Genomic DNA, 230,686 nt, shown 5'->3' with positions numbered 1-230,686 from the left:
ATCGATCAAGCCGGATAAGGAAGTGCTTGAGCTGGGAGACTTCAAACAGATACTTGAAGAACATACCACTCAATTCCAGCAAGTCTATAACCAGATCGAACTGAACCTTGCAGATTCAAAAAAACGTACACTGTCCTTTGAAACGCTCATAGAAAAGATGGAAAAGTCAGGTGAGGTGCCGACTGTCTTGTATGAAAAGCTGTATGATGCGAGTCGATACTTTATACAGTCGATGAGCGGTCGTGCACTGCCGAACCTGCAGGGAATATGGGCAGGAGACTTTTCACCAGCCTGGAGCGGGGACTATACTCTGGATACCAATGTCCAGCTGGCAATTGCTTCGTTTGCCGGATTAGGTCTGTTTGAGCACTATGACGGCTTGTTCAGCAGAATGAAAGAGTACGATCCAGACTTCAAGAAAAATGCGATGGAATATTTTGGCTGCAGGGGATATTTAATGCCTGTTCATGCCAGCACACATGCTGTACACGTCCATTGGAACAGCGAATGGCCTCTGATCTTCTGGACTTCTGGAGCAGGCTGGTTTGCTTATTTCTATAATGAATACTATGAATATACGTTAGATAAGACCTTTTTAAAAGAGACTGCCATTCCTTTTTATATTGAAACGTTACAGTTCTACGAAGATTTTCTGATGATTGAACAGGGGGAAGCGGTTATCCGTCCCAGTTATTCCGCTGAAAATGGAATGGGTGATACGCCTACGATGGATGTTGCGGTGATTAAAGCTGCGGCAGGGTATCTAAAACAGGCTTATCACATATTAGGAAAATCGTTCCCAAGCAAGTATGAAACGTTGCTGCAGCAGCTGCCGGACTACCGGATCAATGAAGAAGGCGTGCTGAAAGAATGGATTGATGACCAGGCGAAAGAAAATCCTAATCATCGACATTTTTCTAATTTATATCCTGTCTTCCAGACCAAAGAGATCACCAAGGAAACTCCTGAGTTATGGCAAGCGGCCCACAGAGCATTTGACGAGAGAATCGAGGCTTGGCTGTTAAATGAGAATGGCGATACAAGCTCCTCTCATGGTCGAATGCATGCAGCGATGTGCGCGATTGCGTTGGAACGGAAAGAAATCGTAGAAGCTTCTTTAGAAGCATTAGCAACCAATCAGGCATTTTATTCCTCTTTAGCGACGAGTCATTATAATAACCGAGAAGTATTCAATATGGATGCGAATGGTTCCTTGCCGAAAGTTCTGCATGACTCTTTGATTTATGTTGAAAAAGCGGGAGTCGTTACACTTTTTAAAGCTGTTCCATGCTGGATGAGCAGCGGAACGTTAAAAGGAGTGCGGCTGCCGGATGGGGTAAAGGTTAATCAATTGACTTGGGATTTAGAAAAAGGCCAAAGTGAAATTGAACTGGAAGCATCTCATGCTGTGCAGTTAACGATTCAGCTGCAAGACCAGTACGAATGGGAAACGTCATCTAAAAAACTGGACCTGACTGCAGACGAACCAATAACACTAGAAATTCGCTTCACTGATCGAGGAGTGGTACCAAATAATGAAAAGGTTAAACAGTAGACCCTATATTTCGATAAAGCAAAAACTGCTGGGCTCTTATTTGGTTATTTTGATTATTCCGATTTTATTAGTAGGCATTTATCTAACATCTAGTATTAGAACTAATTTGATTGACAACAAAATGGCAGAAATCGAGAACAACAATGAGCGGATCCGAACAGACTATACCACGATTCTTTCCTCTGTGATCCGTGTATCAGACTGGATTTATCAGGATGAAGAACTGGTAGATCTAGTTCAGACTGTTTATGAGTCTCCTTTTGAAGTGTATCAGGCATATAATGGTTACCGCATGTTTGAGGACTATCTGCGTTATTATGATGAAATCCAGCATATTCGCTTTTATGTCGAAAACCCTTCACTGACAAGTACCACAGGCATATACCCGGTAAACGAAGATATAGCGAACAAAGAGTGGTATCAAAGAGGTCGTTCACGCAGTGGACAGATTCTTTGGATGCAGATCGAGGACCCAGTGACTGGGAAAACACATTTGAATCTGGTACGAGCTGTTTATCAGGATTACCAGTTTGTCGGGTTGCTGGCTATTGCAGTAAATGATCAGATGATTCGCAATCTCTTGGCGGACTCTGCGAGCAGCGTCTTTATTACGCTGGACAGTCAGACGCCGATTTTCAGCTATCCGGAAACACCAGATATCGTGCAAGCTTACAGCGGGTATGTTCCCTTGCTGAATAGCGTCGAGTCGGCAGAAGGAAATCATAGTGTACAAAACACAGACTTTCCGCAAGGTGAGTTCACATTGAATATTCGGAATGTGCAAGTCCCTAAAACTTTGGATGCTCAAATGCAGGTTATTGGCGTTGTTCCAACGGATAGCATTCTAAGAGACGTCAATAAGGATTTAAGACTTGCCTACTGGATCGTGATTGGTGTATTGGTGATTAGTATTTTGATGTTGATCATCTTTATTCGAACCTTCAACAGTCGGATCATCCGCTTAAAAGAAGCCATGAATATGGTCTCAAATGGACAGTTTTCAATACCGCCGACAATCAATGGAAATGATGAACTGTCAGATGTATACAATCAGCTTGCTGTAACGGCAAAAAGTATTGAAGAATTGATTCAAATCAATTATGAGCATGTTGTGAGAGAGAAAAACTGGCAGCTGCAGATCAAAGATGCTCAGTACAAAATGCTGGCAAGCCAGATCAATCCGCATTTCTTATATAACACGTTAGAGATGATCAGAATGAAAGCATTAAAAAATAAAGACCGGGAAGTTGCTGAGATTGTCACGATTCTCAGCAAGCTCATGCGCAAAGCGTTAGAAAGCAAGCAGGGCAGCACCAAGCTGAGCGAAGAGTTGGAATTTATCAAAACCTATTTAAAAATACAGAAATTAAGATTCGGCGATCAGATTGAATACACGATCGTCAACGATGCAGAACAAGATCCGCTGATCATGCCGCTGATCATTCAGCCTATCGTAGAAAATTCATTTATTCATGGTATTGAACCTAAAGTAGGTAAAGGCATGATCAAAATTCGTGTTCACGAGAGCCATCAGCAATTGATTATAACGATTATTGATAATGGCGTGGGCATTTCAGAACAAACACTCGAGAGAATCCGATCTTCTCTTGAAGCTGATCATGATACGGATCATATTGGGATTGCCAATGTACATCAGCGGATTCTTTATCGCTATGGACCGCCGTATGGATTGAAAATAGACAGCCAAGCAGGCAAAGGAACAATCGTTACCATCAGTATTCCCATAAATCAAAACAAGGAAGGTGATCAATAATGTATTCAGTGATTCTAGTTGATGATGAACCAATCGTTAGAGAAGGAATGGAGTACATTATTAACTGGAGCGAAGAAGGATTTGAAGTGATCGGTTCTGCTGAAAACGGATTGTCCGGGCTGAAAATGATTGAAGAGAAAAATCCGGATCTGGTCATAACAGATGTAAAAATGCCGGGATTAGATGGATTGAAGATGATCGAAAAAGCGAAACAACTGGATAATGGAGCAAAATATATTGTGTTATCCGGCTATTCAGACTTTAAGTATGCTCAAAATGCTGTTTCACTAGGAACATTTCATTATTTATTGAAACCAATCGATGAAAATGAGCTGCTGGAAGTTTTGGATAGAGTCAAAAAACAAATTGACAGAGAGTCTAAAGAAAAAAGAGAGCAGAAGACTTTTCAGGATTACCTGACGAACCAGCAGATATTTTCGTTTATCTTTCATAGGAATACAAGTCAGACACTGGCTATGCTGGAAGACTATAAAAGCTTTCAACTGCTGGAAGTGAAAAATGAAAACAAACAGTATACAGAGCAGGACTGCTTATTGTTTCAGGAACAGCTGGATGCTTCCAAGATTTTTGCTTATAACTACGGAGAAAGCCTGTTTTTACTCATCTGTGATGGATCAGCACAGAATAATTCTGCATTGATCAGGGGAGAATTTATAAAGAGAAACTTGCAAGCGGCTGTAAGCTCGGAGATATATCAGATTTCCGAATTGCCGGTATTGTACAAAGAAATTCTTCAATTAAATAGCAGGCGGTATTTCTATCCAGATAACTGGATCATCACACCAGATGCCATACGGACAGAAGAGTCAGATTTGAGCGACCGCAACTTGTTGTTTCATCTTAAAATGGCTATCAAAGATAATCAGAAGCAGGCGATTGAAGAGGTGATTGATCAGTTTGTACAGTACTTCAGATCAGCTCACCAGGAGGCTGATAGAGTCAAAAGAGAATGGTCTGTTCTGTTTCTGGACTGTGTTGCATTTCTAGAAGAGAGTATGAATAAACCGGTCAAGGAAATTGAAAAGGATAAAATTTTATCGATCATCTGGAAAGAGAAATCGATTCTGCAGACTGCAAAATTTTTGAAGTATATTTTTTATGACTTTGGCCGATTTTTTTATGAGACGAATGAAAAGCAGGATATTGTGGAAGAGATCAAGCGCTACACAGCGAAAAATTATCATTTGAACCTGAGCTTGAAAGAACTGGCTCAGCAATTCAACTACAGTCAGTCTTACTTGGGTAAGAAGTTCAAAGCGGAAACGTCTTTGAGCTACCATACGTATCTGGATAACAAGAGACTGGAGAAGGCTAAGAAACTACTGCAGGATGAGACGATGTATGTTTATGAGATTGCCAAGTTGGTGGGATATTCCAACTATGATTATTTTCATAAGAAGTTCAAGAAGACATTTAGGATGAGTCCAAAAGAGTACCAGAAAAATTGGAAAAGTGAGGAAATGGAATGAATAACAAGCAGTCAACGGACACACTACTATACAAGATTACCCAGTATATCTATTATTTTTTCATGACCAATCTCTATTTTCTGCTGAGCAACATATTGATTTTGGGGGTCCTCATCCTTTTTCCAGTTAGCATTTCTAACCTGCTGATTTACGCAGCCGCAATGATCCCGACAGGTCCCAGTCTGACAGCGTTATTTTACTCAATGGGAAAGCTGCATAGAGAGAAAAGCATTAATCCGACTACTGATTATTGGAGAGCTTATAAGAATAACTTCAAAGAAAGTACAAAATATTGGGCAGTTTTACTGATTGTCCTGCTGATATTAAGTGTAGATATTCTATTCGTATTAAATAATGGATGGATCATTTTGACCGTTATCAGCGTCATTGCCTTTCTGCTGGTGCTTCTGTCAGGAGTGTATGCTTTTTCCATACTAGCAAGGTTTGAAGTGACTGTCAGAAATCTGATCATCTTTTCTATCATATTGCTTTATCAGAATAAGCGGAACAGCTTATCGATTATTTCTATCCTTTTTGCTTTTTCGGTTATCTTATACGGGTTTTTCACTTATGCCGTCTTGATGCTGTTTTCGATAACCGTTTACTACTTTATGCGAGGGACACATCCGATTTTGGAAAAATTAAAAGTACAGTTTGCGAATACTGGGAGGACAGATCATGAAACATAAAAAAATGTATTGCCTGACGCTGGCTGCACTGCTGTTACTAGCGGCCGGTTGTGATCAAAGCAGTTCAGACAGTAATTCAGAAACTGAATCTGAAACTGAGACAGAAATAACTGAAGCAGAACAGAGAAGCTACGTCATTCCTGAAGAATTTCCTGTTCGTAGTTTAGATGTTGCGACGGAAGAAGATATGATTGAATTAACTTATCAGAATGGAGAGTGGGTTGCTGAAGGGCTGGAGAATCCTCATACACCTTCTATCTCTACTTTTGTAGATGAGTTGTTCAGCTTGCAAGGGGTCCCAACAGAGACCAAGAGCCCAGCAGATGGAGCTGTTTCTATTCAACTGAGTAATGAAGAAAATGACTTTACCTTGGAAGTCTGGAGCAGCAATGAACAGCATTACATCAATGTAAGTGAAGAGACATTTAAAGTGGAAGAGCTGCCCTTGTCATTACAGCCGTTTGATACCAGCTTTTTAGAGGAACCTATAGCAATTGGATTAAATGAGCTGACTGAGATCGAATTCAATGAGGGAGAAGAAACCGTTCGCTTGAATCAGGAAACGACGTTGAACGAAGTGGAAAAACTGCCCTTTATCAGCGGATGGTATTTACATGATGTATATGAAACGCCCTTTTCAATTGAATACCAATGGATGGAGAAATTGCTGGGAAGCTTTTATCAGCTTAGAGGACCTGCAGCAGATACACCTGCAGCAAATCCAGTTCAGACCATTATATTAAAAAATGGACAAGAACAGGAAACATTGATGATTGGCGAATCTGAGGATGGTCGGTATACGCCTGTAACGTTAAAGGAACAAAACCAGCATTATTTAGTACCGAATCAGTTGTTGGCACAGTATACGTTTGAACCCTTGAATATTGTCGATAATTTCATTGCTTTGATTCCTTTGAATGCCGTCCAAACGGTAACCATTAAAACAGAAGAGACAGAATATGTAATTGAAGCCGAACATGAACTGGCATTGAATGAAGCAGAAGAAACCACCTTGAATAGTACGTTCTACTTAAATGAACAGGAAATCGACGGTGAGATTTTCAGAAGAAAGTATCAGTATTTAGCCAGATTATCTTATAGTGAAAAGGCCACACCAGAAGAGTTAGCTGGTATAGACGAGGCCGAAAGTACGATTACCATAGACTACCACTATTTAAATGACGGTCAGACAGTCTCAGAACGAGTCGAATTTATTCCAATAGAAAACGAAGACAGCTATATCGTTTTAAAAGACGGCCGAACAGAATTTAAAGCATCAGATGATAAACTGCAAGAACTGTTTAATGCCTTTGACGAATTACTGTAGTAGAATCTGGACACGGTTAAAAGTGTCCAGATTTTACTATGTTGGAAGCGGATTTGTACGGTATTATTTGAAAACGTTCTCAATTATGATAGTTACAAGAAGACAAATAAAAGAAAGGGTGGTATGCATGGAGTCGTCAAAAGCGACAACAGTGGAACAGCAAAGTCAACTCAAAGGCAGACTGAAGAAAACCCCTAAAAAGAAGATAACGTGGAAAAGAATCAAACAACAGAAACTACTGATCTTTCTTTCAATCCCCTTTGTGGCATGGTTAGTCGTATTCGCTTATACACCGCTAATAGGCTGGCTGGTCGCCTTCCAGGATTATAAACCGCAAAATGGATTTTTCGGATCAGAATGGGTCGGCATCGATCACTTTATCACACTTTTTAATGACTCGCTATTTTATACGGCACTTAAGAATACTTTAGGAATGGGGATTTTAGGACTTGTATTCGGAACAGGTACAGCAATTATCTTTGCTTTACTGCTTAATGAACTGAGATTCTCAAAGTTCAAAAAGTTTACTCAGACAATTTCTTATCTACCTCACTTTGTATCTTGGGTAGTAGTAGCCAATTTGGTGACCACAGTGCTAGCCAATACAGGAATCGTCAACAATATCCTGCAGTTTTTAAACCTGATTGATTCACCGATCAATTTTATGTCCAGCCCGAATATGTTCTGGGGAATCGTTACGGGAGCAGAAGTCTGGAAGTCAACAGGGTGGAATGCAATCATTTACTTGGCGGCAATGACAAGTATCAACGAAGAAATGTACGAAGCAGCTCACGTAGATGGCGCGAATCGATTCCAGCAGATGTGGCACATTACTTTGCCGGCGATCAAGCCGATCATCATCATTCTTATGATCATGAATATTGGGAACGTTATCAATATTGGTTTTGAAAGACAAATGCTTTTAGGAAACAACATTGTAGCAGATGCAGCAATTGTTATAGAAAAATATGCTTTAGATTACGGTATCAGCATGTTCCGCTACTCGTTCGGTACAGCTATCGGAATTTTCAAATCGGTTATTTCTATCATTTTAATCTTTACGTTCAATAGAATCGCTAAAAAAACCAGTGACATTTCAGTCATGTAGAAAGGAGGATAAAAATGGATACTACAGTAGTAGATAAAGCGGAAAAGAAATTGAAAATCAAGAAGAAGAGAAAATGGAATAAGCGTCCGACCGGTGTGGATGTCGTTATAGGATTATTCATGCTTGGTGTAGTGGTAGTTACCTTATATCCCTTCTTACATGTTATGGCCGTCTCTTTAAACAATGCAGTGGATACAGCTCGTGGCGGATTGACGATTTTCCCAAGAGATTTTACTTTGCAGAACTATAAAGAGATTTTCTCAGGGAATAATAACTGGTTCTTGGCTTTCCAGAACTCAGTGTTGAGAACGGTTATAGGAACGATTACCGCAACGTTCAGTTGTGCGGTCCTGGCTTATATTCTGAGCAGAAAATCATTTATCTTCAGAAGACCGCTTGGGGTGCTCCTGGTCTTAACGATGTATGTAAGTGGAGGTTTAGTGCCTACTTACCTAGTTATAAGAGGCGTAGGGCTGATGAATTCATTTGCTGTTTACATCGTTCCGGCACTATTGAACGCATTTAATGTCATTGTGATTCGTTCCTTTATTGACGGATTGCCAGATGCACTGGAAGAGTCAGCACGAATCGACGGTGCGAATGATATCACGATATTCTTGAGAATCATCATGCCGCTGTGTATGCCGGTACTGGCTACAGTAGCACTATTTACAGCAGTAGGACAATGGAATAACTGGTTTGATACCTATCTATATGCGGGAGCCAATGCAAATCTTACGACATTGCAGTATGAACTCATGCAGATATTAGGGAATGCCCAGTCCATGACTTCAAACAGTGTGAATAGTTTAAATCAGACGGAAGGAGCAATGATCCGAACAACACCAGAATCTATCAAAATGGCAGCGACTATAATTGTAACCGTACCCATCGTAATCGTCTATCCATTCTTGCAGAAATATTTTGTTTCAGGTCTTACATTAGGAGCAGTTAAAAGTTAAAAACACTCAGGAGGAAAAACAAAATGAACTCAAAGAAAATTTTCGGCTCTATCGTACTATCCAGTGCATTAGTATTATCCGCGTGCGGCAGCGCAGAAGAATCAGGTTCTTCTGAAGCAGGCAGTGACGGTCCATTGACATTGACCATGTTCAGTGCAGATGCAACACAAGACGATCCCTTTACAAATCCGGTCGCAGAAGAAATTACCGAAAGAACCGGTGTTAAATTAGATATATCTTATCCAGTCGGCGGAGACGATCTGGAAGCGGTCGCTTTAATGATCGGTAGTGGGGATTATCCAGATATGATATTTGGTAAAGGCGGTTTGAACCAGCTGATCGATGCTGGAGCACTTGAGCCCTTAGATCAAATGATTGAAGAGCGCGGCGATAACATCAAAGCAATGTACGGCGATCAGCTGACTCGTCTGCAAAACAGTTTAGACGATCCGCAAATTTATCACTTGGGAACCGGCGGTGTAGAAAATAAATACCTAGAAACCAGCGGAACAATGATGATGCAGTTAGGCCTTCTTAAAGAACAAGGCTATCCTGATATTCAAACGTTGGAAGATTATGAAAACGCTTTGGTAGACTTTCTTGAAAAAAATCCAACAACGGAAGATGGTCAAGAGTGGATTCCGATGACCCTTTCGGGAAGTGACTGGCGCTGGCTGATCACAGTAGGAGACCCAGCTTCCTTCGTATCCGGATTCTCAAACGATGGACAATGGCATGTAGATGAAAGCAGTGGGGAAACAACTTACAAGTTCCAAAGAGAAGAAATCAAAGAGTACTTTAAATGGTTAAATGGAATGAATGCAAAAGGACTTTTGGATCCTGAATCCTTTACTCATACACATGATACGTATATCTCTAAGCTTTCTTCCGGTAGAGTATTGGGTATTGCAGATCAAGACTGGAATATTTCATCAGCTGAAGCAGCTCTTAGAGGAGAAGGAAAAGACTGGAGTCTATGGGCACCGCTTCCTGTAACACTAGGAGAAGAATATGTGGCTCAAAGTACAAGAGACTACGGCTTTACAGGAAGTACGGGAGTATCCATCAGTGCAGATTCTGAACACAAAGAAGAAGCTTTTGACTTCTTGAACTGGATGGCGTCTGAAGAAGCACAAATCTTAACCAACTGGGGAATTGAAGGGGTCAATTACGAAATCGTTGACGGTATGAGAGTTCAGACAGACGAGGACCGCGAGAATGCTCAAACAAATTCTAACTACGCTCTTGAAACAGGTGTGGGTCACTATGTTCATCCGTTCCCACAATGGGGGTCAGGTAAAATGGATTCTAATGGGCAACCGGTAACACGTACAGCGAAAGAAGACATTCGTAAAAATATGGTAGAAGCAGAAATAGAAACGCTGGATGCTTACGGTGCTGAATTATGGGTCGATCTGTTCCCGGCTCCTGAAGATCTAGGGCAGCCAGCTCACGGCAGAGCTTGGGAACTTCCATTACCGACTAGCAGTCAAGTAAATGTTGTACAACAAAGAGCAGATGATTATACAACGCAAAAAGTAACCGAAGCGATTCTAGCAAGTCCAGACGATTTCGATGCAATCTGGGACGAAATGCAAACAGAGCTTGAAGCAATGGGAATTGAAGAAGCGAATGAAGAAATGACAGGTTATATTCATAATAGAATTGAACTTTGGGAGGGAGAAGTAGAATAACGAAATAAAGTGAAACGGCCATTTGTAAAGCATTCAGTTAGCAATTTTTTCAGCTGAATGAACAAACGAGTGGCCGTTTTATTTACTTAAAGAACTGAATACAAAAAAGCATTTTCTGAAGCAGGCAGTTCCAAAAATAAAGATTGCTTGCTTTAAAGGAGTGAAAAGAAAAGTATGAGTTATGTATGTTTTGATGTTGGCGGAACAAACATCAAGTACGCCTTAGTCAATGAAGGCCTCATCGTTGAAAAAGGATCGGCGGCAACGATTCATTCTTCTACAGAAGAATTTGTACAATTTTTAGTTCATATCATAAAAAAATTTGAACAAAATCATCGACTGCAAGGGATCGGATTAAGCGTTCCTGGAACAGTCGAGAAAGGCACAGGTTATTTTATTACTGCCGGTGCAGTCAAGCATCTGTATGGAAAAAACTTAAAAGAGCTGCTGGCAGAAACATTTTCTTATCCGATCTACGTAGAAAATGATGCAAAATGCGCTTTGATGGCTGAGATGACTTCAGGCAAAGCGAAGGGGCTGCAGGATGTAGTTCTTGTTACGATTGGAACCGGGATCGGCGGAGCGATTGCCTACGATGGAAAAATGTTGTATGGGAAAACGTATCAAGCGGGAGAATTCGGCATGATGAGAATGGATATCAAAAGCCGCCCAGACGATACAATGCACGAACTGGTTTCTACGGCAGCACTGATCAAACGATATAAAGATAAAAAGCAGATCGAAGCGTCCGTTCTAGTTGATGCACAGGATATCATGGCCGAACAGTCCAGCAATGCTGAAACCGCTCAGATCGTTGAGGAGTGGATCAGCGATCTGGCCTTTGCTCTGTTCAATGTAATCGTATGTTATACCCCGGAAAAACTGATTGTCGGCGGCGGTATCAGCGCAGATCCAACCCTGCTTCCAAGAGTCAGAGAAAAGCTGAAAGAGAATCCGCATTGGGTAGACTTTGAAACGGAGATTGAAACGGCTGCATTTAAAAACGATGCAGGAATTATAGGCGCTTATGGGTTTTTAAAAGAAAATATAGACCCGAAAACAGCAGCAGAAAGGATCATTTAATGTATCACGAATCACTTGAATCATTCCCGAAGCATTTTCTGTGGGGTGCAGCATCCGCTGCATATCAGATAGAAGGAGCCTTTGACGCTGAGGGTAAAGGCCCATCCGTCTGGGATGAATTTACAAAAATAGAAGGCAAAACCTATGAAGGAACCAATGGTGATGTAGCAATTGATCACTATCACCGCTATAAAGAAGATGTCAAATTGATGGCAGAAATGGGGCTGAAAACGTATCGTTTCTCAGTGTCATGGGCAAGAATTCTTCCTGATGGCGAAGGTGACGTTAATGAAGCTGGCTTGAAGTTTTATGAAGATCTCGTAGATGAGTTGCTGAAGTATGAAATAGAGCCTGTATTAACATTGTATCACTGGGATCTGCCGCTTAAACTGCAGGAAAATTATGGAGGATGGGAATCCAGAAAAACGATAGCTGCCTTTAAAGAATACTGCCGAGTCCTTTTTGAACGATTAGGTAAAAAAGTGACATACTGGGTTACCTTTAATGAACAGAATGTTTTTACCAGCATGGGCTACCGCTGGGCATCGCATCCACCTAATGTGACGGATACAAAACGCATGTTTGAAGCGAATCATATTGTAAATTTAGCAAACGCAGAAGCTATTCGCTTATTCAGAAAAATGGTTCCGCAGGGAAAAATCGGGCCGAGTTTTGGTTATGGACCTGTCTATCCTTTATCGGCTGACCCAAGTGATGTACTGGCTGCAGAGAATGCCAAGGAATTTAACAACAGCTGGTGGTTAGATGTGTACTGCAAAGGACGATACCCGGTCGCAGCCTTTAAGCAGCTGGAAAGAAAAGGTATCGCACCGACTGTACTTCCAGAAGATGAAGTACTTTTGAAACAAGCGAAGCCTGATTTTATGGGCATCAATTATTATCACGGCGGAACAGTGAAACAAAATAAGCTTGAAAAGCCTTCTCAGGAAAATGATTCCAAAAAAGAGGCAGGAGAAAAAGCTTTCTCTTCGACAGATCCTTACTTGATGCAGCCGAGAGAAGAACAATCACAAAGTCCTGAGATTCCCATGTTCCAATCTGTAGAAAATCCTTATCTGGAAAAAACTGAATGGGGATGGGAGATTGACCCTGTTGGTTTCCGCTTAGCGTTAAGAGAAGTCTATGCGCGCTACGACCTGCCGATTTTCGTTACAGAAAATGGACTTGGAGCGAAAGATATCGTTACAGAAGACGGTACTATAGAAGATGATTACCGAATCGACTATTTGAATCAGCATCTGGTAGAGATGAAAAAAGCCATCACAGATGGCGTAGAAATGATTGGATACTGTGCCTGGTCGTTTACAGACCTGCTCAGCTGGCTGAATGGATATAAAAAACGCTACGGCTTTGTCTACATCAACAGAACAGAGCAAGATGAAAAAGACTTAAGCAGAATTCCCAAGAAAAGTTACTACTGGTACAAAGACATCATCAAACAAAATGGAGAACAGTTAAACGAGGAGTGAATCGATGAAATTTTTAGACGGCGGATGGCTGGTAAAAGAAGGTTTTGAGGTAGATTATCCAGCTCATGTATATGCAACACGCAAAACAGAGGATACATTAACGGCTTATGCACCATTCAGATACATTGCAGATAAAGGAGCTACCCTGGATGGCGGACTGATGACGGTGGAACTGTCGTCTCCCCATGAAAACATTATTGGTGTAAAAGTTTATCACCATAAAGGTACAGCTTCTAAAGGACCGAATTTTGAACTGTCAAAAGGAAATCCGACAGTTGAAATCAAAGATGAGGAAGCCTTTGCGTCTGTTAAAAGCGGTGCCTTGACGGCTCGTATCAGTAAAAACGGTCAGTACGGGATAACGTTTGAAAAAGACGGCAAAGTCTTGACCTCCAGCAAATCCAGAGGACAAGCGTATGTTAAGAATTTGCCTGAGAAACAAGCGTATATCAGTGAACAGTTGACGATTGACGTCGGCGAATTGATCTACGGCTTAGGCGAACGGTTTACCTCGTTTGTTAAAAATGGCCAGACTGTTGATATCTGGAACGCAGATGGCGGTACTGGAACAGAACAAGCCTACAAAAACATTCCTTTCTATATGACGAATCGCGGATATGGTGTGTTTGTAAACAGTCCTAAAAAAGTCAGTTATGAAATCGGAAGCGAAAAAGTTTCCCGCGTTCAATTCAGTGTTCCTGGTGAAGAGATGGAATACTATATCATTGCTGGCGATACAATGAAAGAAGTGCTTGAAAATTATACAACGCTGACAGGCAAGCCGACATTGCCGCCAGCATGGTCCTTTGGCTTATGGATGAGTACCTCTTTCTTAACAGAATACGATGAAGAGACCGTTACACATTTTGTAGACGGTATGATCGAACGAGATATTCCATTAGATGTCTTCCATTTCGACTGTTTATGGATGGAAGAATACGAATGGGTCAACTTCGAATGGGATAAACGGACTTTCCCGGAACCTCAGAAAATGCTGACAAGACTGAAAGAAAAAGGCTTGAAGATCTGTGTATGGATCAATCCGTATGTAGGTCAGAAATCTCCTTTATTTGATATCGGAATGGAAAAAGGCTACTTTATCAAGCGTCCTAACGGAGATGTATGGCAGTGGGACAGATGGCAGGCTGGGTTAGCAATCGTTGATTTCACGAATCCAGAAGCTGTCGAATGGTATAGAAGCCACCTGTCCAGATTAATGGATATGGGTGTAGATTCCTTTAAAACGGATTTTGGTGAGCGGATTCCTGTGGATGCTGTCTATCATGATGGATCAGATCCGGAAAAAATGCATAATTACTATGCGCAATTATACAATCAAGTTGTCTTTGACTTATTGAAAGAAAAACGCGGAGAGCAAGATGCGGTCGTATTTGCCCGTTCAGCAACCGTCGGCGGACAAAAGTTCCCGGTACATTGGGGTGGAGACAGTACTTCTGATTACCCTTCAATGGCAGAATCTCTGAGAGCCGGATTATCTTTTGGAATGAGCGGGTTTGGCTACTGGAGTCATGATATCGGTGGATTTGAAGAAGGCTGTACGCCGGACTTGTATAAACGATGGACGCAGTTTGGACTATTGTCTTCTCACAGTCGTTATCACGGAAGCAAGGAGTACAAAGTACCTTGGGTTTATGACGAAGAAGCAGTGGTTGTTACGCGTACATTTACAAAGCTGAAACTGAGATTGATGCCTTACTTGATGAACGAAGCGGTCAAAGCGACAAAAGGAATTCCGATGATGCGTTCGATGGTACTGGAATTTCCAGATGATCCTTCTACACATGCATTAGATAGACAGTTTATGCTGGGAGACGCTGTATTAGTGGCCCCTATCTTCAACGATCAGGGAATGGTCAGTTACTATGTTCCTGAAGGAAGATGGACGAATTTCTTAACGAATCAAGTTGTCGAAGGCGGAAAATGGTATCACGAAACCCACAATTATATGACACTGCCAATGATGATCAAGCCGAACAGTCTGATCATTGAGGGTGCGAGCGAAGAACAGGCAGAATATGATTATACAAAAGATGTTACGCTCCATGTATTTGAATTATCAGAAGGTGCTGAAGCGAAAGCAGATGTTGTCGATCAATCTGGTCAGCACAAAGGAAAAGCGAGTATTCGGTTTGACGGTAGGACATATACCATTTCCACCAAAGGATTAACGGTTAATTCTGTTATTCTTCATAACGTTCAAGCTGTAGAAAACGTAGAGAACGGACATCAGGAAGCAACGGACCAGGGAACGACGATTTATTTAGATGGAACAGAAGGAACCGTTACTTTAAAAGCGTAAATAGATGAAGTAAATGATGATTGGGAGGAACAGCATGAGTAAACCGTTATTTGACCGAATGTTATACGGCGGGGATTATAATCCTGAACAATGGCCGAGAGAAATATGGGATGAAGATCTGCGTATCTTTAAGAAAGCACACATTAACTCTGCAACGATCAATGTCTTTTCATGGGCAAAACTGCAACCGTCTGAACATGAATATCAGTTTGAAGAATTGGATGAGATTATCGAAGGACTGGCAAAAGACAATTATGATATCGTTCTGGCTACATCCACTGCGGCACTTCCCGCTTGGATGTGCCGGAAATATCCGGATGTGACGAGAGTCGATTTTGAAGGTAGAAAGCATGGCTTCGGTCATCGTCATAATCACTGCCCAAATAGTCCGAATTTCAAACGATTTGCCAGCCAGCTTGTTTATAAATTGGCTGAAAGGTATGGCGACCATCCAAACATCAAGCTATGGCACATTTCCAATGAATATGGTGGAGAATGTTACTGTGATGACTGTGCGAAAGCGTTTCGTGTCTGGGTAAAAGATAAATACGGAACCATTGAAGCCGTCAATGAAGCTTGGAATATGCATTTCTGGGGACATACACTTTACAGCTTTGAAGATATTATCCCTCCGAACTATCTGGGAGACGGCATCAGCGATACTGCAGCGGCATTTGCGGGGTTATCGATTGATTACCGCAGATTCAATTCGGATAGTCTTCTTGATAATTATAAAATGGAAAGAGATATTATTCGTCAATTTGATAAGGAAACGCCGGCCACTACTAACTTAATGGGCACCTATAAAGGCTTAGATTACTTTAAATGGGCAAAAGAAATGGATGTTGTTTCCTGGGATAATTACCCAAGTTACAATACACCGTTAAGCAACGTAGCGATGAATCATGATCTGATGCGCGGGTTAAAAGACGGTCAGAGCTTTATGCTGATGGAACAGACACCAAGCCAGCAGAACTGGCAGCCCTATAATGCATTAAAAAGACCAGGAAAGATGCGTGCGCAAAGTTATCAGACGATTGCTCATGGTGCAGATACGATTCAATTTTTCCAACTGAGACGTTCAAAAGGCGCCGTTGAAAAATTTCACGGTGCGGTGATCGAACATGCCGGTCATGAAAATACTCGAGTGTTCAGGGAAACAGCAGAACTAGGTGCGGAGCTTGAAAAACTCGGCGATACACTGATTGGCGCTGAAACAAAAGCAAAAGTGGGGATTTACTTTGATTGGGATACTTATTGGGCTTTGGAATACACCAGCGGTCCGACTGTAGACTTGCGCTATGTTGATCAGATCCAGCAATACTACGATGCTTGTTACAATAAACAAGTGGCAGTTGATATGATTCATACGGCTTCCGATTTTGAACAGTATGACGTCATTCTGGCACCTGTTCTATATATGGTGAAAGAAGATCTGGCTGAAAAAATCGAACAGTTCGTTGAACAGGGCGGATCCTTTGTCACAACCTTTATGAGTGGAATTGTGGATAAAAGTGATAATGTTCATCTAGGCGGCTACCCGGGTCCATTAAGAAACGTCTTGGGTGTATGGGTAGAAGAAATCGATGCATTAGCACCAGGTCAAACGAATCAGATTCGCACAGAGCAAGCATTATTTACACAGTCAGAATTCTCTTGCAGAATGGTTTGCGACCTGATGCATAGTGAAGGAGCAGAAGTGATTGCAGAATACGGGTCTGATTTTTATGCAGGTATGCCGGCGATCACTAAAAATGTATTCGGCAAAGGCGAAGCCTGGTATGTAGGAACAGTTCCGGAACAAATGGTCTTGAATGAATTAATTGGAAATCTCCTTGACCAAAAAGGGATTCAAGGATACGATAATCTCCCTGAAGGCGTAGAAATCGCCAGTCGTGAAAAAGAAGGAAAGGCATACTATTTTGTTATGAATCATACGGAAGAAGCACAAATAGTTACGACCCCTTTCGAAAACTTCCGTAATCTTTTGACCGGTGAAACGGAAAACCATCAAATGAATTTGAAACCATTTGATGTAAAAATATTGGTTGAAGCATAATGTTCGGTCAGCCTTGCAGAATACTAATCGGAACAAGGTTTATTAGCAGTATCTAAGTTGTTGAATCGATTAATCAAAAGCAGTTATCTCACAATATCCAGGAGGAAAACTGAATGAAGAAGAGATTGATTTCTTTACTAGCAGCACTTGTACTTGCAGCGCCTGCCGTTACTGCTCACCCCGTTCAAGCTCAAGAAACGATACCGTCTACCCCATCGCAGGAATATGTAGAAGCGTTGGGCAGCGGATGGAATCTGGGAAATACATTTGACGGATACGATGAAGCAGCCGATAGAGGAGAAACGTCCTGGGGAAACCCGGTGGTCACTAGAGAGTTGATTCGCACGGTCAAAGAAAAAGGATATGACAGTATTCGACTTCCGTTTACGGCGCACATGAGAGTCGGCGGAGCGGAAGAAAACTATCAGCTTGACGAAGCCTTTTTAGACCGTTACGAAGAAGTGGTCAATTGGGCTCTAGAAGAAGATTTATATGTCATGGTAAATGTACATCACGACTCTTGGATCTGGCTGGAAGGCTGGGATGGAAGTAAAGAGTCTGAACCCTACAAAAAATATGTTCGAATATGGGAACAAATGGCAGAACGCTTCAAAGATTATGATGAACGTGTCATGTTCGAATCCATTAATGAACCGCAATTTCATGGAGAAGAAGCAACAGCGATTGCCTACTTAGAGACAATTAATGATACCTTTTACGATTTAGTTCGCAACTCTGGTGGTAACAATGCAGAAAGAATGTTGGTTCTGCCTACATTAGTCACCGATGCAGCACAGAACAAACTGGATGCACTCTATAATCAGATAATCGGTTTCAACGATCAGAATATTATAGCAACTGTGCATTATTATAGCGAGTGGGTCTATAGTGCTAACCTGGGTATTACTCAATTTGATGAAGTTCTGTGGGATGATGAGACAGCTAGAACCAGTTTGATCAATGTCTTCGATCGGGTAGCCAATACGTTTACACAAAATGGAATTGGTGTCGTGGTCGGTGAATACGGTTTGCTTGGATTTGATAAAAATATAGGCGTCAATAGACTGGGAGAAACGCTTAAATTCCTGGAATTCATCAATTATTATGCGGATCAGAAAGGGATCAATCTCATGCTGTGGGATAATGGTCAGCATTTGAATCGAACGACCTACGAGTGGTCGAACGCACAGTTTGGAGAAATGATTGAAGCTTCAATGGATGGCAGATCCTCTTATGCTGCAGGACTGGATACTGAATTTCTGTCAGAATCTGTTCCAGAAGGCGGCGTTTCGATTCCGCTGACATTAAATGGCAATGAACTGACAGCGATAGAAGTCGATGGTGTACCGCTGATTAAAGGAGCGGAATATACGGTTGAATCTGCTGTTGTACAGTTGACTGAATCTTATCTAGCTCGTCTGGCTGAACAGACCGGAGGAGAAGCAGGAAATAGTGTTACGCTAAGAATGCAATTCACCAGCGGAGCTGACTGGTATCATACTTTGATGTACACAGATCCTCTAGTCATGATGGAGAGTCAAGGAGTTGCGGGAGAAGCGCTGTCCATCCCGACAGAATTTAACGGAAATCAATTGAAATCCATCGTTTCAAGAGATCAGAACGGAAACATTGTTTCTAACAATAACTGGTGGACCTATCTAGAACATAGCCGCGAGTTTGCACCTGATAGGGAAGCGGGAATCATCCAGCTGTTACCAGACTATACATCGCTGCTGGCAGACGGTGTATACGATCTAACGTTCAACTTTTATGATGATATAGAACGAGTGTACCAGTTAACGGTTCAAAACGGTGTGATCAGCGGGCAACAGGTAACACCGATTGAAGAGGAGCCGACAGAAGATCCGGAAACACCGGTAACAGATCCGGAACAACCAGTTGAAGAAGGAGCTGTTGAGGAACCGGTCGATCCGGCGGAAAACTCTCAAAATGAAGGCACGCCGGCAGAAACAGACGGCGGTAACCAAGAAACAGAAGCTCCTACCGTAGAAGAATCTGTCACTCCTGAACCAAATGCAGAAAATCCTGTCAATGTAGATAAAGTTGTCGAAGACAATAGATTGGATGATAAGACAAAAACACCTATTGAAAAAACGATTGAAGTAGAAAAGTCGAATGCAATCAGTCTTCTTCCTCAAACAGGAATGGCAATGGTGGGTACAGGAACGATCGGAGCCATCTTGCTGAGCAGCGGTCTCGGTGTATTCTTATTCAACAAAAAGAAACAATAAAAAGAAACAATAACTGAAAAAAATAGACTGATTGTGCTATCCAGTGAAGGGAGCGCAATCAGTCTATTTTGTTGCATGATTAAAATCATTTTGTATATTCAGCAAGCAAGTCTTTAGCGGTCTGCAAGTTCATATGCGGGGCGTTTTTCAGAGCAGCGGCAATTTTTTCGACTTGTTCACCGGTTGCTCCGGCGCTGATCGCTAAGGAACGAGCATGCAAGCCCATATGTCCTTTTTGGATGCCTTCTGTGACTAGTGCCCGAACGGCTGCGAAATTCTGCGCAAGCCCAACGGATACTAAAATGCTTTCCAGTGTTTGAGCATTTGGTTCCTGCATCAAAGTTCTTGACAGCTGGGCACCAGGATGAATACCGATTGAACCGCCGACTGTACCGACAGGCAATGGCAGAGTCAAGGTTCCGACTAGATCACCAGATTCATTGGTATGCCATCTGGATAAAGCGCGATATTGACCAGAACGGGCTGCATAGGCATGAACGCCTGCTTCTATGGCGCGCCAGTCATTTCCGCTGGCTACGATTACTGCATCCACTCCATTCATGATCCCTTTATTGTGCGTCACTGCACGGTAAGGATCGACCCATGCAATTTGTGCCGCTTCAACAATCCGATCTCTGACCTCTTCTCCTGAGAAACTACCGGTTTTAAGCTTGTGACTAGGAATCGTACACGTCGCTGTTGCGACACATTCAGTGGCATAATTAGATAAAATGCGTAATAGAGCTGTTCCGCCAGTCAACTCTTCCATATATGGAGCAATGCCTTCCATCATGGTATTCACAATATTGGCACCCATGGCTTCCTGTGTATCGATATGCAGATGTACAGCAAGAAAAGCAGGTATACTTTCTTCAGGATCTGCTTCTAACACTCTAACGTGCAGATCCTTTGCCCCGCCGCCGCGTTTGACGATAGAAGGGTGTGCTTCATTCGCACGATCTAGAATCTCTTGTTTAGCTGCTTCCAGAGCTTGAGCTGCTTGATCAAGATCAGTAACGTCTTTTAAGGTCACTTGGCCGATCATCTTCCGATCAGTCACGACTGTAGTGAATCCTCCAGCAGAACCGATGATTTTAGCTGCAAAGCTGGATGCCGCAATCACAGAAGGTTCTTCGATCGCCATCGGTACTACCATCTCTTGATCATCAATCACGAAATTCATTGCAACCCCTAAAGGCAATGAATAATTTCCGATATAGTTTTCGATCATATGGTCGCCGATAGACCGATCCAAATCAAGACCGTCCTTTTTCAGTACATTAACCTGACCTTCTGAAAGCAGCGAGGCTGCTGCCAAAGCATCGATTTTTTCTTCAAATGATTTTTTATAAAATTTTGCTAATTGATCCGTGTCCATTTCATGGTTCCTCTCTGGTTATTCCTACTGTATATTATGAACGAGCCGCAGAAAAAAGAAAAGTCAAACCTGCAGGGTATTGACAAATCTGTAAAAATCAAGGATAATAGTTTGAGTAATCGGTTCTTTAGCTCAGTTGGGAGAGCACTACCTCGACAAGGTAGGGGTCACTGGTTCGAGCCCAGTAAGGACCATCATATTTTTTATTTCGGATGATCCGCACAGTATCTGTGTGGGTCTTTTTTTATACCCATTTTTAAACGTACCTCAAATTTTTCAGCTAGTGTCTCCCCTTATTTGTCTTCCTTTCTTAAGGTAAAAAGCAGTGAGTGCTATGTCCCTAGTAGATTATACCTAATTATTAAAAATAAATGAATTACGTATTTATAATTATCAAATTTATATTGACTGAAAACTAATCTTATTCTAATATAAATACCATGCTAGAAAAATAAAAAGATAAATGCCGAAGGAAACAGGTTTGAATTGGGGGAGAAAGCAGATGACGACTGAACAATTGACTAGAGGACAAATGGACAGAAAGGTTCAACAAACTCGTCTGCTTACAGATACACTCTTATTGATTATTATTCCGTAGCAAGGATTCTATTCGTCATGATAGAGTCCTATTTCTGTAAAAGAAAAAAGGGGCTCGGAATAAAGCGATCAGCTGCCAGCCCACGACATGAAGTGGACTGGCTATTTTGTTATATGAAGTGTACAGTGACCGTTTTCTGCGTCTTCTCGCATATAGAAAAGAGTATTTGCTTGTTTTTATACGATGATAAAAAAGGAGAAATGATGATGACTAAGAAAAGATGGTTTATGGGGATAACAGCTTCTGCTGCTATGTTGTTGGCAGCGTGTTCGGCAGAGTCCGTTGAGGAAGGATCTTCTGAAGAAACAGATACAATTAATATCGCAGGAATTTTTGAACAGTCAGGTCCAGTAGCAGCTTATGGAACGTCTGAATTGAATGGTGTTCAGCTAGCTGTTGAAGAGATCAATGAAGCTGGCGGTGTTAACGGGAAAGAATTTGAATTAACAGATTACGATACACAATCTGAAGAAACAGAAGCTGCTCAATTAGCTACTCGTGCAGCATCGGAGGGTGCTCATGTTTTAGTAGGTCCAGCTACATCAGGTGCTGCAATGGCCGCCGCTCCTAGTGCAGCAGCAGCAAGTGTACCGCTGGTGTCACCTTCAGCAACCGCTGATCAAGTGACTGTGGGAGAAGATGGAGAAGTAACACCTTATGTATTCCGTACCTCTTTCAAGGATTCTTTCCAAGGAATCGCGTTGGCAAACTTTGCAGATAATGAATTAGGCGCTGAGAAGGCAGTTATTCTTGGAGACAATTCAAGTGACTACGGAGTTGGATTAGCCGAAGCGTTCACTGGAGAATTTGACGGAGAAATCGTTGCTACTGAAAACTTTACAGCTGGAGACACTGACTTCAGTGCTGTACTCACAAGTTTAGCGGATCAAGAATTCGATGTCCTTTTCGTTCCTGGTTATTATGAAGAAGCTGGACTAATCATCAGACAAGCAAGAGAAATGGGAATTGATCAGCCGATACTTGGGCCAGATGGTTTCGGGAACGAACAGTTAGTCGAACTAGCTGGAGCAGAAAATGTAACAGATGTTTATTATTCTGCACACTACACTTCTGAGGGAGATAATCCTAATGTTAGTGAATTCGTATCAGCATTTGAAGAGTCTTACGGATCAGAGCCCGATATGTTTGCTGCTTTAGCTTATGATACAGTCTACTTGGTCGCTGACGCAGTAGAAGGGTTAGATGAAGTTACTCCGGAAGCCATTCGTGATGCGTTGCGTGAAGTAGAAGACTTTGAAGGTGTAACAGGAACATTCTCATTTGATGATTTCCATAATCCAGTCAAGTCAGCAATCGTTGTTGAATTAGAAAATGGAGAAGAAGTGAATTTCACAGAAGTACAACCTGAATAACGTTAAGAACAGAAATAAAAGGGTCGGGTCAGGAACCTTGGACCCTTTTATTTTTTAGCAATGGGTCAAGGAAGGAAGAATACAATGTCCAGTTTTATGCAGCAAGTCATCAATGGTTTATCCTTAGGGAGTATTTATGCGCTGATCGCACTAGGATATACAATGGTTTATGGAATTATAAAATTAATTAATTTTGCGCACGGTGAGATTTTTATGATTGGTGCGTTTGTTGGGTATGCTACCATCCAGTTTTTAAATGTGGGATTAGTCCCAGCTTTGATTGTAGCTATGGCAGCGAGCGCGCTACTAGGGGTCATTATTGAACGAGTGGCATATAGACCGCTGAGAAAATCTTCGAGAATCACAGCGTTGATTACGGCGATCGGGGTCTCTTATCTGATTCAAAACGGAATGATTCAATGGGTCGGTCCAAATGTCCGTCCTTTTCCTCAAGTGCTGTCCAATGTTCGTTATGATTTAGGACTTTTTTCAATCAGCAGCATACAATTGATTATTTTCGGGACAGCAATCGTTTTGATGGTTGCTTTGCAACTGATCGTGCACCGGACAAAAATGGGGAAAGCGATGCGAGCAGTCAGTATGGACCCAGAAGCTGCACAGCTGATGGGAATCAATGTTAACCATGTCATTTCTTTTACCTTTATGCTGGGTTCAGCTTTAGCAGGTGCTGGCGGGGTGCTGGTTGGGTTATTTTACAATACGATTAATCCGATGATGGGTTTTTTACCGGGATTAAAAGCTTTTATCGCAGCTGTTTTAGGCGGGATAGGAATTATCCCTGGAGCAATGCTTGGCGGCGTTTTAATTGGATTGACTGAAACAATGGTTGTAGCCTACGGAGACTCATTACTCAGAGATGCGGTTGTGTTTGTCATTTTGATTCTGATCCTGCTGGTTCGTCCGTCAGGTATCTTAGGTAAAACAACCAAAGAGAAAGTGTAGGAGATGGATATGTCGAAACGAATGAAAACAATCCTCGTTTGGGTTGGTGCTGCAATACTTGGATTTGCTCTGATCCAGATTGCGATTTTAACTGGTTGGATTACGCGTTACTATGAGATGACGTTAATGCTGATTTTGATTAATATTATGTTGGCAGTGGGCTTGAATTTGATTGTAGGGATCTCTGGTCAGCTTTCTTTAGGGCATGCAGGATTTATGGCGATTGGAGCATATACCACAGGGATCGTTACAAAAATGATGCCGAACTTGGGCGGATTTGCTTTAGGGATTTTAGGCGGCGTGGTCTTATCAGGTATTGTGGCTTATATTGTTGGAATACCGACTCTGCGGCTTAAAGGAGATTATCTAGCCATTGCCACTTTAGGTGTTGGAGAAATTATTCGAATTACGATTTTAAACTTAGATATTACAAATGGAGCCCGCGGATTAAGCGGCATTCCTAAACTGGCGACTTGGTATTATGCTTATATTGTGGCGCTGCTGATCATTTTGGTGGCTGCCAATTATGTGAACAGCTCTCCCGGCCGAGCAACAATTTCTGTCAGGGAAGATGAAATTGCAGCAGAGTCTCTAGGTATCAATACTAAAAAATATAAGATGATTGCTTTTATGATCGGGACGATGACCGCTGCTGTAGCAGGATCTTTCCACGCTACTTACTACCAGCTGATTGTGCCGAGTCAATTTGACTTTGTAAGATCCATTGATATTTTGATCATGGTCGTTCTGGGTGGAATGGGCAGCTTGACAGGAAGTATTTTTGCCGCTGTTTTCTTAGGACTGCTGAACCATTTCTTAGCAGATTATGGTGCTTTCAGGGTCATACTATATGCCATTGCATTGATTTTAGTCATGATCTTTAAACCTTCTGGGTTATTTGGAAGAAAAGAAATCAAAGCTTCTAAATTATTCAACTGGAAGAAAAAGGAGGCCTCTCGGTCATGAGTATATTAGCGGTCGAAAAACTGACGAAACAGTTTGGCGGACTAACGGCTGTTTCGGAGATTGATCTAGCGATTCAGAAGAATGAACTGGTTGGACTGATTGGACCTAATGGAGCTGGAAAGACCACTTTCTTTAATCTGTTGACAGGAGTTTATAAGCCGACAGAAGGAAAAATCACAATGAATGTTGATGGAAAATCTGTTTCATTGGTCGGGAAACGAACTGATCAGATTGCAGCTGCCGGTGTTGCAAGAACATTTCAAAATATTCGGTTGTTCAAACAGCTGACAGTGTTGGATAATGTATTGATTGGACTGCATAAGAAGAATAATATCGGTACTATCCGCAGCATTTTAAGGTTTCCTTCTTTCTTTAAAATGGAAGACAGATTAAGAAAGGAAGCACTGGAGCTGCTGGCTATTTTCGACTTGGAAGACAGTGCGGATGTACTGGCTGAAAACCTGCCTTATGGGAAGCAGAGAAGATTGGAAATTGTACGAGCTCTGGCAACAAAACCGGCTCTGCTTTTCTTGGATGAGCCGGCTGCTGGAATGAATCCGCAGGAAAGTGCGGAACTGACTCAATTGATCAAGAAGATTCAAATGGAATTTGATTTGACGGTCATTCTGATTGAACATGATATGTCTGTAGTTATGAATGTGTGCGAAAGAATTTATGTGCTAGAGTACGGGCGTCTGCTTGCTGAAGGAACGCCTGAAGAAATCCGGTCTAATCCAGATGTACTCCGAGCTTATTTAGGGGAGGAACATTAGATGTTAGAAGTAAAAGACCTAACGGTACATTATGGTGCTATCGAAGCGATCCACAACATTTCTTTTTCGGTAAAAGAAGGAGAAATCGTTTCTTTGATCGGAGCTAACGGAGCTGGAAAGACGACAATTTTAAAAACGATTTCCGGTTTGATTCAGCCAACGAATGGACAAGTGAGCTATTATAATAAAGCCATTGAAAAAGAATCAGCGAAACAAGTAGTAAAAGAAGGCATTTCTCATGTTCCGGAAGGCAGACACGTCTTTGGGGGAATGACAGTCTTTGAGAACCTTGAGATGGGGGCCTTTTTACGTAAAGACAAAGAGGGCGTCAAAAGTGACTTGAAACGTATCTACAGTTATTTTCCGATTCTTGAGGAAAGAAAAAAACAAGATGCAGCCACATTATCTGGAGGAGAACAGCAGATGCTGGCAATGGGACGGGCATTGATGTCGCGACCTAAATTATTGCTTCTAGATGAGCCGTCAATGGGATTAGCGCCTATTTATATTCAAAGTATTTTTGATATCATCAAAGAAATCAATAAAGAAGGAACAACTGTCCTGCTGATCGAACAGAATGCAAAAGTTGCGCTGCAGATCGCTGATCGAGGTTATGTCCTGGAGTCTGGAGAAGTTGTACAGACAGGAACAGGTCAAGAACTGCTGGAAAGTGATGCTGTTCAAAAAGCTTATTTGGGTGGTTAGCGAGGTCATAGGTAAGTGTAAGCTTTATAGCAATAGGGGAGACTATATAAACGCAAAAAGCAGAAATCCAATGTAATGGATTTCTGTTTTTTACTGTTGATTACTCATTAGAGGTCGAATGTTCTTCCTCCATGATTTCATTGATTTGGAGCAGACTATCGTTCATATTACGATCTGATACCCGTCGATATTCGTTTCCGTTAGAGTCGCGGAGAATGGTATCGCTCAGACGAGTGTAACGCTCCGAATATCCTTGTGCTTCTACAACATACGTGTCTCCATCCAGAGAAATACTGAGATCTTCATATAGGGTCGATCCGTCTTCCATTCCGTTATCCAGCTGCTCGATGCCTTGTTCAAAATCATTGTAAACCACAATACTGTTACTGCTGAAAGATATCATTGACTGGATCAATTCATTTGTCAGTGTGTAGTTTAGTTCCCAAGAGGACTCTATAATATCATTTGGTCTCAGACCTTGTTCGTTAGACGCTGCATTCTGCCTGTTTTGCAGAAACATATAGAGACTTGTCCCCATCATTAAAATCAGTAGAACAGCTAAAATAATATTAACGATTTTTCTTCTCTCGCTGACTTTAACCTTTTATGTAATCTCTTCTACCATGTTGGAGTCTTCTTTTAAAAGGTCATCCAAGGGTATCTGGTAAAATTCGCTGATCGTTACTAATATATCTAGATCCGGGTAGGTTCTCCCGACTTCCCAGCTTGATATGTTCTGTCTTGATACATGCAGTTTCTCCGCTAACGCTTGTTGAGACAACTTGGCTCCTTGTCTTTTTGCTTTTAATTTCTCCCCAATAGTCATACTTGATTCCGCCTTTCGTTGTATGACTATTGTATCGCAAGGAAATCAGGCAGCCTAGCAATTATTTTTAATAAAGTCTAAAAACCCTGTTGTAACAAGGTGCTACAGTTTGTTGCGGCGGCTTGTCCACGAGAAAGGAACTGAAAATAGAGTCCTACCACATAAATTGTGAATGTTAGAGCATAACCCCTGGGATTCTGATATACTTGCTTTAGAAGCTCGTTCAGTGAACATGGCTATTCAGTATAATGAATAAGGAGATGATGACATTGAAGAAACTGCTTGGACTTTGGCTCGCTTATAAGATCATCGGATTTATTTTATTTATATTGTTTCTGTTGTTTATACTTTCTATTGTTTTTTGATCAGTGCGTTTGTTAAAATTAAACTAATTTATTTAGGTGCAACTTTTTATTCGTATATTCTGGCTTGTTTAATATGTCATATTTATATACGAAAATTTCATTCAATCTTTTTACTGACGTTTTGAAGTAGCGTTCTGAAAAGTATAGTATTCAGGTTTATCTGCATAGTAGATTTCATCGTTGAACGTCGCTTGTTCGATCAGTTCTGGAAATAGTTCTGGATTAAAAGAAGTCCGCTGACTTTCTTGGTTACGGAAAAAGAGAACCGTTCCGCAGTTGCTGCAGAATCCTCGTTCTGCAAATTCTGAAGAAGCATAGACTTTTACAAACTCTGATTTCGTAAAGGTATAGGCTTCTTTTTCAACTTTTTGTGTATAAAACATAGGTCCAGCTGTTTGAGTCCGGCACATTCCGCAGTGGCAGGCAGTGACATGAGCGTTAGTACAATTGATTTCTAAAGTTGTTTTCTGGCATAAACAGTGACCAGTTAAGTGGATCATTTTGATTCCTCCAATAGTTTTGTAGATAAGTATAGTATAGATGAAACATGCAGGACATCAAAATACGTTTACGGAATAACTTGAAGAGACTACGTTTATTAAAATCAGCTAGAGGTAAGGTGCAGAAGCGGTTCTTGTGATACTATTAGTGTGAGAAGAGAAGAAAGTTGTTAAAGGAGCAGTCGTATGTTTTCAATCATGATCGTCGAAGATGATGAAACCATTGCACAAACATTAAAAAGCGAAGCTGAACAATGGGGATACCAGGCTTTTATAGCAGAGGATTTCAATCGAATTGCAGAAATTGCTGCAGAAAAAAACCCGCAGCTGATTTTGATGGATATCCAGCTGCCGAGTTTTAACGGTTATTACTGGTGCCAGGAAATTCGGAAATTTTCAGAAGTACCGATGATCTTTATCTCTTCCAGAACAGATAATATGGATATCGTGATGGCCATCCAGATGGGAGCCGATGACTATATTCAAAAGCCGTTCAATCTATCAGTCGTCATGGCAAAAATTCAGGCGATGCTGAGACGGACGTATGATTTTAAAGACAGCGGAGATCTGCTCATTGTAGAAGATGTTTTGCTGAAGTCATCTACTTCCAGTCTGGTCTATCAAGAAGAGCAAGCGGATCTGACAAAGACAGAGTTGAAGATTATGGAGATTTTGTTTCAGTATAAAGGAACCTATGTATCGAAAGAGACACTCATGACTCGTTTATGGGAAGATGAAGCGTTTATTGATGAAAATACCCTTGCAGTCAATATAACAAGGTTGAGAAAAAAACTGAGAATCATTGGAAAAGATCCCTTTATTTTAACAAAAAAAGGAGTAGGCTATGCCGTTGGAAAATCAGAGTAAACCGCCGTTGTCATTGAAGATTCAACTGATTTCTTTTATCAAAAAGTTGTGGCCGCAATGGGTTCTGCTGGTACTCTTGGATGGAATGTTCGGCGTGCTGCTCTTTCTTTCCCGTACCTCGATGTCTCTGTACTGGTACGGTGTTCAACTATCGGTCTTCTTCTTTCTGATACTGGCTGGTGTGCAGTGGATTCGCTTTAAGAAGAACCTGCAGGATATAGAAAAGAGAGCCTTCGTAAGCCGGGATACCTATGAACCGAGCGGTAATCTGACAGAACAGCTTCATCAAAATCAATATCTGAATCTGGAAAAAGAATTTCAGCAGTATAAACAAAAAGAGTCAGAAAAAAATAAAGAACAAATGGATTATTTTTCTCTCTGGCTCCATCAAATCAAGACACCGATATCTGCCATCAGTCTGCTTCTGCAAAAAAATAAAGACCTGTCCGGCCAGAAGCAGATGGAACAGGAACTGTTAAGGCTGAATGACTATACACATATGGCGCTGAATTATCTGAAACTGGAAGACAGCGGTAAAGATCTTGACTTGGAGTGGATTTCTTTAGATGAGGTCATTAAAGAAACGGTAAAAAAATATTCGATCTTGTTTATTTATAATGGGTTGCAGCTGGATTATGAGCCGGTAAACAAGAAAGTGCTGACGGACCGAAAATGGCTGCAGGTGTTGATTGAGCAGATCTTATCAAATAGCCTGAAATATACGAAGACGGGGAAAATCAGAATTTACGTACAAAAAGCGAATACGTTAGTGATTGAAGATACCGGCGCGGGCATTCGACAAGAAGATCTGCCTAAGATTTTTGAAAAAGGATATACAGGACTGAATGGTCGTCTGCATGAAAAATCAACAGGGTTGGGGCTGTTTTTGTCCAAGAAGATCTGTCAGCGTTTGGGGCATCGGCTGCAAATCGAGTCCGAACTAGGCCGAGGAACGAAAGTTTATTTAGACCTCAAGCAACCAGATTTCGATGTATTCGATTAAGCCGAGAAGGAATCTTACAATTTTGTAAGGTTCCTTTTCTATTTGTAAGGTTGAGTAAATGCTGGAGTACCTTTAAGGCGGTATGATGGGTTCATACAAGGAGTGATTAAAATGACATTCATGCAAGTAGCAAATGTAAAAAAAGTCTATACACAACGATTAGGAACAAAAGGAACAGAAGCACTGAAAGATGTAAACTTTTCAGTCGACAAAGGAGAATTCGTCGCAATCATGGGAGAGTCAGGGTCAGGTAAAACGACCTTGTTGAATATTTTGTCTACCTTGGATCATGCGACGGAAGGAGAAGTTTATCTGGATGGAACCCCCTTATCTTCTATTAAGGATCGTTCAATTTCCCGTTTTCGCAGAGAACAGTTGGGATTTGTATTTCAAGACTTCAATTTGCTGGATAACTTTAGCTTAAAAGATAATATCTTGTTGCCGCTTGTTTTAGCCAGAACAAACATTACAGAAATGGAAAAAAGATTGACACCGTTAAGTGAAACGTTAGGTATCGCACACTTGCTCGATCATTACCCTTATGAAGTGTCGGGAGGCCAGAAACAGCGGGCAGCCGTTGCCAGAGCTTTGATTACAAAACCGAAAATTTTACTAGCAGATGAACCGACGGGTGCGCTGGATTCCAAATCTTCTCAAAATTTGCTGGAGCAGTTTGAAGCGATCCATCAATCCGGTCAGACTATTTTGATGGTTACACATAGTGCTCAGGCAGCCAGCTATTCCAGCAGAGTGCTGTTCATTAGAGATGGCCGTGTCTATCACGAGATTTACCGAGGAGATCAAACGAAGTCTGCTTATCTGGAAAAAATCACACAAGCATTGCTGGTAACATCTAATCGAGGTGAGTCCGATGAATCTTAGTTTTATTTCCAAACTAGCCTGGCGGAATATTCGATCTAATCGACAATTATACATTCCGTATGTTGTTTCTGCTGCATTGACCGTTGCCATGTTTATGATGATGGCTTCGCTGTTAGATAACCAGTTTATTCAAGAACGAGCTGCAACATTACCTGTTCTATTTGGGTTAGGAACGATTGTAATAGGTATATTTTCGCTGATTTTTATCTTTTACATCAACAGTTTTCTGATGAAACGACGTAAAAAGGAATTGGGTCTCTATAATATTTTAGGATTAGAGAAAAAACATGTAAATGCTATTTTAGGGACGGAAACCTTCTTAGCAGGTGGTTCTAGTATTCTGATGGGAATTTTAATAGGTACATTGTTTGGAGAACTCAGCTTTTTGTTTCTAAATTACCTGCTCAATTTTCCGGAACCGCTGGAATATGTCCATAACTGGACCGCGGTCTTTATGACAATTGGGCTCTTTGCAGGGATTTTCATACTGACGACCGTGTATAACATGGTTCAAGTTACTTTTGCCAATCCCATCAAGTTGTTGAAAGGCAGTAAAGAAGGAGAAAAAGAGCCTAAAGGTTCTTGGTTGTTATTTATACTGGGTTTAGCTTCATTGTTTGCCGGCTATTTTATCTCTTTAACAATTCAAGATCCAATTACAGCACTCAGTCAGTTTTTCATTGCTGTTCTGCTCGTTATCATCGGAACTTATCTGCTGTTTACAGTAGGATCGACCGTAGTACTGAAAGCTTTGAAAAAGAATAAATCATTTTACTATCGCCCAGGTCCTTTCATTTCTGTTTCAGGAATGTTGTATCGAATGAAGCAGCATGCAGTTGGATTAGCTAATATAACAATCTTATCTGTCATGGTCATTATCGCTGTTTCTTCAACAGTTACGTTATTTGTAGGATCTGAACAAACATTAGACAATCGGTTTCCAGCAGAGAATAATATTTCTTTTGCGACACCGCCCGAAATGACGGGAGCAGAATTAAAGGCTGAAACTGAAATAGATTTTGATGAAGTTACAGCATATTCAGAAGAAAACGGCTGGAATATTGAAAACAGTCGATCCTTTCAATATATCAATTTTTTTGGAGAATTCCGAAATCAGACATTTATACCCAAAAAGACTTCTTTCAAGCTGGAAGGAATGGTCATGATGATTCCGCTTGAGGAGTTTAACAAAATCAATAACAGCCGGTATCAATTGAAAGCTAATGAGCTCTTGTATTATACTCAAAATACTGACTTTTCTGATCAGACGTTGACAATTGGGGAAGAAGACTATCAAGTCAATCCGCTTGAAGATGTACCTGAGATGTTGGAGGCAAGAATTCAACTTGTCGATTTTTCCATCGTTGTATTGCCGACTATGCAAGACATCGAACAAGCACGTATTTATTATAATCAACTCGCCGAAGAGAATAGTTCTGAAGAAGAGGGATATGCAGTGAATGCATGGTCAGCCGACTACTACTGGGATCTTGCGGATACTACTCCTGAAGAAAACCTTCAATACGCTGCTGAAATGAGTGATTTGAATGAAACCTCCGAAGCGGAAGCTTATACGCTTTATCAGTCAAAAGAAGTGAGTCGCCAGGAATGGTATAGTCTGAATGGAGGATTTTTATTCTTAGGTATTTTCTTAGGTGGATTATTTACTTTGGGCGCATTGCTGATCACTTACTTTAAACAAATCTCAGAAGGATTTGATGATCGGGATAGAATCCAAATCATGCAGAAAGTCGGTCTGGACCGGGAAACTACAAGAAAAGCAACCCATTCGCAAATCGTCTGGATGTTCACTCTGCCAATTTTAACAGCTGGATTGCACACTGCTTTCGCCTATCCGATTATTCATAAAATGCTGATATTATTTGGCACAACCAGCCATCAAACATTGATAATATGTACAGTAGGAGTCGTCGCAGCCTTTGCGCTGATTTACTACATCATTTACCGTGTCACTTCCAGAGTGTACTTGAATATTGTCGAGTAAAGAATAAATACCAAACTAAATCCATAAAAAGGTATAAGCTCTCTAAAACAGAGGGCTTATGCCTTTTATTATGCAGTCGTATTCATAAAAAACACATTTTCAGTTAATCTTCTACAATAATGCTCCCATCAACTTCAGCCATTTTCAAAAATAAATTCAGTTGTTGATCAAACCGTTCTTTCACCTTTTGAGTACTTTCCTGATCCACTGACGGGTCTAAGTGCACATCAAACCGCAGCAGACAATCCGGATTTTTTTCTTCAACTGGATTCATAACGGCCCCTTTACCAGTAAGTATACCTGACTGTAAACCCATTAAATGAATCAACGCACTTTCAATAATTTTGACTTTATCTTTCTCAATATGTACTTCAGAGGTGTTTTTCTTAAAAGTAATGTCCAAATATAGTTCTCCTTTTTAGGATGGCTTTTGATTAAAGTTCAAAGTCTCCATCTAGTATAGCACACTACAGAAGGTGAATATCTTTGTATTAGAGGGAACAGTAGAGCGAGTAGCGAGAATAGAGGCGGAATTTTGCGAACTCAACACGCGAAAGAGAATGAGTAGCGAGAATAAGAGAAGAATATTGCGAGCTCGACGAGCAAAGGAGAGCGAGTAGCGAGAATAGAGGAGGAATTTTGCGAACTCAAAGAGCAAAGGGAAGCGAGTAGCGAGAATAGGAGCAGAATAATGCGAACTCGGCGAGCAAAGGAGAGCGAGTAGCGAGAATAGGAGCAGAATATTGCGAACTCGGCGAGCAAAGGAGAGCGAGTAGCGAGAATAAGAGCAGAATAATGCGAACTCGGTGAATAAAGGAGAATGAGTAACGAGAATCAGAGTAGAATTTTATGAACTCAACAAGAAAAGGAGAACGAGTACCAAAAATCAGAGCAGAATTGTACGATCCCAACAAAAAAACGAGAGTGAGTGCACAAAAAAAGCCCATCGCAAGCTTTCGGCTGACGATGGGCAATACTAGTACTAAGCGTACAATGCTTTGATTTGGTTTTGAACGTCTTTGTTTTCTAAAAACTCATCGTAAGTTGTTTCAGAACGGTCGACGACTCCGTTTGGTGTGATTTCAATGATACGGTTAGCTAATGTTTGAATAAACTGGTGGTCATGTGATCCGAATAGGATAGCTCCCTTGAAATCGATCAGTCCGTTATTCAAAGCTGTAATAGACTCTAGATCCAAGTGGTTCGTAGGATCATCCAATACTAAGACGTTGGCTTTGCTCAGCATCAATTTAGATAACATACAGCGGACTTTTTCGCCCCCGGATAAGACGGAAACTTCTTTCAGAACTTCTTCTCCTGAGAATAGCATTCTCCCTAAGAAGCTGCGCAAGAAAGTATTATCATTTTCTTCTTTAGAAGCGTACTGACGAAGCCAGTCTAAAATCGTGGAATTGTTGTTTTCGAATTCATTGCTGGTATCTTTCGGCAAGTATGCTTGAGAAGTGGTCACACCCCACTGGTAAGACCCAGTATCTGGTTCCATTTCACCCATGATAATTCTGAAAAGTGTTGTAATCGCCACATCGTTCATACTTGTAAAAGCAACTTTATCATCTCTGCCCAGGTTGAATGAGATTTTATCTAAGACTTTTTTGCCGTCGATGGTTTTAGAGATATTTTCTACACGAAGCAAGTCGTTTCCGATTTCGCGTTCTGGACTGAATCCAACGAATGGATAACGGCGAGAAGATGGTTGGATATCGTCTAGAGTGATCTTATCCAGCATTTTCTTACGAGAGGTTGCTTGTTTAGATTTAGAGGCATTCGCGCTGAATCGAGCGATAAACTCTTGTAGTTCTTTTATTTTCTCTTCTTTTTTCGCGTTGGAATCGGCTGCCAGTTTAGAAGCCAATTGACTAGACTCCAACCAGAAGTCATAGTTACCAACGAATAATTTGATTTTACCGAAGTCAACATCCACCATGTGTGTGCAGACTTTATTCAGGAAGTGACGGTCATGGGAAACAACGATGACAGTATTTTCAAAGTTGATTAAGAATTCTTCCAACCATTTGATTGACTGTGCGTCCAGACCATTGGTAGGCTCATCTAAAAGCAAAACATCAGGTTCGCCGAACAAAGCTTGTGCCAGCAAGGCTTTAACGTGTTGTCCACCGGTTAATTCGCTCATTTTCTGGTTGTGCAGATGTTCAGGAATACCTAAACCTTTTAAAAGTGTCATCGCTTCAGGTTCGGCTTCCCAACCATTTAATTCAGCAAACTCCCCTTCTAGTTCAGCAGCACGAATACCGTCTTCATCTGAGAAGTCGGGTTTCATGTAAATGGCATCTTTTTCTTGCATGATCTCATAAAGACGTTTGTGTCCCATGATAACGGTATCGATAACCGTTTGATCTTCATAATCGTAATGATTTTGTTTCAGTACAGCCATTCGCTTTTCTGCAGGAAGTGAAACATTTCCGGTAGTTGGTGAAATTTCACCAGATAAAATTTTTAAGAAAGTGGATTTTCCAGCACCGTTGGCACCAATCACACCATAGCAATTGTCATTATTGAATTGTAGATTGACTTCATCAAACAGCTTGCGGTCTGAGAAGTTTAAACTTACATCTGTTACTGTAATCATAAAAAATATAGCCTCGTTTCTCTTTAATCTCTAACAAGGCAGGTTATGCCCATTACGGTCTATTATACTTGAAATTTAAAATATTGCATGGGTTCTGTGCAGTTTAATGGAGATTTTACGTTTATTTTTTAAATTGTCATATTTCAGTCAATCAAGAAAGCGGTTTTTGTCCATATACATACATTCTTAAGATAAAAAGTGTTATATTGTGAAAAAAACAAGTGGATTTAATCAGAAAAAATGAACAAATTTCTTTACAAACTCTCCATTGATAAGAATGTAACACCTGAATCAGATTATTCCTAATTCGTATTAAGTGACAATTCAAATAACAGAGCATATAATAAATTTACTTTTTGATAACGATTATTTGAAATAGGATTCACAAATCGTCTAATCAAGAAGACATGGAGAAAAAGGAGCAACATGAAATGATGGAAAACATCAATATTGAGAGAAATCAGTTAAATGATGAATTGGTGGTCAACGCTTTAGAGCAGAATATAGCAATCATTCGGTTTGATAAAAATAAGAGAGTTACTTATGTAAATGATAATTTTGCCAATGTGCTGGGTTATCACAAAGAAGAATTATACGGAAAAGAGCATAAAATATTCTGCTTTCCGGAATTTGTGAATAGTCCCGAATATGAAGAGTTATGGGAAAATCTACTGAACGGTGTAAGTTTCCAAGATAAAATTATGAGAAGAAGTGCCTCAGCTGAAGTAGTGTGGTTGGAAGCAACTTATTTTCCAATTTTTAATGAAGGAAAAACGGAAGTGGTCGGTGTTGCCAAAGTAGCGACAGATATCACAGAACGTCAGACACAAATTGAGAAAGTAACCAATGATTTGTTAACAATGTCTTCTAAATTGACAGAAGCATCTGAAGAAGGAATTGGCAAGGGTCAAGAATTGCTGGCAGGCAATCAAGAGATGATCAATTTATCAAAAGAAAGCACAGTCAACTTGAACAGGCTGCAGGATAAAAGCAATTCGATCAAAAGCATTGTCCGCACGATCCAAGATATTGCTTCTAACACGAACCTTCTGGCAATCAATGCATCCATTGAAGCGGCACATGCTGGAGAATATGGTTTGGGATTTGGAGTGATTGCTCAAGAAGTGAAAAATCTTTCTCAAAAAGTACATGAATCTGCGTATATCATTGGAGAAGATATTTCAGCCGTCACAGATAATATCGACGTTGTAGTAAAAGGAAATAACGTTCTGCAGAATCAAATCCTAGTCAGCGAAGAAGAAATCAATGGAACGATAAATGAGTTTAATCGAATCAGTACAGAATCAAACTATTTACAAAAACAAGCTACGAAACTAGAAACGATTATTTAAAGCAAATTATTGAAGAAATGACCAGATCAGCGGTATCCTTTTCTTAAGAAAAAAGTGTCAGCAGTCGATCATTCAAGAAAGGGAGGCGATTGATTTGGAGAAAATACAGAAGATTGTAGAAAACCAACAGCGCTTTTATCAGTCAGGTGTAACGAGACAGCTGAGTGTTAGAATCAGTGCATTAAAACGACTGAAAACGGTATTGATGAAAAATGAACAGCAACTGACAGCAGCACTAAAAGTAGATTTAAATAAGTCGGCTTATGAGACATATGCTTCTGAAATCGGCATCGTACTCAGTGAAATCAGCTTTGCCATTAAGCATCTGAAAAAATGGATGAAACCAGTAAAGGTAAAAACCCCGATGACCCATCTGGGATCTAAGAGTATGATTTATTCTGTTCCCTACGGTTCGGCGCTGATCATCGGACCTTGGAATTATCCGATTCAATTAATACTAGCGCCGCTGGTTGGGGCGATTGCTGCGGGAAATTGTGCAGTACTCAAACCCTCGGAATTAACACCTCAGACAGCACAGGTTATCAGCGATCTGATCGAAGAGACTTTCCCTTCTGACTATATTGCAGTTGTTCAAGGGGATGCAGACACGACTCAATCTTTATTGGCAGAGCCGTTTGACTATATGTTCTTTACCGGGAGCGTTCCTGTCGGAAAAATCGTGATGGAAGCTGCAGCACAGACACTGACACCAGTGACGCTGGAATTAGGCGGGAAAAGCCCCTGTATTGTGCACGCTGATGCAGATCTGGATTTAGCTGCTAAACGCATAGCCTGGGGTAAATTCATGAATGCAGGGCAGACCTGCGTGGCACCAGACTATCTTTATGTCCATAAATCCGTAAAAGAACCTTTTTTAAAAAAACTGATTCAGGCTACTCAGTCTCTTTACGGGCAAAATGCTTTAGAAAATAGTGAATATACACATATAGTGAATGGAAAACATTTTCAGCGTCTTAAAGGCTACTTATCCGAAGGTGAAATCGTACATGGCGGGCATTTCGACGAGAGCAGATTGGCGATTGAACCAACGATTTTAGAAAAGGCTGACTGGACAGATACCGTTATGCAAGAGGAGATTTTTGGTCCCGTCTTTCCACTGATTGAGTATGAAACCTTAGCTGAAGTCATGGAAGGTATTTCAAAAAATCCAAATCCACTGTCACTCTATCTATTCACGCAGAATCAAAAAATAGAAGATACGATTGTACAGTCCGTATCTTTTGGCGGCGGCTGTATTAATGATACTATTTTTCATATTATTTCACCGTATTTACCTTTTGGCGGAGTAGGTTCGAGCGGGATGGGCAGCTATCATGGCAAAGCCAGCTTCGATACATTTTCTCACCAGAAAAGTATCATGACTCAGACTACACGCTTCGATAATCCCTATCGTTATCCGAATGCAAAAAACGGATTACAGGTACTGAGAAGACTATTAAAGTAAAAATAAAAAAGCCCAGCTTCAGTGAGCGTTTCCTTAACGAAACGATTCATTAGAAGCCGGGCTTTTTGCGCAAAGTTATTCTTTGAATCCGAATAAAATCCCTTTTACGTATTTGACAGCAAGATAGCCAAAGTAAAGCTCTATGCCGAACATAATCAGGTAAAGCCACCAACTATTGATTTCAATGAGCAGAGGAGTGAGCAGCATCAGCAGGATCACTGGTCCTAAGAAGAGCAAGACAGCTAAGCTTAGGCGCAGAGGTTTGCTGATTTTTCCATTTCTAAAAAATCGCTGTCCGGACAAAATGACTGTATCGAAAACCATTTCGAATAGAAATTCCAGCAGATCTGACATATGAACACTTCTTTCTACCGCTTGCAGGTTTAACGGTCTTCTTAAAATAGAATTCCAATCAATATAACGATCACGACAATAACAGGTGCCGGAATTTTCCTGGTAGCCAGCAATATGACGGTTCCAATTGTGATCAGCAGATTGTCCCACGTCAATCCGCTTTGCTGAGTTAAGATAACCGCAGCGATCGCAATCAGTCCGCCTGCTACAGCGGCGACTCCTTTCAACGCTACACGGAAGCCTTTCACGGTTTTGATTCGTTCCCACATAGGGTAAACAAAGTAGATCAACAGCAGTCCCGGTAAAAAGATTCCGATGCCTCCAGCAACAGCGCCTAAAATCTGATGGAAGACAGAACCGTTCTGTGCAGCCATGCCGCCCGCATACGCGCTGAAACTGAACATGGGACCGGGAATACCTTGAACAAGTCCATAACCTGTCAGAAACTGCTCGCTGGACATTAATCCATCTACTTCGACTAGTTCGCTGTACATTACCGGAATAACGACTTGACCGCCCCCGAATACCAAGTAACCGTAACGGTAGAACTGTTCGAAAATAGCCAGGATCTCATTCTGAAAGAAGGCTGTTAAGAGCAAACTCCCGATTGTGAAAAAGAGAAACAGAGCCAGATAAGGATAAGGCGGATTCAGTTTGACACGATTCCAGAGATTCTTTTCTTTGGTTGATGCGACACTCACGAGACCGCCGATAATCAGTACAAGCGGAAATACCCAAGGTGCTCGAATAAAGTAGGTGGCAACTGCACCAAAAAGCAGCAGCCAGAACGTTTGAGTGTCTTTAATGACTTTCTTGCCGATCCGGTAAGAGGCCAGAATAATAAACCCAACCGCCATAGGACCTATGTAACGCAGAATATCAGCGGATATCTGCTGAGCATCCAAAAACTGATATAAAAAAGACAAAACGGTCATGATAACTAAAGCAGGAAAAGCCCACACCAGCATGGTCAAGAAAGCCAGCCACGGACCGCCGACTTTGTGACCGATGGAAACGATTGTCTGAGTACTGCTGGGACCAGGCAGAAAACTGCATAAAGCCATCAGTTCAACCAGTTCTTCTTCAGTAAGATACTGTTTTTTAATGACTAATTGGTCGGTAAACACACTATAATGAGCTTCAGGGCCTCCAAAAGCCCCTAAGGAACAAATGAATATATCTTTTAAAAAAGTCGATCGGCTAATGGAAGAAGATTTCGAGACATCAGGCATGTGTTGTACTCCTTTTATAATGAATTAAGGTTTGGTTTCAGTATACTAAAATGATGGTCAATACACTATAAAATCTCATTCAGATATCAAGATATCCCGATCAGTCTTTCTTGTAATTAAAAAAAGGGTTTGCTATAGTTAGTTCATCAAAAAAAATTGATTAAGGAGCATCGATGATGAACGAAACGAAAAAAAGCGTAACAGATTTACCGGATGTTATGAAATATGCTCAACAATTTAAAGCTTTGTCAGATCCGATTCGTTTGACGGTTCTGCATCTGCTGGCTATGAATGGAAAACTCTGCGTCTGTGATCTGGAAGACCTATTGGATCTGCCGCAGTCCAAACTGTCTTATCATTTGAAAATATTATTGAATGCAGAGCTGATTCAAAAAGAAACCTCTGCTACTTGGAGTTATTACTGGATTGAAGAAGAGACAGCAAGAGAACTATTATCTGAACAGTTTTGCTATTTATTAAAATCAGCAGACGATGAGTGCTGCTAAAAGGAGGATATTATGAAAATCGTTGTGATCGGATCGGTTGCTGCAGGGACATCTGTAGCGGCCAAAGCACGCAGAAATGATGAAACAGCAGAAATTGTCGTCTACGACGAAGGGCAAGACATTTCGTATTCTGTCTGTGGAATGCCTTACTATTTAGGTGGGGAAGCGGAGTCGATAGATGCACTGATTCCCAGAGACGCCAAATGGTTCAAAGACCGTTTTGAGATCGGTATCCATACAAATCATCACGTTACCTCGATCCATCCTTCAGTAAAAGAAATCGAAGTCTATGATCGAACAGCTGGAGAAGGCAGAAGAGAAACCTATGATCAGTTAGTGCTTGCGACAGGATCCTATTCTTTAACGCCGCCACCGTTCAACCTGAAAACGCTGGAAAATGTATTCCATGTTAAGACGATGGAAAACACTAGAGATATTGACCAGTATATGCAGTCAAATAACGTGAAAAGTGCGGCGATCATTGGATCGGGCTTTATCGGATTAGAGATGGCAGAGCAGCTGACGCGAAAAGGCATCAATGTCTCGATAGTCGAACTGGCGGAGCAAGTCTTTCCGAAAATCGATGCAGACATGGCTTATTATATTGAAGAAAAATTGGCAGAACAGCATATTGAACTGCATCTTGGCGATAAAGTGAATTCAATCGACGGGGACAGAAAAGCAGAGCGGTTGGTTACGCAAAAGGGTGCTGCTCTATCGGTTGATCTGGTGATTCTAGCTGTGGGTGTAAGACCCAATACCCTTTTAGCTGAAGACACAAACATTGCCTTGGGAGAAACGGGCGCAATCAAAGTTAATGAGGTTATGCAGACTTCTGAACCCGATGTGTATGCAGTGGGAGACGTGGCAGAAAGCTTTAACCTGATTACCGGTCAGCCTGCCTATCATCCACTGGGCTCTACTGCGAACAAAATGGGACGGATCGCTGGCGATCATCTAACGGGCGGTTCCCTCACATTCAAAGGAACACTGGGAACGGGGATCTTCCGCTTATTTGACTTAACGGTCGCTTATACCGGGCTATCAGCTGCTGAAGCTGAAAAGGCAGGATTTGATCCAGTCATTATCCATAATATCAAGCCGGCTCACGCAACTTATACCGGCGGGCAAAATATGGTCATAAAAGCCGTTGCCGATAGAGAGTCAGGGAGAGTACTGGGTGCACAGATCATTGGTTCTGAAGGTGTGGACAAACGCATCGATGTTCTAGCCACTGCGATGACATTTAACGCAAAAGCAGAAGATCTGTTCCATCTAGATCTCGCTTATGCACCGCCTTTCAGCACGACTAAAGATCCGGTGCACTATACAGGAATGGTTTTGGAAAATGCCAGAAAAGACTTACCGGTGATTACGCCTGAAGTATTGGAAGAAAGAAAGGCTGCTGGTCAGCCTGTACAAATTATTGATGTTCGTTCTATGAAGGCCTATTTAAAAAATCACGTTCAAGACGCGATGAATATTCCGATGCCTGACTTAAGAAAACGGTCAGCTGAACTAGACCGTGATACCTTTACAGTCGTTTACTGCAACAAAGGTGTGACAAGCAACACAGCCCAAAACCTGCTGATCAATATTGGATTCAAAGAAGTCGCGGTTTTATCAGGCGGAAACACCAATTATCAGCACTATCAGAAAAGTAAAAAAGCCTAGTCATTAATAGAACAAAATAGCCAGCTTTTACTTCTGTTTTTTTTTGATAAATCTGCAGGAGTGAAAGCTGGCTGATACTTATTCTTTATATCAAATAATTTTGATGAATAGAATCGAAGGAGACGCAAAATGATAAAAACAAACCAACAATCATCTGTAATCAGCATTTTTGAACGATATTTAACTGTCTGGGTCCTGTTGTGTATGGCAGCCGGTATACTGATTGGTGAATTTGTTCCATGGATACCAGAACTCTTGAGTCGCTTTGAATATTATCAAGTATCCGTACCTACTGCAGTTTTAATTTGGATTATGATATTCCCCATGATGCTAAAAATTGATTTTACCAGTATATTGAACGCAACAAAGAAGCCGAAAGGACTTTTTCTGACAACCACAATCAATTGGGCGGTAAAACCATTTACGATGTTTTTAATTGCCTCATTTTTCTTTTTAATCATATTTAATGGGCTGATTGAAAATGAATTGGCCAGAGAATATATTGCCGGTGCTGTTTTATTAGGTGCCGCACCCTGTACGGCGATGGTATTCGTCTGGAGCAAGCTGACCAACGGAGACCCGGCTTATACATTGGTGCAAGTCTCTGTTAATGACATTATTATACTAGTATTATTTGCGCCGATCGTTGCGCTGCTTTTAGGTGTCGGAAACATCGTTGTTCCTTGGAACACGTTGATCTTATCCACTGTATTATTTGTTGTTGTTCCTCTGGCGTTAGGAATCGTTGTGAGAAAATGGGTAATCAATCAAAAAGGCAGTCGTTACTTCGAGAATGTCTTTATTGAGAAATTCGACCGTGTCACTATGATCGGTTTATTGATGACCTTAGTGACTATCTTTTCGTTTCAGGGAGAACGAATTGTGCAGAACCCGTTTCATATCCTACTGATTTCAGTTCCGCTGATTATACAAACCATTTTGATATTCAGCATCACTTATTTTGGAGCCTACGCTTGCAAATTGCCGTATAACATTGCTGCTCCTTCAGCAATGATCGGTGCCAGCAACTTCTTTGAGCTGTCTGTTGCTTTATCGATTTCACTATTCGGCTTAAACTCCGGAGCAACATTAGCGACAGTGGTCGGGGTACTTGTAGAAGTCCCAGTAATGCTGTTTCTGGTTAAAATAGCAAACCGGACCCAAAGCTGGTTTAGTTCTGAGAAATAGTCGTTAATGATAATGGAGAGGAAACCAGTCTTTAACCTGGTTTCTTTTCTATATTGTCTTACCTAATAAAAATGATAAACTGATTATACGAGGAGTGAAAAGATGACCGTTACATATAAAACAACAAAAACCATCGACATTGAACAGCTGAGAGCTTTGTATACAGATGTACAGTGGACAGCTTATACTCAAGATGAAACTGTTTTGAAAGCCATTGTGCCGAATTCCCTGCATGTGATTTCCGCTTGGAGTGATGACGAGCTTGTGGGTCTGACACGAGCGGTTGGAGATGGCGTTTATATTCTGTACATACAAGATATTCTTGTGAAAGAAGCTTATCAGGGGAAAGGGATCGGAAGTACGCTATTACAAAAGATGCTGGAGGCTAATCAAATGGTCCGGCAGACAGTACTGATGACTGATTATCAAGACAAGACCATTCAATTCTATGAGAAAAACGGGTTTACAAAAGCGGATAATGAAAAGACAGGCATCGCGTTTGTACGCTAGTAGATTTGAAAAAATGAAAACAACCGTAGCTGATAGAGAAACTGCGGCCAATATAGCGCCCCTCATCTGCTCAACAAGGAATTAGACGAAATGGTCAAGGTTTTGTTTACCGCAATAAACGAGCAAAAAGATCAGGAAAACCAGTTGATTAAGCAGAGAAAAGCCGAACAGACTTATACAAAAGTACCATTCTGCTCGGCTTTGCCATTTTTATCAGCTGATTCAATATCTCGACCAGCTTCTATTCTTATTGAAAAATCTGTTTTAATCTTGAACTTTATTCTTGAACAGATGCAGGGACTTTCGCTTTTAGTTTCATATCGTAGTGTGCGATGTTCTCGTCGTAATACAAGTCAGAGATGATCTCGAATCCGAATGACTCGTAAAACTGTTTTAAATAGGCTTCTGCTTGAATTTGAATATCTCTTTTAGGATATCTTACACCAATATAATTCAGAGCAACCTGCAGTAATTCACGCCCGTATCCTAAGTTACGGCAGCTTTCAGGCACCATAACGCGTCCAATTCTTGCATAGCCGTCTTTTACATAAACACGGCAGTAAGCTTCTACACGATCTTTGCAGCGTTTCACTAAGTGTGTAGCATAAAGATCGATATCATCGACTTCCTGATATGCGGCAGCCTGTTCCACCACAAATACCTTTGTTCTTTCTCGTAAGATCAAATGCAGATCTTTTGCGCTTAATTCTTCCAACTGTTTGTACTGCCACATATGCGTCCGGGAATCCTCCTAAGTCAACTGATCATAGTCATATGAATATTCTATGAAAATAATAAGATTTATTTTTCGTACGTTCAGTATACATAAAATGAATTTTTTCGCAAATGGGGATGATTCAATATGATTCAACGAGTGAATCAGCTTGATAAACTGCGTCATATCGGTTTTTCAGAGTGCTCTTTTGTGTACTTGTAAAGATCCTGTCTATTAAACTTGGTTGATTTTCTTAATTAAATGAAGAAAATCTTTAAAAGGAGTTCAAAACTACCAGTAGAGGATGAAGAAATAAAAGCTAAACGTAGTAAAAAAACGATTTATTCTAACAGCATTTCAGTAAGCCTATTCTTTTTAAGGTGTTCTACTAGAAGTAAAAAGAATTTCTGGTAAATGAATTCTGGATAAGAAGAAAAGACACTGTGCCACTTATCATCGGATGCTATGTTTATTATATGGTTAAAAAGAAGGCTGTAATTAAAAAAAGGGTATGTTTAAAATGAAAACAGAAACTGCGGCATAATTAGACAAAAAGTTCGCCAAATCAAGAGTGCTCCCTAAAAATTAACCGTGTTTTGAGTTATCTGAACTTAATGATGAGTATGTACAGATTTTAGTCTGCAAGCAACGAAGTTTAAGTCCACAAAAATAAGCCTACACAACAATGCATAGGCTTATCATCGGGGTTGTTCATATACTGTTGAGAGGCAATATACGAACTACGGTAGAGGTATTTTATTCTGCTACGATAAGATGTATTGGCTAGAGCAAGGAGAAAATAGATAGGAGTTCAGCCTCAATCTCGTAACTTGCCTATAGTATACTACAGATTTTTAAAAACTAACTGAAATAGTCATATAATGTTATCGTTTTTATCTTAAGGGGAACAAAGTATACCAATCGACAGGTGGTTTGTTCCCTTTATTTTTATTTAAGTAAAAATTCTTTACAAAAAAGTTACTTCAAGAAGGACTGCATCTCTTGTTCTATCAATCTTTTTAACTCCAGTTCTTCAATCACTTCTAACATAAACAGACCTTTATCAATTAGTTCTTGTCCATTCTCTTCGCCTGACTGCAGTAGAGCGATTCCTTTACGGACGTAACAGACTGCCAGCATATCATGTTTTTTCAGCTCTTTAGTATCCGGAATCAGATCATCCAGTGTACTTAAAGCTCTGTCGTACTGCTGGTTATCCATAAAGAGGTATACCAGATTGAATTTAAAGTTGAATTTTAAGGTTGTACTGACTTGAAACCCTGTATATTTCTGTAATTGCTGGATTGCACGATTCGCTATGTGAATGGCTGACTCAGCGCTAAATAAATATAGAATATTGTTTACTAAATAGAGTTCTGTTAAACGCCACTCATCAAATGCCTCGATCCGTTTCCAGACAGGCTCTACAAATTGCCTAGTCAGCTTAATATCAGACGTATTACTGAAGATAATCAGGCCCTTATAAATCGACTGGATATCTTTAATAATAGTATCATTATTTTCTTTTAAGTATTCATCTACTTCTGCTTTTAACTCTTCAAGTACATGCGGAAGGTTATACTTCTGATTAATAAACTTGTACATGATGTTGCCTTTTTTTGTATGAGTATAGTTACCTTGTATAAATAAAAACTCTTCCGGAGTCATTTCAAGACGATCTAAGATTAAAAAAAGTTTTGAAGCAGAGGGTTCTGTCTCTTCTCTTTCAATTTTTGAATAAGTAGACTGCCGCATAGTCCCTTGAGCGACATATTTTTGAGTATATCCTTTTGCTTCTCTGATTTCTCTGATCAGTTTCCCGGATATACGATCAAGGGATAAATAATTCGGTTTTGAATGGTTCATACTATCGTCCTCTTTTATAAAAGTTCCTCACTATAAGCATACTATACTATTGTTAATATTGCCACAAAATACAGATGATAAAGCACAATCTGCTCTGGGAAAACAATCATTCTATGCCGTTTTAAATGAATAAGTCATTAAGTAAACGAGAAAAAACCGAAAAATATCAACAATGGGTTTATTAAGAATAAAGACCATTTATTATAACCCATTATTTAATCTTCAAATCCTCAAAAATGAACAGAGTGTTTTTTATAAATTTTATGAAACAATTGTCCCAGAACCATTGTATTTAAAGGTCATTTAGTATAAAGTGAAGAGAGTGACTCTGTGAAACATATGCTGTTTCACGTGTCAAAATTAAAGGAGTTTTTGGTTATGAATCCAGAGGAATTTAAAGCCGAGTTAGAGCGCCGCGGTCTGCCGATCACGGATGACAAAATGACTCAATTCAGACTATATCTAGAATTACTTCAAGAATGGAATCAGAAAATCAATTTAACTGCAATAACGGAAAAAGAAGAAGTGTATTTAAAGCATTTCTATGATTCCCTGACTGCAGGGCTGTATGTAGATTTTAGCAAAGGGGTCCACAGCTTATGCGATGTAGGCTCAGGTGCTGGTTTCCCCAGTATCCCCCTGAAAATTCTTTATCCGGAACTGAAAATCACGATTGTCGATTCACTGAAAAAAAGAATCGGTTTCTTGGAAGTTGTCGTCGAGAAGCTGGGCTTGTCAGACGTAACGCTGCTGCATGATCGGGCAGAAACGTTTGGTCAAAACAAAGTCTACCGTGCAACGTATGATTTTGTGACAGCGAGAGCGGTCGCTCGAATGAGTGTACTGGCAGAACTTTGCTTGCCTCTGCTGAAAAAAGAAGGCGTATTTATTGCCATGAAAGCTGCGCATGCACCGGAAGAAATGAAAGAAGCGGAAAAAGCGATCGCCACACTAGGGGGCAAATTCAGAGAAGACTTTTCTTTTGAACTTCCTAATGAAGCCGGCGAAAGACATATTATACTCATTGATAAAAAGAAAGAAACCCCAAATAAATACCCGAGAAAACCAGGGACACCAAACAAAAGTCCCTTATAAACGAGACAGAATTAGGAAATAGAAGGTTGGAGGATGCAAATGGCACAGATTATTGCCGTCGCGAACCAAAAAGGTGGTGTTGGTAAAACGACGACCACTGTCAATTTGGGCGCATCTCTTGCTTATGCAGGAAAAAAAATACTATTGATCGATATGGATGCGCAAGGGAATGCTACCAGCGGATTAGGTATTCGAAAAGGAGAAGTAGATAAAGATATCTACGATGTACTGATCAATGAAGTCCCGCTCGAAGAAGTAGTTTTATCGACTAGTCGAGAGAATCTGTTTATCGTACCTGCCACTATTCAGTTAGCTGGTGCGGAAGTAGAATTGACCAGCCTGATGGCAAGAGAAACAAGATTAAAGTCAGCGATTGAAACTATCGGCAACCAATACGATTATGTACTGATCGATTGCCCGCCGTCTCTAGGACACTTAACAATCAATGCTTTTACAGCCAGTGACTCTGTACTGATTCCTGTACAGTGCGAGTATTATGCACTTGAAGGACTGAGTCAGCTGTTAAACACAGTTCGTTTAGTACAGAAACATTTCAATAAAGAATTGAAAGTGGAAGGTGTACTGCTGACCATGCTGGATGCTAGAACGAATTTAGGCTTCGAAGTGGTAAATGAAGTGAAAAAATACTTCCGCGAAAAAGTCTATACAACAATCATTCCAAGAAACATTCGCTTGTCAGAAGCACCAAGTTACGGACTATCGATTATTGACTATGATCTTCGTTCAAAAGGCGCAGAAGTTTACCAGGAGTTAGCGAAGGAAGTGATGATGAATGGTCAATAAGAAAAAAGGATTAGGACGCGGAATTGATGCATTGTTTGATGTGCCTGATTTCGAAAAAGAAGTGAATCGCGATGATGAACGCGTCGAACTGATTGCTTTGGACGAAATCCGTCCCAACCCTTATCAGCCAAGAAGACATTTTGACGAAGCTGCTTTAAACGAACTAGCTAATTCAATCCGTGTTTCCGGTGTTCTTCAGCCGATCATTTTACGTAAGTCTTCTGTCAAAGGCTATGAGATTATTGCAGGAGAGCGCCGATTCAGAGCCTCTAAACTGGCTGAAAAATCAGCCGTTCCAGCAATTGTCCGCGAATTGGATGAAGAAGTAATGATGCAAGTCGCGATACTTGAGAACCTTCAAAGGGAAGATTTAACCTCTCTTGAAGAAGCTGAAGCGTACAATATGATGATGGAAAAATTGTCGATGACACAAGAAAAAGTGGCAGAAAAGTTAGGTAAAAGCCGTTCGTATATCGCCAATCATCTGAGATTATTGACGCTGCCGAATGAAGTGAAGGATTTACTGCAGGAAAATCAGCTGTCGAATGGTCAAGCTCGTACGCTGCTCGGGTTGAAAGATAAGAAAAAATTAACAAAACTGGCTCGACGTACCGTTAAAGAAGGGTTGACAGTCAGACAGCTTGAACAGCTAGTTGCAGAAGCGAATCATAAGCCGAAATCGGAACCAAAAGCAAAACCTGAAGCTGAGAAATCGATTTATATCCGCCGCTCGGAAGAACTGCTGACAGATAAATTCGGTACTAGTGTGATGATTAGAGAAAAAGGAAATAAAGGGAAAATCGAGATTGAATATGTATCTCAAGATGACTTGAATCGTATTTTAGAAGATCTTGATATTGATTTTGATTGATGTAGGAGGCAAGAGTTATGGAAAAATCTTACGAACTGCATGATATCGTGGAAATGAAAAAGCAGCATCCTTGCGGAACGAACAGCTGGGAAATTATTCGCATGGGTGCGGATATTCGAATCAAATGCCAGGGATGCGGTCAGCTCATACTCATGCCCCGCAGAGAATTTGAACGGAAAATGAAAAAAGTACTGCATAAAGCAGCAGACAAAGATTAAACTAGGAAGACCATTATAAGGAAGTAAAGAAAGGTGAATACCAAGCATGCCTTTAACAGCAGGGATCGTCGGATTACCAAACGTAGGGAAATCGACGCTATTTAATGCCATTACTAAAGCAGGCGCAGAAGCAGCCAATTATCCATTTGCAACCATTGATCCTAATGTAGGAATCGTTGAAGTACCAGACCGTCGTCTAGACAGACTGGCTGAATTAGTCAGCCCGGACAAGGTCGTTCCAACAACTTTTGAGTTTACAGATATCGCCGGAATCGTTAAAGGAGCCAGCAAAGGCGAAGGGCTAGGAAACAAATTCTTAGCAAACATTCGTGAAGTAGATGCTATTTGTCACGTCGTACGCTGTTTCGAAGATGAAAACATCACTCACGTTGCCGGTGCAGTCAGCCCATCAGACGATATCGAAACAATCAATATGGAATTAGCGCTTGCGGACTTAGACTCAGTAGACAAGCGTTATGAAAAAGTTAGAAAACAGGCAAAATCAAAAGATAAAGAAGCCGTAGAAATGCTGGCTGTTTTAGACAAAGTCAAACCAGTTTTAGAAGAAGGGAAACCAGTTAGAACAATCGAGTTTACACCTGAAGAACTGCCGATCGTCAAGTCGCTGTTCTTATTGACCAGCAAACCTGTCTTGTACGTTGCGAATGTAGCGGAAGAAGACGTTGCTGATCCAGAAGGCAATCCGCATTTAGAAACGGTTAGAAGCATTGCGGCAGAAGAAGGTGCAGAAGTCGTTACTATCTCAGCGGCTATTGAAGAAGAAATCGCTGAACTAGACGATGAAGAAAAAGCTATGTTCTTAGAAGATCTTGGTGTAGAAGAGCCGGGACTGGATAAGTTGATTCGTACATCATATGACTTGCTTGGACTAGCGACATTCTTTACAGCCGGACCGAAAGAAGTACGTGCCTGGACATTCCGTAAAGGCATGAAAGCACCGCAGACAGCTGGGGTTATCCACAGTGATTTCGAACGCGGGTTTATTCGAGCTGAAACGATCGCTTATGCTGACTACGATCAGCTGGGCAGTGAAAAAGCCGCACGCGAAGCCGGAAAACTGCGTGCTGAAGGAAAAGAATATGTTGTCCAAGATGGAGATGTCATTTTATTCCGATTTAACGTATAAAGCTTTAATAAAGAAAGGAGGCTATACGGATGTTTAATAAGAAAAACAAAGAAGCTATCGATCAGCCGGACAAAGCGGCTGAATTAGAAACGAAAAAAGAAGAGAACGCTCAGCTGTTTGATCAGCTGACAAACAAAAACAGTGAATACATGATGAAGTTGAATAGAAGTTTGGATGACCGCCGAGTTTCTGAAGAACGGAAAACCGTTATCTTCAATGACATGCTGAAGACGATTGTCGAACAGCAGGGGCAGCATATGACAGCACGTCGAATTTATGGAACTGTCACAGAGCAGGCGGACTATCTGACTGAAAACAAAACATCCAGCGAGCAGACAGCGGTTGTACAGTCTGAACCGTGGAAACTCTATCTGGATGGAGCTTTGATTTTAGGCGGAATGATGACTGGGATTACAGGTATCGGTCAATTATTTGGCACTGAATCTACTATGAGACTATTCATGGTCATTTTAGGATTCTTACTGGGTGGATTTGCATTCATGATCATATCCAAATACGCTCCAGTTCCAGGGCAAAAAGGCGGGTTCCTCAAGTATATTTTGGCCACGACTGGTGCTTTAATTGGATTCATTTTCTTCATGACACTAGGTGGAATTATTCCAGATGCTATAAATCCCGTTATTCCAAATCCAATATTGTTAGTGATTGCTGTTGCAGCATTTGCGGCCAGATGGTACTTGAAACGTCGCTTAAATATTCAAGGTACTATCTTTTAATTAAACAGTTAAAACACCTTTAGAGAAGAGAATTCTCTAAAGGCGTTTTTTTAGGAAACAAATAAAAGAGCGACAAACTTAAACGTACGTTGTTTATCGAATAATAAATAAAAGTTCGTTTTTAAAACGTTATCAATAACCGTTTATTAGAAAGTCCTTACAAGTCTTTCTCCAGTGTTGACCTGTTTGTTTATGGGTGGTAACTTAATGAATAAAAATTACGACGGAAACATAATAAATCATTAAATGGAGGAGAAATAATGGGAAACTGGGAAACGAAATTCAGTAAAAAAGGGTTCACATTCGATGATGTCTTGTTACTGCCGGCTGAAAGTCATGTCTTGCCGAATAATGTGGATCTTAAAGTAGAACTTTCTGAGTCAGTGAAGTTGAATCTGCCGATCTTAAGTGCCAGCATGGATACTGTTACAGCAGCTGATATGGCGATTGCTATGGCGCGTCAGGGCGGCTTAGGTGTAATTCATAAAAATATGACGATAGACCAGCAAGCAGGAGAAGTACGTAAAGTGAAACGTTCGGAATCTGGTGTCATTATTGATCCTTTCTTCTTAACGCCCGAACATATCGTAGCTGAAGCGGAGCAACTAATGTCAACATACCGAATCAGTGGTGTTCCCATTGTGGAAACGATGGAGAATAGAAAATTCGTGGGTATTCTGACGAACCGAGATATGCGGTTTATCACGGATATGGATGAAAAAATACAAAACGTCATGACCAAAGAAAACTTAGTGACTGCTCCAGAAGGAACGTCTTTAGAAGAAGCAGAACATCTACTAAAAGAACATAAAATCGAAAAACTGCCTTTAGTTAACGATGCAGGACGATTAAGCGGGTTAATTACCATTAAGGATATTGAAAAGATCACACAGTTTCCGAATGCAGCGAAAGACAAACATGGCCGTTTGCTGGCAGGTGCAGCTGTCGGAATTACCAAAGATACATTTGAACGTGCACAGGCACTGATTGATGCCGGTGTCGATTTAATTGTTGTAGATACGGCTCACGGGCACAGTGCAGGTGTGCTGAGAGAAATGAAGAAAATCCGTGATGAATTCCCTGATGTTACTTTAGTAGCAGGAAACGTAGCGACGGCGGAAGGAACACGTGCGCTGTTTGAAGCTGGAGCTGATGTCGTTAAAGTGGGGATTGGCCCGGGTTCGATCTGTACGACTCGCGTAGTGGCTGGTGTAGGAGTACCGCAAATCACAGCAATCTATGATGCAGCATCTGTTGCCAGAGAATACGGTAAACCGATTATTGCCGATGGCGGGATCAAGTACTCTGGAGATATTGCTAAAGCACTAGCAGCTGGCGGACATGCCGTAATGCTGGGCAGTATGCTGGCAGGGACAGATGAGTCTCCAGGTGAATTCGAGATTTATCAAGGCCGCCGCTTTAAAACGTATCGTGGAATGGGCAGCCTGGGTGCAATGCAAAAAGGATCCAGCGATCGCTACTTCCAGGACAATAAAACAGAAGCTAACAAGCTGGTACCAGAAGGTATTGAAGGACGGGTAGCTTATAAAGGAAGCGTTCAAGATATTATCTTCCAGTTGACTGGCGGATTACGGTCAGGAATGGGCTATGTTGGAGCAGCTGACTTGAAAGCTTTAAGAGAAGAAGCTCAGTTCATTCAAATGTCTGGTGCAGGTTTACGCGAATCGCATCCGCATGATGTTCATATTACAAAAGAAGCCCCTAACTACTCTGTTTAACAGAAACTCAATCAAAAAGGTGCCGAGAGTGTTTCTCGGTGCTTTTTTTGTTTAAAAAGTATCTTTCAAGGTAACGATTTGGTATGCTTAAATTCATACATAGAAAAGATTGGGGATATAAAATGAGCTTATTAAATGGGTATCCGCTACGAAAAATATTGAAAAGAGAAATCTTTCTGCTGATCCTTTGTTCGCCGCTGGTTCTGGAAGTGGCTATGGGAGTTGTCTTTGCCATAATGATCATCATCATGAATGCAGATGAGCTGGTAGGGTTGACGGATCAGCAAGTGGAAATGGCGGTGCTAAATCCGGCTCTTCAAAATGGATTGATTGCAGGTGCAGTCTTGGGCACTCTTCTGATGTTTCTCGTTATTAAGTGGCGGAAGATTCCGCTGATCAACCGCAAGCAGCTGACGAGAGAAGAGTGGAAAGTTATTCCGGGTCTAAACAAACAAGACTGGATGTTTTTAGCCTGGTATATTCCTTTATCATTTGCCTTACTGACCGGAGGGGAAATACTGCTAGCTGAACTGTTTGAAAATTCTGAAGCAGCGAACCAAATTGCTATAGAAGAAATGGTTGGAATCATTCCTGTTTGGGGAATGTTTCTTACAGTTGTGATCGCGGCCCCGATTACGGAAGAGTGGCTTTTCCGCGGGCTAGTCATGTTTCGTCGTGACACATTGGAGGCATCATGGTTGTCGGTTATAATAAGTGCCTTACTATTTGGTCTATTGCATGGACCGAATAATATTCCGTCTGCTTTTTCTTATATGGGAATGGGATTCATTTTTGCCTATGCGGCAAAACGTACCCAAACCGTTGAAGCAGCGATTGTTTATCATATGTTGAACAATTTACTCGGGTTTATCTTGCTCTATCAATAAAAAAACTGTTTCATCTCCTGATTGTTTACAGGAAGATGAAACAGTTTTTTTATTGGATTCCTTCCAATTCGTGTAAGGCTTTTTTCATCGGAAGGCCTCCTCTGAACCCTCTCGGGGCACCGGTTTTAGGCACGACGCGGTGGCAGGGATAGACAATCTGCAATGGGTTTTTCCCTATAGCAGTGCCGACAGCTCGAGCGTGCCCAGGCGTTTTGTTCAGAGCGGCGGAAACTTCACCATACGTAATGGTCTCACCATAAGGAATCGTCAGAAGCGTTTTCCAAACATCCATTTGAAATGGTGTACCGATCAATTCAACCGGGAAGGTAAAAGATTGGCGTTTTTGAGATAAATATTCTTCGAACTGCCGGACGTAAAGGGACATTAGTGCATCATCTCTGACCAGTTCTGTCTCCATCTTCAAATGATCCAACCAGTCTGTGAGTTCTTCAAACCGTTTTGGGGAAGACCCTACATAAAGAAGCCCTTTGTCAGAAGCAGCTATATAAAAAGACCATTCTCCATAGCAGACCTCAGAATAATAAATCGTCTTCATCCTTTTACCCTCCTCTAAATTACCTGTTTAAATGGAGTGCGCAATCAACGCATCTTTGATTTCCTGCATCACTTTAATACGATCTTCTTCCCGTTCTAAGTCAACCGAATCAATGTCGATCACCAAAGTCGGGCTCTTATCATATTCATTGAACCAGTCATCATAACGGCTGTGCAATTTAGTATAGTAATCTAGTAAACCAGGGTTTCCTTCGACTTGTTCGAAAGGCCGCCCTCTTTTTTTGATTCTATCCAGATGAGTTTCCAGAGATCCTCTTAAATAAATCAATAAATCCGGTGCTTTCTTAGGAATCTCCGTCAACTCTTCCATCATATTATCCAGCAAGTCAGTGTAAAGCGTCATCTCAGCCTCACTCATATTGCCTTCTTCATAATTGATACGTGTAAACAAAGCATCCTCATAAATAGAACGATCCAACACATTGTGGCGATGAATCAAAGCATCCTTAATACTTCTGAAGCGTGTATTCAAAAAGAATATCTGTAACGAAAAAGCCCATCTTTTAGGGTCTGCATAAAATTTTTCCAGGATCGGATTTTCTACGACCTGTTCATAAAAAGCCTCACTTTGAAACTCTTCTGAAATAAACGTCGTATACGTACTTTTACCTGCTCCGATCATACCAGCTAATACAATCACTGACATTATATCTCCTTCCATTCAACTAAAGCATTCTCTCTTCTATCATACCACAATCAGCAAAACAAAAATTTAGTATGAGAAAAATTCTGTCAATGTTTAATGAATCAGCTGAGGAAGTTAGGGAGAAAATATAAATGTATTTGATTATAAAATTAATTTTCAACAAATAAAACAAGTATAATGCCAAGGAAAACACGAGATTGAAAAACAGATATCGAACAATAGAAGACAAATCAGATAAAAAACTATTATAAGTAATACTAATAAACAAAAACTAGTGAACCAGCTTCCATTACTGTAGGCTCAGGTATAACAGATCCAGTATCAGAATAGCCATCTAGATCCAGAATTAGGTAAGTATATTCCTATAGTACCTTAATTAAATGCGATTGCAGAAGATTTTATCGTATTCTCCGGAAGCACAGCGGACTTACCTTCTAGCCTTCCAGAAGGTGCAGTATTAAATACAAAATGCGGAAATCACACTTTTAAGCGGAGCAGTTGAAGAAGATGGATCACTTAATATTACGGTCGAAGGGTTAACAGCTGGATAACAGTTCGCAGTGAAAATCATTGCAACGTTCGGAGAACGGAGTGTCGCTAGTCAAACAGCTGTTGCAACAGTGTGTTTTGGTAACCTTCAGCTTACCGGTCGAGAAACGATCTTTACTATCAAATAAGTTTGAATCATAGATTGAAGTGTGCTGCGATTTCATCTGATTCATCTACAGGAACCGTTTCAACTAATATTCCTTGAGTGAGCAATCGTTTAATCCCGTCTACATTGCAGGTAATCAGCGTAACCAGCGATTGATCCGTATCTTCAATCACAGAAACTTCTGTGGGTTCAATGATTTTGTGTTGCTTGATTTCATAAACGTAAAACTGTTTTCCATCTGTCAGGTAAACGTTCATGCCGATTTCTGCTCGATGCAGAGGTGCGAATAAAAGAGAGGGGTCTGTCATATTATGACTGGCTAAAGCATAATTTCCTTCTCCCATTTTCTGACCAGGCTTCATTGTACCGGCACCAGTCAGCAAATGCTCGTTGGATAACCCTTTAAGCACAGGCAAGTTGAGCCCGACTTCGGGAACGGCGATTCTGCCAATAACCGGTAATTCTTGACTTGAAAACTGTATTTTAAGGACATCTTCGACAGAAACTTCTTCAACAGAAGAAAAATCATAGTTTCCATCGTGCGACTGATTCTCTTGAAAATCTGCAGCATCTACAGTCAGCGTCTCCTTGCTTTGTTGTTCAATCATATAGTTTTGTAAAGGTTCAATGGCTAAAAAACCAACTCCTAGTAAAAATAAAATGGCCGCCAAGTAAGTCGTTATTCTGCGTTTTTTCTTTTCAGGCATTTACCCCATCCTTTTTAGCATGACATTGTTCATTTATAGGTCTAGTATACAGGACATTGAAGAAATAAGGGAAGCAACTAACAGGGATTCTGCAACAAAATTATAACGATTTTGCTTTTCTGCTGATTGCAGTGCAATATAGTTGTTTCGGCGTTTCTAGTAGCAGTATAGTAAAAGTAACGACTAAGGATAAAGGAGAAGTCATCATGACAAAACAGCAAGACTTTTCTTCAAAAGACTATTTAAATAAAATAGACGCTTGGTGGAGAGCGGCGAATTATTTATCTGTTGGACAACTGTACCTAAAAGACAATCCATTATTAAAAAGACCATTAGCAGCAAAAGATGTAAAAGTGAATCCGATTGGTCACTGGGGAACCATTCCGGGACAGAACTTTGCCTACGCACATTTAATCAGAGTGTTAAATAAATACGATTTGAATTTGTTCTTTATTGAAGGTCCGGGACATGGCGGACAAGTCATGGTTTCTAATGCTTATCTGGATGGAACGTATTCAGAAATCTATCCAGAAGTTTCTCAAGATGAAAAAGGGATGCAGAAGCTGTTCAAACAGTTTTCTTTCCCAGGGGGAATCGGATCTCATGCGGCACCTGAGACACCAGGCTCCATCCATGAAGGAGGAGAACTCGGATATGCACTTTCTCATGCGACCGGTGCTGTTTTAGACAATCCGGAAGTGATTGCAGCGGTTACGATTGGAGACGGAGAAGCCGAAACAGGAGCCTTAGCTACATCATGGTTTTCGAATGTGTTTATCAATCCGAAGAATGATGGAGCGGTCTTGCCGATTTTATGTCTGAATGGCTATAAGATTGCTAATCCGACCATTCTTTCCAGAAAATCAGATGAAGAATTAACGCAGTACTTTGAGGGCTTAGGTTGGGATCCCATCTTTGTAAAAGGCGACGATCCTGAAAAGATGCATCCATTGATGGCGGAAAAATTAGACGAAGCGGTCGAAAAAATCCAAGCCATCCAGCAGTCAGCAAGAATGGATAACGGAAAAGTTATAGCTATGCCGAAGTGGCCGGTTGTCATTCAGAGAACACCAAAAGGTTGGACTGGACCTGAGTATTGGGATGAAAAGCCGATTGAAGATTCTTTCCGTTCGCATCAGATTCCAATTCCTGTCAGTCAAAATCATATGGAACATATCGATGCACTGGTTGAATGGATGCAGTCCTACAAACCTGAAGAATTGTTCGATGGCAATGGAGCTTTAAAAGAAGAAATCAAGTCGATTGCACCCAAAGGCCAGAAAAGAATGTCTGCGAATCCAATCACTAACGGAGGAATTGATCCTAAACCGCTAAATGTGCTGAACTGGAAGGAATATGCAGTAGAAATTCAAACACCGGGTGGAGAGAAAAAGCAGGATATGACTGAATTCGGTAAATACAGCCGAGATATCGTGAAAGAAAATCCGGAACATTTCCGTATTTTCAGTGTAGATGAACTAAACTCAAATCGTTTGAATGCTGTTTTAGATGCAACCGATCGCCAGTGGCTGGAACCGACACGTGAGTCCTATGATGCTGAAATGGCTGCAGCCGGCAGAGTCATTGATTCACAGCTATCTGAAAATCAGGCAGAAGGCTGGCTGGAAGGCTATACACTGACAGGAAGACATGGATTCTTCGTCAGTTACGAAGGCTTTTTACGCATAGTCGACTCTATGCTGACCCAGCATTTTAAATGGATTCGAAAGGCCGATGAACTGGAATGGAGACATTCTTATCCTTCGCTGAATGTAATAGCTTCTTCGTCAGTATATCAGCAGGATCATAATGGCTACACTCATCAGGACCCTGGAATCGTGACACATCTGGCAGAGAAGAAACCGGAGTATATCCGTGCGTATTATCCAGCCGATGCTAATACGCTGATGGCGGTGATGTCAAAAGTACTCAGCTCCAGACAGCGCATCAATTTGGTGGTTTCAAGCAAACATCCGCGTCCGCAATTCTACTCTGCCGAAGAAGCCGAAGAATTGGCTGAAAATGGATTGAAAAAAGTTGAATGGGCCAGTACGGATCATGGACAAGAACCGGATATTGTTATCGCTGCCGCAGGTACTGAGCCGAATTTAGAAGCACTGGCGGCTGTTAGTATCCTAAAAGAGCAGTTCCCGGAAATGAAAATCCGCTTTATCAATATCGTAGACTTATTTAGACTGAGACATCCAATGATTGATGAACATGGACTGACAGACAGTGAGTTCGACAGCTTCTTTACTAAGGACAAACCGATTCTCTTTGCATATCACAGTTACGAAGGTCTGATCAGAGATATCTTCTTTGACCGCCCGATCCATCCGATTTCTATTCATGGATATCGAGAAAATGGAGATGTAACCACACCATTTGATATGCGGGTATTAAATGAATTAGACCGTTTCAGTCTGGCAAAAGATGCAGCACGAATGGTCTATGGCTTTGAAGCGGATCACTTTGAAGCAAAAATGGATGAGTTGATTGCCAAGCACCATGCTTATATCCGAGAGCATGGTGAAGATATGCCTGAGGTAACAGAATGGAAATGGCAAGATCTAACTTAACCAGCAAACCAAGCGGTATATTTGAATGTTTTTAACCATTTTCATTAAAATGTAACTAATAGCCAAGAAAGCACTTTTATAAGGAGGAAAGTAAGAATGAAACAACGAGAAGTAGCAACAGGAATGCCGTTAAATAGTATGAAGCTGAAACTGAAACCATTAAAAGATCAAGTTATGGTCATCACAGGCGCGACAAGCGGAATTGGTCTGACGACCGCGCGCATGGCAGCAGATAAAGGAGCTAAGCTAGTCTTAGCAGCTAGAAATGAAGAAGCGCTTAGTATTTTAGAAAAAGAAATGGCCGTTCGCGGGACAGAAGCAGTCTATGTTGTCGCAGATGTCTCAAAAGAAGAAGATATCGATAAAATTGCTCAAAAAGCAATCGACACATTCGGAAGATTCGATACGTGGCTGAATAATGCCGCTGTGACCATTTACGGATATTCAGCAGAAATTCCAGTTAAAGACATGCGCCGTTTATTTGATGTCAACTTTTGGGGGATTGTATACGGAACTCGTCGTGCAATCGCTCATTACAAAGAGCGCAATGAGCCGGGGTCCGTCATCAATATGGGCAGTGTTGTAGGAAACAGAGCGTTCCCGGTTCAGTCCATCTATACTGCCAGCAAGCATGCAATCAGAGGGTTTACGGATGCAATTCGAATGGAATTAGAAAAAGAGAAAGCGCCAGTAGTCATTTCTCAAATTCATCCTGCTAGAGTAGATACGCCGTATACCGATCACGCAACAAGTTATATCAATAAAAAGCCTACCCATAAAGGGGTAATCTATCCGCCGGAAAGTGTTGCAGAAGCCATTTTGAATGTAGCAGAACATCCAAAACGCGATATGTACGTTGGGTCTCAATCCAAGTTCTTTTCTATCGTAGGAATGATTTACCCTCGTATAACGGACTATATGATGGAAATCAACACCTATCAGACGAATTACGATGAAAATCGTGACGCGCCGGCACCGGAAGCTGGAAACCTTTATGAGCCTAAAGAAGACTTGTATGAACGAGGCACAAACATCGGCTGGCATAGACCAAAAAGTCTCTGGGTCAAAGTCAGAACAAACCCCGGCGTGACAGCAGCTGCCGTAACTGCGGGTGTGGCTTTAGTTGCATTGGCAGGATTAGAGATGAGTATGGGCTCTAAGACTAAAAAAGCTATCATGGCGAAAAAGAAATTAGAGATGAAGAAACTGATGAAAATGGCAAAACATCTAGAAAAGAAAAAACTTTCAGGAATGAAAAAACTTTTATAAGAAGCGGAAAAGCAGGTTGAGAAGCCTGCTTTTTTGTATAAAATAGAATTGGTTGAGTACTAAAGAGGTTAACATTTACACAATTGATAAATTCTGCCTACATTAAATTTACAAAGTATTGGTATACTTAGTTTGAAATCTGCTTCAGACAGTACACACAACCTTATAGGCATCATACATATTCATCTGACAGCAATGCTCAGCCGTTGAATTTCATAGAGCTGAGATTGTTGTGTTCATAATTAACTTTTTTCTTATACATGATAAACACCACTTTGAAAGGATCGATTTTATCATGAAAACTTTAAACTTAGCGCATAGAGGATTTAGCGGTCAATATCCTGAAAATACGATGATCGCATTTGAAAAAGCATACGAAACAGGTGCAGACGGAATTGAATTAGATGCACAACTAACCAAAGATGGTGAAGTTGTTTTGTTTCACGATGAGACATTGGAACGATTGACCAATGGAAAAGGGCATCTGACAGATCATACACTAAATGAACTGAAGGCTTATTCAATCAACTGCCAGATTCAAGCAGGATTGCCAGAACAAAAAATTCCTACATTAAGGGAATACTTCGACTGGGTGCAAGATAAAAACTTTGTGACCAACATTGAGTTAAAAACAGCTACAAGTGAAAATATTGGACTAGAAGAAAAGGTCTTAGACCTGATCGAAGACTATCATCTAGAAGATCAAATCATCATTTCGTCCTTCCATAGAGGAAATATGGTCCGCGTAAAAAGGTTGAATCCGAACATTCAAACTGGCCTTTTAGTCGCCGGCTGCAATGAACGAATCATTCAGACGACTAAAGAGCTGGGCATGGACTACATTCATCCGCATGCATTATGCCTGGATGAAGAATTAGTAGAAGTAGCGAATTCATATAACCTCAAGATCAACACATGGACAGTGAATGAAAAAGCTGATCTAGAAAAAGCTGAAAAAGCGGGCATCAATGCAATTATCACCGACTTCCCGAATCGATTAAGAAAAATCCAAGAGAAGCAGTCAGCTTCTGTTTAATCCGTTCCCTCTTTACAATTAAACACCCTTTAAGTCAGGTATCTCTGTAAAAATCAGAGGTATCTGTCTTTTTTTGTTGTTAAATAAAGGTCGGATTCAGCGAGATAAAACGAGAAGTGGTAGATAACGCACTGAATAAGGGCTGAATTCGTCGAGATAAAACGAGAAGTGGTGAATAACGCACTGAATAAGGGCGGGATTCAGCGAGATAAAACGAGAAGCGGTAAATAACGTACTGAATAAGGGCTGAATTCGTCGAGATAAAACGAGAAGTGGTAGATAACGTACTGAATAAGGGGTGAATTCGTCGAGATAAAACGAGAAGTGGTGAATAACGCACTGAATAAGGGCGGGATTCAGCGAGATAAAACGAGAAGCGGTAAATAACGTACTGAATAAGGGTCGCATTCAGCGAGATAAAAAGAGAAGTGATAAATAAAGGATCGAATAGATGCTGAGATTCATTACATTAAATAAATAGCTGCCTTGTCTGATACTTAAGATTTAGTTATTGATAATGCAAAAGGCGCTAGAACAAGTAAAGAGATAATTTTTACAAAATTGATAAATTCCCAAAATTTTATTAACACGATAGCTAGCAAAAAATTTACAGTCTTTTTTTATAATTGGATAATAGACTAGTAGAAGGAGGCAACCTTAATGATTCTCACTGCTCATTCCGGAAGTGATGGAACACCTGATAACAGCTTGACATTTGTAGAAAAAATGATGGAATATCCTGTTCCAGCGATAGAAATTGATGTGCGCAAAGCGTCAAATGGAAAGCTGTACTTGAAGCACGACGCTATTCATTCAGATGAAGAAGCTGAGCTGTTACTCAGTTTAGATACGTTATTCCGTACGACTTTCCGAAAAAAATCTGCTGTTATGGTGAACTGTGACTTAAAAGAAGAAAAGCTTGAAGCCGAAGTAAAATGGTTAGCGGATAAGTGGGAATTATATGACCGGGTTGTCTTTTCAGGTAAAGTTGATCCTGAACATGTTTCTGTATGGGATCGGGATAAAATCTTCTACAATATCGAAAACTGTCTGCCGAATATCCGTGGAGTGAAGCAATTAAAAAAAGCCCATTTTGATGTGGTCCATTATTTCTGTCGAAAGTATAATATTCATACATTGAATATCAACGAAAGCCTATGTTCAAAAGAATGGATCGAATACTGCCATGAAAATCAATTGCGCTTATCTGTCTGGACGGTTGATCAATTTGACAGAATCGAGGAGTTAAAAGCGCAGAATGTGTATAATGTGACTACTTGCCGAGCGCTAGCTTATCTTCATCAAAGAGAGAAAACCATTGAAGGACAGAGCGGCATCTCAACTAAAATGGCAGAATAAATCAAAAGAAGTTAGTCAAGAAATTGTCGGCAGCTCAAAAAAATTTGATAAAAAATTTCATACACTTTCTAATGAAAAAACTGTCTTTTTCGGAAGACAGTTTTTTTATTAAAAGATAAAAGCAGCTAAAAATATACACTATATAGAATTTTTATACACATTAATATTTGATTTGAATAAATGAAAACCATATCATACAAAAAAGCAAATGCCTTGATCACTTAATTATATATAGGTATATACCAGATATTCCATATTAGTATAGAATAATCATTAATAAAATTCAGTCTCAACGATTAAATAAAGAACATAACAAATTGTAAGCATATTGTTTAAATTGAATAATTGATTTATAATACAATTTAATGTAAATAGATTAAATACAGATGGGACGAGTGAAATAAACATGATCAGGAAGAGTAAAGGTTCAATTGGATTATTTGCAGTGGTTGCTTTTGTCGCGGCGCTGTTATTCCCCATGCCAGTAAGTGCTGAAGGCGAAAGCTATATCATTGCAACGGATGTGACCTACGCTCCGTTTGAATTTCAAAATGAAGAAGATGAATACGTAGGAATTGATATTGATATATTAGAAGCGATCGCTGAAGATCAAGGATTCGAATATGAACTTAGACCGATGAACTTCAGTGCAGGACTGCAGGCGCTGGAAACTAACCAGGTCGATGGAATGATTGCCGGGATGAGTATTACGCCCGAACGTGAGGAAGCTTTTGATTTCTCCGAACCGTATTTTGATGCCGGTCCAGTAGTCGCTGTGCAAGAGGATAATGAAGAAATTCAATCCTACGCTGATCTAGAAGGAAAGACAGTAGCTGTTAAAGTGGGAACGGTAGGAGCAGAATTAGCTGAGGAAATCAATCAGGATTATCCTATTGAAATCAATCAGTTTGAAGACTCTGCTACAATGTATGAGGATGTTTTAGCCGGGCACTCGGATGCTGCTATTGAGGATTATCCTGTTATGGCGTATGCTATCCAACAAGGACTGGCCTTGCGTTTATCTACTGAACCTGAATCAGGTAGTTCTTATGGATTTGCCGTAAACAAAGAACAGAATCCTGAGCTGCTTGAAATGTTCAATGCCGGTTTAGTCAATATCATGGAAGACGGCACATATGATGAAATAGTAGAAAGATATTTAGGTGAAAGTCCGGAAGCAGCAGCCAACAATGGATTTTTCGGGTTGCTTGAACGGAACTTCGGCAGATTGATGACTGGATTAGTGCGCACGTTGATTTTAACCCTTGTTTCATTTGCTATTGCATTGCTTGCAGGAACAATTATCGGTTTATTCAGTGCAACGCCAAGCAAAGCATTAAATATCATTGCAGATATTTATGTAACGATTTTACGCGGTATACCATTGATCGTTTTAGCTTTCTTTATGTATTTTACTGTTCCTCAATTATTAGGAATACAGATTACAGCATTCATGGCTGGAGTAATCACCCTTAGTTTAAATACAACAGCTTACGTTGCTGAACAAGTCCGAGGGGGAATTGCTGCTGTAGAAAAAGGCCAACTAGAAGCTGCCCGCAGTTTAGGGTTGCCGTACGGCGTTTCAATGCGAAAAGTCGTAATACCGCAGGCTATCAAGATTATGATTCCTTCATTGATCAATCAATTTGTCATTACTTTGAAAGATACTTCTATTCTTTCTGTTATCGGTATAGTGGAATTGACTCAGACAGGGCGTATCATTATTGCGCGTTCTTATCAGTCAAGTTCGATGTGGATCATTGTAGGGTTGATTTACTTGATCATCATCACTTTATTAACTAAACTATCGAATCTGATTGAAAGGAGACTAGTAAAGAATGGCTAAACTTAAAACAGAACAACTGAAGAAAAGCTTTGGGGACTTAGAAGTATTAAAAGGTTTGGATCTAGAAGTCAAAGAAGGCGAGATCGTTGTGATCATCGGCCCGTCTGGTTCAGGAAAAAGTACATTCCTGCGTTGTATGAACTTGCTGGAAGAAGTCAATGGCGGCAAAGTCATCGTGGATGGTCATGACTTGACAGATCCTTCTCAAAATATCAACAATGTCCGTGAAAATATCGGAATGGTTTTTCAGCAGTTCAATCTTTTTCCGCATCTGTCTGTAACGGATAATATTACGCTTGCGCCGAAACAGCTGAAAAAACTGTCTAACAGTGAAGGAAAAGAGCTGTCTCTGAAACTTTTGAAAAGTGTTGGGATGGAAGATAAAGCGGAGGTCTATCCGAGCTCATTATCTGGAGGTCAGAAACAGCGTGTGGCGATAGCTAGAGCGCTAGCGATGGATCCGGATATCATGCTGTTCGATGAACCGACCAGTGCACTGGACCCGGAGATGGTCGGCGAAGTACTGGCTGTTATGAAGCGTCTGGCACAGGAAGGTATGACGATGGTAGTCGTTACGCACGAAATGGGCTTCGCCAGAGAAATGGCGGATCGCGTCATTTTTATGGACGGCGGGTATATTGTTGAGACAGGCACACCTGAAGAAATTTTCAGCACCCCGAAACATGAGCGTACCCGTGACTTTTTAGATAAAGTATTATAAGGGAAAGCACTTCAGAAAAGGATATCTCCTCTTTCTGAAGTGCTTTTTTTCTTAAAGAATCAATATGAAACGTCTGGTTCCCTGGATAATTGAAGTGCCTGGTTGAGAAAAAGTGTCAGGATTATTTTTAAGCGGAAATTAAGGATTATTCTAATTGATTATCGGATTTTAATAGGAATAATTAGGGCAAAAATACCTATGAAAGCAAAAAAAAGAAATCCATAAGAGTACGAAAATGTTTCGATGACCAAACCTGCTAATGAAGAACCAAAGGTCTGACCTAGACCTAATAAGAGAAAAGATAAATTGACACCTAAATCTGGAGATTCAGGGAAGCATTTTGTTCCCCATACTAGAAGGATACCTGTCATTGCAATATAAGCTGTACCAAATAGAGTAGCGGGAAGGTAGAGAATCAGGGTCTGTGAAATGACCATCAGTCCTATAGCTAAAATAAGTAAATTCAAAAAAATTCTATAAACAAAAGATATACCCTTCGATTGGATCAAAACGCCCGCCAAGCTACCTCCGATACCCGCGATACACATTACGATCCAGAATAAAACACTGTTATTCCAGCCGTAAACAGCTGTAAGAAAACTTTTTGAAAATGTCCAGTAAATAGATGAACTGAAACCTATGATAAAAGATGCCGGCAGAAGATAGGCGGAAGTTTTAATTACTTGTTTAATGCGAATAGTGAATCGTATCTAGTTCCATCGCTTCTTTTAGTGGTCGAAAGTCTCTGAGCTCTTGGTGCATATGGCGTAAGCTGTCTTTTTCTCCATTGATGGCATAGAGAAAGAGTTTCATGACTTGTTCGAATGTCAGTTTTTTTCTGTACTCATTAAATGACCGTATCGATTTTTGAGCAGTTGGGCTCATTGTTTTTAAATTTATTGGTGAAAACCATTTATTTATGGTTCGTTTTGTTTTATACTTATCCGTGTTGTGGTCCTTTGTGTGTGTCTTGGATAAGTCATCCATTCCCAGTATAAAGGACTTTTTTACGTTATGGAAGAAGGTATAATTTTACTGCAACACTAGTGATACAGAACATAAAAAATAAATCCAAACAAAAATAACAAATAGATACACTTTAAGCCGGTTAAAAGAAAAATGTAGTGTAGGGCAGTTTATATTGTGTGATCGCTTGATTGTCTATTATAATGGAGTGAGAAATCAACTGAACATTTTCAAAGATGGAGATAACTGTCTACTACGTAAAGGAAAGGATTGAGTTTATGTCAAATCAAGAAATGAAACAATATGATGCACCAAAAGAAGTTAAAGAGATTGATGTGATCAATACGTACGAACTGGAAGAAAAAGCAAGTAAGATTATTCCGAAAGGCGGCTTTGGTTACATTTCCGGAGCATCTGGAGATGAGTATACAAAACAGCGCAACATCAGCTCTTTCAATGACAAAGGGATTTTGCCGAGAGTACTGGCGGATGTTGAATATCCGGATTTGAGTACATCCATCTTAAATCATAAGTTGAAAGTTCCGTTTATCATGGCACCGATTGCTGCCCATGGATTAGCTCATGAAACAAAAGAAGCAGGAACAGCTAGAGGAGTTGCTGAATTTGGAACGATCATGTCGATCAGTGCCTATTCCGGTGCGACTTTTGAAGAAATTGAAAAAGGATTAAATGGATCTCCGCGCTGGTTCCAGCTGTATATGAGTAAAGACGATGAACTGAACAAAGCGATTGTCGACGAAGCTAAAAAAGATGGTGCTACTGCCATTATTCTGACAGCTGATGCAACATTAAGCGGTAATAGAGAAACAGATATCCGCAACCAGTTTGTCTATCCTTTTGGAATGCCGATCGTTTCGCGTTATTTGACTGGATCAGGTGAACGTATGTCGCTGAATAACATCTATGCACAATCCAAACAGAAAATCAGCCCGAAAGATGTTGAGTTTCTGTCCAGCTATTCTGAGCTGCCGATCATTGTCAAAGGGATCCAAACACCGGAAGATGCGCTGCTGGCCATCGGTGCCGGAGCTGCTGGAATCTGGGTTTCCAACCATGGCGGTCGTCAGTTAGATGGAGCGCCTGGCTCATTTGAAGTACTCGAAGATATTGCGATCGCTGTTGCAGGCCGCGTGCCGATTGTATTTGACAGCGGAATCCGCCGCGGAGAGCATGTCTTCAAAGCAATTGCGTGCGGGGCGGATATTGTTGCACTCGGTCGTCCGATGCTTTACGGCCTAGCTTTAGGCGGCTGGAAAGGGGTCAAATCTGTACTTGAATACTTTGAGACAGATTTAACGCGAGTCATGCAATTGGCAGGCACACAGACAATTGAAGACATTAAACATACAAAACTGTTTAAAAACAGCAGATAGTAGGCAATAAAAATAACCAGACAGCGGATGCTTTTTTAAAGCGTCAGTGTCTGGTTATTTTATTTACTTAACCATAGTAAACTTCATCCAGGAAAAGGCCCTGCGAAGGAACCGTCATTCCGGCATTGCTTCTGACTTTGCTCTCAAAAATCGTATCGATTACTTCCAGTTCGGCTGATCCAGCGCCGATCTCCAGAATCGTTCCCATCATAATTCGAACCATTTTATAAAGGAAACCATTTCCTGTGAAAGTGAAACGCAGCAGATTTCCTTCTTGATGGATCGCAATATCCTCGATCGTACGGACGGTCGATTTTTTTGACTTTTTAAGTGCTGAAAAACCAAGAAAATCATGTTTGCCGATCAGCTTGCGGCAGGCTTCATTCATCTTGTCGAGATCCAGTGGTTCAGGATACTGGTAGCTGTAGTTGCGCTCGAAAGCTGATGGTATGGCATGGTTCCATACATAATAATGATAGGTCTTTCCCACTGCATGATACCGAGAATGAAACCGCTCAGGCACTTCTTCCAGCTTTTTGACAATGATATCATTTGGAAGATACCGAATCAGTCGATCGTGCATCTCTTTAAGCTCCATGGCGGAAGCAGTTTTAAAATTTGCGACCTGTCCATTGGCATGGGTTCCCGCATCCGTTCGACCAGAACCGATAATCTCGGTGGGCATTCCTGTCATTTCTGTCAGAAGCTGTTCTATTTTACCCTGTATTGTCTTATCCGTGTCACCGAGTCTCTGCCAGCCCAAGTACCTATAGCCGTCATACTCGATCGTCATTTTAATATTTCTCATTTTACCCCTCTTATTCATCTGATCCTAAATGGACTCTTCTGATATGCTTATGGAATCATTATGAGTATACCTGATATAGACAATAACTCAAACAAGTGATGAAAGATACTTGCCTGAGTTGCGGCTCCTTATCTGAACTAATGGATGTCTTCAATGTTGATCAAAGCTTCAATTGCTTCTGGATCTCCGACATCCACGCTGACATCGTGCGCCGAATCAATCAGGTCCTGTGTGTAGACGCTGACGCCGTCTTTCACTTCGAGCTCTGGGACGTTCTCTTCCCAGCGCAGGGGTACATCATATACGGTGATGGTTCCATTGCCGTTGCTTTTATACGTAATACTTCCATCTACTAAGCGAGTACCGGACAGCTGAACAACATCATGAGGATAAGTTGCACTGTGCTCATCATTGGGGTTTAAAGCCGTTCCGCTCGGTATCTTCTCTACGTTTAATGTATCGATGTCCTGATTCGGTCCGAGCTGCAGCCAGATGCGGGCATATTCAATCTGCTCGCTGGAGTATGCTGAAAGCGGATCAGAAGCTGTTGTATCTTCACTATCCTTTTCTGTAGATTCTTCTTCGTTTACGCTGGTTTCAGAAGAGGTGCTACCCGAAGAGTCTGTTTCACTATGTACAGAAGTGTTTTCTGGCTGCTCCGATTCATCCGTTTCTTCTTCATCCGTTATGGTGGATGCAGCGGGCGAAGCGTTTTCTGTATTTGCTTGGTCAGCTTCTTCCGGGCTGCTCTGATCACTGGAACAACCGCTAACAGCAAGCAGAATAACGCTTAGTGAGATATAAAATAACTTGTATTTTGACATAAACTTGCACTCCTTTACTTATATATTCACTATAATACAGATCGAAAGATTTTTACAGAGGCAGTTGCAAAAACGGTTTCAGCACATTACTGAATAGGGGATAAGCAGCTGGTTTATTTTCGATTAAATGTTATAGTTAAAGCACGCTATTCAACTAAAGACCATCAAGTTTTGCGCGAGCTGGTTACCTAAGTGCAGATATTTGTATTTTTCAAGTTTATTTAACCTTAAAAAGGAGAGGATAAAATTGTTTTTACAACTAGTGAGTTTGCTTTCAGGAATAATAATGGTAGGACTTGGACTCTTTTTAATGCTGCATAAGAATGTTGAAGAAAAATGGAAGAGAACCTATAAAGCAGTTGGGGGATTCATCATTATTATTGGCATAGCTGGAACGATCGTGTTATGGATCAACTGATATTTTTTGCGTAACCAGTATACATAAAGTAAAAGCGATGACCATTTTATAGGGTGATCGCTTTTTATGGTTTTAGAATTACATTTATTCTAGTGACTTTCTGGATGATACGTCCATTCACTTTCTGCGTCTCCGGTATTCACGGTTCCTTTAGGTTCAATCAGTAAAACATGAACTTCTGAATCGGCGACTGGCTTGTGTTCCACACCTTTAGGAATGGTCAGACTTTCTCCTGGTTCTAAAATGATGTCTCTGTCTCGAAACTTTATGGTCAGTGTTCCTTTTATCACGAGAAACATCTCATCTTCTTCATGTTTGTGCCAGATAAATTCATCTTTCAATTTAACGGCTTTCACATGGGTATCATTTACTTCTGCTATGATTTGAGGCTGCCAGTATTCTGAAAGAGAAGCAAACTGTTCATCAAAATTGATTTTCTCCATAAGATCGACTCCTTTAGTAAAGTTCAACTTTAAAAATCTATATTTACAGTATACAGGAAAAGGAGATAGGGGAATGGGAAGAGTTTCACCGTGAATCACTAAACCAAATATATGTTTCTATACCTGAAAGATTTTGTTAGAATAAAAGCAACAATAGAGTAGGGACGGGTGAGAGAAAAAATGAGGATTTTACATACAGCAGACTGGCATATTGGGAAAATCGTCAATGAATTTTCCATGCTGGAGGATCAGGAATATTATCTGAATCAGTTAGTAGATAGAGTAAAAGAGCAAGAAGTTGATGTGCTGATCATGGCAGGGGACTTATACGACCGGGCGATTCCGCCTAAAGAAGCGGTGACACTAGCAAACAGCATTCTGACGCGTTTGATCAAGGAAGTCGGAATTCCCGTGCTGGCGATTGCCGGAAACCATGACAGTAATGAGCGTTTGGAATATGCGGCGGAATTACTGGAAACGAGCAACTTGTTCATTGAAGGAACCGTCAAAACGGAGACCAGAAAAGTCACCATTGAAGGTATGAACTTTTATCTGCTGCCGTTTTCGGATCATATCACAACCAGACAATTGCTTGGACAAGAAGAAATCAAAGATTTAGAAGATGCGACCAGAGCACAGGTTGAATTAATGAAAGAGAACCTGAATCCGGAAGAAGTGAATATTCTGATTGCACACGGGTATATCGTGAATCAGACCAAAGAATCCGTAGAAGATAGTGATTCAGAAAGACCACTGAGTATCGGAACCGCTGAATTTGTAGATGCCAGTCTATTTGAACCGTTTGACTATGTTGCCTTAGGCCATTTGCACAAGGCACAGAAAGTCAAATGGGATAAAATCAGATACAGCGGCTCTCCTTTAAAATACTCTAAATCTGAAGTGCCGCACAAAAAGAAAAGCTGGATTGTAGAGATCGAAAAAGACAAACTTGAGCTGGAACCTGTCGAAATCGAACCGCTGAGAGACATGCAAGTGCTGCGTGGAACGTTTGAGGAACTGATGCAACACGAGTCTATGCATTATACCTTCTTTGAGCTGGAAGATAAAAACTATGTCATGGATGCCATGAATCAGCTTAGAAGGCGCTATCCTTATGCGATGGGACTGGAGTACATCAGCCGCGAAACGGTTGCAGCAGAAAAAGCACAGCAGACGCAGGAATCCATGCAGAAGAAAACGATGGTCGAATTATTTGCCGACTTTTATGAAACCTATAAAGGTGAAACGATGGACGAAAACCAGAAAACAGAAATCGAACAAGTGATGAATGACATTCAGAGAGGAGAATGGTAATGCGCCCGTTAAGGCTGACAATGAATGCATTTGGACCCTATAAAGGGAAAGTAGAGATTGATTTTACCCAGCTTGCCCAGTCTTCACTCTTTTTAGTAAGCGGACCAACAGGAGCAGGAAAGACGACCATTTTTGATGCGATCGCCTATGCACTGTTTGATCAGGCAAGCGGTGATGCGCGCCAGAGAGATACGTTCAAATCGCAATTCTCAAAGGATACAGATCTTTGTTATGTGGAACTGGAATTCGAATTAGGAGAGAACCGTTATTTGATCCACCGGGAACCAACGCAGATTGGCCCGGGTACACGTTCAAAAACTAAACAGATCCAATCTAACATTGCTTTTCATCATGATCATGAAGTCACTACAAAAGTCTCTGAAGCGAATAAAGAGATACAGCAGCTGATTGGGCTGACGTACGATCAGTTCAGACAGATTGTTATGCTGCCGCAAGGGGCATTCAAGAAAATGCTGGAGTCAGACAGCGGAGAAAAAGAAAAAATCTTCCGGAATATTTTCCAGACAGATCAGATCGAAAGGTTTCAGGAGAAACTGAAAGAGCAGGAAAGAACGCTGGCCAATCAGCGTAAAAGCTACGAACAGGCTCTGCAGCAAGCTTTTGCCAATATCGCTGTAAAAGAGAATGAAGTGCTCGAAAAAGCCATTGAACAATTTGATGTCGAACGTATCCTGACGATACTAAACGAAACGATCAATCTTGAAGAACATTCATTAGCAGAGACGAAAGAGACGATTCTGCTGCTGCAAAAAGATGTTAAACTCCAGGAACAATTGATTGGATGGATAGAGCAAAAAGAGCAGTATAGCGGCGAAAAAGAAATACTGGATGAACAAAAAGAAGAGATCGTCCGAAAAGAAGCAGCTTTACAGGATCACATAAAGGCAGAAAAGGTAGCGACTGCTGAACAATCGGTTAAAGAAGCCGCCGCACAACTGCAAAAGCAGCAAAATGAACTGACTAGATTAAAGACGAAAGAATCCGACTTATCTGAAAAGTCGAAAGAGGCGGCAGAGAATCTAGCGGCTGCGAAAAAAGCGATGGAGCAGCTGCAGACGCTCCGAGATGAAATCGTTGAACTAAAAGAACAGTTGAAATTAATGGGTCTGATCAAAGAAAAGGAAGAGCTGATCCAAACGCAGCATCAGAAAACCAAAGAAACAGATCAGCAACTGGCTGAGCTCGAAAAAGAACTGGAAACCTCTACTGAAGAAATGCAAAAAATAGAAGCAACACTAGAATTGATTGCAGAACTGCGCCAGACAATGCAAGAATTGCAGAATTCTATGACCCAACTTACAGAGGATCTGCATAAAGGTGAACGAAGAAAAGAACAGCTGGAAAGTATCTGTGCCCTTCAAAAAGAAGAGAGCACCATGAGAGAAGACTGCGAGGAAGCGAAAGCGGCTCAAAAATCTGCTTACTTGGAATTGGTTCAAGCCAAGCAAGCTTACTATACTGATTTGGCCAGCCAGCTAGCAGCCGAATTAGAAGCAGATGAACCGTGTCCTGTATGCGGATCGACGCATCACCCTGCTGTTGCAGTGGCGCAGAAACCAACTGTGACGAAAGAAACATTGGAAGAGCTGGAACATAAAGAAAAAACAAGACAGACGCACTATACCCAAATCGAAGCAGCTTTGAAACACTGCTCTGAAGATATAGAGTCGCACTGCAAATCATTAAATATCGAGCCGCAAGAGGCAGAGTCTGCCTATGCAAACAGTCTGGAAGAAGAAAAAGCAATTCAAGCCGAGCTGAAGAAGCAGAAAAAAGAAGCTGATAAAGCAAAGAAACAAATTGCTGAAGAGGCAGAACTGAAAGCTCAACTGGAAACCGTTCGTCAGAATGAATACCAGACAAAAGCGGCTATCCAAAAAGCTCAATCTGAGCATGGTTTTGCAGTTTCTCGGATAAAAGAATTATTTGAAGAAAAAGAAGAAATGACTGAAAAAGTGCAATATGATGCTGAACCGGTAATCCAGTCAGCGTTAAAAACAAAAGAACAAAGGATCCAAACGATCGAAAAAGACTATGAAACAGCTCAACAGAGTGTCAATCAGTTAAGTAATGAACAGTCTGCTGCTGCGGCAGCGATCGAAACAACGAAAAAACAAATCACTGAAACTGAGGCACAACTGTCACAAAAACAAGAGATGTTTGAGCAAGTGCGAGAAGACAGTCAGTTAGGCGAAGCATTTTCAGCGTATGTACTTGAGCAGTCGGTCCAGTCGGCTTATAAAGCAGCGGTAGAAAGCTATCAGCAGGCAGCAGTCATCAATCAGGACCGCTTGAAACAAGTAGAAGAACAATTGGCAACTGTTGATGATCTGCAAGCTTTGGAAGTCTATCAAGAATCTCTTCACTCAGCTGAAGAACAAATGAAGGAACTGGAAGCTAAGCGAGACGAATGGCTGACGGCTTATGTTCAGAACAAGAAAGCAAAAGAAACGATTCAACTTTATCAAGGTCAAAGTGCAGAAGTAGAAGAAAGATACCAGCTGATAGGTGAGCTTTCCAGACTGGCAAATGGAACAAAAGAGACCGACTACATATCTTTTGAACGCTATGTGTTGGGCATTTATTTTGAAGAAATTTTACTGGCGGCAAATCAGCGCTTCAGCCAGATGACAAATCATCGCTATGAACTGCAGCGGCAGATAGAACGCGGAAAAGGTGCTGGGAAACAAGGACTGGATATGGAAGTTTTTGATCACTATACCGGGAAAAAAAGAAGTGTGCACACCTTATCTGGCGGCGAGACATTCAAAGCATCGTTAGCATTAGCATTAGGGCTGAGCGATGTCATTCAAAACCAGAACGGCGGAGTCAGTGTGGATACACTATTTGTAGATGAAGGGTTTGGGACGCTGGATTCCGACTCCCTGGATATGGCGGTTCAGACATTACTGGATCTGCATCAGAAAGGAAGATTAGTCGGAATTATTTCACATGTGGATGAACTGAAAACTCGGATTCCTGCACATATCGTTGTGGATAAAACAGCGACGGGCAGTACAGCTTATATTCAAAAGTAAGGTAAGTATACGCCAAGCGTCTTTCCTTTAATTCTCAGGTGAATGAGCGTTATAATATCTATAGAAGATAAAGATGCTTTTCACAAAGAAAACAATGAGAGGAAGGATTTAATTGAATCAAGAACAATTCGAACGTATGAAGTCAGGAAAAGGATTTATCGCGGCGCTGGATCAGAGCGGCGGAAGTACACCGAAAGCCTTAAAAGCATATGGTATTGAAGAAGATGCTTATTCTTCAGATGCAGAAATGTTTACGATCGTTCACGAGATGAGAACCCGCATCATCAAAAGTCCGGCGTTTACGTCAGATCATATTTTAGGGGCTATTTTATTTGAAAATACGATGGACCGCTTAATAGATGATAAATATACGTCAGATTATCTATGGGAAGAAAAAGGCGTCGTGCCGTTCTTGAAAGTCGACAAAGGACTGGCTGAAGAGGTGGATGGTGTACAGATCATGAAGCCGATGCCAGACTTGGATGCTTTGCTGAAAAGAGCTGTAGACCGTAATGTATTTGGTACTAAAATGCGTTCTGTCATCAAATCTGCCAATAAAGATGGTATCAAAAAAGTCGTCGATCAGCAGTTTGAAGTAGCACAGCAGATTGCAGATGCCGGATTGATTCCGATCATTGAACCAGAAGTGGATGTTTACAGCGAAGACAAAGAACAATCAGAAGAATTGCTGAAAAATGAAATCCAGTCTCACTTGGATCAATTAAACGAAGGAACAAAAGTAATGCTGAAATTAACGATTCCGACCAAAGCCAATCAGTACGAAGAACTTACTGAGCATCCGAATGTTGTCCGAGTCGTTGCCTTGTCCGGCGGTTATAGCCGAGATGAAGCAAACGAGAAACTGTCTCAAAATAAAGGAGTTATTGCTAGCTTCTCTCGCGCCTTGTCAGAAGACTTGAGCGCAGATCAGACGGATGAAGAATTTAATCAACACTTATCGGATGCCATTGAATCTATTTATAAAGCTTCCGTTTCACCTGAATAGAACAGTGTGAGGAAAGGAGCAGCTAAATGGCTGCTCCTTTTATATTAAGGCAGCACAAATGATATGTATGTTTTTCTGCAGTTTATGCTTTTCCGTGCAAACTTTTCAGACGAAAAACAGGAAATAATTGATTTTTAAAGGGGGGCAACGAATCGTTGCTCCCTTTTTTGAGTCTATTTATGATAGGCTTTGACTATTATTAGGTACAAATTTAGAAAGGAGTTGACTTGATGCAAGAAAAGGAATTAAAGTACTGGCATATTATGGTCTTTTGTACCATCTATCTAACAGCAGATTTAATCCATAACGTATACGATGCACAGTTTGATTTGTTCCTTTTTTATGCTCAAATCTTTATCGTTTATATACTCGCTACTTCAGTGTATTATTTATTCAATCACAGCAGTTTCGCTCCTGTTTCCACAGAAAAAGCGGCAGGAATGATCATACTGATCGGCATTTTACTGATGAGTATAAGCTTCGGGTCAAGGGTTGTTCATTCAGACCTGTTAGTGTGAAAAATAAAATATGTCTTTTTATGAATATTTATTCATTAAAATGATTGACTGACTCTTCTCTGACCGGTACAATAATCTAAATTATACGTAATGAAAGAAGGTCGAGAGACAATGAATAAAGTATATACAAAAAATATCCAAATGGTTATTCAAAAATTGCGTCCGGAATTACAGGCGTTAAGTGAATACATATATGATCACCCCGAACTGGGGCATAAGGAATTTCTTTCTTCTAAAGCACATGTTGATTTGCTTGAAAAACATGGGTTTGAAGTGGAATATCCTTATTTAGGTATAGAAACTGCCTTTAGAGCGGTGTATAAAGGGGAAAAAGAAGGACCAGCCATTGCGTATCTCTCTGAATTTGATGCGCTGCCTGGTATTGGTCATGGATGTGGTCACAATTTATTAGGAACAACAGATACAGGCGCCGGAATAGCCCTTTCTAAACTGGTAGATGAAATCGGCGGGACGGTCGTTGTTTTAGGAACTCCAGCGGAAGAAACCAATGGAGATAAAGTGACGATGGCAGCTGCCGATACTTTCGATGACATTGATGTAGCGTTCTGCACACATCCATCAGACGGCTACTATGCGAGCGGAACCTCTATGGCGATGGAAGCTGTTGAATTCCGTTTTTACGGAAAAACTTCTCATGCAGCAGCAGCGCCTTTTGAAGGCATTAATGCTTTGGATGCCTGCTTGAATACCTTCAATAATATTAATGCCCTCAGACAACAACTTCGACCTTCTGCTCGTGTGCACGGCGTCATAAAAGAGGGTGGGGAAGCGGCAAACATTATCCCTGATTACACTAGAGCAGAGTTTTATGTACGGGCAATGGACATGCCTTATTTAAATGAGCTTAGAGAAAAAGTCATTCAATGTGCAGAAGCCGGTGCGATGGCAGCAGGATGCAAGATGGAGTGGGGTCACTACGAAGCCAGCTACCAAAATCTGATTACAAATGAGACACTGTCCAACCAATTTAATCAGAATATGAAAGAGCTGGGGATCGAAATGCAAGTTGAAGAACGTGATTCAATGGGGTCAATGGACATGGGAAACGTCAGTCAGGTTGTCCCTGCCATTAATCCATATTTCGAGATTACAAGCGGAAAATTTGTTTCGGCCCATACCGTTGAATTCAGAGACTGCACGAAAACAGAAGCGGCTTATGACGGAATGGAAAAGACCATTGCGGCGTTCACGCAAACGGCAATTGATCTCATTACAAATGAACCATTGCTGCAAGCGGTGAAAGAAGAATTTAAACAAACTATGTTGAAGCAGGGTTAATTAAATAAAAAAGGCGCTTGGGACGAGAGAATGTAAAGCTCTTTTATATAGATTAACCGAGTAGAACTGTACATCAGTACAAATTTGCTCGGCTTTTTCTGGTCTATCCTTTAGAAGTTGTTCTAATAAGGGTATTGGAACAACTTCATGAAGCGAATCCGTCAGAACTAGTTCTAATAAGGATATTGGAACCACTTCATGAAACGAATTCATCAGAACTAGTTCTAATAAGGATATTGGAACCACTTCATGAAGCGGATCCGTCAGAACTAGTTCTAATAAGGAAATTGGAACCACTTCATGAAGCGAATCCATCAGAACTAGTTGCAATAAGGATATTGGAACCACTTCATGAAGCGAATTCATCAGAACTAGTTGCAATATTGCTATTGGAGCCCTTTAATAGTAGCGGAACTCTTAGAACTAGTCGCTAACAAATTATACAATCGAAATGGATTAGAGAACCTAAAATAATTAACAAAAAAGTATTTTTTGAATAATAATTGAAAAAATAAAACAATTAAAAACTCCATCAAACTCAAGAATTTAATCGCTTGAGTCTGATGGAGTTCAACTTTTCAGTTCATTTTGTACCAGGTGTGTTTATAAGTTATTCACTCAATAAACCTTCTGAAACCAGAAATTCTCTAGCAACTTCTTCTGCAGAAAGTCCGTCTACATTGACTTGATAGTTCATGGAGCGCATCTGGTCATCTGTGATTTTTCCGCCTAGAACATTCAGAATGTCATCCAGTTCCGGATGCGTCTCCAGCAGCTCGCTTCTCATAAGCGGCGCTCCTTGATAAGGAGGGAATAAATTCTCATCATCTTCCAGTACAGTCAGATCATACTGTTGGATTTCACTATCCGTACTATAAGCATCTATCACATCAATATCTCCACGTTCGATGGCTTCGTATCTGAGTTGCGGTTCCATTGTCTGGACATTTCCAAAGGTAACCCCGTACAGCTCTTGAATGCCTGGATATCCATCTTCTCGGTCATTGAATTCCAGTGTAAAACCGGCATTCAAGTCACTCGCGATTGGGATCAGATCAGATATCGTCTGAAGGTCGCTTTCCTCAGATAAAGCAGAAGGAATCGCTAGAGCGTAGGTATTGTTATACGCCATAGGTTCAAGCAGCTGCATATCATACTGTTCTTCCAATCCAGCAGCAGCCCGTTCATACACGTCTTCTTCTGAAGAGCCGGGTTCTGGTGTTTCACTAAGGAAAGTAGAGAGAACAGTCCCGGTAAATTCTGGATAGATATCAATCTCGCCAGACTCCAAAGCATTGAATACGAAAGTTGTTTTTCCGAAGTTCGGCTCGACTCTCACGGATAGGTCAGACTGGTCTTCAATGAGATATTTATACATATTCATCAAAATTTCTGGCTCAGTTCCCAGTTTGCCCGCTACAATAATATCTTCTTCCTCATTGAACAGAGGTGGAAGAAAGACTACACCGGCAAATCCTACTAGTGTCGCAGTCAGCAGGATAATGGTTTTCTTAAAAGTGGTTTTCTGCAGGTATCTCAATAGTCCATCAAAGAAAATCGCCAGCAAGGCAGCGGGGACAGCTCCTAAAATAATCAGCGCATTATTTCCGCGGTCTATTCCTAAAAGAATCAAACTCCCTAATCCGCCGGCTCCGATCAAAGCCGCAACGGTTGCTGTACCAATGATCAAGACCATTGCAGTACGAATACCGGCCATGATCACCGGCAGTGCAATCGGCAGCTGTACTTTGCGCAGCTTTTTAAACCGGCTCATCCCCATTGCATCCGCAGCTTCATTCAATGCCGGATCAATTTCAGCCAATCCAGTATATGTGTTTCTTAAAATCGGCAGCAGCGCATAAACGACTAGAGCAATAATAGCGGGTAAAGATCCGATTCCGATAAGGGGAATCAGCAGACCCAGCAATGCCAGTGAAGGAATCGTTTGGAAAATAGCGGTCAACTGAATAATCGGTTCTGCGATTCGCTTATGCCCGATCAACCAGATACCTAGTGGAACGGCGATCAATACAGCAATCAAGATCGATATAAAGGATAATTGCATATGTTCGAGTAAAGCGATCCAAAAATCACCGCTTCGCTGCTGAAAAGTTTCAATAAGGTTCATCGTTGATCACCTGCCTTTGAAGCAACCGCTTCTTGAGCCAGAAAATGAATCAAATCGGCTCTAGTGATCGTATACGTTTTTGTGTCAGGCTGGTTTGATATCGATACAGCCTCATATTCAGAAAGTGATATTGTCAGCTCTTTTATAGGAGACTGGCTCGTTAAATGAGCGGATGATGCCTGCGGTTCGTTTTGATAGTAACCGGCATCAATCATATCCTGCACAACGGATTCTTTTTGATAATGCGGCAACCCTGTTTGAAGGAACTGTTGAACAAAATCATTAGCAGGATGTTCCAGAATGTCCTCGGCTGTTCCGACTTGTTCGATTCTGCCTTTATTCATCAAGCAGATACGGTCTCCTAAATCGACCGCTTCCTGCATATCATGTGTAACAAAGACGACGGTTTTCTCGAATTTTCTCTGCAGTTTCAGCACATCTTGCTGCAGACTGCTTCGTGTAATCGGATCTAAAGCACTGAAAGGCTCATCCATTAAGATAATATCAGGGTCTGCTGCCAATGCCCGAACAACACCAATTCTCTGCTGTTCTCCTCCGGACAATTCAGAAATTCTTCTGTTGCGGTACTTTTCAGGATCTAAGTTTACACTTTCCAGTAGTTCTACTACGCGCTCATTCATTTTTTCTTTGGACCATTTTTTCATTTCCGGGACGATCAGTATATTCTCTTCTACCGTCATATTTGGAAACAACGCGATTTGTTGAAGAACATAGCCGATGTTCCAGCGCAATTCTTGTAAGTTAAAGTCGCTGATCGGTTTACCTTCAATGCGTATGTATCCCTGGGTAAGGTCAATCAGCTGATTGATCATCTTCAAAGTTGTTGTTTTTCCACTTCCGCTGGGACCAATCAAGACGAAAAACTCTCCTTTTTTGATTTCCAGTGTAAAGTTTGAAACAACATCCGTGTCATTGTACCGTTTATAAACTTTTTCGAACCGAATCATAGGCAGCTCCTTTTAATACTTATTGTTATGAATCAGTATAACAAAAGGTGGAGTGTTTCTTTTAAAGAAAAGTCTTGAGAGAAGAGAAAGAGATGCTTATACTTTTGAATAAAAGGAGTGGCCGAATATGACAGTCATTATTAGACCGATCACAAAAGAAGATGATCAGAGAGTAGGCGAAATCGTTCAAGAAAGCCTGAAAGAAGCAGGTTTGGATATGAAAGGAACGGCCTATTACGATCCTTATTTGTTCCAATTGTCCGAGATTTATCAACCTGCAAATGCCAAATATTGGGTGCTGGAAAAAGCAGGCAGAGTCATCGGCGGAGGAGGGATTGGTCCGTTTAACCACTCGGCGAAAACGGGAGAACTTCAGAAGTTGTATATTGAAGCGAGTGAGCAAGGAAATGGATATGCGCATCTGCTGATGGAAAAAGGGATCCAGTTCGCTGAGCAGCACTATGAAGAACTATATATTGAGACCTTTGCTTCTCTGGATAAAGCCAATTATCTCTATAAGAGGTATGGATTTGAGTCACTGCAACAGCCGCTTGAAGGTACAGAACATAGCGCTTGTGATACATGGTTATTAAAAAAAACTCCATAAATAATCTTACAATTATAGTGGCCGATTAAAAGGTATACTGATTTTTATAACCGGAAAAAGGGGTGTGGTTATAAAATTAGCTAACCCATAAACGATATATTTGAAATAAAATAAACTGATATTAGGCTTTATTCCTCTTTATTTATTTAATTCATCCTTTTATTGCAGGTGAAGTATGTTAGAATGAAAGAACATAAGGAAAAAATAAGAATAATGAAGTTATTTTCATCTTAATGGTTGGAGGAACCGCTTGAATGATTAGAGAACTAATAACAGAGACGATAAAGTATATGTGGCGAAATAAGAAAAATCGATTGTTCATGGTGGTTTCCTTAGGCATTGTATTCTGCCATGCTGTATTTATTTTACCGAATATACCAGGACAAAATGAAGTAGATATTGAGCAGCTGGAACGCGAAATGCTGGGAAATGAGCAGACAATGGAAGATAACCTGGCACAAGGCAGAACGGTTCCATCAATTATGACAGGGACTTCCGCCTATGAAGCAGCCGCAAATGACTATGTCAATCAGAGACAGTTGCTGACCGCTTTGAAACAGGGAGATGCCAGAAGATACTTATCTATTGATTATCGGCCTGACGTTACAGAGCGTACAGAAGTCAATCGTGAACTGGAAATTAGTCTTCCGGTACTAGGGACATCCTTGGAATCACAGTTTCTTCCGTTGAAAAGTCAATTTTACATAAATAACATCGATCCATTAGGTTTTCACACGATTCATGAACGGACCAGCTTCCAGCAGCTGCATCTATTTCTGATCGGACTAGGTCCCATCATTCTTTTCTTAGGCGCGATTTTTATGATCAGCGATGTAACGGTAAAAGATAGAAAATTAAAGACACAAAAGGCAGGAGTACCTATGAAGTGGTATACCTATCTGCTGGTGCAGTCGTGTACTGCTTTATTCGTTGTCTTGTGTTTTTATGGTGTGTTGACAGCTGTTTTCTTCTTAGTGAATGGTCTGCTTCATGGCTTTGGTACCGTAACACTGCCTATTGGGGCATTTGATTGGTCAGCGCAGGAGGGTTCAGGTTACAGTAATCCAATTTCACTGGATTCAATAGGTGCGTTCCTTGTAAAGGCTCTTCCATATTTTTTACTGTTTTTCTATTTGATAACACGACTGAATACACTGTTTAGTCTGTTGTTCAAGCAAGAAGTAGTGGTATTGATCATCGGTGCTTTTATGATCCTGTTCCAGCAATTGTATTACGGACCGGAAACAACAGAACTGCTGGGAATTGATATCAGCTGGTTCCCGCAAACGTATCTGGAAATTGGAAAAATCGTCACCGGTCGTGTCAGTGAAGCGCTGCTATTGACTGATTATTATAGTCGCGGACTGATAGTCATTGCTGCAGCGATACTGATCACAGAGGGGCTGAATGTTATAGCGGCCAAGAAAATAACACGACAGGCTTTTGTACGATGAGGAGGAGATCACGATGAAAAAGATGGCTTATTTTGAATGGCTGAAAATCGCCAGAGACTGGAAAACACGTATTTTGGCTATCGGCTTTTTAGTGTTTTTCGGAACATTTTCCTTACTCTATCGTCAACAGGAGGTAACATTGCCCGAAATTCAGCTGCGGGGAGAATATGCAGATGCACAACAGATTTTCCGATTGATTCCTGAATCTCATTTTGATGGGGAATTAGGGGAAGAAGTGCAAAGGACATTGGGAAGAAATGCTACACTCATCGGCTTGAACCAATATATATTAGGGCAGCAGGAAGGAAATACAGTAGCGGGTATTGAAGATGTGGTGTCGGATTATTTAAGCAATGGACGAGAACTGGCGGAAAATAATCTATTTTTACATGAAACAACGGAATTTGAATCGTACGAACTGCTAAAAGAAGTGTACTTGCCGACACGAGCAGAAGTAGAGAAGGATTTGAAGTTTTATTCAGCGCTTGAAGCAAATGGACTGGATATTGAGTGGAATCCGCTTGCCTCTTCTCAGATACTGATCCAGCAAGTCGAACTAGTAACAGGCGTCATTCTATTCATATTTATCGCTTTACTGGCAGGAGATGCGTTTACGAAAGACCAAGTCAAAAACTGGAGCGTTTCTCAAGGGCTGCCGATTCCATGGAAAAAGCAGTGGCGGCTGCGCAGTTTTATGTTCTGGGGTATCATCTGGACAGTTACCCTAATTGGTTTGGCGATTAGTTACGTTGTGAGTCTGCTTTTTGAAACAACCGGCACGCTGCAATATCCGATCGAAATCTTTATAGATGGGGCTTCAGAATACATACCCAGCTGGCAGTATATGCTGCTGGTGATCGGTTCAGGAATGCTGTTGAGTTTAGTTATACTACTGCTGACAACAGGGCTGAGCTGGATCATACGGAATATTTACTTAACTATTCTGATTGTTATTGCACTTTATTTCGCACCAGCCATCTGGAACAGTTTACCGCCTTTAACTGCCTGGCAACCCTCTTTTTACGTCAATATTCAGGGGATTCTGCAAGGAGAAAGCGCATTTCAGTATGGATTGGACGGACTGGTTTTCTGGAAGCTGCCTTTCATCTTACTCGGCATATGGCTCTTGCTGGAAATCAGCTTTAAACAAATTTTCAATCTCATCCCAACACAATCACTCGGCCTGCAGAGGAGGAAGATAAAATGACACTTACAGTAAAAGACATGACGGTCGCTTACGGTGAACGAACGGTTCTGGAAAAAATTAGTTTTACAATTGAAAATGGTACGATCATAGGGTTGGTCGCTCCCAATGGGACTGGAAAGACCACCTTATTTAATGCGATCATGCGCTTTATCCCAATTAAATCAGGAGAAATCAAGATTGATGAAACAGTGTACTCTGCGAGCGAATCAGATGTACTGGCCCTTCATGAAAAAATCACCTTCTTTCCGAATCAAGCTGATTTGTATGACAACTTTTCAGGCACAGAACATATCAAAATGTACGCTAAAGTCTGGTCTGGAAGAGAACAAGAAGTAGAGCAGATTATTGATCGTCTGCAGATGAGAGATTATGTCGACCGCGTGGTTGGGACGTACTCATTAGGAATGCGCCAGCGTCTATGTTTTGCTATGATGGTGGCCGCTAATACGCCCATCATGTTTATGGATGAGGTAATGAATGGACTGGATCCCGAAAATGTTTCGCTGGTATCAGATATTCTGATCGACTTGAGAAAATCTGGAAAAATCATTATCGTAGCTTCTCATTTGTTGGATAATTTGGATGAATACGCGGATAAAGTCTTTTTTCTGAAAGACAGAATCCTATATAGAGTTAATGATCATCATCAGCCGAAACCAGACTACTTTAGAATTGTCTGTACCCAAGCACAGGCTGGCACGTTGGAAGCTGCAGATCTACTGCCGAAAGAAACGATTCATCTTGGAAATAGTGTACTGTGTATTCCGATTGAAGGCTTGAATGAAGCACAGCAAATGGCACTGTATCAACACATTCGAAAACTGGAGGATGTTGAAATTAAGATTGGACCGCTTGGAACATCAGAGTACTATTCTCACATCTATGGTCTGGAGATCCATTCGTTTGACAGGGGGCAAGCTGCTCATGCAGAACAACCAGATAAGTAGGTTAGTGAGAATTGGCTTTCTCATCTTTTTAGGTAGTCTGCTTTCTGGATGTGCGGGATTTACAGGTTTGCGTACACCGCTGTATGACGGCGAGCCAGTTCAGTATAATGAAGAAGCTGCTGAAATATATGAAGAAAGACAGGAAGTTACCGGGGACGAAAAAGCCTATTATTTTAGATATGAGCTTAGTCCAGACTTATGGGAACCTGCTTTATCCTTTACAGAAGCAGAGCCGATTATACTAGAAGAGGGAACTTATGAAGTAGGAACAGATCTGCCTGCCGGGCGAGCGGTCTTGCAAGGTGCTGATAGTGAATTTGCTCCTCATTTACGCATTATTCATGTAGGAAACATTACAATTTATGATGATCAAGAAAAAGTCTACTTCGAGAGTCTATTCAATGATGCTTCAGGGATAAAATACGCAACAGTGGATTTAAAACTGGGACATACCGTTGAAGTCATCGGAGACAGTCCGGAAATAACCGTTTCTTATACTGAGTCTGCTTTACCCGCTTCTGGAAATCAGTTGATCGCCGGGCAATATGAAGTAGGTAAGCAAATTGAACCGGGGACATATCAGCTGGCGAATATCCAAGCTCCAAGGAAAACAATATTGTACTGGCTGCAGCAGGGACTAGAAAATCCAAGAGTCATTGAGCTTATCCCTTCTGGAGGCTTGCTGACTGAAGAAGTCTTGCTGGAGCAATGGGAAAATGGACTGATCAGTAGTACAGAGTATGAACTTCAAATGGAAAAAATGACAAGTGGACAGGAAAACGATCCGACAATCGAATTCGAGACAGGAGATAAAATCTACTTGCCGATGCTGCACAGCCTGGAACTGAACAAAATCGAATCAGAATAACTGGGATCTGAAAGGAGAGGCAGCAATGTTTGGATTTTGGCTTGAAGCAGAACAGTTTTATACAACAACCTTACCTATTCTGTCTATTGTACTGCTGATTGTTATCGGGAGTATGCTGTTTGTCCTATTCTATACTCATAAAGGCAGCAAATTCAGAAAGCGGTTCGGTGGATTGCTTCTTTTCGTATTAGCTGGAGGACTAGGATACTCAGTCTGGCAACATGCAAACTACCATCACTGGCTGCAGCAAGCAGACCTGATCACGCCCGGGATCAGAGCAGAACGGAAGATCTTCGGCTCAGCCAGACCTGTCTCTCCCGAAATTGTAGAGCTGAATCGGAAAGTTAATTTATCTAACCAGTTTCGTGCTTTGGATATGTATCAAGAGCAAAATGCAGAAAGAGAAATCAGCAATCTTTACTTAGGTTCCAGCGGTATGAACCACTATTTTGCCATCGGTGACGAAGGAGAATATGCATTTCGATATACCGGTGAAGTAGAGTACACGGATAGAAACAGTTACGTATCCGGATCTGTCTTTGTTTTAAAAGATAACCGATTTGAATCTTTGAGCTTTATTGCAGAATCAGCGCATTATCTGGAGACCTTTTATATCAATCGTGAAGACGCAGGAAAAGTAACTGGCGAATTACCAAGACAGATCTTGCCGATTTCAGAAGTAATACTAAACTGGGTCTTTTCTAATCCTATTTAGTTTATACTAGTAGATGAAAAAGACCGGCAGGAGGAATAATAATGTATGATTTTTGGATAAATGGGGAACGATTATATACAATGATTTTACCCATCCTTGCGGTTATTGTGCTGATTACATTGACAGCAATGATCTTTCTATTTTATTACACAACAAAAGGCAGTAAAGTACGTAAGAACGGATTATTTACGGTCGTGTTTTTAATGGTTGGGATGACAGGATATGCTTATTGGCAGCATACTGAATATGAGCCCTGGATCGAGCAGTCCAGCATTCTGAATCCAGGTATTCGGGATCGCTATATGATTATGGGAACTGCCGTAATGGAAGACCCTGAATTAGTCAAAACTTATCGATCAATGAATCAGCTGGATCATTATAAAAAGTTGGAAATGTACGAAGAAACAGAAGTAACGAAAGCCTTTAACAATCAATACTTAGGCTCTACAGGAAACAGTCATTACTTTGCGATCGGCGATGAGGGGGAGTATGCTTTTCGATACACTGGAGAGGTGGTTTACACAGACGACCCAACGCAACTCGCAGGAGCCGCTTTTCAATTGACAGACGCTCGGCTTGAAGAGAGCGGATTTAATGCTGAATCTCCTAACTATCTGGAAACCTTTTACATCAATCAAGAAGAAGCGGAGCAGGCAACAGGTGAGATTCCTGCAACCATTATTCATCCTTCGCAAGTATTCCCGGAATGGAATCTAGGGTATCAGAGTGTAAATGGAACGAGTTTGGAACACTAAAGTTTATGTAAGAAAAATCGGAAATGAACTGGATATTGTGTTTGTTGCTGTTCCTCTGTAAAATGGAATTTACAGAATTGTAGAATAAAGGAGACAACAAATGGATAATCAAGTAGAAGTATTTACACAGTTTCGCCCAGTATTTTACGTAGTATTGGGAGTTTTAGTCGTTTTTTTGATTCTTTCGCTGCTTCCAAAGGGAAGAGATTCTAAGATCAATCTTTACTCAATATTGATGATTTCAATATCGCATTTAGCCATTTCAAGTACGTTGCTCGTCGTAGAAAGCAGAATAGTAGATGCCTACTCATTCAGAGGAGATTCTATTACGTTTTATTGTTTTATAGCAACCGTTGTATTAAGTGTACTGAACCCAATTGTTTTCTATTTCAGAAATAAAGGTAAACGCAGAAGCAGGAGCTCATACAGTTACAGATAGTGAAAAAGAGATCTCCGCAAGCAAGTCATAAAGCTCATTAGAAAGATTGAGCTTTGTGGTGAGTGCTTGCAGGAGATCTCTTTTCTGTTTATCCGCTATTTAGATTTCCCAAAGAAGTAGAATCCTCCGCCAAATGACAGCAGAGCTACGACACCGGTAATCAATAAAGGAGAAGGGATATCTGTTGTTTCAGATACTCCGGCTTGAGCGGTTTCTGTTTCATTAGATGCGGATTCTGATGAAGCTTGTTCTGCAGCTTCAACGATATCTGATGGGTCAGCTTCCTCCGCTTCAACTTTTTCTTCCGTTTCTTTATCGGACTCTTCGGCTTTATCTTCTTCAGCTTCAGATGGATCTTTTTCCGTTTTTTCTTTTAGTTCCTCTTCAGTTGTTTCGTTTCCCTCAGCGGTTGCCGCCGCAAATGCTGCTGGAGAAAAGATGCCTAAGATTCCTGTTTGATTCAGTGTACCTACAAAAGCACCTTTACTATACGTACTGGAAAGTTCTGACCATTGTTGATCAGTTGAATTCCAGCGATATAAACGATGCTGATCAGAAGTTGCTGAATCTGCAAAGAAGCGGTATGTCATTTCTGCGTTCATTTCATTGACCGGTTGTCCATTTACAAACAGTTCAAACTGATAAAGTGCACTGCTGGCTGTTTGAGCTTGAGCGGTTTCCATACTCGGATTATCTGTCACTCGGATAGTGGCAGTACCTTGTTTGAAGTTGCTAGCAGGAATCACCCATTCAACTTCTGGCTTAGCGACCATAATAGTCAGATTACGAGCTTTTACTTCTTGAACCTGCTTCTCGGACAACTGCAGGTCAGTCAAACTGCTCATGGAATAATCAAACGAGACCGCTAGAGATCCATTATCGGCTACAGCTGCGAGATCCTCATCATTGAGAGCAGCCATACCTTCGCGTTCGGTAGGACGAACCCATACGGTATCTACTGAAACGCCGGCTTCTTGTTCAGGTTCTGTCTGTGGCTGTTCTGTTTCAGGTGATTCTTCTGGTTTTTCCTCTACAGGATTATTTTCAGAAGGGTCTGGTTTTGTTTCTGGCTGATTTTCACTGGTTTCTTCTTCGGTGTCTGTTTCGTCTTGGTCATTGGAAGGTTCATTATCGGTATTTTCTTCAGGTGTCTCCTGTGAATTTCCTGGTGTTTCAGAACCTGTTTCGTCTTCGCCTGAATCAGCAGAGTCTTCTTTTTCAGATGGATACTGGACAAGTCCATATCCATAAGTACTGTCTTTACCGTCTGCTCCCAGATCCATGGCGCTTTCTTGAAGTTTTGTTCTGATCTGGCCAGCGGTCAATGTCTTATATTTCTGTTTCAAAATGGCAACCAGCCCAGAGACATGAGGCGTAGCTTGTGATGAACCGGATAAAGTCTGGTAGCCCCCAGAAGTATTTAGACCATAGATAGACTGCCCCGGTGCGACCAGTTCATTTTTAGGAGAAATCATAGCATCATGAGCGATCTGAGTGTCTTCACCTACACTGGATACGGCAATAACTTCAGGATAAGCAGCCGGATAATCGATTGTTGGATTAGCATCTGACTTATTTCCGCTAGCTGCGACAACGGTTATTCCAGCATCCACCACGGCTTTAAATAGATCATGATATTCTTGGTTATCAGTATTATATCCAGAACTGATATTGATAACATCCATTCCGTTTTCATATGCCCACTGAACACCTTCCATCAGATTGCTGGCAGATGTTGAGTTTCCTTTTGTTTTATGAAAAACTTTAATTCCATATAGTTCTACACCGGGTGCAATACCGCGGACCGGAGAATTGACAGCAGCGGCGATAATACCCGCTACATGTGTTCCGTGACCATCATGATCGTTGGTATAAGGATCTGCAGAGAGTGCATCTTCTCCTTTTCCGTCAAAGATACTGTGGCCGCCGGCATAAGTTATATCTGGATGGGGAGCAAATCCTGTGTCAATAACCGCAACTTTTACTCCATCACCTGTAAATCCGTCATCCCAAGCATCGAATGATCCGATCATCTGATTATTCCAGTCATTTGCTGTCAGAGTTCTGCTTGTTTCAGAAGTTGTTACTTCTGGATCGTAACTGACTCGTTTGACTGACTCTTGGCGGCTGATCTCCTTGACGGCAGATTCTGGAACGGTCATCGTCTGGATCGGCAGAATACTCAATGTATTTACATTTTCATAAGCTGGATCAAGATCTTCTTCATTAGGTACGGTATCATGGTATCTGACAACAATATCGACCATTTTTTCTTCATCTGTCTGTTGTGCATGTGCTAAAATAGTAGAATCAGGAAGAGCAAATACAATGATCAGTAAAGCTGTAAAGAAAATAAATCCAATATTTTTAAGACGTTTTTTCACTGATGAATCTCCTTTTAAGTAAATTAAGTACAAAAACTTAGTCATATTTGTAGATAAATCATGAATCATTAAAAGTATCTTATCACATACATGGTACAATAATAGAAAGAAATCACTCTAATTCGTTGACTTTTTTCACCAACTGTCAAATTTTGTTAATAAAACAATGCAGGTGATTTTTATATTGTATAGTTATTGCTTTTTATCAAACCGGAAATAGCCAGTATTGAGGCTGACCATATTGTTCTTATCACAACAAACTATAGTAAAAAAGGAAGTAAACCCTAATGGCAAAACCAGATTCTATTGAAAAAGCACTAAATTATTTTAAAGCAAATGAAATCTTTTTTCACTTGTTTTTATTATTTAAAAATGAGTATGAGAGCACCAGTAAACTTGTAGAGAAGGTGGATGTTTCTGAATATACATTAGAAGAGCTCGCGCCTGTCGCTGCTTTTCTAAGCCAGCCAAAAGCTGTTTTTCAAAATAGAAAAGAAATTGATTTAGCTCAGTTTGAACGTCAGCTTCAAGAAATGTTTGGTCTGAAAATTTCCTTACCAGAATTTCTAAATGTTTACTTTCAGAGTGTATTGAGTCTTGTGAGCAGCACACAGCAGCTCCCGCCTCAAGAGATGAAAAACTATTTTGATTATTTAGAAAAAGAATTTGCACTGCTGACAGGATGGTTTCAATATTTAAAAAGAGGCACATCGGATAGCCAGTGGATTTATCAGCTGATTTCGGACTCTCCGGCGGTTTTTGAAGATCGAGTGCTTTATTTATCTGAAGCGGTACGCCTGTTGCCGGAACGACCGCTGCGATTATCGATGTTCAGCAAAATCGTCACTGGAGATGCGCATGCACTGGACCGGCATACGGTTTTAGGAAAACTATTTTTACATGTATTGGCTGAAGATGCTCGCTATCATGCGATTGAGCCTGTCAAAATTCCTGGAGAAAACAGTGAAGTCAATCGATTGTTACTGAAATTCAACATCTTGCGAGATGATATTACGAATTATACGACAGTGGCCAATATATATGCTGAAACAATCGACGGCTACCATCCGATGTGGGAATCTGCGGCTCATCTTCACAGCGTCATGAATGTACCGATGAGAGAACTGATTGATATTGTAACGGCTTATCCGGCTAACGAAGCACAGACAGTTTGGGTCGTCGAAAATCCAGTTGTATTTTCCAGTGTTTTAGATGAGGTTCCTAACGCCCCTATGATCTGTACTCAAGGGACATTCAGTTTGGCCACGATTGAACTGATGGATCGGCTGGTAGAGGAAGAATGCGATATTCGCTACAGTGGAGATATGACCCCTGAGGGAATTAGACGTGCCGAGCGTGTTCTGATGCGCTACCCGCAAAACGCTCAACCGTGGAAAATGGATATCCCTGCCTATCATGCTGCCCGCTCAAAAGAAGAAGTGATCACGGAAGAAGAAATGAAAAAACTGGATCGATTCACACTGGACATTTTTTCATGTTTAAAAGATGAAATCAAAGATTTTAGAAATCCTGCCTACCAAGAAGCCTTGATCAGCGAAATGATCAGTGAATTGAAGTATTATTATCAGTAAAAGGATAATAACATTTATAAGTTTTGTGTTTCAGTTATTAATAAATTTATATTTTGAAGGTGATGACATGACTACATTAAAAGATGTAGCAGAGGATGCTCAAGTATCAATAGCTACAGTTTCAAGAATTTTAAACAATGACTCTAGTTTATCTGTAATGGAGGAAACTAGAAAACGCGTACTTGAATCAGCAAAAAAATTAGGGTATAGAAAGAAAACGTTTGAATTTCCTTTGCTTAATATCGCCTTTTTATATTGGTTGACAAAAGAAACAGAAATTGATGACGTTTATTTTAGAGAAATGCGAGAGGAAATTGAAAAAGAAGCAAGAAAGTATAATATTGAAATAACTTGTTATACGATTGAAAATGGTATAGAAATCATACCAAAAAATATTCAGGGCTTTATTGCAGTGGGAAGTTTTAAAGAGAAAGAATTAGATTTTTTGAGAGGTATTACTCAAAATGGTGTTTTTCTGGATACATCACCAGAAACAACGAAATATGATTCCGTCAGGCCAGATTTATACGAGATTACAGATCAAGCTGTTGATTATTTAGTAAGTAGGAAACATAAGGAAATTGGATTTATTGGTGGAACGTTTGTTGATAGAGACAGTGATACAGATTTTCCAGACCTACGAGAAAACCAGTTTAGGGAAAAAATGACCAAATTGAACTTGTTAAATGAACGGTATATTTATACTAATCGAGGTTTTACTTTTAAAAACGGAGTAAATTTAATGGAACAGGCAATTGCAGACTTAAAAGAAGAAATGCCAACAGCATTCTTTGTTGCATCTGATGCAATTGCGTTAGGTTGTTTACAAGTACTAAATAAGCGGGGATATGCAGTGCCTAAAAGAGTGAGTTTAATCAGTATAAATGATATCAGCTTAGCGAAGTACGTTACTCCACCTCTAACAACATTCAAAATTAATATGGAGGCGTTAGTGTCAAATGCGATGAAACTACTATCAGAACAAATTCTTGAAGAGCGTAAGTACAGGAAAAAACTTTTTATAGAATCAGATCTTATTATTAGAAAAACCACGCGATAAGTATATCAGGCAAAGATGTATGCGAACTAGTAAAAAAATTTACTAAAAAAGTAAAACAAAACCGTTTACATAAAGTAAAAAAATTATATACTTAAAATTGTAAACGATAACATAACTTTCGACAGGAGAAAGGAATAAATTATAATGAAAAATAAGTTATATTTCTTGAGTAGTGGACTGTTAATAAGTTCAATTTTAGTGGGATGTGGACCAGGGGAATCAAGCGATGGTGAATCAGCTGCACAGGAAGATAGCGAAGGTGCTACGTTAGTTGTGTGGGAAGATATTGATAAATCTGCAGGAACAGAAGCAGCCATTGCAGCATTTGAAGAAGAACATGATGTAACGGTTGAAGTCATTGAAAGACCATATGGGGATAATGTGGAAGATTTGCGTTTAGATGGACCGGGAGGAACCGGACCAGATGTATTCGCTATGCCCCATGACAGTATTGGTACTGCAGTAACGGAAGGATTAATAAAGCCATTAGATGTCAGTCAAGAAGTTCAAGACATGTACACAGAATCTGCTATGCTATCTCAGATGGTAGATGGAGAAGTTTATGGACTTCCATATGCTGTTGAAACAACTCTACTGTATTATAACCGTGATTTAGTTGATGAAGAAAACCTTCCAACTACATTAGATGAGTGGTATGAGTTTTCTGAAAATATTACAGGAGACGGAACGTATGGATTCTTAGCCTTGTGGGATCAAATCTATTATGCACAAAGTATTATAGGCGGATATGGCGGATATATTTTCGCTCAAGATGATGAAGGAAACTATGATGTTGAAGATATTGGTTTGAATAATGAAGGCGCTATCGAAGCAGCGGAATATATTCAAAAGTTCTATTCAGAAGGGCTATTCCCGAGTGGAATCATTGGAGAGCAAGGTATAAATGTTTTGGATTCCCTTTTCAGTGAAGGAAAAGCGGCAGCAGTAATATCTGGTCCATGGAACTTAGGTCCTTACGAACAAGCTGGAATCGACTATGGTGTTGTACCATTACCACAACTATCAAATGGAGATCCAATGAGTTCATTTGTAGGAGTGAAGAGTTATAATGTCAGTTCTTACTCAGAATATCCAGAGCTAGCTCAAGAATTAGTGCTTTGGTTAACAAATGAAGAAAATCAGCTTACTCGTTATGAAAATACTCAGGAAGTACCTGCGATCAAAGCGCTGGAAGACAATCCAGTCATTACTGAAAGTGATTCTACTCAAGCTATTTTTGAACAATCAGGTAATTCAGTGTTAATGCCTGGAATTCCAGAAATGAGTGAAGTTTGGACTCCAGCAGATTCAGCTTTACAAACAATTGCGACAGGTTCAGCAGAACCGGAAGAAGCATTAAATGGAGCGGCCGAAGCTATTCGTAATCAAATTGAAGCTAATCACAGTGGGAATTAAAAAATAATCATACCTAACTGAAACGGAGGTATCTCAAGTAAGAGATGCCTTCGTTAATTGTTAAGAAAGGAAAATATTAGTCATGCAGCATAAAAAAAAGGCGATATTACTTTCAATCGTACCAGGAATGGGACAGCTTTATAATAAGCAATGGCTTAAAGGGATTTGTCTTATTATTTTAGCTATAGCATATGGATTTGTTTTTGCAGATTTATTGAATATTGGCTTATGGGGAATTGTTACTTTAGGAACAGAAGTACCAAGAGATAATTCTGTATTTTTATTAGCTCAGGGAATTCTTGCCGTCATAGTAGTAGCTTTAGGAATTGGCTTTTACTATTTTAATCTAAGAGATGCATACAAAACAGGACAGAGACGAGATGAGAATTTACCTCTGTACTCATTAAAAGAACAATATTTTAATTTGATTGATCAAGGATATCCTTACTTAGTTAGTGGACCAGCCTTATTACTATTGATATTTTCTGTTATTTTCCCAATTCTATTTAGTTTTTCTTTAGCATTCACAAATTACAATTTGTATAATTCACCTCCAGCAAATTTATTTAATTGGGTAGGGTTTGATACGTTTGTTCAAATATTTACAGTAGATATTTGGAGAACGACTTTTATTGACGTATTGAGCTGGACGATAATCTGGACGTTAGTCGCTACAACCCTTCAAGTGAGTATTGGGATATTTTTAGCGGTTGTAGTGAATCAAAAAGATCTCAGATTTAAAAAACTGATTCGTACAATACTGGTTTTGCCATGGGCAGTTCCGGGGTTTGTTACTATTCTAATATTTGCGGGACTGTTTAATGAAACGTTTGGGGCAATTAACCTCGAAATCTTATCTGCGCTTGGTATCGATTCAATTCCGTGGTTAACAAATCCGTTTTGGACTAGGGTAGCATTGATTTTAATTCAAGGATGGTTAGGTTTCCCTTATGTATTTATTGTGACTACTGGAGTATTACAATCGATTCCAGATGATTTATATGAAGCCGCAATTATTGACGGTGCATCTGCTATTCAAAAGTTTAAGAACATCACGTTACCATTGATTTTTATCTCCATATCTCCAATCATTATCACACAGTATACATTTAACTTTAATAACTTTAACATTATCTATCTATTTAATGGTGGTGGACCAGCGGTTGCAGGTTCAAATGCTGGTGGAACGGACATCTTAGTTTCATGGATCTATTCGTTAACGATGACTTCAAGTCAGTATGCGTTAGCTGCGGCACTAACGATCCTGCTATCTATATTTGTCATCACTATTGCACTATGGCAGTTTAGAAGAACAAAATCATTTAAAGGGGTGAATTAGTAAATGATAGCTTCAAAAAAAAGTAATCGGACCCGACTCCTATTCTCTTATCTTTTATTAATAGCGGTAATGGTTATAATTATTTACCCATTATTATGGACGATTGGTGCAAGCTTTAATCCGGGGAATAGTCTAGTCAGTACAAAAATGATTCCAGATAATCCTACTTTATTCCACTATAAAAGGCTCTTTGCTGGAGAAACAAGCTTACAGTATATTTCATGGTATTTAAATTCAATGAAGGTAAGTTTGTTCACGATGTTAGGTACCTTGATTTGTGTATCTTTTACAGCTTATGCTTTTTCTAGATTCAGGTTCAAAGGAAGAAAGAATGGGTTGATTCTATTTCTGTTACTACAGATGATTCCGCAGTTCTCTGCTTTGATCGCCCTTTATGTGCTGGCTCAAATGCTAGGAATGATGAATAATCATTGGTTACTAATTATGCTATACATTGGAGGTCAGATTCCGATGAATACGTATTTAATGAAAGGGTATTTTGATTCGATTCCATTTGAATTAGACGAGAGTGCTCGTATTGATGGAGCAGGAAATACTAGAATATTTTGGCAAATATTACTTCCGTTAGCTAGACCAATGCTGGCAGTTGTAGCGATGAATAGTTTTACTGGTCCGCTTGGAGACTTTATTCTATCTTCAACAATCTTAAGATCTCCAGAAACTTACACACTACCTTTAGGTCTTTACGATTTAGTAAATCAAAAACAAGGTGCGAGTTATACAACATTTGCAGCTGGTGCAATTTTAATTAGTATCCCTGTGGCTATTGCTTTTTTACTTTTACAAAAGCATTTTGTTTCAGGATTAACATCTGGTGGAACCAAAGGGTAACAGAAAAAATATTGATGGGTTAAGTCGGAAAGGATAATAGTGAATGACTAAAGAATATGTAACAAGCGAACGTAGATTACTACACGGAGGAGACTATAACCCCGAGCAGTGGAAAGATTATCCAGAAGTACTGGAACAAGATATCGAGCTGATGAAAAAGTCAGGGGTCAATACTGTATCTGTCGGAATGTTTTCATGGACAAGTATGGAACCGGAAGAGGAGGTCTATGATTTTGAATGGTTAGATCAGGTTTTTGATCGAATGAACTCTATTGGGGGGAAAGTAATCTTAGCTACTCCTAGTGGAGCAAGACCCGCCTGGATGGCAAAAAAATATCCAGAGGTTTTAAGAGTTGATAGTCTACGAAGAAAACAGCTTTATGGAGCTCGGCACAATCACTGTTATACTTCGCCATATTACAGAAGCAAAACACAAGAAATTAATCGTAAGTTAGCTGAAAGATATCAAAATCATCCTGCACTATTGTTGTGGCATATTTCTAATGAATATGGTGGAGAATGCCACTGTAATCTTTGTCAGGAAGCTTTTAGAGGCTGGTTGAAAGCACGTTATGATAATAGTTTAGAAAAAATAAATCAAGCATGGTGGGGTCCGTTCTGGAGTCATACCATTACTGATTGGAATCAGATAGAATCCCCTTCTCCAATTGGAGAAAATTTAGTACATGGGATGAATTTGGACTGGAGAAGGTTTGTAACGGATCAGACGATTGATTTTTATAAAAATGAGATTGTGCCCTTACGTGAAATTACACCAGATATTCCGATTACAACAAACTTCATGTCTGATAATCCTGAATTTATACCGTTTAGAGGATTAGATTACAGCAAGTTTGCTAAAGAAGTGGATATTATTAGCTGGGATGCGTATCCAGCTTGGCACAATGATTACGAAGAAACGTATGAATTAGCTTCAAAAGTAGCATTTATAAATGACTCTTTCAAGAGCATGAAACAAAAACCATGGTTATTGATGGAATCAACTCCAAGTCTTGTAAACTGGCATCAATATAACAAACCTAAACGACCTAATATGCATTACTTGTCTTCAATGCAAATGTTAGCTCATGGATCAGACAGCAATTTGTATTTCCAGTGGAGAAAATCACGCGGAGCATCTGAAAAATTTCATGGGGCTGTTGTTGACCACGATGGTTCAGCTGAAAATAGAGTTTTTAAAGAAGTTAGCCAAGTAGGTGCAACGATGGAGAAATTATCTGACAAAGTTGTAGGAACAAAAAGAAAAGCTGAAGTAGGATTATTGTATGACTGGGAAAGCGATTGGGCTTTGGAAGACGCTCAAGGATTTGGCTTGCAGACGAAAGATTATCCACAAACTCTGCAAAAGCATTATCAAGCTTTCTGGGAAAAAGATATACCAGTAGATGTAATTAGTAAAGAAAATCATTTTAATGAATATAAACTGCTAGTCGTTCCTATGCTATATTTGATGAGTGAAAAAACAATTACTCGTTTAAAAGACTTTGTAGCAGCTGGAGGTACTTTAGTTTCTGGGTACATGACAGGATTAGTAAATGAAAGCGATCTGGCTTATCTAGGAGGGTGGAAAAAAGACTTGCAGGATATTTTTGGTATTGAACCAATTGAAACAGATACGTTTTATCCTTCAGACTCAAATAAAATTTCGTATAAAGAAAAGATGTATACAGTTAAAGATTATGCAACGATCATAACAAACAAAAATGCGGACGTAATAGGGAATTATCTAGAAGATTTCTATTCAGAAACACCAGCTGTTACGTATAACAAATACCATAAAGGACAGGCCTATTACATTGGTGCTCGTTTAGAAGAAGCTTTTAATCAAGTGTTCTATCAAGACTTGATCGACGAATTAAACCTGTCTCCTATCCTTAAAGTAGATCATGAGGTTGGTGTGTCGGTACAAGGTCGAAAAGTGGATGAAGACACTGATATTGTATTTATCATGAATTTTACGGAGAAAAAACAAACAGTCAAAATTGAACATGAGGTACTAGATGTCCTTACGAACGAAATGATCAATGGTAAGTTTGCTTTAGAACCCTACGAAGTCAAAGTGATCGAAAAATAGAAAAAGCTCAACGAAAAGAATAAGGTAATGTATTTTAGTATGCATTGCCTTATTTTTATTACTGACTAATGTACATAAAGGAGGAGCAGTGATGGGTAGAAAACAGTTTAAAACAATTTTATTACTTGGAATAGCAGCAGTAACATTTATAAAACCACTAAACGTTTTTGCAGAGGAAGAGAGTCCGGTAGAATCAGAAATATTTGTAGAGCAAGTAGAAGGAATTTCAGCTGATTTTATTCGAGGAGTAGATGTATCCAGTGTTACGGCTCTAGAAGATAGTGGTGTAAAATATTATAATGCACAAGGAGAAACACAAGATATTTTTACTACGCTCAATGAATCGGGTGTCAATTACGTAAGAGTACGGGTATGGAACGATCCTTACGATTCGAATGGAAGAAGTTACGGTGGGGGAGGCAATGATTTAAAAACTGCCATTGAGATAGGTAAACGTGCTACAGAAAATGATATGCAGGTTTTAGTAGATTTTCATTACTCAGATTTCTGGGCAGATCCTGCAAAGCAACAAGCTCCTAAAAAATGGGCAAACTTGTCTATAGAAGAGAAAGAGACAGCTGTCTACGAATATACGTATGAAAGCCTGCAAAGGATGCTAGCTGAAGGTATTGATGTAGGAATGGTACAAGTAGGAAATGAAACAAATAATGGATTTGTTGGGGAAACTGATTGGGAAAATATGTCCAGGCTGTTTAATGCTGGAAGCAAAGCCATTAGAGACTTGAGTGTTGATATTAAGGTAGCTCTTCACTTTACAAATCCTGAAACGGCCGGACGCTACAAGCAATACGCTGAAAATCTTCAAACATTTAATGTGGATTATGATGTTTTTGCAAGTTCATATTATCCTTTCTGGCATGGAACATTAGATAATCTGACTAGCGTGCTTAAATCAGTATCAGATGAGTATGGTAAAGAAGTGATGGTTGCAGAAACGTCGTATGCTTACACTGAAGAGGAAGGAGACGGACATGGTAATACAGTTCCTGGTGATGGTCAGGTAACGAATTACCCATTATCAGTACAAGGACAAGCACATTCGATTAGAGATGTCATTCAGTCAGTCGTCAATGTAGGCGAAAAAGGTATCGGTGTATTTTACTGGGAACCAGCCTGGCTGCCTGTCGGAACACCAGAGAATTTAACTAGTAATAAAAAATTATGGGAAGAATATGGATCAGGCTGGGCATCTAGTTATGCAGCTGAATATGACCCTGAAGATGCCGGAAAGTGGTACGGCGGTTCGGCGGTTGATAATCAGGCGCTATTTGATTTTAAAGGTCTTCCGCTGCCGTCTATAAACGTTTTTAATTATGTTTATACAGGTGCAGTATCAGATAAGATAATCGAGGAAATTCGCGCGGTAAACTTAGAATTTTATAGTGGTGAAAAGATTATTCTTCCAGAAACTGTAAATGTTCTATACAACAACAATGAACAAGGAACGGAGCCAATTGAGTGGAATCAAGAAGATCTTGAAAAAATTCAAAAAAGTATTATTGGGGAATATAAAGTTAGAGGTCTATTGCTTGATGGGACGGAAGTTGCTGCTGTTGTTAAAATCGTTCCGATTAATTATGTTTTAAATAATAGCTTCGAAAGCAATGATCGCTCCATGTGGGAAGTGGAAAATTTCCTAGGTACAGAAAATCCAGTCAATTTTCAAAACAATCCATCAGATGCTTTTTCCGGTCAATATTCAGCACATTTTTATTCTGATAAAATGTTTGGATTTAAAATTGAGCAATCAATTAATCAACTTGAACCAGGTGTGTATTCCGTGCAAGCGCATCTACAAGGTGGAGATGCTAATGACGCTGAAATCTATTTGTACGCTGAAACAAAGGAAAAGATCTATCGAGCGGATACCGAAGTAAATGGATGGGCTAATTGGAGCGGCCCAGAAGTTGAAGAGGTTTATGTAGAAAATGGAAGGTTGACAATTGGCATGTCTGTAAAAGCCAATGCTGGAGCTTGGGGTTCTATAGACGATTTTAAGGTATACAAAATAAGAGACTTGGATAATAATATACCAGAACCAGAACCAGAACCAGAACCAGAACCAGAACCAGAACCAGAACCAGAAAATAACAATAACAATCAAGCCCCTACTCAATCAACTGAAGAGAAATTAAAACCAGCTGATTTCACAATTGATCCCATATACGAAGGAGACAAAATGATTCGGGGACAAGGAGAAAAAAATACAACTATTTATGCTTCTATTGACGGTGAAGTCATCGGAAATGCGAAGGTGAACAGCCCATTTGAAATTAGTGTTGACTATGATTTGCAAGAAGGTCAAAAGGTTGGGTTGTACAGTGTAAATGAAGATGGCTTACGGAGTGAAACTGTTTTTTACGAAGTGATGAACTCTAGAAAGATGATTGGACAACTAGACCCGCTTGCTTCTAAAAGAGTTTCAACCGAAGAAAAAATGAGAACAAAAGATATGAATCACAGTCTTCCAAAGACAAGGTCATCAGGTCATTTATTTAAATGGATTGGAATTATCAGTATCAGTGCAGGCTGCGTTGTTCTGATAGTAAACAAAACACTATTAGGAATAAGTATTAAGACTAATGATTAATCTTTTTAAATATATTAATATCAAACAAGGACAACTCTAACTCGAGGGTCCTTGTTTTTTATTCTGTCCATTATTCTGTAAAATAACAGTATATAAATAACGGGAAAAAGGGGAGAAAAACAAGTGGGCAAAGCAAAATGGTGGAAAGAAGCCGTAGCGTATGAAATCTATCCCAAAAGCTTCAAAGATGCCAATGGAGATGGTATCGGGGATATTCAGGGTATCATAGAAAAATTAGATTATCTGGAAGACCTGGGCATTGAGCTGATCTGGATCTGCCCGATCTATCAGTCGCCTAATGATGATAACGGTTACGATATCAGCGATTATAAAGAAATCGCTGCAGAATACGGTACAATGGCAGATTTTGAGGCGCTGTTAGAAGAAGTGCATAAGCGCGGAATGCGATTGATCATGGATCTGGTCATTAATCATACTTCTGATGAACATGAGTGGTTTATCGAATCAAAATCATCAAAGGATTCAGAGTATCGAGATTTTTATATCTGGAGATCGGGACAAGAAAAAGGGAAACGTCCAAATAACTGGGCATCTATTTTCGGCGGTTCGATTTGGGAGTATGATGACGAAACAGAAGAGTACTATATGCATATCTTTTCTAAAAAACAACCGGATTTAAATTGGGAAAACCAGGAAGTTCGAAACCGGCTGTATGAAATGGTCAACTGGTGGCTGGATAAAGGCATTGATGGATTCCGTATTGATGCTATTTCGCATATCAAGAAAAAGGAAGGTTTGCCGGATCTTCCGAATCCCCAGAAAGAGCCGTTTGTCGAATCCTATGATGGACATCTCAATCAGCCGGGGATCGATGTTTTCTTGACTGAATTTACTGAAAAAACGACTAAGCAGTATGATGCTGTAACCGTTGGTGAAGCTAACGGCGTAACGGTCCACGATGCTGAGCACTGGGCTGATGAAGAGAGCGGCTACTTCAATATGATTTTTCAGTTTGAACACGTCGAGTTATGGGGAACAAAAAGCAGCGGCTTAGATTTAAATCAGTTAAAGACTTCGTTATCAAGGTGGCAAGCAGCACTGGATAAAAAAGGCTGGAACGCGTTATTTATTGAGAATCACGATTTGCCGAGAGTGGTTTCTACATGGGGGAATGATCAGACTTACCATAAAGAGTCCGCAACAGCATTGGCTGTCATGTACTTTTTCATGCAAGGGACACCGTTTATTTATCAGGGACAAGAGCTGGGGATGACGAATGTAAAATACCATACCATTGATGATTATAGAGATGTTGCAATAAAAAATTACTATCAGTCTGAAATCGAAAAAGGAAAAGCTCAGGAAGAGGTTATGACTTATATCTGGTCGAACGGTCGTGATAATTCACGAACGCCGATGCAGTGGAAAAATACAAAACAAGCGGGCTTCACCGAAGGGACAGCTTGGCTGAAAGTAAACCCTAATTATACTACGCTCAATGCTGAGACTCAGCAAAGTGATCCAGATTCTATTTATCATTTTTATAAGCGTATGATTCAGTTAAGGAAGACAGAAAAAACGTTGATTTATGGCACTTATACGCTGATTGCTGAACAGCATCCGCAAGTATTCGCTTATATCAGAAGCAGCGAAGAGCGTCATTTTCTAGTCTATGCGAATTTGTCTTCGAAAAATACGTCAGTTGATGTGCCGGAAGAGTGGAGAATTAAAAAAACTATACTGACAAACTACACTGACAGGACTGAATCAGGACAGATACTCAATCTAAAACCTTACGAAGCAGGTATATGTAAAATAACACCAGTATAATAAATAAAAGATGTTTTATCGGAGAAGTCGCCGTTAAAACTAATATAAAAACCTCCGCTGTTCTTATCTCGAGCAAGCGGAGGTTTAGTCTTCTTCAGGTAAACAAAGGCGTTGACTATACAGTTTGGTCAGCAGATACAGAAAGCCAGTGTCCAGGGGTCACTTCCTGTAATGTTGCAGCAGAAGCATCTGGTATAGGGATTTCTGAATCATCGACTGTCTGTTTTCGAGTTGCTTCGTAAGCCGGATCTGGAACCGGAATAGCCGCAAGCAGTTTTTTAGTATAAGGATGGAGCGGATTGGAAAACAACTCTTCAGAATCCGCTATTTCTACTAACTGACCATTGTACATAACAGCGACCCGATCACTGATTCGTTTAACCATTGCCAAGTCATGCGCAATAAACAGATAAGTCAGTCCCAGTTTTTTCTGCAAGTCCTCCAGCAGGTCGACGATTTGTGCCTGTATGGATGCGTCAAGGGCAGAAAGAGGTTCGTCGCAGACGATAAACTTAGGATTCACGGCAAGTGCACGGGCAATTCCGATTCGCTGGCGCTGTCCACCGGAAAACTCGTGCGGATAACGATTCGCAAAAGCGGGATCTAAACCGACCAGTTTCAGTAATTCAACAACCTTATTGTAACGATCCTGTTTATTCTGAGCGAGTTTGTGAACATCCAAGGCTTCACCGATCAAATCAACCACTTTCATTCTCGGATCAAGGGAAGCGTATGGATCCTGGAATATCAATTGCATATGCTTACGCATATCTTTCATTTCATTTGCATCCAGCGTATTCAAATTAAACCCTTCATACAAAACGTCTCCGCCGGTCGCTTCATGCAGACGCAGCAAGGTTCTGCCCATAGTCGATTTACCAGAACCTGATTCGCCGACGAGCCCTAATGTTTCTCCTTCATAAATATCCAGAGTGACGCCGTCAACGGCTTTTAGCACGGCGCCTTTCCCCAAGTCAAAGTGTTTCTGCAACTCTTTGATAGACAGGAGCGTTTTCTCTGATGCAGCTCTTTCAGAAGGAGCTTTCTGATCTTTTTTAAGGTTGGGAACTGCATCCAGCAACCTTTTGGTATATGGATGCTGAGGATGTTCGAATACGTCCGTAGTTGCGCCTCTTTCCACAATTTCTCCATCTTTCATAACGAGTACATTATCGCACATATTGGCTACAACCCCGAAATCATGGGTGATGAGAATAATCGCAGTACCGAACTGTTTTTGAATATCTTTCAGTAAGTCCAAGACTTGAGCTTGAATCGTTACATCCAGTGCAGTCGTTGGTTCATCTGCAATCAGCAGTGCCGGCTTGCAGGCCAGTGCAATAGCGATCATCATCCGCTGACGCATACCGCCTGAAAATTCATGAGGGTACTGGTCATAACGAAATGCTACATCTTTGATTCCGACAAGATTCATAATATTCATAGCTTCTGCTTTTGCAGCTTTTTTCTTCAGTTTCTGGTGATATCGGATACTTTCAGTGATCTGATCTCCAATCGACATTGTTGGATTCAAAGAAGTCATTGGATCCTGGAAAATCATTCCAATATCTTTTCCGCGAATTTTGCGCATTTCTTTTTCCGATAATTGGGTTAAGTCCTTGCCCATAAAGACAATTTTGCTTTCTTCGTTGTTACGGGCATTCGGCGGAAGCAGGCGCATGATCGAACGGGCGGTAACACTTTTTCCGCTGCCGGACTCACCGACGATGCCCAGTGTTTCACCCTTGCTGATATCGAAGTGGACCTGATCAGCTACTCTATTAAAGGTCTCTCCTTGTTCAAATTCAATCGATAACTGTTTTACTTCTAGTAGTTTTTCCATTGTTTCGCTCCTTGGCTGTAGCCGGAATAGTTAAAATATAGTATGAGTGTCAATCCTTTAGAAATCAAGTCGAGTTTATTATAATCATAAAAGGAAAAATATTTCAAAAAAATATTTATGAAAATAATATTTAAAGCTTGACGATACATTTTGGATTTGGTATATTAATGCCAATTACAAAACTATTAAAAAATAAGTAAAAGACATTGAAAAGAAAAGTACAGATCATTGCAATTTTATAGAGAGTCCCTGTTTGCTGAAAGGGGATAATGCGGAATGTCTGGAAGTGCATCTTGGAGTTATATCATTGAGGTCATTAGTACTGTAGATGATATCGGGTTTGCCCGTTACAGCAAAACGATATTCAAACAGCTATGCGTTGAGTATCGAATAAGAAAATGTGGAGTCCGTCCTAGCCAAGCAGCAGGAATGAGACTGTGCATTCTTTAAGGTGGAACCGTGAAATGAAATCTTTCGCCCTTAAATTCAGGATATTCTGTATTTAAGGGTTTTTTTTATGTCTAATACTATAGAATTGCCGCATTTAATATCAAAAGAGCAGGAGGTAGACAGGTGAAAAATGAAGTCATTACTCAGCAAGATCAGACGTTTCTTCAAAGTATCAAAAGGCAATATGGGAATGCGTATTTAAGTCCTTTTTATCGCATTGGTCTGATTCTTTTGGGACTTCCTTTCCAGCTGATTGTGTTTATTGCATTCATTTATAAGAAATATATCAAAAAGCAAAATGGACAGGTTTGGGAAGAAGCTAGACAGTTGCTGATAGATAAAGGGTATGATCAGCAATTGAAGTCGGAACTACTGAAGCAAGAACGAAACAAACAAGCCTTTTTCGACAAATCACTATCTGAAAAAGAAACGAGTAAACGCGTCGATGACTTATTCAACCAGCAATTCAAAAAGGCTGTTGATAAGAAAGCAGATGAGATTTTCAAAAATTCTAATCGTGAGAAAGTCACTTATCTTGGACTGACTGAGCAATTTATCGGACAGCTGCCGCTGTTCATTTTATCAGTGGTGATAGGATTTCCGATGTATCTGCTTATGCTGATTCACTCCAATCCGTTTGTTAAGTACTTGTTTGAACGGTTATTGATGATGATGCTGGTCATTTTAGGAGTGACCGTGATTGTCTTTACGCTGCTGTACTTTTCACCATCGGATGCAGCGCGGAACATTATTGGTGAAACGGCGACACAAGAGCAGATTGATAACTTCAATGCAGTGTATGGATTAGACGACCCTTATATTGTCCAGTTATGGCGTACAATCAAAGGGGTCTTCACCTTCGATCTTGGAAATGCCTATTCAGGAAACCAGGATGTCGTCAATACCATTATGAGACGTTTCCCAGTAACGATGGAGCTGGCTATATTCGCTTTGCTGATTGCATTAGTGATTGCTTTGCCGGCGGGGATTTATTCAGCGGTCAAATCGAATACACTGTTTGACCATGTATTTATGTTTATTGCTTTGATCGGTCTTTCTATTCCGAGTTTCTGGCAAGGTTTGATCTTTATCTTAACCTTTTCCATTGAGCTGGGCTGGTTGCCGGCAACTTACAACGCCGAAAACTTTTCATCTCTGATCATGCCGGCAGTTGTTCTGGGAACCTTGCTGATGGCATCTGTTGCTCGTATGACCCGCTCGTCTACGTTGGAAGTCATGAATGAAGACTACATTCTGACTGCTCGTTCAAAAGGATTGTCCAACGGTCGTGTGATGCTGCGACATGCTGTGCCGAATGCTCTGATTCCGATCGTAACGATCATTGGACTGCAATTCGGAGGCGTGCTTGGCGGAGCAGCTGTTACGGAGCAGGTATTCAATATCAATGGGATCGGCAGTTATATCGTTGAAAGACAGTTTATCCCTGATATTCCAGCAGTTCTTGGAGGCGTCATCTATGTTGCAATCGTCTTATCCGTTATCAATGTTGTGATCGATATGCTGTATGCATTGATTGATCCGCGTATCCGAACCAATCTCAAAAGACATTAAAAGGAAGTGATCGATACTTTGAAATCATACAAAGATTCTCTTATTTACAAACAAGCATCGTTTTCACTGGGTCTGTCTCTTCTGTATACCTTGATCATTGGTCTGGCAGCCTTTGAATGGGAGACATTTGAGATTCGTCCGCAGGTCATGATTCTGATGCTGGCAAACGGTATTTTCTCCATTATTCAAGCAGGATTAGTCTGGAAACTGAAAAGGGAAAGCCGCAAAACGCTGGTCATCAGCAAATCCAGTCAACTGATTGCTGGCGGGTTGATCGTATCACTGTTAGGAGGTAACATTTTCCTTTTGATCTCTTCTCTCTATATAATGAAGAAACAGGTCAGACCAGGTTACATTTATGCTGTTTATATGGTAGTAACCGACCTCTTGGTGATCGGTGTTTCAGCACTTAATTTGTTCAAGCCTTTTGTTACAAATACATTCATACCAGCGATGGCCTTGCTGCTAGTCGTGGTTGTACTCCATCTGATCGTTCTGGTTGGCTATGAAAAAGTACAGAAGCTGACAGGTGTACCGAGAATGATCATACTGGGTATCCTGACTTTGACCGTATTGACAGGGAACTTATTTGTTCTGCTTGTAGCCTATTCCATGGTTCGTCAGTCCCAAGAAGAACCAGGTGTGAATAGAAGGAAAACGCTGTTTGAAAAAATCATTCGCAACCAGGCTTCTATGACAGGTTTGCTCTTCATTATTTTCCTAGTGGCCATTTCAATCTGTAGTTATTGGACATTCAGCTACGGCCTTGCAGTGAACAACGATTACGGAAATATTTTACAGCCGCCAAGTCTGGTATATCCGTTTGGAACAGACAACTTCGGCCGCGATGTTTTCTCAAGAATCGTTTTCGGGGCACGGATTTCTTTGACCGTCGGTGTACTGGCAACAATGATTCCGCTGATATTTGGCGGTCTGCTGGGCGCCATCTCAGGGTACTACGGTCGCCATACAGATAATCTGATCATGCGTTTTCTGGATATTTTATACGCAATTCCAGGAATTCTGCTGGCAATCACTATTGTGGCAGCCTTTGGTGCTTCGACCTCAAACTTGATCATTGCTTTAAGTATTGGATATATACCAAGCTATGCACGTACAATGCGTGCCAATGTTATTCAAGTAACAAATCTGGAATATGTAGAAGCTTCCAGAGCAGTCGGAAACGACAACCGCAATATTATCTGGAAACATGTTATTCCGAATTCAATGGCACCGATGATAGTCCGTGCGACATTGACGATCGGGTCAGCGATTATCGCTACCAGCAGTTTGAGTTATCTGGGACTAGGGGTAGAAAACTATATTCCAGAATGGGGCAATATTCTGCGTTCCGGCAGTGCCTATCTTGAAACAGAGCCGTATTTGGCGATCTATCCAGGACTAGCGATTATTGCTTTAGTCCTTTCATTCAACTTTCTCGGAGACGGCATCAGAGATGCGACAGACCCGAGACTTTCATAAAGGGAACTCATTATAAAAATGCAGTTATAATTTTAGAATAAGAAAAGAGGAAGGAATTTTATGAAAAAGACACTATTTAGTACAGTTACATTATTGAGCGCGCTGGTTCTTTCAGCTTGTAACGTTACAACAGAAGATGAAGCAACTAACGGCAATTCTTCTGAAAATCAGGAAACCGTAGCGATTGATTTGCTAGGGGCAACAGCCGACGAACAAGACTTAAACATTCTTAGAGACCAGTTGACTAGAAACGGATTCGAAGTCAATGTCAATCAGCAACCGGACTACGCAAGCTACAGAACGCAACGGGATGCTGGCAACTTCGATATTTCAGTCGCAAGCTGGACAACCGTTACAGGAAATCCGGATTATTCTGTCCGTTCATTATTTACAAGTGAGGGAGACAGTCGCGTTATTACGCCAGACCCTGAAGTAGACGAGCTGATTAATCAGGCAGCTGCTGAAACTCCGGAAGAATATGTTGAAACGTACAGCGAAATGGAAAATACGATCGTAACAGAAAATGCTTATGCGGTGGCACTTTATAATCCATTAAAAGCACAGGCATTCAACCAGGATTTATTGGTTCCAGAATCTGTTCGACTATCAAAATCCAGAGCTTTTGCATGGGATTCTGTTGAATACCAAGATGAAGCTATGAATGAAACAGAACCTTTAACACTGACACAAACAGAATCTGATTTGACATCTCTTGATCCAATCAAGGGAAATGATGGATCCATTAACCAATTAAACACTAATATGTATGTAAGACTGGTTAACCTGCAAGATGATGACACGGTAACATCAGAAGCTTCATTAAGTTACAACCACGCTATTGGAGAAAGCCGTTCAGACTACTATTTCATCTTAAGAGATGATATCAACTTTGCAAGTGTAGAAGACGGACAAGCCGTTGATTCTGGTGAACGTGTTGGTGCTGAAGATGTTATCTACTCACTAGAAAGAGCCAGCAACCCAGACTCAGTTCCAGATCACAGAACATATAGTTTACACAGCTTTATTGATGAAGTATCTGTAGTGAGCGATATGAGTGAACTTGAAAATACAACGGTTGCAGGAGAAGATACAACAGTACTAGAATCGCTTGAAGCTGACTTGGATGCACCGATCAACAGCTTAGTAACTGACGAAACAGAAGCAGACAGCAGTGCCGGAGACTACCAAGTTGTTAAATTGACAACGACTGAACCATTCCCGCAAGTACTGAACTATCTAGCACACCAATCTGCAGGAATCGTTTCTATAGACCAAGTTGAAGCGGTCAACGACTACGACATTGATAACTTTGATATTAACACAACGATTCCTTACGGAGACCAACGTGCTGTAACTGAAGGTGAAACGTACGATAATCACCTTTATGCAAGTGGACCTTATATTATGATCCAAAAAAATGATTACGAAGCAACATTCCAAAGAAATCCAGCGTACATGCCAGAATCTGAAAATGCAGCGAATATCGAAAACGTTACTGTTCGTTTCATCGGTGACATGGACAGTGCACTATCCGCATTAAGAAGCAACGAGGTCGACATGTTATATGGATTAGAAGAGACGCAATACGAAGTTGTTGAAGGCGCAGAGAACCTGACACTTCAAACAGGACCAAGTAATGCAGTCACTTATCTCATTATCAATACAACAAACGAAGAAAGCAAAACAGCACAAAGTGAAGATTTGAGAAAAGCGATCCTTTACTCTATCAATCAAGATGACTTTGTACAATCTTACGATGGTCAAGTCAACAAAGCCTTCACACCCGTTACACCACTAGTTGAAACAGGGAATGAATTAACGGCAGATCCAGATCTTGTTCAGGAACATTTGACAAACTACCTGGAGCAAGCTGAATAATTGAATCAATCAAAATAAAAAAGGGAAGTCAGCCATGAGGAATGGCTGGCTTTCCTCTTTTTTATACAGAAAACCGGAAGAGAACTTTTCTGACTGAAATCAAAGAGAAAAATATAAGAAACTGCGAAGATTATTATGAGAATATTCGCCATTATTCTCTCATAAGGGAAACAGTTACCATTGTTCGTTCATATTTTCTCAAAATTAAGGTTTTAACGATAGATTTGTTTTAAATCGTCGGTTTATCAAGATGATCAGAAGGAATTTGTATCCGCTATTATATAAAACACGAACATTATTAATTAGAATTTATTTATATATTCGTAAAAACGTTGAAATGCCATCAGTAATTCCTTATAATTCTCCTTGTGTTTACAAAAACTGAACATTAAACCGTTAATCGATTGAAAACATATGGAAATTCTATATATACCCTATTCATGAAGGATGATTTAACAGAATGTCTAAGAAAACTTCGTATTTGATTTTAGCGCCGGGACTTGTCCTACTGCTTTTCTTCCTTATTCTTCCCTTGGTCAGTGTAATTTGGCCCACTTTCTACGATGGAGGAGTGACCTTTAATGCCTATCTAGAGTTTTTCCAAGATATGTACAACGTTGGAATTTTATATCGAACGATAAAAATTTCTCTGATTGTGACGTTGATCAGTATCTTGTTTGGTGTACCAACAGCTTATTTTATTGCCAACAGTCCTAAAAAGTGGCGCGGGCTGCTCATGTCGCTGACATTATTTCCGTTACTGACAAATTCGGTCGTTCGGAGTTTTGCATGGATCAACATCCTAGGCAGAACGGGGATCATCAATAATCTGATGCTCGCGTCAGGACTCATTTCCGAACCAATCACTTTGCTTTATACAGAATTTGCCATTATTATTGGGTCCTTTTACTTATTTCTGCCGGTGATGATTATTTCTCTAGTTGGAACGTTTGAAAATATCGATACAGAAATCATGGAAGCAGCCGAAACACTGGGTGCGAATCGGTTAACGGCTTTTATCAAAGTCATTTTACCGTTAAGTATTCCAGGTGTGATCATAGGAAGTATTCTTGTGTTCACTGGAACACTGACGGCGTATACTACACCGCAATTATTAGGTGGAAATCGAAATATGATGATGTCGACTTTCCTTTACCAGAATGCAATGGCACTCGGTGATTGGCAAAGCGCCAGCGTCATTGCGCTAATCATGATCGTCACAACGCTGCTCGTTATGAAAGTCTTTAACATGATTGCAGCTAAATTAGATAAGCGAGGTGAGAAATATGCGTAAACAAAGAGGATTATCGATTTTTGTACTGCTTGTTTTCGCATTTCTCTGTCTGCCTCTGCTGATCATCACTGTAACCGCGTTTGGAGAACAGCCGAGTATTCAATTTCCGATAGAAGGCTTTACCTTTCAATGGTTTAAAAAAGTATTTGAAATCAGTTCGTTTGTAGACAGCTTTTTTTTGAGTCTGCAAATTTCGTCATTGGCTACACTGCTGGCGTTAGCGGTAGGGATTCCTGCAGCTTATGCATTAGCCCGCTATAAACTGCCAAAGACTGCTTGGCTGAAGAGCTTCTTTCTATCTCCGACAGTGATTCCAGGCGTAGTAGTAGGATACGCACTATTCCAGTTTGTGGTCGTTCAACTGCAGCTGCCGATTTTTCAAGGATTGCTGCTGGGGCACTTTCTAATCAGCTTGCCTTATGTTATTCGAGTAGTCGGTTCAAGTCTGGAACAGCTGGATTTTTCCATTGAGGAAGTGGCCTGGACACTTGGCTGTACAAAACCATTAGCCTTTATCAAAGTAGTACTGCCGAATATCACCTCTGGAATATTTGCTTCCTTTATGTTGGCATTTATCAATTCCTTTAATAATATCCCTGTTTCTCAGTTTTTATCTGGACCGGGTGTAGCCACTTTGCCGACCACCTTGATGAGTTACATCGAATACAATTATGATCCCACCGTTTCAGCACTGTCTGTATTGCTGATGTTAGGAACCATCATCTTAATGTACCTGATCGAAAAAACATTAGGACTAGCAAGCGTGGCTTAAATACAGCCCTTGAAACAATGAGCACTGGTTTAGAAGTTGAAGGAGGAAGTAAAAAACATGTCATTCGTTGACTTAGAAGATATTCGAGTTTCATATGATGGAAAGAATAATATTTTAAAAGACTTGAACTTATCTATTGAAAAAGGAGAGTTAGTGTCTCTGTTAGGACCATCAGGATGCGGGAAGACAACAACATTGCGTGTAATCGCAGGTCTGATTGAGCCAAACGATGGAGCATTCTCAGTAGACGGCGCTAATCTTACAAAAGTTCCTGTGCATAAAAGAAACTTTGGGATGGTTTTTCAAAGTTATGCACTGTTTCCTCACTTGACGATAAAAGAAAATGTTGGATTCGGCTTGAAGCTGCGAAAAGAATCCAAAGAAACGATTCATAAAAAGGTGATGGAAATGCTGGAAGTGACCGGGCTGGCTGATTATGCAGATCGCTATCCCAAACAACTTTCAGGAGGACAAAGACAACGTGTAGCGTTAGCCAGAGCTTTGGTCATTGAACCAAAACTGCTGTTGCTGGATGAACCGCTGAGCAACTTGGATGCAAAGCTGCGGATCAATATGCGGCTTGAAATTAAAAAAATCCAGCAGCGTCTGGGAATCACTTCTGTATTCGTAACGCATGATCAGGAAGAGTGTTTCTCTATTTCTGATAAAGTAGCGGTCATGAATCAGGGAGTGATTGAACAATTTGATACACCGGAAGTCATTTATAACCATCCGAAAACAGAGTTTGTGGCACGGTTTATCGGATTCGAAAACTTTTTTGATTTGACACTTGTGGATGACCATACTTATGCAGCAGGAGATGGCAGTCTATTTAAAACCGCTCATACTTGGGAAACTACACAAAAAGTCGGAACAATTCGACCTGAAGATATCACCATTTTAAGTAAGCAATCTGGTCCAGCAGTCAATACGATACCTGGAACCGTTAAAGTACGAACATTCTTAGGAAAAAGTTATCAGTATGAGGTAGAGACACCGATTGGCAAATTATTAGTGCAAGACAGTGACGAAACGACTTATACATCTGGAGATGAAGTGTCTCTGTATATTTCAGAAGAAAAACTGATTTTGGTTTAACAAATACAATAAAAATAAAAAAGGGGATATTCAAAATGAACAAAAAGGTTCAGTTAGCTGGGTTATCATTAATGAGTGCTGCAGTATTAGCTGCTTGCGGCAGCAATGCAACAGGAGAAGAAAAACAGGAATTAGTCATTTCAACATTCGGGTTAAGTGAAGATGTTATGCAGGAAGATATTTTCGCACCATTTGAAGAAGAGCACAACGTCGATATCGTTGTAGAGACTGGAACCAGTTCTGAACGCTATACTAAATTCTCTAATAACGGCAATACGACAATCGATATTCTGGATATTTCTCAGTCTAATGCCGCTAAAGGGGTAGAAGAAGGCCTGTTTGAAGAACTGGATGCCGCTAAAGTACCGAACATGGATCAGTTGATCAACAGTGCGAAAGAACTTTCTGCAGATGGTTCTGGTCCTGCTTATACAGTCAATAGTATCGGAATCATTTACAATGAGGAAGCTGCTGGTATGACGATCGATGAATGGTCAGATTTATGGGATCCATCATTAGAAGGAAAAATCTCTGTTCCAGATATTGCAACGACTTTTGGTCCGGCAATGCTGCATGTAGCCAGCGACTATAAAGGAGTCGATATTGCAGAGGATGAAGGTACAGCGGCAATGGAAGGTATCAAAGAATTATCGCCTAATATCGTCAAAACATACAGCAAGTCATCTGACCTAGTAAACATGTTCCAATCTGGAGAAGTTGTGGCAGCTGTAATCGGTGATTTTGCTGTTCCAATCATCTCAGAAGCTAACCCAGACGTACAATACGTTGTTCCAGAGTCTGGTACTTACGGAAACTTCAATACAGTCAATGTCAACGTCAATTCTGAAAACAAAGAATTAGCTTACGAATTCATCAACTGGAGAATCAGCGAAGAGTTGCAAACAGTCACAGCTGAATCTTTAAATGAAGCACCGACAAATGCAGATGTTGAACTGAGTGATGAAGTGGCAGAGAACAAAACTTATGGAGCGATTGCAGAACGTACTCAGCCAATCGATTACACTTTTGTAAATGCTCATTTAGAAGACTGGATCAACGAGTGGAACAGAACACTCAATCAATAAACATTTATTCAAAAGAGGCTGGGACAACTGTTCCAACCTCTTTTTTTAGAAAACGCTCTAAACACTGGCTCAATGATGAACGGATAGGAGCTGGGGCTGTTTTAGAAAGCAGTTATTGAAAGGTAATTAAGATTCAGGCAGGAGTGACAGGATTAATGAAGATAGATCTACTCATCAAAAATGCAGAAGTTTATAATAGCTTCTTGAAAAAATTTGAAAGAAAACATGCAGCTGTATCAGAGGGAAAATTCTTCTATGTCGGCTTAATGGATTTGGAAGATTCAGCACCTGTTCAAGTGCTGGATGCCAGTGGGAAGTACATGGTTCCAGGGTTGATTGATATTCATATGCATATTGAAAGTTCGATGACGTCGCCTTCTATTTTTTCTGGAGCTGGGTTAGCGAACGGTGTAACGACGATCGTAGCAGATTCACATGAAATTGCAAATGTCTTCGGAATGGAAGGCATAGAGTCCTTCTTAGCTGAAGAGACCGAAATGGATATCTTTTATGCTATCCCGTCTTCTGTACCTTCCACAACTGCTGAAATGGAAACAACCGGCGGTAAAATTGAATTGGAGGAAGTTCGAGAATTATTGTCATCTCCACAAATCATTGCGCTAGGAGAAGCGATGAATTTCAAAGGTATTGTCAGTGAACCTGACTCGCTGATTCGTCAAATTCTGAATGAAACCCAGCAGACACACCCTTTTCTTCCGATCGAAGGTCATGTTCCTCGCGTGTCTGGAATCGATTTAGCCAGATATCAGTTTGCTGGGATTACAGCGGATCATACGCAACAGACACCAGAATCCATTTACGAAAAAGTCAGCAGCGGCATGTTTATTGAATTGCAGAAAAAGTCTATCAATCCAGAAAATATAAGAATGATTGATCAACATCAATTGTATGAATATACCGCCTTAGTGACAGATGACGTCATTGCAGATGACTTATTAGACGGGCATTTGAATGCGAATCTCAAATTGGCGGTAGATTGCGGGATGCCGCTTGAACAAGCCATTTATATCAGTACATATACACCAGCTCGACGGATGGGATTTCAGGATCGGGGGGCTATTGCGGCAGGGTTGAAGGCTGATTTTATCTTGTTGGATGATTTAACAGAATGGACCATCTCAGAAGTGTATAAAAATGGACAACTGAAACATCAAAAAGGAGATCCGTTTAAGTACCCCAAAGAAAAACCGGGTTTCCCAGCTCATTTTTATCATTCAGTCGATTGCAAAAAACTCGAAGCAGAAGACCTGGAGATTCATGCTGAGGGGAATGAAGCGCTTTGTAATGTGATTCGTATTCAGGAGAAAGGGACTTTTACGGAACACGTTCAGCGAACAGTACCGATTCGGGATGGCCGATTGGATTGGGCGGCGAGTGGGCTGGCATTAATTCTGGTTATGGAGCGCTATGGACAGAACGGACAGATTAGTTTTGGACTGGTAGAAAATGCACTGACTGAAAAAGGTGCGATTGCCACAACATGGGCTCATGATCATCATAATCTTATGGTTGTGGGAACGTCGGCAGAAGATATCTTGCTGGCGCAGCATAAGGTACTTGAACTGCAGGGCGGCTACGTTGTGACGAAAGAAGGTTCCTTGACTGGATGCTGCCCGCTTCCGATCGGCGGTATTATCACAGATGCACCGATCGAAGTGACGGGCCAACAGATCAAGGAAGTACGACAAGCAATGAAGGACCTGGGATATGTGAACACAAATGAAGTGATGTCATTTTCCACACTGTCTTTACCCGTTTCCCCAGCACTTAAAATCACTGATCAGGGTATGTTCGATGTCCGTACCCAAGAAAAAATACCGTTAATTGAGGAGATCCGATGAAGAAGTTAATAAAAAATGTTCATGTTCTGACAATGGATGCTGAAAAGACAGAATATCCAAATGGGTATATCATGATAGCAGACAATATGATTGATGCAGTGGGAGGTATGGAACATGCACCTGATGAAAAAGCCGTTGAAGAAATCGTTGATGGTAAACAAGCAATTGCCATGCCGGGAATGGTCAACACGCATACTCACATTGGCATGATCCCGTTTCGTTCTCTCGGAGATGACTATCCTGATCGTCTGCGCCGCTTTCTGTTTCCATTGGAGCAGGAATGTATGACGGAAGAACTGGCGTATCATAGTGGGAAGTACGCTATCGCAGAAATGCAGCTCGCCGGCGTAACGACATTTATGGATATGTACTACTTTGAAGATGCCTTAGCACAAGCAACGGATGAAATGGGCTCCAGGGCTATTCTTGGAGAGACTGTAATTGATTTTCCAACCTGCGATGCAGATACTGCACATGGAGGCTTGGACTATGCTCAATCTTTTATTCCGAAATGGCTGAATCACGAACTGATCACACCAGCCATCGCACCGCATGCACCCAACACGAATAGTCCGGAAGCGCTCAAAGAAGCTGTACGATTATCTGAACAATATCAGATTCCACTAACAATGCATGTAGCTGAAATGGATTATGAATTAGATCATTTTCGCGATACACTCGATATGACTTCGGTCGAATTTCTTGACAGTATTGGTGCATTGAGCGAAAGACTGGTGGCCGCCCACTGTATCCATTTAACAGATCAGGATATTGATTTGCTGAAAAAGCATCACGTAAAAGTGGCACATTGCATTGGAGCGAACACCAAGTCGGCGAAAGGGGTAGCGCGAATCTCAGACCTGCTGGATAAACAGATACCGGTCGGCTTAGGGACGGATGGTCCAAGCAGCGGCAACACGCTGGACTTATTCACTCAGATGAAACTGTTTGCGAATTTTCATAAAACAGAACTCAAAGACCGCGGTGCTTTTCCAGCTAGTGAAATTGTGGAACTGGCTACCATGGGCGGAGCCAGAGTACTGGGGATGGAAAACCAGATTGGTTCACTGGAGTCTGGGAAAAAGGCTGACATCGTACTGGTAGAGACCTGTTCGGTCAATATGTTTCCGCTGTTCGATCCCTATGCAGCGCTGGTTTACTCAGCGAATGCCGGTAATGTACAGGATGTGTTTATAAACGGAAAAAGAACAGTCAAAGATAAAGTGCTGATGGATCGAAGTATAGCTGAACTCCGTCAGAATTTGGCTGAACAGATGAAAGAATTTACGGTTAAAGCAAAAGAACGTCTTTGATAAAGAAAAAAGCCATTCCGGCACCCAGTTCATAACTGGATGAGTGGAATGGCATTTGTATTGGCTGAAATTTCAGAGTTTATTTCAATTCAGGCCAGAAGTCTTTGTTGGCTTCGATTAAATCATCTAGTAAATCTTTCGCAACTCCGGCACTTGGTACCGTTTTGGAAAGAGTCAGGGCTTGCCATAATTTCTGGTAGCTGCCCTCGATATAGGCTTCGACAACCATTTTCTCGACCATAACTTGCTGATACATCAAAGTTTTTTCGAAATCAGGAATTTTCCCTTGTGCCAATGGTTCTGGCCCGTCGGTTCCTACAATACAAGGGACTTCGACCATGGCGTCATCCGGGAAGTTTGCGATTGCGCCGTTATTTTCAACGATCATCAGCATTCTTTCATGTGTATTAAATGCAATGGCGCGTGCAAGGTCTACAATGAAGGAAGCATGACTATCAATATGGAATTCGTCTCCTGCAGCCGTTCCTTTTTCAATAATGGTTCGAGCGGCAGTAAAGACATCTTTTTCACGACCGTTCATGACTTCATTTGCGCGGGTATAAGAGCAGTCAGAATGACTGACTTCATCATCAGGATACAAGTAATACTTTAAATACGTATTCGGCAAGTATCTAGGGTTGACTGCGAGCAGGTCTTTGGCTTTCTTGTGTGTCTGCTGCCAGCTTGGATCTGTATGCTGCGTTTCCACTTCCACACTTGTTAAATAACCATTTTCTGCTACGTAGTCACGAATCTGATCAACGTATTCATTACCTTCTTTGTCTTTAATACTTGTCCACCAGCCGAAATGGTTCAATCCAAAGTAGCGGACTTCCAGTTGATCTGGTGTTTTGTTGATGATCTGAGACATTCTTCTCAATGTTCCAACCGGCATATCACAGATGTTCAGCACTTTGGAATCAGGGCGCAGTACTCGGCAAGCTTCCGCTACGATTGCAGCAGGATTTGAGTAGTTCAGCATCCAGCAGTCAGGAGAGTATTTTTCCATGTAATCGATCAATTCCATCATGCCGCCGATACTTCTCAGGCCGTAAGCAATCCCGCCTGGTCCGCAAGTTTCTTGTCCGATCACACCATGATTCAAAGGGATTTTCTCATCTTGTTCGCGCATAGCATATTTTCCGACACGGATATGCGCCATACAGAAATCGACATCTGTGAATGCCTCTTCAGGGTCCGTTGTAAAGGAAAAGTCAATATCAGGAGCTTGTTCTTTCATTAAAATTGCAAGTGCTTTTCCTAGCGTAGCTTGCCTTTCTTCATCATTGTCATAAAGCTTTAGAGTGCGAAGCGGGAAGCGGTCTAAATTTTCTAGCAACATACGAACGATTCCTGGAGTAAAGGTACTTCCTCCACCTGCAATAACGACTGAGAACTTCTTATTCATTTAAATCTTTCCTTCCTTATTTTGAAATTTATTCTTCCGGGTCTCGACCTAGATAATTTTCGACTGATCTGCGGACGCTGTTTACTTGCAGACCGTAGACGACTTGCACATTATGATCTTTTACAATGACACCACTGGCACCTGTGTCAGTCCGCAAGGTTTGTTCATCGACTAATGCCGGGTCTTTTAAAATCAATCTTAAACGGGTGTAGCAATTGGTGATGGTATCAATGTTATCCGGTCCGCCTAATGCCTGAACAATAACCGGAGCTGAACCAGTTTCGGCATCTCGGTCTCCGGTAACGGTTTCGACCAGTTGTCCTGATTTAGCAGCTTGATAGTCTTTTTTAGAATAAAGTTTTGTATCCTGGACTGAATCTTCTCGACCAATTGTTTTATACTTGAATTTTGTAATCATAAACCTGAAGGTCAAGTAGTAGATGACGAAAAAGGCAATCCCAACGACTATGAACAGCGGCCACCTTGTCCTTTCGATTCCAAGAGGGAGATTGTAAAGCAAGAAGTCAATAAATCCATTTGGTCCAATGGCTCTTGCACCTAAGATATTCAACGCGACCATACTCAGTCCGCTCAACACAGAGTGAATAACGAATAAGACTGGAGCAATAAACATAAATGAAAATTCAATTGGTTCAGTAACACCAGCAATAAATGAGGTAAAGACAGCTGGAATCAGAATCGCTTTCGCTTTTGCTTTATTCTCAGGCTTGGCTGTGTGATACATCGCTAAACAGGCACCAAGAAGTCCAAACATTTTAGAAATACCGCGAGCATCCCAGATGACACTTGGATTCAATAACCCGCCAGCTGGATCAGCGATTTCTGCAAAGTAAATGTTACGAGCACCTTCAAACACTTCACCGCCGACTTCTGCAACACCACCAAGAGAAGTGTATAAGAAAGGAGTGTAGACCAAGTGATGTAATCCAGTTGGGATGAGTAAACGTTCGAGTGTACCGTATAGGAACAAGCCGAAGTTTCCAGCCTGATTGATAAATGTTCCGGTTGCATCAATCCCTGATTGTACAACTGGCCAGATATAACTCATTAATATCGCAGCGAGCACAACGATTGGAATCAGTACAATAAAGACAAAACGAGAGCCGCCGTAAATTTGAAAAGCATTGTCAAATTCAATCTCAGCAAATTTGTTGTGTACCAAAGCGACGACAACACCCAGAATAATTCCGAGGAACACGCCCATATCTAAAACTTGAACACCTAGAACCATTGCTTGTCCTGTACCTTGAAGCGCTTGGGGATCTACCAGCATTTCATTAAAAGATAAGAAGTTGTTCATGGCATAGATAAAGACTAAGAATCCTAAAAGAGCGGTAAATCCTGCTTCAGCTTTTTTCTTATTTGCTAAACCGACAGCGATCCCCACACAGAATATGAGTCCTAAGTTCGTTAAGATAGAAACGAGTGAACCAGACAAGACGGATCCGAAGCCCATGGTGATTGGATTATCTAAAAAGGGCAGAAACTCAATCAGTTGAGCATTTGTAAATAAATTCCCTATTGCAATCAATAAACCTGCAATCGGCAGAATCAATACGGGAATAAACATCGCTTTAGCAAAACGCTGCATCCCATTCATCAATTGATCTTTCATTTTTTCTCCTCCAATACAATGATTATCATCCAGTAACGACTTGCGAATGAATTAATGTAACCACAGTATAACGTGTAAGCGGTTATAATGTAATCGTTTTACAACGATAAGAAACTTGTTTCCTGATTCAGAAACAAGTTTCAAAGGTGGATTATTGATTTAATGGATTCAAGTATTGTTCTATAATCAATTCAAAAGAGAAGAGAACACCAGGAAAAAAGAAGTTCGGGAGCATATTGCGGTCATCCAGCTGATGAGCATCATGAACTTTAATATTTAATTCTGCCAAACTGCCGATTCGATTCTCTGCTTCCTTTGTAAAGGCGACCGTATATATTTCGGCTTCGACGGCTTTTTTCAGCTTTTGATAGACTTGCTCTGTTTCTCCAGATTTAGAAACCACGATCATAGCACCGATATCATCCAGATTATTTTCAAAAACACCAACTGAATCTGATCCGCTGGCAAAGATGGCTTTTCGGCCCAAAACAAGCAATTTCTTGTAAATATACTCAGCCGCAATTTGAGAGAATCCGGTAGCGTAGATGAAAATGTACTTCTGTTTCAACAGCAACACATGGTCGATAAACTGCTGACAGAGCTCCGGAGAAGTCTGATTGAATAATGATGGATAATCTGCAGACAGTAAAGAGCTGCCTTCTGTTTCCGGATCATATTCAGCTTTCTTAACTAGCGGCAGCAGTGAGTAGTACATGTCCGTAAAACCGGAGTAACCCAGCTTTTTGGATAATCGGATGACAGAAGCGGGAGAAGTAAAGGTTTCTTTAGCGACTGTCCGGACACCCATTTCTTGTACAGTGTCCATATGCTGTATGAAATACTGCAGAATTTCTTTTTCCAAGGAAGTCAGTTTTTTCCCCGCTGTCAATTTACTCAAGTCAATCATTCAGGGTCTCCTTTCTAATGTGAAGAGTTTCAGGTTGGTCAGTATATCGCTAATCAGTCCATTAGATGCGGCGGTTCTGAATAGCTTCACGCACTTTTTTAAGCGAGTGTGTTCCTTTTTCTTCCAGCTGCATCATTAAGTTGACATAGAGGGCATCCAGCAGGCTGAGTTGAGCGATTCTCGAAGCTAAAGCCTCAGATCGATAATCGGTTTCTTCTGATAGGGTGTATAACGGTATATCGACTTTACGGCTTAAAGGTGATTGAGTGAAACTGGTAACTCCGATGGTGGTCACTTGATTGTGCTGCAAGGTTTCTAGCAGCTCCAGGATATCTTTTGATTGACCAGTATGAGAAATTAGAATGGCTGTTGCACCGGCAGTCAGTTGTGAAGCAGACATCATCTGCATATGGGCATCGATCTGGGTGGAGACAGGCAGACCGGTCCGCACAAATTTATGATATCCATCCAAAGCGATAACATTCGAGCCACCGAAGCCGAACAATTCGATTCTGTCTGAGTCCAGTAAAGCAGAAACAGCTTTTTTAAAGGCTGTCTCGTCTAGTACGGTCAATGTATCTTCCAGCGTTTTGATATTTGACTGAAAGACCTTTTTCAAAACCGCTTTTTCATCATCTTCAGCAGAGATATGTTCATGAATATCAGGAAATTCTTCGGTCTGTTCAGAAGCGAGTGCAATCTTCATAGCCTGGAATCCTTTATATCCAATCCTTTTGCAGAAACGAAAAACGGTCGATTCAGCCAGTTCTGTTTCTGCAGCAATTTGGCTGATGGTCCCGTGGATCATTTTTTCAGGGTAATTCAAGATGTAATCGGCTAATCGTTTTTCTTTTGTACTAAAAGTTCCGTAGATTGAGCGGATCCTCATTTTGCAGGTTTGATTTTCAATCGGCATACCTCGTCAGCTCCTTTACTATCGTTAGGGTTATTATAAATAAAAAGACAGCTGGAAGAAATATTTTTCTGTTATTTACTTGTTTGGAATAAAATTCTTTTGTATACTGTTGTTGCGAAATAAAATTTTTTAGGAGGAATCAATTATGAAACTGGCATTATTAGGGTTAGGGAAAATGGGTTGGAACTTGATGCAGAATTTATTAGACCATGGACACGAAGTAGTGGCTTACGACATTCATGCAGAAACGGTTAGACAGGCAGCGGCAAAAGGTGCGGAACCTGCCGGGTCTGCAGAAGAAGCTATACAGTTGTTGGGAGAACAGAAAATAGTCTGGATGATGGTGCCGGCAGGTGAGATTACAGAGAATCTGATCAATGAATTGAAACCGCTTCTGTCAGAAAGAGATGTCCTGATTGATGGAGGAAACAGCAACTACAAAGATACAGTCAGAAGATATGAAGCATTGAAAAATCAAGGTGTTTCTTATGTAGATGTAGGGACAAGCGGCGGTATGGAGGGCGCTCGGGGAGGTGCTTGCACAATGATCGGCGGCGACCAGAAAGTCTTTGAGCAGATCGAGCCGATTTTCAAAGACATTTCAGTAGAGAATGGGTATTTATATACTGGAAAGTCAGGCAGCGGACACTTTTTAAAAATGGTGCATAACGGTGTGGAATACGGCATGATGCAAGCGATTAGTGAAGGGTTTGATATTTTAGAAAAAAGCGACTATGACTTTGACCATGAAAAAGTAGCGCGTGTCTGGAATAATGGTTCAGTAATCCGCTCCTGGCTGATGGAATTGATGGAAAATGCATTTTCAGAAGATCCGAAGTTAGATGAAATCAAAGGTGTCGTCCAAGCGTCCGGTGAAGGGAAATGGACGGTTGAGACGGCCATGGAACTGCAGACAGCTGCTCCTGTTATTGCTTTGTCACTGATGATGAGAAATCGTTCACTGGAAGAGGATTCTTTCAGCGGAAAAGTGGTGGCTTCATTAAGAAATCAATTTGGCGGACATGCCGTAGAAAAGCGTTAAAAAGGATTTTTCAAATTTGAAATAGACAGAATCTACTTTTATCGTTATGCTTAAGAAGCAAAGTATGTAAACGAACCCAAAGTAATTATATCTTGCTAGAGAGGATTATCTATATGAAATCATATATGCTGGGAGTAGATATTGGAACGACCAGTACAAAAGCCGTCTTGTTCGACCGACAAGGCAACGCTGTGAAACAGTCATCCATAGAATATCCGCTGAACGTTCCAGAGCCAGGTGCTGCAGAGCAGGATCCCGACGAAATTCTGGAGGCGGTCAAGCAATCGATCAGAACGGTCATGAAAGAGAGCAGCATTGATCCAAAAGCGTTAAAGGTGGTCTCATTCAGTGCAGCGATGCATAGCCTGATAGCGATCAATCAAGAGGGAAAGCCGCTCACGCCATCCATTACCTGGGCAGATCAGCGAAGCGCCCCTTATGCAGAACAAATCAAATCTCAAACAGGGTTAGACTTATATAAAAGAACCGGCACGCCGATTCATCCGATGTCGCCATTAACCAATATCCTCTGGATTAAAACAGATAGACCGGAAGTGTTTGAACAGACGGACCGGTTCATTGGCATTAAGGAATATGTGTTCCATGCATTCTTTAAAGAATACGTTATCGATCATTCGATTGCTTCGGCTACAGGAATGTTCAATCTGCATACATTGGACTGGGATGAGGAAGCACTCAGCATTCTGGGAATAGGACCAGAAAAGTTATCCCGGATTGTGCCGACAACTACTCAATTTAAAGGCATTGAACCGGCACTGGCAGAAGAGCTGGGACTGGATGAACAGGTTGCTTTTGTGATCGGCGCCAATGACGGCTGCTTGGCAAATCTCGGTGTAGATGCCGTCATGCCGGGAGAAGTAGCCATTACAATCGGAACAAGCGGAGCAATTCGAACCGTTACTGACAAACCAGTTATTGATGAAAAAGGCCGGACCTTCTGTTATGCTTTGACCGAAAATCACTGGGTCATCGGGGGCCCTGTCAACAATGGCGGTATGGTTTTCAGATGGCTGAGAGATGAGCTGTGTAAGGAAGAAGTGCAGGAAGCTAAACAGCAGAATCGCGATCCATATGACCTGATTACCGAGAAAATCGATCAGGTTCCAGCAGGCTCTGAAGGGTTGTTATTCCACCCTTACTTATCTGGAGAAAGAGCGCCTTCCTGGAATGCCAATGCCAGAGGGTCTTTTTTCGGACTGGCCATTCATCACCATAGAGAACATATGATGCGGGCAGTTTTAGAAGGCATCAGTATGAATATTCATATGGTACTGCTCGCTTTGGAAGAATTGATCGGTACACCAAAAGAAGTCCGGGCAACCGGCGGATTTGCTCACTCGGAAGTCTGGCGGCAGATGATCGCAGATATTTTTGGGCAGGAAGTCCATGTTCCAAAAACGGTCGAAAGTGCCTGTTTAGGAGCAGCGATTCTAGGGATGTATGCTCTAGGAGAAGTCGAAGACCTTTCCGAAGTCAAAAATATGGTCCAGACCGAAACCATTAATTATCCAGATAAAGAGAAAAACACTATCTACAATGAAATAATGCCTTTATATATTCGCTTGAGCCGTATGTATGAACAAGAATATGATGCGATAGTGGAATTTCAGAATAAGTATACAAAATAGTAATGAAGAAAAGCTTCAAAAAAATCTACTTCCAAAGCTACTGAACTGTTTGTTCAATAGTGGTAGTAGATTTTTATATATTTATTAGTAATAATAAAAGGGGAAATAATTTCAGCATTGATATACTATTGTTCAATCCTCTATTATCTGTGATATAAGAATTTGGTACGAAATTACTAACAGAATAATTGATGTAAAGTGTAATAATGCATTGTAGATAAGTTGCTATAGGTTTGGTAACAGTAACACTCGGGAATCCACATACGTAGTCGTACGAATGACGGTATAAGAGAAGATAAATGAATAAGCTTTATCTTCTTTACTTTATTTTCCCTTCTATTGGAAGGCTGAGTTAACCTAACGGAGCTTACGTACCTTACGTACCTTACGTACCTTACTTTGTTATAGAATCCCACTTAGAATTCTACTGGAAATGTGTATGTAAAGATATTTATTTATAATGATACAAGGATTTGAATTGTTTAATTAACTTCTTACTCTTACCTCGTAATGTTATAATGTGAAAGAGGTGAAATAAGATATGGAATTAGAAGCAATTATTAATAGAAACTATAACCGACTAAATGAAAATGAATTAGCTATTGTTTCGTATATTATGCAGAATAAAGAAGAAACACAAGACATAAGCATCACTAAGCTAGCTGAAGTTTGCCATACCTCAAAATCAACAATTCTTAGGCTGACACAAAAATTAGGGTTTAGTGGTTTCGTTGAATTGAAATATAGTATTAAACAAAGCATTAAAGTAAATAGTAATCCCAATGAAAATTTAATAGATAAGTTATTGAATGATATCGAAACAACGTACAAATTGTTTAAACAAACTGATGTAAAAAAAATAGTAGAAAAAATTTACCAGTCTAAAAGAATATTTAGTTATGGAACAGGATGGGTTCAATTAAATGCTTTGAACGACTTCAACAGAAATTTTATATTAAGTGGTAAAAACAGTATGTTACTCCAATCAAAAACGGAACTGAAATTGTTAATGCCGGACTTTACTTCAGAAGATTTGATCATTATTTTATCAAAAAGCGGAGACAACAAGGAGCTATCTGAGATTACTAAATTATTAACTCTGAGCAGTATCCCTATCTTATCCATTACAGAATTCAAAAATAATGATTTAGCCTCTAAGACTGATTATAATTTATATTTTCAAAGTTCAGAAATATATGATAAGCATCGGGAAAATCCTTCCAAAAAAACCTTTATAACGGTAAATATATTAATGGATATATTATACCGAGAATATATCCAGTATGAAAACAACTTAGTAGACTAATTCATGAATATCTTACCTATTTAAAAAATTCAGGGAAAGTTCCCACATAATGGTAACAATTCCATAAATGATGCCTGTTTCCCGACATTAACAGATCTCGTTGAGAAAGTGCTTACATCGTGGTATAAATAATCTATACCATATTATGAATAAAGGAGACGGAGCACATGATGGAAAAGTTACAACGCTTTGGTGGCGCAATGTATACTCCGGTAATATTGTTTGCGTTTACCGGAATTATGATAGCGTTATCTACCTTAGCCACAAATGAATTGATACTAGGAAGTATTGCAGCTGAAGGAACTATCTGGACACGCGTTTGGGAAATAATAGAAGGAGGGGCCTGGGTAGTATTTGATCACATGGAACTTCTTTTCGTAATTGGACTTCCAATTGGACTTGCTAAGAAAGCGAATGGAAGGGCAGCTTTAGAATCGTTGGTTATCTATTTAACATTTACAACTTATGTTAGCGGAATTATTGAATTTTTTGGTCCCGCATTTAATGTTGATTTTTTACAAGAAGTTGGAGGAGAAAGTGGCTTAGCGATGATTGCAGGTATCAAAACTTTGGATACTAATATCATCGGAGCTATTGCCATTGCAGGAATATCCGTTTGGTTGCACGACCGCTTTTTTGATACAAAGTTACCGGATTGGTTAGGGATATTTCAAGGATCAGCTTTAGTTGTTATTATTGGCTTTTTTGCAATGATCCCCATTGCGGTGTTGGTTAGTTGGATTTGGCCAATGATTCAAAATGGAATTAGTTCATTGCAGTCATTATTAGCTTCTTCAGGTATAGCGGGAGTATGGTCGTATGTCTTTTTAGAAAGACTTTTAATCCCAACAGGATTACACCACTTTATTTATCAGCCTTTTGCATACGGTCCGGCGATAGTTGAAGGTGGAACAACTGCTTATTGGTTGGAAAATCTAAATACATTCGCAAATTCAACTGCACCAATGAGAGATTTATTCCCGGAAGCAGGGTTTACTTTCCACAACTATTCTAAAATTTTTGCTCCGTTGGGAATTGCTGCAGCTTTTTATGCTACGGCTAATTCTGATAAAAAGAAAAAAACCCTTGCACTTATTGTTCCAATTACGCTGACAGCAGTACTTGCAGGCATTACTGAACCTATTGAATTTACATTTTTATTTATCGCCCCGCCGCTGTTCTTGCTTCATGCTATTCTAGCAGCGACTCTTTCTGCAACTGCCTATATGGCAGGGCTGTCAAGTGATGTGGGTGGTGGATTAATTCGTTCTATGGCACAATTTGTTATCCCAATGTCAAATAACCATATGATCCAAGTTCTGATTTGGTTAGGCGTTGGTCTTGCATTCAGTGCTATCTACTTCTTCTCGTTTAGATACATGATCATGAAGTTTGACTATAAGACGCCCGGTAGAGAATTAGAAACTGAAGTTAAAATGCACTCGAAGAAAGAATACAGAGACAAAAAGAAAAAAGAGAAAGAGGGAGCTGCTGTAAGCGAACCGGCAATCGAAGGAGCCAATCAATATACTCCTCAAGCTGCACATTATTTAGAGGCTCTTGGAGGACCAAATAATATTCTCAACGTCAACAACTGTGCTACCAGATTGAGAGTAAGTGTAAAGAATTCAGATTTACTAGCACCAGATTCACATTTTAAAGAAGCAGGAGCACATGGTCTAGTGAAAAAAGGCAATGCAATACAAGTAATTATTGGTTTGGATGTGCCACAAGTAAGAGATCAATTTGAGAACTTGCTGGGAAATGAAAAATAGTAACTAATTATAAATCAAAAAAATTCTAGAAATAAGTGATATTCACTCATTCTAGAATTTTTTGTTATTCTTTACATTGAATTAAGCAAACAGACCAATAGGGAATATTCCCGAAAAATGGGACTGTTTTCTAAAGTAGCGGTTCTTTCCCGTTATCACTGTTTTCTATTGATAGCGCTTTAAGCGAGTGTTATAAATAAGATATCAATAAGAAGAAGGGAAGATTTATAAATGGCTAAAAATTTAAAACCACAATCAATTGTGATTGCAGGAGGAGGAAGTACGTATACTCCCGAAATCATTTTAATGTTATTAGAAAATACCGATACATTACCTATCCGAAAATTAAAAATTTATGACAATAATGCTGAAAGGCAAAAAATAGTTGCAGATGCAGTAGAAATTATTTTAAAAGAAAAAGCACCTAACATTGAATATACAGCAACCACAGATCCTGAAGAAGCTTTCACAGATGTAGATTTTGTAATGGCACACATACGGGTAGGGTTGTTTGAAATGCGTGAAAAAGATGAAAAAATCCCATTGAAATATGGTGTGATCGGACAAGAGACCTGCGGACCAGGGGGGATTGCTTATGGCATGCGTTCTATTAGCGGAGTACTTGAACTAATAGATTATATGGAACAATATTCTCCACATGCCTGGATGTTAAATTATTCCAATCCAGCTGCTATTGTGGCAGAAGCAACAAGACGATTAAGACCAAATGCTAAAATATTGAATATCTGTGATATGCCGATCGGGTTGGAAAGCAGAATGGCTAAAGTTTTAGAATTGAACTCTAGAAAAGATATGGATGTACGCTATTATGGATTGAATCACTTTGGTTGGTGGACTGATATTCGTGATAAAGAAGGGAACGACTTGATGCCAAAACTGAGAGAATATATCTCTCAAAATGGCTATAGTTTAGAAGCATTAGGAACAGATCCAAAATCAAATGATCCAAGCTGGATGGACACGTACCGAAAAGCAAAAGATGTTTATTCATTAGATCCTGCCACTTTGCCAAATACGTATTTAAAATATTACTTCTTCCCTGATGAAGCTGCTGAACATTCAGATCCAAATTACACAAGAGCGAATGAAGTTATTGATGGACGTGAGAAACGAGTGTTTGGAGAGTGTATGCGTATCACAGATATGAAGACATCTAAAGATACGAATTTCCATGTTGGTGCTCATGCATCATACATTGTTGATTTAGCAAGAGCAATCGCCTATAACACTCACGAAAGAATGCTACTGATTGTACCTAACGAAGGAGCAATTGTGAATTTTGATTCATCAGCTATGGTAGAAGTCCCATGTATCGTTGGTTCAAATGGGCCTGAACCATTAACACAAGGAGAGATTCCTCGTTTCCAAAAAGGGTTAATGGAACAACAAGTAGCCGTTGAAAAATTAGTCGTTGAAGCCTGGATTGAAAAATCTTACCAGAAATTATTACAGGCATTTGCTACTTCTAAAATTGTGCCGAATGCAACAGTCGCAAGAAACTTATTGGACGATATGATAGAAGCAAACAAAGACTACTGGCCAGAATTGAAATAATTTATTAAATAAAATTAAGTTGATAAAAAGAAGACTCATACTTTGAGTTTTGTATTGAACAACGTTGGTGAGGAAACTCATCAACGTTGTCTCTATATCATTCTTTGTATGTTTCAGTGGAATTCATTATATTAACTGTATTTTTATGAAATTATATTAGAATTATAAATTTCACTATAAATTAAGATGTTCATTTGAAGGATGAGTTTATTACAATTGATATTATATGCAAAGCAAAAAAGATACTTATAGGCTGTCATTAAACCTATATGGCTCAAAACTTGAAACTATCCCTATGATTCTAGTAATATTTAATCAGTAAATGATTGAAAGGAAGAAAGTAATTGAGAGCTGGTATTTTATTATTATTAGTTGTTTTAGTATCAGGAGTTTTAGCTAAAAAGTATGCTGATAAGCCAAAAAAGGACAAAGGGGTTCAAGTTGTCTACTATGGCTTATCGCATCGTAGGAAAATGATCCGGATTCTGATTTCGATTCCATTTGTGCTGGGGATTTTTGCTCTAATGTACTTTTTCACGGAGGTGGAATGGATCTTGCCGGCCACCTTCAGTGTAGTCGCAGCAGCCTACCTCGGCTATATTGCGTACCAAGAGTATAACTTGTGGAAGGAAGAACAAAAAAAGGGTAAAAAAGAAGCGAAATAGTAAAATGAAAAACAAGAAAATAACGCGTGCTGTTGATGAATTCAATAGCACGCGTTATTTATTTCGCTGCAAACACTTTGTTTAAGGATATTCGGATTAACATTTTATAGTTGTTTCGATTAAATCAGAAAGCCGTTTATTCCTTATAAATTTTCAGTAGTGTAAACCGAAATCTATGTAAAAGAATATTTAATAAATTCATTTAAAATGCATATTATTGCTTTATAATAAATAAAATAGAATATTTTAAAGATTTTATTGCATAAATATCTACTGAATGGTATGATACATTTCAATATCAGCAATCATTAAGAATATTAATATATGCATTAACCATTCAATAAATTGAATGGTACAGAGTAAAGGAGATAAAAACATGAAGAAATGGATACAAGCTTTTACAGCGCTTTGTTTAATGTTGACCGTTCTGTTTACGGCTACATTAACGGTGCATGCCGAGGATGACTCACTGCAGCGTGTACAAGATAGTGGGCAATTAGTGATTGGAACAAGCGCGGACTTCCCGCCTTTTGAGTTTTATGCTGGCGAAGGGGATGACCAGGAAATTGTAGGGATGGATATACTGATCGCCGAAAAGATCGCGGATGATCTAGGTGTTGAACTGGTCATTCAGGATATGGAATTCGATAGTCTGCTGCCGGCACTGGAGACTAATAAGATCGATATGATCGTAGCAGGAATGACCCCAACTGCTGAACGTCGCGAAAGTGTCAATTTTTCTGATATCTATTTCCAGACTTTTCAAAATATTATGGTCCGAGATGGGGATAAAGAAATTTACGATTCGATCGAATCTCTGGCGGGACAAACAGTAGGTGTACAAACTGGAACACTTCAGGAAGAACTGGCTCAACAGATTCCAGACGTAGAGTTAATGCAGTTGAGCAATATAAATGATTTAATTTTAGCGTTAGAAACCAATCGTATTGAAGCAATTGTAATGCAGGGACCAAATGCTGTTGCACACGCTGAAAATAGTGATACATTGTACACGTTTGAAGGCGAATTTGAATTGGATGAACAAGACCAGGGATCAGCGATTGCAATTAGATATGGTGAAGACGCGCTGGTTGCAGCCGTTAACGAAAGTCTTGCTGAAATTGCAGAACAGAACTTAACGGAAGAGTATTTGGCAACTGCCGGAGAATATATGGCTCAAGATTCAGATGAAGGATTTGCCAGCAAATACTGGAGCTACTTTTTAGACGGGACACTTATGACTTTGTTTATCTCTTTGATTGGTGTACTGGTAGGATTAGTTTTAGGGTTTATTTTATCTTTAATGAGATTAACAAAAAATGTCATTGTCCGCTTTATAGGTTCTGCCTATGTTGAATTTGTAAGAGGGACTCCTTTACTAATTCAAGTTATGTTCATTTACTTTGGTGTAGGGATATTCTTTAATCTGCCAGCATTAACTGCCGGGATTATTGCAGTTTCTCTGAATAGTGGAGCATATATCTGTGAGATTATCCGTGGCGGGCTGAATTCAGTAGATAGCGGGCAAACGGAAGCCGCTCGAAGTCTAGGAATGAGCAAACGTCAGTCTATGCGCTACGTTATTTTCCCGCAAGCCTTGAAAAATATCTGGCCGGCATTGGGGAATGAGTTTATTACAATTATCAAAGAGTCTTCTATCGTTTCGGTTATTGGTGTTGGAGAATTGATTTTTCAGACAAGAATTGTTCGTTCAGCCTCATTTGAAGGGATCTTGCCGCTCATTATTACCATGCTGATCTATTTCATTATAACCTTTACGTTAACGAAACTGCTGAATTACTATGAGGGGAGAATGAATCATGATTAGTGTAAAACATCTGAAAAAATCATTTGGCAAAAACGAAGTATTAAAGGATATCAATGAGGAAATCAATCAAGGAGAAGTCGTCGTTGTTATTGGGCCTTCTGGTTCTGGGAAATCAACCTTTTTACGCTGTTTGAATCTGTTAGAAGAACCGTCTGATGGGGAAATTGTTTTTGAAGGAACTTCTTTAACAGGATTGAAAGAACAGGACTTGAATCAGTTGCGACAGAAAATGGGTATGGTTTTCCAGCAGTTTAATTTGTTTCCGCATATGACTGCACAGAAAAACTTAACCATTTCTCCAGTACAGACAAAGGGTGTTAGTCAGCAGCAAGCTGATCAAAAAGCGACACAACTGCTCCAGCAAGTTGGGCTGGGGGATAAACTGGATGCTTATCCTGCCAGTTTATCTGGAGGTCAGAAACAGCGTGTAGCGATTGCACGAGCTTTGGCAATGGATCCAGATGTTATGCTGTTTGATGAACCGACTTCTGCATTGGATCCTGAAATGGTCGGTGAAGTACTGAATGTAATGAATGAGTTGGCAAAATCAGGCATGACGATGGTGGTTGTTACCCATGAAATGGGCTTCGCAAAAGAAGTTGCAGACCGGATATTATTTATGGATGACGGCTATATTGTTGAGCAGGGAACTCCTGAAGAAATCTTTGAGAATCCTAGAAATGCAAGAACACAAAACTTTCTCGCAAAGATATTATAAGAAAATAGGAGTTCCAATGAAAGGGAGAGAGTATGAATCTTAAGGTTTTAAAATCCGCTTTTTCAGTTGTTCAATATCCGAGTCACGCGGATATTCCTGATTGGGCGATTCGTGCAGACTGGATTTCTATCACTCGAACAGATGAAGAGTTATCAATTGTCTGCCCTACGGAAGAACTTGAACAAGAGGGGCTGATTCTGCAAGTGGAACATGATTGGTGTGCGCTCAAGATAGAAGGCCCATTAGCTTTTGAATTGGTCGGTATCTTACATTCCATTACCAAATCATTAGCCGAACACCAGATTAGTATTTATGCCCTCTCTACTTATAATACAGATTATGTACTGATCAAGAAAGCTCAGCTAGAGAAAGCGATAGAAGTATTGCAGGAAAAAGGGCATCAATTCGTATAGAAAAAACAGACCAGAACAAAAGCTTCCAATAAGCATAAGCAAGAATTTTAAGTGTAGAATAATCAAAATCCCGCCAAATTAAGGAATGAGTTTCCTGCGTTTGACGGGATTTTACTTTCTATCTAGTTTTGTCTCAATCTATTCCATTTACAAGACTAAATAAGCCCATGTTTTTCTAGTCCTAACGCAATTCCATCTTCAGCGTTAGAAGCAGTGACTTCATCGGCAACAGCCATCAGTTGATCTCCGGCATTCCCCATAGCAATTCCGATATGGACTGCGGCAAACATTTCTACATCATTATGACCATCTCCAAAGGCGAGTGTATCGGCTTTATTGTAATTCAAATAATGGAGAATATACTCAATGGCTGTCTGTTTATGAATGTTTTTGACACCGACTTCTCCACTGTCTTCGCCGAAATCCGGAACAGTGCTTGGGATGACTTGGAAGTCATTTTTGAAGCGTTGATAAATATCAGTATAAGGTATAGTATCGTTAATAAAACTTAGTTTATTAATGTGGTCATAATCAATTCTGCTCGTATCTTCTATCATCAAATTTAAAAATTCTTCTACATGCTCTAACGATTTGGAATTTTTTTCAGGCGTATATACCATGGAACGGATCTTTGATTTTAAATGTTCGCTTGCGAAAAGCCCTTCATTTGTTTCTAAATAATATTCTACACGGTGGACTTTAAAAAAGTCTAATAACTGACGTAAAGGTTCTTTATCTAGTACTTTATGAAAGACTACTTTATCTTCTGCTTGTATGTAGCCGCCGCCAGCACCAATAATACCTGAAATCGGAAGAGAAAGAATGTCATCTGAGATCTCCGCTAAAGACCTGCCGGTACAAAGATAAAAGCGATGCCCGTTTTCACTAGCTGTTCTTAACGCATTTTTTGTACTTTCCAATATTCTGCCTGACGGATCTAGCAAAGTACCATCAATATCTAAAAAAACAATTTTACTTTTCATTCTACACCTCTGATTAAGTTATTCACCCAGTTCGTCAGGGAATAACTCTATCGTAAGATGTAAAGGCAGATTATTCAACTTTTTTTTGAAAGAAATGTAACTCTTCAGACACATGATGCTTATATTATTTGTCTGAAGAGTTATCTGTAATCGTTGATTTTTAAAGGTTTTAGAGGGGGGCAACGATTCGTTGCCCCCCTCTAAAACTGATAATGACTTTAAAATCTATAAAGAAAGGGTATACTAAAGCTAACAAAACGAGGAGGCGTAAAACATGAAAAAAAGATGGTTTGGGTTAACATTGATGATAGGAATGTTTTGGATATTAGGAGGTTTTACAGCTGAAGCGGAAGAGACTTTTACATACGATATTTTAGAGGGTGGAGAACAGACTGCTTATGTAGAGACAGGGATTGATGAGAAAATGAAAATAACGATTGAAGAAATTGAAACAGTGGATTCTTCAAAAGGCATGTTCCGATCATTAGCAGCGATTCAGGATAAAAGTTATTTGATCAAAGGGTCATTGCCTTTTATCTATGATGCGAGTTATAAAATAAAAATCAAAAGCAAACGGATCACTCGTGCTTATGATTATTCTGTTTCGGCTGTCGCAGGAACGGTGCCATATAGAAGGCTGACTAGATACAATAATGGACTGAAAGCTTATCTGCAGTTTGACATTGATCATTATATTTTGACCACTAGAAGATATCAACTGACTTCTACCATTGAAGGAAATAACTTAGTTGTAACACCACGTTAAACGAAAACTATCCTCTGACAGTTCGGCAGTCAGAGGAAGTTTTCGTTTAATAAGTATAAGTTCATTAGTTCGTTTCGTCGATATCTTCAATGAGTAGATTGTCTGATGTACTTTGTGTATCGTCAGACTGTGTTTCAAGCGGAACCACTTCTACATCGACAAACCATCCATTTTCATTACTGATATAGGTAAGCGTTTCTATAGAAAAAAGCAGTACTGCACCTAACACAGTCAAAGCATAAAAAACGGTTCTTTTTTTGTATTTAATGGCCATTAACATGATGGGATAAGAAAAAAAAAGTAATCCGGGATGAAGAATGGCTGGGGTAAGTGCAATGATGTTCATCAATACTAAATGCAAGTCTATCGTTTTAAAAAATCCGAAAAGAACCTGCAGTTTTTCTATGTAAGTGTGTTGATTATTTAATGTCTTCGAAGCTGCTGGAAGCGGCGCTGCCGGTTCAACAGATACTTCTGGTATAAGCGTTTGAGAAAAAGGGTCTTTTTTCAGCAATTCATCAATGGTAGTACCAAAAAAAGTGCTGATTAATTCCATTGTTTCGTGGTCGGGCTTGCCCAATCCTCTCTCCCATTTCGAAACAGCTTGTCGAGTAACATAAATCTCTTTTGCTAAGCCAGACTGTGAATAGCCATTATCTAATCGCAATTGTTTTAATTTTTCTCCAAATTCCATTTGATTTTCCTCCTCTCTTCAATGATCAGTTTACTATAATCAGTAAAAGAAATGAATAGTATAATAAAATTGAATTTGTACAAGACAGTTCCTAAGAAAATCTCCCCTTAATTTCGATAAGAGACATTCTGTTGTATAAAGGGTTAAACAAAAGTGGAAGGAGTGAAAGTGTTAAATCCCTCCCTGAGAAAAATATATCATATTTAATTTGGAAAAAATAATGCTTTAACAGCAAGGTTTCTGAAGGGGGCAACGGAACGTTGCTCCCTCTTTTTCTGTAAATGAGGCATAATATAGGTAACGAAAGAATCCGTTACTACAAATAGATGCACTTTATTCCTAGTGGTTTAACCTCATAGAGAAAGGGTACAAAAATGTATTTAATATTAGCAGGTTTTTTATTTCTTTTTTTTAAAATCAACTTTACATTATATGATGACAGCCTAGTATATATTTTTTCAAATGTACTCGGGTATCTTCTTATTCGTATTGGCATCGAAAAAAGCGATGAAACAGAGGAAATGGACATGAAAGATTCTTTATGGTTCTACGTAACGATGAATCTTGTTCTGCTGCTGTGTGTTGTATTCGGCGTTTCTGTTGAAACCATCTCTTTGAGCTATCTGGATGCTTATATCTTAGCATTGACTTTACTTTTTGGGCATATTTATCTTTTTGTTTATCCTATTTATTTGTTTTCCCGATATATCTCTTATCTAGAGAGCCGTTCTATATGTAATCAGACTCATACGATTCAATGGCTGCTGGCAGGTTGTATTCTGCTCGCTGTTTTCATCACCATAGGAGTCGTTGCTTCATCTGCAATTCAGTACTTATGGATCGTAGTGGTGGGCATACAAGCATACACATTATTTTTGCTTAAAAAAAAGTCACAAAGGGCTGAATTTATCATGCCCTTTGAAGAATAGAGATGCCTATATTTTACAAAGAAAAAACCACTTAAATTCTGAATGTTAAAGCCGTTTGATTTAGCGGGCATTCAGAATTTGAGGTGGTTTTTTAACTATTGAAAAACCGATTTTAATAGATCGATAGTATTATAGGTATCAAATTTTTGACAATCTGAATAAAAGGTTTTATGATTACATATGTAATCATAAAAAGTACGAGGAGTGAATCATTATGAACAAACAGCCTCACGACCATGATTTAGACAAAGAGAATAGTGAGATGGACCAGCATCAGGGACATAATCACGCTGACCATATGGATCATGAACATGAGCATAGCGGAATGAGTCACCACGGACATGCTGCTCATGGCGGGCATGGAGGCCATCATGACCATCATGCACATATGGTAGAAGACTTTAAAAAGCGGTTTTGGATTTCGCTGGCAGTAGCAGTTCCTATAGCTGTACTAGCACCTATGCTGCAGAATTTATTCAATTTTGATGTCTCATTTCCCGGTTCTGATATTGTCTTGTTTCTACTGGCTACATTCATTTTCTTTTACGGGGGAAAACCATTTTTGACGGGAATCAAGAGTGAAGTCATTGATGCTAAAACGCCCGGCATGATGACGTTGATTTCGTTAGCCATTATCACTTCATATGTCTATAGTACGTTAACGACCTTTTTTATTGAAGGCAGCGACTTTTATTTTGAGTTGGCAACGTTGATCGTTGTCATGCTGTTAGGTCACTGGATCGAAATGCGCTCACAAATGGGTGCGTCCAAGGCGCTTGAAGATTTAATTGATTTGATGCCCAATGAAGCAAATAAATTAGATGGTTCAGGGAATACACAAGTAGTTGCGGTAGAGGAATTGCATCCTGGAGATATGATATTAGTTAAGACAGGCGAAAAGGTTCCATTAGATGGCGTTATCGTTGAAGGATCGTCTTCTATAGACGAATCGATGCTGACAGGAGAATCTGTTCCTGTAGAAAAAGGCGTTGACCAAGAAGTCATCGGCGGTTCGATCAATGGCGAAGGAGCCTTGAAAGTTAAAGTGGATAAAGTTGGAGAAGACACCTATCTTTCGCAAGTTGTTGAATTAGTCCGCAACGCTCAGATGTCTAAATCTAAAGCACAAGGATTTGCGGATATTGCTGCAAAATGGTTGTTTTATGTAGCGGTTACTGCAGGTGCTTTGACCTTTGCGTATTGGATTACGGCAGCTGACTTTGAATATGCTCTGGAAAGGTTAGTCACTGTACTGGTTATAGCCTGTCCCCATGCTTTAGGGTTAGCAATGCCGCTGGTCAGTTCAGTGTCTACATCAATTGCAGCCAAAGAAGGATTGCTGATTCGAAATCGTACGCAATTTGAAGAGGCTCGAAAAGTGGACAAAGTTGTATTTGATAAAACTGGTACATTGACGGAAGGAAACTTTGGTGTAGAAGCAATCATACCGGAAAGTGATGTTTCAGAAGAAGAACTGCTTCAACTGGCCTATTCAATTGAGCAGCAGTCAGATCATCCAATCGGTAAAGGGATCGTTCGAGAAGCAGAAGAGCGCAATATTGAAGCTTTAAAAGTAGAAAATGTCCAGACACTGACTGGTAAGGGATTAACAGGAACAGTTGATTCGCAAAAAGTCAGTATTATTAGTCCAGGTGGCATGGAATCAGAAGGCATATCGTTTGATCAAGAGCAGTACCAGGCACTTTCAGGAAAGGGAAATACCGTCGTTTTTATTTTAAGGGACAAATCATTAATGGGAATGATTGCCGTTGGAGATAAAATCCGGCCATCTTCATACAAAATCATTCGTGAGTTAAAAGAAATGGATATTGAATCTATTATGATCACAGGAGATAATCGAAAAGCTGCAGAGGCTGTTGGAAAAGAGCTGGGGCTGACGGACGTTATAGCTGAAGTCTTGCCAGATGGAAAATCCAGTGAAATCGAAAAACTGAAAGAACAAGGCAGCAAAAAAGTTGCAATGGTCGGAGATGGCATCAATGATGCACCTGCACTGGCAGCAGCAGATATCGGTATTGCCATCGGTGCAGGAACGGATGTCGCCATTGAAACAGCCGACATTGTACTGGTAGATAGTGATCCAAAAGATATTTTGAGCATTCTTAAATTATCGAAAGCGACTCAGCGTAAAAATATTCAGAACCTGATTTGGGCAGCTGGCTATAATATTATAGCGATCCCGTTGGCAGCCGGCGTATTAGTCAACTGGGGGATTGTTGTTACACCAGCTATCGGTGCAGTTGTCATGTCACTGAGTACAGTAGTGGTCGCTATCAATGCTAGATTGTTGAAAATGCCGGAGAATGAATAATAATTAAATAAAGGTTTTCTTTTGCGAGAGTACAGTATCATTCTGTTATGACCTTATAAAGTTAGTTTCTCTAAAAACTAACTTTATAAGGCTTTTTTTGTGAATATATTTTTTTGATTATCAAATGGCTTCATATAAAGGAGGATTAAAGGGCTGAATTAGTGAAAATAATCACTTGGACAACTAAGGGAAATAAACTGAAAGACAAAAGAATAAAAAGTTTCATAAATGAACTGCACGTTTACAGGTTCTGCATGTTGTGCTAATTTAAATTAAACATAACAACATATGGTAGTTGATGAAAGGAGCAAAAAAATGAGAAGTAAAATCAATATAATCTACATCAGTTTGAGCGGGAACACGAAGAATTTTGTTGAACGACTGAGCGACTATTTAAAGACAACTAAAGGTGTAACCGTTGAATCGATGAACGTCAAGGATTTAAAGGGAGAGACATTTCCAGTAAAGGAACCCTTTGTGAGTTTCTTACCGACTTACCTGAGTGGCGGAAACGGCGTTCAGACAGGAAACAAAGAAGTGCTGACCACCAATTTAGGGGATTTTATAGCAGCCTATGATAACTATCAAAATTGTTACGGCATTATCGGAAGCGGAAATCGTAATTTCAATAAGCAATTCTGTTTAAGTGCAAGACAATATACAGAAAGATTTGGATTTCCAATGGTTGGTGAATTTGAGCTGCGCGGAACATCCCGAGATATCGAACGGATCGCCGAGTCGATTCTGCAGCATCAAGAGAACTTCTTAGTGAGTGCAGAAATAGGAAGCCAAAACAGCGTTGGCGGGAAATAACTAATTTGAAAGCTTCGATCATTTGATAAAGATACTTGTAAATGGAAAGTAAAAAACGATGTAGTTCACGATGCTGAGATGAGTGAATTTAAACGGTATCTGATAGAGTTTCTAACTGATGATTAGTATTAAGGGTATCTCAATCGAGTACATAGAAATTTAATTGGTTGAGGTCTATATACCACTGCAGAACTTTTTCCGATGAGAAATGCCGAAACAATGCCGGATGAAAATTATAGCTTTTAGAAAATATCCAAAAATTGATCATGATCAATTTTATGAACAGCGAAACGGTTTATACTTTCAGTAACAACAGAAAGGAGGAACCAAAATGGAAAAAGCTGTTTACCAGTTAGAGTCTTTAACGTGCCCATCTTGTATCAAAAAAATTGAAACAACATTGAAGAAAACAGCCGGAATTGATTCTGTAAAGGTATTGTTCAATACGAGTAAAGTGAAAACACAATTTGATGAATCAACTATTGAAAGTAGTGAAATCAAAAAAGTGATTCAAAAATTAGGATATTCTGTATTATCGGAGAAAAAATCCTAGTCTGTCCAATAGTTTCATTGATAATAAGAGGGATCCAGCTTATAGCAGCGGGGTCCTTTCTTTGTATCAGAATAAACGCCTGTTTTTAGGGGGTTGAGACATAGAATGGATTTTATTTCCGAATCTTGACCATAGTCAATTTATTATGACCAAAAAAGGTGCATACTCCAAGTATAGAAAAAAATGATTATTTCTAGTGAAGACAAAACTGTTGAATTCATCTAGTTGATCTATTTATAAAAAAAACGCGGGAAAGTATGGAGGATGTAAAATGGTTGCCTATATTCATCAACATAAGAATGAGTTGACTGCTCTATCGGGTATTTTAATTGTCAGTGGATTTGTTTTCGGTGGACTGGGAAATGAAAGTCTGCAAGATATTGCTTTAGTGACTGCAACAGTGATTGCCAGTATTCCGATTTTTGTTAAAGCCATTCTAGCACTGCGAATGAAGGCTTTTAGTATTGATTTACTGGTTAGTATTGCAGTGATCGGTGCCTTATCTATCGGAGAATACACAGAATCATCGATAGTTACTTTCCTGTTTTTATTTGGAGACTATTTAGAACTGAGAACATTAGAAAAAACGCGCTCTTCTCTTAAAAGTCTTATAGATATGGCTCCAAAAGAAGCCGTTATCTTACAAGAAAACGGTGTTACAAAGAAAATATCTGTAGAGGATCTTCAAGAAGGTGACTGCCTTATTATACATTCAGGTGGAAAAATTGCTGTGGATGGTACAGTAGCTGCTGGTAGTGCGTCTATAAATGAATCAGCAATTACTGGAGAATCAGTTCCGACCTCAAAATCAATTGGTGATCAAGTTTTCAGCGGAACGATTCTAGATAGTGGTTATGTGGAAGTTATCGCTGAAAAAGTCGGAGAAGATACAACCTTTGCTAAAATTATAGAACTCGTAGAAGAAGCGCAAGACTCTAAAACAAAAACAGAAAAATTTTTAGATCGATTTGCTGGTATCTATACCCCAGCCATTGTCATGTTATCCATTCTTGTATATGGAGTAACCTTAGATCTTCATTTAGCGATTACCTTTCTCGTTATTGCTTGTCCTGGAGCGCTGGTTATAGGCGCACCAGTTTCTAGTGTTGCCGGCATTGGAAACGGAGCGAAGAATGGTGTGTTGATCAAAGGCGGTGAATCTATGGATAAACTTGCTAAGATAGATACGCTGGTCTTTGATAAGACGGGCACACTGACACAAGGTAAACCAAGTGTAACGGATGTTCATACCTTCAAAAACACTGATCAAAGCAACTTACTGCAACTTGCAGCTAGAGCGGAAATGATTTCCGAACATCATTTAGGGCAGACGATTGTAGCATTCGCTCGAAGCCAGAAGATGGATTTTACTTCTTTGAAACAATCAGAGGGAGAGGTGATCAAAGGGAAAGGCATCAAGACTGTGACAGATCATCATCAATTGGTCATAGGTAACCGGAACTTAATGAAGATTGAACAGATTTCGATATCGGCTATTATTGAAGATTACGCAATTAGTCGTGAAAAGAAAGGAAATACAGCCATTTTTGTTGCCGTGGATGGAGATGTTTCGGGCGTTATTTCGATTGCTGATCAAATTCGTAAGGATGCAAAGCAAGCTCTCGAACAAATGAGAAAAGATGGCATTAAGAAAATTGTGATGTTGACGGGGGATAATCAGTATACCGCTGAAGCGGTAGCCAATGAACTTCAATTAGACGAGTTTTATGCGGAGCTGTTACCGGAAAATAAAGTAGAGTATATAAAGAGATTAAAGGCTTCTGGCCATAAGGTTGCAATGGCAGGAGATGGAATTAATGATGCACCGGCCATTGCAACAGCCGATATCGGGTTAGCGATGGGAGAAGGCGGAACAGATATTTCGATGGAAACAGCAGATGTTGTATTAATGGCAGATCAATTGCTGCAGTTTTCTCACGCTTATGCGTTGTCGAAGGCAACCGTCAACAACATCAAGCAAAACATTATGATTGCGGTAGGAACTGTCGCCGTTTTACTCAGTGGTGTTTTAATCGGAAATATTCACTTAGCTTCTGGAATGTTCATCCATGAAGCGAGTGTGCTCGCCGTCATACTGAATGCAATGCGCTTGATCAGATTCAAGTCAAACGGTCGGTATTTAAGTAAGAAAGTAGAGATCAGTGCAATAAAAGCTTGAAAAGCCTATTTAAAGAAAACACAATTATTAGGAGGAAACAATCATGACTGAAAAAAGAACGCCAGAAGAACTTCTAGAAATCGAACGAATCCAAAATGAAAAAGAGCATGACCATCATCACCCTACGGCCGCTGCGATGACCAATCATATTATTTCTAATCAGGCAGTTTTACATGTGAAGTTACACCAGTATCACTGGTATATTAAAGGTCCTCATTTCTTTGCCTTGCATGAAATACTAGAAGAACTCTATAATGACAATAATCGCTATTATGATGATATTGCAGAACAATTAATAGCTTCAGGAGCAAAACCTGCTTCTACTATGGAAGAGTATTTGAAGTATAGTCTAGTTGCAGAATCTGCTGAAGATAAATATTTGCCGGCTGAAAAAATGATAGAAAACCTAGTAGCAGATTTTCGAATAACAAGAGATTTGGCAGGGCGGACAATTCATTTAGCTCAAAATGAAGAAAATAGTGTATTAGAAGACTTGATAATTGAATATAAAGGATATCTGGATAAAACGATTTGGATGCTGCAAGCCTTTTTAAATAAATCTGCTCTTGAAGGAGAAGACGATGAATAAAGCAATCGAATGAGAGGCTTTCATCGGTATAGTTGATACGGAGGGAATAAAATGAAAAAGAGCGAAGTACATCAGTGCCAGACCAGTGATTTAAATAAAGCATGCGTCTCTTTAGTGCCCATTTTCAATCATTTAGAAAAGCAGCAGTTGGCTGAAATCGCGACTACGACTCAATCGATGTCTTATAAAAAAGGAGAACTGATTTACCGTGCAGGAGATCAGGCAGACTCTCTTTATATTATTAGTAAAGGAAAAGTCCGCATATACAGATTAGCGGATTCTGGAAAAGAACAATTAGTGCGATTTTTGTATCCTGGTGATTTTGTTGGTGAAAGTGCTCTATTTTCTGAATCTATACATGAGTCGTATGCAGAAGCTGCCTTAGATACAAAGATTTGTGTGATCAGACGTTCAGATTTCCAGCAGATTTTATTGAGCTACCCTTCTATTTCATTAAAAGTGCTGGCTGAGTTTTCTAATCGTCTGGAAGCTTCTGAAAAGCAAGCTGCTCGTTTTTCGACAGAAAAAGTAGAAACGCGGATTGCAATGTATTTGGTTGAAAGTGTTCAAGATGAAAATCTTGAGAAGTCTGCATTTACTTTACCTATGAGTAAAAAGGATTTAGCCTCTTATCTAGGAACAACACCTGAAACGATCAGCCGTAAATTCAATGACTTAGAGGAAAAAGGCTATATTAAACAAGTGAGTCATAAAACAATCGAAATAATTGATTTAGATGGATTATTACTCATTTGAGACAACTTCTCTTTTTGACAGAATGTCAACTGAACGAATGACATATTCTATTATAGATTTATTGCTGGGTAAGGTTAATAAAATGATTAAAAAAATCCAAGGTATCTTCTTCGTCGGAAGCTGCCTTGGATTTTTGGGTGTTGCTGCTTATACCATAGTAATGGACCTTACGGATAAACATTCATTAATTTGATTTTTCCATAAGCTACTTCTTCTATGACGCGTTCTTTGACTAACCGTGCCAATTCTCGGCTTAGGGACTCAGATGTGGTGCCTAGATAAGATGCCAAGTCCTTTTTAGCCATGTTCAATTCAACGATCGGCTCTTTTTCTTGAGAATGAACTAAACTGATTAGAAAATGCAGTAGTCGCTCTTTGACAGTTTCTGTTGTGGCCCAAGCCGTTTGCTGCTCGGACGATCCTAGTCTTTCTGAAATCGTAGAGAGCATTTTGATTGAAATCTCCGGATACTGAATCAGCAGCTGACGGAAATCCGAATGCTTGATTGCCCAGATGCAGCAATTTGTTTTCGCCTCAGCAAATGCTTCATAGATTCCTTTTTTAAATAAGGCTAACTCTCCAGTAAATTCACCTTCAGGGACCATCCGAATCAACTGTTCTTTTCCTGTATCTGCAAGCCGATAGATGCGAAGCGTACCGCTTTTTAATATATAAAGAGCATCAGCCGTCTGTCCTGGACTGTAAATGGTTTCCCCATGGTCATAATATTTAATGTGAATCAGTGATTTCACCTGTTCTTTTTGTTCAGTTGTCAGGGTGTTAAATAAAGAAATGTGATCAATACAATAAGGATCATTTTTCTCATAGGCATGTGTCCGGTCGTTAAAAACTGCTTTTGTCTGTTTCATATAAAGGACTCCTGTATTTTTTTCACAATATTTGATAAAGAACTATATAATTTTTGTTCTAATAAATACATATTTTTTATATAAAGTTTGTTGTACTTGATATAGATCAAGTATATCAGAAAAAAGATTTAATAGAATAAGATTATAAATCATGTAAACAAATGTTCACAATTGAACAAAGGAGTGTAAAGATGAGTGTGAATTTAACTAAACCACAGATGATGCTGCACCAAATGGTAACGGATTTTGCTGATAAAAAGGTGAAACCTTTTGATATGCAGATAGATAAAGACAGAGATTATCCAAAAGAATTATGGGAAGGGATTGTAAACACAGGATTTTTAGGACTGACTGTACCGGAAGAATTTGGCGGTGCCGAATTTGATGCGATTGCCAGTTCTCAGACCGTATATGATCTTGCTGTACGAAATGCCAGTATCGCTTTTACTTTAGAAGGGCATTACAAGACAGTAGATCAAGTTATTAAGTATGCAACACCTGCTTTAAAAGAAAAGTATCTTCCTCAGGCTAACCACCGTATCTTCGGATTTTCGTCAACTGAACCACAAGGCGGGTCTAATATTATGGGCAACACAGCCAACGCAGTCAAAGAAGGAGAAAAATGGATCCTGAACGGCAATAAAACGATGATTACAAACGGTGGACTAGCTGAAGTATACTGTGTATTGCTCAAAACCTCACCAAATGAACTGTCTTGTTTCCTGGTAGATGAAGATATGCCAGGATTCAAACATGGAAAGCGTGAAGAATTTATCGGTATGAATGGAACACCAGTGGGTGAAATATTCCTAGAAAACGTTGTAGTGACGGAAGATCACTTGCTAGGAAAGCTTGGACAAGGTGTCGAAATTGGAGATCAAGCCCACTATGACGCAAGAATTTTAATGGGCGCTATTGCTGCGGGAATTGCTGAACATGCCTTGACGATTGCGGTGGATTATGCGAAACAGCGTGAAGCAATTGATACACCTATTATCCAGTTACATTCAATTCAAACCAAGATTACAGAAATTGCTATTGCAAAAGAAAATGCACAACTTCTTTATCAGGAAGCTGCCAAGCTGAAAGTAGAAGGCAAGCCTTACGCTAAAGTCGCGACCATGGCTAAATCATACGGGAGCCGAGCTTCGGTTATTGCTGCGGATCATGCGCTTCAGGTTCTGGGCGGATACGGGTACAGCCGTGAATACCCTGTAGAGCATCTCATTCGTGATTCGCGCGCTTTGCAGATTGCCGAAGGATCTTTAGAGAAAATGATGATAGAGATTACTAAAGAAGTTGTGAAAGAAAGAGAGGAATAAGGCTGATGAGCTTAAAAATCGTTGTATGTGTAAAACAAGTACCTGTTTCAAATAATTTAAAAATTGATCCTGTCACCAAAAATCTGATCCGTTCTGGTGAAGTAGGGATTATGAATCCTTATGATAAAAATGCGATAGAAGCAGCACTGCGTTTAAAAGACGAGTGGGGTGGAGAAATCATCTTATTGTCTATGGGACCTTCTGACTTTGAAATGACTTTGCGCGAAGGATTAGCTATGGGCTGTGATGATGCTGTCTTATTAAGCTCCCGGCAGTTTGGCGGAGCAGATACATTAGCAACCGGCTACGTTCTGTCACAAGCAATCAAACAATTAGGCGATGTTGACTTAGTGCTATTCGGGCGTCAGTCTGTGGATGCAGATACCAGTCAAGTTGGCCCTATTGTTTCTGAATTTCTGGACTGGCCTCAAATTACATTTGTCAGTGAACTGCATAGTCCTTCAAAACAAACGATGACAGCTACAAGACTGTTGGAGAATATGCAGCAAAAAATTGAATTCCAGTTGCCGGCAGTCATTACGATCCGTAAAGAATTGAATGAACCGCGTTATCCTGCACCGCGTAATATTCAGCAAAGCTATAAAAAGACCATTCGTGTCTGGGATGAGAACAGCTTGCAGGTGGATGCAGAGAGAATTGGTCTAAAAGGTTCCCCGACAGTCGTCCAAAATGTCTGGGCACCGGAAAAAGAGGCGAAAGAAACAACCTATCTAAAAGGAACCCCAGATGAAGCCGTTCGTGAACTGTTGATTCAATTAAGATCCAGCAACTTACTTTAAAAGAGGTGGAAAAAATGACGAACCAAGAAGTTTGGATATATGCAGAGAAACATGTTGGAATCATCCAACCAGTAACCTATCAACTGATTACAAAAGCTAAAGAAATTTCAAAGGACAAGAAAGTGGTTATTGTCTTATTTGAAGCAACTGATGAGCAACTAGAAATGGACATTAAAGAATACGGGCCTGATGAAATCATTGTCGTAAAAGATGATCGATTAAGAGATGCGACAGATTCTGAGATTGCCAATTTGATGACAGCCTTAGCTGAGCGTCGCCAGCCGAACAGTATCCTCTTTGGAGCAACTGTTGTAGGGCGCTCGATTGCTCCTCGTCTCCAAGCAAAATTAAACACCGGTCTGACTTCTGACTGCCTGAATTTATCTTTTGATGACGATTTACTCATTCAAACCAAACCGTCTTATGGTGATAATATTATGTGCGAAATCATTTGCCCGAATCAACGTCCGCAGATGGCTTCTGTACGGCCGAATACATTTGCTGCACAAAAGGTGCCTGATGCATCGGTTGTTGTGACTGAAGTAAGCGACTTATCTTTTAAAGAAGCACCGCGTGTAAAGATCTTAGAAGAAACACCGTTGCTTTCTAAGAGTGACAGTATTGCAAATGCGGACAGAGTAGTAGCGTTAGGTCGCGGTGCATCTGATGATCAAGTCATTGACTTAGCAGAAGAATTAACGCGCAAACTAGGCGCAAAAATGGGGGTTACCCGTCCATTGACGGACCATGTGAAATTCAGCGGAGAAGATCAAATTGGACAATCTGGAAATACCATTGCACCAAAATTATTGATCAACCTGGGTGTACATGGTGCTGTGCAATATACGACCGGAATAGAACAATCTGACTTGATTATTTCAATAAACAAGGATGCTGATGCACCAATCTTTAAATATTCAGACTTCAGTTATATTGGCGATGCAGGAGATTTCCTCAAGAGCTTCTTGAAAGTGATTCAATAAAAAAGTATAGGGACATCAACCATTAAAAAAAGACAGGGTGCAGCTTAAATACTGCTCCCTGTCTTCGTTTGTATCTGATATAATTCCTGCAAAGGACTTTAATGATATCAGGAAATTCCTTATCTTGAAAGCAATGAACATGAAGAAGAAAGGTTACGCACAAGAATCCAAAAAGCGAGCACCTGCTATTGACGAAAATCAAGCGAAATTGGAAGAATAGGAAATGGTTCATCTATGGGGCCATTTTGGGCGGCGTACTGAATAGTATCTGGAATTGGATCTTTTAAATTTTTTTTAAAAAAGGAGTAAATAGATGAACTTTTTTACAGAAGAAACTAGCGATATAGAAGGTTACAGAAAAAACTTGAAATCTCTGCAAGGTAAATTGGACAAACAGACTAGTGCGTTTATGCTTCAAGACTCTTTTCACGATGGAATGCCGTTGGAAATAAAGATCTGCAACCCATTTGAACAAACAGAATATGAGGAGATCGCCGATAGTATTGTCGATATAAACATGAAAATCAGACATTGGAATGAGACAGCTTACGAATTATATTGGACGAATGTCATGAGATATACGATGGATTTTGATATATCTAGAAATTCTATCGTAGGAACTGATGAGGTTTTACACTATAGAAGATTGGACGAGTGGGGGTATGATGAACTGACCTTATCGACAAATGGGAAACTCCACCATGAGATTCAACTATTCTCTGGAACAACGATCATAATAGAATGCAGTCAGTTTCATATAAAGAAACTTTAATGATGGTAAATAGATAGTCTGGCTTAGTCAAAAGCTGGGCTTTTTTTGGTGTGCCCGGCATGGGCGACAACTTGGTGGTGAAAGTCCCCTACAGACTTGGCAGTAGAAACTGTTAGCGAATGACAAAGGAGTCTACTGCGCGGCTTAATCTAAAGTCAGACGCAAAGGCTCGCACTGACGAACAGATACTTCATATCAAGGCTGAACCAGAACGGACGAGTTTGCCAAGCAAAATGAAGTTCTAGACAGCCTAAGTTTTATAAAGTGTTAAAGTGAAGTGAAATAAATCTCTTATTCTATCAACTGAAGTAGTAAAAGAGATTGAGTAGCAAAAATAAGAGGTTTATTCTATCAACTGGAGAATCAAAAGATAGCGAGTAGTTAGAATAAGAGGCTCATTTTATCAACTGGAGCAGCAAAAGAGATTGAGTAGTTAAAATAAGAGGCTCATTTTATCAACTGGAGCAGTAAAAGAGGACGAGTAGCAAAAATAAAAGGTATCGTTTTTACCAAGGGATGTCTATAAGATACGCCAAAAGGATAACCGTACGTACGGTGGTTTGGGAAGCCGTAAGTTAGTCACCTCACCTCTTACTAGATTTTAGCTTCTTAGAAAATAATAGAGAATATTTAAACACGAACTTTTAACGTGAAATAAATTTAAAAGTTCGATATTTACTTTTAAACCAGTCTGGTTATTGATAATATGTAAATTAATGAACTCTAATAAGGAATAATCGTAATGCACATATTATAGGAGGGGTTAGGATTGGCTGCAGAAGTTGCTGTAATTATGGGAAGTACATCGGATTGGGAGACCATGAAACATACGTGTGACGTGCTGGATGAGTTAGAGGTATTATATGAGAAAAAAGTCGTCTCAGCTCATCGGACACCGGAATTGATGTTTGAGTTTGCAGAGACGGCCAGAGCAAAAGGCATAAAAGTAATTGTTGCAGGGGCTGGAGGAGCGGCGCATCTTCCGGGAATGGTCGCAGCCAAAACGACTTTGCCTGTCATCGGTGTACCCGTCCAGTCCCGCGCACTGAATGGATTGGACTCTCTGCTTTCGATTGTCCAGATGCCGGGCGGTGTTCCAGTGGCGACTGTTGCCATTGGAAAAGCAGGTGCAACCAATGCTGGGCTGCTGGCAGCGCAGATTTTAGGGATAGAAAATGAAAAAGTTGCGCAGCGGCTTGAGCGAAAAAGAGCTCATTCAAAACAAGGTGTCATAGAAAGTAGTGAAGATATTGTCTAATATAATTAAACCAAAAAGTACGATCGGCATCATCGGCGGCGGACAACTGGGTCGGATGATGGCTTTTTCTGCTAAAGAAAGAGGTTATAACGTCGGGGTCCTGGACCCGACACCGAATTGTCCGACAGCTCAAGTAGCGGATTGGCATATTGAAGCAGCCTATGACGATGCAGAGGCGTTAGCCGAACTGGCTGAACGAAGCGATGTGCTCACATACGAGTTTGAGAACGTAGATGCCGAGACGATCGAAAGAGTCTTGAATCAAGTGTCCGTACCACAAGGGACAGAGCTTTTACTCATTACACAAAATCGATTAAAAGAAAAAGAGTTTTTGAAAAATGCAGGGATTCCTGTTGCTACCTATGCTAAAATTGAAACGGAAGAGGCGTTAGCTGAATCTGTTAAAGAAATCGGCTATCCATCCGTTTTAAAAACGATTCGCGGCGGCTATGACGGCAAAGGACAAGTTGTCTTAAAGTCAGCAGCTGATGTATCAAAAGCGGCCGAACTGCTCGAAAACGGCATTTGTATTTTAGAACAATGGGTAGCGTTCGAAAAAGAAGTTTCTATTATGGTAACTAGAAATGAAAGAGGACAGATTTCAACGTTTCCTGTTTCAGAAAATATCCATGAACAGAATATTTTACTTAAAAGTATTGTGCCGGCAAGAGTGTCTCAGAAAGTAACAGAAGAAGCGAAAAAGATCGCCGAACAGATTGCCGATCAAATGAATTTAGTAGGCGTGCTGGGCATCGAACTGTTTGTGACCGCGCAGGGAGAAATCTATGCCAATGAACTGGCACCGCGTCCGCATAATTCAGGGCATTATTCGATCGAAGCTTGCTCAGACTCTCAATTTGATATGCATATCAGAGCAATCTGCGGGTACAATTTGCCGCAAGTAGACTTATTAAGACCGGCTGTGATGGTCAATATCTTAGGTGAACATTTAGAACAGGCGCTGGAATTAAATGAAACGAAACCTGTCTGGCATGTACATGATTACGGAAAAGCTGTGGCAAAAGTCGGTCGGAAAATGGGACACATCACGATATTGACGGATGACTTGGAACGGACACTGAAAGAAATTGATCAGACAGCAATCTGGCAAAGTTAAAGAAAAAATAAGGAGCAATGACATGATTGAACGCTATACAAGACCTGAAATGAAAAAACTCTGGTCAGACGAAAACCGCTACAATACCTGGCTGGAAGTTGAGATTCTGGCTGACGAAGCTTGGGCAGAACTGGGCGAGATTCCAAAAGAAGATGTAGAAAAAATACGTCAGAACGCTTCTTTTGATATTGAACGGATTTTAGAAATTGAAAAAGAAACCAGACATGATGTGGTCGCTTTTACACGCGCAGTATCTGAAACGCTTGGCGAAGAGAAAAAATGGGTCCATTACGGATTGACCAGTACGGATGTTGTTGATACTGCATATGGATATCAGTTAAAGCAAGTCAATGACATTCTGCGTAAAGATCTGCAGAACTTGCTTGAAGTCATCGGCGAAAAAGCAAAAGAGCACAAATATACTGTAACAATGGGCAGAACACATGGTGTTCATGCAGAGCCGACGACTTTTGGGTTGAAACTGGCCTTATGGTATTCAGAAATGAAACGTCATATCGAGCGCTTTGAACATGCTGCTAAAGGAGTAGAAGCAGGGAAAATCAGCGGAGCAGTAGGCACATTTGCGAATATTCCGACCTTTGTTGAAAAATATGTCTGCGAAAAGCTGGGTACTCGTGCACAGGAAATCTCCACTCAGGTGCTGCCGCGTGATTTGCATGCTGAATATTTAAGCTCCATTGCGCTAATTGCAACGAGTGTAGAAAAATTTGCTACAGAAATTAGAGGACTGCAGAAATCGGAAACCAGAGAAGTGGAAGAAGGGTTCGCGAAAGGTCAAAAAGGCTCTTCGGCAATGCCACATAAACGCAATCCAATTGGTTCTGAGAATATGGCCGGACTGGCTCGAGTGATTCGCGGACATATGGTCACTGCTTATGAAAATGTCAGCTTATGGCATGAACGGGATATTTCTCACTCTTCTGCAGAGCGCATTATCCTGCCGGATAGCACGACTTTATTGAATTACATGCTGAATCGATTTGCGAATATCGTCCGTAATTTGACGGTGTTCCCTGAAAATATGAAACGTAATATGGATGCGACGCTTGGCTTGATCTACAGTCAGCGCGTCTTATTGAAACTGATCGATAAAGGTCTGAGCCGTGAAGCTGCTTATGATCTGGTTCAGCCACAAACAGCGATTGCCTGGGATGAGCAGAAGGCTTTCCGCCCACTGATTGAAGAAAATGAAACGATCATGTCTTATCTCTCGGCAGATGACGTAGCGGATACATTCGATTATCACTATCATTTGAGAAACGTCGATGAAATTTTTGAACGTGTCGGCTTAGCATAATTATAAAAACATCACTTTGTGTACGCTGCAAAGTGATGTTTTCATTTATTTTATCTATTTCAAAGAGGACGAAAATGACTGCATCGCTAGGAATAATATTGGATCAGAAAAAAGCGAAGGTCAATCAATTGCTGGAAAAGTCGAGTTTAATAAACATCAAATAGTTAAAAGGTATTTTTGAAACAGTCTAAATTAGTTTAACCTTTTAGTAATTTTGCTAAGTTTTTATTTCTAATGCCCGCTATGCCCCAGATAATTGAGAATAAAACAATGATTACGACAAGCAAAGATAGAGATAAGACGTTGTTTAAATTCAATAAATTTACAAATAAGTAATTGTACTTGCTATTACTTATAAATAGCGTATCAATTACGATAGCTGATAAATATGCAATGAAGAAATAAACAAAGAAAATCAAACCATTTTCTAACGAAATCATCTTAACAATATCACTTTTTGAAAAACCCTGACAGAATAAAACAGCAAACTCTTTTGTTCGATCATAAATATAGCCTTTATTAAGAAAAACTACGACTATACCAATAATAGCTGCTATTATTGTAGAACCTACGACTAAATTTCGAACTAGTGAATGATATATTCCAGATAAATCGCCATTCTTTAAATCATATTGCGAAGTAAATTGATAATCAGGAAAAATTTCTTTCAGTTCCTTGTATACACTATCAAAATTATTTACATCATCAACAACAACAATCATTTGATCATAACCAGTTCCCATAGCTTGTTTGAAATGTTCATAATCTTTGGCGATGGGTTCAGTATATTCTTCTGTTGCTTTATTTACTTTATAACTTTGTTTATGAAATTGGTAAGAATCTTCGCTCAATTTATTTTGAATATCACTTTGATCAATATATCCCGTGTATATAGGATAGGACGTAGATAAAGCATGCTGATATTTCGTATCATAAATACCAACAATTTTATATTCTTCAGCATTCGAATTGTTTTCATCAGAAATAACATCCAAGTCGATTCTAGTATTAACTAAGTCTAGGATATCTTCTGTTTCGGATAGGGTAAAAGCATATAAATCTGGAATTAATATCTCTTTTGAATGGTCCTTAGGGAATTCTCCTAAAATTATATCTACATCATTAAGGTTATAATTACGAATTACTGAAGACGGAACAGTTTGAGCCTTTAAAGAAAAAGTTATTGACTCGCCGCTGCGTATCTGATTAAGATCTTTTCTTAAAAAAGCAGGTACATTTTCATAGTCTAACCTATATTCAAATCTATTTCCTTCATAATCAAAATGAGATTGTACCCCTTCTACAACGGCTTCAAAGGTTTCAATGTTTTCAATATTAGCAATCTCATTGATATCAGCATTTGAAAAGCCAAGCCTTTCGCCATCATTACTTGCTAGAACATTATTGTTTCTAAGCTCATTTTCTAATTCGGAACTCAAAGTCTGAGTATTGAAGACAATTGTTTTATCATCAACACCTGCAAAAAAATTAGTAAAAGAATCTAATGATGCCGCCTGAAAAGCAGTAAAACTCAATATAAAGGATATTAGTATAATTATAATTGGTACACCTAACAAAAATAATCTTTTCTTTTTTCGGAACATACTTAAGAACGTATATGTAAAAATATGTTTTTTTGTTTTTATATTTTTAAATTTCTCTGGTTCTAGGCTATGCTCAGTATATTCATTTTCGTTTTTTTGATATGTTTTATTAATTTTTCCTTTTTCCAATTGATATAGTACATCTGCATATTCAAGAATCGAACTATCGTGAGTAATAATAAAAAACAATATCCCTTTATTTTTTAATTTAGTGATATAGTCCATTATTTTATCGGTCGTCATACCGTCCAAATTTCCCGTAGGCTCATCCAATAAAATAATTTTTGGAGATCCTAAAACGGCACGTCCGATTGCAACTCTCTGTTTTTGCCCGCCACTTATATTTTTAACATATTCATTTTTTAAACTTAGTAAATCCATACTTTCTAGAATGGAATAGATTTCATTGTCTTCGAAATTGCCTGATAAATAAAGATTTTCATAAACAGTTAATTGATCGAATAATTTAAAATCTTGAAAAACCATTTTTATGTGATCTGTTCTTAAACGATCCCAGTTTTGGTTTTTATATGTCTTACTGTCAACTCCAAATAACTCGTATGTTCCTTCATAATCGTTATCTAACCCAAATATTATATTGAATAGAGTGGTCTTTCCACTACCGCTTTCACCCGTTAAAACATGAAGATGATCCGGGTTATTAAGCTGAAGGCTAACGTTATCTAAAATAGTCTTTTTTCCAAATGTTTTAGTTAAATTTGAAATTTTTAACATACTATCCTCTTTTCTAAAATAAGCAAAATCCATATTCTATGAAATCTGAATACGGATATTATTATAGAGACTCCTAGTGATTAAAGATGGTGTAAAATGGACTTGAGATGATGCTGAGACTTGGCCTTTTTTTGTTGCAAAGGCGCAGAATAATGAACAGTACTATAACTTTGATGAGCGGCGCTATGGATTGATGAAACTTCACTTACTGAACCGTGCATTTGAAATTGGAACTAATCAGAACCATCTTGCATAGCACTCGTATCGCCAATTTTTAAAGCGCCAGGTACATCATATTTCTTCCAACCAGATGTCCAAGTTCTTTGAGCACCTGAAACATATGTAGGTAAAAATAAGTATAGGAACCACTAAATCAGCAATCCTCTTTCTTTTTTCTTCATAAAAATCCTTTTTTTGTTTGATAATTATAGTATATATATACAAACAATCAAGCGCAACCGAAAATAGTATTATCTTAACGAAGTCGCAATATGTTATTATGTTAATTGTCTAATGAGAATGGAGGAAATTGTTATGGGGAAAAAATTGTCCATAAAAAAAAATATAGTTACTTTATCACTGACTTTTGTTTCGTTTTTTGGTGTGTATGTTTTATTGAGTATTTATCAAGCTAACAATATTAGTGTTGTTCCTATTGAAGACACTAACAGTATTAATGTGGCAGATCACCCGCATACATTGTCAAGTAAGACTATAATATCTGGAGAAATTGAAGTAGATAGTTTTGAAGAAATAACCCATATAAATAAAGAGAAATTTGACACAGTTCTGTATATTGTCATCCATAAGCAACCTTCATTTTCTAGTCAAAATACATTTTCATTTAGCTTAGATGATGTACCCGACATAGAATCTATTGATAAAATTTCTATCGTATCAGGAGATGTTTACACAGGTGAAGGATCGGAACAAGGTTATTCCCTTGGAGACCTTCCCGATTTACCTAATCAGAAAGTGATCTGGGAAAAAACTGATAATTAATATACAACGCATTTCCATGAAACGATCTGTTCAATATACAGTCAGGTTCAGTGTGTTGTTTCAAGGAGGCCGAAAATGAAAGAATCGCTAGAAAAAATACTGGATCAGAAAAAAGCAAAGGTCAATCAATTGCTGGAAGAAGCCCAGGCTCAATACTTTGGAATACCGGAAGCAAAGCGGAAAAAAATGTTAAAACAATACATAAATGAAAGCGAACAGGGAGAAGCCATCCTTCAAATCGTGAAAGAAACAGCGAGCCTAATCAATCCATTAGGAAAAGGGATGCTCTTCGTCTGTGAGGATTACGCGAGTTATCTGGAGCAAATAGAAGCAATCAATGAAGCAGCCGCTTTTCCTTTCGAACACGACTGGGAGGAGTCTTGGAATCACCGGTCGCATCCATTGTATATTGCAGCTGTGAAAGATTATGTGGTGACTTTTGATACTTCAGAAGCTTACGACTTACACGAAGTAGATGCTATATTAAAAGGATAGAATATGTAGGTTGCATAAGGCAGAAACGGCTCTGTATTGTGTCAGATTCTCATCAATGCTAGACTGGAAATAATTTTAAACGAGGGTGGCATGGTTAAATGAAGTTGATGATGTTCAGTATAAGAGAAGACGAAAGACCGGCTTTGAAAGCGTGGGAAGAGCGAAATGGAGTGGAAGTGACACCGGTAACTGATCCTTTAACTTCTGAAAATGTTCAATTAGCAGAAGGTTATGATGGCATCTGTATTCAGCAGCGCGTGGATCTTACAGAAGAAACAATCTATGAGCAGTTGGAACAATTCGGGATTAAACAGATTGCTTTGAGGACTGCTGGTTATGACATTATTGATTTAGCGTTGGCAAAAAAACACCATCTTAAAATTACCAATGTTCCGGCCTATTCACCAACATCTGTTGCGGAACTTGTGGTGATGCAGGCGCTGCGCCTGATTCGAAACAATCCTATCTTGGAAGAGAACCAGTCTCGCGGCGATTTCCGCTGGGTCGGCTTGATTGCAAAGGAAATCAATACATTGACTGTCGGGATTATCGGAGCTGGAAAGATCGGCGGCACGGCGGCTAGGCTATTCCATGCTCTAGGAGCAACGGTGATAGCTTACGATCCAGTGCAGAGAACAGAAATGCAGGACATTTTAACATATGAACCGTCACAAAAAGCAGTGCTTGAAAAAGCGGACATTGTCAGTCTCCATGTGCCCTTAGATGAAACAACGACACATTTAATAGATGAAGCAGCATTGAATCAGATGAAATCTGACGCTTATATCATCAATGCAGCGCGCGGTCCTGTTGTGGATGTACCAGCATTGATCCAGGCATTGGAACAGAATAAAATTGCGGGTGCAGCCTTGGATACCTTGCCAAACGAGCAGCATTTCTTCAATCATGATCTATCCGGAAAAGACCTGTCGGATGAAAAACTAAAGAAATTAATGAACATGAATAATGTATTGATCACACCGCATATCGGATTTTATACGACTGTTGCTGTTCAAAATATGGTCGACAGTGCACTGGGAAGTGCGATGGACATTATTCAGTCCGGCCAGAGCGATAACGAAGTAAGTTAATAAATGAGGCTGCTTTGCTTTAGCAGAGCAGCCTGTATGAATAAATAAAAGAATAAATAAATAAGATTTTTAATAAAAAAATCTGTTCATAAAATTATATTATTTTCCTCCGCATATGATTCAGTCCAATCACATAACCTATTTATGATTGGAATCAGGCTCTTACCATAAGAAGTTAATGAGTATTCTACTTTAGGAGGTACAGTTGGATAAACTTTTCTAGAAATAATATGATTAATTTCTAATTCTTTCAACTGCTCCGTAAGTATTTTTTGTGTAATTGTTGGTATTAAACGCCTAAGTTCGGTAAATCTTTTTGTGTTATCTATTAAATACCAAAGAATGATTAATTTCTATTTTCCACCTATCAAGTCTATAGTAAGCCCCAAAGAACATATATAACTATTTTTAATTTTTCCCCTTTCTTCCTCGATAAAGTTATTCGTCTAGGTTTATCTTATTAATGCTCTTTCTCACTAGTGTTACATGCAACACTAGTGAGAAAGAGCATTAAATATACTGCAAGGCAAGACATTTGGTAATTGAAGAATAACAAGCAAAAAAATAGCAGTAAGGTCTCTTGACAAAGTATAGTTGCTATTCTTTTTTTAGGCCCTACTTTAATGAAATTTTTGTTTGGAGGGAACGACTTCATTCCTTTGATTATTTCAGTTGAATTTAATAGAGAAGCCTGGCGTCTATAAAGAAATACTTTTCTTGATGAGCGTCAATTTTTTTAACGGAAATCTATCCTATACTAAATTCAGTAAAGAAAAAGGAGGAATCAAAGAAAGCTATTTTAAACAAACCAAAATTATAGGAGGAATAAATCATGACTGAAAATAAAGCTACTCAAGAAAGAACACCCCAAGAAAGATTGCAAGAAGAACAAGAACACAAGGAACATGTTCATCATACGAAAATTAATGCAGCGGCCATTGCGGATCATCTTTTAGGCAACATGCATACATTACATGTGAAACTGCACCAATATCACTGGTATGTAAAAGGAGCCAATTTCTTTACGTTGCATGAAAAATTTGAAGAGTTGTATAACGAAAATGAAAAATGGTTCGACAAACTTGCGGAGCGTCTAATTACTTCTGGGCATAAACCTGCTTCGACAACGGTTGAATTTGAAAAATATTCGATGCTTTCGGAAGATGCAGTTAATAAATACGCTAAAGCAGAAGACATGGTTGAAAATATTATCGAGGACTTCAGAAGCACTCGTGACCTAACTATTCGCGCGATTCGTTTAGCTCAAGACGAGGGTGACGATGCTTTAGAAGATACATTGATTGCTTTTAAAAATGACTTAGACAAGAACATTTGGATGCTGCAAGCGTTCATTGGTAAAGAAGCATTAGAAGATGATGACGCTCTTGATGAGGATGAAGATTAAGGTAAAAGTAGAAGCTGATTTAGGGATTGGAATTCTTTCCAGTCCTTTTTTCATTTTCTTGATGTGCATCAATTTTTTTTGTAGTAATAGACTTATATAATAAAAGCAGCGAATATAAACAAAATAAATAAAGGGGGAGAATGAATTGACTAAACATACCCATCATGAAATTGGTGACCACGCAGCCTGTATCCGCTTGGTTCCAATATTCAATCACTTAGAGGATAGCGCGATGAATTACATTGCTGAAAAAGCCCACACGAAACAGTATCAAAAAGGAGAGTTTCTGTTTCGTTCACAAGAAAAAGAGGATACTTTATATATTATCAATCGTGGGAAAATCCGTATTTATCGATTGGCAGACTCTGGCAAAGAGCAGCTAGTGCGGATCTTGAACCCTGGTGATTTCACCGGAGAATGGACCTTGTTCAACCCGGATGCAGTACACGAGGAATATGCCGAAGCAACCCGAGATACCGTTGTCTGTATGATTCAGCAAAAAGATGTCCAAGATTTTCTGGAACAATACCCAGCTATTTCTTTAAAACTATTGGCGGAAATGTCTAAACGGTTAGAAAGTTCAGAACGTCAAACGACACAAGTAGCCGTGGAGAGTGTCATTACCCGTTTAGTTTTGTTTTTGGCAGAAAATGTGGAACCTGAAATGGGCCACTCTCCCACCATCACCCTGCCGATGGCAAAAAAGGACATTGCTTCCTATTTAGGAACGACACCTGAGACCATCAGTCGCAAATTTGGAGAATTGGAGGACGAGGGATTGATTCAACAGCTGTCTGGGAAAAGGATCAAGATTCAGGATTTAGATGATTTATTGCTTTACAGCGAATAATCGGACACACTTTTTTCTACACGTTGGTGTTCTGTCCCTCTTCATTAACAACGGGACAGAACTCAGTGTTTTTGCTTCCATCTGTCCGTTTTTGGCTTTTTTAAGACAGAACGACCTTCATTCATTGGAAAAATAAAAGCACAAACATGATAATCCTCAAGTTTCTTTGTTTTATTTTTCTTTAAGATAGGGTTGCCGAACAAAACGTAAAAATAAGTAGGGGTGAATGTGCATTATTTTTGGGTGATAGTTGCCATCACGTTGTCAGCAGCGGGTGCATTCTTTGTCGTCCCTTTCACCAAGAACACGATTGGCGGCGAAGCAAAAACGTCTAACGTTGTTGAGGCAGATAGGTTAGCTATGGAAAAAGAAGAGGAAGTTGTAAAAGGAGCCGGCGTAATCGGACACGGAAAAGTGGCGTATTACGAAGCGAGTGACCAGGGAGCTAAAAGTGAATTCACTGTTTGGTTTCCATGGAGCTTAGCCGGAATCTTGTTCAGCATCACCATGACTAGAATGACGCGAAAAATTGAAGAAATGGATCAAATAGAATGGAATTCGTATTAGGCGTTTTGAATCCCCATGCGGTGGAGATTGGTTCTGTTGTGATTCATTGGTATGGAGTCATTATTGCAGCGGGCATATTAGCGGCTCTCCAGTTGAGCACCAAGGAAGCAAAGAAAAAAGGACTGGAAGAGGATACCATTATCGATATGGCCTTATGGGCAATTCCGATTGGACTCCTCGGCGCTCGGCTTTATTATGTGTTATTTGAACTTGGTTATTATCTGCAAAATCCAGGACAAATCCTTGCGATTTGGAATGGCGGCATTGCGATTTATGGGGGATTGATTGCAGGAGGGGGTACGCTATATTGGTATGCAAAGAAAAAAGGTACTTCTTTGGCACTCGTTCTTGATATTTTAGCGCCCAATGTATTGTTAGCCCAGTCCATTGGTCGTTGGGGCAATTTTATGAATCAGGAAGCTCATGGTGGACCGGTTACTCGTCAATTCTTGGAAAATCTTTATTTACCTGAATTTATCATTGAACAAATGAATATCAATGGTACCTACTATCATCCGACTTTTTTATACGAGTCATTGTGGAGTTTGTTGGGCTTTGTCCTCATCGTCACTATACGGAACCGAAAACAGCTTTTGCGTCAAGGAGAAGTCGCTTTGAGTTACGTTTTGTGGTACTCAGTGGGTCGGTTCTTCATTGAAGGTATGCGAACGGACAGTTTATGGATTGGCGAGTGGATCCGCGTTTCGCAAGCCTTGTCTCTGGCCCTGTTTATTGGCGCGATTGTAGTATGGTTTATACGCAGACAAGACTATCCACCAATTTCTTATTATTCTGATGGCAATAAGGGGCAGAAAAAGACTATTAAGATGGTGAATTGAGCAAAAAGATAAAAAGAAGTGCAAAACTTGATAGTCGTCAATTTTCGTTTGCTAAAAGTGAGCTATACTACAGTTGTAAAGAGGAAAAGGCAGTGTTCATTAATCTGCTGCCGACAAAATAAAAACACATAAAGGAGATAGGAATTATGGAAAAAGCTATATTGCAATTAGAAACGTTGTCTTGTCCAAGTTGTATGCAAAAAATTGAAGGTGCCTTGAAATCAGTTAACGGTATTGATAAAGATAGCATTAAAGTATTATTCAACTCCAGCAAAGTCAAAACCAATTTTGATTCAGCTGTCACTTCGATTGAAGAGATTCAAAAAGCTATCGAAAACGTAGGCTATCCGGTCCTTAAAGCAAAAGTCAAGGCCGCTTAACAGATTAAATGAACTAGGCAATTCTGGAAGAAAAGCTATTTTTCCGGGATTGCTTTTTTTGTTGCAACCCGATTCGAGGTGCTTAGAAACGATAAAAGAGAACTTTCTAAACTTGATAGCCGTCAATTAATTACTTAGGCAATTATCTTATACTGTGTTTATCAATAAAAGAGAAATTAAATTTGGAGGGAAAAAGCATGCAACAATATATATTAAGCAAGAAAAATGTTATCACCGTCATCAGTGGATTGTTAATCGCACTCGGTTTCTTCAGTCACTTTGTTTTAGAAAACGTAGGACTTTCAGAGTGGTCTTTGATCATCGCCTCTGTCTTTGGGATTACGCCAATTGCCATTCAAGCGTTTCAAGCAATGAAAGTCAAAGTCGTCAGTATTGATGTCTTAGTCAGTATTGCAGCGATTGGTGCGCTTTTTATTCAAAATTATGAAGAGTCAGCTATTGTCACGTTCTTATTCTTATTCGGACACTACTTGGAACAACGAACATTGAACCAAACGCGATCTGCTATCAAAGAATTGACTGAAATGGCACCCGAAAGCGCCTTGAAACAAATGGATAATGGCGAATTTGAAGAAGTAGAAGTGGATGATGTAGATGAAGGGGATATCTTGCTCGTTAAAACGGGTGCGAAAGTTCCAGTAGATGGCACAGTCCTTACGGGTGAAGGGCATATCAATGAAGCTAGCATTACAGGTGAAGCTGTTCCGGTCAACAAGCTAGCTGATGCAGAAGTTTTTGCAGGAACCATTTTAGAAAACGGAACGATTCAAATCAGAGCTGATCGAGTTGGTGAGGACACCACATTTGGAAAAATTATTGAACTCGTGGAAGAAGCACAAGATTCTAAGTCCGAAGCGGAACGGTTCATTGATCACTTTTCTAAATACTACACACCAGCTGTCTTGGTTCTGGCAATTGTTGTATGGGCGTTCAGTCAAAATATTGAGTTAGCAATCACCATCTTGGTTCTAGGTTGCCCAGGCGCATTAGTTATCGGAGTGCCTGTCTCAAACGTTGCCGGTATTGGGAATGGTGCTCGTAACGGTGTTCTTTTAAAAGGGAGTGAAGTCATTCAAGACTTCAGCAATGTGGATACAATTGTATTTGATAAGACAGGTACTTTAACTGTCGGAAACCCAACTGTTGCAGCGACTGAACTGTATGAAAAGGATTCTGCTGAAACGCTTGGTTATCTGGCCAGTGTGGAACGGGAATCAGATCATCCGTTAGCAAAAGCGGTCTTAAATCAAATTGGAGAAACAAACTTTTATCCTGTTGAAGGAACTGAAGTCGTGAAAGGCGGCGGAATCGTTTCAAGTATAGCTGGACATAGAGTGGCTGTTGGGAATGTGGCCTTGATGGAAAAAGAAAAGGTCACTCTCAGCAAAAAAGTGCAAAAAGATGTCAAACGGTTTGAACAACAAGGGAACTCTCTCGTTTTGACAGCGGTCGACGGTGAATTAAAAGTACTGATGGGCATTCGCGACCAAGTCCGTCCGGGTGTGAAAGCTAATTTGCAGGAATTAAAAGACTTGGGCGTGAAAAATCTAGTCGTTCTTTCAGGAGATAACCAAGGAACCGTTGATGTGGTCGCAGGCGAACTTGGTTTGACCGAAGCTCACGGCCACATGTTGCCGGAAGACAAATCGGCTTATATCGGAAAACTCCAACAACGTGGTCAAATTGTAGCCTTTGTTGGAGATGGCGTTAACGATAGTCCGTCCTTAGCTTTAGCAGACATTGGCATCGCAATGGGAAGCGGAACGGACGTAGCGATTGAAACATCCGATGTCGTTTTAATGAACTCGAACTTCAGCAACTTGCCTCACGCATTAGGATTAGTAAAAGCCACCGCAAATAATATGAAACAAAATATCGTGATTTCAATTGGAGTAGTGTTGGTCTTGTTGACCAGCGTCTTCTTCAGCGAATGGATGAATATGTCTATCGGAATGTTGGTTCATGAAGGTAGTATCTTGGTGGTAATTTTCAATGGCATGAGATTAATGAAGTATAAGTTGAAAGGTCGAAAAGAACAAAAAGAAGTATCAGCACCTGCAGAGAAAGTAAAAATATCTTAAGAATAAATTAGAAGAGGCTGAGACAATAGTCCATCCTTGAAATGACAAAAGCGGAAACTCAGATTTTTAAATCTGGGATTTTCCGCTTTTTTGAGTTCTTGAAAAAAAATAAGAGTATAGAGTATGTTCTTTATAAAATTAATTTTCGTGTAAATGATTAAAAAATTTAATACCAAAATTTAATAATAAAATTTAAATTCCTATTAAGTTGTAAACATGAAATTGCTTATAATAGTGTATTGGAATTAAGGTAGATTGACAAAAGAGTGATCAAATAGGTATACTTAATTCAAATAATCGTTTGAATGTGAGGTGAGATGAATGGAAAACGTTTGCCAAGTGACTATCGTACATAAAGAAAAAGTAACTGTAATAAAAAATAAATTGGATCAAAAAGATTTTTCAAACTTACTTGTGTTAGGGAAATGTTTCAGCGATTCTTCTAGAATTAAAATTTTTTATGCTTTAGAAACCTATAAGGAAATGTGTGTCTGTGATTTAGCAGAAATACTTAATGCTAGTGTCGCTACAACGTCACACCATTTACGTTTTTTAAAAAAACATGGAATGGCAAAATCACGTCAAGATGGAAAAGTAGTTTATTACTCTTTAGCGAATGAAGACATCCTTTCCGCTATTCATGTTTTTTTAAAGTTATCAGAAAATCTATCTATGAAATCTTAGTTTGGAGGAAGTTATTTTGTTACAAAGTATTTTTTCAGCTATCGCTGTTTATATTTCTACCAGCATTGATTATTTGTTTATCTTGCTGATTATTTTTTCTCAAAGTCATACAAAAAAAGGGCTCCGTCAGATTTTTTGGGGTCAATATCTAGGAACAGGTATCTTAGTAGCCGTAAGTTTATTTGCAGCATATGTGCTGAATTTCATTCCGCAAGATTGGATCATTGGACTTCTTGGATTAATTCCAATTTATTTAGGTATTCGTGTCGCTGTGATAGGTGAAGAGGAGGAAGAAGAAGAGGAAGTCGTTGAAAAGCTTGAATCAAGAGGAACAAACCGCTTCTTTTGGACCGTTGCCTTAATAACCATTGCGTCAGGTGGCGATAACTTAGGGATTTATATTCCTTACTTTGCCTCGTTATCTTTTTCAGAGATTGTCACCGCTCTAATCGTATTTGCTATTTCTGTTGCGGTTCTTTGCTATGTCAGTTATAAATTAGCAAAAATTTCCTTTGTTTCCGAAACATTAGAAAAATATGAACGAATCATTGTTCCTATAGTGTTTATTGGTTTAGGAATTTATATATTGATCGAAAATGGTACGATTCAAACTTTATTAAGTTTATTTAATTAATAAATAGTTTGACTGTTAGCACAAAAAAGACATCGATTAAATCTCGTTGTCTTTTTTTGTGCTAACAGATTGGCGCATTATCCAAATAGTATCAAGCGATACATGAAATTACATAAATTCATGTATCTAATAGCTATTTTTTGTTAAAGTAAATGATTATATGCGAAGCGAGATTGGACAGAATGTATGGAGAGATGCCAATTGGTTACCTTTTAATCCAAATACTTTTGCAATAAAGACTTCTCTGTTAAATGTTCTGCTTACAGTGCCGTTTGGTTTTGGCATTCCTTTTATTGTAAAAGTAAATCTGAAGAAGATTGTCTTATCAGGATTCTTATTCAGTTTGCTTCTAGAAGGTATGCAGCTTTTGACAGCTCTAGCAATTGGATTTACATTCAGATATATTGATGTAAATGATTTGATTTTCAACACGATGGGTGCTGTTTTAGGTTATGGACTGTTTAAACTCTTTATGATAGTTTTCAAAAAGTTGATAAACAAATTTGAGGTATCAATGAATACGTTTTTGACTTATATTTATGAAACGGAATAAATGTAGTGGATCTGAATAGTTTAGTGTATAAAGTCTGATTCTAGTAATTTTCTGACTGTTAGTTTTTAGAATAGAAGGAATAAATATTTTATATTTGCAAGAGTTATGAAAAAAGGTCGATGTTTATCTGCAGCTGCAGATAAACATCGACCTTTTTTTGTTGCGTTCTATTATGCGTATCGATTAAAACGTACAGCTGCCGTCTTCGCAGACTCCACCGTCGTTGTCGTTCATCATTTGCAGTCCGGGCTTTAAGCCCATTTCGTCTGCAACTTTCTTCAGAGTTTCTTGGAAAAGTTCTTGAGGTTGAGCGCCGGAGATGGCGTATTTTCTTTCCAAGACAAAGAAGGGAACCCCTTGGACACCAATGGATCGTGCTTCTTGAATATCTCGAACGACTTCATCTGCATATTGATCACTGGAAAGGACTGCTTGAGCCTCTTCACGAGATAATCCTACTGATTCCGCAACGTTCAGCAATACTTCGTCATCATTTAAAGCCAGGTTGTCTGTGAAATGAGCAGCCAGCAATGCTTCATCAATTGCTGACCCTTTACCTTGGCTTTCCGCAAATTTAGCCAGACGATGGGCTTTTTTCGTATTTGCATTTTTCATTTTGGAAAAGTCGTAGTTCAAACCGACAGATTTTGCACGTTCCGTTACATTTTCAAACATACCTTCAATCTGAGCCTCAGACATCCCTTTTTTCTTCATCAAGCTTTCCTTAACTGGAGCATTATCGTCGGCAGATGTTGTAGGATCCAATTCATATGCTTTGAACTCAACGTCTACTTTACCCGTCAATCCAGTTTCTCTAATCGCTTGTTCTAATTCTCTTTTACCAATGTAGCAAAATGGACAGACGTAATCCGACCATACTTCGATTTTCATCACAAAAAGTCACTTCTCTTCCTAAAAGTAAGTTAAGTTTACTATAACAAGAGTACCGTATAAACACAATCTTATTTTGACTAGTCTTCTAAAACAAATATTTTTTTGCATTAAGAGGGTTTCTAAAAAGGTTCGTTTTTAAAGGTTTAATCTATTACCTATTTTATTATATGAAAAAATAAAGATATAAAATACGAACGATAATATAAAAAGAATCGGCAATTACTCGATAATAGGTTGACTATACTGACAGGGATATTTAGTATGAAGTTGGATAGATACATTGGATGATAAATGAAGATGATTGTTCGTTTTTTTAGGTTGTTAAGCAGGGAGGAGAAATGGATTTTGAATAAAAAAGAGTTGATTTACGAAGGGAAGGCGAAATGGCTTTTTGAGACGGATGAGCCTAATATTCTCTGGGTTACCTACAAAAACCAGGCAACTGCTGGGAACGGTGTGAAAAAAGAGGAGATTCTGGGTAAAGGCAAGCTGAACAATCAAATTACCAGTCTGATTTTTGACCACCTTGAGCAAAAGGGTATCAAAAGTCATTTCATCAAATCCCTTTCAGATACAGAGCAACTCATTCAAAAAGCAGATATGTTTGCTTTAGAAGTGGTTGTACGGAATGTAGCGGCAGGCAGTTTCTCCAAACGCTTAGGGGTAAAAGAAGGAACAGAGCTGGACTTTCCAGTCCTGGAATTTTATTTAAAAGAAGACGAGCTGAATGATCCAATCATCAATGAGGATCATATAAAGGTGCTGCAGCTCGCTGCCGAAGAAGAAATAGAACAAATTCAGCAGCAGGCGCTGAAAATCAATCAGGCATTGATCGAATTATTTAAACGCATCAATATTCGTTTGGTTGACTTTAAATTGGAATTTGGAAAAACGGCAGATAACAAGATTGTCTTGGCAGATGAAATTTCACCGGATACTTGTCGATTATGGGACTTGGACAATAATGACCGCCTCGACAAAGATGTCTTCCGGAAAGACTTGGGCGATATCATTCCGCTCTACCAGGAAGTGCTTGACCGCTTAATGCAACTTGATAAGGAGACGATGCACAATGTATAACGTAAAAGTTTATGTGACCTATAAAGAATCTATTTTAGATCCACAAGGCGAAGCCGTTCGTGGAGCCGTCCATCGTATGGGCTTTGATGAAATTGAGGACATTCGAATCGGAAAATATTTCGAGATCAAAGTGGCGAAACAATCAGACCGTACAGTAGAGGAAACCATTGAAGCAATCTGCGATAAATTATTAGCCAACGTCGTTATGGAAAGTTACCGATATGAGATTGAAGCAGTAAAGGAGACGGTTTAATAATGCGGTTTGCAGTTATTCAGTTTCCCGGGTCCAATTGTGACGTTGATCTGCTGCATGCGATTAGAGATGGTGTCGGTGAACAAGCAGAGTATGTATCGCACACGGAAAACAGCTTGGAAGGATTTGACGGAGTGCTGCTTCCCGGCGGATTCTCATATGGAGATTATTTGCGCAGCGGTGCTATCGCGCGGTTTTCAAATATTATGAGCGAAGTACAGCGGTTTGCAGAAGAAGGGAAGCCGGTCTTTGGGACGTGTAACGGATTCCAGATATTAGTAGAAGCTGGCTTACTTCCAGGAGCACTGCAGAGAAATAGAGATCTTCATTTCATCTGCAAATCCGTTCAGTTGACTGTTGAAAATAGTCAAACCAAATTCACTTCATTATATGAACAAGGTGAACAGTTGACGATTCCGATTGCTCATGGAGAAGGCAGTTATTATTGTGATCCTGAGACCCTGCAGGAATTAAAAGACAACAATCAAATCGTCTTTACCTATGCCTCAGAAAATCCGAATGGATCTGTAGAAAACATTGCTGGAGTCATTAATAAACAGGGAAATGTGCTGGGGATGATGCCGCACCCGGAACGAGCAACAGAAGACTTGCTCGGTTCCAGTGATGGATTGCGATTCTTCCAGTCTATGATCAAAAACTTCGCGAAGGAGACGGTCAACGTATGAAAACCATCCAAGAACCCTCAGCAGAAATGATTCGAGACCAGCGCATCTATGCAGAATGGGGACTGACGGACGAAGAGTACCGTATGATTTCAGAAGACATTTTAAAAAGACTGCCGAACTACACAGAAACTGGATTGTTCTCAGTGATGTGGAGTGAACACTGTTCTTATAAAAATTCCAAACCTGTTCTGCGCAAGTTTCCGACAAGCGGGCCGCAAGTACTGCAAGGGCCCGGAGAAGGTGCCGGAATTGTCGATATCGGAGACGGCCAAGCAGTCGTATTCAAAGCAGAAAGCCACAACCATCCCTCTGCCGTAGAACCGTATGAAGGAGCAGCTACAGGTGTCGGCGGCATTATTCGCGATATTTTCAGTATGGGTGCTCGTCCGATTGCTTTATTAGACTCGCTGCGCTTTGGCGAACTGGATAATGAGCGGACAAAATATTTACTGGAAGAAGTCGTTGCCGGAATTGGTGGATACGGAAATTGTATCGGAATCCCGACGGTAGGCGGCGAAATCGGCTTTGATCCAGTTTATAAAGGAAACCCGCTTGTGAATGCGATGTGTGTCGGGCTGATCGATCATAAAGACATCCAAAAGGGCCAGGCAAAAGGTGTCGGCAATACGATCATGTATGTAGGCGCGAAAACCGGGCGTGACGGGATTCACGGGGCGACTTTTGCTTCTGAAGAATTCAGTGATGAAGAAGAGTCTGAACGCTCAGCAGTACAAGTCGGCGATCCGTTTATGGAAAAACTGTTAATGGAAGCCTGCCTTGAGCTGATTCAAGGTCATCAAGACATTTTGGTCGGAATCCAGGATATGGGTGCTGCGGGACTTGTTTCGTCCAGTGCGGAAATGGCTTCTAAAGCCGGAAGCGGACTGATTTTGAATCTTGATGACGTGCCGCAGCGTGAAACCAATATGACACCTTATGAAATGATGCTGTCAGAGTCTCAGGAACGCATGCTGATTTGTGTGGAAAAGGGTTCAGAAGACCGCGTTAAAGAACTGTTTTCCAAATATGAATTGGACGCAGTGAATATCGGACAGGTAACAGATGACGGTCAATACCGCTTGTTCCATAAAGGCGAACCGGTTGCTGATCTGCCCGTAGATGCTTTAGCAGAAGAAGCACCGGTTTATCATAAGCCTTATACAGAACCGGAACGCATCAAACGATTCAAAGAAATGAAGACATTTGAACCGGCGATAAAAGATGCTGGAGAAACACTGAAACAGTTATTGCAGCAGCCGACGATTGCCTCTAAAAAATCAATATTTGAAACATATGACTCAATGGTCAGAACCAATACGGTTGTCGGACCGGGAAGCGATGCAGCCGTTCTGCGGATTCGTGGTACGCAAAAAGGGCTGGCAATGACAACAGACTGCAATGCCAGATATCTTTATCTGAACCCTGAACGAGGCGGACAACTGGCAGTTGCCGAAGCGGCGAGAAATATCGTAGCGAGCGGCGGAGAGCCTTTAGCGATCACAGACTGTTTGAATTACGGGAATCCAGATAAACCAGAAGTGTTCTGGGAATTATGGACTTCCGCTGATGGGATTTCGAAAGCTTGTGAAACACTTGGAACACCGGTCATTTCAGGGAATGTCTCTTTATATAATGAGACCAACAAAGAAGCGATTTATCCGACTCCAATGATCGGAATGGTCGGATTAGTCAAAGACCTGTCGCATGTGACAACTTCTGATTTTAAACAAATCGGTGACAGAATCTTTGTTGCAGGCGAAACAAAGCCTGATTTTAATGGTACAGAGATTCAGAAAATGCAGCTTGGCAGAATCGAAGGCGAGCTGTTTGACTTTGATCTTGAAAAAGAGAAACTGATTCAGTCAAAAGTTCTGGAAGCCATTCGTCAAGGCTGGGTGCAAAGCGCTCATGATTTATCTGAAGGCGGACTTGCGGTTGCTTTAGCAGAATCAGCTTTCAAAAATCAGTTAGGTTTCAACGTAACAGCCGATATGCCGAAAGAATGGTTGTTTTCTGAATCGCCTTCGAGGTTCGTTCTTTCCGTTAAACCGGAACATGCAGAAGCAGTACAAAAACTGTTCCAGCAGTCGGCTGAAGAGATCGGCGAAGTCACAGCTGACAGAGTAGCTGTTATTAAAACAAAGAATCAAATCATCAAACAAGATATCAATGAACTGAAAACAATTTGGGAGGAGGCCATTCCTTGGTTGCTGAAATCAAAAGCTTAAATGAAGAATGCGGCGTTTTTGGCGTCTGGGGTCATCCGGATGCAGCGAGATTGACTTACTTCGGTCTGCACAGTCTTCAGCACAGAGGGCAGGAAGGTGCTGGAATTGTTGCCAATCATCAGGGGCGCTTGAAAGGCCACCGCGATTTAGGGCTGCTTTCAGAGGTGTTTAAAGATGAAAGAGAGATTGAACGATTGACTGGAGAAGCAGCGATCGGACACGTACGCTACAGCACAGCCGGCAGCAACAGCATTTTAAATATCCAGCCGTTTTTGTTTAAATTCCATGATGAAGAAATTGCACTGGCGCATAATGGCAATCTCATCAATGCCTCGACTTTAAGAAGGGGATTAGAAAAAGAGGGCGCTATTTTTCACTCTAACTCAGACACTGAAGTCTTGATGCACTTGATTCGCAGAAGCAAAAGAGCCACGCTAATGGAAAGAATCAAAGAAAGTCTGAATGCGATCAAAGGTGCCTTTGCTTATTTGATGATGACGCCGGATGCAATGATTGGTGCACTCGACCCAAACGGATTTCGTCCCTTGTCAATCGGACAGATGGAGAACGGGGCTTACGTATTGGCCAGCGAAACATGTGCGCTTGATGTTGTCGGGGCAACCTTTGTCCGCTCCGTACAGCCAGGAGAAATCGTCATCATAAACGACGAAGGCTACACGATCGACACGTACACAGAAGACACACTGATGCAGATCTGTTCTATGGAATACATCTACTTTGCCAGACCTGATTCTAATATTGCCGGAGTTAACGTGCATACGGCTAGAAAAAATATGGGCAGAACCCTAGCGAAAGAAGCACCGATCGAAGCCGACATGGTGATCGGGGTTCCCAATTCTTCATTATCCGCAGCAAGCGGGTATGCAGAAGAGAGCGGTATCCCTTATGAGATGGGACTGGTCAAAAATCAGTATGTGGCTAGAACATTTATTCAACCGACGCAAGAACTCCGCGAACAAGGGGTGCGGATGAAACTTTCTGCCGTCAGAGGGGTAGTTGCCGGGAAAAAAGTGATCATGGTAGATGATTCGATCGTACGCGGCACGACCAGCAAACGGATCGTACAATTACTGAAAGACGCCGGAGCAGCGGAAGTTCATGTCCGAATCTCTTCGCCGCCACTTAAGTATCCCTGTTTTTACGGAATTGATATTCAAAACCAAAAAGAACTGATTGCAGCGGATCATTCAGTTGAAGAAATCAGAGAAGCCATCGGGGCAGACAGTCTGTCCTTTTTAAGCATTGAGGGAACAGTGGATTCCATCGGATTGAAATTTGATGCTCCTCATAATGGACTTTGTATGGCGTATTTTACAGGGGATTATCCAACCCCGTTATTTGATTATGAAACGGACTATTTAAATACACTGGAAAAAATCAATGAACGAAATCCGATGATGGCGTAATAGTAACTTTTATCAAAAAAGCAATCAGGAGGTCCATTTAAATGGGAAATGCGTATACCAATGCTGGAGTAGATGTAGAAGCTGGTTACGAAACAGTTGAACGAATCAAGAAACATGCGAAACGAACAGAGCGCCTGGGAGTGATGGGGGCGTTGGGCGGATTTGGCGGCGCATTTGATTTATCCAGTATAAAGGTAAAAGAACCTGTACTGGTTTCTGGAACAGATGGAGTAGGGACCAAGTTATTGCTGGCTATTCAACAAGACAAACACGACACGATCGGAATTGATTGTGTCGCAATGTGTGTGAATGACATTTTGGCTCAGGGAGCAGAACCGCTGTATTTTCTGGATTATATTGCAGCAGGCAAGACGGTTCCAGAAAGAATGGAACAAATTGTTTCCGGAGTCTCTGATGGTTGTGTACAAGCTGGTGCAGCGTTGATCGGGGGAGAAACTGCTGAGATGCCGGACATGTATGGAGAACAAGAGTATGATCTTGCAGGATTTTGTGTAGGCGTGGCTGAAAAGACTGAACTGTTAACGGCCGACAAAGTAAAACCCGGAGATGTACTGATTGGTCTGCCTTCTAGCGGAATCCACTCAAACGGGTATTCTTTAGTCAGAAAAGTGTTTTTTGAACAGAACGGGTATACATTAGATACACGATTTGATGAACAGAACGGCAAGACGTTAGGAGAAGTATTGCTGGAACCGACTAAAATTTATGTTTCTTCAGTGCTGCCGTTAATCAGAGAACAGTTGATTCATGGTATCTCACACATTACAGGCGGGGGATTTGTGGAAAATCTGCCTCGAATGCTTCCAGAAGGACTGACAGCAGAAATCAAAAAAGGGACTTGGAAAGTACCGGAGATTTTCAATTTGCTGGAAAAAGAAGGAAATCTGAATTCAAAAGAAATGTATGAGATTTTCAATATGGGGATTGGAATGGTCTTGGCGGTCTCTCCAGAGCTGACTGAACAAGTGTTAAATAAACTGGAACGAACGGGAGAACAAGGAACGGTTATAGGGGAAGTTATCGAAAAAAGCATTGAACAGAATGAGGCGATCGTATTTGGATAATCAGAACCGTTTCAGAATGGCAGTCTTTGCTTCGGGCAGCGGCACAAACTTTGAAGCGATTGTCCAAGCCGGAAAAGCAGGGGAACTGGATGCGGAAATCGGCCTTTTAATATGCGATAAACCAGATGCTTACGTTATAGAACGGGCAAAACAGTTCAGCATTCCATTTGTTATGCTGAAGCCGGAACAGTTTCCAGATAAAGCAGCGTACGAGGAAGAGATACTGATTCAATTAAACCAGGAAAACATCGACCTGATTGTACTAGCCGGATATATGCGCATCATAGGACAAACCTTGCTTCAAGCTTATCCGAACCGCATCTTGAATATTCATCCTTCTTTGCTGCCGCTTTATCCAGGGAGACAAGGGATTGCAGACGCCTATAAGGATGGCGCGGCGGAAACAGGCGTCACCGTGCACTTGGTTGATCAAGGGATTGATACCGGACCTATCCTTGCTCAAGAAAAAATAACCGTTGAATCAACAGACACGCTGGAAACTCTTGAAGAAAAGATACATACTCTAGAGCATATGATGTATCCTAGAGTTATTGAGTTTTATATTGAAAAGCTGAAAAAGGAGCAGGTTAGAACATGAAGCGAGCACTGATCAGTGTATCAGACAAGACAGGTATTGTAGATTTTGCGAAAGCATTATCGGAGCAGGAAATTGAAATTATTTCTACTGGCGGAACAAAAAGCGTATTAGAAAAAGCCGGTATTTCAACCATTTCAATTGAAGCGGTAACGGGTTTTCCTGAAATGATGGATGGCAGGGTAAAAACGCTGCATCCGCTTATTCATGGAGGATTACTTGGACGCAGAGAATTGAACAGTCACATGGATGCGATGGAAGAGCACGGCATTACACCGATCGACTTTGTATGCGTAAATCTTTATCCATTTAAAGAAACGATCTCCAAGACAGGCGTTACACCTGAAGAAGCGATTGAACAGATCGATATCGGCGGACCGAGTATGCTGCGCAGTGCAGCGAAGAATTTTGCTGCGGTCACAGTCGTTGTAGATGCTGATGATTACAGCAAAGTCATTGATGAATTGAAAGCAGATGGTCAAACCAGTCTGGAAACCAGAAAAACATTAGCAGCAAAAGTGTTTCGTCATACAGCCCGATATGATGCGCTCATTGCAGACTACCTGACAGAACGATCTGGCGAAGAAGACAGAGAATCAGTTACTCTGACGTACAATAAAAAACAGACATTGCGCTACGGTGAAAACAGTCATCAATCAGCTGTATTTTACGAAGACCCAATGGCAGGTCCGTTCTCAATTGCAAAAGCTGAACAATTACACGGAAAAGCATTATCTTATAATAATATCAAGGATGCGGATGCTGCGATTCGAATGGCACGTGAATTCGACGAACCGGCTGCTGTGGCAGTGAAACATATGAATCCATGCGGAATCGGAATCGGAGATACGATCGAAGAAGCCTTTGACCGTGCGTATGAAGCGGACAGCATCTCGATCTTTGGCGGAATTGTTGTCTTGAACCGTGAAGTCACACTTGAATTGGCTGAAAAACTGCATAAGATTTTCCTGGAAATCGTTATTGCACCAGCGTTTACAGAAGCCGCTTTTGAAAAATTAAGTTCTAAGAAAAATATTCGCCTGTTGAAGCTGGATTTTTCAGAAGCTGCATCAGCAGGAAAAGAATTTGTTTCTGTTTTAGGCGGTTTATTGATCCAAGACCAGGACTGGATAGCAGAAACAGATAAACCGGAATGGAAAGTCGTGACAGAGACGGAACCAACACCAGAGCAATTAAAAGCCCTAGAGCTGAACTGGAAAGTTGTGAAACACGTTAAAAGTAATGCTATTGTAGTTGGAAATACAAATCGTACTTTAGGCATCGGAGCTGGGCAGATGAACCGTGTCGGTGCAGTGAAGATTGCCATTGAGCAAGCTGGGGAACTGGCAGAAGGTGCCGTTCTGGCCAGCGATGCCTTTTTCCCAATGAACGACAGTGTGGAGTATGCAGCAAAACATGGCATCAAAGCCATTATTCAACCAGGCGGAAGCATCAAAGACCAAGACTCGATCGATAAAGCCAATGAATACGGCATTGCCATGGTGACAACGGCTACGCGTCACTTCAGACATTAAGAAAGTCAGATGAACGAAAGAGAGGGTGCCTTCTCTTTCGTTTTTTAACAGAAAAAACGAAAAGAGGAATAAAAATGAAGCTTCTGGTTATCGGCAGCGGCGGACGCGAGCATGCCATCGCAAAAAAACTGAAAAAAAGTCCCAAAGTCCACTCTGTTTACTGTCTTCCGGGAAATCCTGGTATGAAAAGAGATGGTATTGAAACTGCAGCGATTGAGCAAGATGATCATAAAAGCCTAATTGAATTTGCTAAAAACCATAAAGTGGCTTGGACGATTATAGGACCAGAAGTCCCGCTTTTTAATGGTCTGGCAGATGCATTTGAAGCGGAAGGGTTAAAAGTTTTTGGTCCTTCGCAAGCCGCAACACAAATTGAAGCGTCAAAACGTTTTGCAAAACAACTGATGACCCAGCAAAGGATTCCGACAGCTGACTATCAGACGTTTACCGATTATGAGACCGCCAAAGCCTATCTTGCTGAACAGGGGGCGCCGATTGTAATCAAAGCCGACGGACTAGCTGCCGGAAAAGGGGTAGTGGTGGCAGAAACCGCTGCAGAAGCCCAAACAGCTCTAAAAGAAATGATGCAAGATAATAAGTTTGGAGATTCTTCAGCAAGCGTGGTCATTGAAGAATGCTTGATTGGAGAAGAATTTTCACTAATGGCCTTTGTCAACGGAGACCAGATTTATCCTATGCCGATTTCTCAAGACCACAAGCGACTGCTGGAGCAGGACAAAGGGCCTAATACAGGCGGGATGGGGGCTTATGCTCCGGTGCGGCATATTCCGGAAGCAACAGTTGATGCAGCAATTGAAAAAATCCTTGTGCCTGCAGCAAAAGGGATGAGTGCAAAGGGTGCACCATTTAAAGGTATTTTGTATGCTGGGATCATTGCAACGGATGAAGGACCAAAAACGATAGAGTTCAATGCGCGCTTTGGAGACCCGGAAACACAAGTAGTACTGAATCGTCTTGAGTCTGATTTGGCTGAGGTCATTACGTCAGTGTTGGAAGGGAAGGAGCCGGAATTGAAGTGGAAACAGGAAGGGATAGACCTTGGGGTAGTAGTAGCAGCAAAAGGTTATCCAGAAGCTTATGAAAAAGAAATCCCATTAGACTTAACCGCTTCAGAGTCGGTAGAACTTTTCTTTGCTGGAGTAACTGAAAGGAATCAGCAGCTCGTTTCAAATGGCGGAAGAATCTACTTGGCAGCCGCAGCAGGAGAAACCATCGAAGCAGCACAATCGCTCATTTATGATTGGCTGAATCAAAACGATAAACAGCAGTTAATCTACCGAAAAGATATAGGAGACAAAGCAAAGCAGAAGAATTGTAAATAAAAGCTTTGTGTGAACTTATTCAAGTAACGAAACTGTAATAAAGAAATCGGCTCAATCTGTTTCCCATTCTAATAGCAGTCTATTATACTCAATATAAGTAAACCGATTTAAAAAATAGAATATCTGGTATTGGGGGAATCCATTTGAGAAAAAGATGGTTAGCTGCCTCCATGACAACGCTTCTCTTATCTAGTGTCGGCACAAGCCGGATCCAGCCCGTTCACGCTGAAGACACACTAAATGAATTACAGGAAGAACAGGAAAAGATAGAAGATCGTTCGCATGAGGTAGAAGACGATATTGAACAACAAGAAAGTGAATTAAAAGCGTTAGATAGTGAGCGAGCAGCGCTAGAGTCTCAGATTCAATCGCTTCAGCTGGAATTAGACAAGCTGATTAGCGGGCTCGAAAAGCAAAGTTTGCGCTTAGAAGAAACAAATGCCGAAATTGTTATGCTGCAAAGCGAAATAGATGAACTGAACCTAGCCATTGAAAAACGAAATCATAAATTGGAAACACAAGCGAGAGCTACACAAACAGAGTGGAACGCCTCTAACATTATACATACTATACTTGCTGCTGAAGATTTTGCAGAAGTCATGAGCCGTCTAGGTGTTGTCAGCCAACTTGTGAAAGCCAATCAGCAAATCGTTGAAGATCAAATACGCGATCAGAAGGCAATTATCAAAGCTGAAGCTCAAATGCAATTTGAAAAAGAAGCTGTAACAGAATTATTAATAAAAATGGAAAGTACTAGGGGAGAAATGGCTGCACAACAGGAAGAGTTGGATAGCCAGATTGCTCATGTAGCTGATCTGTACCAAATGACCGCTGCAGAAAAAGAAGCTTTTGTACAGGAACAGTATCTCTTAGCTAAAGAATCTGAGACCGTAGAAAGTCAGATTGAAACAGAAAAAGATCGGATTCTAGCAGAGCAGCAGGCTGAACAAGAACGTATTGCTCAATTGACTGCAGAGAAAGAAGCCGCTGAACAACGCGAACAGGAAGCATTAGCAAGGAATGCGGCAGAAGAAGCTGCAGCTGCAGAAAAAGCAGTAGAGAATGAAGTGAAACCTAGCAGCTCTGACAATCAGATTGACGAAGCAGAAGAGTCAGTATCAGAAAATCAGCCGAATGAACAGCCAGTTGAAGAACCGGCAGTCCCTGATACTGATTCGGAACTTGCACCAGATCCAGTAAAAGAACAGCCGGCAGAAGAAGAGCCTGAGGAAGAAACCGTCAAACCTGAATCACCGTCAGCAACATTCATACGTCCGGCCAGCGGTTATATTTCTTCTGGATTCGGAATGAGAAGTCACCCGGTTACGGGAGAACGTAAAATGCACAACGGTATCGATATTGCCGGTAAAGGAGCGATTCTAGCAGCTGCCAGCGGTACAGTGACGATTTCCAGCTACAGCAGCAGTTATGGGTTTTATATTAAAATCAATCATGGGAATGGATTTGAAACCCTTTATGCGCATCTGCAGCCTGGCGTCAGTGTCACTGCAGGACAGAGCGTTTCTCAAGGACAAAGAATTGCTGTAATGGGTACGACCGGTTTGTCAACGGGTGTCCATCTTCACTTTGAAGTTCGCAAGAATGGAAGATTTGTCGATCCTGCACTTTATATTTAAGTATAAAAAAACCCTCTTTACTCGATCGATATCGGGAAAGAGGGTTTTTTGAATGATAAATCAGGGCAAATAGCGCTTGCCTCTTCGGTTCAGTGTTTTTGAAGACAACACTTGCAGCAAACCACTGTTGACAGATAGGCCTAGAGCAATTGCGCCGGAAACTAGAAAGGTTTCCGTAGCGAACATAAAGGCTAGATTAGAATTTCCTTCGATAAATGCCCGCATCATGTTATAAGCAGAGCCTCCTGGAACAAGCGGGATGATACCGGGGATGGCGAAGACGATCACAGGCATCCGATAGTAGCGGGCGAACCACTGACTGCAGTTGGCTACGGTAAAAGCTGCGACGCCGGCACCGACAAAATAATCCAGCTTCAATTCAAAAGACAAATAATAATAGATGACCCAGCCGGCTGCGCCAGCAATACTGGAAGCAAAGATAGTTCTAGTCGGCACATTATACAAAATGCCAAAACCGATCGTAGCAATAAAAGCAGCCAGGAAATAGGTTATATATTCTAGTAACATAGACAAGACTCCTTGTTTGAATTCAGCAGTTCTTTCAGATGGATAAATAGAACCTTACAAAAAGGTCAATACTAATGCAATACCGATACCGATTGCACCAGCCGTCAGCAGCGCTTTTGCGACAACGGCTACTCCAGCAAGTAAATGACCTGCCATGAGATCCCGGAAACTATTGGTGATGGCCATTCCCGGTACAAGACACATTACACTGCCGATGATAACGGTATTAACATTGTTCCCAATGCCTAACGATATGAAAAAAACCGCACATAATCCAATAAAAAAGGATGCGACCATTTCGGCAAAAAAGCTCACATTCGTCCAGCGGTTGACGATATCAAACAATAGATGTCCTAGGCCGCCGGCAATGAAAGAAGGCAGCATATCATTATAGGTTCCTCCGAATAACAGCGGAAAACAGCCACAGGCGCATGCTATAGCAAGGTTTCGCTGCCTCTGATTGAAGTTCCTGGGCGTTTCTTTAATAGCTTGCAGCAGCTCCTTTACTTCATCAGGCGACAGAATGGTTTCCGTTAATTGTCTGGAAAGATCATTTACCTTTGATACTTTCTCTAAATTCGTTTGTCGGTCTGTCATTCTCAGAAGCTCTGTATGATCTTGTTTGTCTTTTCCCTGAACCGTTATGATTAATGCAGTAGGTACAACAAAAACATTAATATACGTCAGCCCGTAACTCTTGGCAATTCGGTAAAGTGTATCTTCAACTCGGTAAGTCTCAGCCCCGTTTTCAAGCATGACTCTTCCTGCCTCAACACAGACATCTAAAATATCGGCAACTGGATAATTTTCCACTGCGGTCCCTCTCTTCTAAAAACTCATCATGCTTAGTATAACGATTCTATTCTGAAAAATCGATAGAAAACAGATGGAGAACAAATAGAAAACAAACAGGAAAATTTGTATATTTTCCAACGAGTCTATTTTCCGCTGGTACAGCAAAGTTTTGTAAGGTGAAAAGAGGATTTGACAGAATTATATAAAGAATATGAGAATCTTATGATGGAAAATAAATTATCCCTTTTGCAAAATGAATAGTGTGCTACAATAAACGAGATGCAAAAGTGCACCGAGAGTCAGTGACTACTTAAAATAAACAGACAGAAATCTGAAATATGAAAGGATTGACTAAAATGACAGAGGAATTTGCAGGAGAGTTTACAGAACAGAGCCAGATGATTAAAGAAATCGCCTCAGGTAAAGAAGTGTTCTGGATGAACCCTGCTTATACTGAAACAGAGACTGCGAACCGTCAGACAAAATATTCTTTAAAAGATATTGAAGACGCAGAGGCGAGATTACAGCGATTCGCTGCCTACATCCGAGTCGCTTTTCCAGAGACTGAAGAAACCAGCGGCATCATTGAGTCAGAATTAAGAGAGATTTCTTCTATGAAAAGCTGGTTGAATGACGTCAGCGAAATGCAATTAAACGGGAAATTGTGGTTGAAGAGAGATGATACGCTTCCTATATCTGGAACGATAAAAGCCAGAGGTGCAATTTATGAGGTGCTGAAGCATGCAGAAACGATTGCGCTTGAAAAAGGACTGCTGAAAAGCATTGATGAAGACTATGCCATCTTTGCCAGCGATGCTTTCAAAAACTTTTTCTCTCAACACCACCTTGCTGTGGGAACAACCGGCAACTTAGGGATCAGCGTAGGAACAATGGGCAGCAAGTTAGGATTCAACGTGACGGTGCATATGTCTGTTGAAGCCAAACAATGGAAAAAAGATTATCTGCGGTCCAAAGGCGTAAAAGTGATTGAACATAAAACCAACTTCTCAAAAGCTGTCGAACAAGGCAGAGCAGAATCAAATGCAAATCCAGACAGTTATTTTGTGGATGATGAGCACTCTGAAGAATTATTCCTAGGCTATACTGTCGGCGGCTATCGTATGAAGCGTCAGTTGGCAGGACAGAATATTACTGTAGATGAAAACCATCCTTTGTTTGTCTATTTACCTTGCGGAATCGGCGGATCACCAAGCGGGATAACATTTGGGTTGAAGCAAGCATTTGGAGATCATGTCCACTGCTTTTTTGCAGAGCCGACCAAGATGCCGAGCATGCTGCTGGGGCTGGAATCCAAACTGTATGATGAAATTTCTGTAGAAGAAATTGGGTTAGGTGGATTGACAGTTGCGGATGGCTTGGCAGTTCCAAGAACATCTGGACTGGTAGCGAAGCTGATGCACAGCTATTTTAGCGCAGGGTACAGCTTACAGGATGACACATTTAAAAGATTATTATGGAACCTTTACGATAGAGAAGAAATCTTTTTAGAACCGGCAGCAGTAGCGGGGCTGGCAGGTCCTCATAAGTTACTGGAAACAGCGGAAGGGCAAGCTTATTTAAAATCAAAGAACTTGAAAAATAAGTTAGCACAAGCAACACATATTGCATGGGCAACAGGCGGGTCAATGGTTCCTGAGGATAATAAAGAAGCTTTTCTGGCAGAAGGAAAAGCGGTCAGTGCATCACTGATTAATGCGTAAATAAACTTGAGAAAGCCTCGTATGTCAATGTTGACATACGAGGCTTTCTTCAAGAGATAAATGAGTGGTTCAATAAACCGAAGTCCTTTGGATGTTTGCCCAGATACCGTTTTTTTGCATATCGACGCAAGGTTGAAAAATTTATGTGATGCTTCTCTTGAGCACGTGTAAGGATTTGTTTCATTTCATGTTTACTGATCATTAAAATAATTGGTGAATTGATCATTAGGTCAACAATCAGTTTTTCAAATTTCGGGACATAATAGTGACTATCTATATTATTCAGCGGCGCATCAACATGTAAACGATTTACAATAATGTTTTCTTGATCCGGTGAAAGATAGTAGCGATACTTGGTTTCATCTGGAGATAAAAAGACGTTTGAATGATGCTGCTTAATTAATTGGAAGACATTATTCAGTGACTGACCTTCTACATCCACAACTAAATTATGATAAGGATATGTATAATCTGAAAAGCGAGTCAACCACTCAGTTGTAAAAATAGAAAACTTCACTTCAGGGTAGTTTACTTGTATCAGTCTGGCCAGATCTTTCATTTCAGGGGTTTCATACTGAGGGAAAGCTTCTTTTTCCCGCAAAGCATACTGCCCTCTCTTCGGACTGTATATGATTTCGCGCTTTTTCAACTCGTGGATACGCCATCTTAAAGTACTGAAACTAAGAGAAAAATCGAAGGATCGGTAAAATTGCAACAGTTGTTTTGTATCTACTGGCTGATGATTTCTTAAGTATCTTTTAAGTTCTTTAATTTTAAACGTTGTTGTCATGTAGTGTCCTCCAATCAATATGTGAATCTGTTAAAAGTATGGAGTACTCTTAACATTAAAAATATTATAGCAAATTATAAAAGAATAGTAGAATATAAGCTTCTGAAATCGCCTTAAATTTCAAAAATGTTCGGAATTTATCTAAGAAATTATAAACGATTTTATTTTTTAGTAAGCGGTTTAACGTCATAAGTGCTTACTAAATATATCTATAGAGTTATAATTTAGGAGCTGATACTCAGTAAGTTTTTTCGAATGCTAAAGTTAAATGATTACCATTAGGAAGAAGGCGTTACATGAAGGAATTTAAGGGTGCCCACTCTCTTAAAGATGTCCAGTCGTTTATTGATGCACATCCTTTGGCATTTCTGTATATATCTCGTGAAAGCTGCAGTGTTTGCCAAGCAGTAAAACCGCGAGTGGAAGAGATGTTGGAAGACTTTCCGATGATTGCTTCACTTCAAATCAGCGTAGATGAAGTTCCAGAAGCAGCTGGTGAATATACAGTTTTTACTGCGCCGGCACTGTTGATGTATGTAGATGGAAAAGAGTGGTTTCGAGAAGTGCGTTTTGTCGTGATGGATGACTTGCGGGGGCAGTTTAAGCGCATTACAGAACAGTATGATGGCAAAGGGTACTGAAGTCAGGGTGAACAGACATACAAAAAGCAGCCGTTCCTGTAGCAATAAGGAACGGCTGCGATATATAAGGGTGATTAGCCGAATTTTGAGTGTCTATTCATGTGTTTTTTTGCATCATTGTAGGTGCGCAGTTTAACGTAATGAAATACAGCTCGTCCAAGCGCAATGACAATGAAGCTCCATAACACCACCATATAGACTTGCTGGAAGCCGGCTTCAAACGGAGTGTAGTAAACAGTTTGGTATTGAACGTAGAGCATCCATGACCAGATAAACGCAAAAAAGATATTGCTGAAGATATGGAAGATACGCTTGTTGCGTTCGTTTTTAAACATATCAGATCCTCCTCGATCGAAAAAAGTTCGGATGGGTAACTGTTCAAGTGACTGACTTCTATTGTAAAGAGCAGGATATGACTTTCGAGAACCTAGCGATAAGAAAGATAGCGGGAAGCCTTATGATGATTCAACTGCAATAAAGCGGTAATGACCTTTCCTAGCTCACATGTTTGCATCCTGACCTTTCGATAATAAATGATTACTAAATGATAGCGATTTCTTTTGTTTAATTATACCATTTAGTTACAAAAAAATATAGATGTTTAACTCCCCTAACCTATGAAATATGGAAAAGGAATTTTTTTATTCGTGCGAGTTGAATACAGAGACTGAAAAACGGTATTATAGAGTATGAGGTTGTATGTATATAGAAATGATAGGAAATATAGTATAAGGAGACGTACGAGCAGAATGAAAACATTTAAACGCATGCCAAAACACATTGGGGTAATCCCGGACGGGAATCGCCGGTGGGCAGTAGGTAAGGGACTGCAAAAGAAAGATGGGTATAATCACGGGATCGGACCTGGGTTAGATCTTTATGAAGCTTGTTTAAAATTAGGCGTAGAAGAAATGACTTTTTACGGTTTTACAATGGATAATGTCAAACGCCCATCCTTGCAAACAAAAGCTTTTCAAAAAGCATGCGTAGACTCTGTCAATGAACTGAAAAAAAGAGATGCGGATCTAATGGTGCTTGGAAATACGGATTCAAAAGTTTTTCCAAAAGAACTGCTGCCATATGCTATGAAACGGACACGTTTTGGCGAAGGAAAAATGAAAGTGAATTTTCTAGTCAATTATGGTTGGAACTGGGATCTGAATTATGCTCTGAATCATGAAGCAGCTATTGATTCTGGTAATATCATTGATCATATCGCGTCTAAAGATGTATCGCGTATGGATATGGTCTTAAGATGGGGCGGACGCCGCAGATTGAGCGGATTTTTACCTATTCAATCTGTTTATTCAGATATTTATGTGATTGATGAATTTTGGCCTGACTATAAGGATCAGCATTTGTATGATGCCTTGAACTGGTACCAAGAAACGGATGTCACACTGGGTGGCTGATCCATTGATCCTAAGTCCATTCTGAGGAGAGAATTTATGAGAGACAAGTGCATTATTGTTATGGTAGGACCAAGCGGCAGCGGAAAAACGACTATTGGAGAGGCTTTGACTAGAAAAGGCATCCCAAAGCTCGTGACCACGACGACGCGAGCACCTAGATCTGGCGAACAGGATGGAGTAGATTACCATTTCAGAGCAGTTGAAGAATTGAATCCGGAAGATTTTATCGAACAGACTTTGTACAATCATAAAGTATATGGATTGACTAAGTCGGTTGTCAGCGATGCATTGAGAGAACATGATGTGGTTCATGTCTCTCTGGATCGCAATGGAGCGGAAGCTATGAAAAAGTTTTTTCCTGATGAAACGGTGGTAGTGTATATTCATATTTCCACCGAAACCATGATCGAACGAATGCGCAACAGGGGAGACAGCGAAGAAAAGATTGCGGAGAGAATTCAACACAGTAAAGAGCAGGATGAGTTAGTTCCGCCCGCTGGAACAGATCTTATTATCGAAAACATCAACATAGAAGAAACCGTAAATCGAATTTTAATGTACTTAAACTTTACTGCGTAGGGGTAGATGGTTATGCCGCAGCCCGATTTTGATCCTAAAACACTTGTATGGTATCCGTTGTTTTCCCTGATACTGTTTTTGATTCTATATTTAGGATTCGATGTGCCGTTTTATACTCTCTTTATCTTGCTTTTTCTAATCATCGTATATTATTTGATCTTTATTATCTACGAAATGAAAAGGAAATAGCTTGGTATTTATAGCTTGTAAGGGTTCCGAGAAATCATTTTGAATGAGATTATAATAGGAGATTGGAACAAACAGATCCAGTAAATAATAAACCGCGGAGGCAATCAACTTACGATTGTCTCCGCGGTTTTATTCGTCTCCAATGAATGCAGGATAAGCAGCCGGCGAGCTTGGATTTATAAAATAGTCCTGTCGAATTGGCCTATTTGAACATGAAATGAATGAAACAATAGAATAAAAGCGCCGCAAGTCAGTTAAAACACTTAACAACATTTCTTAATTAAAAAAGTAGGTGCTGATCCAGCTTTCTAACAATTTAATGCTATATAGAGGCTATACCGAATCTCTATATGCAAGAAATCTGAAGAAATCTGAAAAATACAGTAAAAAGTCTTTACAAATAATACCCATATGGGTATATTGTATTTATGAACTTATTTATTGTAAGTTAATAAATAATGGAAAGAAGGGTAAATATGACAACTTTTCCTAAAGCACAAACAATTGAGGAAATCAGAACTTTTATTGCTTCAAATCCGCTTGCTTTCTTGTATATATCCAGAGAAAATTGCGGAGTCTGCCATGTAGTCAGACCTCAAGTAGAAGAAATGCTTGAAGATTTTCCGACAATCCGCACTCTTCAAGTGAGTGCAGATGAAGTACCGGAAGTTGCAGGAGAATTTACAGTATTCACTGTACCGGCATTACTATTGTTTATTGAAGGTAAAGAAATGATCCGTGAAGCTCGCTTTATAGTCATGGATGACTTGCGTGAGAAGTTTCAGCTAGCAGCGGATATGTATGAACAAAGCTTGTTTTAAAATGAAATCAAAATAGAGAGGAAAACTAAGATGACAGTTAAAGTAACCGATTCAAGCTTAATGAAAGAAGTGCAAGAAGGGCTTACGTTAGTCGATTTTTGGGCTCCTTGGTGCGGACCCTGCAAAATGCTTGGACCTGTTTTGGAAGAATTAGAGGAAGAGCTCGGCTCAGATATTAAGATCGCTAAACTGAATATAGATGAAAATCAAGTTACGCCGGGGCAGCTGGGCATTATGAGTATACCGACTATGGTGCTTTACAAAGACGGGAAGCCGGTAGAAAAAATCGTCGGGTTCCATCCTAAAGAGGTTTTAAAAGGGTATCTGCAAGAAAAAATGACAGAGTCAGACAAATAGGTGAATGAATATGTTATTTAAAAGAACCCCATCTATATCTGCAGCAAATCTAGAAAAAATCATGGCTGATCAGCCTCAACTAATTGATGTAAGAGAACCGCAAGAGTTTAGAGGAGGGCATATTCCCGGGGCAAATAATATCCCGCTTAGCAGAGTAGAGAACTATACCCCAAGGGGTAAAGTATATGTCATCTGTCAATCAGGGATGCGCAGCAAAAAAGCAGCAAAAATATTGATGAAAAATGGAGTCGATGTTGTTAATGTCCGTGGCGGAATGATGGCGTGGAAAGGCTCAGTACGGGGAGGTAAAATGTAGTGAAAGTTGTAATAATCGGAGGAGTTGCCGGAGGGATGTCTGCAGCGACTCGTTTAAGAAGATTAAATGAAGACGCAGAAATTATTATTTTAGAAAAAGGGCCGTATGTATCTTTTGCAAACTGCGGACTGCCTTATTACGTGGCAGGTGAAATTGAGGAACGCAGCAAGCTCCTTGTTCAAACGCCTGAAAGTCTGAAAGCGAGATTCAATCTGGATGTTAGACCGAACAGTGAAGCTGTTTCGATCAATGCAGAAACAAAAGAAGTGACAGTCAAAGCTGAAGCAGAAGAATACAACTTATCTTATGATAAATTGATTTTGTCTCCAGGGGCCAGCCCGCTTATTCCGCCAATCAATGGACTGGATGAAGCAGAAAATATCTTTGCGCTGAGATCAGTTCCGGATGTAGATGCTATATCAGAATTTATTGAAAAGAAACATCCTAAATCGGCTGTCGTCATCGGGGCGGGATTTATTGGACTGGAAATGGCTGAAAGTCTTGCGCACCGTGGAATGGATGTAACGATCGTCGAGAAAGCGCCACATGTTTTGCCGACGCTTGATGAAGAGATGGCTGCATATATCACCAAAGAATTAAAAGACAATGGGGTAAAAGTATATACAGAACTGGCTGCATTTTCTTTTGAGAACAACGGAAAAACGATCATTCTGGAAAATGGAGAAGAATTGAATAGTGATTTGACATTGTTGTCTGTTGGAGTAAAACCAAACACAAGTGTTGCGGAAACGGCGGGTATCGAGACAGGCATTCGCGGCGGCATTATTGTTGACGAAAGATATGAAACCAGTCAAAAAGATATCTATGCTGTCGGAGATGCAGTTGTTGTCAAGCAGCAGATCAATCAGCAGGATGCAATGATTTCGCTGGCATCGCCAGCAAACAGACAAGGCCGGCAAGTCTCAGATGTAATCAGCGGAATCTCTCGTCAAAACAAAGGAAGTATTGGAACGGCAATCGTGCGTGTGTTCGATCAAGTTGCGGCTTCAACAGGATTGAATGAATTCCAGCTGAGACAGGCAGGAGAGTTGTTTGATGTGGTCCACATACAAGGGAAAAGTCATGCAGGGTACTACCCGAATGCCGGAACGATCTTGCTGAAATTGATATTCAATCCGCAAACCGGAAAACTCTATGGTGCTCAGGCAGTTGGTACAGACGGAATAGATAAGCGTATCGATATTCTTGCAACAGCTATCAAAGCAGAAATGACAGTTAAAGATCTGCCTGAATTGGAATTCACTTATGCACCGCCATTTGGTTCAGCAAAAGACCCTGTAAATATGGCAGGATATGCTGCATTAAACATACTGGAAGGTATCAGTGAATCGATCCAATGGCATGAATTAGAAGAAAAACAGCAGGCTGGGCATGTGCTGCTGGATGTTCGAAGTGAGTCAGAACTAAAAGCTAACGGCCGCATGAAGAACGCTGTGCATATTCCTTTAGACAGTTTAAGAGATCGACTGTCTGAACTTCCTGAAAAACAGCCACTCATCGTCAGTTGCCACAGCGGACTACGCAGTTACGTAGCAGAAAGAATATTGAAGCAACACGGGTATGATGTAAAAAATCTTGATGGGGCATTTGCACTTTACTCCATGGTTAAACCAGAAAGGATTGAAAATTAATGTATAAATCTATCTCTATGAGTGAATTTGAACATAAATGGAACAATGAGAACGTCACATTGATAGATGTCAGAGAATTGGATGAATGGGAAACAGGACATGTAGAGGGAGCACAACATATTCCATTAAGTAAACTGGATGAATACGTAAACCAATTAGATAAAAATACTCCATATTATGTCATGTGTCATTCTGGCGGGCGTTCTGCCATGGCTTGCCAACGTCTTTCAGCTGAAGGAATTGATACAGTAAATATTTTAGGAGGAATCTCTGCTTGGAAGGGAGACAAGGTTTAATGGAATATAATGCCAAGATTGTAAATCGGCTCAAGCGGTCAAAAGGTCAGTTGGAAGGTGTACTGAACATGATCGATGATGAGAAGGACTGCGCTGAGATCGTCACACAGTTAACAGCTGTGAGATCCAGTCTGGACCGTGCTATCGGCTTGATTGTAGCGGAGAATTTATTAGACTGTATTCAAAATAACAAAAACGAAAACGAAGACTTTACAGAAGACGAACGAATCCAACAAGCCATTAAGCTGCTGATGAAAAGCCGCTAAACAAATTAGAAAAAATGATTTCTTCTTAAATTTGAGGAGAGATCATTTTTTTGTAAAAATAAGACCATGAATTTGTTAAAATAAACCGTATAATGGATTATAGGAAAGAATCGGAAAATGACTTTTCTGAGGACCATCGTGTGATTTTTGAAGAATTTAAAGTAGTTTACCAATAAAAATTGAATATAAACTATAAAGAATAGGGAAGAATATCATGATAAAAAAAGTGCAGAAAGGCAGTCAGCTTTCACGCAGAGAACTAGACGAAATTTTATCCATCTGGCTGGAGTCCAATATAGAAGCTCATCCTTTTATAAGTCTATTTTATTGGGAAGAACAGTACAACGCAGTAAATGAAGCCATCGAAGAAGCTGAGTTATACGTTTATTATGAAAAAGACAATGTGACAGCATTTTTGGGACTGGTTGAGGGATATATTGCCGGGCTTTTTGTGAAAAGAGAAAACAGAGCACAAGGGATAGGAAGACAATTGTTAAATACGGTTAAGCAAGAGAATAGTCTCTTAACGCTAGCAGTATACAAGAAAAACCAAGCAGCTATAGGGTTTTATATCAATTTAGGATTTAAAATTGTTAAAGAACAGATAGAAAAAGAAACCAGCGAGACAGAATACGTCATGCAGTGGCGAGTTGATTAAACAACTTACTAAACAAAACAAGCGCTCCCGAATATACGTATATCAGTCAGTGTGCTGATGGAGGCTGTGGTAAGTGTTATACTGCTGATCAATGTTGAAATCAATAAAAAAGGGTAATAAAAAATCACTTACGGTCTAGTGGACTGTAAGTGATTGATTTTAGATTCTATGGTTGGAAATTAGATGAAGTTGCGAAACTGTCTGGAACGTCGATTCCGCTGGCATTATAATTTTCACCATTCATGATAGAGTTTTTAACGATAACATAGTCTACTTTTCTTAAGGCTTCAATATCATCTCCACCTGAATAAGATATAGAAGACTGCAAATCTTGCTTCATTTCAAGTAAAGTGTCAGCAATATCACCTTTATAAGGTGTCAACATTTTTTTACCTTCAACATTTCTTCTTTCACCTTTTTGATGAGCAGAAGCACTACCGAAATACTCTTTATAAGGACGGCCATTGACTTCAACCATTTTACCGGGTGATTGATCGTGACCGGCAAATAGTGATCCGATCATAACCATCGTCGCGCCAAAGCGCATAGATTTTGCGATATCTCCGTGAGTACGGACCCCGCCATCTGCAATAATCGGTTTGCGGGCTGCTTTAGAACAGTGAGAAACAGCTGCGAGCTGCCATCCGCCTGTACCGAATCCGGTTTTCAGTTTAGTAGTACAAACTTTACCGGGTCCAATTCCGACTTTTGTAGCGTCTGCTCCAGCATTTTCTAATTCACGAACCGCTTCAGGTGTTCCAACATTTCCGGCAATCAAAAATGTTTCCGGTAAATATTTCTTAACGTGAGCAATCATATCAATGACCATTTGAGAGTGACCATGTGCAACATCAATAGTTGCGTATTCAGGTACAAGATTGTTTTCAGCAAGTTCTTTAACGAAATCATATTCTTCTTTTTTTACACCTAAACTGATAGAAGCAAATAAGCCCTGGTCATGCATATTCTTGATGAAATCAGCACGAGCTGCTTCGTCAAAACGGTGCATAACATAGAAGTACTCATTTTTTGCCAACCAGATAGAGAGTTCTTCATCAACAACGGTCTGCATGTTCGCCGGTACAACAGGCAGCATGAATCGGCGTCCACCTAATTCTACTGTTGTGTCGCATTCAGAACGGCTTGAAACGACCGCTTTAGCAGGGATCAACTGAATATCTTCATAATCAAAAACTTTCATATAACGTTAAACTCCTCTTTAGTAGTAGTCATACTTTTTATTTTTCCTTTTTGAAAAAGAGACCGTGCATTCCTATTCAAAAAAGTCCAAAAGGGGAGTGTTTCAGATTCCCTTGACTACTTTACCTAATGCAGCTCCATAAGTCAAAGAAGTTTTTAATAAAATGTAAGATACTTGAAAAAAACTCAAAATCATTAGACAATGGGGTTTACAGAAGAAAAGATGAAAGCGGATAGCGCAGCGTGGATGCTTTATGGAGGGTAAATCTATTGGAAAAACTGAATAAATACAGAAGAGGATTCTGGAAACCGAAGACGATGTTTTATCTAGGGCTGATTATGATTATCCCGTTCTTGCTTTTGGCGATCGCCAGTTACTTTGAATGGGGGATTATCGGAACCGTAGATGATTTGATTGGCAGAGAGGTCCGAGATGAAAGAGAAAACCTGTTGACGCAAGTATTTGTGGTCATTACAAGACTGGGCGATGGCTGGTTTGTTGCGATTGTGACGGTCATTGTCTGTACGGCAATTATCATTAAGTTCAAACAGATCTGGTTAGCAGTTTGGTACGCAATGACAGTTATTGTAGGTGCAGGAATTTTGAATCAGATATTGAAAGCTGTTTTCAGAAGGCAGCGGCCAGATGTCATCAATCATTTAATTGAACAAGGCGGCTACTCGTTCCCGAGCGGACATGCCATGGGATCTATAATTGTTTATGGGGCTTTGCTGTTTTTAATCATCCGTTTAGCGAAGCGGAAAAGAACTTACCTGATTTTCATTCTTTTATTTGGATCCTTAATTGCTTTAATTGGTATCAGCCGGGTTTACTTGGGCGTTCACTATCCATCTGATATTATTGGGGGATATTCTGTAGGGATGATGTGGTTGGCATTCAGTATCGGAATGTATGGACTGTCTCTAACTCAGCAACCAAGAATGGAAGAAGAAAATAAATCATAATAGAATAGTCTATATAGACAAAAAAGGGATTGATCACAATGCAGTGGTCGATCCCTTTTTGTGGATGTCATCAACATTCAGCTGTTATATATCGTTCGATTGGATAATCTTCTAGAGGTAATACTGTCGGTTTTTTCATAACCAGTTGGGCTAGTTCATGTCCAACGAGAGGTCCGGCAGTGAGGCCGGTTGAGCCCAGACCGCTGGCAGCATAAACACCCGTCATCCCTGGAACATGTCCGAAGAAAGGCGCAAAATCTGACGTATAGGCACGGGTTCCAGATCGATAGGCGCTGATCGATTCTGTTTTTAACTGATGAGAAAAAAGATCAGCTGTTTCAGCCAACATTTCCTGCAGCATTACTTCATCGATCTCCAGATCAAATCCTTGATCGTTTTCATGCGTTGCTCCAACAATCAGGCGACCACCTTCAAATGGAATAATATCCGTCTCTCCTTCCGGCATAATGACCGGCCAATTATGCGTATCTGTCTGAGATAATTGAAGCTCCATCAGTTGGCCTTTTTGCGGGCGGATATCTACCTTGTACCCTAGAGGTTCCAGCAAGGAAGGCAGCCAAGCAGCAATAGCGAGAACAACTTCTTCATACGTATCTTCTTCTATCTGTGTCTGAAGTCGATAGTTTTTTTCCGTTATGCCGAGAGCTTCAACGCGTTCTTTTTTCAACTGGGCACCATTCTGTACAGCTTTTTCCAGCAGCAGTTCGACTAAACTTCGACCATCTACTCGCGCGCCGCCCGAAGCCCAGAGCGCAGATGCTGTCCCTGTATAGAGTGGGATTTTACTTCTGATTTCTTCAGCTGACAAGATAGCGAGCGAGCCGATTTCCGGGGCTGCTTCTCTCCGTTTTATCCCGATTTTCAGTAAATCCTCTAAGTGTTTCGGATTTTTTTTAAATAACAACGTACCGACTTTCCGGTAAACTGCAGGCGGAATGTCCTGTCCTGAAACTACTTCTTTTAAAAAGGTCGGATAAAATGCAGCCCCTTCTTTGACCATCCGGTACCATTTTTTGTTTCTGCGTTTAGATAACCAGGGGCTGATGATACCGGCAGCGGCGGAAGTCCCTTGACCGATTCCTTCATCATAAATCGTAATGTCCAGATCAGGTTCTTTACTTAATACGTAAGCAGCAGAAGCACCCACTATGCCTGCTCCGACAATAGCTACTTTCTTTTTCTTCATAACAAACACCTTTCTGTTCTCTCCTGTACTAGTGTACCATGATTTTTTTAACTTCTTCAGTGGTACAAAAAAATCAATATAAATTTTAGAGTTTAAGTTGACAAGCTGAAAAGAACAAGGTAATATGAGAATCACATTAAAGATGACAAAGGAGAAAGCTCATGACCTTCGATGCGAAGCAGACAGTACAATTGAATATGAACTGGCAAAGCTGGCGTAGATCGTTGTAGATATGAGACTCTCTCATGGATGCAACGTTTAGAAATTTTCTAAATTTTGTATCTATGCGGGCTTATTTCTCTAGAAATTTTAGATAATCGACCACATAGATCTTGTGATATCTATGTGGTTTTTGCTTTTTAGACTGAAAAGGCAATTTCCACTACTGAAACTTAAGTGGGAATTGCCTTTTTTTGTTCAGCTGAAAAGCCGTTGATAAAATCGTCATTCAATGAAGGAGTTGGTTCAGATGAAATCTGACTGGGACTGGAACTGTAAAAACAGATGACGTAAAAATAATATTGATTTTAAAAAAGTTAAAATAGAGAGGGATTATTAAAATGAAGAAAAAAGGTTTGATTATAACAGTTGCATTGATATTTCTTGTACTAGCAGGAGGACTTATTCTTCCCATGCTTGGCTCAGGGGAAACAGAAACAGCAAGTAAAGCTTCCGAAAGCGAAGCGGTAACAGAAGAAAAACTGCAAATCGGAATTCTGCAGACAACAAGTCATCCGTCACTTGATCAGATTACTGAAGGAACGATTCAAGGTCTAGCAGAGAATGGATATGCAGAAGGAGAAGACGTTGAAATCGAGTTCCAAAATGCACAAGGAGACCAGAATTTAATGAATACAATGGCTAAATCACTCGTTGAGGGAGGAGCGGATCTGGTGATCGGGATTGGTACACCAGCGAGTCAAGCACTTTCTAATGCAACTAGTGACATTCCAGTCATTATGGGGGCTGTCTCAGATCCGGTTGGCTCAGGTTTAGTAGACTCACTTGAAAATCCTGGTGGAAATATTACTGGAGTAATGAATAAAGCGCCAGTAGAGGATCAACTTACATTTTTGAAAGAGATTTTACCTGAAACACAAGAAGTTGGATTGCTGTACAGTTCCGGAGAAGATAATGCTCGTGCAGAAGGCGAAAGAGCCCAAAAAGCTGTTGAAGCGTTAGGGATGAATGCAACGACATACAAAGTTTCTAATACAAACGAAATTCAACAGATGGTCGCAACCATGGCAGATGAAGTAGATGTTATCTATCTTCCGACAGATAATACGATTGCTAGTGCTTTTAACACAGTTGTCAGTGAAGCAGACCGTTATGATATTCCACTGATCCCTACTGTAGATAATATGATTGCACAAGGTGGTCTGGCAACAATCGGGATCAGCCAAACTAAACTGGGTGTGGAATCCGGAAGAGTGGCTGCAGAAGTCTTAGATGGAAAAGATCCCGCAGAATATCCAGTCTATATCGTTAAAGGCGGAGACCAGCTGATCAATATACAAAAAGTAGATGATTTGGGGATCACAATACCTCAAGACATTTTAGATAATAGTAAAATTGTAGAACCGATAGCAGAAGGAGAGGAATAACCATGTTCATAAGCTTGATCATATCAGCGATCGCTGATGGACTGATTTGGGCTGTGCTGGGTATTGGATTGTACTTGACATACCGAATACTGAAATTTCCGGATCTTACAACAGAAGGCTCATTTCCTTTAGGCTCTGCTGTAGCCGTTACTGCAATTGTATCGGGCGTTTCTCCCATACTGTCAATGGGGCTTGCGGTGCTGGCTGGTATGGGAGCAGGGCTTGTGACTGGACTGTTATACACTAAAGGAAAAGTCCCCGTTATTTTAGCTGGAATACTGGTTATGACAGGACTCCATTCTGTCATCCTGTTTATCATGCAGCGTCCTAACCTCAGTCTGCTGAATCATGACCGTATTTACTACTTTTTCCAAGGACTGCCAGACTACTATGATGTCGTTTTTACAGGGATGATCGTGTTGGCCTTATTGATCATATTGTTGCTGGGATTCTTTTATACCCGACTGGGACAAGCCTTCATTGCGACAGGAGATAATGAAGAAATGGCTCGTTCCCTTGGTATCCATACAGATAAAATGAAAATTTTAGGTCTAATGATTTCAAATGGAATTATTGCGCTGGCCGGTTCGCTGGTAGCTCAAGAATTAGGGTACGCTGACGTCAATGGTGGTACAGGAGTCATTGTCATAGGACTGGCTTCACTGATCATTGGAGAAGTTCTATTTGGTAATTTGAAACTTGGACAACGTTTAGGTGCTGTCGTCATCGGAAGTATCTTATACCAGTTGCTGCTGCTTGGCGTTATTCAGCTTGGGCTGGATACAACCTATATCCGAATCTACAGTTCAGTGATTCTAGCAATCTGCTTGATGATTCCGCAGATTAGACGTTCATTGAACTTAGGAACGCTGATCGGGAAAGGAGAAAAAGCGTGAGTGCATTACTAGAGTTGAAACAATTGACCAAAATCATTTCCAATCAGGCCGATGAAGACAATAAAATCCTGGATAGCGTAGATTTCACTTTAAATGAAGGTGAGTTTGTGACTGTTCTGGGTGGGAACGGGGCCGGGAAATCTACTTTATTCAATAGTATTACCGGTTCAACAGAAACAACAGGCGGAACGGTTCAGTTGAATGGAAAAAACATTACTAACTGGAAAGAAGAAAAAAGAGCGGGATATATCTCCCGGGTTTTTCAAGATCCTAAAATGGGAACAGCTCCTAGAATGACTGTAGCGGAAAACCTCTTCTTAGCTCAACTTAGAGGAAAGAAGAAGACGCTGAAGCCGCGCGGATTGAAGAAACAAAAAGCGGGTTACCAAGAGCTGTGTGCTTCAATTGGTAACGGATTGGAACGACATATCGATACTCCAGCCGGTCAATTATCGGGTGGGCAGAGACAATCGCTGAGTTTACTGATGGCAACGATGTCTCGGCCGGAGCTTTTGCTGCTGGACGAGCACACAGCTGCTCTCGATCCTAAAACGTCGAAACGACTGATGCAGCTGACCGATGAGCTGATTAAAGAACAACGTCTGACTTGCATGATGATTACGCATCAAATGGAAGATGCACTCGTTTACGGAAATCGTCTGATCGTTATGAAAGACGGTGAAATCACACTAGACCTGAACCAACAGGAAAAAGATCAGATGACCCTAAAAGACCTGTTGAAACTATTTGAAGAAGACAAACTGACTCCAACTATTTGAAAAAGTTTAATAAGGAAAGCAAAACAGCCGACTCGCTCGGCTGTTTTTTCATTTTCCGGGTGTTTTGTAAAGGGAATACTCGTCTGCAGACGAGTATTGACGGTTTGAGATGATTGCCGGGCTTGATGGCTGGAGAGAGGGGGGCGTTTTTGGAGGTGAGGGTGAGATTCAGCGAGATAAATGGGAAGCAGAGAAGTAACATTAGGAATAGAGGTGGAATTCAGCGAGATAAATGAAGAAGATGGAAATAACATTAGGAATAGAGGCGGAATTCAGCGAGATAAATGAAAAAGATGGAAATAACGTTAGGAATAGAAGTGGAATTCAGCGAGATAAATAGGAAGCAGAGAAGTAACATTAGGAATAGAGGTGGAATTCAGCGAGATAAATGGGAAGAAGAAAAATAACGTTAGGAATAGCAGCAGCATTCAGTGAGATAAATAGGAAGCGGAGAAGTAACGTTAGGAATAGAGGTGGAATTCAGCGAGATAAATGGGAAGCGGAGAAATAACGTTAGGAATAGAGGCGAAATTCAGCGAGATAAACGGGAAGCAGAGAAATAACGGTAAGAATAGAGATGGAATTCAGCGAGATAAATGTAAAACAGAAAAGTATCGTTAGAAATAGACCGGGATTTGATATAACGACCTTAAAGAAACACCACATTCATGCGGGACACTCAATTAAATACTTCTCTAATTATATAAATTAGTTTAAGGATAAATGAACAATTTATTATTGAGGTGATTAGAATGGAATTCATGAAAATTAGAGAAAAATCTAAGCTGTTAAAAGGCTTAACTTATTTAGATAAAAGAAGTACTCTAAATGAAGCGGATAAAAAGCTTTTGACAAATCTCGAAAAAGGATTTGAGGGAGAATCTTCCTTTGACAAGATGCTTAAAGAACAAAGGGAAGCGGAGATAATTGTATTAAACGATTTGCTGCTTATGAACAGAGGAGTATCTTTTCAAATCGATTCATTAATCATTTCATCAGATACAATCTATATAAATGAAATCAAAAATTATAAAGGAAGTTATATACTCAATTCTGATGATTTTACCACGTTGAAGGGTACAGATATTCCTAATCCTAAAATTCAACTGGTCAAAATCAAAAGGAATGTCGCAGCTTTATTACAAGACTGGAATAGCAATTATAAAATTGAAGCGAATGTTATTTTTGTTCACCCTAATTTTACGCTATATCAAGCACAAGTTGATGATCCATTTATTTTTCCATCGCAAATAGGAAAATTTCTGGCTGAAATGTCAGATGACAGTAATCAATTAACTAAGCAACAGTATTACTTAGCTAATAAGTTTCTGCGATTGCATCAAGAAGATGTGCCCTATCAGAAACAAATGCCGAGTTATCAATATCAATCGCTAAAAAAGGGTCTATCTTGTATTGAGTGTGATACATTTAATTTAGAAATTAAAAGACAGTATTGTACCTGTCGAAACTGTCTTAAAAGGTACACAGTGAAAGATGTTATTTTAAATAGTATTGAAGAATTCAATTTCCTATTTCCGTCTATCCCTCTTACGACCAATATTGTGTACGAATGGTGTGGAGAAGTCGGACACATAGTAAGGATAAGAAGCATCCTAAAACAAAATTTTACATCAGTCGGAACCACCAATGGGACATACTATCATTAAAAAAAGCCCATCCGGCAGTGGATGAGCTTCTTCAAATCGATTAAATCCAGATTATTCGCTGACTTCGAAGGCTGGTTCTAAGTGGCCATTTTCTGCCAGTTCGTTCAAGTAGTCCATGACTTCTTGGCTGGTAAAAGCGTCTACGAGTGCTTGAATTTCATCAGAGTCTTGATTGTCTTCGCGTGCAACAACTTGGATACCAAACGTATACTTGTCATCATCTTCTAAAATCAAAGCGTCGTCTGGTGTTAAACCAATACTTTCAATGTAAGTCGGGTAGTTGAAGACTAATTCAACACCGTCTTCATATGATCCTGTCAGATTCAGCAAGTCAACATGTGTAAAGGTTAAGTTGTGCGGATTTTCTTTAATGTCATCAACTGTTGCTTCAAATCCCACCCCATCAGCTAGTGTGATCAATTCGTAGTGGTCCAGGATCATTAACGCACGAGCTTCGTTGGACGCATCGCTTGGAATCGCTACTTCAGCACCGTCTTCTACCTCTTCGATTGAGTCATAAACAGGAGAATAAAATCCAACGATTGGGTTGTAGATCGGCTGCAATGCAACTAAGTTACCGTCGCGTTCTTCATTGAACATTTCCATAAATGGCTCGTGTTGTGCAAAGTTTGCGTCCACTTCTTCATTTAATAAAGCTTCGTTGTATTGAATATTGTCAGAAACTTCTACCAGTTCAACAGAATATCCGTCTTCAATAACATCTCCGGCAATTTCTACGATATCTGTCATTGGGGGCAAGTGTGAAGCCACTTTGATCACAGTATCTTCTTCCGTTGAAGATGCGCTGTCAGACTCCGTGTTTGCTGCATCTTCATTTCCGCAAGCAGCTAACAATAGAGCGGTCGTTCCAAGTAATAAACTTTTTTTAAACATAATGAATTCTCCTTTTGATCAAACGTTACCGTTTGTCGATTGATTTAGCTAGTTTCAATCCCAGTCGCTGGAAGATTTCTACTAGAATGATAATTAAAATAATGGCCGTGTACATAATGTCTGTTTCGTAACGTTGATAACCGTAGCGAATGGCAAAATCTCCGATCCCGCCGCCGCCGACTACCCCCATAATGGTAGAGTAAGAAACAAAACTGATCACAGCAGTCGTGAACCCGATAACCAGACTGCTTCTGGCTTCAACATACATAAATTTCCAGATTAATTGCCAGGTCGTTGCGCCCATTGATTGTGCCGTTTCGATAATTCCTTTTGGAACACCGAGCAGGGACTGTTCAACAAAGCGAGCATAAAGCGCGATCGCAATGACGATCATTGGAAAAGATGCCGCTACAGAGTCTCCGGTTGCTCTTCCATAGATTTGCCGGATAACTGGCTGCATGGCGACGACGAGCAGCAAGAACGGGAAGGAGCGAATGATATTGACAATAATATTGAGCATGCTGTTAAAGATGCGATTGGACATCGGCCGACCAGGCGTCGTCAAGAACAGTAGAGTTCCTACGGGCAGACCTAATAAAATGGCTGCGATCATTGCAAAAGAAAGCATAATCCCGGTTTCCCCAAGGCTCTCGATCATACGTGGTGCAAATTCACTGACCCGTTCCAAGTAAGTGGATAGAAAATCAGTCATGGCTCAACACCTCCATTGCTCGTTCGCGATAAGGTTTCACATTTCTAGCAGTTGATGAGCGCTTGACCTCAACCATATTGACAACTTTTCCGTTCTCCATAATCGCTGCTCGGTCACAGAGTTCTTTAATGACTCCCAATTCATGGGTAACAATCACAATCGTCATCCCAAACTCTTGATGGGCTTTTTTCAACACATCTACGATTTCCTCTGTTGTATTCTGGTCTAATGCTGAAGTAGGTTCATCGCAAAGTAACAACTTCGGTCGAGAAATCAATGCTCGAGCGATTCCTACCCGCTGTTTTTGACCGCCGCTCAACTGAGCAGGGTACTGATTTTTCTTGTCAGACAGCCCTACAAATTCCAGCACCTGATCAACAGATAAAGGATGTTCGTATCGATGCAGGTTCAAAGGCAGCGCTGTATTTTGCTGGACGGTTTTGTTACTCAATAAATTAAACTGCTGAAAAACCATTCCGATTTCTTTCTGGTGCTGACGCAATGCTTTCTTAGACAGTTGGTTAACTGTCCGGTCATCAACAATGACGGAACCGCTGTCTGGACTTTCTAACGCATTAATGAAACGCAGCAATGTCGACTTTCCTGCGCCGCTTTCACCGATTACACCAAATAATTCATGATCTTCAATCGTCAGACTGACCTGATCAAGCGCACTGACCGGACCGTCTAGACCGCTGAATTTTTTTGAAACATTTTGGAATTGAATCATAGTAGAAATAACTTCTTTCTTTTAAAGTAGTGTTTGACGATCGTCAGGAACAGTGATTCAAACACGACTTATTATAAGGGAGCGAAAGAGGATTCTGCAATGAAATCTATCGATTATGGACATATCGACTTGTGAAAAAGGAATAAGACAAAAAAAGGATAGTAGAACAAAGGTTGGTGGAATAGCGTTTGGTCTAGGGAATTATAGAAGTTGAAGGCAAGTGCTGCACACAAATTAAAAGACAAAATTGTACGTAACGTTAAATGCAACTTTTTTTTTATCGATAAATGCAAAAAAACCACCTGCCGAAGCAGGTGGCTAAAAAGGAGATGGATTGACTACTTGGAGGAGTAGTCAATCAAAAAATAAGTTGGTTGTTGTGGGTATGATTATAGTATAGAACCTAGATTTGAAGAAGTTGTGATGAACACATGAAAAACCAGCAAATTCTAAAAAAGCTGACAATAAGTAAAACCGCCTTTCCTCTAAGGAAAGACGGTTATGGGGGATAAAGACATATCTAGTCTTTTGTGTTTCCATATCAAGCATTATATACAATTCAATCAGGGGAGAAAGAAAGTTCAGCTTTTTATAGAATCATTTTCTTTTCAAAAGAATTTCCATAAAGTGGGGGTACTTTACTTCATTCAATATATGGGGGAGAAAAGAAAAGTGTTTTTTATTTTTACACTATAGATAGTTTAGCAATAAACGGTCTGTTTTTCCTTAGAATAAACTAAGGTTTTCAGTATGCTACATTATAATTTACTCAGTCAATCGTAATTATTGTAATGCATTTACCATAGCTTCGTTAAAAGCAGGTAAATCATCTGGTGTACGGCTTGAAATCAAACCGGAATCATCAATTACCACTTCTTTATCATGGAAATTTGCGCCGGCATTTTTCAGATCAATCGCTACTTGAGAGACTGAAGTAATGTCTTTACCTTTGACGACTTCTGCATTGATCAGTAATTGAGGTCCATGACAAATTGAGAAAATCGGTTTCTGGTCACCGGCAAATGCACGAGTGAAGTTCAAGAAACGCTCATCTTTACGGAGCTGATCTGGAGAAAATCCGCCTGGGATGAGTAAAGCATCAAAATCTTCTGGAGAAACGTCGTCAATACTTTTATCAATCGTAACGGAAGCTTTGCCTTTTTTACCTTCAACGGTTTCGCCAGCTTCAAACCCGATCGTGACAACTTCATGTCCTGCTTTTTCGAGTTCTTCTTTTGGTGAGGTAAATTCTACATCTTCGAATAATTTGGTGATGACTGTTGCAACTTTTTTACCCATTATTGAATTCCTCCTTTAATTTTCTATATACAGTTTACCGCGGTTCAAAACAGGGTTCAAATCTAATGCTTATGATGAGAAAGTCAGTGTCTGCATTAAGTGATTTAGGCTAAATTGTTTACTGGGATATGGTATGATAAAGAAAACAGGGTACGTGAATACTGGATTTTATAAGGAGTGATGAGAGATGAATATTGCATTGATTGCTCATGATAAAAAGAAAGACGATATGATCAAATTGGCAACAGCCTACAAAACGATCCTTGAAAGTCATACGCTGTTTGCGACTGGAACGACCGGCAAAAGAATTATTGAAGAAACAGGGCTAGATGTCCATCGTTTTAAATCGGGACCGCTTGGAGGCGACCAGCAGATCGGCGCGTACATATCAGATAATAAAATGGATCTGGTGATTTTTCTTCGTGATCCGCTGACTTCACAGCCTCATGAACCGGATATTTCTGCGCTGCTGCGCTTGAGTGACGTTTATGAAATTCCACTAGCAACTAATGCCGGAACTGCAGAAGTTCTATTGAGAGGGCTCGATGCCGGGTTTTACGAATGGCGTGATCTTTACCGCGGGAAAGGTCGGGAAGATCTGCCATTATAGCAGTGCCGACTTTGAAATAAGCATACAGATTTAATCGTTGGAAAGGAAGTACCATGGAAGTATTGATCATTATTGGCGCTATTCTGATGGTTTATGGAGGAATCTCGCTGAGATTTCCAAAAAAGAAAGAACAGAATATGCATCGAAAAAAGGACGATAATCAAATTTTTCGTTTGTACCAGAATTTGTATATTATTGGCGGATGGATTGCCCTGATAGCAGGCATTCTCTTAGTTATTTCAGGAGTAATTGTTTATGGATTAAATCGCTAACTGAATGAAGGGCAAAGAAAAAAGCGAGTTATTATATTACATAGTAACTCGGCTTTTTATTTGAAACATTTTCAGTTTTAAGTTCAGTCTAGCGGTCTCTAAGCCTGCTTCCGCCTCTTGGGGTGTACGAAAAGTATTTAAAGCACCATAGAGCACTCAATCCGATCACAATGTAAGTAATTCGTGTACCCCATTCTTCTGGGCTGCCGAATACATATTCCACTACGTTGAAACCAATCAGTCCGATCAACAGTAAATGGATACCGCCAAGGATTAGAATCGCTAGTGCAGCTCTATCTAGTATTTTCAAGATACGTCCTCCTTTTTTACTAACTATTCCTATTTTACGCAATAATTCCAAAAAAGTCGATTGATAAAATTAAAAATCAAAGATCTGTATACGCGGAAACAGGAAAGTATGGAAAAATAGAGAGAAAACACTGCGACTGTTATAAAGTTCGTTTATAGATATGATATACTGGTTTAGAAGAAATTCTTTACGGATTTTTACGCTAATAGATAGGTTTGAATCGAAAATGACTGCTATATCGTTCGTTAATTGGAGGAACCTAATGAAAACAGATATTGAAATCGCACAAGCATCCAGTATGCTGCCAATCGAGGAGATTGCAGACAAACTGGAAATGACACAGAATCACTTAGAACTATACGGTAGATATAAAGCAAAAGTTACACTATCCAATCAAGACATAGAACAGAAAAAAAGCGGGAAATTGATTTTAGTGACCGCTATTAACCCTACGCCGGCTGGTGAGGGAAAAACGACGACCTCTGTAGGACTAGGTGATGCCTTGCAGAAAATCGGCAAGAAAACGGCCATCGCCTTAAGAGAACCCTCACTTGGTCCTGTATTTGGAATGAAAGGCGGCGCAGCAGGCGGAGGATACGCTCAAGTGGTGCCTATGGAAGATCTGAATCTGCACTTCACTGGAGATATGCACGCTATTGGAGCAGCCAATAACTTGATTGCTGCCATGATCGATAATCATATTTATCAAGGCAATGAATTAGGACTTGATCCTCGTCGAATTACATGGAGACGGGCTATGGACATGAATGATCGCCAACTCCGGTCGCTAGTCAGCGGTATAGGCGGGCATACAAACGGCATGCCTAGAGAAGATGGATTTGATATTACAGTTGCCTCAGAGATCATGGCAGTACTATGCTTGTCTCATTCAGTGGAAGAAATGAAAAAGAAATTGAAAAATTGTCTTATAGGCTATACTTTTGCCAACGAACCCGTAACGGTTGGAGATTTGAAAGCAGAAGGCGCTGCGACAGCGCTGCTGAAAGATGCACTGAAACCAAATCTAGTACAGACACTGGAACATACGCCGGCTTTTGTGCACGGCGGACCCTTCGCCAATATCGCCCATGGCTGCAACAGCTTGCTGGCTACTAAAATGGCGTTGGCGCATGCTGATTATGTGGTAACGGAAGCTGGGTTTGGAGCAGATCTGGGTGCTGAAAAATTCATAGATATCAAATGCCGGATAGGCGGATTGAAGCCAGATGCTGTAGTGATTGTAGCGACGATTCGCGCATTGAAAATGCATGGCGGTGTCTCAAAGCTTGCCTTAAACGAGGAGAATACAACTGCACTGGAAGCCGGACTGCCAAACCTGGTGAAACACGTGGAAAATATTCGGCAGGTCTATGGACTGAATGCGGTTGTGGCGATCAACACCTTTCCTCAAGATACGGAAAATGAATTGAACGTTTTAAAAGCAGCTTGTGAAAAACAAGGTGTACAAGTTGTTCAGTCTAATGTATGGGCTGAAGGCGGATCTGGCGGAGTTGAATTAGCCCAAGCAGTGGTTGACCTCTGCGACCAGCCATCTCAATTGACGTTCGCTTATGCATTAAGCGATACAATAGAAGAAAAAATCGAAAAAATTGTTCAGAAAGTCTACGGCGGATCTGGAACAGAATGGACTAGCAAGGCTAAACGAACAGCGAAAAAATTAACTGAATTAGGATATGGTCAGCTGCCGATCTGCATGGCGAAAACGCAGTATTCTTTATCTGACCAAGCGAGTCTTTTGGGACGACCTGAACAGTTTGAAGTGAATATCCGTGAATTATCGATTTCAGCAGGAGCCGGATTCATTGTAGTTCTGACAGGAAACATCATGCGGATGCCAGGGCTGCCTAAACGTCCGGCGGCCGAGCAGGTCGATGTTACAGAAGAAGGGAAAATCACTGGATTATTTTAAATAACAGAGGAGAAAAAAGATGACCGATCAATCTATTTCATCCTACTTGGATCAACTTCAGTCTAAAGAAGGGATCCCAGGAGGCGGAAGCGCCACAGCTTTAATTGGTGCGATGAGCGCTGCTTTGATTCGAATGGTTTCTGATATTCAAAAAGACAAAAAAGCCTATTTTGAACATAAAGAGAATATTTTAGAGATTTTAAAAAAAGCAGAAAACTTGCGGACATCATTTGAAGAGTTGAGCGAAGAAGATGCTCTAGCCTTCGAACCCGTTTCTCAAGCCTATAAGCTTCCGAAAGAAACCGATCAGCAAAAAGCCGAACGTCAAGAAGCAATTGAAAAAGGATTGCACGGTGCTGCACAGCCGCCGCTGAAAATGATGAAAGCGACTGTTCAAGTCTTGGAGTTATATGATAAACTGACGAAGCTGGATATTAAAGGTTCTATTGTAAATGATATTGCTGTCGGTGTTTTATTTGCTAAAACGACCCTTCAATCGGCCTATTTAAATGTACTGGTCAACACAAACGGCATCAAACAAGAACCGATTAGAAACGAGCTGGAAAGACTTGGGAATGTGTATCTGGTCCAAGGCGAAGAAATCGCAGATCAGCTGTATGCAGATTCAAAATATTATCTGATGCATAAGAAGTGGCCGCCTTCTGATGTAAAAGGAGTGCAATGATGACAAAAGTATTAAGTGGAAAAGAAGTTGCAGATAAGATCAATCAACAGACGCAGCAAGTAGTAGAAGAATTGAAGCTGATTCATCATATACCAGCTTTAGCGATCGTACGTGTCGGGGAAGATCCCTCTTCGATTGCTTACGAAACAGCTGCCATCAAGGCAATGAATCAAGTAGGTATAGAAGTCGAATCAATTGTTTTTCCTGAAGATGCTCCTTCAGAACATATTTTATCCGCGATCGATGATTTGAACGAAAATGCAGATACACATGGTATTCTAGTGATGCAGCCGCTGCCTGAATCATTATCCAGAAATGAAGTTGCATTGCGGATCAGCCCAGACAAAGATATTGATGGATTGACACCCAGTAATTTAGGGAAATTAGTTGAAAACGATCAGACTGGTTTGTGGCCGAGTACACCAAAGGCAGTAATGGAGCTGCTTGCCTATTATGAAATCGAATTGGCAGGATCAGATGTCTGTGTCATCGGCAGCAGTCCAGTTGTCGGAAAACCGCTGTCCATTTTATTATTAAATGCAGAAGCAACGGTTGCCAATTGCCACATTAAAACAAAAGACTTAACGCAGTATACAAGACAGGCGGATATCGTTATTTCTGCCACTGGGGCGCCTCATTTAGTGTCTCCTGAGCATGTCAGAGAAGGCGCAGTCGTGATTGACGTAGGCTACGGACAAGTCGACGGGAAGACCTGTGGAGATGTACAATATGATGCAGTAGCTGAGAAAGCTGCAGCGATCACACCAGTTCCTGGAGGAATCGGCACTATCACTACTGCGGTGCTGGCGGAACAAGTGGTCAAAGCGGCGTGGAAAATGACAAAAGCATCATAAAGGAAGGCGTACTGAATGGAAAAAGAAAAACTTCGGAAAAAAATCATTGCTTCATTACGGCAATTGTCCCCGGCAGAAAAGTCAGCCAAAGAGGAACAATTCTACAAAATACTATTTGCTTCTGAATTATGGCAGACGGCTCAAAGTATAGGAGTAACTTTATCCAGAGGGTTTGAATGGAATACGGCGCCCATTATTCAAAGAGCTTGGAAGGAAGGGAAAAGTGTCAGTGTTCCCAAATCCATCCATGCTTCCCGAGCGCTTCATTTCTATCAGATCGACCACTTCGATCAAGTGGGAGAAGGGTACTTTGGACTCAATGAACCCATTCCGGAAAAGACGAAGAAAGTCGACGATAAAAAGATAGACCTTATGATTGTTCCAGGGGTTGTATTTACCAAAAAAGGGTATAGAATAGGGTTTGGCGGAGGTTACTACGATCGATTTCTGAAGGGATTTACCCAACCGACACTATCGATCGTCAGCGAGTGCCAGCTAAGCGAGGATATCCCAGTAGAACCGCATGATATCCCGGTAGAATTTTTACTGACAGAAGCAGGCATTTCTGCAACCCTTTCTGCCGACCAGCACCACCTATCAAAATAAAAGATATAACCACGTATAAAATAGACGAAAAAGAGTAAGAGATGAGCGTTAAGTGCTGAGTGGATGGGATGTTGCCCTCAGACGAAAAAACGACCCGTTTTGCGACTCCTCTCTGCATCCGCTTGAAAGCTTAATCGTTTTTTAGCGAGGACTCTTTGACGAACGTTGGTCTGCTGCGCTCCAACTGCAGCGGACGGAAACTGTATAGATATCACTATGCAGTGCGTGAGTTCAAATTAAAGGAGATCTTCGAAATGAATAACAACTTTTACAGTAACCGACCAAAACGATCAAAATGGGAAATCAGAACTATTGAAATAGTCATCATTGGAATCCTGATCGCCATGAATATCGCATTGAGCAGGGTGGGCATCAGTACACCAATTGTCCGTATTACCTTTGCCTTTTTACCCATTGCATTGCTGGGAATCCTATTCGGTCCGCTGATTGCAGGGACTGCTGCAGCCTTTAGTGATCTATTAGCTTTTGTGCTGCTGGGCGGTGTCGGCGGATTCTTTCCGGGGTTTACGGTATCTGCCTTTATCGGCGGAGTGGCTTATGGATTCTTTCTGCATAGGAAAAACATTCACTGGTGGAGAATTGCAGCTGTTGTGGCATTCAATACGATATTTGTGAACTTGACGCTGAACACCATTTGGATTCTGATCTTGACGGGAAATCCTTTAGGAGTGATTTTACCGATTCGGTTAGCGCAAAATGCGTTGACGGCAGTGATTCACTTTGTAACGATCTGGTTTTTGGCTACAAATCCGCAGCTGAAAAATGTCTATCAGAAATTTTCTACAGCTAAAAAATGATGTCTTTATTGAAAGAATATCAGTAAGTAAGAGACCGACTATTGTCCACGGACAGTGTCGGTCCTTTTTTGTGCAAACTGAAGGATTTTTGACTAAGCAGAAGAGGAATCAGCTGCTTAAAGATACAGTAAACTTATTTCTGAATTCCTGAACGGTGTCCCCCGAGCAGCTTGGCCCGCTGCAGTGCCATCCCGCCTTGAACCAAGCTGCTGGCATGGAGAAGAGAGGTGTAGCCGTATTTTCTGCGGATATGATCGATCGTCTGGTCCAATGCCTCCCGGTCGATCAGCTGCTGCGGTTCTTCAAATAGACTTAACTGCAGCGACTGTTTCGGACGGATATGAGCAAATGTTACATTGACAACGCGTACTGGCTGGTTGAGATAGTGGCGTTCGAATAAAAGCAGCAGCGCGCTGACCAGTGCTTTTGAAGAATCGGTCGCTTCTATCGGCATTTGATGGCTGAACCCTCTTTCTTCAATATGCTTGGAGTAGCCTAGAGTCAGTTTGACAGTACTGGTCGTGACGTAATGTCTGCGCAGACGCATGGCGTTTTCTTCAGCCATTTCCCGGATCACGATTTCGACTTCGTGCTTATTTGTATAGTCCCTGTTCAAAATCTGATTTTTACTATAAGAAGTTGATTGGGGCGTAAAGGTTTCGGACAGCCGTGTTCGATCAATGCCATGTGCATGGTAAAAGAGCTGTTCGCCGATGACCCCCATTTTTTTCTTCAGCTGCCGCACATCGAACTGAGACAAGTCGTAAATAGAAGAAATGCCCATACGCATCAAACGTGCTTCGGTACGACTGCCGATCCCCCAGAAGTCTGCCATCGGATGGATCTGCCAAACGGTCTCTTGAACATTCTCATAGTGCCAGTTAGCAATGAAATTTTTCTTTAGATCATGCTTAGCGGCATGATCTAAAGCCAGCTTGGCTAACAGCGGATTATCTCCTATCCCTACTGTCACAACCAAGTTCAGTTCTTTCCATATTATGTATTGAATCTGCTTTGCAATGTCTTCTGCTGTACCAAACAGCTGCCGTGACTGGGTAACATCCAGAAAAGACTCGTCAATACTGTACACAAGCAGATCTTCGTTAGTAACGAACCGTTTGAAAATACGCAGGATTTCTATATTCTTTTCTAAGTAAAAAGCCATTCGCGGTTCTACAATCTGAATTTTAGACCGCCGCGGAATATCAAAAACACGCGAGCCGGTTTTGATTCCATAAGTTTTTTTGACCATAGGGGAAGAGGCCAGCACTAAACCGCCGTTATTTTCTGGTTTGCTGACAACAGCAATATACGCTTCAAGAGGATGCTGGTGGCGTTCGACAGCTTCAACGGATGCAAAAAAAGATTTTACATCAATACATAAGATATGCCGTCTAGGTTCGTGTGTATAATCGATCTGCTGAACCATTGTCTTTCTCCTTGCCGAATGTTAGTTTGGTTAATTATTATTATACGAACGTATATTCGAATGGTCAACTGAAAATATTTGCTCAAAAGAAGTGAAATAAGGGATTTATAGTAGAGTGCAATGTGTTATTATAACAATATAAATGCTGGTTTTCGTATTTAAAAGGGTATGAGTTTATAGTGTTTTAGTTTTGGGATAAAAAAATATTTGAAAAGCAAGAGTAAATGTTTTGATTTCAAAAATGCTGTGAATGTTTTTTTCATTTTTAATTGTTTGTCAACACAGATGAGAAAGCAATAGAGTTTTTTAGTCAGTACATAAGCAAAATTAGTCAAAAACAGTAGAAAGGATTTTATACTTGAAAAGCAAATGGATTATAGTGGTTTATTTTGTATTAGTATTTGCGATAGATATGATATTTACAATTTTTCGAGAGCCGTTCAGCTTAGAAGGCGTTATCCAATCGCTGATTCATACGGTAATGTTTACGGTCGTTTATATACTAGTTAGATGGTTTGACAAAAAGTATCTAAGATCCGAATCAGATAAATCGTGACTTTTTACTTTGAAGGGAGAACGGCAAAATGAAAGGTGGAAAACGATTTCTGGCGTTAATGATGAGGATGTTTTTACTTGGTACATTTCTTATTGTATATCTTTCGGAAGATGAAAGTGATATGAATGGTGTAGAATATTTTGCGAATCAGTCGACGCCTAAACCGCCGAACCTGACCATTCGACTAAATGAAGAAAAATTAACACCGATTTTAGGGACGTACAGTTGGTCTGAAGAAAAGGAAAGTGGGAGCACAAGTGTGGAAGCAGAGGCAGAAGTGCCGCCGGTATTAACTTCGGATCAAGAACCATTCCAGGTTACTGCTGATACGAGTATTGTACTGGACTTTGAAAAACAACCTGAAACCTACTCGGTGAGAGTCTGGAGTCAAGATAGTACGATAGCCGGCGAATCTAAAGAAGTAAAGCTTCCAGAGCAAGGAGAAATAATTTACGAAATAGTCGGCAAGTGGAATGAGGGGACTGCAACTTATGTCTTTAAGCTGGTTGCAGACTAAAATAACTCAGTTTATTGAGAAAAAAGGAGAAAAATATGCTTTCAATGCAACCATTTTATGCCATGCTGATGGCGCTTGCTTATGTGGGGCTGGTCTATTTATCAGTGAGGAAAGAAAAGAAACCGATCGCTTATAGTATCACTGCTTTTTCTGGCGTTTTACAAGGAGGGTTTCTTTTTCTCTGGTTGAGAAGATCGGTGTACTTAATGACGACTTCGAACGTGGGATTCGATACTTATGCTGACTATTATGGATTTATCGAAGTTTCTTACTTTGTATTAGCGATAGTATTGCTGCTCATCCTAGCCTGGTATGGCGGACGCAAAATTTTGAAACAAAAACACTTCCCAGTATTAAGGGTAGGTTTCTTGGTCACTTATATAGCTGCACTATTTGGCGTCTTGATCATCGGCCATCCAGCTTTTATCTTATTGTATTATGGGTTTGCTCCTTAGAGCTTGAATACAGTTCAATACTTTTTACCATAAAAATACAGCATCGCCAGATGATACATCCGGCGATGCTGTATTTTTGCATGTTATCCATTTAGTCGTGTGATTATTTACCTTCTACATAAGGAACAGCACTAACGTTTACGTCGATGTTGCCCATCGTTGCTTTAGAGTAAGGGCAGTAGTGGTGTGCTTTATCTGCCAGTTCTTTAACTTTTGCATCTTCTAAGCCTTCGATACCGACTTCGATGTCTGCACTCAACTTGAATCCGCCGTCTGTTGGGTCTTTTAATAAATGAACCGTTAAGGTTACTTGGGATTTGTTGGTGATTTTTTCTTCTCGTTTGTAGTGATCTAATGCAGCGTGGTAGCAGGCACTGTATCCTAATGCAAACAACTGCTCAGGATTTGTACCGTTTCCTGATCCGCCCATATCTTTAGGTGTATCGACTTTTACCTCATAAGAACGATCTGGTGTGTGACTTTCTCCATTACGAGCACCTGTATTGACTGATGTTGTAGTGTAAACGGGTTTATCTGCCATCTTTAAATCCACTCCTTATTTTTTTATTCTATTGAAAGTATAACACTCCATATCATATGGGAAAAATAATACGGCTGTAAAAAAACAGCCCTCCAGATAGAAGGCTGTTTTGGTTTACTGAGTTATAATGCGAAATCACGAATCGCTTTTGCTACACCGTTTTCAGCGTTTGAAGTGGTAAAGGCATCTGCAACATCTTTGACGGCATCTTTTGCATTGCCCATTGCAACGCCTGTTCCGGCATATTCGATCATGTGCACATCGTTTCCGCTGTCGCCGATAGACATGACCCGTTCACGCGGAATATCCAAGCTGTTCGCTAAATCTTCCAGTGCAATCCCCTTGTTTGCTTTCTTGTTTAAGAATTCTAAAAAGTAGGGTTCACTGCGTAAGATAGTGTACTTTTCCCATAATTCATTTGGCAGTTGAGCAATAGCTGCTTCTAAAATCGGTTCTTCATCAATCATCATCATTTTATTATAAGGAGTTTTAGGATCCATTTCTTCAACAGGGCTGTAAAACAACGGGACTTCATTAATAAAGGATTCCACAACAGAATATTTTCCAATATCTTTATTTGGGGTATAAATGCCGTCATTACGAATGGCATGGAAATGAACGCCGGCTTCTCTAGCGGCTTTTTCAAGAATCAGATAATCTTCGTGATCCATGGTATGCTGAGAAATCACTTCTTCTGTATCAGATTTTTGTACAAGTGCACCGTTATAGGTGATAACGTAATCACCAGTATTTTTAAGGTCCAACTCATCTAAATAAGAAATAACACCTGGGTAAGGTCGGCCGGTACATAAAACTATTTTGATTCCAGCTTGTTTTGCTTCGTGGATTGCTTTTTTCACTTCATCTGTGACTTTGCGATCCGGGTTTAACAAGGTTCCATCCATATCGATGGCGATTAAATCTTTTTTCATAGGATTATTATTCTCCACTTCTATTGTTTTTTACTCGGATCATTGATCCGGTCATTTTTAATGTAACGTTGAAACTCATCATAATACTCCTGAAACATACTGACTTCCTGATTCTCTTTAGTACCTTCCAGAAATTCTTTCGGGACAAACAGTCGATGGTCACCATGCAGATTTCCGCTGAGCGACCGGACGATTGGGCTGGCTTCGCTGAGTTCGACCAGCGTTCCGTCTCCGTACATCAGATGGATCGGTGTTTTGCTTTTCAACTTATAGTCATACGGCAAGTCAGAACTGCTGTTGATGCGCGTGAAGATTTCTTTGTCATAGTTCAATTCTTCAACGATATCCTGCAGTTTTTCGATAATCGGTTCATCCTGTCCTTTTTGATAGGCGACGGATTTGAATGGTCGTCTATTCAAAAACATGGTCGACAATTCACTCAGATAGGCATCATCACTGGTTGTCCAAAGGTTGATAGCTGTCTGGATGACACCATCGTCTAACCGCAGATAATCATCAAGAGTATAGTCTTCTTTGAAAAAAGGTTCCAGCAGCGGAAATGCAGGATACAGTTCACCGTTCTGATAGAGCTGTTTGGCACGGTAGAGCAAGCGGTCCAAAGTCACTTCCATTCCGCGTGAAGCAGGGTGGAAATAAACTTGCATGTACATTTGAAAACGGCTGACCACATAGTCTTCTACGGCATGCATACCCTGATACTGAAAAGCGATCCCTTTATCATAAGGACGGATGACACGAAGAATACGCGATAAATCGAAAGCGCCATAGGTTGCTCCGGTAAAAAAGGCATCCCGCTGCAGATAATCCATCCGGTCAGCATCAATTTGACTGGAAATCAGCTGGACGACCTGTGGATTCTTGTGTTCTTTTGTAATCACACTGGCTACTTGATTCGGGAAGTCAGGAGAAACCCGGCTCAAGACTTCGTGAATTTCTGTTCCTTCCGTCAGAATAATATCAGTGGTAAAAGCTTCGTGATCGGTATCAAAGATTTTTTCAAAGGTATGAGAAAACGGTCCGTGACCCAGATCATGCAGAAGCGCAGCACATAGTGTGACTAGACGCATGCTCAGATCCCACTCTTTCGGATAATTGCGTTCAAACATATCGACGATCTTGCGTGTAATCTCATACACGCCCAAGGAATGAGAAAAGCGAGAATGTTCTGCGCCGTGGAAGGTGAATTGTGCAGTTCCTAATTGCTTGATTCTGCGCAGTCGCTGGAATTCTTTTGTGTCGATCAGCTCTAGAATGATTTTGTGTCTGACATGTACATAATCGTGCACAGGATCTTTAAAAACTTTTTCAAAAGGCAAGCGATCGATTCGTTCAAATTTGTCTGCACTCATATAGTTCTGCTGTCGCTGCCGAATGACTCGTCAAAATAGGATTGAATCTCCAGCATGCTGCTGCGATCAAGCAGGCGGCCCCTTTCTTTTTTCAGCAATCAGTTTTTAGAAGATGCTCTTCTCAAGTTTTCAGGTCGTAAATAGTGCCAGAAAGCGTGAAGAGTATCCACTTTAAAGTAGTTTTTCATTTCGTTTTTTCATTTTTTTCATACCAGCTTGATAGGCCATATGAATGTCTTCTGAGTAGGTACCTGTTGTAAGTTCAGCTCCCCAGTTTCTAAGTGTTTGTTCAAGCTTGTATTTAACCTGTCTAACAGATAAAGAGGTTTCGAATGCAGCTTCTAAAGTGGTCATGGAAGAGGGGCGAACATCAGGAAAATGCCATCTGTCTTGTTCATGCGCATCGCCTTTTTGATAGAAATCTTGAATCAGTTGTCCGCGTTCCAGCTGGTTGCCGCTTACACTCAAATAAATCATAATGGCAATCCCGCCTTTGATCCGGCGCTGAGAAATACCCGCGATTTTTTTTCCGTCGATACTCAAATCATAATCACCGGGACAATAAGAATCAGGGATCTCAACTGCATCGATCGTTTTACCATACTCTTGAAATGATTCAGCAATCAGTGCATGCATTCGCTGGTATCCTTCGTTGATGGTCATGCGCTGTTCTTCTTCAGGGAAAATCAAGGAGACATTCAAAATTCCCGGGTCACTGACTACAGCTAATCCCCCCGAATTGCGAACCACTAATGCATAATCGGACTGTCTGATGACAGATAGTGCTGAGTCGAAAGCGGGAAGTTTAGTGTCCATCATCCCCAGTATAACCAGCGGATCTGTTTTCCAGAAGTGGAGAATACCTTGGCTGGTTTTACCGGCGTATTCAATAAATGCGTCTGTTAGAGCAAATGGTGCTGAAGGTGTATAAGGATACGGCACGGAGTCCGAATCATACAGTAAATAAGGCAGATGTACCGGAACCGAATGGTTATTTAATACAGTCATGTTGAGTCTTCTTTCATCATATTCAATTTGTTCAGCAAAAGTGCTTATCTTCAGTATAACAAAGATAGGATTTTTTGCCTATCATCCATTATAAAAAGGAAGTATGAGACGTCCCTATCATTTTATGATAAACTAAGACCTGTAGAATCACGTATGTGAAGTGCAGATAACCGGAAATACAGAAAGGAGATTCAACTGTGCCCTCAAAAGAATTAACAAATGGAATGCCGGCAGAAATTGTGATGAATTCTTCGTTTGTACAAAATGGAGAAACCCATCATCATAAATTTGAAGAAAAAGGCCGTATTGTATATATGAATAACAGTTATTACATTCGTTATGAAGAAAAACATCCTGGAGAGCCGGATGTACCGGTCACGGTTAAAATCAATCCGAATGGAACGGTCAACTTGATCAGAAGAGGAGAGTTCCTGACAAGGTTAACATTCAACAGTGAAGAAAAGACGGAAACCCAGTACAAAACACCTGCGGGAATCATGCCGATCCGGATTGAAACAGAAGACTTGAAGATCAGCTACTATGACCGTCCGTTTGCAGGAAGAGTTTCTGTGAATTATGAATTATATTTCGATGAAGAACTGCTAGGTTCTTATCAAATAAGATTGCGTTTTACTACGTGATAAGGTAGTATAAATTGGATGCCGTAACTAGACGGTCAGCAAGTAATTGACAATTAGTCAACTGCATTCGTCATCCAAAATAGATGACGGCCGAATGATCATAAACAATATATAGAGAAGACAAGAAAGGTCGTGTGGGATTTGGAATTGAAACAATTCGAAGATCAATCGAAAAAAGAACTTGCAATGGTAGACGTAGCACACGCTATTTTAGAAAATACAGGCGAAGTTACAAATTATAATGACTTGCTTGTACAAGTAGCGGAATATTTAGAGTTGAGTGACGAAGAACTAGAGGCACAAATGGTTCAATTTTATACAGATTTGAACATTGACGGCCGCTTTATTTCCTTAGGATCTAACCGCTGGGGACTTCGCGGATGGTATCCAGTCGATTCGATCGATGAAGAAATCACGCACGATAACGATGCAGAAGATGAAAGACCGCGCCCTAGAAATCGTCAAGGTTTTGACGAAGTAGACGTTGAAGACTTCGATGATGCAGAAGACGAAGAAGAAGATGAAGACGACGGGATTGAATACGGTGCGCGTGTTGATGTTGATGAGCACGGTGTTATGGTCGATGATGAAGATGAGGAAGATCTAGGCGATTATAAAGAGGATCTGGATGACCTGGGTGACGACGATGAAGATGAAAATATTGCTGGACTTACCGTTGTAGACGATGAAGACGTATTGGAAGATGACGAAGAAGACGAGTAATCTTCTTGAACAGCAAGCTCTGATAGATGACAGCTCAATTGAAAATAAACCTTGACGAAGCTTAGTGAAGTGGTTATTATATTTATTGGGCACCCTAAGAGGCTGAGCTGTACTTTTTATAAAAAACAGCTGAACTCAAAGGGGCAGAGCGGAACACTATATATAAAGCTCCCTATTCTATAATAGAATAGGGAGCTTTCTCTTTTTTAGAAGCCAAGCACCTGGAGAAACACTTGAAAAAGAATAGAGAACAGTAATCAGAGTCTCTATATACTCTAGGTGCAGTACCTGCACTGAACTTTCCCAACATCAATCTATCAGGAGGAATACAAATGACAAAATATATCTTTGTAACAGGCGGCGTAGTATCGTCGATCGGAAAAGGAATCGCAGCAGCTTCCCTAGGTCGTTTACTGAAAAACCGCGGCTTGAAAGTGACAATCCAGAAATTTGATCCATATATCAATGTGGATCCGGGAACAATGAGTCCTTATCAGCACGGAGAAGTATTTGTAACAGATGATGGAGCAGAGACCGATCTGGACTTGGGACACTACGAACGATTCATCGACATCAATTTGAATCAGTATTCAAACGTAACAACGGGAAAAGTTTATTCAGAAGTCTTGAACAAGGAACGCCGAGGAGACTATCTGGGCGCTACCGTTCAAGTCATTCCTCATATTACCAATGAAATCAAGCAGAAAATCATGCGAGCTGCACAAACCACAGACTCTGATATTATTATTACAGAAGTCGGCGGAACGGTTGGAGATATTGAATCTTTGCCATTCCTTGAAGCGCTTCGTCAAATGAAAAGCGAAGTTGGATCTGATAACGTTATGTATATCCATACGACGCTGATTCCTTACCTGAAAGCAGCGGGAGAAATGAAAACAAAACCGACTCAGCACAGTGTAAAAGAATTGCGCAGTCTAGGAATTCAGCCTAACCTGCTGATTGTAAGAACGGAATATCCGTTAGACCAGCATACAAAAGACAAATTGGCGTTATTTACTGATGTAGATTCAAAAGCCGTTATTGAATCAAGGGATGTAGATACACTCTATACCATTCCTTTGAACTTGCAGAAACAGCATATGGATCAGATCGTTGTGGATCATTTGAAACTAGATGTTCCAGAAGCGGATATGACAGAGTGGAAAGAACTGGAAGAAAAAGTTCAGAACTTGAAACACATGACACGCATTGCCATTGTCGGGAAGTATGTTGAATTACCCGATGCGTATCTTTCTGTAGTAGAGGCATTGAAACATGCTGGATATGCAGTCGACTCTGATATCGACATCAAGTGGATCAATGCAGAAAAACTGGAACCTTCAGAACTGGTCAGCCAGCTTAAGGATGTCGATGGGATTCTGGTTCCAGGCGGATTCGGATCTAGAGGGCTTGAAGGAAAACTATTGGCGATCCAGTATGCTCGTGAAAATAAAGTGCCGTATTTCGGTATCTGCTTAGGCATGCAGCTGGCAACTATTGAATATGCGCGTAATGTAGCGAAAATTGCAGGTGCAGGAACAGCGGAAGTTGATCCGGACATCGAACACAACATCATTGACTTAATGCCCGACCAAAAAGATGTGGTTGAAATGGGCGGAACGCTAAGACTGGGTCTATATCCTTGTAAATTGGAAAAAGGGACGGTTACAGCAGCGGCTTATGGTAATCAAGAAGTCGTTCAAGAGCGTCACAGACACCGTTATGAGTTTAACAATGAATACCGTGAGATTCTGGAAAATAGTGGACTAGTCTTCTCAGGTGTATCTCCGGATAATCGTCTCGTTGAGATTGTTGAAGTTTCTGATCACCCATTCTTTGTAGGATGCCAGTTCCATCCTGAGTTTATATCAAGACCTGATCGTCCTCAACCATTATTTGCGGCGTTCGTTGAAAAGTCGTTAAACAGCCAGCTTGAGCAGTAATCGGCAGCTCTATGAGAAAGTGGCAAATTCTCTCATAAAATTAGAAGAAGATAATGGATAATTGAATTCCGTTTAATTATGCAGATTTGACTAGTTTTATTTGTGAATTTTGTTTATAATGATAAAGAAACCGAAAGTCAAGCCTCGGTTTAAAAGTGCGCAAAATTTTAAGGAGGAACTTATTACATGACTCGTTTAGTAAGTATGACAGAGATGTTGAACAAAGCTCTAGAAGGCAAATATGCCGTAGGACAATTCAACATCAACAACTTAGAATGGACTCAAGCTATTCTACAAGCAGCTCAAGAAGAAAAATCTCCAGTAATCCTGGGTGTTTCTGAAGGAGCAGCAAAATACATGGGCGGATTCAAAGTTGTTACAGCTATGGTTAACGCTTTGATGGAAACTATGGATATCACTGTACCAGTAGCGGTACACTTGGACCACGGTTCTTCATTAGAAACATGTACGGCTGCGATCGATGCCGGATTTTCTTCAGTAATGATCGACAACTCTAAATTCCCGATTGATGAAAATATTGAAGCAACTAAAAAAGTTGTAGAATATGCTCATTCAAAAGGTGCTTCTGTTGAAGCGGAAGTTGGATCTGTAGGCGGAAACGAAGACGGCGTTATCGGTAACGTGAACTATGCAGACGCTCAAGAATGTAAACGTATGGTAACTGAAGCTAAAATCGACGCTTTAGCTGCTGCTCTTGGATCTGTTCACGGAGACTACGTTGGCGAACCAAAACTTGGATTCGACGAAATGAAAGAAATTTCTGAACTAACTGGCGCACCTTTAGTATTACACGGTGGTTCTGGTATTCCAACTCACCAAATCAAACAAGCAATCGAGTACGGACACACTAAAATCAACGTAAATACTGAATTACAACAAGTTTGGACTAAACGTACGCGTGACGTTCTTGCTAATGACGAAAAAGTTTACGATCCTCGTAAAGTTATCGGACCTGGTAAAGAAAACATCATTGCTACAACTAAAGCTAAAATGCAAGAATTCGGTTCTTCAAACCAAGCTTAATCAGTCTAAAACCTAAAAAAAGACGTCTGGATTATTCCGGGCGTCTTTTTTACATACAGATGTAGAAGAGATGTCAGCGGGCTATCATTCTCTCTTAAAATATTGTATTCTATCGTTGGATTGTTTATACTTATGTGTGTTTAAAACTATGAATAAAGTAAAGGGGATTCCTTTGAAAAGATTATCAACCAAAGATCTCGTCCAAATCGCGTTATTAACTTCGATGCTCTCCGTTGCGTCCGTATTCGTTATTCCGATCGGCCCCGTTCCTATAACACTGCAAGTTTTCTTTTTCTTACTGATTCCCGCATTGATGGGTCCATTTAAAGGGACGTTATCGATCCTGCTCTATATTTTACTAGGTTTAATCGGCTTCCCAGTGTTTGCTGGCGGTTCAGGCGGTTTCCAGAGTATTTTATCTCCAGCTTTCGGTTATATTATAGGAGCTGTTTTTGTGAGTTTGATCGTCGGTAAACTGTATCAATATAAAACTTCTAGTCTTTATAGAATTTCAACGATGTTTATAGGTATCCTGGTTCTTTATGTAGTAGGGATCAGTTATCAGTATTTCATTATGAACGTATATTTACAGACGCCGATTACCCTGCAGACCATTTTCCTGACGAACCTGACGACATTTTTGCCGATCGATATGATCAAGGCGTTTGCAGCCGGAATCGTCTGTCAGCGACTAGAATCCGTTTTAATGAGAACGGCATAAATCTGCTGAACGTCTGATTAAACCATAAAGGCTTTTAACTGAACGATAAATTTTTGAAAAGAGGCTATGAAGACAGTTATGAAAAAACTACTGATCAACGGCGGAAAAAGACTGACCGGTGAAGTCACGATATCAGGTGCTAAAAATAGTGCCGTTGCTTTGATTCCCGCAGCAATCCTTGCAAATTCTCCTGTTACATTAGAAGGAGTACCGGATATCCAAGATGTCCATTCTTTAATCGAAATTCTAGCTGACATGAACGTAAAAACGACTTTTGACGGCTCTACACTTGTGATCGATCCTACTGAAATGGTCTCCATTCCAATGCCGAGCGGTAAAATCAAAAGCCTGAGAGCTTCTTATTATTTCATGGGTGCATTACTGACAAAATATGGTCAAGGTGTTGTAGGGCTGCCGGGTGGATGTTTCTTAGGACCGCGTCCGATCGATCAGCATTTAAAAGGATTCCGTGCTTTAGGCGCCTCTGTGGAAAATGAACTAGGTGCAATGTATTTAAAAACAGAACCATCCGGACTTCAAGCAGCTCGTATTTATTTTGATGTGGTCTCTATTGGCGCTACGATCAATGTGATGCTGGCAGCAGTAAAGGCGAAAGGCAGAACTGTTATTGAAAATGCAGCTCGTGAACCGGAGATTATCGATATTGCAACCCTGCTGAATAATATGGGGGCTAAAATCCGCGGTGCTGGTACAGATGTCATTCGTATTGATGGCGTCGAAGAACTGCATGGCTGTCGTCATACTGTGATTCCTGACCGCATTGAGGCCGGAACCTATTTAATCATGGCTGCAGCGGCTGGAGATGATGTGCTGGTAAACAATGTCATTGTCGAACATATTGAAGGGCTGATTGCCAAGCTGGAAGAAATGGGTGTTCCGATGGAAATCGGCGAAGACTCAGTCCGTGTCCGGAAACCGAGCGGCCGGCTGAAAGGGATCTCTGTCAAAACGCTGCCGTATCCAGGGTTTGCAACCGACTTGCAGCAGCCATTCACACCGCTGCTGATGCTGGCTGACGGAGATTCAACCATCATTGATACGATCTATCCTAAACGAGTTAAACATATTCCAGAATTAAATCGAATGGGTGCAAAAGCAAAAGTGACCAGTGATATTATTATGATCGAAGGAAATAACCAGCTGGATGGCGCACAAGTTGCGGCAAGTGATTTACGTGCAGGTGCATGTCTAGTGATCGCCGGTCTGATCGCAAATGGCGAGACAGAAATCACTGGCGTAGAGAACATTCTGCGCGGATACGCAGACATTGTTGGGAAAATGACGGCACTTGGAGCCGATATCCGCATGGAAGAAGCGGAAGAGACCGATTAAATCGAACTGAAACCAATGAATAGGGGAAACAAAGTGGCAAACTTTTTAACGTTTGACGATCTGCAGAAAAAAACCTTAAAAGAAATCTATGAACTGGCAAAAAATTTGAAAATACCCTATTACAGCCAAATGAATAAAAAAGAATTATCGCTGGCTGTGATTCGAGTGCAAGAAGAAAAACAAGGGTATTTTCAAGTATCCGGCGTATTGGACAAAATCTATAATCAGGATTTTGGCTTTCTGCGTCCGATCAACTACGCACACAGTAATGAAGATATCTACATTTCTGCCTCGCAAATGACCCGTTTTGGATTGCGTAACGGAGATAAAATCACCGGAACAGCGAGACCGCCGAAATCAGGAGAACGGTATTACGGGCTGATGAACGTCCGCCAAGTCAATGGAAAAGATCCGGAAGAAGCCAGAGAAAGACCGCATTTCCCGGCCCTAACACCACTATATCCAGAAAAACGCATCCAGCTGGAATCTTCTGCAAAAGATCTTTCTGCTAGAATGGTTGACTTGATTGCGCCCATTGGATTTGGTCAGCGCGGGTTGATCGTCGCACCTCCAAAAGTCGGTAAAACGACGATCTTGAAAGAAATTGCCAATGGTATCAAACAGAATCATCCAGAGGTCGAATTGATCGTTCTGTTAATTGATGAGCGTCCTGAGGAAGTGACAGATCTGGAAAGAAGTATTGATGGAGAAGTCGTCCATTCTACATTTGACCAGCAGCCGCAGAATCACGTTAAAGTCAGCGAGCTAGTACTGGAACGTGCGAGAAGACTGGTGGAAGATAAACGAGATGTGGTCATCCTGATGGATAGCATCACTCGTTTAGCACGGGCTTATAACTTGGTAGAACAGCCGAGTGGGCGGACATTGAGCGGCGGAATCGATCCTGCAGCATTGTATCGTCCTAAACGATTCTTCGGGTCAGCGCGTAATGTAGAGGAAGGCGGAAGCTTGACGATCGTTGCTACAGCGCTGGTGGATACGGGAAGCCGTATGGATGACGTGATTTATGAAGAATTCAAAGGGACTGGTAATATGGAGCTGCATCTGTCCAGAGACTTGGCAGAACGCAGGATTTTCCCGGCAATCGATATCAGACGTTCCAGCACAAGAAAAGAAGATATGCTGTTAACAAAAGAACAGTATGAAGCAGTCTACAAACTGCGTCGCGGTATGCGAAATGATTCGCTGGAATATACAGACCAGTTTATCAAAACTCTGCGCAGACATAAGAAAAACGAACAGTTCGTTCAAAAAGTCCTGCAGCAGAAAGGTTGACCAGTCACAAAAAGTCATAAAATATCATGAAAAAACATTGCGTGAATGGTTCAATCATGCTATGATATCTAATGTTGCATACAAACTTAAAAAGTGGGAAAGCATGCCTGCAGATAAGCCGGTACATGGTGATTCAACTTTTTATGATAGAAGACAACTATGGAATCGCAGAGATTTCATGGCACAAGGAGTGAAAAGAATATGAAACAAGAAATCCATCCAACATATAATCAAGTCGTATTTATGGACACAACTACAGGATACAAATTCTTGACTGGGTCTACTAAAACTTCAAATGAAACAGTTGAATGGGAAGACGGAAATGAATATCCACTAATTCGTGTGGAAATTTCTTCTGATTCTCATCCATTCTACACTGGTCGTCAAAAATTTGCGCAAGCAGATGGACGTATCGACCGTTTCAACAAAAAATACGGTTTGGCAGACAGCGAATAATCAGTATTGTAAGAAAGCTCTGGATATCCAGAGCTTTTTTTATACGCCAAAAACAGCTGATCGGCAAGTTGGTTTATAGATCTGTACATACTTTTAGTTGTTTAACCTAGGTTTTGTTGCTAAAATAATCGTTGTAACAACAGACCAGAATGATCGAATATACCCCTTTTATTAAATGGATAAAAACTGCGATAGGGCAAAGGAGCGTTTTGATGAATATCATTTTACTCTATGGAGGAAAAAGTGCTGAACATGACATTTCGATTCTTTCAGCCTACTCTATTTTAAAAGAAATCTACTACAATTATTATCAAGTGACACCAGTGTATATTACGCGAGAAGGCAAGTGGCTGAAAGGCAGCGATATTACGGATGCTGATCAAGTCACAGATGCTCAGCAGTTGAAGTTAGAAGATAATGGAAATGAACTGCATTTCTCTGACTTGCCAAAAGAAGATACCATCGTTTTCCCAGTCCTGCATGGTCCAAACGGCGAAGATGGAACGGTTCAAGGGCTGCTGGAAGTGCTGGATATCCCATACGTTGGTGCAGGCGTATTAGCGAGCGCAGCGGGAATGGATAAGATTATCAGTAAAGTATTGTTCAAAGAAGCAGGGCTGCCGATCGTTCCTTATGTAGATGTGAAAAAGTCAGACTGGAAAGTGGATTTAAAAGCAGTTGTTCAAGAAGCGGAACAAGTGCTGCCGTATCCTATGTTCGTCAAGCCTGCTAATATGGGCTCCAGCGTGGGTATCTCTCAGGCAACTACACAAAAAGAGCTGATCGAAGCAGTAAATAAAGCTTTTGAATTCGATCGTCGAGTCTTGATTGAAAAAGGGATCCAAGCACGTGAACTGGAAGTGGCTGTGCTGGGGAATGAAGATATCAATACATCTGTCCCGGGAGAGTTGGTCAAAGAACAGCAATTCTATGATTATGAGTCCAAGTATTTATCAAATGAAGTGGTGCCGCAGATTCCGGCTGATGTGTCTGAAGACATTTCAAAACGGTTAAGAGAATATGCAGCTAAAGCCTTTATGGCGATTGACGGGAATGGATTAACACGGGTAGACTTTTTCGTAACTGAAAATGAAGAGATTTTTATCAATGAGGTCAATACATTCCCTGGATTTACGAATTATAGTATGTATCCGAGATTGTGGGAGAAAACCGGGTTGGCGTATGGCGATCTGATTGAGGAAATGATTCAATTGGGACTGCGTCGTTTTAAGGTTAGACAGCAGCAGGCATTGAAGGATAGAGAATAAAGCGGATTGAAATCAAACAAGGAGTGCGGGATTAGAGGTGTTCCTTGAGGCAATGGAGAGAATAAGAGAATGAAATGGACACTGAAAGAAATTGCGTCAGCTACGGATGGCGTGCTTTATCATGCAGATGATGAAAATAAGGAAGTTGTAAAGGCGGCTTTTGACTCGCGAAGTTTACAGGAGGGCAGTTTGTTTGTGCCGCTGGTAGCTGAGCGAAACGGTCATGAGTATATTGAGAGTGCAATTTCGAATGGTGCAGCAGCTGCACTCTGGAGTGATCCAATAGAGCAGGCGCCAAAAGACCTGCCGATTATTCAAGTAGAGGATACAATGAAAGCCTTTCAGCAGTTTGCGAAATGGTATCTGAAAAAAGTGGATCCGAAAATCATCGGTGTGACCGGCAGTAATGGAAAAACGACAACAAAAGATATGGTTGAAGCGGTACTGTCAGCGAAATACAAAACGCATAAGACAGTTGGTAATTTCAATAATCATATCGGACTGCCTTATACAATCCTGGAAATGCCGGCAGATACAGAAGCCGTCGTGCTGGAAATGGGTATGAGTGAGGCTGGAGAAATCCATGTCTTGTCTATGCTGGCAGAGCCGGATGCGGCTGTTATCACGATGATTGGAGAGTCGCATATAGAATTTTTCGGTTCAAGAGCTGGAATAGCGGATGCGAAAATGGAAATTACGGATGGTTTAAAACCTGAAGGTGTGCTGATTTATCCGGGAGAAGAACCGCTGCTGGCGGAACGAACTCAAAAGCTGCCGAGTGAAAGAAAACGGACTTTTGGGAAAAATGAGGATCAGGATTTGTATGCGCTCAATGTTCAGTCAGAAATGCGCCAGACATCGTTTTCGGTAAACCAAGCCCCCGGGTTGACGATCACATTGCCGATGCCGGGAGAGTATAATGTACAGAACGCACTGGCTGCACTGCTGGTTGGATTGGAGTTTGATATTTCGATTGAACAGAGTGCAGAAAAACTGGCTCATTTTCAGTTGACCAAAAATCGTTTGGAATGGCTGGAAGGATTTAATGGAGCACAACTTTTAAACGATGCTTATAATGCGAGTCCTTCTTCTATGAAAGCTGTTTTGCGTTACTTCTCCAGTATAGAGAGCAGTGGTAAAAAGATTGTTGTATTGGGAGATGTCCTGGAATTAGGCGCATTATCTGAAGAGTTGCATAAAAGTATAGCGGAAGCTATTGATCCAAAAGCGATAGACCAGCTGATCTTGTATGGTACTGAGATGGGTGTGGTTTACAAAACCGTAAAAGAGGACTTTACGCTCGAGACCATCCGCCACTTTTCGGGGGATAAAACGCCGATGATCGATTATTTAAGAAAAACAATCCAACCAGACGATGTGGTTTTGTTGAAATCCAGTTTAGGAACAGGTATTTTGAATGTTGTTAACGAATTGAAAAAATAAATTGGTAGGTAAAACGTATTCATTGTTAAACTAGTCAATATAAGTTGAAAATGAAAACTATGCGTGCTATGATGTCTGTTGAACAATGGTTCGATATTGTTTACGCTTGTTTTTCTTATAGACAAACAATAAAGTGAGAACAAGCCATCTAATAATTAAATATGAGTCAAGAAGATTTAAAACCCTGGTGTGTCGCATCGCGCGTTTCGGATACGAACATTGGGGTCTTTATGTGAAAAGAAACGTCGAACGATCTTAGGGACAAGAAAAACCCGTTTCTTTTAAGTGATGCTGAATCTGCAGGTAGGTTACTGTGCGTTCAAGCATGACTCCTTGGCTCCCCAGACGAAATAGAAGCCAAGGAAAATAATAGGAGGAATACATTTTTGAAATTTAGCGAATTAAATATTGCACCCGAAATACTGAAATCTGTAGAAAGAATGGGATTTGAGGAAACAACACCCATTCAAGGACAAACCATTCCATTAGCATTGGAAGGGAAAGACGTTATCGGTCAAGCCCAGACAGGTACAGGAAAAACAGCTGCTTTCGGTTTGCCGATGCTGCAGAAAATCGATCCGAAAAATCACAATGTTCAAGGGTTGGTCATCGCACCTACTCGTGAATTAGCGATTCAAACACAAGAAGAGTTATTCCGTTTAAGTAGAGATAAACGAGTAAAAGTAACTTGTGTTTATGGTGGAGCAGATATTAGAAGACAGATCAAGCAAATCAAAGGCGGCGCACAAATCGTCGTAGGTACACCAGGTCGTTTGCTGGACCATATCAGACGTAAAACGCTTAAACTGGAACAAGTAGAAACGCTTGTTTTAGATGAAGCAGACGAAATGCTGAACATGGGATTCATTGAAGATATTGAGACAATCATCAGTGAAGTACCTTCTGCTCGTCAAACGCTTCTTTTCTCAGCTACAATGCCTAAACCAATCCAGCGTATTGCTGAACGTTTCATGAAAAATCCAGAAACCGTTAAAATCAAAACGAAAACATTGTCTGCTTCTACTATTGAGCAGTTCTATACAAAAGCACGCGACAATGAAAAATTCGATATTTTAACTCGTTTGATTGATGTGCAAAATCCTGATTCAGCCATCATTTTCGGTCGTACCAAACGCCGTGTAGATGAACTAGCTAAAGGACTTGAAATGCGCGGCTATCAAGCTGAAGGGATCCACGGAGACCTTTCTCAAAGTAAACGTATGAGCGTGTTGAATTCATTTAAAAAAGGAAATATTGATATCCTTGTAGCTACAGACGTTGCTGCACGTGGGTTAGATGTTTCTGGTTTAACACATGTTTATAACTATGATATTCCTCAAGATCCCGAAAGTTATGTTCACCGTATCGGACGTACGGGACGTGCTGGAGAAAAAGGAGTTTCAGTTACTTTTGTAACGCCTCAGGAAATGGGTTACCTGCGTACAGTAGAAAACCTGACTAAACAAGAAATGACAGCTCTTCGTCCACCTACCAACGACGAAGCAATTGAAAGTCAGCTGGAATCTGCAATGGAAGATATTCAAAAAACGATTGCAGAAAATGGTCTGGATCGCTATCACAATGCCGCTGAAAAATTGTTGAGTGCCTACTCAGCGGAAGATTTGGCAGCAGCATTAGTGAAATCTATGGTCAAAGACCCGACAGAAATCCCTGTAAAAATCTCACCGCAGAGACCTCTTCCTTCTAAAGACCGCAAGCGTAAAGGCGGAAAAGGCGGATATCGCGGCAGAAGCAACCGCAACAGCGGAAGCAGCAACAGACGGAATAACAATCGACGCAGTGATAACAAAGGACGTCGTGACAATTACCGTAAAGACCGTAAAAAAGGCAGCAATTAATCAATAAACCGAAGAGGTCCTTTCAAGGGCCTCTTTTTTTTAGGTCTAAAAATGGGTTTAACTGTAATATTAAAACGCAGAATCGTCATAATTTTAAGAATTCATAACAGAGTGCTCTATTATATGACTTTTACCTATGATTCTGGTAATATTAACATCAAGTCATTATGAATTGAGAGAATAGCAAATGTTTGCTGACGAAAATGAGGGAAACCAGTGATTGCAGGAATCGGGTTAGATGTAGTAGAGATCGAAAGGATTAAACTAGCTTGCGAAAGAAGAGAGACGTTCTCATCTAGAGTTTTGACACCTAACGAGCATAAAGTTTATGAAAAGTTGCAAGGGACTCGGAAAGATGAATTTTTAGCCGGAAGGTTCTCAGCGAAAGAAGCTTTTTCAAAAGCAATGGGCACTGGAATCGGCAAATTAGGATTTCATGATATTGAGATACTAAATGGACCGACAGGAAAACCGGAAGTCACCCAAACACCTTTTGATGGAAATGTCTGGATCTCGATTACCCATACTTATCAAATCGCGGCAGCCCAAGTGATTTTAGAGAAGTGATTTTAGAGGGGTGATCATCCATTCTTCATCTGTTCTCTGTTTTTTGGTCATACTTTCGTCACAATCAACTTGAATGACCTGTTTTAATAAAAGATTTTTCATGCTAAACTTATCTATAAGATGAAACTTTGCACGATTCATTTCTAAAATGTTCAAACGCAATTAATGCAAACCTGATAGTGGGATTGAAGACGTTACATTGCATTGATGAGTTTGGAGTTGGACGTTTGTAGATAAGCGATAATCTTTTGGAGGGCACGGTCATGGAAGAACAGCGCAGCAAGAAAATGATTATTGAATTAGATCAGTCAGTCTATGAAGACTTGGTCGAATATTGTGTTGAAACAAACATGGAAAAAACTCAATTGATGGCAGAAATGGTAAAGGTTTGTGTTAGAGAAAGTATGAATAAAATGGATGCCATGCGGAAGGGATATGCAGAAATGGCACACATCAATTTAGAGATCTGTTCTGAGTTTGATGGTTGTGAAAGCGAAGTGCACATGCATATCTAAAGGAACGTAACGTGCGATGAAAAGAAAGATGATTTCGGACGAAACTGACCATACTCCAAAGGGTGCCTTTGAGGAGAAAAATGCCTATGGTTAAGCGGGGAGATATATTTTATGCGGATCTGTCACCTGTCGTTGGTTCAGAACAAGGCGGAATGAGGCCTGTCTTGGTAATTCAGAACAACGTTGGGAATAAATATAGTCCGACAGTAATTGTTGCGGCGATTACGACAAAAATTCAAAAAGGGAAAATGCCGACGCACGTAGAAGTGGGCTCGGACCAAGGTCTTGAGAAAAATTCTGTCGTTTTGTTGGAACAAGTCCGTACTATCGATAAACAACGATTGCGAGACAAAGTAACTCATTTGAATTCCAATACTATGAATTCTATTGATGAAGCTCTATCTATCAGTGTAGGATTATCGAATAAATATAAACACATATAACTCAGTTAGCCCATTTACTTAGTGAAAGAGACAGAATCTGCGAATAGATTCTGTCTCTTTTTATGTAGACAGATATACAGTTATGTGATGCAAAATAAGTTGCGCAAGTTGATCGAATCGTGATACACTACTCTCGTTGTGCATCAACCGTGGTTCGAAAGCGCCAACCCACGTTATCAAAAACTAGGAGGAAAAGAATTGAAAATCAAACAATTAGTAATTAACGCAATTATAGGAGCTCTTTATGTTGTGATTACCTTAGCAGTCACGCCATTTTCGTTTGGAGTGGTACAGCTTAGACTATCTGAAATGCTGAATCATTTCGTTGTCTTCAACAGCAAATATGCTTACGGACTTAGTATTGGGGTTATTGTCGCAAATATCCTGCTGTCTCCATATGGAGTGCTGGACTGGATACTAGGCGGCGGACACACGATCATTTCTCTAATCGTTACGATACTGTTAACTAGAAAAATTGCTTCGATCCCGCTTAAAATGCTGATCAATACAGTTGTGTTCTCACTATTCACCTTCATTATTGCCTACATGCTGATGTTGAGTGGAGCAGTAGAAGAAACGTTCTGGGTTAGTTATGGATTACTGTTTGCCAGCCAATTTGTTACTATGGCAGTGGGGATCCCGATTATGATGTTCTTAAACAGCAAAATCAATTTTAATGCACAAATGGAAAAATAACTTTTGATTTTTGGCGTGAAAAAAGCAGTGCTCTCTACAAAAAAGTAGAAGAAGCACTGCTTTTTAAATGGACTCATCAGATTAGTCGTTATGAAGATCTTCAATCCCGATAATCTTAAACCCTTTACGTTCCAGCTGATTGGAAATATCATCTAATGTTCTTTCGGAAATATTCGGCTCCAGAGTAATAATTGTACGGCGCACCATATTTTCTCTTTGGACGTCTAAAGTAATACAGCTCATAATCGTACAATGGCGATTAATGATCTTAGTGATCGCTGCTAAGTCGCCTTTTTGTCCAGGGGAAGCAACTGTCAATACGTAACTCCCTTGATCAATGCTCCAAGACTGCTGAAGCAGATCGATTAAAGAACTGTGAGTCAAGATGCCGTAAAAATGGTTGTTTTCATCTAGAACAGTAATATAAGGCAAGTCTTTGATCATAAAGAAAACTTTGAAGAACGAAGAGTTCAAGTGAATATACTTCGTTGCGTTTTTTAATAAGTGGGTAACCGGCAAGTTCATGTCTCCGCCGTTAGCTTTATGACGATAAATATGCATCTTATAGATATTACCGCGGAAAATTTTCCCGCTTTCGTCTAATACTGGAACACATCTATACCCTGTTCTTTCTAATAAATCGATTGATTCTTGTAATGTTGCTGTTTCGGGAATAGTTTGCACAGCGCTTTTTGGTACAGACAGTTGTTTGATCAACATTGTTTATTTACTCCTTCTCATGTAATTATCGCTATTTTCACATTTTTATTATACCAGATAAAAGCTTTAGAAAATATAAAAAACCATGTAAAATAAATAAGAAATTCTGAATAAGAAAGCCGAGGGTCTAAAATGCATAAAAGAAATGAAATGATGGATCGACCAGTTGTGTCAGAGGAAGTCAGAGATTTTTTACGTACAGCTCAAAAACAACTAAAAGGAACACTTGGAGAAATTGAAAAAGAAGCGAATGAAAAAAGGGTCCCCGTTATCCCTCATGAAACAGTTACTTTCTTCGTATGGTTATTTGGACAAATCAAGCCTAAAGAAGTTTTGGAAATCGGAACGGCTATTGGATTCTCTGCCGGCTTAATGGCTGAGTATATGGATGAAGAAGGAAAAATCACTACGATTGACCGAAATCCTACCATGATTGAAAAAGCTAAAGCGAATTTCAAAACGTTGGAAATCGAAGATAAAGTAACCTTGCTGGAAGGTCAAGCGAACGAGTGGCTGGAAAAATTAGATGATTCCAAATATGATTTCATATTTATGGACAGTGCAAAAGCGAAATACTATGATTTCTTTCCTGAATGTATGCGCGTATTGAAGCAAAACGGTGTGCTGGCAGTAGATGACGTCTTGCAAGGGGGGACAATACTGGAAGAAGATAGTGAAATTCCTAGACGAAGAAGAAAGATCCATAAAAAACTGAATGCATTTCTGGAAATTGTTATGGATCATCCGGCTCTAGACACAACTCTCTTGCCGCTGGGAGATGGTCTATTGCTGATTACAAAAAAAGAAGACTTCGATTTCTCATTTATGAAGACGCAGGTTACTGAAGACAAAAGTTGATATATCAGCTTTTTCTGAATAAGTGCTTAAATAAATTGAAAAAAGTAGTAGAAAACTGTTGACGAGATGATCACTAACTGGTAAAGTATTACTCGTTGCTGATAACGAAATGCACGCCGAGATGTTTCATCTCACAACTGCTTTTTAAACAGTACACAAAAAAATAATTTTTAAAAAATGTTGACAACCGACCGAACATGATGTAATATTATAGAGGTCGACACAACGAGTTGGCATTTACAGAAACGCTTGATACTAAAGCGTTGGCGATTGATCTTTGAAAACTGAACAAAGTAAAACAACCAAATGTGCAGGGGTCTTCGATTCTTTATGGATCAAGACAACTATCGAATGAACAAGGTTCATTCACAATCAATACAATTGAGCTTTTCAAACTTA

The 230,686-nt window shown here is 40.3% G+C and carries 211 protein-coding genes, 1 tRNA gene, 1 riboswitch and 1 other annotated feature (1 of these 214 cut by a window edge); of the genes, 163 read left to right on the top strand and 49 right to left on the bottom strand.

The genetic code is table 11. The features are described from left to right. The 13 genes from B6F02_RS02915 to B6F02_RS02855 all read left to right on the top strand — a co-directional run. Positions 1-1,555 carry the 3' portion of a glycosyl hydrolase family 95 catalytic domain-containing protein gene (locus B6F02_RS02915; protein ID WP_080145910.1) on the top strand. Its footprint begins 719 nt before the window's first position, so the window shows 1,555 of its 2,274 coding nt (coding positions 720-2,274); its start codon lies beyond the left edge, outside the window; it ends in the stop codon at positions 1,553-1,555. Then, positions 1,536-3,329: a histidine kinase gene (locus B6F02_RS02910; protein ID WP_080145909.1), complete on the top strand. Its 1,794-nt coding sequence runs from the start codon at positions 1,536-1,538 to the stop codon at positions 3,327-3,329. The genes B6F02_RS02915 and B6F02_RS02910 overlap by 20 nt, the downstream gene beginning before the upstream one ends. Continuing rightward, on the top strand, positions 3,329-4,819 hold the full coding sequence (locus B6F02_RS02905; RefSeq protein WP_080145908.1) for a response regulator transcription factor: 1,491 nt from the start codon (positions 3,329-3,331) through the stop codon (positions 4,817-4,819). Before B6F02_RS02910 ends, B6F02_RS02905 begins: the two co-directional genes overlap by 1 nt. Further along, positions 4,816-5,508, top strand: coding sequence for a DUF624 domain-containing protein (locus B6F02_RS02900; protein ID WP_080145907.1), 693 nt, complete (start codon positions 4,816-4,818; stop codon positions 5,506-5,508). The genes B6F02_RS02905 and B6F02_RS02900 overlap by 4 nt, the downstream gene beginning before the upstream one ends. Next, on the top strand, positions 5,498-6,835 hold the full coding sequence (locus B6F02_RS02895) for a hypothetical protein (protein WP_080145906.1): 1,338 nt from the start codon (positions 5,498-5,500) through the stop codon (positions 6,833-6,835). Before B6F02_RS02900 ends, B6F02_RS02895 begins: the two co-directional genes overlap by 11 nt. Before the next feature lie 127 nt (positions 6,836-6,962). Then, positions 6,963-7,943 (top strand): ABC transporter permease, encoded by a 981-nt coding sequence (locus B6F02_RS02890; RefSeq protein WP_080145905.1) that lies wholly within the window; start codon positions 6,963-6,965, stop codon positions 7,941-7,943. 14 nt (positions 7,944-7,957) lie between these two features. Continuing rightward, on the top strand, positions 7,958-8,905 hold the full coding sequence (locus B6F02_RS02885) for a carbohydrate ABC transporter permease (protein ID WP_080145904.1): 948 nt from the start codon (positions 7,958-7,960) through the stop codon (positions 8,903-8,905). Between the two features lie 23 nt (positions 8,906-8,928). Next, positions 8,929-10,599, top strand: a complete 1,671-nt coding sequence (locus B6F02_RS02880) for an ABC transporter substrate-binding protein (RefSeq protein ID WP_080145903.1) — start codon at positions 8,929-8,931, stop codon at positions 10,597-10,599. A gap of 174 nt (positions 10,600-10,773) precedes the next feature. After that, positions 10,774-11,682 (top strand): ROK family protein, encoded by a 909-nt coding sequence (locus B6F02_RS02875; RefSeq protein WP_080145902.1) that lies wholly within the window; start codon positions 10,774-10,776, stop codon positions 11,680-11,682. Continuing rightward, positions 11,682-13,172 carry a glycoside hydrolase family 1 protein gene (locus B6F02_RS02870; RefSeq protein WP_080145901.1) on the top strand — a complete coding sequence of 497 codons (1,491 nt, stop codon included), beginning with the start codon at positions 11,682-11,684 and terminating at the stop codon, positions 13,170-13,172. The genes B6F02_RS02875 and B6F02_RS02870 overlap by 1 nt, the downstream gene beginning before the upstream one ends. Before the next feature lie 4 nt (positions 13,173-13,176). Next, complete coding sequence (gene yicI / locus B6F02_RS02865) at positions 13,177-15,492, top strand: alpha-xylosidase (protein ID WP_080145900.1); 2,316 nt, start codon at positions 13,177-13,179, stop codon at positions 15,490-15,492. Between the two features lie 34 nt (positions 15,493-15,526). Next, the gene (locus B6F02_RS02860) at positions 15,527-17,551 is read left to right on the top strand and encodes a beta-galactosidase (RefSeq protein WP_080145899.1); all 2,025 of its coding nucleotides are present in this window, start codon (positions 15,527-15,529) and stop codon (positions 17,549-17,551) included. A gap of 113 nt (positions 17,552-17,664) precedes the next feature. After that, positions 17,665-19,803 carry a cellulase family glycosylhydrolase gene (locus tag B6F02_RS02855; protein ID WP_080145898.1) on the top strand — a complete coding sequence of 713 codons (2,139 nt, stop codon included), beginning with the start codon at positions 17,665-17,667 and terminating at the stop codon, positions 19,801-19,803. 85 nt (positions 19,804-19,888) lie between these two features. On the opposite strand, the gene B6F02_RS02850 is transcribed toward B6F02_RS02855, so the two are convergent. Next, positions 19,889-21,181, bottom strand: coding sequence for a hydroxymethylglutaryl-CoA reductase, degradative (locus B6F02_RS02850; RefSeq protein ID WP_080145897.1), 1,293 nt, complete (start codon positions 21,179-21,181; stop codon positions 19,889-19,891). A gap of 121 nt (positions 21,182-21,302) precedes the next feature. On the opposite strand from B6F02_RS02850, the gene B6F02_RS02845 reads away from it, so the two are divergent. The 6 genes from B6F02_RS02845 (at position 21,303) to B6F02_RS02820 (ending at position 26,559) form a co-directional block, all read left to right on the top strand. After that, positions 21,303-21,375 (top strand) — tRNA-Val (locus B6F02_RS02845). 610 nt (positions 21,376-21,985) lie between these two features. Beyond that, the gene (locus B6F02_RS02840; RefSeq protein ID WP_080145896.1) at positions 21,986-23,152 is read left to right on the top strand and encodes an ABC transporter substrate-binding protein; all 1,167 of its coding nucleotides are present in this window, start codon (positions 21,986-21,988) and stop codon (positions 23,150-23,152) included. 84 nt (positions 23,153-23,236) lie between these two features. Further along, entirely contained in the window at positions 23,237-24,115 is an 879-nt protein-coding gene (locus B6F02_RS02835) for a branched-chain amino acid ABC transporter permease (protein WP_080145895.1), read from the top strand. Positions 24,116-24,124: 9 nt separating this feature from the next. Further along, complete coding sequence (locus B6F02_RS02830; protein WP_080145894.1) at positions 24,125-25,081, top strand: branched-chain amino acid ABC transporter permease; 957 nt, start codon at positions 24,125-24,127, stop codon at positions 25,079-25,081. Further along, the gene (locus tag B6F02_RS02825; protein ID WP_080145893.1) at positions 25,078-25,854 is read left to right on the top strand and encodes an ABC transporter ATP-binding protein; all 777 of its coding nucleotides are present in this window, start codon (positions 25,078-25,080) and stop codon (positions 25,852-25,854) included. The genes B6F02_RS02830 and B6F02_RS02825 overlap by 4 nt, the downstream gene beginning before the upstream one ends. Continuing rightward, complete coding sequence (locus tag B6F02_RS02820) at positions 25,855-26,559, top strand: ABC transporter ATP-binding protein (RefSeq protein ID WP_080145892.1); 705 nt, start codon at positions 25,855-25,857, stop codon at positions 26,557-26,559. It begins immediately after the preceding gene. Between the two features lie 100 nt (positions 26,560-26,659). Here B6F02_RS02820 and B6F02_RS02815 read toward each other — a convergent pair whose 3' ends face one another. From B6F02_RS02815 to B6F02_RS02805, 3 genes are all read right to left on the bottom strand, one after another. After that, positions 26,660-27,079 carry a hypothetical protein gene (locus tag B6F02_RS02815; RefSeq protein WP_080145891.1) on the bottom strand — a complete coding sequence of 140 codons (420 nt, stop codon included), beginning with the start codon at positions 27,077-27,079 and terminating at the stop codon, positions 26,660-26,662. A gap of 84 nt (positions 27,080-27,163) precedes the next feature. Continuing rightward, positions 27,164-27,385 (bottom strand): helix-turn-helix domain-containing protein, encoded by a 222-nt coding sequence (locus tag B6F02_RS02810; protein ID WP_080145890.1) that lies wholly within the window; start codon positions 27,383-27,385, stop codon positions 27,164-27,166. Between the two features lie 475 nt (positions 27,386-27,860). Then, the gene (locus B6F02_RS02805; RefSeq protein WP_080145889.1) at positions 27,861-28,250 is read right to left on the bottom strand and encodes a GFA family protein; all 390 of its coding nucleotides are present in this window, start codon (positions 28,248-28,250) and stop codon (positions 27,861-27,863) included. A 186-nt stretch (positions 28,251-28,436) separates the two neighbouring features. Here B6F02_RS02805 and B6F02_RS02800 point away from each other — a divergent pair, with 186 nt between their 5' ends. From B6F02_RS02800 to B6F02_RS02785, 4 genes are all read left to right on the top strand, one after another. After that, a complete protein-coding gene (locus tag B6F02_RS02800) occupies positions 28,437-29,117 on the top strand; it encodes a response regulator transcription factor (RefSeq protein ID WP_080145888.1) in 681 nt (226 codons plus the stop codon). Then, on the top strand, positions 29,095-30,120 hold the full coding sequence (locus tag B6F02_RS02795) for a sensor histidine kinase (RefSeq protein ID WP_256864627.1): 1,026 nt from the start codon (positions 29,095-29,097) through the stop codon (positions 30,118-30,120). Before B6F02_RS02800 ends, B6F02_RS02795 begins: the two co-directional genes overlap by 23 nt. Positions 30,121-30,231: 111 nt before the next feature. After that, the gene (locus tag B6F02_RS02790) at positions 30,232-31,002 is read left to right on the top strand and encodes an ABC transporter ATP-binding protein (protein WP_080145887.1); all 771 of its coding nucleotides are present in this window, start codon (positions 30,232-30,234) and stop codon (positions 31,000-31,002) included. Further along, entirely contained in the window at positions 30,992-33,007 is a 2,016-nt protein-coding gene (locus B6F02_RS02785; protein ID WP_080145886.1) for an FtsX-like permease family protein, read from the top strand. The genes B6F02_RS02790 and B6F02_RS02785 overlap by 11 nt, the downstream gene beginning before the upstream one ends. Before the next feature lie 103 nt (positions 33,008-33,110). On the opposite strand, the gene B6F02_RS02780 is transcribed toward B6F02_RS02785, so the two are convergent. Together B6F02_RS02780 and B6F02_RS02775 are read right to left on the bottom strand one after the other, a co-directional pair. Then, a complete protein-coding gene (locus B6F02_RS02780) occupies positions 33,111-33,410 on the bottom strand; it encodes a hypothetical protein (protein WP_080145885.1) in 300 nt (99 codons plus the stop codon). Between the two features lie 579 nt (positions 33,411-33,989). Next, a complete protein-coding gene (locus tag B6F02_RS02775; RefSeq protein WP_080145884.1) occupies positions 33,990-35,615 on the bottom strand; it encodes an ABC-F family ATP-binding cassette domain-containing protein in 1,626 nt (541 codons plus the stop codon). Between the two features lie 431 nt (positions 35,616-36,046). On the opposite strand from B6F02_RS02775, the gene B6F02_RS02770 reads away from it, so the two are divergent. Further along, the gene (locus B6F02_RS02770) at positions 36,047-36,967 is read left to right on the top strand and encodes a methyl-accepting chemotaxis protein (protein ID WP_179128510.1); all 921 of its coding nucleotides are present in this window, start codon (positions 36,047-36,049) and stop codon (positions 36,965-36,967) included. 25 nt (positions 36,968-36,992) lie between these two features. Further along, complete coding sequence (locus B6F02_RS02765; protein WP_306293711.1) at positions 36,993-38,432, top strand: aldehyde dehydrogenase; 1,440 nt, start codon at positions 36,993-36,995, stop codon at positions 38,430-38,432. A gap of 75 nt (positions 38,433-38,507) precedes the next feature. On the opposite strand, the gene B6F02_RS02760 is transcribed toward B6F02_RS02765, so the two are convergent. Together B6F02_RS02760 and chrA are read right to left on the bottom strand one after the other, a co-directional pair. Beyond that, positions 38,508-38,786, bottom strand: coding sequence for a hypothetical protein (locus tag B6F02_RS02760; RefSeq protein WP_080145881.1), 279 nt, complete (start codon positions 38,784-38,786; stop codon positions 38,508-38,510). A gap of 41 nt (positions 38,787-38,827) precedes the next feature. Further along, complete coding sequence (chrA, locus tag B6F02_RS02755; protein WP_080145880.1) at positions 38,828-40,018, bottom strand: chromate efflux transporter; 1,191 nt, start codon at positions 40,016-40,018, stop codon at positions 38,828-38,830. Between the two features lie 176 nt (positions 40,019-40,194). Between chrA and B6F02_RS02750 the strand changes: the two genes are divergently transcribed. From B6F02_RS02750 to B6F02_RS02735, 4 genes are all read left to right on the top strand, one after another. Next, on the top strand, positions 40,195-40,524 hold the full coding sequence (locus B6F02_RS02750) for an ArsR/SmtB family transcription factor (protein ID WP_080145879.1): 330 nt from the start codon (positions 40,195-40,197) through the stop codon (positions 40,522-40,524). 12 nt (positions 40,525-40,536) lie between these two features. After that, complete coding sequence (locus B6F02_RS02745; RefSeq protein WP_080145878.1) at positions 40,537-42,198, top strand: FAD-dependent oxidoreductase; 1,662 nt, start codon at positions 40,537-40,539, stop codon at positions 42,196-42,198. Positions 42,199-42,327: 129 nt separating this feature from the next. Next, complete coding sequence (gene arsB, locus B6F02_RS02740) at positions 42,328-43,386, top strand: ACR3 family arsenite efflux transporter (RefSeq protein WP_080145877.1); 1,059 nt, start codon at positions 42,328-42,330, stop codon at positions 43,384-43,386. 102 nt (positions 43,387-43,488) lie between these two features. Then, a complete protein-coding gene (locus B6F02_RS02735) occupies positions 43,489-43,896 on the top strand; it encodes a GNAT family N-acetyltransferase (RefSeq protein WP_080145876.1) in 408 nt (135 codons plus the stop codon). Positions 43,897-44,173: 277 nt separating this feature from the next. Here B6F02_RS02735 and B6F02_RS02730 read toward each other — a convergent pair whose 3' ends face one another. Further along, positions 44,174-44,629, bottom strand: coding sequence for a GNAT family N-acetyltransferase (locus B6F02_RS02730; protein ID WP_080145875.1), 456 nt, complete (start codon positions 44,627-44,629; stop codon positions 44,174-44,176). A gap of 960 nt (positions 44,630-45,589) precedes the next feature. Next, complete coding sequence (locus B6F02_RS02725; protein ID WP_080145874.1) at positions 45,590-46,477, bottom strand: helix-turn-helix domain-containing protein; 888 nt, start codon at positions 46,475-46,477, stop codon at positions 45,590-45,592. Positions 46,478-46,855: 378 nt separating this feature from the next. Between B6F02_RS02725 and rsmG the strand changes: the two genes are divergently transcribed. The 8 genes from rsmG (at position 46,856) to B6F02_RS02685 (ending at position 53,975) form a co-directional block, all read left to right on the top strand. Next, positions 46,856-47,572, top strand: coding sequence for a 16S rRNA (guanine(527)-N(7))-methyltransferase RsmG (gene rsmG, locus B6F02_RS02720; RefSeq protein ID WP_080145873.1), 717 nt, complete (start codon positions 46,856-46,858; stop codon positions 47,570-47,572). 39 nt (positions 47,573-47,611) lie between these two features. Further along, on the top strand, positions 47,612-48,376 hold the full coding sequence (locus B6F02_RS02715; RefSeq protein ID WP_080145872.1) for a ParA family protein: 765 nt from the start codon (positions 47,612-47,614) through the stop codon (positions 48,374-48,376). Continuing rightward, the gene (locus B6F02_RS02710) at positions 48,366-49,247 is read left to right on the top strand and encodes a ParB/RepB/Spo0J family partition protein (RefSeq protein ID WP_080145871.1); all 882 of its coding nucleotides are present in this window, start codon (positions 48,366-48,368) and stop codon (positions 49,245-49,247) included. The genes B6F02_RS02715 and B6F02_RS02710 overlap by 11 nt, the downstream gene beginning before the upstream one ends. A 17-nt stretch (positions 49,248-49,264) precedes the next feature. Beyond that, entirely contained in the window at positions 49,265-49,465 is a 201-nt protein-coding gene (locus B6F02_RS02705; RefSeq protein ID WP_080145870.1) for a DUF951 domain-containing protein, read from the top strand. 46 nt (positions 49,466-49,511) lie between these two features. Then, complete coding sequence (gene ychF / locus B6F02_RS02700) at positions 49,512-50,612, top strand: redox-regulated ATPase YchF (RefSeq protein WP_080145869.1); 1,101 nt, start codon at positions 49,512-49,514, stop codon at positions 50,610-50,612. A 29-nt stretch (positions 50,613-50,641) separates the two neighbouring features. After that, the gene (locus B6F02_RS02695) at positions 50,642-51,349 is read left to right on the top strand and encodes a DUF1129 domain-containing protein (RefSeq protein ID WP_080145868.1); all 708 of its coding nucleotides are present in this window, start codon (positions 50,642-50,644) and stop codon (positions 51,347-51,349) included. Positions 51,350-51,609: 260 nt separating this feature from the next. After that, on the top strand, positions 51,610-53,088 hold the full coding sequence (gene guaB / locus B6F02_RS02690; protein ID WP_080145867.1) for an IMP dehydrogenase: 1,479 nt from the start codon (positions 51,610-51,612) through the stop codon (positions 53,086-53,088). Positions 53,089-53,210: 122 nt separating this feature from the next. Further along, positions 53,211-53,975, top strand: a complete 765-nt coding sequence (locus B6F02_RS02685; protein ID WP_179128509.1) for a CPBP family intramembrane glutamic endopeptidase — start codon at positions 53,211-53,213, stop codon at positions 53,973-53,975. A 49-nt stretch (positions 53,976-54,024) separates the two neighbouring features. On the opposite strand, the gene B6F02_RS02680 is transcribed toward B6F02_RS02685, so the two are convergent. The 3 genes from B6F02_RS02680 to B6F02_RS02670 form a co-directional block, all read right to left on the bottom strand. Beyond that, a complete protein-coding gene (locus B6F02_RS02680; protein ID WP_080145865.1) occupies positions 54,025-54,531 on the bottom strand; it encodes a methylated-DNA--[protein]-cysteine S-methyltransferase in 507 nt (168 codons plus the stop codon). 27 nt (positions 54,532-54,558) lie between these two features. Then, entirely contained in the window at positions 54,559-55,197 is a 639-nt protein-coding gene (locus tag B6F02_RS02675) for a deoxynucleoside kinase (RefSeq protein ID WP_372924827.1), read from the bottom strand. 684 nt (positions 55,198-55,881) lie between these two features. Continuing rightward, entirely contained in the window at positions 55,882-56,559 is a 678-nt protein-coding gene (locus B6F02_RS02670) for a class A sortase (protein ID WP_080145863.1), read from the bottom strand. 206 nt (positions 56,560-56,765) lie between these two features. On the opposite strand from B6F02_RS02670, the gene B6F02_RS02665 reads away from it, so the two are divergent. The 6 genes from B6F02_RS02665 (at position 56,766) to B6F02_RS02640 (ending at position 65,369) form a co-directional block, all read left to right on the top strand. Continuing rightward, positions 56,766-59,138 carry a phosphoketolase family protein gene (locus B6F02_RS02665; protein ID WP_080145862.1) on the top strand — a complete coding sequence of 791 codons (2,373 nt, stop codon included), beginning with the start codon at positions 56,766-56,768 and terminating at the stop codon, positions 59,136-59,138. Between the two features lie 96 nt (positions 59,139-59,234). Continuing rightward, positions 59,235-60,407, top strand: coding sequence for an SDR family oxidoreductase (locus B6F02_RS02660; RefSeq protein WP_143745195.1), 1,173 nt, complete (start codon positions 59,235-59,237; stop codon positions 60,405-60,407). A 295-nt stretch (positions 60,408-60,702) separates the two neighbouring features. Next, positions 60,703-61,443 (top strand): glycerophosphodiester phosphodiesterase, encoded by a 741-nt coding sequence (locus tag B6F02_RS02655; RefSeq protein ID WP_080145861.1) that lies wholly within the window; start codon positions 60,703-60,705, stop codon positions 61,441-61,443. 660 nt (positions 61,444-62,103) lie between these two features. Beyond that, complete coding sequence (locus B6F02_RS02650) at positions 62,104-62,802, top strand: glycerophosphodiester phosphodiesterase (RefSeq protein WP_080145860.1); 699 nt, start codon at positions 62,104-62,106, stop codon at positions 62,800-62,802. Between the two features lie 406 nt (positions 62,803-63,208). Further along, positions 63,209-64,648 carry an amino acid ABC transporter substrate-binding protein/permease gene (locus tag B6F02_RS02645; protein ID WP_080145859.1) on the top strand — a complete coding sequence of 480 codons (1,440 nt, stop codon included), beginning with the start codon at positions 63,209-63,211 and terminating at the stop codon, positions 64,646-64,648. Beyond that, positions 64,641-65,369 carry an amino acid ABC transporter ATP-binding protein gene (locus B6F02_RS02640; RefSeq protein WP_080145858.1) on the top strand — a complete coding sequence of 243 codons (729 nt, stop codon included), beginning with the start codon at positions 64,641-64,643 and terminating at the stop codon, positions 65,367-65,369. Before B6F02_RS02645 ends, B6F02_RS02640 begins: the two co-directional genes overlap by 8 nt. A 158-nt stretch (positions 65,370-65,527) precedes the next feature. Here B6F02_RS02640 and B6F02_RS02635 read toward each other — a convergent pair whose 3' ends face one another. Both B6F02_RS02635 and B6F02_RS10930 read right to left on the bottom strand, forming a co-directional pair. Next, positions 65,528-65,890 (bottom strand): hypothetical protein, encoded by a 363-nt coding sequence (locus tag B6F02_RS02635; protein ID WP_080145857.1) that lies wholly within the window; start codon positions 65,888-65,890, stop codon positions 65,528-65,530. A gap of 166 nt (positions 65,891-66,056) precedes the next feature. Then, a complete protein-coding gene (locus tag B6F02_RS10930) occupies positions 66,057-66,254 on the bottom strand; it encodes a hypothetical protein (RefSeq protein WP_143745193.1) in 198 nt (65 codons plus the stop codon). 359 nt (positions 66,255-66,613) lie between these two features. Between B6F02_RS10930 and B6F02_RS02630 the strand changes: the two genes are divergently transcribed. Then, on the top strand, positions 66,614-67,729 hold the full coding sequence (locus B6F02_RS02630) for a lactate oxidase (RefSeq protein WP_080145856.1): 1,116 nt from the start codon (positions 66,614-66,616) through the stop codon (positions 67,727-67,729). A 67-nt stretch (positions 67,730-67,796) separates the two neighbouring features. Here B6F02_RS02630 and truA read toward each other — a convergent pair whose 3' ends face one another. Beyond that, entirely contained in the window at positions 67,797-68,537 is a 741-nt protein-coding gene (truA, locus tag B6F02_RS02625) for a tRNA pseudouridine(38-40) synthase TruA (protein WP_080145855.1), read from the bottom strand. Between the two features lie 137 nt (positions 68,538-68,674). After that, positions 68,675-69,361, bottom strand: coding sequence for a hypothetical protein (locus B6F02_RS02620; protein ID WP_080145854.1), 687 nt, complete (start codon positions 69,359-69,361; stop codon positions 68,675-68,677). A gap of 247 nt (positions 69,362-69,608) precedes the next feature. Between B6F02_RS02620 and B6F02_RS10990 the strand changes: the two genes are divergently transcribed. After that, on the top strand, positions 69,609-69,779 hold the full coding sequence (locus tag B6F02_RS10990; RefSeq protein ID WP_179128508.1) for a hypothetical protein: 171 nt from the start codon (positions 69,609-69,611) through the stop codon (positions 69,777-69,779). Positions 69,780-69,868: 89 nt separating this feature from the next. Here B6F02_RS10990 and B6F02_RS02615 read toward each other — a convergent pair whose 3' ends face one another. Next, entirely contained in the window at positions 69,869-70,222 is a 354-nt protein-coding gene (locus B6F02_RS02615) for a cupin domain-containing protein (protein ID WP_080145853.1), read from the bottom strand. Positions 70,223-70,390: 168 nt separating this feature from the next. Between B6F02_RS02615 and B6F02_RS02610 the strand changes: the two genes are divergently transcribed. From B6F02_RS02610 to B6F02_RS02590, 5 genes are all read left to right on the top strand, one after another. Continuing rightward, positions 70,391-71,536, top strand: coding sequence for an exonuclease SbcCD subunit D (locus B6F02_RS02610; protein ID WP_256864626.1), 1,146 nt, complete (start codon positions 70,391-70,393; stop codon positions 71,534-71,536). Then, positions 71,536-74,595, top strand: coding sequence for an AAA family ATPase (locus B6F02_RS02605; protein WP_179128507.1), 3,060 nt, complete (start codon positions 71,536-71,538; stop codon positions 74,593-74,595). Before B6F02_RS02610 ends, B6F02_RS02605 begins: the two co-directional genes overlap by 1 nt. 112 nt (positions 74,596-74,707) lie before the next feature. Then, positions 74,708-75,601 (top strand): fructose bisphosphate aldolase, encoded by an 894-nt coding sequence (locus B6F02_RS02600; protein WP_080145851.1) that lies wholly within the window; start codon positions 74,708-74,710, stop codon positions 75,599-75,601. Between the two features lie 230 nt (positions 75,602-75,831). Then, a complete protein-coding gene (locus B6F02_RS02595; protein ID WP_080145850.1) occupies positions 75,832-76,119 on the top strand; it encodes a hypothetical protein in 288 nt (95 codons plus the stop codon). 111 nt (positions 76,120-76,230) lie between these two features. Continuing rightward, positions 76,231-77,418: a M20 family metallopeptidase gene (locus B6F02_RS02590; RefSeq protein ID WP_080145849.1), complete on the top strand. Its 1,188-nt coding sequence runs from the start codon at positions 76,231-76,233 to the stop codon at positions 77,416-77,418. A 610-nt stretch (positions 77,419-78,028) separates the two neighbouring features. Here the strand turns inward: B6F02_RS02590 and B6F02_RS02580 are convergent. Both B6F02_RS02580 and B6F02_RS02575 read right to left on the bottom strand, forming a co-directional pair. Beyond that, positions 78,029-79,546 (bottom strand): ABC transporter permease/substrate-binding protein, encoded by a 1,518-nt coding sequence (locus B6F02_RS02580; RefSeq protein ID WP_080145847.1) that lies wholly within the window; start codon positions 79,544-79,546, stop codon positions 78,029-78,031. Next, positions 79,543-80,514 carry an ABC transporter ATP-binding protein gene (locus B6F02_RS02575; RefSeq protein ID WP_080145846.1) on the bottom strand — a complete coding sequence of 324 codons (972 nt, stop codon included), beginning with the start codon at positions 80,512-80,514 and terminating at the stop codon, positions 79,543-79,545. The genes B6F02_RS02580 and B6F02_RS02575 overlap by 4 nt, the downstream gene beginning before the upstream one ends. Positions 80,515-80,641: 127 nt before the next feature. Here B6F02_RS02575 and B6F02_RS02570 point away from each other — a divergent pair, with 127 nt between their 5' ends. From B6F02_RS02570 to B6F02_RS02535, 8 genes are all read left to right on the top strand, one after another. Beyond that, positions 80,642-81,121: a GNAT family N-acetyltransferase gene (locus B6F02_RS02570; protein WP_080145845.1), complete on the top strand. Its 480-nt coding sequence runs from the start codon at positions 80,642-80,644 to the stop codon at positions 81,119-81,121. Between the two features lie 254 nt (positions 81,122-81,375). Next, positions 81,376-82,575: a hypothetical protein gene (locus B6F02_RS02565; RefSeq protein WP_080145844.1), complete on the top strand. Its 1,200-nt coding sequence runs from the start codon at positions 81,376-81,378 to the stop codon at positions 82,573-82,575. 13 nt (positions 82,576-82,588) lie between these two features. Beyond that, positions 82,589-83,782, top strand: coding sequence for a hypothetical protein (locus B6F02_RS02560; RefSeq protein ID WP_080145843.1), 1,194 nt, complete (start codon positions 82,589-82,591; stop codon positions 83,780-83,782). After that, positions 83,779-84,729 (top strand): ABC transporter ATP-binding protein, encoded by a 951-nt coding sequence (locus B6F02_RS02555; protein ID WP_080145842.1) that lies wholly within the window; start codon positions 83,779-83,781, stop codon positions 84,727-84,729. The genes B6F02_RS02560 and B6F02_RS02555 overlap by 4 nt, the downstream gene beginning before the upstream one ends. Beyond that, positions 84,707-85,597, top strand: a complete 891-nt coding sequence (locus tag B6F02_RS02550; RefSeq protein ID WP_080145841.1) for a hypothetical protein — start codon at positions 84,707-84,709, stop codon at positions 85,595-85,597. The genes B6F02_RS02555 and B6F02_RS02550 overlap by 23 nt, the downstream gene beginning before the upstream one ends. A 25-nt stretch (positions 85,598-85,622) precedes the next feature. Further along, positions 85,623-86,312, top strand: a complete 690-nt coding sequence (locus B6F02_RS02545) for a hypothetical protein (RefSeq protein WP_080145840.1) — start codon at positions 85,623-85,625, stop codon at positions 86,310-86,312. Between the two features lie 41 nt (positions 86,313-86,353). After that, positions 86,354-87,067 carry a hypothetical protein gene (locus B6F02_RS02540; protein ID WP_080145839.1) on the top strand — a complete coding sequence of 238 codons (714 nt, stop codon included), beginning with the start codon at positions 86,354-86,356 and terminating at the stop codon, positions 87,065-87,067. Positions 87,068-87,167: 100 nt separating this feature from the next. Next, positions 87,168-87,506 (top strand): hypothetical protein, encoded by a 339-nt coding sequence (locus B6F02_RS02535; protein WP_080145838.1) that lies wholly within the window; start codon positions 87,168-87,170, stop codon positions 87,504-87,506. 95 nt (positions 87,507-87,601) lie between these two features. Here the strand turns inward: B6F02_RS02535 and B6F02_RS02530 are convergent, their stop codons facing one another. Continuing rightward, positions 87,602-89,890 carry a S8 family peptidase gene (locus B6F02_RS02530; RefSeq protein WP_179128506.1) on the bottom strand — a complete coding sequence of 763 codons (2,289 nt, stop codon included), beginning with the start codon at positions 89,888-89,890 and terminating at the stop codon, positions 87,602-87,604. A gap of 287 nt (positions 89,891-90,177) precedes the next feature. On the opposite strand from B6F02_RS02530, the gene B6F02_RS02525 reads away from it, so the two are divergent. From B6F02_RS02525 to B6F02_RS02490, 8 genes are all read left to right on the top strand, one after another. Further along, positions 90,178-91,482 (top strand): TIGR02679 domain-containing protein, encoded by a 1,305-nt coding sequence (locus tag B6F02_RS02525; protein ID WP_080145836.1) that lies wholly within the window; start codon positions 90,178-90,180, stop codon positions 91,480-91,482. Between the two features lie 67 nt (positions 91,483-91,549). Next, positions 91,550-92,542, top strand: coding sequence for a LacI family DNA-binding transcriptional regulator (locus tag B6F02_RS02520; RefSeq protein WP_080145835.1), 993 nt, complete (start codon positions 91,550-91,552; stop codon positions 92,540-92,542). Positions 92,543-92,686: 144 nt separating this feature from the next. Next, positions 92,687-93,958 carry a sugar ABC transporter substrate-binding protein gene (locus tag B6F02_RS02515; protein WP_143745191.1) on the top strand — a complete coding sequence of 424 codons (1,272 nt, stop codon included), beginning with the start codon at positions 92,687-92,689 and terminating at the stop codon, positions 93,956-93,958. An 82-nt stretch (positions 93,959-94,040) separates the two neighbouring features. Further along, complete coding sequence (locus B6F02_RS02510; RefSeq protein ID WP_080145833.1) at positions 94,041-95,297, top strand: carbohydrate ABC transporter permease; 1,257 nt, start codon at positions 94,041-94,043, stop codon at positions 95,295-95,297. A gap of 3 nt (positions 95,298-95,300) precedes the next feature. Continuing rightward, positions 95,301-96,149, top strand: a complete 849-nt coding sequence (locus B6F02_RS02505) for a sugar ABC transporter permease (RefSeq protein WP_080145832.1) — start codon at positions 95,301-95,303, stop codon at positions 96,147-96,149. 43 nt (positions 96,150-96,192) lie between these two features. Then, positions 96,193-98,244, top strand: a complete 2,052-nt coding sequence (locus tag B6F02_RS02500) for a beta-galactosidase (protein WP_080145831.1) — start codon at positions 96,193-96,195, stop codon at positions 98,242-98,244. Positions 98,245-98,335: 91 nt separating this feature from the next. Next, complete coding sequence (locus B6F02_RS11145) at positions 98,336-100,855, top strand: glycosyl hydrolase 53 family protein (RefSeq protein WP_080145830.1); 2,520 nt, start codon at positions 98,336-98,338, stop codon at positions 100,853-100,855. Between the two features lie 123 nt (positions 100,856-100,978). Then, the gene (locus tag B6F02_RS02490; RefSeq protein WP_080145829.1) at positions 100,979-102,646 is read left to right on the top strand and encodes a glycoside hydrolase family 13 protein; all 1,668 of its coding nucleotides are present in this window, start codon (positions 100,979-100,981) and stop codon (positions 102,644-102,646) included. Between the two features lie 115 nt (positions 102,647-102,761). On the opposite strand, the gene B6F02_RS11140 is transcribed toward B6F02_RS02490, so the two are convergent. Further along, on the bottom strand, positions 102,762-104,489 hold the full coding sequence (locus B6F02_RS11140) for an ABC transporter ATP-binding protein (protein WP_080145828.1): 1,728 nt from the start codon (positions 104,487-104,489) through the stop codon (positions 102,762-102,764). Between the two features lie 197 nt (positions 104,490-104,686). Continuing rightward, positions 104,687-104,974, top strand: a binding site (T-box leader). A gap of 88 nt (positions 104,975-105,062) precedes the next feature. On the opposite strand from B6F02_RS11140, the gene B6F02_RS02480 reads away from it, so the two are divergent. The 9 genes from B6F02_RS02480 (at position 105,063) to B6F02_RS02440 (ending at position 117,295) form a co-directional block, all read left to right on the top strand. Continuing rightward, entirely contained in the window at positions 105,063-106,511 is a 1,449-nt protein-coding gene (locus B6F02_RS02480; RefSeq protein WP_218672154.1) for an ABC transporter permease, read from the top strand. A gap of 18 nt (positions 106,512-106,529) precedes the next feature. Then, positions 106,530-107,993, top strand: coding sequence for an ABC transporter permease (locus tag B6F02_RS02475; RefSeq protein ID WP_218672153.1), 1,464 nt, complete (start codon positions 106,530-106,532; stop codon positions 107,991-107,993). A 60-nt stretch (positions 107,994-108,053) separates the two neighbouring features. Beyond that, on the top strand, positions 108,054-109,871 hold the full coding sequence (locus B6F02_RS02470; RefSeq protein ID WP_080145826.1) for an ABC transporter substrate-binding protein: 1,818 nt from the start codon (positions 108,054-108,056) through the stop codon (positions 109,869-109,871). Positions 109,872-110,331: 460 nt separating this feature from the next. Further along, positions 110,332-111,165, top strand: a complete 834-nt coding sequence (locus B6F02_RS02465) for an ABC transporter permease (protein ID WP_080145825.1) — start codon at positions 110,332-110,334, stop codon at positions 111,163-111,165. Further along, positions 111,158-111,937 carry an ABC transporter permease gene (locus B6F02_RS02460; RefSeq protein WP_080145824.1) on the top strand — a complete coding sequence of 260 codons (780 nt, stop codon included), beginning with the start codon at positions 111,158-111,160 and terminating at the stop codon, positions 111,935-111,937. Before B6F02_RS02465 ends, B6F02_RS02460 begins: the two co-directional genes overlap by 8 nt. Before the next feature lie 57 nt (positions 111,938-111,994). Continuing rightward, positions 111,995-113,035, top strand: a complete 1,041-nt coding sequence (locus B6F02_RS02455) for an ABC transporter ATP-binding protein (RefSeq protein ID WP_080145823.1) — start codon at positions 111,995-111,997, stop codon at positions 113,033-113,035. 35 nt (positions 113,036-113,070) lie between these two features. Further along, a complete protein-coding gene (locus tag B6F02_RS02450; RefSeq protein WP_080145822.1) occupies positions 113,071-114,120 on the top strand; it encodes an ABC transporter substrate-binding protein in 1,050 nt (349 codons plus the stop codon). A 155-nt stretch (positions 114,121-114,275) separates the two neighbouring features. Continuing rightward, positions 114,276-115,982 carry an adenine deaminase C-terminal domain-containing protein gene (locus B6F02_RS02445; RefSeq protein WP_080145821.1) on the top strand — a complete coding sequence of 569 codons (1,707 nt, stop codon included), beginning with the start codon at positions 114,276-114,278 and terminating at the stop codon, positions 115,980-115,982. Then, positions 115,979-117,295: an amidohydrolase gene (locus B6F02_RS02440; RefSeq protein ID WP_080145820.1), complete on the top strand. Its 1,317-nt coding sequence runs from the start codon at positions 115,979-115,981 to the stop codon at positions 117,293-117,295. The genes B6F02_RS02445 and B6F02_RS02440 overlap by 4 nt, the downstream gene beginning before the upstream one ends. Positions 117,296-117,374: 79 nt before the next feature. Here the strand turns inward: B6F02_RS02440 and B6F02_RS02435 are convergent, their stop codons facing one another. The 4 genes from B6F02_RS02435 to B6F02_RS02420 form a co-directional block, all read right to left on the bottom strand. Then, the gene (locus B6F02_RS02435; RefSeq protein ID WP_080145819.1) at positions 117,375-118,703 is read right to left on the bottom strand and encodes a 6-phospho-alpha-glucosidase; all 1,329 of its coding nucleotides are present in this window, start codon (positions 118,701-118,703) and stop codon (positions 117,375-117,377) included. Between the two features lie 28 nt (positions 118,704-118,731). Then, a complete protein-coding gene (locus B6F02_RS02430; protein WP_080145818.1) occupies positions 118,732-120,339 on the bottom strand; it encodes a PTS transporter subunit EIIC in 1,608 nt (535 codons plus the stop codon). A 151-nt stretch (positions 120,340-120,490) separates the two neighbouring features. Continuing rightward, on the bottom strand, positions 120,491-121,246 hold the full coding sequence (locus B6F02_RS02425; protein ID WP_080145817.1) for a MurR/RpiR family transcriptional regulator: 756 nt from the start codon (positions 121,244-121,246) through the stop codon (positions 120,491-120,493). A 61-nt stretch (positions 121,247-121,307) separates the two neighbouring features. Continuing rightward, entirely contained in the window at positions 121,308-122,162 is an 855-nt protein-coding gene (locus B6F02_RS02420) for a MurR/RpiR family transcriptional regulator (protein ID WP_080145816.1), read from the bottom strand. Positions 122,163-122,307: 145 nt separating this feature from the next. Here B6F02_RS02420 and gnd point away from each other — a divergent pair, with 145 nt between their 5' ends. From gnd to B6F02_RS02375, 9 genes are all read left to right on the top strand, one after another. Beyond that, a complete protein-coding gene (gene gnd, locus B6F02_RS02415; RefSeq protein WP_080145815.1) occupies positions 122,308-123,204 on the top strand; it encodes a phosphogluconate dehydrogenase (NAD(+)-dependent, decarboxylating) in 897 nt (298 codons plus the stop codon). A gap of 113 nt (positions 123,205-123,317) precedes the next feature. Then, positions 123,318-124,853, top strand: a complete 1,536-nt coding sequence (gene gntK / locus B6F02_RS02410; RefSeq protein ID WP_080145814.1) for a gluconokinase — start codon at positions 123,318-123,320, stop codon at positions 124,851-124,853. A gap of 541 nt (positions 124,854-125,394) precedes the next feature. Beyond that, on the top strand, positions 125,395-126,159 hold the full coding sequence (locus B6F02_RS02405; protein WP_080145813.1) for a MurR/RpiR family transcriptional regulator: 765 nt from the start codon (positions 125,395-125,397) through the stop codon (positions 126,157-126,159). Positions 126,160-126,326: 167 nt separating this feature from the next. Next, positions 126,327-127,934 carry an alpha-glucoside-specific PTS transporter subunit IIBC gene (locus tag B6F02_RS02400; RefSeq protein ID WP_080145812.1) on the top strand — a complete coding sequence of 536 codons (1,608 nt, stop codon included), beginning with the start codon at positions 126,327-126,329 and terminating at the stop codon, positions 127,932-127,934. A gap of 231 nt (positions 127,935-128,165) precedes the next feature. After that, positions 128,166-129,509: a 6-phospho-alpha-glucosidase gene (locus B6F02_RS02395; protein WP_080145811.1), complete on the top strand. Its 1,344-nt coding sequence runs from the start codon at positions 128,166-128,168 to the stop codon at positions 129,507-129,509. Between the two features lie 344 nt (positions 129,510-129,853). Beyond that, a complete protein-coding gene (locus B6F02_RS02390) occupies positions 129,854-130,174 on the top strand; it encodes a hypothetical protein (RefSeq protein WP_080145810.1) in 321 nt (106 codons plus the stop codon). Positions 130,175-130,550: 376 nt separating this feature from the next. Then, positions 130,551-132,002 carry an ABC transporter substrate-binding protein/permease gene (locus B6F02_RS02385; RefSeq protein ID WP_080145809.1) on the top strand — a complete coding sequence of 484 codons (1,452 nt, stop codon included), beginning with the start codon at positions 130,551-130,553 and terminating at the stop codon, positions 132,000-132,002. Further along, the gene (locus B6F02_RS02380; protein WP_080145808.1) at positions 131,995-132,720 is read left to right on the top strand and encodes an amino acid ABC transporter ATP-binding protein; all 726 of its coding nucleotides are present in this window, start codon (positions 131,995-131,997) and stop codon (positions 132,718-132,720) included. Before B6F02_RS02385 ends, B6F02_RS02380 begins: the two co-directional genes overlap by 8 nt. A 32-nt stretch (positions 132,721-132,752) precedes the next feature. Then, on the top strand, positions 132,753-133,133 hold the full coding sequence (locus tag B6F02_RS02375) for an ACT domain-containing protein (RefSeq protein WP_080145807.1): 381 nt from the start codon (positions 132,753-132,755) through the stop codon (positions 133,131-133,133). Positions 133,134-133,288: 155 nt separating this feature from the next. Here B6F02_RS02375 and B6F02_RS02370 read toward each other — a convergent pair whose 3' ends face one another. Further along, positions 133,289-134,116 (bottom strand): HAD family hydrolase, encoded by an 828-nt coding sequence (locus tag B6F02_RS02370; protein ID WP_080145806.1) that lies wholly within the window; start codon positions 134,114-134,116, stop codon positions 133,289-133,291. Between the two features lie 274 nt (positions 134,117-134,390). Between B6F02_RS02370 and B6F02_RS02365 the strand changes: the two genes are divergently transcribed. Further along, positions 134,391-134,882, top strand: a complete 492-nt coding sequence (locus tag B6F02_RS02365) for a DUF5626 family protein (RefSeq protein ID WP_080145805.1) — start codon at positions 134,391-134,393, stop codon at positions 134,880-134,882. A 64-nt stretch (positions 134,883-134,946) separates the two neighbouring features. Here B6F02_RS02365 and B6F02_RS02360 read toward each other — a convergent pair whose 3' ends face one another. Further along, entirely contained in the window at positions 134,947-135,576 is a 630-nt protein-coding gene (locus B6F02_RS02360; RefSeq protein ID WP_080145804.1) for a helix-turn-helix transcriptional regulator, read from the bottom strand. Positions 135,577-136,103: 527 nt separating this feature from the next. Here B6F02_RS02360 and B6F02_RS02355 point away from each other — a divergent pair. From B6F02_RS02355 to B6F02_RS02325, 7 genes are all read left to right on the top strand, one after another. Further along, positions 136,104-136,505, top strand: coding sequence for a cobalamin biosynthesis protein (locus B6F02_RS02355; protein WP_143745189.1), 402 nt, complete (start codon positions 136,104-136,106; stop codon positions 136,503-136,505). Between the two features lie 214 nt (positions 136,506-136,719). Then, positions 136,720-138,837, top strand: coding sequence for a heavy metal translocating P-type ATPase (locus tag B6F02_RS02350; RefSeq protein ID WP_256864625.1), 2,118 nt, complete (start codon positions 136,720-136,722; stop codon positions 138,835-138,837). Positions 138,838-139,152: 315 nt separating this feature from the next. Beyond that, the gene (nrdI, locus tag B6F02_RS02345) at positions 139,153-139,650 is read left to right on the top strand and encodes a class Ib ribonucleoside-diphosphate reductase assembly flavoprotein NrdI (protein ID WP_080145802.1); all 498 of its coding nucleotides are present in this window, start codon (positions 139,153-139,155) and stop codon (positions 139,648-139,650) included. 331 nt (positions 139,651-139,981) lie between these two features. Continuing rightward, positions 139,982-140,203, top strand: coding sequence for a heavy-metal-associated domain-containing protein (locus B6F02_RS02340; protein ID WP_080145801.1), 222 nt, complete (start codon positions 139,982-139,984; stop codon positions 140,201-140,203). Between the two features lie 271 nt (positions 140,204-140,474). Beyond that, a complete protein-coding gene (locus tag B6F02_RS02335; RefSeq protein ID WP_080145800.1) occupies positions 140,475-142,382 on the top strand; it encodes a heavy metal translocating P-type ATPase in 1,908 nt (635 codons plus the stop codon). A 43-nt stretch (positions 142,383-142,425) separates the two neighbouring features. Beyond that, a complete protein-coding gene (locus B6F02_RS02330) occupies positions 142,426-142,971 on the top strand; it encodes a Dps family protein (RefSeq protein WP_080145799.1) in 546 nt (181 codons plus the stop codon). Between the two features lie 51 nt (positions 142,972-143,022). Next, positions 143,023-143,727, top strand: coding sequence for a Crp/Fnr family transcriptional regulator (locus B6F02_RS02325; protein WP_080145798.1), 705 nt, complete (start codon positions 143,023-143,025; stop codon positions 143,725-143,727). 167 nt (positions 143,728-143,894) lie between these two features. Here the strand turns inward: B6F02_RS02325 and B6F02_RS02320 are convergent, their stop codons facing one another. After that, on the bottom strand, positions 143,895-144,596 hold the full coding sequence (locus B6F02_RS02320; RefSeq protein WP_080145797.1) for a Crp/Fnr family transcriptional regulator: 702 nt from the start codon (positions 144,594-144,596) through the stop codon (positions 143,895-143,897). Positions 144,597-144,787: 191 nt separating this feature from the next. Between B6F02_RS02320 and B6F02_RS02315 the strand changes: the two genes are divergently transcribed. From B6F02_RS02315 to purB, 7 genes are all read left to right on the top strand, one after another. Beyond that, positions 144,788-145,918, top strand: a complete 1,131-nt coding sequence (locus B6F02_RS02315; RefSeq protein WP_080145796.1) for an acyl-CoA dehydrogenase family protein — start codon at positions 144,788-144,790, stop codon at positions 145,916-145,918. A gap of 5 nt (positions 145,919-145,923) precedes the next feature. Next, positions 145,924-146,718, top strand: a complete 795-nt coding sequence (locus B6F02_RS02310; RefSeq protein WP_080145795.1) for an electron transfer flavoprotein subunit beta/FixA family protein — start codon at positions 145,924-145,926, stop codon at positions 146,716-146,718. Between the two features lie 14 nt (positions 146,719-146,732). After that, positions 146,733-147,701 (top strand): electron transfer flavoprotein subunit alpha/FixB family protein, encoded by a 969-nt coding sequence (locus tag B6F02_RS02305; protein WP_080145794.1) that lies wholly within the window; start codon positions 146,733-146,735, stop codon positions 147,699-147,701. 313 nt (positions 147,702-148,014) lie between these two features. Then, positions 148,015-148,473: a hypothetical protein gene (locus B6F02_RS02300; RefSeq protein ID WP_080145793.1), complete on the top strand. Its 459-nt coding sequence runs from the start codon at positions 148,015-148,017 to the stop codon at positions 148,471-148,473. Positions 148,474-149,242: 769 nt separating this feature from the next. After that, positions 149,243-149,731: a 5-(carboxyamino)imidazole ribonucleotide mutase gene (gene purE, locus B6F02_RS02295; protein ID WP_143745187.1), complete on the top strand. Its 489-nt coding sequence runs from the start codon at positions 149,243-149,245 to the stop codon at positions 149,729-149,731. Next, a complete protein-coding gene (gene purK, locus B6F02_RS02290; protein ID WP_080145792.1) occupies positions 149,724-150,848 on the top strand; it encodes a 5-(carboxyamino)imidazole ribonucleotide synthase in 1,125 nt (374 codons plus the stop codon). Before purE ends, purK begins: the two co-directional genes overlap by 8 nt. Before the next feature lie 22 nt (positions 150,849-150,870). Next, on the top strand, positions 150,871-152,166 hold the full coding sequence (purB, locus tag B6F02_RS02285; RefSeq protein WP_080145791.1) for an adenylosuccinate lyase: 1,296 nt from the start codon (positions 150,871-150,873) through the stop codon (positions 152,164-152,166). A 197-nt stretch (positions 152,167-152,363) separates the two neighbouring features. Here purB and B6F02_RS02280 read toward each other — a convergent pair whose 3' ends face one another. Then, positions 152,364-154,505 (bottom strand): ATP-binding cassette domain-containing protein, encoded by a 2,142-nt coding sequence (locus B6F02_RS02280; RefSeq protein ID WP_179128505.1) that lies wholly within the window; start codon positions 154,503-154,505, stop codon positions 152,364-152,366. Positions 154,506-155,039: 534 nt separating this feature from the next. On the opposite strand from B6F02_RS02280, the gene B6F02_RS02275 reads away from it, so the two are divergent. The 3 genes from B6F02_RS02275 to B6F02_RS02265 all read left to right on the top strand — a co-directional run bounded on the left by B6F02_RS02275 (position 155,040) and on the right by B6F02_RS02265 (position 157,093). Beyond that, entirely contained in the window at positions 155,040-155,507 is a 468-nt protein-coding gene (locus B6F02_RS02275; RefSeq protein WP_080145789.1) for a hypothetical protein, read from the top strand. A 75-nt stretch (positions 155,508-155,582) separates the two neighbouring features. Beyond that, positions 155,583-156,002: a hypothetical protein gene (locus B6F02_RS02270; protein ID WP_080145788.1), complete on the top strand. Its 420-nt coding sequence runs from the start codon at positions 155,583-155,585 to the stop codon at positions 156,000-156,002. A 98-nt stretch (positions 156,003-156,100) separates the two neighbouring features. Then, entirely contained in the window at positions 156,101-157,093 is a 993-nt protein-coding gene (locus B6F02_RS02265; protein WP_080145787.1) for a D-2-hydroxyacid dehydrogenase, read from the top strand. Between the two features lie 86 nt (positions 157,094-157,179). Here B6F02_RS02265 and B6F02_RS02260 read toward each other — a convergent pair whose 3' ends face one another. Next, positions 157,180-157,440 (bottom strand): winged helix-turn-helix transcriptional regulator, encoded by a 261-nt coding sequence (locus B6F02_RS02260; RefSeq protein WP_256864639.1) that lies wholly within the window; start codon positions 157,438-157,440, stop codon positions 157,180-157,182. Between the two features lie 485 nt (positions 157,441-157,925). Between B6F02_RS02260 and B6F02_RS02255 the strand changes: the two genes are divergently transcribed. The 9 genes from B6F02_RS02255 to B6F02_RS02215 all read left to right on the top strand — a co-directional run bounded on the left by B6F02_RS02255 (position 157,926) and on the right by B6F02_RS02215 (position 165,107). Further along, the gene (locus B6F02_RS02255; RefSeq protein WP_002292150.1) at positions 157,926-158,498 is read left to right on the top strand and encodes a Dps family protein; all 573 of its coding nucleotides are present in this window, start codon (positions 157,926-157,928) and stop codon (positions 158,496-158,498) included. 145 nt (positions 158,499-158,643) lie between these two features. Beyond that, complete coding sequence (locus B6F02_RS02250; protein ID WP_143745185.1) at positions 158,644-159,348, top strand: Crp/Fnr family transcriptional regulator; 705 nt, start codon at positions 158,644-158,646, stop codon at positions 159,346-159,348. Positions 159,349-159,576: 228 nt separating this feature from the next. Further along, positions 159,577-159,915 (top strand): hypothetical protein, encoded by a 339-nt coding sequence (locus B6F02_RS02245; protein WP_080145786.1) that lies wholly within the window; start codon positions 159,577-159,579, stop codon positions 159,913-159,915. Then, positions 159,900-160,754 carry a prolipoprotein diacylglyceryl transferase gene (gene lgt, locus B6F02_RS02240; protein WP_003109035.1) on the top strand — a complete coding sequence of 285 codons (855 nt, stop codon included), beginning with the start codon at positions 159,900-159,902 and terminating at the stop codon, positions 160,752-160,754. The genes B6F02_RS02245 and lgt overlap by 16 nt, the downstream gene beginning before the upstream one ends. Before the next feature lie 146 nt (positions 160,755-160,900). After that, positions 160,901-161,134: a heavy-metal-associated domain-containing protein gene (locus B6F02_RS02235; protein ID WP_003125439.1), complete on the top strand. Its 234-nt coding sequence runs from the start codon at positions 160,901-160,903 to the stop codon at positions 161,132-161,134. Positions 161,135-161,331: 197 nt separating this feature from the next. Beyond that, entirely contained in the window at positions 161,332-163,236 is a 1,905-nt protein-coding gene (locus tag B6F02_RS02230; protein WP_080145785.1) for a heavy metal translocating P-type ATPase, read from the top strand. Positions 163,237-163,557: 321 nt separating this feature from the next. Further along, entirely contained in the window at positions 163,558-163,920 is a 363-nt protein-coding gene (locus B6F02_RS02225) for an ArsR/SmtB family transcription factor (protein ID WP_080145784.1), read from the top strand. A 16-nt stretch (positions 163,921-163,936) separates the two neighbouring features. Continuing rightward, positions 163,937-164,554, top strand: a complete 618-nt coding sequence (locus tag B6F02_RS02220; RefSeq protein WP_080145783.1) for a CadD family cadmium resistance transporter — start codon at positions 163,937-163,939, stop codon at positions 164,552-164,554. Positions 164,555-164,714: 160 nt separating this feature from the next. Then, positions 164,715-165,107, top strand: a complete 393-nt coding sequence (locus B6F02_RS02215) for a VanZ family protein (RefSeq protein ID WP_080145782.1) — start codon at positions 164,715-164,717, stop codon at positions 165,105-165,107. Positions 165,108-165,290: 183 nt separating this feature from the next. On the opposite strand, the gene B6F02_RS02210 is transcribed toward B6F02_RS02215, so the two are convergent. After that, positions 165,291-165,998: a DsbA family oxidoreductase gene (locus tag B6F02_RS02210; protein WP_080145781.1), complete on the bottom strand. Its 708-nt coding sequence runs from the start codon at positions 165,996-165,998 to the stop codon at positions 165,291-165,293. 348 nt (positions 165,999-166,346) lie between these two features. Between B6F02_RS02210 and purC the strand changes: the two genes are divergently transcribed. The 10 genes from purC (at position 166,347) to B6F02_RS02160 (ending at position 177,870) form a co-directional block, all read left to right on the top strand. Continuing rightward, positions 166,347-167,081, top strand: a complete 735-nt coding sequence (gene purC / locus B6F02_RS02205; RefSeq protein ID WP_080145780.1) for a phosphoribosylaminoimidazolesuccinocarboxamide synthase — start codon at positions 166,347-166,349, stop codon at positions 167,079-167,081. Further along, positions 167,074-167,334, top strand: coding sequence for a phosphoribosylformylglycinamidine synthase subunit PurS (gene purS / locus B6F02_RS02200; protein ID WP_080145779.1), 261 nt, complete (start codon positions 167,074-167,076; stop codon positions 167,332-167,334). The genes purC and purS overlap by 8 nt, the downstream gene beginning before the upstream one ends. 2 nt (positions 167,335-167,336) lie before the next feature. Continuing rightward, entirely contained in the window at positions 167,337-168,020 is a 684-nt protein-coding gene (gene purQ / locus B6F02_RS02195) for a phosphoribosylformylglycinamidine synthase subunit PurQ (RefSeq protein WP_080145778.1), read from the top strand. Beyond that, positions 168,017-170,248, top strand: coding sequence for a phosphoribosylformylglycinamidine synthase subunit PurL (gene purL / locus B6F02_RS02190; RefSeq protein WP_080145777.1), 2,232 nt, complete (start codon positions 168,017-168,019; stop codon positions 170,246-170,248). The genes purQ and purL overlap by 4 nt, the downstream gene beginning before the upstream one ends. Next, positions 170,224-171,675 (top strand): amidophosphoribosyltransferase, encoded by a 1,452-nt coding sequence (gene purF / locus B6F02_RS02185; RefSeq protein WP_080145776.1) that lies wholly within the window; start codon positions 170,224-170,226, stop codon positions 171,673-171,675. Before purL ends, purF begins: the two co-directional genes overlap by 25 nt. 41 nt (positions 171,676-171,716) lie before the next feature. Continuing rightward, positions 171,717-172,760: a phosphoribosylformylglycinamidine cyclo-ligase gene (gene purM / locus B6F02_RS02180; RefSeq protein WP_080145775.1), complete on the top strand. Its 1,044-nt coding sequence runs from the start codon at positions 171,717-171,719 to the stop codon at positions 172,758-172,760. A 16-nt stretch (positions 172,761-172,776) separates the two neighbouring features. Further along, entirely contained in the window at positions 172,777-173,358 is a 582-nt protein-coding gene (gene purN / locus B6F02_RS02175) for a phosphoribosylglycinamide formyltransferase (RefSeq protein WP_256864638.1), read from the top strand. Further along, the gene (purH, locus tag B6F02_RS02170; RefSeq protein ID WP_080145773.1) at positions 173,355-174,890 is read left to right on the top strand and encodes a bifunctional phosphoribosylaminoimidazolecarboxamide formyltransferase/IMP cyclohydrolase; all 1,536 of its coding nucleotides are present in this window, start codon (positions 173,355-173,357) and stop codon (positions 174,888-174,890) included. The genes purN and purH overlap by 4 nt, the downstream gene beginning before the upstream one ends. Positions 174,891-174,964: 74 nt before the next feature. Next, on the top strand, positions 174,965-176,233 hold the full coding sequence (gene purD, locus B6F02_RS02165; RefSeq protein ID WP_080145772.1) for a phosphoribosylamine--glycine ligase: 1,269 nt from the start codon (positions 174,965-174,967) through the stop codon (positions 176,231-176,233). A 143-nt stretch (positions 176,234-176,376) separates the two neighbouring features. Then, the gene (locus B6F02_RS02160; RefSeq protein WP_080145771.1) at positions 176,377-177,870 is read left to right on the top strand and encodes a peptidoglycan DD-metalloendopeptidase family protein; all 1,494 of its coding nucleotides are present in this window, start codon (positions 176,377-176,379) and stop codon (positions 177,868-177,870) included. 60 nt (positions 177,871-177,930) lie between these two features. Here B6F02_RS02160 and B6F02_RS02155 read toward each other — a convergent pair whose 3' ends face one another. Beyond that, entirely contained in the window at positions 177,931-178,398 is a 468-nt protein-coding gene (locus B6F02_RS02155; protein WP_080145770.1) for a threonine/serine exporter family protein, read from the bottom strand. Positions 178,399-178,452: 54 nt separating this feature from the next. Next, complete coding sequence (locus B6F02_RS02150; RefSeq protein ID WP_256864624.1) at positions 178,453-179,211, bottom strand: threonine/serine exporter family protein; 759 nt, start codon at positions 179,209-179,211, stop codon at positions 178,453-178,455. Positions 179,212-179,549: 338 nt separating this feature from the next. Between B6F02_RS02150 and B6F02_RS02145 the strand changes: the two genes are divergently transcribed. Beyond that, on the top strand, positions 179,550-180,914 hold the full coding sequence (locus tag B6F02_RS02145) for a D-serine ammonia-lyase (RefSeq protein ID WP_306293710.1): 1,365 nt from the start codon (positions 179,550-179,552) through the stop codon (positions 180,912-180,914). Between the two features lie 49 nt (positions 180,915-180,963). Here the strand turns inward: B6F02_RS02145 and B6F02_RS02140 are convergent, their stop codons facing one another. Further along, positions 180,964-181,704, bottom strand: a complete 741-nt coding sequence (locus tag B6F02_RS02140) for a DUF6577 family protein (RefSeq protein ID WP_080145768.1) — start codon at positions 181,702-181,704, stop codon at positions 180,964-180,966. Positions 181,705-182,000: 296 nt separating this feature from the next. Here B6F02_RS02140 and B6F02_RS02135 point away from each other — a divergent pair, with 296 nt between their 5' ends. Continuing rightward, positions 182,001-182,345, top strand: coding sequence for a thioredoxin family protein (locus B6F02_RS02135; RefSeq protein WP_080145767.1), 345 nt, complete (start codon positions 182,001-182,003; stop codon positions 182,343-182,345). A 74-nt stretch (positions 182,346-182,419) separates the two neighbouring features. On the opposite strand, the gene B6F02_RS02130 is transcribed toward B6F02_RS02135, so the two are convergent. Then, positions 182,420-182,680 carry a hypothetical protein gene (locus tag B6F02_RS02130; RefSeq protein ID WP_080145766.1) on the bottom strand — a complete coding sequence of 87 codons (261 nt, stop codon included), beginning with the start codon at positions 182,678-182,680 and terminating at the stop codon, positions 182,420-182,422. 414 nt (positions 182,681-183,094) lie between these two features. Here B6F02_RS02130 and B6F02_RS02125 point away from each other — a divergent pair, with 414 nt between their 5' ends. The 9 genes from B6F02_RS02125 to B6F02_RS02085 all read left to right on the top strand — a co-directional run bounded on the left by B6F02_RS02125 (position 183,095) and on the right by B6F02_RS02085 (position 188,891). Next, positions 183,095-183,757, top strand: a complete 663-nt coding sequence (locus B6F02_RS02125) for an undecaprenyl diphosphate synthase family protein (protein WP_080145765.1) — start codon at positions 183,095-183,097, stop codon at positions 183,755-183,757. Positions 183,758-183,793: 36 nt separating this feature from the next. Further along, positions 183,794-184,336 carry a guanylate kinase gene (locus tag B6F02_RS02120; protein WP_080145764.1) on the top strand — a complete coding sequence of 181 codons (543 nt, stop codon included), beginning with the start codon at positions 183,794-183,796 and terminating at the stop codon, positions 184,334-184,336. 665 nt (positions 184,337-185,001) lie between these two features. Further along, positions 185,002-185,346, top strand: a complete 345-nt coding sequence (locus B6F02_RS02115; protein ID WP_080145763.1) for a thioredoxin family protein — start codon at positions 185,002-185,004, stop codon at positions 185,344-185,346. A gap of 30 nt (positions 185,347-185,376) precedes the next feature. Beyond that, positions 185,377-185,703, top strand: coding sequence for a thioredoxin (trxA, locus tag B6F02_RS02110; RefSeq protein ID WP_080145762.1), 327 nt, complete (start codon positions 185,377-185,379; stop codon positions 185,701-185,703). Positions 185,704-185,713: 10 nt separating this feature from the next. Beyond that, the gene (locus B6F02_RS02105) at positions 185,714-186,019 is read left to right on the top strand and encodes a rhodanese-like domain-containing protein (RefSeq protein ID WP_080145761.1); all 306 of its coding nucleotides are present in this window, start codon (positions 185,714-185,716) and stop codon (positions 186,017-186,019) included. Then, positions 186,019-187,671: an FAD-dependent oxidoreductase gene (locus tag B6F02_RS02100; RefSeq protein WP_080145760.1), complete on the top strand. Its 1,653-nt coding sequence runs from the start codon at positions 186,019-186,021 to the stop codon at positions 187,669-187,671. Before B6F02_RS02105 ends, B6F02_RS02100 begins: the two co-directional genes overlap by 1 nt. Continuing rightward, positions 187,671-187,967 carry a rhodanese-like domain-containing protein gene (locus tag B6F02_RS02095; protein WP_080145759.1) on the top strand — a complete coding sequence of 99 codons (297 nt, stop codon included), beginning with the start codon at positions 187,671-187,673 and terminating at the stop codon, positions 187,965-187,967. Before B6F02_RS02100 ends, B6F02_RS02095 begins: the two co-directional genes overlap by 1 nt. Beyond that, a complete protein-coding gene (locus tag B6F02_RS02090; protein WP_080145758.1) occupies positions 187,967-188,233 on the top strand; it encodes a metal-sensitive transcriptional regulator in 267 nt (88 codons plus the stop codon). The genes B6F02_RS02095 and B6F02_RS02090 overlap by 1 nt, the downstream gene beginning before the upstream one ends. 214 nt (positions 188,234-188,447) lie before the next feature. After that, positions 188,448-188,891 carry a GNAT family N-acetyltransferase gene (locus B6F02_RS02085; protein WP_080145757.1) on the top strand — a complete coding sequence of 148 codons (444 nt, stop codon included), beginning with the start codon at positions 188,448-188,450 and terminating at the stop codon, positions 188,889-188,891. Between the two features lie 166 nt (positions 188,892-189,057). On the opposite strand, the gene guaC is transcribed toward B6F02_RS02085, so the two are convergent. Continuing rightward, positions 189,058-190,092, bottom strand: a complete 1,035-nt coding sequence (gene guaC, locus B6F02_RS02080; RefSeq protein ID WP_080145756.1) for a GMP reductase — start codon at positions 190,090-190,092, stop codon at positions 189,058-189,060. Between the two features lie 269 nt (positions 190,093-190,361). On the opposite strand from guaC, the gene B6F02_RS02075 reads away from it, so the two are divergent. Then, complete coding sequence (locus tag B6F02_RS02075) at positions 190,362-191,057, top strand: phosphatase PAP2 family protein (protein ID WP_080145755.1); 696 nt, start codon at positions 190,362-190,364, stop codon at positions 191,055-191,057. Positions 191,058-191,127: 70 nt separating this feature from the next. Here the strand turns inward: B6F02_RS02075 and B6F02_RS02070 are convergent, their stop codons facing one another. After that, positions 191,128-192,264: an NAD(P)/FAD-dependent oxidoreductase gene (locus B6F02_RS02070; RefSeq protein ID WP_080146069.1), complete on the bottom strand. Its 1,137-nt coding sequence runs from the start codon at positions 192,262-192,264 to the stop codon at positions 191,128-191,130. 560 nt (positions 192,265-192,824) lie between these two features. Here B6F02_RS02070 and trpX point away from each other — a divergent pair. From trpX to B6F02_RS02050, 4 genes are all read left to right on the top strand, one after another. After that, positions 192,825-193,871: a tryptophan ABC transporter substrate-binding protein gene (gene trpX, locus B6F02_RS02065; RefSeq protein ID WP_080145754.1), complete on the top strand. Its 1,047-nt coding sequence runs from the start codon at positions 192,825-192,827 to the stop codon at positions 193,869-193,871. Positions 193,872-193,885: 14 nt separating this feature from the next. Next, on the top strand, positions 193,886-194,767 hold the full coding sequence (locus B6F02_RS02060) for an ABC transporter permease (RefSeq protein ID WP_080146068.1): 882 nt from the start codon (positions 193,886-193,888) through the stop codon (positions 194,765-194,767). Further along, positions 194,764-195,546 (top strand): ABC transporter ATP-binding protein, encoded by a 783-nt coding sequence (locus B6F02_RS02055; protein ID WP_080145753.1) that lies wholly within the window; start codon positions 194,764-194,766, stop codon positions 195,544-195,546. The genes B6F02_RS02060 and B6F02_RS02055 overlap by 4 nt, the downstream gene beginning before the upstream one ends. 752 nt (positions 195,547-196,298) lie before the next feature. After that, positions 196,299-197,213, top strand: a complete 915-nt coding sequence (locus B6F02_RS02050; protein ID WP_080145752.1) for a nuclease-related domain-containing protein — start codon at positions 196,299-196,301, stop codon at positions 197,211-197,213. A 51-nt stretch (positions 197,214-197,264) separates the two neighbouring features. On the opposite strand, the gene B6F02_RS02045 is transcribed toward B6F02_RS02050, so the two are convergent. From B6F02_RS02045 to B6F02_RS02025, 4 genes are all read right to left on the bottom strand, one after another. Continuing rightward, the gene (locus B6F02_RS02045) at positions 197,265-198,107 is read right to left on the bottom strand and encodes a MetQ/NlpA family ABC transporter substrate-binding protein (protein WP_080145751.1); all 843 of its coding nucleotides are present in this window, start codon (positions 198,105-198,107) and stop codon (positions 197,265-197,267) included. Positions 198,108-198,132: 25 nt separating this feature from the next. Further along, positions 198,133-198,819, bottom strand: coding sequence for a methionine ABC transporter permease (locus tag B6F02_RS02040; RefSeq protein WP_080145750.1), 687 nt, complete (start codon positions 198,817-198,819; stop codon positions 198,133-198,135). Further along, the gene (locus tag B6F02_RS02035; RefSeq protein WP_080145749.1) at positions 198,812-199,549 is read right to left on the bottom strand and encodes a methionine ABC transporter ATP-binding protein; all 738 of its coding nucleotides are present in this window, start codon (positions 199,547-199,549) and stop codon (positions 198,812-198,814) included. Before B6F02_RS02035 ends, B6F02_RS02040 begins: the two co-directional genes overlap by 8 nt. A gap of 783 nt (positions 199,550-200,332) precedes the next feature. Further along, on the bottom strand, positions 200,333-200,848 hold the full coding sequence (locus tag B6F02_RS02025) for a type 1 glutamine amidotransferase domain-containing protein (RefSeq protein ID WP_080145747.1): 516 nt from the start codon (positions 200,846-200,848) through the stop codon (positions 200,333-200,335). Positions 200,849-201,035: 187 nt separating this feature from the next. Here B6F02_RS02025 and mgsA point away from each other — a divergent pair, with 187 nt between their 5' ends. Together mgsA and B6F02_RS02015 are read left to right on the top strand one after the other, a co-directional pair. Further along, positions 201,036-201,458, top strand: a complete 423-nt coding sequence (gene mgsA, locus B6F02_RS02020; RefSeq protein WP_080145746.1) for a methylglyoxal synthase — start codon at positions 201,036-201,038, stop codon at positions 201,456-201,458. 53 nt (positions 201,459-201,511) lie between these two features. Further along, entirely contained in the window at positions 201,512-201,730 is a 219-nt protein-coding gene (locus B6F02_RS02015) for a hypothetical protein (protein WP_080145745.1), read from the top strand. 88 nt (positions 201,731-201,818) lie between these two features. Here B6F02_RS02015 and B6F02_RS02010 read toward each other — a convergent pair whose 3' ends face one another. Then, on the bottom strand, positions 201,819-202,040 hold the full coding sequence (locus tag B6F02_RS02010) for a DUF378 domain-containing protein (protein ID WP_080145744.1): 222 nt from the start codon (positions 202,038-202,040) through the stop codon (positions 201,819-201,821). 262 nt (positions 202,041-202,302) lie between these two features. Between B6F02_RS02010 and B6F02_RS02005 the strand changes: the two genes are divergently transcribed. From B6F02_RS02005 to B6F02_RS01985, 5 genes are all read left to right on the top strand, one after another. Further along, a complete protein-coding gene (locus B6F02_RS02005) occupies positions 202,303-203,970 on the top strand; it encodes a formate--tetrahydrofolate ligase (RefSeq protein WP_080145743.1) in 1,668 nt (555 codons plus the stop codon). A 19-nt stretch (positions 203,971-203,989) separates the two neighbouring features. Then, positions 203,990-204,655, top strand: a complete 666-nt coding sequence (locus B6F02_RS02000; RefSeq protein ID WP_080145742.1) for a cyclodeaminase/cyclohydrolase family protein — start codon at positions 203,990-203,992, stop codon at positions 204,653-204,655. Then, the gene (locus B6F02_RS01995) at positions 204,655-205,509 is read left to right on the top strand and encodes a bifunctional 5,10-methylenetetrahydrofolate dehydrogenase/5,10-methenyltetrahydrofolate cyclohydrolase (RefSeq protein ID WP_080145741.1); all 855 of its coding nucleotides are present in this window, start codon (positions 204,655-204,657) and stop codon (positions 205,507-205,509) included. The genes B6F02_RS02000 and B6F02_RS01995 overlap by 1 nt, the downstream gene beginning before the upstream one ends. A gap of 15 nt (positions 205,510-205,524) precedes the next feature. Further along, the gene (locus B6F02_RS01990) at positions 205,525-206,115 is read left to right on the top strand and encodes a 5-formyltetrahydrofolate cyclo-ligase (RefSeq protein WP_080145740.1); all 591 of its coding nucleotides are present in this window, start codon (positions 205,525-205,527) and stop codon (positions 206,113-206,115) included. Between the two features lie 28 nt (positions 206,116-206,143). Further along, a riboswitch (THF riboswitch) is annotated at positions 206,144-206,241 on the top strand. A gap of 128 nt (positions 206,242-206,369) precedes the next feature. Then, positions 206,370-206,933 (top strand): folate family ECF transporter S component, encoded by a 564-nt coding sequence (locus tag B6F02_RS01985; RefSeq protein WP_080145739.1) that lies wholly within the window; start codon positions 206,370-206,372, stop codon positions 206,931-206,933. 133 nt (positions 206,934-207,066) lie between these two features. Here B6F02_RS01985 and B6F02_RS01980 read toward each other — a convergent pair whose 3' ends face one another. Further along, positions 207,067-208,362, bottom strand: coding sequence for a Y-family DNA polymerase (locus tag B6F02_RS01980; RefSeq protein WP_080145738.1), 1,296 nt, complete (start codon positions 208,360-208,362; stop codon positions 207,067-207,069). A gap of 358 nt (positions 208,363-208,720) precedes the next feature. Here B6F02_RS01980 and B6F02_RS11045 point away from each other — a divergent pair, with 358 nt between their 5' ends. Genes B6F02_RS11045 through B6F02_RS01965 form a run of 3 tightly spaced genes read left to right on the top strand, consistent with a single transcriptional unit; the run spans position 208,721 to position 209,890 of the window. Then, a complete protein-coding gene (locus tag B6F02_RS11045; RefSeq protein ID WP_080145737.1) occupies positions 208,721-208,918 on the top strand; it encodes a hypothetical protein in 198 nt (65 codons plus the stop codon). A 28-nt stretch (positions 208,919-208,946) separates the two neighbouring features. Continuing rightward, complete coding sequence (locus B6F02_RS01970) at positions 208,947-209,435, top strand: hypothetical protein (RefSeq protein ID WP_080145736.1); 489 nt, start codon at positions 208,947-208,949, stop codon at positions 209,433-209,435. A 44-nt stretch (positions 209,436-209,479) separates the two neighbouring features. Continuing rightward, positions 209,480-209,890, top strand: coding sequence for a hypothetical protein (locus B6F02_RS01965; protein WP_218672151.1), 411 nt, complete (start codon positions 209,480-209,482; stop codon positions 209,888-209,890). A gap of 103 nt (positions 209,891-209,993) precedes the next feature. On the opposite strand, the gene B6F02_RS01960 is transcribed toward B6F02_RS01965, so the two are convergent. From B6F02_RS01960 to B6F02_RS01945, 4 genes are all read right to left on the bottom strand, one after another. Continuing rightward, positions 209,994-210,431: an organic hydroperoxide resistance protein gene (locus tag B6F02_RS01960; protein ID WP_080145734.1), complete on the bottom strand. Its 438-nt coding sequence runs from the start codon at positions 210,429-210,431 to the stop codon at positions 209,994-209,996. Between the two features lie 122 nt (positions 210,432-210,553). Continuing rightward, complete coding sequence (gene yidA, locus B6F02_RS01955; RefSeq protein ID WP_080145733.1) at positions 210,554-211,363, bottom strand: sugar-phosphatase; 810 nt, start codon at positions 211,361-211,363, stop codon at positions 210,554-210,556. Between the two features lie 20 nt (positions 211,364-211,383). Further along, entirely contained in the window at positions 211,384-212,733 is a 1,350-nt protein-coding gene (locus B6F02_RS01950; RefSeq protein WP_080145732.1) for an HD domain-containing protein, read from the bottom strand. A 171-nt stretch (positions 212,734-212,904) separates the two neighbouring features. After that, positions 212,905-213,741, bottom strand: coding sequence for a lipoate--protein ligase family protein (locus B6F02_RS01945; RefSeq protein WP_080145731.1), 837 nt, complete (start codon positions 213,739-213,741; stop codon positions 212,905-212,907). Positions 213,742-213,938: 197 nt separating this feature from the next. Between B6F02_RS01945 and B6F02_RS01940 the strand changes: the two genes are divergently transcribed. From B6F02_RS01940 to B6F02_RS01870, 15 genes are all read left to right on the top strand, one after another. Further along, complete coding sequence (locus tag B6F02_RS01940) at positions 213,939-214,382, top strand: DUF1934 domain-containing protein (RefSeq protein ID WP_080145730.1); 444 nt, start codon at positions 213,939-213,941, stop codon at positions 214,380-214,382. A 132-nt stretch (positions 214,383-214,514) separates the two neighbouring features. Beyond that, positions 214,515-215,105: a DNA-directed RNA polymerase subunit delta gene (gene rpoE, locus B6F02_RS01935; protein WP_306293709.1), complete on the top strand. Its 591-nt coding sequence runs from the start codon at positions 214,515-214,517 to the stop codon at positions 215,103-215,105. A gap of 332 nt (positions 215,106-215,437) precedes the next feature. Further along, the gene (locus B6F02_RS01930; RefSeq protein ID WP_080145729.1) at positions 215,438-217,048 is read left to right on the top strand and encodes a CTP synthase; all 1,611 of its coding nucleotides are present in this window, start codon (positions 215,438-215,440) and stop codon (positions 217,046-217,048) included. A 186-nt stretch (positions 217,049-217,234) separates the two neighbouring features. Further along, positions 217,235-218,092: a class II fructose-1,6-bisphosphate aldolase gene (fba, locus tag B6F02_RS01925; RefSeq protein ID WP_080145728.1), complete on the top strand. Its 858-nt coding sequence runs from the start codon at positions 217,235-217,237 to the stop codon at positions 218,090-218,092. A 172-nt stretch (positions 218,093-218,264) separates the two neighbouring features. Further along, positions 218,265-218,813: a biotin transporter BioY gene (locus B6F02_RS01920; RefSeq protein WP_179128504.1), complete on the top strand. Its 549-nt coding sequence runs from the start codon at positions 218,265-218,267 to the stop codon at positions 218,811-218,813. A gap of 78 nt (positions 218,814-218,891) precedes the next feature. Then, positions 218,892-220,166, top strand: coding sequence for a UDP-N-acetylglucosamine 1-carboxyvinyltransferase (locus B6F02_RS01915; protein ID WP_080146066.1), 1,275 nt, complete (start codon positions 218,892-218,894; stop codon positions 220,164-220,166). Between the two features lie 15 nt (positions 220,167-220,181). Further along, positions 220,182-221,462: a transcription termination factor Rho gene (gene rho, locus B6F02_RS01910; RefSeq protein WP_372924826.1), complete on the top strand. Its 1,281-nt coding sequence runs from the start codon at positions 220,182-220,184 to the stop codon at positions 221,460-221,462. Positions 221,463-221,663: 201 nt separating this feature from the next. Then, on the top strand, positions 221,664-221,918 hold the full coding sequence (locus tag B6F02_RS01905; RefSeq protein WP_080145725.1) for a type B 50S ribosomal protein L31: 255 nt from the start codon (positions 221,664-221,666) through the stop codon (positions 221,916-221,918). A gap of 212 nt (positions 221,919-222,130) precedes the next feature. After that, the gene (locus B6F02_RS01900) at positions 222,131-223,186 is read left to right on the top strand and encodes a D-alanine--D-alanine ligase (protein WP_080145724.1); all 1,056 of its coding nucleotides are present in this window, start codon (positions 222,131-222,133) and stop codon (positions 223,184-223,186) included. Between the two features lie 69 nt (positions 223,187-223,255). After that, on the top strand, positions 223,256-224,629 hold the full coding sequence (locus B6F02_RS01895) for a UDP-N-acetylmuramoyl-tripeptide--D-alanyl-D-alanine ligase (RefSeq protein ID WP_080145723.1): 1,374 nt from the start codon (positions 223,256-223,258) through the stop codon (positions 224,627-224,629). A 386-nt stretch (positions 224,630-225,015) separates the two neighbouring features. Then, a complete protein-coding gene (locus tag B6F02_RS01890) occupies positions 225,016-226,488 on the top strand; it encodes a DEAD/DEAH box helicase (RefSeq protein WP_080145722.1) in 1,473 nt (490 codons plus the stop codon). A gap of 216 nt (positions 226,489-226,704) precedes the next feature. Beyond that, positions 226,705-227,055: a holo-ACP synthase gene (gene acpS / locus B6F02_RS01885; protein WP_080145721.1), complete on the top strand. Its 351-nt coding sequence runs from the start codon at positions 226,705-226,707 to the stop codon at positions 227,053-227,055. A gap of 263 nt (positions 227,056-227,318) precedes the next feature. Continuing rightward, on the top strand, positions 227,319-227,570 hold the full coding sequence (locus tag B6F02_RS01880) for a hypothetical protein (protein ID WP_080145720.1): 252 nt from the start codon (positions 227,319-227,321) through the stop codon (positions 227,568-227,570). Positions 227,571-227,656: 86 nt separating this feature from the next. Then, positions 227,657-228,013, top strand: a complete 357-nt coding sequence (locus B6F02_RS01875; RefSeq protein WP_080145719.1) for a type II toxin-antitoxin system PemK/MazF family toxin — start codon at positions 227,657-227,659, stop codon at positions 228,011-228,013. A gap of 198 nt (positions 228,014-228,211) precedes the next feature. Then, positions 228,212-228,709, top strand: coding sequence for a QueT transporter family protein (locus B6F02_RS01870; RefSeq protein WP_179128503.1), 498 nt, complete (start codon positions 228,212-228,214; stop codon positions 228,707-228,709). 81 nt (positions 228,710-228,790) lie between these two features. On the opposite strand, the gene cbpA is transcribed toward B6F02_RS01870, so the two are convergent. Then, positions 228,791-229,429: a cyclic di-AMP binding protein CbpA gene (gene cbpA / locus B6F02_RS01865; protein WP_080145717.1), complete on the bottom strand. Its 639-nt coding sequence runs from the start codon at positions 229,427-229,429 to the stop codon at positions 228,791-228,793. A 132-nt stretch (positions 229,430-229,561) separates the two neighbouring features. Here cbpA and B6F02_RS01860 point away from each other — a divergent pair, with 132 nt between their 5' ends. Then, entirely contained in the window at positions 229,562-230,287 is a 726-nt protein-coding gene (locus B6F02_RS01860; protein ID WP_080145716.1) for an O-methyltransferase, read from the top strand. Positions 230,288-230,686 lie beyond the last annotated feature (399 nt).

Origin of the sequence: Marinilactibacillus piezotolerans (assembly GCF_900169305.1) — a bacterium.
Classification (GTDB): Bacteria; Bacillota; Bacilli; order Lactobacillales; family Carnobacteriaceae_A; genus Marinilactibacillus; species Marinilactibacillus piezotolerans_A.
The sequence above is the reverse complement of the archived record's forward strand: the minus strand, read 5'-3'. Positions and strand labels throughout refer to the sequence as shown.

What these genes read in the sequence shown, in the direction of transcription:
- B6F02_RS01980 (WP_080145738.1), bottom strand. Translation starts at nt 208,362, where the DNA reads ATGGTTCAGCAGATCGATTATACACACGAACCTAGACGGCATATCTTA.
- B6F02_RS02735 (WP_080145876.1), top strand. Translation starts at nt 43,489, where the DNA reads ATGACCGTTACATATAAAACAACAAAAACCATCGACATTGAACAGCTG.
- B6F02_RS02680 (WP_080145865.1), bottom strand. Translation starts at nt 54,531, where the DNA reads ATGAAGACGATTTATTATTCTGAGGTCTGCTATGGAGAATGGTCTTTT.
- B6F02_RS02505 (WP_080145832.1), top strand. Translation starts at nt 95,301, where the DNA reads ATGATAGCTTCAAAAAAAAGTAATCGGACCCGACTCCTATTCTCTTAT.
- B6F02_RS02420 (WP_080145816.1), bottom strand. Translation starts at nt 122,162, where the DNA reads ATGCCGATTGAAAATCAAACCTGCAAAATGAGGATCCGCTCAATCTAC.
- B6F02_RS02445 (WP_080145821.1), top strand. Translation starts at nt 114,276, where the DNA reads ATGAAGATAGATCTACTCATCAAAAATGCAGAAGTTTATAATAGCTTC.
- B6F02_RS02070 (WP_080146069.1), bottom strand. Translation starts at nt 192,264, where the DNA reads ATGAAGAAAAAGAAAGTAGCTATTGTCGGAGCAGGCATAGTGGGTGCT.
- rho (WP_372924826.1), top strand. Translation starts at nt 220,182, where the DNA reads ATGAATAGGGGAAACAAAGTGGCAAACTTTTTAACGTTTGACGATCTG.
- B6F02_RS02465 (WP_080145825.1), top strand. Translation starts at nt 110,332, where the DNA reads ATGTCTAAGAAAACTTCGTATTTGATTTTAGCGCCGGGACTTGTCCTA.
- B6F02_RS02450 (WP_080145822.1), top strand. Translation starts at nt 113,071, where the DNA reads ATGAACAAAAAGGTTCAGTTAGCTGGGTTATCATTAATGAGTGCTGCA.
- B6F02_RS02785 (WP_080145886.1), top strand. Translation starts at nt 30,992, where the DNA reads ATGAATCTTAGTTTTATTTCCAAACTAGCCTGGCGGAATATTCGATCT.
- B6F02_RS02775 (WP_080145884.1), bottom strand. Translation starts at nt 35,615, where the DNA reads ATGATTACAGTAACAGATGTAAGTTTAAACTTCTCAGACCGCAAGCTG.
- B6F02_RS01875 (WP_080145719.1), top strand. Translation starts at nt 227,657, where the DNA reads ATGGTTAAGCGGGGAGATATATTTTATGCGGATCTGTCACCTGTCGTT.
- gnd (WP_080145815.1), top strand. Translation starts at nt 122,308, where the DNA reads ATGAAACTGGCATTATTAGGGTTAGGGAAAATGGGTTGGAACTTGATG.
- B6F02_RS02805 (WP_080145889.1), bottom strand. Translation starts at nt 28,250, where the DNA reads ATGATCCACTTAACTGGTCACTGTTTATGCCAGAAAACAACTTTAGAA.
- B6F02_RS02360 (WP_080145804.1), bottom strand. Translation starts at nt 135,576, where the DNA reads ATGGAATTTGGAGAAAAATTAAAACAATTGCGATTAGATAATGGCTAT.
- B6F02_RS02225 (WP_080145784.1), top strand. Translation starts at nt 163,558, where the DNA reads ATGGAAAACGTTTGCCAAGTGACTATCGTACATAAAGAAAAAGTAACT.
- B6F02_RS02630 (WP_080145856.1), top strand. Translation starts at nt 66,614, where the DNA reads ATGTCAAATCAAGAAATGAAACAATATGATGCACCAAAAGAAGTTAAA.
- B6F02_RS02565 (WP_080145844.1), top strand. Translation starts at nt 81,376, where the DNA reads ATGATTAGAGAACTAATAACAGAGACGATAAAGTATATGTGGCGAAAT.
- B6F02_RS02470 (WP_080145826.1), top strand. Translation starts at nt 108,054, where the DNA reads ATGAAAAAGACACTATTTAGTACAGTTACATTATTGAGCGCGCTGGTT.
- purH (WP_080145773.1), top strand. Translation starts at nt 173,355, where the DNA reads ATGAAGCGAGCACTGATCAGTGTATCAGACAAGACAGGTATTGTAGAT.
- B6F02_RS01985 (WP_080145739.1), top strand. Translation starts at nt 206,370, where the DNA reads ATGAATAACAACTTTTACAGTAACCGACCAAAACGATCAAAATGGGAA.
- chrA (WP_080145880.1), bottom strand. Translation starts at nt 40,018, where the DNA reads ATGCCTGATGTCTCGAAATCTTCTTCCATTAGCCGATCGACTTTTTTA.
- purL (WP_080145777.1), top strand. Translation starts at nt 168,017, where the DNA reads ATGAAAACCATCCAAGAACCCTCAGCAGAAATGATTCGAGACCAGCGC.
- B6F02_RS02155 (WP_080145770.1), bottom strand. Translation starts at nt 178,398, where the DNA reads ATGTTACTAGAATATATAACCTATTTCCTGGCTGCTTTTATTGCTACG.
- B6F02_RS02605 (WP_179128507.1), top strand. Translation starts at nt 71,536, where the DNA reads ATGCGCCCGTTAAGGCTGACAATGAATGCATTTGGACCCTATAAAGGG.
- B6F02_RS02595 (WP_080145850.1), top strand. Translation starts at nt 75,832, where the DNA reads ATGCAAGAAAAGGAATTAAAGTACTGGCATATTATGGTCTTTTGTACC.
- B6F02_RS02570 (WP_080145845.1), top strand. Translation starts at nt 80,642, where the DNA reads ATGACAGTCATTATTAGACCGATCACAAAAGAAGATGATCAGAGAGTA.
- B6F02_RS02900 (WP_080145907.1), top strand. Translation starts at nt 4,816, where the DNA reads ATGAATAACAAGCAGTCAACGGACACACTACTATACAAGATTACCCAG.
- B6F02_RS01970 (WP_080145736.1), top strand. Translation starts at nt 208,947, where the DNA reads ATGAAAGGTGGAAAACGATTTCTGGCGTTAATGATGAGGATGTTTTTA.
- truA (WP_080145855.1), bottom strand. Translation starts at nt 68,537, where the DNA reads ATGAGAAATATTAAAATGACGATCGAGTATGACGGCTATAGGTACTTG.
- B6F02_RS01915 (WP_080146066.1), top strand. Translation starts at nt 218,892, where the DNA reads ATGAAAAAACTACTGATCAACGGCGGAAAAAGACTGACCGGTGAAGTC.
- B6F02_RS02665 (WP_080145862.1), top strand. Translation starts at nt 56,766, where the DNA reads ATGACAAAACAGCAAGACTTTTCTTCAAAAGACTATTTAAATAAAATA.
- B6F02_RS02515 (WP_143745191.1), top strand. Translation starts at nt 92,687, where the DNA reads ATGAAAAATAAGTTATATTTCTTGAGTAGTGGACTGTTAATAAGTTCA.
- B6F02_RS02050 (WP_080145752.1), top strand. Translation starts at nt 196,299, where the DNA reads ATGGAATTCATGAAAATTAGAGAAAAATCTAAGCTGTTAAAAGGCTTA.
- B6F02_RS02340 (WP_080145801.1), top strand. Translation starts at nt 139,982, where the DNA reads ATGGAAAAAGCTGTTTACCAGTTAGAGTCTTTAACGTGCCCATCTTGT.
- B6F02_RS02460 (WP_080145824.1), top strand. Translation starts at nt 111,158, where the DNA reads ATGCGTAAACAAAGAGGATTATCGATTTTTGTACTGCTTGTTTTCGCA.
- purD (WP_080145772.1), top strand. Translation starts at nt 174,965, where the DNA reads ATGAAGCTTCTGGTTATCGGCAGCGGCGGACGCGAGCATGCCATCGCA.
- B6F02_RS02880 (WP_080145903.1), top strand. Translation starts at nt 8,929, where the DNA reads ATGAACTCAAAGAAAATTTTCGGCTCTATCGTACTATCCAGTGCATTA.
- B6F02_RS02560 (WP_080145843.1), top strand. Translation starts at nt 82,589, where the DNA reads ATGAAAAAGATGGCTTATTTTGAATGGCTGAAAATCGCCAGAGACTGG.
- B6F02_RS02875 (WP_080145902.1), top strand. Translation starts at nt 10,774, where the DNA reads ATGAGTTATGTATGTTTTGATGTTGGCGGAACAAACATCAAGTACGCC.
- B6F02_RS01945 (WP_080145731.1), bottom strand. Translation starts at nt 213,741, where the DNA reads ATGACTGTATTAAATAACCATTCGGTTCCGGTACATCTGCCTTATTTA.
- arsB (WP_080145877.1), top strand. Translation starts at nt 42,328, where the DNA reads ATGATAAAAACAAACCAACAATCATCTGTAATCAGCATTTTTGAACGA.
- purB (WP_080145791.1), top strand. Translation starts at nt 150,871, where the DNA reads ATGATTGAACGCTATACAAGACCTGAAATGAAAAAACTCTGGTCAGAC.
- B6F02_RS02395 (WP_080145811.1), top strand. Translation starts at nt 128,166, where the DNA reads ATGGCTAAAAATTTAAAACCACAATCAATTGTGATTGCAGGAGGAGGA.
- B6F02_RS02645 (WP_080145859.1), top strand. Translation starts at nt 63,209, where the DNA reads ATGATCAGGAAGAGTAAAGGTTCAATTGGATTATTTGCAGTGGTTGCT.
- B6F02_RS02535 (WP_080145838.1), top strand. Translation starts at nt 87,168, where the DNA reads ATGGATAATCAAGTAGAAGTATTTACACAGTTTCGCCCAGTATTTTAC.
- B6F02_RS02400 (WP_080145812.1), top strand. Translation starts at nt 126,327, where the DNA reads ATGATGGAAAAGTTACAACGCTTTGGTGGCGCAATGTATACTCCGGTA.
- B6F02_RS10930 (WP_143745193.1), bottom strand. Translation starts at nt 66,254, where the DNA reads ATGAGCCCAACTGCTCAAAAATCGATACGGTCATTTAATGAGTACAGA.
- B6F02_RS02305 (WP_080145794.1), top strand. Translation starts at nt 146,733, where the DNA reads ATGACGAACCAAGAAGTTTGGATATATGCAGAGAAACATGTTGGAATC.
- B6F02_RS02125 (WP_080145765.1), top strand. Translation starts at nt 183,095, where the DNA reads ATGAAAACATTTAAACGCATGCCAAAACACATTGGGGTAATCCCGGAC.
- fba (WP_080145728.1), top strand. Translation starts at nt 217,235, where the DNA reads ATGACTCGTTTAGTAAGTATGACAGAGATGTTGAACAAAGCTCTAGAA.
- B6F02_RS02705 (WP_080145870.1), top strand. Translation starts at nt 49,265, where the DNA reads ATGGAAAAATCTTACGAACTGCATGATATCGTGGAAATGAAAAAGCAG.
- B6F02_RS02670 (WP_080145863.1), bottom strand. Translation starts at nt 56,559, where the DNA reads ATGCCTGAAAAGAAAAAACGCAGAATAACGACTTACTTGGCGGCCATT.
- B6F02_RS02130 (WP_080145766.1), bottom strand. Translation starts at nt 182,680, where the DNA reads ATGTTTAAAAACGAACGCAACAAGCGTATCTTCCATATCTTCAGCAAT.
- B6F02_RS02265 (WP_080145787.1), top strand. Translation starts at nt 156,101, where the DNA reads ATGAAGTTGATGATGTTCAGTATAAGAGAAGACGAAAGACCGGCTTTG.
- B6F02_RS01965 (WP_218672151.1), top strand. Translation starts at nt 209,480, where the DNA reads ATGCAACCATTTTATGCCATGCTGATGGCGCTTGCTTATGTGGGGCTG.
- B6F02_RS02730 (WP_080145875.1), bottom strand. Translation starts at nt 44,629, where the DNA reads ATGTGGCAGTACAAACAGTTGGAAGAATTAAGCGCAAAAGATCTGCAT.
- B6F02_RS02335 (WP_080145800.1), top strand. Translation starts at nt 140,475, where the DNA reads ATGGTTGCCTATATTCATCAACATAAGAATGAGTTGACTGCTCTATCG.
- B6F02_RS02745 (WP_080145878.1), top strand. Translation starts at nt 40,537, where the DNA reads ATGAAAATCGTTGTGATCGGATCGGTTGCTGCAGGGACATCTGTAGCG.
- B6F02_RS11140 (WP_080145828.1), bottom strand. Translation starts at nt 104,489, where the DNA reads ATGGAAAAACTACTAGAAGTAAAACAGTTATCGATTGAATTTGAACAA.
- B6F02_RS02580 (WP_080145847.1), bottom strand. Translation starts at nt 79,546, where the DNA reads ATGAACCTTATTGAAACTTTTCAGCAGCGAAGCGGTGATTTTTGGATC.
- B6F02_RS02230 (WP_080145785.1), top strand. Translation starts at nt 161,332, where the DNA reads ATGCAACAATATATATTAAGCAAGAAAAATGTTATCACCGTCATCAGT.
- B6F02_RS02890 (WP_080145905.1), top strand. Translation starts at nt 6,963, where the DNA reads ATGGAGTCGTCAAAAGCGACAACAGTGGAACAGCAAAGTCAACTCAAA.
- B6F02_RS02870 (WP_080145901.1), top strand. Translation starts at nt 11,682, where the DNA reads ATGTATCACGAATCACTTGAATCATTCCCGAAGCATTTTCTGTGGGGT.
- B6F02_RS02140 (WP_080145768.1), bottom strand. Translation starts at nt 181,704, where the DNA reads ATGACAACAACGTTTAAAATTAAAGAACTTAAAAGATACTTAAGAAAT.
- B6F02_RS02905 (WP_080145908.1), top strand. Translation starts at nt 3,329, where the DNA reads ATGTATTCAGTGATTCTAGTTGATGATGAACCAATCGTTAGAGAAGGA.
- B6F02_RS02590 (WP_080145849.1), top strand. Translation starts at nt 76,231, where the DNA reads ATGAATAAAGTATATACAAAAAATATCCAAATGGTTATTCAAAAATTG.
- trpX (WP_080145754.1), top strand. Translation starts at nt 192,825, where the DNA reads ATGAAGAAAAAAGGTTTGATTATAACAGTTGCATTGATATTTCTTGTA.
- B6F02_RS02255 (WP_002292150.1), top strand. Translation starts at nt 157,926, where the DNA reads ATGACTGAAAATAAAGCTACTCAAGAAAGAACACCCCAAGAAAGATTG.
- guaC (WP_080145756.1), bottom strand. Translation starts at nt 190,092, where the DNA reads ATGAAAGTTTTTGATTATGAAGATATTCAGTTGATCCCTGCTAAAGCG.
- B6F02_RS02235 (WP_003125439.1), top strand. Translation starts at nt 160,901, where the DNA reads ATGGAAAAAGCTATATTGCAATTAGAAACGTTGTCTTGTCCAAGTTGT.
- B6F02_RS02555 (WP_080145842.1), top strand. Translation starts at nt 83,779, where the DNA reads ATGACACTTACAGTAAAAGACATGACGGTCGCTTACGGTGAACGAACG.
- purQ (WP_080145778.1), top strand. Translation starts at nt 167,337, where the DNA reads ATGCGGTTTGCAGTTATTCAGTTTCCCGGGTCCAATTGTGACGTTGAT.
- B6F02_RS02710 (WP_080145871.1), top strand. Translation starts at nt 48,366, where the DNA reads ATGGTCAATAAGAAAAAAGGATTAGGACGCGGAATTGATGCATTGTTT.
- B6F02_RS02790 (WP_080145887.1), top strand. Translation starts at nt 30,232, where the DNA reads ATGACATTCATGCAAGTAGCAAATGTAAAAAAAGTCTATACACAACGA.
- B6F02_RS02005 (WP_080145743.1), top strand. Translation starts at nt 202,303, where the DNA reads ATGAAAACAGATATTGAAATCGCACAAGCATCCAGTATGCTGCCAATC.
- B6F02_RS02575 (WP_080145846.1), bottom strand. Translation starts at nt 80,514, where the DNA reads ATGATTCGGTTCGAAAAAGTTTATAAACGGTACAATGACACGGATGTT.
- B6F02_RS02840 (WP_080145896.1), top strand. Translation starts at nt 21,986, where the DNA reads ATGACTAAGAAAAGATGGTTTATGGGGATAACAGCTTCTGCTGCTATG.
- B6F02_RS02370 (WP_080145806.1), bottom strand. Translation starts at nt 134,116, where the DNA reads ATGAAAAGTAAAATTGTTTTTTTAGATATTGATGGTACTTTGCTAGAT.
- B6F02_RS02380 (WP_080145808.1), top strand. Translation starts at nt 131,995, where the DNA reads ATGATTAGTGTAAAACATCTGAAAAAATCATTTGGCAAAAACGAAGTA.
- B6F02_RS02620 (WP_080145854.1), bottom strand. Translation starts at nt 69,361, where the DNA reads ATGTCAAAATACAAGTTATTTTATATCTCACTAAGCGTTATTCTGCTT.
- B6F02_RS02105 (WP_080145761.1), top strand. Translation starts at nt 185,714, where the DNA reads ATGTTATTTAAAAGAACCCCATCTATATCTGCAGCAAATCTAGAAAAA.
- B6F02_RS02425 (WP_080145817.1), bottom strand. Translation starts at nt 121,246, where the DNA reads ATGATTGACTTGAGTAAATTGACAGCGGGGAAAAAACTGACTTCCTTG.
- B6F02_RS02825 (WP_080145893.1), top strand. Translation starts at nt 25,078, where the DNA reads ATGAGTATATTAGCGGTCGAAAAACTGACGAAACAGTTTGGCGGACTA.
- B6F02_RS02090 (WP_080145758.1), top strand. Translation starts at nt 187,967, where the DNA reads ATGGAATATAATGCCAAGATTGTAAATCGGCTCAAGCGGTCAAAAGGT.
- B6F02_RS02545 (WP_080145840.1), top strand. Translation starts at nt 85,623, where the DNA reads ATGTTTGGATTTTGGCTTGAAGCAGAACAGTTTTATACAACAACCTTA.
- B6F02_RS02860 (WP_080145899.1), top strand. Translation starts at nt 15,527, where the DNA reads ATGAGTAAACCGTTATTTGACCGAATGTTATACGGCGGGGATTATAAT.
- B6F02_RS02510 (WP_080145833.1), top strand. Translation starts at nt 94,041, where the DNA reads ATGCAGCATAAAAAAAAGGCGATATTACTTTCAATCGTACCAGGAATG.
- B6F02_RS02310 (WP_080145795.1), top strand. Translation starts at nt 145,924, where the DNA reads ATGAGCTTAAAAATCGTTGTATGTGTAAAACAAGTACCTGTTTCAAAT.
- B6F02_RS02000 (WP_080145742.1), top strand. Translation starts at nt 203,990, where the DNA reads ATGACCGATCAATCTATTTCATCCTACTTGGATCAACTTCAGTCTAAA.
- gntK (WP_080145814.1), top strand. Translation starts at nt 123,318, where the DNA reads ATGAAATCATATATGCTGGGAGTAGATATTGGAACGACCAGTACAAAA.
- B6F02_RS02025 (WP_080145747.1), bottom strand. Translation starts at nt 200,848, where the DNA reads ATGGGTAAAAAAGTTGCAACAGTCATCACCAAATTATTCGAAGATGTA.
- B6F02_RS02820 (WP_080145892.1), top strand. Translation starts at nt 25,855, where the DNA reads ATGTTAGAAGTAAAAGACCTAACGGTACATTATGGTGCTATCGAAGCG.
- B6F02_RS02795 (WP_256864627.1), top strand. Translation starts at nt 29,095, where the DNA reads ATGCCGTTGGAAAATCAGAGTAAACCGCCGTTGTCATTGAAGATTCAA.
- B6F02_RS02035 (WP_080145749.1), bottom strand. Translation starts at nt 199,549, where the DNA reads ATGATTCAATTCCAAAATGTTTCAAAAAAATTCAGCGGTCTAGACGGT.
- trxA (WP_080145762.1), top strand. Translation starts at nt 185,377, where the DNA reads ATGACAGTTAAAGTAACCGATTCAAGCTTAATGAAAGAAGTGCAAGAA.
- B6F02_RS02850 (WP_080145897.1), bottom strand. Translation starts at nt 21,181, where the DNA reads ATGGACACGGATCAATTAGCAAAATTTTATAAAAAATCATTTGAAGAA.
- B6F02_RS02145 (WP_306293710.1), top strand. Translation starts at nt 179,550, where the DNA reads ATGACAGAGGAATTTGCAGGAGAGTTTACAGAACAGAGCCAGATGATT.
- purS (WP_080145779.1), top strand. Translation starts at nt 167,074, where the DNA reads ATGTATAACGTAAAAGTTTATGTGACCTATAAAGAATCTATTTTAGAT.
- lgt (WP_003109035.1), top strand. Translation starts at nt 159,900, where the DNA reads ATGGAATTCGTATTAGGCGTTTTGAATCCCCATGCGGTGGAGATTGGT.
- B6F02_RS02430 (WP_080145818.1), bottom strand. Translation starts at nt 120,339, where the DNA reads ATGAAAGATCAATTGATGAATGGGATGCAGCGTTTTGCTAAAGCGATG.
- B6F02_RS02300 (WP_080145793.1), top strand. Translation starts at nt 148,015, where the DNA reads ATGAACTTTTTTACAGAAGAAACTAGCGATATAGAAGGTTACAGAAAA.
- B6F02_RS11145 (WP_080145830.1), top strand. Translation starts at nt 98,336, where the DNA reads ATGGGTAGAAAACAGTTTAAAACAATTTTATTACTTGGAATAGCAGCA.
- B6F02_RS02695 (WP_080145868.1), top strand. Translation starts at nt 50,642, where the DNA reads ATGTTTAATAAGAAAAACAAAGAAGCTATCGATCAGCCGGACAAAGCG.
- B6F02_RS02215 (WP_080145782.1), top strand. Translation starts at nt 164,715, where the DNA reads ATGCGAAGCGAGATTGGACAGAATGTATGGAGAGATGCCAATTGGTTA.
- B6F02_RS02655 (WP_080145861.1), top strand. Translation starts at nt 60,703, where the DNA reads ATGAAAACTTTAAACTTAGCGCATAGAGGATTTAGCGGTCAATATCCT.
- B6F02_RS02525 (WP_080145836.1), top strand. Translation starts at nt 90,178, where the DNA reads ATGGCAAAACCAGATTCTATTGAAAAAGCACTAAATTATTTTAAAGCA.
- B6F02_RS01995 (WP_080145741.1), top strand. Translation starts at nt 204,655, where the DNA reads ATGACAAAAGTATTAAGTGGAAAAGAAGTTGCAGATAAGATCAATCAA.
- B6F02_RS02440 (WP_080145820.1), top strand. Translation starts at nt 115,979, where the DNA reads ATGAAGAAGTTAATAAAAAATGTTCATGTTCTGACAATGGATGCTGAA.
- B6F02_RS01900 (WP_080145724.1), top strand. Translation starts at nt 222,131, where the DNA reads ATGAATATCATTTTACTCTATGGAGGAAAAAGTGCTGAACATGACATT.
- B6F02_RS02385 (WP_080145809.1), top strand. Translation starts at nt 130,551, where the DNA reads ATGAAGAAATGGATACAAGCTTTTACAGCGCTTTGTTTAATGTTGACC.
- purN (WP_256864638.1), top strand. Translation starts at nt 172,777, where the DNA reads ATGGCAGTCTTTGCTTCGGGCAGCGGCACAAACTTTGAAGCGATTGTC.
- B6F02_RS02315 (WP_080145796.1), top strand. Translation starts at nt 144,788, where the DNA reads ATGAGTGTGAATTTAACTAAACCACAGATGATGCTGCACCAAATGGTA.
- B6F02_RS02725 (WP_080145874.1), bottom strand. Translation starts at nt 46,477, where the DNA reads ATGAACCATTCAAAACCGAATTATTTATCCCTTGATCGTATATCCGGG.
- B6F02_RS02910 (WP_080145909.1), top strand. Translation starts at nt 1,536, where the DNA reads ATGAAAAGGTTAAACAGTAGACCCTATATTTCGATAAAGCAAAAACTG.
- B6F02_RS02455 (WP_080145823.1), top strand. Translation starts at nt 111,995, where the DNA reads ATGTCATTCGTTGACTTAGAAGATATTCGAGTTTCATATGATGGAAAG.
- B6F02_RS02615 (WP_080145853.1), bottom strand. Translation starts at nt 70,222, where the DNA reads ATGGAGAAAATCAATTTTGATGAACAGTTTGCTTCTCTTTCAGAATAC.
- B6F02_RS02520 (WP_080145835.1), top strand. Translation starts at nt 91,550, where the DNA reads ATGACTACATTAAAAGATGTAGCAGAGGATGCTCAAGTATCAATAGCT.
- B6F02_RS02325 (WP_080145798.1), top strand. Translation starts at nt 143,023, where the DNA reads ATGAAAAAGAGCGAAGTACATCAGTGCCAGACCAGTGATTTAAATAAA.
- B6F02_RS02320 (WP_080145797.1), bottom strand. Translation starts at nt 144,596, where the DNA reads ATGAAACAGACAAAAGCAGTTTTTAACGACCGGACACATGCCTATGAG.
- B6F02_RS02500 (WP_080145831.1), top strand. Translation starts at nt 96,193, where the DNA reads ATGACTAAAGAATATGTAACAAGCGAACGTAGATTACTACACGGAGGA.
- B6F02_RS01930 (WP_080145729.1), top strand. Translation starts at nt 215,438, where the DNA reads ATGACAAAATATATCTTTGTAACAGGCGGCGTAGTATCGTCGATCGGA.
- B6F02_RS02375 (WP_080145807.1), top strand. Translation starts at nt 132,753, where the DNA reads ATGAATCTTAAGGTTTTAAAATCCGCTTTTTCAGTTGTTCAATATCCG.
- B6F02_RS02800 (WP_080145888.1), top strand. Translation starts at nt 28,437, where the DNA reads ATGTTTTCAATCATGATCGTCGAAGATGATGAAACCATTGCACAAACA.
- B6F02_RS02750 (WP_080145879.1), top strand. Translation starts at nt 40,195, where the DNA reads ATGAACGAAACGAAAAAAAGCGTAACAGATTTACCGGATGTTATGAAA.
- purM (WP_080145775.1), top strand. Translation starts at nt 171,717, where the DNA reads ATGGGAAATGCGTATACCAATGCTGGAGTAGATGTAGAAGCTGGTTAC.
- B6F02_RS02405 (WP_080145813.1), top strand. Translation starts at nt 125,395, where the DNA reads ATGGAATTAGAAGCAATTATTAATAGAAACTATAACCGACTAAATGAA.
- B6F02_RS02855 (WP_080145898.1), top strand. Translation starts at nt 17,665, where the DNA reads ATGAAGAAGAGATTGATTTCTTTACTAGCAGCACTTGTACTTGCAGCG.
- B6F02_RS02115 (WP_080145763.1), top strand. Translation starts at nt 185,002, where the DNA reads ATGACAACTTTTCCTAAAGCACAAACAATTGAGGAAATCAGAACTTTT.
- B6F02_RS02045 (WP_080145751.1), bottom strand. Translation starts at nt 198,107, where the DNA reads ATGTTTAAAAAAAGTTTATTACTTGGAACGACCGCTCTATTGTTAGCT.
- B6F02_RS02675 (WP_372924827.1), bottom strand. Translation starts at nt 55,197, where the DNA reads ATGTCAGTGATTGTATTAGCTGGTATGATCGGAGCAGGTAAAAGTACG.
- B6F02_RS02280 (WP_179128505.1), bottom strand. Translation starts at nt 154,505, where the DNA reads ATGTTAAAAATTTCAAATTTAACTAAAACATTTGGAAAAAAGACTATT.
- B6F02_RS02550 (WP_080145841.1), top strand. Translation starts at nt 84,707, where the DNA reads ATGCAGAACAACCAGATAAGTAGGTTAGTGAGAATTGGCTTTCTCATC.
- B6F02_RS02350 (WP_256864625.1), top strand. Translation starts at nt 136,720, where the DNA reads ATGAACAAACAGCCTCACGACCATGATTTAGACAAAGAGAATAGTGAG.
- B6F02_RS02015 (WP_080145745.1), top strand. Translation starts at nt 201,512, where the DNA reads ATGGAAGTATTGATCATTATTGGCGCTATTCTGATGGTTTATGGAGGA.
- B6F02_RS02660 (WP_143745195.1), top strand. Translation starts at nt 59,235, where the DNA reads ATGAAACAACGAGAAGTAGCAACAGGAATGCCGTTAAATAGTATGAAG.
- B6F02_RS02095 (WP_080145759.1), top strand. Translation starts at nt 187,671, where the DNA reads ATGTATAAATCTATCTCTATGAGTGAATTTGAACATAAATGGAACAAT.
- yicI (WP_080145900.1), top strand. Translation starts at nt 13,177, where the DNA reads ATGAAATTTTTAGACGGCGGATGGCTGGTAAAAGAAGGTTTTGAGGTA.
- B6F02_RS02895 (WP_080145906.1), top strand. Translation starts at nt 5,498, where the DNA reads ATGAAACATAAAAAAATGTATTGCCTGACGCTGGCTGCACTGCTGTTA.
- guaB (WP_080145867.1), top strand. Translation starts at nt 51,610, where the DNA reads ATGGGAAACTGGGAAACGAAATTCAGTAAAAAAGGGTTCACATTCGAT.
- nrdI (WP_080145802.1), top strand. Translation starts at nt 139,153, where the DNA reads ATGAGAAGTAAAATCAATATAATCTACATCAGTTTGAGCGGGAACACG.
- B6F02_RS02770 (WP_179128510.1), top strand. Translation starts at nt 36,047, where the DNA reads ATGATGGAAAACATCAATATTGAGAGAAATCAGTTAAATGATGAATTG.
- B6F02_RS02830 (WP_080145894.1), top strand. Translation starts at nt 24,125, where the DNA reads ATGTCGAAACGAATGAAAACAATCCTCGTTTGGGTTGGTGCTGCAATA.
- B6F02_RS01990 (WP_080145740.1), top strand. Translation starts at nt 205,525, where the DNA reads ATGGAAAAAGAAAAACTTCGGAAAAAAATCATTGCTTCATTACGGCAA.
- B6F02_RS02120 (WP_080145764.1), top strand. Translation starts at nt 183,794, where the DNA reads ATGAGAGACAAGTGCATTATTGTTATGGTAGGACCAAGCGGCAGCGGA.
- B6F02_RS01960 (WP_080145734.1), bottom strand. Translation starts at nt 210,431, where the DNA reads ATGGCAGATAAACCCGTTTACACTACAACATCAGTCAATACAGGTGCT.
- B6F02_RS01895 (WP_080145723.1), top strand. Translation starts at nt 223,256, where the DNA reads ATGAAATGGACACTGAAAGAAATTGCGTCAGCTACGGATGGCGTGCTT.
- B6F02_RS02640 (WP_080145858.1), top strand. Translation starts at nt 64,641, where the DNA reads ATGGCTAAACTTAAAACAGAACAACTGAAGAAAAGCTTTGGGGACTTA.
- B6F02_RS02715 (WP_080145872.1), top strand. Translation starts at nt 47,612, where the DNA reads ATGGCACAGATTATTGCCGTCGCGAACCAAAAAGGTGGTGTTGGTAAA.
- B6F02_RS02085 (WP_080145757.1), top strand. Translation starts at nt 188,448, where the DNA reads ATGATAAAAAAAGTGCAGAAAGGCAGTCAGCTTTCACGCAGAGAACTA.
- B6F02_RS02685 (WP_179128509.1), top strand. Translation starts at nt 53,211, where the DNA reads ATGAGCTTATTAAATGGGTATCCGCTACGAAAAATATTGAAAAGAGAA.
- B6F02_RS01860 (WP_080145716.1), top strand. Translation starts at nt 229,562, where the DNA reads ATGCATAAAAGAAATGAAATGATGGATCGACCAGTTGTGTCAGAGGAA.
- B6F02_RS02270 (WP_080145788.1), top strand. Translation starts at nt 155,583, where the DNA reads ATGAAAGAATCGCTAGAAAAAATACTGGATCAGAAAAAAGCAAAGGTC.
- B6F02_RS01950 (WP_080145732.1), bottom strand. Translation starts at nt 212,733, where the DNA reads ATGAGTGCAGACAAATTTGAACGAATCGATCGCTTGCCTTTTGAAAAA.
- B6F02_RS02760 (WP_080145881.1), bottom strand. Translation starts at nt 38,786, where the DNA reads ATGTCAGATCTGCTGGAATTTCTATTCGAAATGGTTTTCGATACAGTC.
- B6F02_RS02650 (WP_080145860.1), top strand. Translation starts at nt 62,104, where the DNA reads ATGATTCTCACTGCTCATTCCGGAAGTGATGGAACACCTGATAACAGC.
- B6F02_RS02330 (WP_080145799.1), top strand. Translation starts at nt 142,426, where the DNA reads ATGACTGAAAAAAGAACGCCAGAAGAACTTCTAGAAATCGAACGAATC.
- cbpA (WP_080145717.1), bottom strand. Translation starts at nt 229,429, where the DNA reads ATGTTGATCAAACAACTGTCTGTACCAAAAAGCGCTGTGCAAACTATT.
- mgsA (WP_080145746.1), top strand. Translation starts at nt 201,036, where the DNA reads ATGAATATTGCATTGATTGCTCATGATAAAAAGAAAGACGATATGATC.
- yidA (WP_080145733.1), bottom strand. Translation starts at nt 211,363, where the DNA reads ATGAAAAAAGATTTAATCGCCATCGATATGGATGGAACCTTGTTAAAC.
- B6F02_RS01905 (WP_080145725.1), top strand. Translation starts at nt 221,664, where the DNA reads ATGAAACAAGAAATCCATCCAACATATAATCAAGTCGTATTTATGGAC.
- B6F02_RS02435 (WP_080145819.1), bottom strand. Translation starts at nt 118,703, where the DNA reads ATGAATAAGAAGTTCTCAGTCGTTATTGCAGGTGGAGGAAGTACCTTT.
- B6F02_RS02210 (WP_080145781.1), bottom strand. Translation starts at nt 165,998, where the DNA reads ATGAAAATCGAAGTATGGTCGGATTACGTCTGTCCATTTTGCTACATT.
- B6F02_RS02135 (WP_080145767.1), top strand. Translation starts at nt 182,001, where the DNA reads ATGAAGGAATTTAAGGGTGCCCACTCTCTTAAAGATGTCCAGTCGTTT.
- B6F02_RS02275 (WP_080145789.1), top strand. Translation starts at nt 155,040, where the DNA reads ATGGGGAAAAAATTGTCCATAAAAAAAAATATAGTTACTTTATCACTG.
- B6F02_RS02835 (WP_080145895.1), top strand. Translation starts at nt 23,237, where the DNA reads ATGTCCAGTTTTATGCAGCAAGTCATCAATGGTTTATCCTTAGGGAGT.
- B6F02_RS02540 (WP_080145839.1), top strand. Translation starts at nt 86,354, where the DNA reads ATGTATGATTTTTGGATAAATGGGGAACGATTATATACAATGATTTTA.
- B6F02_RS02040 (WP_080145750.1), bottom strand. Translation starts at nt 198,819, where the DNA reads ATGACTGATTTTCTATCCACTTACTTGGAACGGGTCAGTGAATTTGCA.
- ychF (WP_080145869.1), top strand. Translation starts at nt 49,512, where the DNA reads ATGCCTTTAACAGCAGGGATCGTCGGATTACCAAACGTAGGGAAATCG.
- B6F02_RS02815 (WP_080145891.1), bottom strand. Translation starts at nt 27,079, where the DNA reads ATGTTTCTGCAAAACAGGCAGAATGCAGCGTCTAACGAACAAGGTCTG.
- B6F02_RS01880 (WP_080145720.1), top strand. Translation starts at nt 227,319, where the DNA reads ATGGAAGAACAGCGCAGCAAGAAAATGATTATTGAATTAGATCAGTCA.
- B6F02_RS02885 (WP_080145904.1), top strand. Translation starts at nt 7,958, where the DNA reads ATGGATACTACAGTAGTAGATAAAGCGGAAAAGAAATTGAAAATCAAG.
- rsmG (WP_080145873.1), top strand. Translation starts at nt 46,856, where the DNA reads ATGAATCCAGAGGAATTTAAAGCCGAGTTAGAGCGCCGCGGTCTGCCG.
- B6F02_RS02355 (WP_143745189.1), top strand. Translation starts at nt 136,104, where the DNA reads ATGAAAGATTCTTTATGGTTCTACGTAACGATGAATCTTGTTCTGCTG.
- B6F02_RS02365 (WP_080145805.1), top strand. Translation starts at nt 134,391, where the DNA reads ATGAAAAAAAGATGGTTTGGGTTAACATTGATGATAGGAATGTTTTGG.
- B6F02_RS02810 (WP_080145890.1), bottom strand. Translation starts at nt 27,385, where the DNA reads ATGACTATTGGGGAGAAATTAAAAGCAAAAAGACAAGGAGCCAAGTTG.